Raw genomic sequence first — 230,686 nt, 5'->3', positions numbered from 1 at the left:
CCCTGGGCTATTTTAATCAGGAAGGTACCCTTATTGAAACTTATTTAAAACGGTATTCGGCCAGGATCAATACCACCTTTAATTTGAATAATAAGATCCGGATCGGGGAAAATGCTTATTTCTTTTACAAGCAGAACCCCGGATTCCCTGATGGTAACCAAAATGAAGGAAATGCCATTTCATTCAGCTATCGTGAAAGCCCCATCATCCCAATATATGATATCAAAGGCAACTTTGCCGGTACCGGTTCACAGGGTTTAGGGAATGCAGAAAACCCGGTGGCTAATTTGAAACGTATTCACAATAACAAGGCCAATGACTACCAGGTTAGTGGAAATGCTTTTGCGGAAGTGGATTTCCTAAAGCATTTTACGGCACGCACCAGCTTTGGCGGGTTTATAGATAATAATTACTGGACGCAGTTTGATTATACACAGTATGAAAATGCTGAGAACAACAAGAACCCCAATGCGTTTACAGAGAATTACATGTTCAATAACAGCTGGACATGGACAAATACGTTAACCTATAATAATATCATCGGCGATCATACTTTTAAAGCATTGATCGGTACGGAAGCTATTAGTAATTATATGCGGGGAATATATGGTACAAGAACCAATTACCCCATCACCAATGCCAATAGCCTGACTGTTGATCCTGCGTTGTGGACCCTTTTGTTTGGTGCACCCGGTGGTCAGATCAATGGTAATTTAAATGTAAATAATGGCGTCACTATTGACCTCAACAACCCCCCAACGCCTATACAAAGCTCCTTGTATTCACAATTTGGCCGGGTTGATTATAATTTCGCCGATAAGTATTTATTAAGCGGTACGTTGCGTCATGATGGTTCTTCTGTATTTGCAGAAGACAAACGCTGGGGTTGGTTTCCCTCTGTTACTGCAGGCTGGCGTGTATCCCGCGAATCCTTTATGAGTACGGTAAGCTGGTTGAATGACCTGAAGCTGCGTGGAGGCTGGGGTAAACTGGGTTCCATCAGCAATATCAGACCAACCAATGCTTATAACCTGTACACTCAGTTAGCGGCCAATTCTTATTATGATCTGAACGGTACCAATACCGGTTCAGTTGCGGGTATTTATAACAATCAGCTGGGTAACGTAGAAACTACCTGGGAAGAAGATATTATAACCAATATCGGGATGGATGCAACAGTGCTGAATAACCGCCTTAACTTTTCTATTGAATGGTATAAAAAGGCGATCAGCGGTTTGTTATTTATTCCAGCTGCTGTTGGACAAGCGGGTGGCGCGCAGCAGGCTTTTGCAAATAATGGTAATATTCAGAACACTGGTATTGACATGTCAGTTAATTATAATGGCAAGGCAGGTGATCTGAACTATGGAGTTACTGCAACCTTCACTTCTTATAATAATAAGGTAAAGAGTTTACCAGAGGGTACAAAATATTTAGACAGGGTAAGTACCGGCTCAAACAGATTTGGTGCTTTTTCGCGGTTACAGCCAGGACAAGCGCTCGGCGCGTTTTATGGCTATGAAGTAGTAGGGTTGTTCCAAAGCGATGATGAAGTAAACAAATCCCCCAAGCAGGAAGCTGCGGCTCCCGGCCGGTTCAAATACCGTGATGCAAACGGAGATGGTAAGATCAGTGACAGCGACCGCGTGTTCTTTGGTAATCCTAATCCTAAGTTTACTGCTGGTTTAAACCTGGAAGCAAGTTATAAGAACTTCGATTTCTCTACTTTCCTTTATACTTCAGTAGGAAATGATGTTGTTAACTACGTTCGTTACTGGACTGATTTCCCTCAGGTATTTGATGGTGCAGTAAGCAAAGATGCCGTGTATAATTCATGGACACCAACGAATACAGGTGCCAAAGTACCGAAGCTGGAACGCACCGCCAACTTCAGCAATACCACCCAGTATAATTCCTATTATCGGGAAAATGGTTCATTCCTGCGGTGTAAGTCAATGGTACTTGGTTATTCTTTGCCATCGGCTAAAACAAGAAAGGTCGGAATAGACCGGTTGAGAGTATATATTCAGGCTGCCAACTTGTTCACTATTACAAAATACACTGGCCTCGATCCTGAGTTAACCGGTTCAGACCTGAAGGACAATTCCAACTTCGGTATTGACTTCGGTAACTATCCTGCCAATCAGAAAAATTGGCTGGTAGGTGTAAATCTTTCTTTCTAATCTGTAATGAATGCTATTATGAAAAATATTCGTGTAAAACATAAATGGGCTTTAGCAGGAACGACCCTTGGAGCAGTAATGCTGCTAATTGCCTGTAGTAAAAGTTTTTTGGACAAAAAGCCATTGGGGGCTTTTAACGAAGATCAACTGCTCAATGAAGCGGGTATCGGTGGATTGCTGGTTGGCGCTTATCACATGGTAAGCGGACAGGGAGGTGCAGCCGGTAACAGTTGGGGCTCTGCTGCTTCGAACTGGGCGTTTGGCAGTGTGGCGGGCGGTGATTCCTATAAAGGATCAACCCCTTCTGACCAGGGTGATATTGTGCCTATTGAAACCTGGGCGTACAATGCCAATAATCCTTATTTTAACCAGAAATGGCAGGCTGTTTATGATGGGGCGCAACGTGCCAACGATGTGATACGGTTTCTGGCAAAAGCGCCATCAGTATCTGATACCGGCCGTAAATCCATGACCGCAGAAGCCCGTTTTTTAAGAGCTCATTTTCATTTTGAAGCCAAGAAAATGTGGAATAACGTTCCCTATGTTGATGAAAGCATATCTGTAGCCAATAAAAATACAAATGTGCCTAACATCGATGAGTCGGGTAAGTTTGTTGACATCTGGCCTAAAATAGAAGCTGATTTTCAGTTTGCGATCGACAATTTGCCCGATGAACAACCTCAGATAGGAAGAGCGAACAAATCTGCCGCTATTGCGTACCTGGGCAAAGTGCTGCTGTATCAACAAAAATTTGCACAGGCCAAAGCGCAATTCGATAAATTAATTCCGGCTGCCTATGGGGGCTCTGGAAATGGTAAAACAGCTGGCGGGTTGACTTACAAACTGGTGAATTTTCAAGACAACTTCAATGCGGCAACAGATAACAGCGCCGAATCAATTTTTGCCTATCAGGCTTCAGTAAATGATGGATCTGGTACCAATGGTAATTATGGTGATGTGTTGAACTTTCCTAACAGTGCAGGCCCCGGCGGATGTTGCGGATTTAATAATCCGTCTATCAGTCTGGCCAATTCCTATAAAACAGATGCCAACGGATTGCCTTTGTTTGATACTTATAATGCGGCTCCAAACGTAAGCGATCCCGCCACACCGTATACCGGTACGTTGGACCCACGGATTGACCTGACAATGGGCCGTCCGGGTATTTCTTTTTTAGACTGGGGTCCAACACCCGCGAATACCTGGATCCGTGACCCAGGGACCAATGGCTATTTCAGTCCAAGGAAAAACGTATATGCCAAATCTCAGCAAAATGTCTTGTCTTCTACTGAAACCAGCTTCTGGGGACCTACACAAATGGATGCCAACAACGTAAACCTCATTCGTTTTGCTGATGTATTGTTGTGGGCTGCGGAATGTGAAATGGAGGTGGGGAGTGCCGAAAAAGCAAGAGCCTATGTGAATTTTGTTCGTACACGCGCTGCAGATAAAACCGGCTGGGTATATGCGAGTAACGATTATGATGCTTCTACTGGTAAATACAAAACCCAAACTACGCCCGCTGATAATTATAAGATAGGGTTATATCCCACTGGCGCATTTAGCGACAAAGCCTATGCGTTGAAGGCAATACGGTTTGAAAGAAAGCTGGAATTGGCTATGGAAGGACAACGGTTCTTTGACCTGGCCCGCTGGGATAATAATACCGGAACTGTTATGGCGCCTGAGTTAAATGCGTTTGCCGCAATGGAAAAACAACGGCCTACGATCTATGCCATTAACACGTCGGCTACTTTTACTGCTAAAAAGAATGAATATTTCCCGATACCTCAAACACAGATCGATATTGCAAATTCGACTGGGAAAATAAACCTGAAACAGAATATCGGATACTAATACTGATTCTGATTCTGGTTATTTTAGAATGTGAAAATGCTGTAACTTAAGTAATCGTGCCACGTCCTTACAAAGGATCCGTGGCACGATTCTGTTTAATATAAAAGCGATTGTACTCATGAAGTATTGTAAAATAATCTTCCTCGCCATAATACTTGGTCCGGCCTGTAAACAAAAGAACCCCCTTTTTCAAGCAGTAACTTCATCCCATTCCGGCATCCACTTCAATAACACCATTGTTGAGAACGACAGCATTAATCCGTTGGATATGACCAATATTTATAACGGCGGAGGTGTAGGCATTGGCGATTTCAACAACGACGGATTACAGGATGTGTATTTCACCGGGAGTCTGGTTCCCAACAAAATGTATCTGAACAAAGGTGACCTTACTTTTCAGGATGTAACGCAACAGGCGGGCGTGGCAGGAGAAGGACGTTGGTGTCGTGGCGTTAGTGTAGTTGATATCAATAACGATGGCCTTGTCGATCTGTATGTATGTGCATCTATGTTAAAAGATGCTGGTCGCCGGCAAAACCTGTTATATATTAACCAGGGTGTTGATAAAAGCGGTTTTCCACAATTCAAAGAGCTAGCGGCCGATTATGGATTGAATGATACCACCTTTAGTACTCAGGCTGCTTTCTTTGACTATGACAATGATGGTGATCTTGATATGTATCTGGCAGTTAATGAGATCAGGGAAAAGGACAACCCATCGGTGTTCAGGCCAAAAATTACCGATGGTTCCCATTTCAGCACCGGGCGTTTGTATCGTAACGATTACAAAGAACAGGTAAAACATCCGGTATTTACCAATGTATCAAAAGAAGCAGGCGTAACCATAGAAGGGTATGGGCATGCGGTATCCATTGCCGATTTTAATAAAGACGGCTGGAAAGATATTTTTGTGACCAACGATTTTCTTCCCAACGATCTGTTGTACATTAATAACCACAATGGCACATTTACCGATAAAGCAAGCACCTATTTCAAGCATACCTCTTTTTACGGCATGGGCCAGGATGTAATAGACATCAATAACGACGGCCTGGCCGATGTAGTGGAACTGGATATGAATCCTGAAGATAATTTTCGTAAGAAGATGATGCTGCCAGCTAACAGTTATACGTTATACCAAAACTCCGATTATTATCACTATCAATATCAATATATACGCAATACCCTACAACTGAATATGGGACCACGCGTATTGCAAAAGGATACCATTGGAGAACCCGTATTTGCAGAGATCGGTTTTATGGCTGGTATTGCCGAAACTGATTGGAGCTGGACACCATTGGTGCAGGACTTCGATAACGATGGCTGGCGCGATATTGTGGTTACAAATGGCTACCCCAAAGATGTAACCGATCATGATTTTACCGCCTTTCGCAGTCAGTCGAGCAGGTTGGCCGGTAAAAAGTATATACTCGATCAGATTCCCCAGGTGAAAATCAATAACTACGCCTTTCGCAATAATGGCAACCTTACGTTTACCAACACAACAACCGATTGGGGGTTAACTACTCCTTCCTTTTCGAATGGTGCTGCCTGGGCCGATCTGGACAATGACGGCGATCTTGATTTTGTAGTGAACAATATCAATGATGAGGCGATGGTATATAAGAATACACTTCGCGATAACAAACCCGACAGCGCCCATTATTTGCGTGTTCATTTACAGGGAGATGCTTACAACAAAAATGGCTTGGGAACTTTTTTAGAAGTGTACTACAAAGGCCATCAACAGGTGTATGAGCAATCGCCGGTGCGTGGGTATTTGTCATCTGTACAAAACGATGCGCATTTTGGGTTAGGCGCATTCAACCAGGTTGATTCCCTGTGCATCAAATGGCCCAATGGCCATATGCAGGTGCTGCAAAATGTAAAGGCCGATCAGGTAGTGGCTGTTGATCAGGCAAAGGCTACCATCCCCTACACCTGGCAACAACCAGTGCTTGCCAACAATACCCTGTTCACTGATATTACTGCCGCCACGGGGATACAGTATACCCAAACCGAGAACGATTTTATTGATTTTAATATCCAGAAATTATTACCGCATAAGTTGTCGGAGTATGGCCCTGCCCTGGCAGTTGGCGACCTGGATGGCAATGGGCTCGATGACCTGGTATGCGGAGGCTCCTCTGGTTATAGCGCCACGCTGCTGCTGCAATCATCCGGCGGGCAATTCGCCTCAAAACAATTGCAGCCAAATGTTACAGAACAAACTAAGCCGGGCGAAGATATGGGCATAGCCCTTTTCGATGCAGATGGTGATAAAGACCTTGACCTATTTATTGCCGGTGGTGGCTATGAACATGCGCCAAACGATACCGCCTATGCCGATAAATTATTCATCAATGATGGCCATGGGCAATTTGTTTTTACCACCACAGCAATCCCAAAGAACTATACCAGCAAATCATGTGTACGTGTAGCCGATTTTGATAAAGACGGCGATCTGGACCTGTTTATTGCGGGCAGGGTAGAACCGGGCAGTTATCCCAAACCGGTGTCCAGCTTTTTATACCGCAATGAATCACGACCCGGAGAACCCAGGTTTGTTGATGTTACCCACACCGTTGCATCTTGTTTGGACAACATAGGGCTGGTCTGCGATGCCGTATGGACAGATTTTAATAATGATGGCTGGCCTGACCTGGCACTGGCAGGGGAGTGGATGCCGCTTACGTTTATAAAGAATACCCAGGGTTCATTTAACAACGTCACCCCGCAAACCGGCCTGCAGAATAAAACCGGTTGGTGGACAAGCCTGGTGCCTGGCGATTTTGATAATGATGGCGATATAGATTACATAGCCGGTAATTTGGGGCTTAATTCATTTTACCGGGGCAATACCAGTAATCCCGTTCACATGTACGCCAAGGATTTTGATAACAACGGGGTTTTTGATGCCATACCTACTTTATACCTGCCTGCCAGTGCCGAAAATCCGCAACGCCAGGAGTTTATTGCCGAAATGCGGGACGATGTAGTGAAACAGGTTGTTGGTTTCAAAGCAAAGTATCCGAACTATAAAAAATATGCAGCGGCCTCATTTGATCAGATGCTTACCCCCGAAGAAAGGAAGACCGCATTGGTGGTAAAGGCCGATCTCTTTGCGCATTGTCTGGTTAAGAACCTGGGTAATGGCAGCTTTGAATTACAACCTTTACCGGTGTCTGCCCAGTATTCTTGTTTAAATGGTATGCTGGTGCAGGACTTCAATGGCGATGGCAACCTGGATGTACTGATCAACGGAAATGATTATGGTACTGAAGTATCGGTTGGCCGCTACGACGGCTGCAATGGCGTGTTGTTACAGGGTGATGGCAAAGGTGGCTTTACCCCGCTTAGTTTGTTGCAATGCGGCATTTTTATTCCTGGAAATGGTAAGTCGCTGGTGCAATTTAAAAATGCTGCCGGAAATTATCTGTTGGCGGCTGCTCAAAACCGGGGACCGTTAAAAATATACAGTTTGAAAAAGCCGGTGCGTTGTGAGCCGGTTGGGGCATTGGAGGTGAAGGCTGTAGTAAAATACCGGAATGGCAAAACACAGGTCCGGGAATTAAATTATGGCTCGTCCTTACTTTCACAATCTGGCCGGTATCTTATGCTGGACAGTACCATTGTAAGTGCAGAGATCGTTGACAATAAAGGGAATAAACGGGTGGTTGCCACCACACAATAGGAGGCGGGACAAAAAGTCTTACTTTTGCGCCGATGAATCAGGTAATATTAAAAAAGAAGATCAGTATGCGGGTGGCAAACGGGCATCCCTGGATCTTTGCCAACGAAGTAAATGAGGCTCCGGAAGGGGTGAATCCCGGCGATATTGTTGACGTATACACACACGATAAAAAGTTTATCGGAAAGGGATACATCAACCCCCGTTCGCAAATACTGGTACGCCTGCTTACCCGTAAAAAAGACGATGTGATCAATGAGGAGTTTTTCTATAAACGCCTGTTGGAAGCCTGGCAATACCGCCAGCAACTGGGCTATGTAGAGAATTGCCGGCTTATTTTCGGGGAGGCCGATTATCTGCCTCAGTTGATCATTGATAAGTTCAATGATTATTTTGTTATTCAAACTTTGGCGCTGGGTATAGATGTTTGGAAACCCGCCATTGTAGCGGCGCTGGAAAAGATATTCAAGCCTAAGGGCATATACGAACGCAATGATGTGCCAGTGCGGGAATTGGAAGGGTTGCCTCAGCAAAAGGGATTTCTATCGGCCCCTTTTGATACGAAGATCACCATTCAGGAAAATGGAATGAAGTTCTTTGTAGATATTGAGAATGGTCAAAAAACCGGTTACTTCCTTGATCAACAGGATAACCGCCGGGCCATTCAGCACATCGTAAAAGGAGCCGACGTATTAGGTGCCTTTACCTATACTGGCACCTTTGAGATCCATGCGGCGCATTATGGAGCTAAGTCGGTGCTGGGGCTCGATATTTCACAAAATGCCGTAGACCAGGCCAACCGCAATGCAGCGCTGAACGGTGTTGATAAGAACTGCCGGTTCGAATGTATGAATGCGTTCGATGTACTGAAAGCCTGGGCCAAAGAAGGGAAACAGTATGATGTGGTAATGCTGGATCCCCCCTCGTTTACCAAAACAAGGGATAATATTCAAAAAGCCATTACAGGGTATAAGGAGATCAACCTGCGGGGGATGAAGCTGGTAAAACCCGGTGGTTTTCTGGTAACATCCAGTTGTACCAACCTGGTACAACCCGATCTGTTCCTTGAGATCATTCAATTAGCGGCCAAGGACGCCCGAAGAAAGATCAGGCAGGTGAGTTTTCAAACCCAATCGGCCGACCATCCCATTGTATGGGAATGGGAAAACACACACTACCTGAAATTCCTGATTGTACAGGTGATGTAATGCCGGTTATAAAAGCACTAAATAAACAAAGCCCCCCTCGGCTGAGCCGAGGGGGCTTTGCCATATAAAAAGGTAAATGAGTGCTTATTTAGAAACCTGGAACTTACCAGAATCAATTACTTTACCGTTCTTGTCTTTTAATTGGAAGATGTAAATGCCACGGTAAAAATCGTTAAGGTTTACTGTTGTCTTAGGAGTTATATTGGTTATTTCTTCTACTTTTTTCCCAATGAGATTAAAGATCTGAAGGTTGTAGTTTTTATCATAACCGCGTTGAAAATCAAAGGTAATAACGGAAGTAGCAGGGTTGGGATAAAACTTTACAACAGTAGGCGCAGAATCTCCTCCTGGATTTCGATCCTGGCTTTTGGCTTGTAAAGTCAATAAAAGGAAAGTGGACAATGCGTAAAAAATCTTCATGCACGATGATATTTTACAATTATTGTTCAAGATAGTTCCGTTTGCCCAAAATTACAAATCCTTTAGGAATAAACCCCGGTTTACTAGGGGAATCTGCTTACATTTTTGTACACAGGCGAATTTTTAACCTTATCTTAATTGATAATAATCAATTAATTGTGCTCAAACTTGCTTGTATAGCTTCAAAATCAGGGAGGTCGCCGGCATTCTCTAACACCTGGGCATATCTCACAATACCCTCCCGGTCAATAACAAACGAAGCTCTTTTTGAAACCCCTTTCATATTATAATTCCAGTCTTCATATATGGCGTTGTACAGCCTCGATACTTCTTTATTGAAATCGCTCAGCAAAGTAAATTGATACCCCTGCTCCTCTTTGAATTTTGCCAGGGTGTATAAAGAGTCAACACTTATGCCCATTACCTCTGCATCGATATTATTAAATAAGCTCATGTTATCGCGTATATAACAAAGCTCTTTAGTACAGGTGCTGGAGAAGGCGAACGGATAAAATAGCAGTACTATTTTTTTGCCCTTTCCATTATGCAGGCTTATGGGGTTCTTGGCAGAATCGAATAATGTAAAATCGGGCGCGGGTTGACCAACGGAAATCATAATGAGATTGTTTGCAAGTTATACTAATGGAGAAACCGTCGGCAAATTAATTAATAATTCATTATGGCCTGCTTCCGCAGGCTTTTAGTTAGTAGCAAGCGAAAGTATATTCTTTTGAAGTTCAATATACCTTTTATAAAACCTACGCAATGGTTCGTACTGCGGATCGCGGAAAGACAGGTCTGTTAGCCCGTTACCTACAGTAACGTATTGTATTAGCATATCGTGGTCGAAGAAGAACACCTCCCCATGCTTGATCTCATCTTCGTAATAGGAGAGAAAATCAGTTTCATACAATTCCATACAGATCAGCCGTCCCCTGTTCATGTAATAGGTTTCGGTGTACTCCAGTGAATCAATCCGGTAGCGCACCTCAAATACAATGATGTTGTTATTGTGTACTGTGTAATACCAGGTCTCTTTCAGGGGTTCGTCCTTCCGCAATATTTTATTCAGGTAAAAAGTGCGTTGCGATTTAAGTGAGAGGCTGTCAGTTTCATGGATCACCTGGTCAATATTCGATCGCCAGTCATACCTGCTTTGGGTAAACGCAGTTGAAGAAATAGCCATTGCAACAATGGTCATAAGCATTGTTACTGAAAGTCCGGTTGGTTGGTGCGGACGGCGGAAAGGTGCTATCGCTGCCGGGATTCTCATGTTTATTAAATTTAAGATTTTATCAGCGAATTATAAATACCTGTTACCAAAAAAAAGCTGTATGTGTATTAGTTTTCCAGGGGAGAAAATAAAGGTGGTTGGGGTTTGCACAAAAAGGAAAAAGGCAGCAGTCATGAGCTCAACAGCGATAAATATTTAGCACAATAAGTGTACCCGACTCATAGGTTATAGGGGCGCTTATTTCTATAAATTTCAACAAACGTTTGCGTGTTTGTTTTGTTCGGCAGGGAGTTATTTTTGTTGGTAAAGTTTCCAAATCATTGCTATTTAACTCCTGTTTCTAAAACCGTGCATTATGGTGCTAAAAAAACTTGCTATTACAACCTGTATCCTTCTCTTAACCTTATTCGTAAAAGCTCAAACAGACGTTGCCTTAACGCCCCCCATGGGATGGAATAGCTGGAATCTATTTGAAGAAGAAGTGTCTGATAAATTGATCAGGGAAATAGCCGACGCTATAGTGTCTTCTGGGATGGCCCATGCTGGTTATCAATATATAGTACTGGATGATTATTGGGTGGGTGGCCGTAATGCCAATAATGAATTGTTCCCCGATCCGGTGCGGTTTCCTCAGGGCATAAAGACGCTGGCCGATTATGTACATAGCAAAGGATTGAAGCTGGGTATTTATTCCGATGCAGCTTCCCTTACCTGCGGCGGGGTAACAGGGAGCTATAATTTTGAGGAGCAGGATGCCAAAACCTTTGCAAAATGGGGGATCGATTATCTTAAATATGATTATTGTAATGCCCCAGACGATATGGTAACGGCCTTTACACGGTATAAAAAAATGGGTGATGCTTTAAAGAAAACCGAGCGGCCCATTGTATACAGTATTTGCGAATGGGGGCAGCGCCAGCCCTGGTTATGGGCAAAGGCCGCCGGGGGGCATCTGTGGCGAACAACCTGGGATATTCGTGATACCTGGGTAAGTGATAAATATGACAATGGCCATAATGGAATTATGAATACGGTTGATAAACAAAAGGGCCTGGAAAAGTTTGCCGGTCCAGGTGGCTGGAATGATCCCGATCTGTTAGTGACCGGTTTGTTTGGTAAAGGAAAATCTTCTTCTTTGAAAGGCCGGTATTCCGGATGCTCCTTAACTGAATATCGCAGTCAGTTTATATTATGGTGTATGCTGGCCTCACCCCTCATGGTTAATCTCGATGTGCGAACTATGGACACGGCAGTGGCTACCATTTTGCGTAATAAAGAATTGATCGCTATAGACCAGGACCCGCTGGGCAAGCAGGCGGCATTGATAGGCGACTATAATGGCTGCCAGGTTTTTAAAAAGGAATTATCGGGCGATCGCTACGCGCTTTGTATACTCAACAGACGGGATACTGCCGGGGCCTTTTCTTTCGCATTAAACGATTTGAAAATATTTGGCCAATGGAGTGCCAGACAAGTATTGACCAACCAGCAATTGGGGGCAGTTAAAATATTGTCAGGAAAACTGGCCGCTCATGATTGTGCCGTATTTGTATTGGTTGCGAAATAAAATAGTGGGCCTTCGCCTTTGGCGGAGGCCCTTTAAAATTTAGGACATAACATTTTATACTCGCTGCTGTTGTCGCGGTGCAGAAAGCCGATGTAGCAGATCGATATTTCAAATCCGCCCCGACCCATGCTGGCAGTTTTTAACTGGGACACGTTAACATCATAGCTCAGGGCTGATGACAGATTACCCCAATCTATTTTTAATACAGGCACCAGTGCATCCTTCCAGCGAAGGAGTAAGCCACCACTCAATATATAGGTAGGGTCGTCGGGAGTATCGCCCAGTTTATAAGAATACAAAGCGCCACCAATTGTTTCGGTATAGCCACCCTGAATGGAATGATCGGCCTGCAGGGTAATGGAAGAAAGATCAGTTACCCCCCATTTAACACCGATTGAGGCAACATATTTTGCATTCAGCTCAATACTGCGATTGTGATAGAAAGAGCTTTTCGGCCGGTTCAAATGATGATAGGCGGCGCCAATAAACATACTGTTTTGCTGATCGGGACCAAAGGTGGTATTGAAACTCATACCCACGCTGGCATCCCAGGTGCTGTAATTGGGCGATAGCATGATCTCTCCGGTGGGTAAACTGGCATCGTACACGCCCCCCGAGTACTGGTTGTCAGTGGTGACCTTGGACAGGTCAAGGCTTTTGCCGATATATCCGCCCATAAATCCCAATGACAGGTACATGGTTTTTTCGTTGCTCAGCGATTTATGATAGTTCAGTGCTGGCAGAATTTGCGTGGTGGTCAATCCCACGGTTCCGGCTTTATCAAAAACGGCTTGCAGACCGGTTGTAATAAAGTCATTGCTATTGCCAATAGGCATTTTATATTCTGCGTTCAGCGAACCGGTCCTGTAGGCATTGGTAACGCTGTTCCATTGATCGCGATACACGCCTTGAATGCGATAATCTCCTGTATAGATGCCGGCGAGAGAAGGATTTCGTAATAACGGGGCCTCAAAGAACTGAGAAAAATGTATATCCTGCCCTTTTGCGTTCAATAGCGAAAGCATCAATATAAAGCCGGCAACGGGCCGTTTGTAATTATAGCCGGTCGTCATGGTTGGGTTTTTAATGTTAATAGGTTCATTATCTCACCAATGCCACATTGCCTTTTACAGGAACAATGGCATTGTTTTCACACACAAATTCTATAATATAAACATATACATCGGCGCTGGCTGGCTTGCCTTTATAACTGCCATCCCAGCCTCCGGTTGGGGTACGATCGTTAGCCATGAAATTCATTCTTTCATACACCATCTCGCCCCAGCGGTTAAAGATGCGCATGCTGTTTACCCGCGTTAAACCAACACCACGTGGTGCAAAAATGTCGTTTACGCCATCGCCATTGGGTGAGAATGTATTTGGAATAAAATAGTTTAATCCGTTACATACAACGGTTACCGTAACATCGCCTGTATTGGTACAGCCGTATTGATCTGTAACCTTTACCGTATATCTTTTTGTGAACTTAGGGTTGGCATATGGGGTAGGACAATCTGTACAACTCAGGTTTTGGGCTGGTGTCCAGCTGTAACTAACTACTTCAGGCCCGTAAGTTACCGGTAAAGTAATGCCCGTGCTTACCGGGATCACGGGATTGTCAATAACAGTGATCACAGGTGTTTCCGGTACAAAGATATTTTTGCTGGTTGTATCGGAACAACCAAACGAATTTTTAGCCTCCAGCTTTACCGTATAATTACCGGCATTATTAAAGGTTACCGATACGTTTTGGGTAGTGGGTGTATTGTTATTGCCCAGGTCCCATTTCCAGTATATAACAGTATCGGGAATGGTGAGCATGCCGCCCAGGTTTATGGTAGTGTTCAAACAGGTAATGCTGTCACCAACAATGTATGGGTCTGGCGTGCGGAAAACCCGAATAGAATCGCTGATGGTTTTGCTGCAACCCCGCTGGGTGGTCACACTTTGTGAAACGGTGTATAAGCCGGGTTGCCGGTAAAAGTGAGACGGGCTCAGATCCGATGATGTAGCAGAGCCATCACCAAAATCCCAGGTCCTGCTCACAACGGGGTCGTTGCCTATAGTGTAGTTGGTCAGGTTCACCAGGCTCGAATCGCAAAACTTTTTCTTGTCAATGGCAAAAAGCGGAGTTGCGCCAATTACCTTAATAACTGGTCCACCAACGCCCGCAATACAGCCCTGCTTGTCGGTATATACTAAAACAGGACTATAAAAAGCCGGTGATCTGTAAAAATGCTGATAGGTAGCGGCCATAGAAGAATCTATAGTGCCATCACCAAAAGCCAGCGAAAATTTCAGGTCGGGCAGGGCAACCACCGAAAAGTCAACCAGCAGTTCATTACAGGCCTCCAGTGGGCTATAAGTAAGGGTTGTTCTTGGGCCTGGATCTACTACATGCACATGTTTACTGGTTGAGTCTATACAACCCCCATAACCCCATACATACAGTTTTGCTTCATATTCTCCATAGAGATTATAAAAATGGGTTGGGTTCAATAAGGAGGAGGTGGCGCCATCACCAAAGTTCCATTCCAGCGAATCATAATTTTGAGCCTGGGAGGTGAACTTGGTCTCAATAGGAGGGCATATGGTCAAGGTATCCTGAATATCATAGGCGGGTATTGGTTTTATTGTAGTAATGTAACCTGTGCGCGTTACGGAGTCCTTACAGCCTCCACGATCGGTGATCACCAACTTGACGGAGTAGGTGCCATTATCGCCGCCATAGGTATAGATTGGGTCTTTATCAACAGAGGTGTTGCCATTGCCAAAATCCCAAAGGTAGGTGAGGCGCTTACCAAAAGAGGAATCGGCAAAATGTACTGCTGAACTGGGACAAACTTTTGTAATATCGGAGTTAAACCAGGGCTGTGGTTGGGAAATAAAAATGGTGTCTGCCAGTGAGATCGTATCAATACAACCCATGGCGTCTTCTACGGTTAAATGGGGTACAAACTCTCCGGTATCAGCAAAGGTATGTGAGAATGGCGCACTGGTGTATGATTCAGTTTTGCCATCGCGAAAATCAATTGTCCATTTTGTTAATGCACTGCCGGCACCGCTTACCGTGGATTGGTCAGTGAAAGTAACAATGGCATTTTTACAACCACCCGGTGATGTTTCGGTGAATTTGGCAGTGGGACTCACTACGGTCACGTTCACTGTTTTGAAGTCCACACAATTGTTTATATCAGTAATGGTTAGCTTAATACTATGGGGGCCGTTTGTTTTAAAATTGACAATGGTAGAGTTCCCTGTTATGTCGTTGCCTCCATCGATTGACCACGCGTATTTTTTAATGTATTGTGAATTGTTGGTTGAGGTAATAGTGTAATTAGCGTTCCTGCAAACGGTGGTGGGAATCGTGAAATCCGCCAATTCTTTAACCAGATTAACATTGGCGGCAAACATATGGGTACAGCCGCCGCCAGTTAAAGTAAGCGTAACGGGATATATGCCATATCCTGAATAGGGATGGGAAGGATTGGGTATATTGGACGTTGTTCCATCACCAAATTGCCAGTTGTAACTTGTTGTTACCGCTGGATTTGGATCAATATGTGATTTGTCAATAAAAGGAACCGTAAGGCTATTACAGTTAATTGTAAAATCAAATCTGGCAATAGGTGGCTTTATATGTACTGATTTTCCTGTGATGCTTGCAGGGCAGCGATTATTAAAGGCTGTTAATTTAATAATAAACACACCGGAGTCGTTGTACAGATGTGCGGGATTTTGCTCTTTGGATGTGGTGCCATCGCCAAAATCCCATGTCCAGTCATCAACCGGATCTGGCGTTAGATCGGTAAAGTGGATGGTGTCTGATGCACAGGCGTCAATCTTTGAAATACTAAAGTCCGGTGCCGGTGGCGTGCCCACTTTTACCGCCCCTTTTTCTGTAGTTGTTTCTGTACAACCCCCTTTGGTTTTAATGGTTAAGGTGATGTCATAAACTCCTGTATTAGCATAGGTATGAACCGGGGGCGGATCTGTTGCCAACACTGTTTGAATTGTGCCATCGCCAAAGTCCCAGGTATACGTATCCACGCCATCAATAGAAGTAACATTTGCGCTGGGCGTGTAGGTATAAGGAACACATCCGCCGGCTCCTGTACTGGTAATTGCTACTTTTGGGGGTACTATTTGAACAACTGCTTTCTTGGTGAGCGTTCCTACGCACCCTTTATCATCTGTAAAATCAACTGATACATTAAATTCATCAGCAGTATTGTACTGATGGGTAATGGGTGAACCATTCCCGGAACTTCCGTCGCCAAAATGCCATACCCAGTTTACGATAGGAGAAGAAGATGCGTCCTGAAAGGTTACAGCCAACGGCGGTTGACAGGCCGTGGCGTTGGTAACATTGAAATCAATTGACGGCCCGGGATTCACATGCACAACTTTAAATGCAGAGTCCTTACAGGTGGGATAATTATTGTACAGTTTTACTGTATAGTCCCCGGGAGTAAGATAGGTGGTGTTGTCGTTGGTATTGGTGGATTGTATGCCATTGCCAAAATCCCACAAGGTTTTTTGCGGGGTTACCGAGGAGCTATTAACAAATGCTACGTTTACCCCCTGACACACATTATCAGGAACCTGAATGGAGGTGGCCGGTCCGGTCAGGTTAACCGGTTTTGAGATAGATCCTGAACAACCAAATTCACTGGTGGCCGTAAGCGTAACATTATAGGTGCCGGCAGCATTATAGGTTGTGGATGGATTGAATTGGGTAGAATTAGTGCCATTGCCGAGGTCCCATTGAAAGGTCATATTACCCGGACCGCTCGATTGATTGCTGAAAGTGATGTTGTAGGGGGCCTGGCAGGTAACCGGATTATTATTGGTGAATTCTGCTTTAACGCCTTGTACAATACGAAGATAGCGATACTGCGTAAGCGCGCCTTTGCAACCTTGACTGTTGGTTACCGTAAGGGTTATATTATAAAAGCCTGTATTTGTGTAGGTATGGGCAGGATTTGAAGCTGTGCTGGTAACGCCATCGCCAAAATCCCATTGCCAGGATGTTATCCCGCCTGAAGTGGACGTGCTTTTGTCTGTAAACTGAATGTTTACCGGTATACAACCTATAGTATGGTCTGCTGAAAAAGCAGCAGTTGGCGAGGGGTAAACGGTAATGTAATTTGTTTTGGTAATGCCATTTGTGCCGTCGGCATTGCGTACTACCAAAGTAACTGTGTAAGTGCCAGGCTGGTCGAATGTTATCCCGGGATTTTGAACATTCGACAACGTCCCATTGCCAAAATCCCAGTTCCAGGAGGTAGGATTGCCGGTCGTTAGATCTTTAAAGTAAACTCCTAATGGCGCGCAACCCGCTGTAGTGTTTGCACTAAAATCGGGCGAGGGTTGTGCAAAAACGGGCAATGAAAATAATAGCGCAAATGATAAATAAATCCACCATTTAAATAGGGATAGCCGGCTTACAGCTGAAAACCGAACCGGCATACGTAACCGGTTACCACAATGTGCCAGTACAAATTTAGTCAAGTGCAAAACTGTTTTATGGTTTGGTAGGCAGAAGTGCCCCTTATCTGACCAAAATGACCATTCTCAATGCAAATCCTTTACCCGGTAAATTATATTCTAGTAATAAAATAATTTACCTACGCGTATCTGCATAGCACAAATGACCAGTTCTTAACCAGTTTGGGCAAATGGTTTATCAGGGAATGCGGATTGTGATCTGAAGTATTAAATAGGATATTTAGGGCTGAAGCCTAAATCGTTCATAAGTTGTCGGTTAAAGGGGAGGAGTGTTGTAGGTTAACCCCGACTTGCCGGGGCAAGTGATTGCGTCAACTTATTTATACGAAAAAAATATAAGCCTCGTTGGGATAAAGTTATTGTTGAATTTATTTTTTACGTAATGTCAAAAGCCTGGTTCCATCAGGCGTGCTCATTTCTGCTTTCACATAATCCCAGCCACTGTCTTTGATCTTCCATAAGCCGTTTAGTTTTTTCAATGGATCAGCAGCCGTTGGGAAATCTGATGTTATCGTGTAATCAGATAAATTCGGCGCCCAGGTACCGTCAGTACTGCCACTACTTGTTGTACCTATTAATGTTCCATCTTCATTAAACTTAAAACGATAGTCTAAAAACTGGCTGGATAGATTGTTGCTGTCTTCAAAGTACTGTTCTACGATCCACTCTCCATGTGTAATGGCATCCATCACCATGTCCTGCACTTTTTTCTCAATTATTTTTTTGCACGACATGGAAAACAGGGCCAGGAACCCTGCCAAAACCAGAGGTTTGAGTTTATTCATAGTTCAGACTATAGGCACTTACCATTCAGATATTAAAATTTGTAAATATCTTTGAATTTGTCAAGTAAGTAGCCTGTAAAATATTCAATATTCAGGGTTTCTCCGCATATATCTTTGCACAATTCCTCACTGGTAAAGCGCCGTCCTTTCTGGTGCACCGCATTGCGTAACCATTGCAGCAAAGGGGTTGTATTCCCTTGTTTTATCAGTCCATTTAAATCAGTAATTGATTGATTCGCAAAGGAGTAGAATTGAGCGGCGTAGTAGCTTCCCAGGCTGTAGGTGGGGAAGTAGCCAAAGCTGCCATGGCTCCAGTGTACATCCTGCAGGCAGCCCCGTTTGTCGTCCGGTACTTTTACGCCCATTAAATTCAGGTACTGTTCGTTCCAGTAAGCAGGTATGTCTTTCACCGTCATAGTACCCCCAATCAGCAGTTTTTCCAGTTCATACCTGATCATGATATGAAAATGGTAGGTGAGCTCATCTGCCTCGGTGCGTATCAGGGACGGTTCCACCTTATTTATGCCTTTATAGAATTGCTCTACGGTAACTTTGCCCAGTTGTTCGGGAAAATACGTTTGCAAAACCGGTAGCCAGCGTTCGCAGAAAGCCCGGCTGCGGCCTACATGGTTTTCCCACAGGCGCGACTGTGATTCATGAATAGTATAAGAGGCCGGTTCGCCCAGCGGCAACCCGTATTCGTTTATGGGCAAACCCTGTTCGTACAGGGCATGACCTGCTTCATGGATACAGCTCCACACCATATTACTAAGGTCATTTTCATCTATGCGGGTGGTAACCCGTACGTCCTGGCTATTGAAATTAGTAGTGAAGGGGTGTTCAGAAATATCCTGCCGGCCGGCTTCCATATCGTACCCCATTTCTTTGATCACCTGCAGGCCGAACTGCCATTGTTTATCCTTGTTGAAGTGCTGGCGCAAAAAACTGTCATCTGCCGGCGGTTGTGCGGCAATTTTCCCCAACAGTTCTTTCAAAGGTTGCTGTATAGCGGAAAATACGCCATCGATCAGTTGAACGGTAGCGCCTTTATCATGGTCGTCGAGTAACGCGTTGTAGGGATGGTGTGCATACCCCAGCATATCGGCTTCCTGTTTCTTTAATTCTATCAGCCGGGCCAGGTCATTGGCAAAAAAAGAAAAATCATTTGCCTTGCGGGCTTCCATCCAGCTATGGAAACTCTTGTTCACCGCCTCAGCCAGGGTGCGAACAAATGAAGAAGGGAATTTTTTTTGTTTGGAATAATCCTGCCAGGTCAATTCCACATTTCTTTTTTCATCGACTGACAATTTATCACCTGATAACAATTCCTGTAACAGCCCGCCCAATTTTTCATCCGTGAAATGTTTATGGGCGATCTCAGACAGGGTGGCAATCTGCTGTCCACGAATAGGCGCTCCCTTGGGGGGCAAATAAGTTTCCTGGTCCCACTGCAATACAGCGGCGGCGTAACGCAGATCGGCAATAGTTTGCATCTCTTTTATATAGTCATCGTACAGGGACCTGGTGGCTGTATTTGTCATGCTGGCGGAATTTATTATTGATTACAGGGTGCGAAAATCGGTAAATTAAACCATACCCAAAAACCACCACTATAATAAAATACAGTGTAAAACGGTTAAGTGGAACGTTCTCTTTAGCAAACCTTCTAACTGCTTCTTTTTCCACGGCTTGTGAAAATATTCGTGATGTGGAACATACCCATTATTCAAATACATTTAGCATTGATGATAAATCTATTAACACCTGTGAAAAACTGTTTTGATGATTTTTTCACAGGCATGTTACTTTCGTACAGGTTCTTATTAATAATTTGTTACGGTGCTGACTGAATGACATCATACCAATCAGTCGGTTTAAAAGGGAACCGTGTGAAAATCACGGGCTGACGGGCAACTGTAAGTTGGGTGAATGGAACGTTAAATAGTCCACATTCTTCGATAACAACCCAGTCACTAAAGCTGATTCTACAATGACCACTGCCAGTGACCGGTGAAAGCCACATTGGCGGGAAGGTACTCAGCATATCAACAAGCCAGGAGACCTGCCGTATACAAAGTATGTTTGGAACTTTCCCGATAAGGTACCGACAATGATTGAAGCTTCAGCTATTTCCACGTGAAGTTATGGGGTTGCTATCTGCTGTCGTGCCGCTTTTTTAACATTCTAATTACTATAGTCATGCAGCATGAAAATGAAGTGTTGTTACAGGAAAACAAAGACCGGTTCGTTATTCTCCCTATCAAATATCCCGCAATATGGGAAATGTATAAAAAGCATGAGGCCAGCTTCTGGACTGCTGAGGAAATTGATTTAAGCGGTGACCTAAAGGACTGGGCTGCACTGAATGACGGTGAGCGTCATTTTATTTCACACGTACTGGCATTCTTTGCTGCCAGCGATGGCATTGTGAATGAAAACCTGGCAGTGAATTTTATGAGTGAAGTGCAGTTACCTGAAGCGCGTTGCTTTTATGGTTTTCAGATCATGATGGAGAACATTCACTCTGAAACCTACGCATTGCTGATAGATACATATGTAAAAGATGTTAACGAAAAAGACAGACTGTTCCACGCCATCGATACCGTACCTGCTGTGAAAAGAAAAGCAGAGTGGGCATTACGCTGGATTGAACAAGGGAACTTCGCCGAACGTTTAGTAGCCTTTGCAGCAGTGGAAGGCATTTTCTTCAGCGGTAGTTTCTGTTCTATTTTCTGGTTGAAGAAAAGAGGGTTGATGCCCGGTCTTACATTCAGCAATGAATTGATCAGCCGCGACGAAGGGTTGCATTGCGAATTTGCCTGTCTGTTATACAGCATGCTGAATGCTAAATTGTCACAGGAACAGGTGTACAATATCATCGGGGATGCCGTGCGTATTGAAAAAGAATTTATCACCGAAGCATTACCGGTTGACCTTATTGGGATGAATGCCCGGTTAATGCAACAATATATTGAATTTGTGGCCGACAGATGGTTGAGCGAACTGGGTTATCCCAAAATGTTCAATGCCACCAATCCGTTCGACTTTATGGAAATGATCTCGCTGCAGGGTAAAACCAACTTCTTTGAAAAAAGAGTAGGTGATTACCGCAAAGCCGGGGTAAACGCCAGCAAAGAGTCACAACAGTTTTCGCTTGATGAGGATTTCTAAGGAGATCGCAAAGACCAGAGCGTAAAAATCCAGCATCCCGAAAGATCGGAAATATTATTTGATAGCACTATAAACTCCATTGACATGAACGTTTTAAAAAGGAACGGGAAAAAAGAAACAGTAAAATTTGATAAGATCACGGCGCGTATTCAGAAACTGTCGTATGGATTGAGCCCGCTGGTTGATGTGATAGAAGTAACAAAAAAAGTAATTGAAGGTATTTATGATGGCGTTACCACTTCCGAGCTGGATAACCTGGCTGCAGAAACAGCTGCCTCATTAACTACCAAACACCCGGATTATGCATTGCTGGCTTCACGTATAGCTGTGAGCAACCTGCATAAAAATACCGAGAAGTCGTTCTCAGCTACCATGAAACGGCTGTATGATTATACCGATTCAGCTACAGGCCGTAAAATGCCTTTGCTGGCCGATGACATAATGGAGATCATCGACGCCAATGCTGAACTGCTGGATAGCTCTATTATTTATGACCGCGATTTCGGTTTTGATTATTTCGGTTTTAAAACACTCGAAAAATCATACCTGCTGCGTATAGACGGCGTCATCGTTGAGCGTCCCCAGCATATGTACATGCGTGTATCGATCGGTATTCACAAAGAAGACATCGAGAGCGCTATTAAAACATACAACCTGATGAGTGAGCGCTGGTTTACCCATGCCACGCCTACTTTGTTCAATGGTGGTACGCCCAAGCCACAAATGTCATCGTGCTTTTTGCTGACCATGAAAGACGACAGCATTGATGGTATTTACGATACACTGAAACAAACAGCCAAGATCTCACAAAGTGCTGGTGGTATCGGATTGTCAATTCACAACGTACGCGCTACCGGTAGCTATATAGGCGGCACCAATGGCACCAGCAATGGTATTATTCCTATGCTGCGTGTGTTCAACGATACTGCCCGTTATGTTGACCAGGGCGGTGGCAAACGCAAAGGCGCTTTTGCTATTTACCTGGAACCCTGGCATGCCGATATCATAGAGTTCCTTGATCTGCGTAAGAACCATGGTAAAGAAGAGATGCGCGCAAGGGACCTGTTCTACGCGCTGTGGATAAACGACCTGTTTATGAAACGCGTAGAGTCGAATGGCGACTGGAGCCTTTTCTGCCCTAATGAAGCACCCGGTTTAGGCGATACTTTTGGTGACGAATTTGAAGCGCTGTACAACCGGTACGAAGCTGAAGGCCGCCAGCGTAAAGTGATAAAAGCGCAGGACCTGTGGTTTGCCATTCTGGAAGCGCAAATTGAGACCGGTACGCCTTATATGCTATATAAAGATGCCGCTAACCGTAAAAGCAACCAGCAGAACCTGGGTACCATTAAAAGCAGTAACCTGTGTACAGAGATCCTGGAGTATACCAGCCCTGATGAAGTAGCGGTTTGTAACCTGGCTTCCCTGGCATTGCCCCGCTTTGTAAATGAAGGAAAATTCGATTTCGATAAATTATACGAAGTAACCTATCAGGCTGCACGCAACCTCAATCGCATCATCGATAATAACTATTATCCCATTGAGGAAGCAAAACGTTCCAACCTGCGTCACCGCCCAATCGGATTAGGCGTACAGGGATTGGCCGATGTGTTCATCCTGTTGCGTTTGCCTTTTGAAAGCGAACTGGCAAAAGTGTTGAACAAGAACATTTTTGAGACCATCTACTTTGCGGCCATGACAGCCAGCAAGGATATGGCAATAGAACAAGGTGCGTATGAAACCTTTGCCGGCTCACCTTTATCAAAAGGACAGTTCCAGTTCGATCTGTGGAATATTCAACCAAGTAACCGGTACGACTGGAACGCGTTGCGTGCGGAAGTAATGAAACATGGGGTGCGTAACTCCTTGCTGGTAGCGCCCATGCCAACCGCTTCTACCTCGCAGATCCTGGGTAATAACGAATGTTTTGAACCCTATACCTCAAACATCTACGTTCGCCGGGTATTAAGTGGTGAGTTTATCATTGTAAACAAACACCTGTTGAAAGACCTGGTACAACTGGGCCTTTGGAACGATGCCATGAAGAACAAGATCATTGCTGCTAATGGTTCTATTCAAAACATCAATGAAATACCTGCCGATATCAAAGCGTTGTACAAAACCGTTTGGGAAATAAAACAACGTCATTTGATCGATATGGCAGCCGATCGCGGCGCATTCATTTGCCAGTCGCAATCACTGAATCTGTTTGTTGATAATCCAACTGTGGCCAAACTTACCTCCATGCACTTCTATTCATGGAAAGTAGGATTGAAAACAGGTATGTATTATCTGCGTACACAGGCAGCAGCCCAGGCAGTACAGTTCACGGTTGAAAAACAAGGCAGCCGTCAAATGGAGCCTGTTGTGCCTAAATCAGGTGATAGCAATGATGAGATAATAGAAGGTCAGGTGTGCACCATGGAAGAAGGTTGCGTTACCTGCAGCTCATAGTCTTCACAGCTCGAACATATACCAATTAAGAACGAGGCGGGTCTCTTTAAAAGGGGGCCCGTTTTTTTATTTATGGGACAAGGAGGGTCTTCGCCGTGGCGAAGGCTCACCTTTGTTCTGATTTTCCTATCTTTGCACCTTCAGTTCTTTACTTTAACAACTTGTTTTCGGGTCCCTGACGTAAAGTCGGGATTAAAAAGGAACCGTGTGAGAATCACGGGCTGTCGCGCAACTGTATGTTGTAGTGAAGGGTTACTCCTTCACAGCGCTGCATAATTAGCCACTGTATTAGACCTCAATAGTATGGGAAGGCATGTAGCAAAACAACAAGCCAGGATACTTGCCTGAAAATGGAGACCAATGCTTTCGCGGTTAAAAAGCAGCAGTCAGGAACAGTTAATCACCTCACTTTGCACCACACATTGTAACTGTTTCTCTCTAACACTTTATCACGAAAGCATACACATTAAACGTAAAGACATTAATACTATTCATTAATGTTTCACTAAATGTTTTATGCGTATGCTAACACACAATCTTGGGTTCCCCCGTATTGGGGCTCAACGCCAGTTAAAAAAAGCCAGTGAACAATACTGGGCAGGTAACATTACCAGGGCTGAATTATTTATTGCAGCAAAAAAGATCAGGGAAGAAAACTGGTTATTGCAAAAGGAGGCCGGTATTGACATGATCCCCTGTAACGATTTCAGTTTTTATGACCAGGTGCTGGATATGTCGTTGCTGGTGGGCGCTGTTCCTCCCCGTTATACGCCTGTGGCAACCGATATTAAGGACAATACAGAGATTGACCTGTATTTTGCCATGGCCCGGGGTTACCAGCAACATGGTCTCGATATCACTGCCATGGAAATGACAAAGTGGTTCGATACCAATTATCACTACATTGTTCCTGAGTTTACCGCTGGCCAGCAATTCCGAATACTTTCCGATAAACTCTTTCATGAGTTCAATGAATGCAAACGCGTAACTGGCACCACCCCCAAACCGGTGTTGATAGGACCGGTATCTTATTTGTTGTTAGGTAAAGAAAAAGACAATCAACCCTTTGACCGGATTGACCTGTTAAAACAATTGTTACCTGTTTACATTGAGGTGCTGAAAAAACTGGAAGAGAATGGCGCTATATGGGTGCAAATTGATGAACCCTTTCTGGTAACAGACCTGACGGATAAACAAAAACAGGCATTTGAATTTGCATATAAAGAAATACGCAAAAAATGCGACCTGAAAATATTGCTGGCTACTTACTTTGAAGGCTTACAGGAAAATACCAGTCTGGCCGTGAACCTTCCCGTTTGTGCTCTGCATATTGACCTGGTACGGTCTCCACAACAGGTAGATGAAGTAGTTAAAGCCATGCCACCTAAATTGTCGTTATCAGTAGGGGTGGTGGATGGCCGTAATATCTGGAAGAATGACTACAGCAAATCACTTGCCCTGATTGAGAAGGCAAAAGCTGTTATTGGGGAAGAACGCCTTATGCTGGCACCTTCCTGCTCCTTATTGCATTCACCTGTTGACCTGGATGGTGAAACCGCGCTTGACGCCGATATCAAAAGCTGGATGGCTTTTGCCAGGCAAAAGCTGTACGAGATAAACGACTTAAAACAAATAGTGGCGGGTGATTCCGCCTTGTTGAAGAAAAATGCTGCCATCATCGAAAACCGCCGTAATTCTACCCGCATACATAAACAGGCAGTAAAAGACCGGCTGGCTGCTATTAAAGAGACCGATGCAATCCGGGCGAGTGCCTTTACTGTTCGTCAACAAATACAGCAGGAACGATTTCAATTGCCCTTATTCCCCACGACTACCATTGGGTCTTTTCCGCAAACAGAAGAGATCCGCCAGTTGCGTGCTAAGTTGAAAAAGGGAGACCTAACAAAAGAGCAATACGAATCAGAGATTGAAGAGGCAACCATCTCCGCCATTCGCGTACAGGAAGAAATTGGCCTCGATGTATTGGTACATGGCGAGTTTGAGCGCAATGATATGGTGGAATATTTTGGCGAACAGCTCGATGGGTTCCAGTTCACCAAAAACGGCTGGGTGCAAAGTTATGGCAGCCGTTGTGTAAAGCCCCCCGTTATTGCAGGTGATGTAAGCCGAATTAGTGATATGACCGTTCGGTGGAGCACATTTGCGCAGGCGCAAACCAGTAGGCTCATGAAAGGAATGCTCACCGGTCCTGTAACCATATTACAATGGTCGTTTGTGCGCGATGATCAGCCGAGATGGCAAACGGCTTTTCAAATAGCGCTGGCGATAAGGGATGAAGTGGTGGCCCTGGAAAAAGCAGGTATTAAAGTGATCCAGATCGATGAGCCGGCTATTCGTGAAGGGCTGCCTTTAAGAAAAAAGGATGGCCCCGCGTACCTGGAATGGGCGGTAAAAGCTTTTCGCTTATCGGCCAGCGGGGTAAAAGATGAAACGCAGGTTCATACCCATATGTGCTATAGCGAGTTCAATGACATTATGGAACACATTGCTAAAATGGATGCCGATGTGATCACCATTGAAACCAGCCGTTCGCAAATGGAGTTGCTACAAGCCTTTGCCCGGTTTAAATACCCCAATGAAATTGGGCCCGGTGTATATGATATACACTCACCACGGGTGCCCGGTGTAGAGGAAATGACCTCCCTGCTGGAAAAAGCAGCTGCTTTATTACCGGTTAAAAATATATGGGTAAACCCCGACTGTGGGTTAAAAACCCGTCGCTGGACGGAGACCATTGCTGCATTGAAGAATATGGTGCAGGCAGCGAGTGAAGCAAGGGAGAAAGTACAACAACCAGCATTACTCTAAATAGGCCCTTTTTAGTTTAAGTTTCAGTTACAGGTTTCAGGTTACAGAGCCTGCCCCGACTAGATGGGATCGCAGGGGCTTGTAACCTGAAACTGTTTTTAGATTTCGCAAATCACACATATACATGACAATCGAAGAAAAGATCAAACAATCTGAAACGCGCATATTTAAAGCCGTATTTCCCAATACTACCAACCACTATGATACTTTATTTGGCGGCACTGCCATGGCATTAATGGATGAAGTGGCATTTATTACAGCTACGCGGTTTGCCCGCAAACGAATGGTAACGGTTTCATCAGATAAAATAGATTTTACCCGGCCAATTCCGGCAGGCACCATCATTGAGTTGATAGGTAAAGTTATTCATACCGGTAAAAGCAGTGTGCGGGTGTTGGTTGAAATATATATTGAGGAAATGTATTCTTTTGAACGGGAAAGGGCCATAACAGGCACCTTTACCCTGGTTGCGGTAGATGAACACAAACGACCGGTAGCCATTTTGTAGGTCGGCAGACGGCCGATTTCCGATGAAAATAGGGAAGAGACGCAAATAATCGGCAGGATAGATTAAAAAGCGTTAATATGAGGGTTTCTTTAACAATTCATAGACAAAATTTTATCAATTTTAAGCTATGAAAGCCATTAATTTGTTAAAAGTAAAATTGCCCCATGAATTGCATTCGTTTTTATAGATCCCTGATTGCTTTGGCTTTACTATTTTCCGGTATAGGGGCCGGCTATGCTCAACAGATCGATTCTATGGTGAACCTGTATGGTGAAAGATACCCACAGGAGAAGATCTATGTTCACTTTGATAAACCGGCCTATAATACCGGTGAGACCATCTGGTTCAAATCATACCTGTTTGCAGGCATTGTACCATCACCCATCAGCAAGAACTTTTATGCTGAACTGGTTGATCAGCAGGGCAAGGTATTGCAACAGAAGATCCTCCCCATTTATGAAGGGTCATCTGCCGGGAGTTTTGACCTTCCTGCCAACTTGCCGCCCACTATTATCTTCAGGGCTTATACCACCTGGATGCTGAATTTCGATACCAGCTTTTTATTCAGCAAAACCATCCGCATTCTTAATAAAACAGTTGCAGTTGCCCCCGCGGCCACAACCCCGCAGAGCGGGGCCAAACAAACGGGAGCCAAACAACCGGCAACAGCCTCGCAAGGCGGGGCCAGCAGTAACCCATCTTCGGCTGTTACTTTACGCTTCTTTCCCGAAGGCGGTGATCTGGTAACAGGGCTTGAATCGGTAGTGGCAGTTAAAGTAACCGATGAATTCGGATTGCCGGTATCGGCAGAAGGGGCTATAAAAGAGGCGGCAGGAGCAACGGTGGCCACCTTTGGTACGGTGCATGATGGTATGGGGCGTTTTACCATAGAACCTCAAGCTGGAAAAACATATTATGCTGAATGGACAGACGAGAAAAAACAAACACATAAAACGCCATTACCAGTGGCCAAACAAACGGGTGTAGTAATCCAATGCGCCCCCACCGGTAGCCGCCAGGCATTTATAATAAGACGATCACAGGATGCACCGGAAGATCTAAAGACTTTGTACCTGCTGGGTTATTTCAATTCACAGGTTGTATATAAAGCACGGTTGAACCTGCAACAGAATTTTATGGTGAGTGGTAGCATTCCGCTGGAAGGCATTCCCACCGGTATGTTACAGATGACGTTGTTCGATGCCAACTGGAAACCCATTGCTGAGCGTATTAACTTTGTGAATAAAGAAGATTATTTCTTTACCACCCGTGTAGTGCCTATTGCAAAAAGCACTGAACGACGAGCAAAGAACTCCCTGGTGATCGATGTGCCGGATACACTGAAATCGAACCTGAGTATTGCAATAACCGATGCAGGCCTTTCCAAAGCTGATCCTGATGCCGATAATATTGTGTCGCATTTATTATTAAGTGGCGACCTGCGGGGATATATTCATAACCCTTATTACTATTTAACCGGTAATGATGATACGGTACGCTCGCACCTTGACCTGGTAATGCTTACCAACGGCTGGCGCCGGTTTAAATGGGATGAACTGGAGGCCGGTAAATTGCCTGTTATCAAATTCCCACGCGAGAATTATTTATCACTCAGCGCCACCTTAACCGGGGTATTACCCAACCAGGTGCCAAAGAATACACAGATCAATGTGTTCCTGCAGGCCAAAGACTCTAGCCGTCAGTTATTCTTTTTATCTATAGACTCATCGGGTAAATTTCAACAGGACGGACTGGTGTTCTTTGATACGGTAAGTGTGTTTTACCAGTTTAATAACAACAAGTACCTCGCAAATAAGTCTGTTGTAAATTTCACCAACGGAACGCATAAAAGTCCCACCCTTATAAAACCCGATTCAGCCTGGCGGGTGCCTATGCCTATAGACACCAGTTTGCTGAGCCGGGGTAAATACTTTGCTTCGGAAGCAGATCGGTTAAGGCCTGAACTGGAGAAAAAGATAAAAACGCTGGAAACCGTTACGGTAAAAGCAAAAACAAAGACGAAAATACAGCAGATGGACGAACGCTATACCAGTGGTTTGTTCTCTGGTGGCGATGCAACCACATTTGACCTTACAGATGATGTGGCGGCCCTGGGTGCTATGAACATCTTTACTTACCTGCAGGGTCGCGTAGCTGGTTTACAGATCCAAGCCGGTGGCGGGCAAACTTCGCTGCAATGGCGGGGCGCTACACCTTCCCTGTTTTTAAATGAAATGCCGGTTGATGTAACTGCCATTGAGAATATTCCGGTTACTGATATCGCTTATGTGAAAGCATTCCGGCCACCATTCTTTGGAGCGGTAGGGGGCGGCGCCGGCGGTGCTATTGCCATCTATACCAAAAAAGGCGGAGATGTAAGCTCCAATACTTCCAATATTGGCGGCCTCGATAAAAGCAGACTGAGCGGTTATGCGGTTCCCAAAGAGTTCTATTCACCCGACTACAGCAAGGAAGTAACCAATGCCGATCTGCCCGATATTCGTACTACCTTGTACTGGCAGCCTTATATTCTTACTGATAAGAGCAATCATAAAATAACCCTGACCTTCTATAATAACGATGTATCAAAACGCATTCGCATTATCCTGGAAGGAATGAATGAAGAAGGGCAGTTGACAAGGGTTGAGAAGATCATTGAATAAAAGACTCACTTTTCTATATACAAATGCCCCACTTTATAGTGGGGCATTTTTGTATATAGTAGCTTTATCGTGAAACGGCAAACGGCAAACGGCAAACAGCAAACGGCAAACGGCAAACAAAGAATGGCAATGGGGAATAGCCAATCAATGTCGTTTAGTTAATTGTTTTAAGGAATCCTCCCGCTTTGCGGACAACTCACAACTGACCACTCACTTGCTCGCCTAATTCCTCAGTATTGTGATCGTTTTATTAGGATCATGTCCTTTAATGGCCAGCGAATCGGGTGGTGGTGGGGGTAATTTATGATTATAGGTAACCACAAACTTTGAATACATTTCCATCATCGGACTGGCAAAGTGCATGGCGTCGCCTACCTGTGGGGTAATAAGTCCATCTATTACCAGCGTATCACTGTCACTCATAGGTTCAATTTCGAAGGTATAGTTATAAGCCAGTTTGGGATTGGGCTTTGTTATCTCCAGGTCATAAAACGATTTATGGTCGTATGTAAGAAACAGGGTGATATTCGAGTATTGCTTACTCATAGTATCCTGGGCAACCCCGTCCAGCACTTTCTTCAGTGGCGTTGAATCTGGCGATAGTAGCCACACACTATCAAACATTACTTCTTTGGGGTCATCGGCCAGGTATACCTGCATTTTTTTTATAATGGTGTCATCCGTGTTTTTGAAAACAATGGTATCATAACTGGCTGGCTTTGGTTTACGTCCAAACCAGAAGTACATACCTACGCCAATAATGACCATGATCAGTAAAATTATCCATGTTCCGCGCATATAGATAGGTTGTGGTTAGCGACAATAATTCATTTAAGGTACCCAATCCCTTGCAATTAACATGCCTTGATGTCATGTAAATATTTTGGTAATACCGGGCCGGGGTTTCGCCTATCTTTGGTTACAATCATGCTGAATTATGAAAATTGCTGATATCATTTCCTTGCTCGAAGCGGTGGCACCGCCCTCGTTACAGGAAAATTATGATAATGCCGGTTTACTAACCGGTAGCCCGGGTTGGGTTTGTACCGGCGCGCTTTGTACATTGGATGCTACGGAAGAAGTAGTGATGGAAGCCTTACAACGCGGGTGCAACCTGGTGGTGGCGCATCATCCCATCATTTTTGGCGGGTTGAAGAAGATCACGGGAAAGAATTATGTAGAAAGGACCATTATTACGGCCATAAAAAATGATATTGCTATTTATGCTATACATACCAACCTCGATAATGTAATAGACGGGGTGAATGGTATGATGGCCGATAAACTGGGGTTGAAGAACCGGAAGGTGCTGTCGCCTAAAGAAGCTATGCTGAAAAAGCTGTACACGTTTGTGCCTGTTGACCAGGTTGAGGAAGTACGGGCGGCGCTTTTTGAAGCTGGCGGCGGACATATAGGTAATTACAATGAATGCAGTTTTGGCGCAGAAGGTACGGGCACTTTCAAGGCGGGGGAGGGAACCAATCCCTTTGTGGGCCAGCGGGGTGAACGTCATTATGAAAAAGAGATCCGGATCGAGGTCATTTTTCCGGGGTACCTTCAAAACAACCTGATACGGGCTTTGCGTACTGCCCATCCATATGAAGAGGTGGCCTATGATATTGTGAACCTGGCCAATACCCATCCCGGTATAGGCTCGGGGCTGGTGGGCGAACTGCCGGAGGCCCTGCCGGAAGCCAGCTTTCTGAAGTTGTTAAAACAGGCCTTTGACCTTCCCCTTATTCGGCATACAACCCTGCTGGGCAGGCCGGTTAAAAAAGTGGCACTGTGTGGCGGGGCGGGTAGTTTCTTGGTTTCCAAGGCATTAGGGGTGGGAGCCGATATTTATATCACCGGTGATATGAAGTATCATGAGTTTTTTGATGCCGATGGCCGGCTGATAATTGCAGATATTGGGCATTTTGAAAGTGAGCAATTTACCATAGATTTACTGGCTGGGGTTTTGCAGGAAAAATTTCCTACCTTTGCCGTCCTTAAAACGGCTTTAAAAACCAATCCTGTACATTATTTTGTGTGAATACTGAAGATCCCGACAAATCGGGAACGCTGAAGTCCCGACGAGGTCGGGATGCCGATAAGTCAAATGATCGGCATGAAACAACAAAAGATGCATCAGGGCGGTGAAGCTGGGGACCTGCTACCATAAACAACAAACTATAAATTTCTTTATGGCTAACGTTAAAGATTACTCTGTAGAAGAAAAATTAAGCGCACTCGTTGGATTGCAGAAGATTGAATCGAAGATCGACGAGATACAGATCCTGAAAGGAGAGCTGCCAATGGAAGTGAGCGACCTGGAAGATGAAATTCAGGGATTACATTCCCGCCAGGTTCGTATTGAGGAAGAGATCAACGGCATACAGGAGTTTATCAACCAAAAGAAAAACATGATCAAGGAAGCTGAATCCCTGATCAAAAAATACGAAAAACAAAGCGAGAACGTAAAGAACAGTCGCGAGTTTGAGGCCATTAACAAAGAAATTGAAATGCAACAGCTTGAAATAAAGCTGGCCGAAAAACACATTCGCGATGCTAATGAAGAGATCGCTGAGAAAGTAGTAGTACTGGATAAAGCTAAAAAGAACATCGCTACAAAAGAAGGCGTATTGAGCACCAAGAAAGGTGAGTTGGAAAAGATCATTGCTACCAACGAAAAAGAAGAAAAAGCATTGAATAAACAGGCTTCTGAAGCCCGCGAAAAAGTAGAAGAGCGCCTGTTGTTGTCATACGATCGCATTCGCAAAAACTACCGCAATGGTTTAGGTGTAGTGCCTGTAGAACGTGATGCCTGTGGTGGTTGCTTTAACGCTATCCCGCCTCAACGCCAGAGCGAGATCCGTCAGCGTAAAAAGATCATCGTATGCGAGAACTGCGGCCGTATTCTGGTTGACCGCGATCTGTTCGATTCAGTAGAAGTAAAATAAGATATTCATCTGGTATAGAGAAGCCCTGACGGTACTGTCGGGGCTTTTTGCTTTATGTGACTAACTTGTTCCTTCCTACGCATGCCGAAGACTTTGCTCAGGTGTGAGTTTGTGCCTTAACTGTGTATCTTGCAGCCATGATTAGCCTGAGGCCAACATGGTTGGCAGTCTTACTGGTTTTATTATCTGTGCCCGCTCAGGCACAAAAAGTATTTGATTTTAACGACCGGTGTAAACAGGCTTACCATGAGATCATTCAGCTGAAATTGACCAGTGGCCAGCAATTGCTGAACACCGAGAAGGCCCAGCACCCCAATAACCTCATTCCTTATTTTCTCGAAAATTATATCGACTTCTTTACCCTGTTCTTTAATGAAGACCCCACAGAATTCAAAAAGCGATTGCCCAACCGGGATACCCGCCTCGATCTGATGGGCGAAGGACCGGAGAATTCCCCTTTTCTGTTATTCGCCCGTTCCGTGATCCATTTTCAATGGGCGGCAGTAAGGGTGAAGTTTGGTAACAACTGGGATGCCGGGTGGGAGTTTCGCCGTTCATTTTTACAGGTAAAGAACAACCAGCAACAGTTTCCCGGATTTGCTCCAAACGCCCTGTATGCCGGCGCCATGCAGGTAGCTGCCGGCACTATCCCTGATGGTTATAAATGGCTTAGCAATTTGCTGGGTATAAACGGCAATATAAAAAAGGGCATGTCGAAGATCAGTACCTTTTTACAAGGTACCGACGAATGGTCGGTGCTGTTTCATGAGGAAGCCATCTTTTACTATTGTTACCTGAAGTTTTATGTAGAGAATGACAAACCGGGTGTTTTTAAGTTTATAGATCAGCAGCATCTTGACCTGGTGAATCACCATTTGTTTGCTTACCTGGCAGTGAATTTAAGCCGCAATAGTCAACAGGCTGAAAAGGCAGAACAGATCGTAACGGCGCTAAATATGAGCCCTGCTTACCTGGCGATGCCGGTATGGGATATGGAAATGGGATATGCCAAAGTGCATCACCTTGACCCCGCTGCGGCGCCTTACCTCGAGCGGTTTATAAATACTTTTAAAGGCCGGTTTTATGTAAAGGACGCCTTGCAAAAATTAAGCTGGCATTATTACCTGCAGGGGGATGATACAAAAGCCAGATTATACCGGCAAAAAATATTGACAACGGGCACTACGGATTCGGAAGCAGATAAACAGGCACAAAAGGAAGCTACTACCGATACCTGGCCCAATAAATTATTGTTACAGGCACGCATGTTGAATGATGGCGGGTATTTTCGGCAGGCACTGGCGCTGTTACAGGGGAAGAACACGGGTAATTTTTCCCTGCCGGAAGAAAAACTTGAATTTGCTTATAGGGCGGGCCGGTTGTATGATGATCTGGGAAACGATAGTCTGGCTATTACATTCTATAAAGAGGCCATAGGGTTGGGGGAGCAGCGAAAAGAACATTTTGCAGCACGGGCAGCCTTGCAGATCGGCTATATTTTTGAGCAACATGGTGATAAACAAACCGCTATAAAGTGGTTTCAGCGTTGCCAGAATATGAAAGACCATGATTTTAAAAATTCGCTCGATGCAAAAGCAAAAGCGGGCATTACGCGTTGTAAAGAATAGGCAGAAAGGCAGAAAGGCAGAAAGGCAGAAAAATTTCAGGCGGCGCAAAGTCGGATATTAGTTCCAAACATCGCGAGCTGTTTGCCGTTTCACGTTTGCCGTTTGCCGATTCACGATGGGGATAACCCTGTAATAATAAGTCCATGATCGCATTTATATTTGTTACGCTCAAATAGTAAGTACCGTGCTTAAAAAACTTTTCATTCAGAACTACGCCATAATTGACGAGATAGAGATCGACTTCTCGCAAAAGCTAAATATAATCACCGGGGAAACCGGTGCCGGTAAATCAATTTTAATGGGCGCCCTGTCATTGATCCTGGGCGACCGGGTTGATACTTCCGTATTGCAAAGCCGCGATAAAAAATGTTATGTAGAAGGGACCTTTGAAATTGGCGAAAAGAAAGCCGTCAAAACCTTTTTACGGGAGCAGGACCTTGACGTCGAAGAAGAACTGGTCATTCGCCGGGAAATTGGCAGTAATGGCAAGTCAAGAGCGTTTGTAAACGATACGCCTGTTAACCTGGAACAGTTACGCCAGTTAAGTACTATGCTGGTTGATCTGCATCGCCAGTTCGATACCCTTGAACTGGGCGAAAGCGATTTTCAACGGCAGGTGCTGGATGCACTGGCTGGTCATGCCGATGTATTACAACAATACCAGGGAGCCTATTCTCAATGGCAAAAGGCGCAACAGGAGCTTTCGCAATTACAACAACAGAAAGACCAGTTCACCAAAGAATACGATTATAACAAGTTTTTATTTGATGAATTGCACGAGGCGGCCCTGAAAGAAAATGAGTTGGAAGAAGCAGATGCAACACTTAAACTGCTTAGCAATGCAGAAGGTATAAAGACTGCATTAAGTAAAGTGGGTTATGAATTAAGTGAAGGCGAGTCGCCCATGGTACAGCAGTTAAAAACATTATACAATCAGCTAGGTGCGTTTACTGATAACCACCCGGCTTTACCGGCCTTGCTGCAGCGCATGTTATCGGTACAAATAGAGTTACAGGATATTGCTGATGAGGTGGAGCGCATCAATGATCAGGTGCAGTATGACCCGCGAAAGATTGAACAACTGAACGACCGCATTTCAACTGGTTATAAACTGTTGAAGAAACATGGCGTACATACCACGCAGGAACTGCTGGTTATAAAAGATACACTTGAACAAAGATTGCAGGCTGTATTGAATATCGATGAAGCTATTCAAACCAAAGAAAATGCAGCCCAGCAATTACTGCAAAAAGCTACTGAGCTGGCAGCCAGGCTAACCGCCAACCGGGTAAAGCAGGTAAAACCATTGCAGGATAAAGTGAATAAATTACTGGTCCAGGTGGGCATGCCCAATGCCCGTTTGCAGGTGGATGTGACACCACTTGCCAATTTGCATATGACCGGACAGGATAATATTGAGTTTTTGTTCGACGCCAATAAAAGCAACCGCTTTGAACCTATTCGTAAAGTAGCGTCTGGTGGTGAGTTAAGCCGCTTAATGCTTTGTATAAAATCACTGGTGGCCCAGTCACTCGATCTGCCTACGCTCATTTTCGACGAAATAGATACCGGAATTTCCGGGGAGGCTGCCAAACAGGTTGCTATTATCATGAAGGACCTGGCCCGTAAACGCCAGGTGTTCAGCATTACTCATCAACCGCAAATTGCCGGAAAAGCAGATGCCCATTACTTTGTTTACAAGGATATAAAGGGCAATTCCATAAAAACAAGCATCAAATTACTGTCGCAGGAGGAGCGCATTACCGCAATCGCTAAAATGTTAAGTGGCGAAAAGCCAACGGCAGCAGCGTTGGAAAACGCCCGCGAAATGGTGATGAATTAATAAATTTAAAATCAAAATTCTATGGCATTTAACCTGCTTAAAGGAAAGAAAGGGATCATTTTTGGGGCTTTGGATGAAAAATCAATTGCCTGGAGAACTGCTTTGCGTTGTCATGAGGAAGGTGCACAACTGGTATTGACCAATGCACCGGTTGCCTTGCGTATAGGCGAGATCAATAAACTGGCTGAGGCGGTAAACGCCCCTGTTATTGGCGCTGATGTCACCAATATGGACGATCTGAAGAACCTGTTCGAAGGCGCTATGAAACACTTTGGCGGCCAAATAGATTTCGTACTTCACTCAGTAGGTATGAGCCTGAACGTTCGGAAAAACAAACCTTACACCGAAATAGACTACGGTTTTAACCAAAAGACATTAGATATATCGGCTATGTCGCTGCACCGGGTATTGCGTACGGCCTGGGACCTTGATGCCATCAGTGATTGGGGCAGCGTGGTAGCGTTGACCTATATAGCTGCACAACGGGTATTCCCTGATTATAACGAAATGGCAGATGCGAAAGCATTGCTGGAAGGCGTTGCCCGCAACTTTGGGTACCATTATGGAGTAAAAAAGAAAGTTCGTATCAATACTGTTTCTCAATCACCTACTCAAACTACTGCTGGTAGCGGCGTAAAAGGGTTTGATGGTTTTATTTCCTATGCGGAGAAAATGAGCCCGCTGGGTAATGCTTCAGCCGATCAGTGTGCTGATTACTGTGTTACGCTGTTCAGCGATTTAACCAGAATGGTTACCATGCAGAACCTGTTCCATGATGGCGGTTTCTCCTTTACCGGGGTTACGCAGGCTGTTATTGAGCAAATGGAGAAATAGGGAGTAAGAAGTAAGATATTATTGAAAGGGTTTCTCTGATAAGAGAGGCCCTTTTTTTTAGTTGACAAGTTGATCAGTTGACCAGGATGAAGACAGTGAAAGAGGTGATAGGGGTGACAGGGAATGGGAATGTTACATGCTCGCGAACCCTTTCAGGTTTCACGTTTCTCGTTTGACAGCTTGTCCCGACTTGTCGGGATTTCACGATTACCGGCCCCGAGCGCAGCGAAGGCCGGATTGCCAACTGCCGACTCAGAATTGCCGATAAAAAAACCGACCGCTTTACAGCGACCGGTTTGCACTATTTTTTAGCCATGGGCTTTAATACTCATCTTCATTAAAGAAGAAGTCATCCTGGCTTGGATAGTCCGGCCAGATGTCTTCAATACCTTCATAAATTTCACCTTCATCTTCAAGTTCCTGAAGATTTTCTACCACTTCAATGGGTGCACCGCTACGGATCGCGTAGTCAATCAGCTCATCTTTGGTGGCAGGCCACGGTGCATCTTCGAGATAGGATGCAAGTTCTAATGTCCAAAACATGTGGTTATCCTGTTTAAAGTTTTAAATCCACGTACAGTTATTAAAATTAGGGTCGGAGAAAGCCTGATAAATCCTGTTCCCCTCACCCTCAATTTTTCGCAAAAGTAACCCTCCTAATGAAAAAACCAAATCTATCTTTGAAAGATAATGGAAGGAATTCTTAAAAAATTTCCCCAAATGGATACTATGAACGGGAAGCCAATGGTTTGTAGTATCTTGACCCCATATTAGAAGTAATTCACAACACATGTTAACAGCGACGAATATTCAAAAATATTATGGCCAGTTATGGGTTTTGAAGGGTGTTGACCTGGAAATAAAACAGGGCGAAATAGCCAGTATAGTAGGGCCTTCCGGTTCCGGAAAAAGTACGTTGTTGCACATTTTAGGAACACTGGATAAGCCGGATAAAGGGGAGGTCTTGGTGGGAAATGAACGCATTAATTTCCTGAATGAGAAGCGGATGGCGGCCTTTCGCAATAAGCATGTGGGTTTTGTGTTCCAATTTCACCACTTGTTGCCCGAATTCACTGCCCTGGAGAATGTTTGCATCCCCGGCTGGATGGCCGGCCGGAGCAAAAAGGAAGTGGCTGACCATGCTTTATCGTTATTACAAATGTTGGGATTAGAAAAACGTATCGATAATAAACCTAATCAATTGTCTGGCGGCGAACAACAACGGGTAGCTGTAGCCCGCGCCCTCATCAATAAACCTGCTATTATTTTTGCCGATGAGCCTACCGGCAACCTCGATTCGGCCAATGCCCGCGAGCTTCATCAGCTGTTCTTCACCCTGCGGCAACAGTTCAATCAAACCTTTTTAATTGTTACACACAATGAAGAACTGGCGCAAATGAGCGACCGCCTGCTACATATGAAAGATGGGAAAATAGTTTAATTGATCCTGGGTTTCCAGGGGATTTCTGCTATATTCATCTGATGGCCTGTATAACGGGCCAGTACAAATAAGTAATCGCTGAGGCGGTTGAGGTATTTCAAAATAATGGGTTCCACTTCCTCGCTTTCCTGGTCAAGACGAACGCAACAGCGCTCAGCACGGCGGCAAACGCAGCGGGCTATGTGTAACTGAGAAAGAACCGGGTGGCCACCTGGCAGAATAAAACTTTTCATGGGAGGAATGATCTCGTTCATTCGGTCCATTTCCTTTTCCAGCAGGGTAATATCTTCTTCCTTCAGATCGGGGATCCGCATTTTAGGCTCTTTAACCGGATCACAGGCCAGTGAGGCGTTCATGGTAAATAACCGGTCCTGCACTTCAGCCAGCAGGTCTCTGGCGGCTGCATCAGTAAGCAGGTCGCGGCATAAGCCTATAAAGGAGCTTAATTCATCTACTGTTCCATATGCCTCAATACGCAGGTGCGATTTGGGAACTTTTGTTCCACCAATTAATGAAGTAGCACCTTTATCGCCGGTTTTAGTATATATCTTTTGTGCCATGAGTTTTTTAATGAAGGAAATGTAAATGTTAGTGCTTTGTTTCTAACCAACACCGCTTCCAACTGAATTCTTCCTGGTTAACTGATCAACTGGCTAACTGATCAACTTTTACTCCCCTTATAACCCTGCCAACTCATCAACAACTGCTTTAACCCTATCACTCTCAATCAATCCATCACGTAACCGCACGATCCGGTGGGCGTGATTAGCAATATCTTCTTCATGGGTTACCAGAACAACGGTGTTGCCTGCGGCCTGTATTTCACCAAAGATCTGCATGATCTCTATAGAGGTCTTGGTATCGAGGTTACCGGTAGGCTCATCGGCCAAAATAAGGGAGGGATTGTTCACCAATGCCCGGGCAATGGCCACACGTTGGCACTGACCACCCGATAATTCATTTGGCTTGTGATGGCTTCTGTCTTCCAGCCCCACTTTTTTTATCACCTCCATGGCCATTTCGGTTCGTTGCTTGCGCGACACACCGGCATACACCAGGGGTAACGCTACATTTTCCAGTGCTGTAAGCCGGGGAAGCAGGTTGAATTGCTGGAACACAAACCCGATCTCTTTATTACGCACATCGGCCAGGTTATCATCTGGCATTTTACTTACATCCTGACCATTCAAAATATACCGGCCGCCAGTAGGGGAGTCGAGACAGCCAAGGATATTCATCAGGGTACTTTTACCGGAACCGGATGGCCCCATCAGCGCTACATATTCATTTTTTTGAATGTTCAGGTTAATGCCTTTCAATACCGGCAATTCCTGTTTACCCATGTAGTAGCACTTGCGAATACCCTCAAGATGAATGATTGAATTCATAGAAAAAGTTTACTCCTGTTTTTTAATGACCTTAGGCACTTTAAAGAACGTTCCGTCTGAATCAGGTGCGTTTTTAAGCGCTTCCTCGCGGGTAATGGAACCTTTTACCTCATCTTCGCGCAACACATTGAGCGCATCAGTCATATGTAAAAGCGGTTCCACCCCTTCCGTATTTATTTCATTCAGTTTGTCGACAAAATGAATCATTCGTTGCAGGTCTTTCTTAATTATTTCTTTCTCCTGATCATTAAACTGCAGGCGGGCCAGGTTGGCCAGGTTGTGTACCAATGCGTCATTTACTTCCATGCAAACAAAAATAACTGATTATTTGGAATGGAAAGGCAGCAGGCAGTGGGCAAAGGGCAAAAGGTACTTATGAGAGGCGGGATTAGCGTATAAATGCCGGGAAAAGGCTGTATTGCCCTGCACCCTTTTTTCTTATCTTCGCCCTCCTTATGCAAAGTGTTAAGAAAGAGATTGTCATGGGCGGTATACGCCCCACGGGTTTTTTACACCTCGGTAACTATTTTGGGGCGTTGCGCAACTTTGTGCGTATGCAGGAAGAATATACCTGTTTCTTTATGCTGGCCGACCTGCATTCATTAACTACCCATCCTGATACAAAAGAGTTAAAAACTAATATACACCGGGTACTGGCCGAACACCTGGCCAGTGGTCTCGATCCCGATAAATGCGCCTTGTACTGTCAGAGCCATGTTTATGAAACCTCAGAGCTGTATTTGTATCTGAATATGTTGTCAATGGTAGGGGAGTTGGAAAAGACCCCCACCTTTAAAGATAAGGTTAGGCAACATCCACAAAATGTAAATGCAGGCTTGTTGACCTACCCGGTATTACAGGCAGCCGATATATTGTTACACCGCGCCAAACTGGTACCGGTGGGTAAAGACCAGGAGCAACACCTGGAAATGGCCCGCAATATTGCAAACCGCTTTACACATCGTTACAGTGAAGTATTTCCTGAACCAGTGGCGTTTAATTATGGCAGCGAGCTTATAAAAGTGCCAAGCCTCGATGGCGGCGGTAAAATGAGTAAGAGTGAGAATCAATACGCTACCTTATACCTCAGCGATCCCGATGACCTGATCCGCAAAAAAGTAATGAAGGCAAAAACCGATAGCGGTCCCACAGAGCCTAACACGCCCAAACCCGATTACATCGAGAACATCTTTTTGTTGATGAACCTGGTAAGCGCTCCGGATGTTGTAAAGAAATTTGAAGAAGACTATAACACATGTACCATCAGGTATGGTGATATGAAAAAGCAACTGGCCGAAGACATGGTACGCTTTATAGCTCCAATCCGCGAAAAAGCCGAAGCTATTCAACAGGATACCGATTATTTGAAAAAAGTAATGATCCAGGGAGCTGAAAAAGCCCGGGCGAGTGCACAGGCTACCATGCTGGAAGTTCGCCAGGCCATTGGTCTGAATTATTATTAAAAAAGATCGGTCAACAGGTTTAAAACCGGAAAGAATTAATATCTTAAATTTTTGATTGTCCCCACAAATCGGGACGAAACGGGATAGAACTCTATAATAATGGCAAAAACTAAGAAACCGAAGCATATTGCTGTAGCGGGTAATATCGGTGCGGGCAAAACTACGCTCACCGAACTCCTCAGTAAACATTATCGCTGGATACCCCAGTTTGAAGACGTAGACCACAACCCTTACCTCTTCGATTTTTATGACGATATGCCCAGGTGGAGTTTTAACCTGCAGATCTATTTCCTCAACAGCCGGCTTAGACAACTGAACGATATTCACCGTGGTACAGAAACCATAGTGCAGGACCGCACTATATATGAAGATGCCTACATCTTCGCGCCTAACCTGCATGAAATGGGGTTAATGAGCAAACGCGATTTCGATAACTACTTTATGTTTTTTGAAACATTAAAAACAATGGTGCAACCACCCGATCTGCTCATCTATCTGAAAGCATCGGTGCCAACCCTGGTTGCGCAAATACAGAAACGCGGTCGTGAATATGAAGAGAATATCCGGCTTGATTATCTGAAACGCCTCAACGACTTCTACAATAAATGGATCGATGGATACAAAGAAGGCCCCCTGTTGGTAATAGACATCGATAAGAACAAATTTCCCGAGAACGATGAACACCTCGGCGAGATCATCCGAAAGATTGATTCCCAGTTATACGGTTTGTTTTAATGATGGTGATAATTGGCAAAAGGAGCTGTTTCCTTTAGCTCCTGTTCAATTTTTGAGAGCCATGCAGACTGGTTAAGCCTGTTACGCGAGTAATCGGTTTCCTGATCGTATTGAGTTTGTTCAAGCCGGTGTTGTTTCATCGCGTCTTCATACAGCTTGTTAAGATCGCTGCTGGCGGTTTTGGCATTGAAGTGATATTCCTTTACCAGTTTGTTCAGTTTGCGGGCGTAAATTTCTGCAATATCAAAATGGCCCTGTTCATGGGCCAGCACCTCATTGTTCTTTATGCGCACCCAGGAGCGGTTTTTATCGAAATTGCAGGAAATGGAATATTCAAATCCCTTTTCATTGTAACCATATTCGATATTGATACTGCTGCTGGTAAGGGCAGCGTTTGGTGCATGCGGATCGGGAGTGCCTTTGAAATCGCTCCAGGTAAGTTTGCGGGAGGCGCTCCAGGGAATCAGGTTATTCGCCTGTATAACGGTAATACACACCATTAATAATAACAACGCGGCTTTGCTCATAATTGATTTCCCACCTATGGTTATCAATGCTCACCGGCAGGAAGGATGATTAATACACCAGCAACTTAACTCAAATAGATGGAAACAGATTCCTAAAATTTTTGAAAATAAGCACCCGGGTAAAGCATAAAAGGTTGTCCCTTTTTAAGAGACAACCTTTTCTATGGCAAAGTAATCGTTGAGACCGAAATGCTTTTTACAAAAAGCGTTCTAATATCATTAAAAAAACTGAAACTAAAACAAAAAAAGTCGATTATATTTTCGGAGCTGCTGCCAGTACTTCCGGCGTAACCCCCGATGCATATTTTTCAAAATTGGTAATGAACTGTTTAGCCAGATTTTCGGCTGCTTTGTCGTAAGCAGTTTTATCGGCCCAGGTATTGCGTGGGTTCAATATAGCTTCGGGTACTCCCGGACAGCTGGTAGGAACCGCCATTCCAAATACCGGGTTCATATCATATTCAACAGTGTCGAGTTGGCCATCCAGTGCTGCACTGATCATGGCGCGGGTATAGGCCAGCTTCATGCGATTGCCGGTACCATATGAACCGCCCGTCCAGCCGGTGTTGATCAACCATACCTTTACGTTGTGCTTTCTCAGTTTCTCACCCAACATACTGGCGTACTGGCCAGGGTGCAATGGTAAGAAGGGCGCGCCAAAGCAAGCGCTGAAAGTAGATTTGGGTTCAGTTACACCCGCTTCTGTGCCTGCTACCTTGGCAGTGTAACCAGAAATGAATTGGTACATGGCCTGGGCAGGTGTGAGTCGCGATACTGGGGGCAGAACGCCATAGGCATCGCAGGTTAAAAAGAAAATATTTTCGGGTATACCACCTTGCGCAGGTTCAATTGCATTACTGATGTAGTTTAATGGGTATGAAACACGCGTATTTTCAGTGATGGCTTTGTTGGTGAAGTCAATTTCGTTAGTGCCCGCATAGAAATTGGTATTCTCAACCAGTGCGCCACCGCGGATGGCTGAAAAAATAGCCGGCTCTTTTTCTTGACTCAGATCAATACACTTGGCATAGCAGCCTCCTTCAAAGTTAAAAACGCCGTTGTCGGTCCAACCATGTTCGTCATCACCAATCAACTTCCGGTTAGGGTCGGCGCTTAAGGTAGTTTTACCGGTTCCACTTAAACCAAAGAACAGGGCCGTGTCACCATCCTTGCCAATGTTGGCAGAGCAGTGCATGCTCAGAACACCTTTGTCGTGGGGTAAAATATAATTGAGAATAGAGAAAATGCCTTTTTTGATCTCGCCGGTATAACCGCTGCCGGCAATTAAAATGGTGCGGTGTTTAAAACTGATCACGGCTGCATTGTGTTGACGAACGCCGCATTCTTTAGCATCGAGATGTAAGCCGGGAGCTGCCAGTATATGCCATTCGGGAGTGAAATTTTCCAACTCTTCTTCCTCTGGGCGCATAAACATGTTATAGGCAAACAGGTTGGCCCAGGGATTGTCATTAACTACACGAATATTCAGCCGATAACGCGGATCGGCACAGGCTTGTGAGTCACGGACCCATAATTCTGGCTGTGCGTTCAGGTAGTCAAGGATTTTTTTACGTATGCAGTGAAAATATTTTTCCTCCAGAGGAATATTGAAGTCATTCCAATGAACGGAATTTTCAGTGATCTCATCTTTAACAATGAACTTGTCCTTGGGACTACGGCCCGTAAATTCCCCAGTTTTTACTACCAATGCGCCTGTGTTATTCAGTTCGCCCTGGTTTAATCGTAAAGTGTCATGCACTAACTCTTCAGCACTTAACTGATAATGCAATGTGTTGGTTGAGTGCAGCCCCAGCTCCTCAAGTCCTGTTGTTGGGATTGCAATGGTTGATAATGACATACAAGCGTTCGTTTGTTGATGGCTCAAAGATATAATTAAAATTTATCCATACCAATGGCGGTAATCGACACATTTTTGAATATTATCTAATTACATGGGTAAATAATTGTGAATTATCTATCTAACGTCTGTTAGTATAAAACCGGATTGATTGCTCACCGGGTTTTGCTGAATGGGCACTAAAAACCTGAATTTTGTATGATTGTTGGTCAGTGTTTGGGAGGTGAAAATGCGCGTGAATGGGGTGCCAGCTGCATGGCTACGCGTTTTAGCCCTGCAACTCCTTGTATGCTTGGGGCTTGTATCCTTGCAATTGGGTGCTTTTCATTTATTTTTACCGCCTCAATTAAAAGTACCTTGTTTACAATAAAACAATAACTACATGAAGTATCTGCCACTCGATCCTGCCATCTTTATACAGAACCGTAAAAGTTTTGTAGCCCGGATGGATAAAAATGCCATTGCCATCTTTAACAGCAATGATGAGCTGCCTACCAATGGCGATGCCACGCACCGGTTCAAACAAAACAGCGACCTGTACTGGTTATCTGGTATTGACCAGGAAGACACCATGGTGATCCTTTTCCCTGGTAACCCCGATCCCAAATTGCGGGAAGTGCTGGTATTGGTTCGTCCCAATGAAATGAAAGAGAAATGGGATGGAAGGCGTTTACGGGCAGAAGAAGCCAAAAAGATGTCGGGCATTCAAACCATCCTCTGGCTTGATAGCCTGGATGCTGTTTTACAGGGTTGGATCCATTTGGCCGATACCATTTATCTGAACACCAATGAAAACGACCGCAAATCGAACTGGGTGCCTGTACGCGATTACCGCTATGCAGAAGAAATGCGGCAAAAATTCCCGCTGCACCAGTACAAGCGCAGCGCCCGTATTATGAAGGACCTGCGGGCCATAAAATCGCCGCAGGAAGTTGCTGTAATGCAGCAGGCAATAGATATAACCCATAAAACGTTTGAACGACTGTTGAAATTCATTAAGCCGGGGGTGATGGAGTATGAGATTGAAGCAGAGATCTGGCACTCGTTCCTCTCGCAACGGGCAACGGCACCGGCTTATAGCAGTATTATCGCCAGTGGCGACCGCGCCCGCATCCTGCATTATGTATTCAATAATCAGGAGTGTAAAGATGGGGAGCTGGTGTTAATGGATTTTGGCGCTGAGTACGGCGGGTATTGTGCCGATCTGACACGTACGGTCCCGGTGAATGGAAAGTTCAGTAAACGACAAAGGGAAGTGTATAATGGATGTTTACGCCTGCATGACTATGCGAAAAGTATTTTAAAACCAGGCATCAGCATCCTGGATTATACAGATAAAGTAGGGGCGGAAGCCTCCAAAGTATTTGTGAAACTGGGTTTGTTAAGTGCGGCAGATGTGAAGAACGAAGACAAGGACAACCGCGCTTACCGCAAGTATTTATATCATGGTATTTCGCATCACCTGGGTATTGATGTGCATGACCTGGGTACCCGTAGCGAGCCCATTAAACCAGGAATGGTTTTCACCATTGAACCGGGTATCTATATAGAACAGGAACAAATGGGCATCCGCATCGAAAACAATGTATGGATCACCAAAACCGGCAATAAAGACCTGATGGCCAAGATCCCCATCAAGGCGGAAGACATCGAAGCCATTATGAAAAAATAAACGAAAAAGAATAAGCTAATTTGCATTCATGAAACACATACCAAACCTGTTCACGTTACTCAATTTGTTCTTTGGCTGTATTGCTATCATATACATATTACAGAATGGAATTATTATTGTGACTGATGAGCAGGGGACACAATTGCTGGAAGTTCCTGAAAAAATAGGACTGGCTTCCTTGTTCATTGCACTGGCTGCTGTGGTGGATTTTTTAGATGGGTTTGTTGCCCGTCTGTTCCATGCTTCTTCAGCCCTGGGCAAACAACTCGATTCTCTGGCCGATGTGGTTAGTTTTGGTGTGGCGCCAGGCATGATCGTGTACCAGTTTTTGCGCTTGAGTTATGCCGGCATGCCCGATGGGGTTCAAGCGCCTGTTATACTGTTATTGCCTGCCCTGTTGATACCCTGTGCAGCAGCTTATCGCCTGGGCAAGTTCAATATCGACGATTCACAGCAATTCGGCTTTAAAGGCGTACCTACGCCCGCAGCAGGCTTACTGGTAGCATCATTGCCGCTTATTTACTGGTATTCGAATGCCGAGGTGGCGAGCATACTGCAGAATCGTTGGGTGTGGTATGGTATAATTGTGGTGCTGAGCTATTTAATGGTAAGCAATTTGCCGTTGATGGCGCTGAAATTTAAAAATTTTTCAGTGAAAAGCAATCTGCCTAAGCTTATTTTGCTGGCAGCAGCCATAATAGCCGCTATATTATTAAAATGGATGGCAGTACCGGTTGTATTTATTCTTTACATCATCTTATCTTTGGCGTTCAAAAATAAAACCACATGACCTATACAGTTCAGGTGAAGGTAATGCCGTTAAAAGAATTGCTCGATCCGCAAGGAAAAGCCGTAATGGGTGGATTGCAAAATCTGGGATTGGGTAATATTCAGGATGTACGGGTAGGAAAGAACATTACCCTGCAGGTAGAAGCCAACACCCCTGATCAGGCAAAAGCAATTGCCGAAGAAGCCTCCAAGAAGCTACTCGCTAATCCAGTAATGGAGTATTTCGAAATCGTAATTAACTAACGTTTTGATAAGCTAATATGTTAATGTGCCTCTTTGTTGGAAGCATGTTAACATATTAGCGCATTATCAATTATGCTTTATATAGTTCCCACCCCCATTGGCAATTTGCAGGATATTACGCTCAGGGCCCTGGAGGTGTTGAAGCAGGTTGATCTGATACTGGCTGAAGATACCCGCACCTCGAGCAAATTGTTAAATCACTATCAGATATCGCGGCCGCTTACAACCTATCACCAGCATAACGAGCATCAGATAGTGCCACATCTCACCAGCCAGTTACTGGAAGGTAAGACCATGGCTATGATATCAGATGCCGGCACTCCGGGTATTTCCGATGCCGCGTTTTTGCTCGTGCGCGAATGTATTAAGCAAGGTATAAAAGTAGAATGCCTCCCCGGCGCTACCGCATTTGTTCCCGCCCTGGTGAACAGTGGGCTTCCTATGACCCGCTTTACGTTTGAAGGTTTCCTTCCGCCTAAAAAGGGACGTCAAACCATGTTAAAAAAACTGGCCGAAGAAGATCGCACTATGATCATTTATGAATCACCGCACCGACTACTTAAAACCCTGCAGGAGTTTGTTCAATACTTTGGTGCCGATCGTTTATGCAGCGTAAGCCGTGAGCTTAGTAAAATGTATGAAGAAAATGCACATGGTACGTTGCAGGAGTTGGTTACACACTTTCAACAAAAAGATGTTAAGGGGGAGATTGTTATTGTCTTAGCTGGGAAGGAGGTGATAAAAGGTAATTCAAGAGATGAAAGTGGTGAATGAGATGTGAATTTGAAAGTTGACCAGTTGATCAGTTGACCAGGATGAAGCGCGAACCCTTTCAAGTTTCACGTTTCTCGTTTGACAGCTTGTCCCGACTTGTCGTGATTTCACGATTACCGGCCCCGGGCGCAGCGAAGGCCGGATCGCCGACTGCCGACTTGTCCGCCGAAGCCTTGGCGTAAGCGGATTCAACGCTCACCATTGCCCACTCTTCACACTATTAACTATTTTTTTGTTTTCAGTATAGCAACAAGGTTTGAAATTTGCATGGTAACCTATAAATATGCATTTAGTTATGAAAAAACTCATTAGTTATTGCCTGGCGTTGACGCTTACTTTTGCCATATATAATACCGCTGATGCACAGGTGCGTAAAGTACCAGCTGAAGTAACCGAAGCGTTCAGACAGAAATACCCCACCGCACTGAATGTAGAATGGCGCGACCGCTTAAGCGGGTTTACCGCCTCCTTCGATCAGAATAATATCCACTACGAAGCAAAATTTACCAATAAAGGCTTTTGGCAAAGTACCGAGAATAAAGTTCCGGATGCAGACATTCTCCCCGCTGTAAAAGAGGGCTTTCAAAAAAGTAAATATGCTGAAGAGTGGTCTATAAAACAGGCTTATAAAATAGACCTGCGCGAAGCCAAAACACAATACCGCCTCGATATTCAGAAAAATGATATCCTGAAAAAACAATTGTTTTTCGATAGCACCGGCCGGATGCTAAGAGATAATATCACCCTATAGGATCTTAATATAACTACATATATAAAAAAACAAGTCCCCCCGATACCTCGGGGGGATTCCTGTTTATGCTGTTGAATGTGAAAAGCAGTAAAAATTCTTCTAATGGAATGCCCACAAATCTATTACATATTAATTTATAATAACAAATCTGACTTTTTTTCTGCTGAAAACTTGAATTTGATCAAGCATAACGGGCTTGTTGTTGATCTGTGACAACAGCCGCTTACAACTTATAACTATTTATAATTTTTCTTTTTTAATTACCTTCCGCACTTGAAAACTTTATTTAAACAAAATACTTACATGATGCGTAAGAGGATTTATACACTGACGACCTGTACTCTGTTAACAGTGGTGGCGTGGGCACAACCCGACAGGTGGCAACAGCGGGTGAAATACACGATGGATGTTGCCATGAATGTAACTACCAACCGGTTTACCGGTAAACAACGGTTGGAGTATACCAATAACTCTCCCGATACCCTTAAAAAAGTATTCTATCACTTATACTGGAATGCCTTTCAACCAAATAGTATGATGGACAGTCGCAGCCGCGCATTGGGACAAAAAACTACCAATGGCCGTGCCGACTGGGACCCTCGTGTAAAGGACCGTATTCAGAACCTGAAACCAGATGAAATAGGTTATCAAAAGGTGTTGTCGTTAAAAATGAACGGCATAGCGTTGAAGTACACCGTGGATGAAACAATTCTGGAAGTACCGCTTACTGTACCGATCCTGCCCAAAGCCAAAGTGGTGTTTGAAATGGAATTTGAGGCGCAGGTGCCTTTACAGATCAGACGGAGTGGCCGCGATAACCCGGGTACTGGTGTACGTTACTCTATGAGCCAGTGGTATCCCAAAATGTGTGAATACGATTATGAAGGCTGGCATCCCACCCCTTATATAGCGCGTGAGTTTTATGGCGTATGGGGCGATTATGAAGTGAACATTACCATCGATAAAAAGTACATGATCGGTGGAACAGGCTATTTACAAAACCCCAACCAGATAGGTTTTGGATACCAGGACCCTGGGGTAAGAATGGCGGCGCCTACAGGTCCCACCTTAACCTGGCGTTTTGTAGCGCCCAACGTGCATGACTTTATGTGGGCGGCTGATCCTGATTACGTGCATTTGACCCGCACTATTGCCGGCGGTCCGGTTATTCACGTGATCTACAACCGTGAAGAAGACCTGCTGCGCAGAACATACGAAGCAATGCCTGCCGATAAGAAAAAGAATTATGCCAATGCAGATGCCTATATTAAGTGGTTTGATGCGGAGTGGAACCGCATAGCAGATGCCGCTGTAACCGTGTTGCCTTTTATTGAAAAGAAATTCGGCGCTTACCCTTACAAACAATATACATTTATCCATGGGGGCGATGGGGGGATGGAATATCCCATGAGTACCCTGATTGTTGGCCCCAGTGTAAGCACTGCCTTTCATGAATGGATGCACAGCTGGTACCAGGGTATGCTGGGCACTAATGAATCGGAATATGGCTGGATGGATGAAGGCTTTACAAGCTACGCTGCAGCCCTGGTCACTAATTATTATCAAACAGTTTCAGGTTCTGCTGTAACAGAAACAACCGCAGGTACAGGTCCGCGTAAGAAAACGCTGGTTGATTCGCTTACAAAAAGCAGATCGTTCCTGGGCACTGCCAGTCCGCACGAAGATGCTTATGACAATTACTTCGGACTGGTGGCCAGCCGCCTGGAAGAACCGTTAACTACCCATGCCGATCACTTTGAAACAAACTTTGCTTACAGCCTTGCTTCGTATTCAAAGGGAGAGGTGTTTATAGAACAATTGGGATACGTTGTAGGAGCACAGATGCGCGATAAGATCCTGATGGATTATTATAACCAATGGCGCTTCAAACATCCTAATGTAAATGATTTTATTCGCGTAGCAGAAAAGGCCAGTGATATGAAGCTGGACTGGTACCGCGAATACTTTGTGAATACCACCAAGACAATTGACTATGGTATAGATAGTTTGTGGGAAGAAGGGGGGAAAACAAAGATCAGGTTAAAACGCCTGGGCAATATGCCAATGCCTATTGATCTGCTGGTGACATTTAAAGATGGCAGCAAGCTGATGGCTTATGTGCCCATGTATTTGATGTTTGGGGAGAAACCGGTAGAGGATGCTGCCATTCCCCGCAATGTATATGAGCCCTGGAAGTGGACCCATCCCCAATACACCCTGGAAGTAATTCACAAGATCACTGATCTGAAGGTTATTGAAATTGATCCTTCCATGCGAATGGCTGATGTTGATAGAAAGAATAACAAACTGGATATTCCCTGGTAACAGGATGATCCTGAGAATAAAAAAACGTCCTCCTGAAGGTAAGGGAGGACGTTTTTTTTGTAACTAAACAGGTACTTAATCAAAAAGGCCGCTCCTCAACGAACGGCCCCCTTAAAATAAGGTTATTGACGAACAGAGCACAGGAAGGTAAAATGGCATGTAAGTATTTGATGTGACAACCAGATGCAAATCTAGGCTCGTATTAATATTAAAACAATACTACTTTGTGGGTAATTTTGTTCCTTTAACACGACCTAATCCCTCCGGATTACCGTCCAAAGAACTTATTAATAGCTTCAACGCGATTATTTACATGTAACTTTTCGTATATGTGATATACGTGTTTTCGCACTGTTTCCTGGCTGATGAATAAACTGGCGGCTATTTCTTTATACAGCATACCTTTAGCCAGTAATTCCAGGATCTCTTTTTCACGATTCGATAAAACGCTGAGAGAGTTCTCCGCAGCTTCAGCGCCCGCTTTATTTTGTTGAAAGGCCGCTACTACTTTACGAGCGATCTGACTGCTCATGGGAGCACCGCCTTCCTGTAATTCCCTAATGGCTTCCAGTAACTTATGAGGAGCTGTTTTCTTTAAAATATATCCACTGGCGCCGGCGCTTAATGCTTCAAAGATCTTTTCATCGTCTTCATACACCGTACACATCATAAAAAGGATCTCAGGATAATCTGATTTCAGGTGTTTCACTACATCGATCCCACTTTCGCCTTCACCCAGGTTTATATCCATCAGCACAACATTCGGCTTCAGATCAGGGATTTTCACCAGCGCTTCTTCTGCAGTTGCACTACTTCCCAACAACTGGTATCCTTCCGACATCGTTACGATCTGTTCCAGAGCAGACCGAATATCTTTTGTATCATCAACAATACATACAGTAATATCCATCATGGTACAAAGTTCAGTTTTTTGCCGAAACGTAAAATACCACTTTAAGGTAGTTTTACTTACTATACATAAAAACATTCATTGTTTGTCATTGAATGTTAAATACATAGAATTGACTATTGAAAGAAGCATATAGCCGCCGGTCATCCCGCTTTGGGGATAACTAACAATGGCTAATTACTTTTAAAGCTTCACTTATTCAGACAGAAACGTATAACATATACTTCTCTTTGAAGTATTCCTCCTTAAAGATCTCATAGACTTCCATTAAACGGGGTCTGCAGCCGCTTTCAGAGATCTCCTGCCCCAGGTCACCGCCTTTTAAGCAAATGAGCCCGGGCTTTTGATTTTCACTGTTGGGTGATGGTTTCTTCAACAAGGGCTTTGACCAGTGCCATAGGTCTTTTAATGGCGCCACCGCTCTTGACACTACAAAGTCAAACTTTTTGTCTTTGATCTCTTCAATGCGACTATGGCGGGTAGTAACGTTCTTCAATTGCAGGCCTTCGGCTACGGCATCCACTACCTTTAATTTCTTGCCAATACTATCAACCAGCAGGAATTTTACCTCAGGGAAAAAGATGGCCAGCGGGATACCCGGAAAGCCGCCACCCGTACCCAGGTCAACAATGGTTGAACCAGGTTTAAACTCAAAAGCAGTGGCTATGGCTAAAGAATGCAGCACATGCTTTTCGTAGAGGCTTTCCATGTCCTTACGCGAAATAACGTTGATCTTGCTGTTCCAGTCGTTATACAGTTCGTCCAAAGCGGCGAATTGTTGAAGCTGAACAGGGGTGAAGTCACTGAAATACTTAGTTATCAGTGCCAGTTTTTGTTGGGCTTTCTCCATATTGAAGGAGCAAAGATGAAGTAATGTATGAACATCCAGATATCTAAAATCCACCACCAGTAAAAAAGATCCCTTTCATTCATCTTTTTCATGGCGTTGTAATAAACCACCGCCTGCCACAGGAAGCGGATCCCAAATACGCCCAGTGTCAATCGCCAGTCGAAAAAGAACATACACAACACAAACAACGGATAAACAAAAAAATGGGAGGTGGAATATAGACCTAACAGGAATTTATGAACCGGTTTGTAAAATTTGCTGGTGCTGTAGTGACGGTTCTTCTGACGGATCCAGTCGCCAAACCTACGTTTAGGTTCCGACAAAGTGAACGCTTCAGGATCGAGCACTACATTCACATTATGTTTGGTAGCAACCTGGTTAATGAACAGGTCATCATCACCGCTGGCTACGTGGTTGATGGAAGAAAAACCTTTTGTACGGAAGAACAACTCGCGTTTGTACGACAGGTTTCTGCCCACACCCATATATGGCAAACCGGCAAGCGCATACGACATATATTGCAGGGCAGAATGGAATGTTTCAAAACGGATGATCTTGTTTAAAATACCGGGCTTTTTGTTGTAGGCGCCATAACCCAGTACAATCTCAATCCCATCATGATAGGCTTCCTGCATTTTTTGTAACCAGAACTCAGAAGCAGGCACACAGTCGGCATCGGTAAGTAATAATATTTCGTGTTTGGCTTCTTTTATACCAATAGACAACGGATATTTTTTACCGGGAATACCCAGTGCTTCCTGTTCCAGGTTTATGGCCTGCAGGTTCTTAAAGGTCTTTTTAAACTCATCTAGCAGGTAACGGGTTTCGTCCTGGCTATTATGGTTTACCACAATCAACTCATGCGTGGTAGGGTAGGTTTGCACCAGCACGCCGGGTAAATATTTGGTAAGATTATTTGCTTCATCCCGGGCGCACACAATAATGCTCACCGCATGGGTTTGTGTTTTCTCTTTGGAAGCTGATTTAAAAAAAGCTACACGTCGAAAAAATGCTATATAATAAATTAACTGGATCAGAATAACCAGACAAAACAATGCAAACAGTATCCAAGGCCACCAGGTTATGAAAAACGTTTGTATCTCGCCCATAAGAGAAATTAATTTAGGCACGGTCCGTGAAGGTTTTGCACGAAAATAGGATAAACTAATGAGTTTTTAATTCGAAGTTGTACCCATCTGGTGTGAGTTTCAGCAGAAAAATTATTGTATTGATTATGGTAAATATTTGGTGAAAGGCAATGGGCAGTGGGGGAATACAGGTCAAAGCAGAAAGCCTGAAGCCGAAAGCAAATACAGGCCGCAAGCTTCACGCCGCAAGCAATACCCTCAACGCGGCATCCGCGTCGCGGTCCATTGCCCATTGCCTATTCAATGTCGTTTAGTTAATGCTTGTTTTGAGGCATCCCCTCCTGGGAGGGGTAGGGGTGGGTTTATAATGTTAATATCATTATTCTGTGTTTCATAATAGGTTAATCAAATTAATACCGTTTATGTGCAGCACCCCGCGGCCTCCCGATGCATCGGGAGGATTTAGCGCTCTCCATTTCGCTTAACTAAACGACATTGATTGCCCATTGCCGTCTGCCTTCCCCCGAAACAGCCATTAATAAAGCCGATGCAACATATTATCTTTGCAGCCCAATAAAATAAAAATGGCTGCATTACAATTCACTTTACAACATACCGATAACCAGACAAAAGCCAGGGCAGGACATATTGTCACCGATCATGGTGAAATTGCCACGCCTATCTTCATGCCGGTTGGTACCGTTGGCAGTGTTAAGGCGGTGAGCCAACAACAGTTGAAAGAAGAAGTAAATGCATCCATCATATTAGGTAACACGTATCACCTGTATTTGCGTCCCGGTACCGGAGTAATGGAAAAAGCGGGTGGTTTACACCGTTTTAATGGCTGGGACCGGCCCATTTTAACAGATAGCGGCGGTTACCAGGTATTCTCTCTGGCCGGTACCCGTAAAATAACTGAAGAGGGTGCCTTGTTTCAATCTCATATCGACGGGTCCAAACATATGTTTTCGCCTGAAGCAGTAATGGATATACAACGGACCATTGGCGCCGACATCATCATGGCATTTGATGAATGTCCGCCATACCCCAGCGAGTATAAGTATGCCGAAAAGTCGATGCACCTGACCCATCGCTGGCTTGACCGTTGTTTTAAACGTTTTAACGAAACTCCTGATAAATACGGGTATACCCAAAACCTGTTCCCAATTGTGCAGGGAAGTACCTATACTGACCTGCGTAAAGCTTCCTGTGAATACATAGCCTCCAAGGAAGCCACTGGAAATGCCATTGGCGGTTTAAGTGTTGGTGAACCAGATAACATGTTGTATGACCTGTGCGGTTTGTGTTGTGATAATTTGCCGGTTCATAAGCCCCGTTATTTGATGGGGGTGGGTACGCCCTGGAATATCCTGGAATGTATTGCCCTGGGCATAGATATGTTTGATTGCGTAATGCCCACCCGCAATGGACGAAATGCCATGCTGTTCACTTCCCAGGGTGTAATTAATATCGATAATAAAAAATGGGAGCACGATTTTTCTCCACTCGATGAGGGCATTGATTGTGTGGTGAGCAATTACTATTCTAAAGCCTACCTGCGTCACCTGGTAAAAGCGAAAGAAATACTGGGACTTACCATTGCCAGCGTTCATAACCTTGCCTTCTATTTATGGTTGGTGCGCCAGGCAAGACACCATATTCTGCTCGGAGATTTTAACGGTTGGAAGAATGAGATGGTGGTTCGTTTACAAACGAGATTGTAAGAAGGCAATAGGCAACGGGCAATAGGCAGTAGGAATACAGCCCAGGTCGAATGCCTAAAGCTGAAAGCAAAAACAACTCAAGATATAAAGCTTAAAGCCGAAAGTCAAAACAGCTGCCAGCCGCAGCTTCACGATGCACGCCGTCGTGGCAATGGTGGCCGCGAACGGACCCATTGCCCATTGCCCATTGCCTATTGCCTTTCAAAAGCTACTTCTTTTGCTTAAATAACCAGGGTAATAAACCTGCCTCAGCAAACGCATTATCCCAACTATTGTGACCCACTCCGGGATACTCAGTATATTTCACTTTAGCACCGGCAGCTTTTAGTGCATTGTTCATAAGCCGTGAATTACTAACCGGCACAGCTGGATCACTATCGCCATGAAAGATCCAGAGCGGGAATTTTCTGGCATACAGCGTTACTTTATTCGGATCACCAGCCCCACAAATGGGAATAGCAGCCGCAAAGAAATTGGGTTTACGCCACAGGAGTTCAAAGGTGCCCATACCGCCCATTGATAAACCACCCAGGTATATTTTCCGGGTGTTTACAGTACCGCTGGCCGCCAGAGTATCGAGCAGCTGGCTTACCAGGCCAAGGCTTTTTCCAATGGGTTGCTCACTTTTAATAAGGTATTGGCCCAGGGAATCTTTGTTATTAGGATCACGGATTATACGGGCCCACCAGTCTGCCTGGGGGCATTGGGGAAAGATCACAATGGCAGGGAATTGCTGGCGAATGGCTGAATCGGCAAACAGTTTGCCGCCGTGTGTTAACTGGGCTTCATTGTTATTACCCCGTTCGCCAGAGCCATGCAGGAACATAATAAGCGGGTATTTTTTATGCGCATCGTAGTTAAGCGGGTATAGGATGCGATAGCGTAATGTGTCACCACCGGTGATGAATTCTTTCTTTTCGTACAATTGCTGAAACTGGGCTGATAAATTTGTCATGGCAAAGGCCAGTAATAAGGTCAGGACAAGTCTGTGCATCGTTGTTTTCATTTGTGGTATTTCCGTAAATAAGTTTCCGTTGAAAGGCAGTGGGCAGTGGGAAAAAGGAAGACGGCAGACGGCAAATGGTTAGCGATATTTTTAAGTAATAACTATTTGCGTCGTCAAAAATCTTCCGCCTTTTAAGCGACACGCGCAGCGTGGAGCATCGTACAATATTCCATTGCCGATTGCCGAAAAAAAGCAGGGTTCTGCAATAAAGACTTTCCCGTTTCACGACTTAGGATTGATCTTTACCTTCTGTTTACCTCTGCCTACTTATCATTTCATTGCCCATTGCCCATTCCTCATTTCCCCCGGGAAGTTACTATTTTAGCAGATTCCTAAAGTTTAACTAAGAACTAATGCTTAGGCTTAGCAAACTGCCCTTTTGTTGCTACATTTGCCCCGCCGTACATTGCGTGCTATCGAATGATAAAGAAAATTGATTGGTACATATTAAAAAAGTTCATCTCCACCACCGTTTTCATGGTGTTGATCTTTTGTGTAATTGCCGTCGCGATCGATACCAGCGAAAAGGCCGATGACTTTGTGAAATCCGGGTTACCCACCTCCAAGATCATTACGCAGTATTATTTCGGGTTTGTTCCGTTCATTATTTCCATGATCTTTCCGCTGATGGTGTTCATCGCCACTATCTTCTTTACCTCCAAAATGGCGGGTAAAAGCGAGTTAATAGCCATCCTGGCCGGCGGTGTCCGGTTCAACCGAATGTTGCGCCCGTACTTTCTGGGGGCATTACTGCTGGGTGGTACTTTCTGGGTGGCAACCCAATGGTTCATTCCCAAAGCCATGTTGTTGCGTGCCAATTTTCAGGCAACCTACATAGATAGTAAAAGCTCTTACGAGCAGGGCGAGGCCGCCAAGCGTACCCGCCATTATTATTTCAGGGTCGATGCCAATACGTTTGCCGGCATGCGCAATTATGATACTGCTACCAAATCGGCCAACGATTTTTATATGGACAGGTTAAGTGGCTATAAAATGACCTATAACCTGCGGGCCGATTACCTGAAGTGGGACACTGCTAAAAAGACCTGGAAATTACAAAACGCAGTAGAGCGGAGAATTGTAGGGGTGAAGGAGATCACGAAGACCATTCCTGAAATGACGCTGAATTTGAACCTGAAGCCAAGCGAGATCAAATTCGATAAATACTTAAAGGATAAAATGACCACGCCGGAACTGGTGCGGTATATAAAAAGCGAAGAACGCCGCGGGGCCGAGAACTTGAACGACTATAAAGTAGAACGGTATCGCCGCGACGCCAACCCCATCTCAGTATTCATCTTAACATTAATAGGCGCAGTAGTAGCTGCACGTAAAACACGCGGTGGAAGTGGTTTAAACCTGGCTATAGGTATTGTTGCCGCCGCTTTCTTTGTGGTGATGGACAAGTTTTCACTCACCTTTTCTACCAAAGGAAACTTTCCTCCTATGCTCGCCGCCTGGACGCCGAACATAATATTTTCAATTTTTGCAGTCTGGATGTATCGTATTGCACCAAAATAAATATATACATTAAAGAAATATTAATATAGTTAAGCGGTTGTTGTTTATTGCGATCATAATCATTGCTGAATTAATTTTGTTCTTTTGAGGGGGTTTGTTATAACTTTAGCCAAAGTTCTATCTCATTATTACATATTTACAAATAATCATACTGCATCATGGGAATACTTAAAGATCGGTTTAAGGTAAAGGCAGAGGCACACGCGACCGAAGTAAAAGAGCTGTTAAAGCAAAATGGTTCTAAAAAAATCGGCGAAGTTCAATTGTCCCAGATCTACCAGGGAATGCGTGGAATAACCGGCCTGGTGTCAGAAACATCATTACTCGATGCAAAAGAAGGGATCCGTTTCCGTGGTTATTCAATCCCAGATCTACAAAAAAGTTTACCCAAAGTACCCGGTGGCAATGAACCTTTACCTGAAGGCTTGTTCTACCTAATGCTGATTGGCGAATTACCCGATGAAGAAGCGGTGGCCTATATTACCAGCAGCTGGCAGCGCCGTTCACATGTTCCCAATCACGTTTTTGCCGCTATTGATGCACTCCCTGTAACTGCTCACCCCATGACCATGTTTGTATCGGGTATTATGGCCCTGCAAACTGAAAGTAACTTTGCCCGCCGTTATGCAGATGGCATGAACAAAAAGGACTACTGGGATGCCGTGTTCGATGATTCAATGGACCTCATCGCCCGTTTACCCCGTGTAGCCGCTTACATATACCGTCGTAAATATCATAACAACCAGCATATTCAACCCAATGGCCTGCTCGACTGGGCTGGTAACCTGGCACACATGCTCGGTTTCGAAGATGAAAGCTTTAAAGAACTGATGCGTTTGTACATGACCATTCATGCCGACCATGAAGGTGGAAACGTATCGGCCCATACTACGCACCTGGTTGGTTCTGCGTTAAGCGATCCTTATCTGAGCCTTGCTGCGGGGATGAATGGTTTGGCTGGCCCCTTACACGGCCTGGCTAACCAGGAAGTGGTGAAGTGGATCACGGAGATGCAGCAAGAACTGAAAACTGAGGTGCCTACAAAAGGACAAATTGAAACTTACGTAAAAAATACGCTGTCTTCTGGTAAAGTGGTTCCTGGTTATGGTCACGCTGTATTGCGTAAAACCGACCCTCGTTTCACTGCCCAAATGGATTTTGCGAAACGTCATTTCCCTGAAGACCCGCTGGTACAGATCGTTTGGAATATATATGATGTAGTTCCCCCCATTCTGGAGTCACTGGGCAAGGTTAAAAACCCATGGCCCAATGTGGATGCACACAGTGGCGCCCTGCTGGTTCACTACGGCATGAAGGAGTATGAATTCTATACTGTACTGTTTGGGGTTAGCCGCTCATTAGGCGTACTGGCCAGTCTTATTTGGGACAGAGCACTGGGTTTTGCCCTCGAACGTCCGAAGTCAGTAACTACCGATCTGGTAAAATCCTGGCTCAGCGGAAAAGACGAGATCTGGGGCGACTAATTATTTCATACAGAACTTTTTATAAAACAAAGCCTTCTCGATAGATCGGGAGGGCTTTTTCATTTGGTATCGCCGGGAGACGGCCCTCCTTCTCCGCCAGTCGGCGGATTCGGCGGGCCAAGCCTTCATCCTAGGGTCATCCTAGGGGCATCCTGGGGTTATCTTAGGGTCATCTTAGGGTTAAAAGCCCAGGATAACCCCGAAATAACACCAGGATAACCGTAAGAAAACCCCAGGATATGAGCTACCATACAGAAATATTAGTTATATTCAGTATGTAAATTCTACCATTATGGCTATAAGTAATAGTGTATTGCTCCGGCTGCTTTCGGGTCAGATGAATAAAGAAATTTGTTTCAAGCAATATGGCGACAAAACCGTGGTGAGTAAATATCCCGATATGAGCGGGCGGGTCCTTAGCGCCAAACAAAAGGAGATGCAGGAAAGAATGTTCGAAGCCAATGCGGTTGCCAAGAGTATTCTGGCCGATGAGGAACTGGCTAAAGATGCACAGGTACGCTTAAATGTAACGCGTAATAAGCTGTATACAGCGTTGATAAAAGAATATTTTAAGAGCCTTAAAGAAGGCTAACGCTTAACGCTGTGTGCGCTGACTGAGCAATGGGCTGTATTTTTTCGGCAGTTGTTCTTCGTCGATAAAAACAGTATCCAGCCCGTTCTTGGTAAAGTCTATCAGCGTATAGAGATATCGCTTTTCGGTGGTAGTATCCTGTGGGTTATCTACACTGTTATCGTGGCCCTGGAACTCTTCTATGAGCGCCTGCAGATGTTTACTGCTGGTATCTCTGAAGAGCCAGCTTGTCTTTTTCAGAAAATCCCCGGCATCGCCCCAAATTTCTCCCAGTTCTATATGTGAAGTAAGACTGTCTTTTCTTCGGTCGAAAAAGAACAATTTAACGGAAGAGGGCTCATATTCCGAAGGGGTCCTTGTTAATAGACCCACACGGGCGCTATCGATCATGAATTTGTAAATGGCGAACAACTCAGGGTTTTCACTGGAATGGTGCTGCGCTATCTCAGCGGGAAATAATAAAGCATTCAGGCTGTCGATTGGGCGGCCAATGCAGGTACTGTCGTTGTTATCGGGCGAATGAACTTCCAGGGTATCGATGGCAATATTTACATACTGGGCGAACAGGCCTTTAAACCTGCCTTTGTATTCAATACCACCTTTTGATTTTATTGGTTTGGGCCGGTCGCAGCTAAACAGGGCGACCAAACCAGCCAGGAAGAACAGTTTTTTCATAACGGTGTATTAAAACTAACTCTAACACCCACCTTCGCCCCGCACTTTAAACGTAGTTTTTATTTTTTTACTGATAATTTGTATGGTGCCGGAATAGGTATATAGTTCATCAACAACCTTTTCTTCCTTCTTACGGAGGATCACTTTATAGCCCACCGCATAATATACCTCCACAGAGCTGATGGCATTCAGTTGCTTTGACTCCCGCCTGTTCTTTTTGAGCTGAATGTCCTTTCCCTTGATCCTTATAAGGGCGAAATCACCCATATCGGAGAGGAAAACATACTTTTCGTCGCTCATTTTACAGGTGTCATAGGTGAAAAATTCACCACAGCCATCAATAGAGCCGGGAATTGATTTCAGGAATTCCAATCTGGGACCGGTGAAAACTGGAGTAGTAGGGACGGTAGGTTTAACCGTCTTTTTTTCGGTTTTTTTAGGAGTACTGGGTTTTGGTTTGCTATCCTTAGCCCCGTCGCTATCGGTACAATGAGCAAACACCAGCGCAGTTAACAGAATAACAGCAAATCTTTTCATCTTTTAAATCAGGTTAGGATACCGGGTAAATCGGGCGTGAAGATACTGATTGTGCGATGAAATCCATAACCTTCCTGCTGTATTATGGATATTTATTATGTGAATTTGCCCTAACGGTCAATGCTTAAAGTGCGGTTTTAATGTGAAACCAACCAGGAATCGATTGATTGGATTAAAAAGCAGTTGGAGAATTAGCTTTGCGACAGGGCTGCCAAGTCGTGCGCGCTCTCGTTATTCTTACGGTACATTTATCCAATCCTGATTTAAGTATAATTCACACTTATTGTTCAAATAAGCACAGTTATAGGCCAAATCCACACGCTTATTAAACAGTTCACCATGTTTTTTTTTAATGATCTATTTTTGTTGTTTGAATCGATTCTTATGCGTAAAAATCCCATCACCCTGTTTAAGCATCTATTGGTGGCTGTTTGGATGCTATTGATAGTACTAAGTACTGCCTGTAAAAAGAATAATGATATAGATACTCCAGTAACAGACGATCCGGTAGTACCGGGTGACACTACAGTAGTAGGTGATTCTACAAAAGCGGGGTTGAAATTAAAATTAGTAGGTGGGGGCGGACAAACGGATACTGTTGGCCAAAGTTTAAAAGAACCGATTCTAGTTAAACTAACGCAGGATGGTCATATACCCGGCGCATTTACGATCCGTTTTGATACCTATGATTGCGACAATAATAAAATAATAAGGGCACAAGAATACTATCATCCAGGTACATATACTAAAGAGCCCCCTGATTCGGTGACAGTATCTTTTTCCTGGGAGTTAAACGGGATCATTGGTACGCAATATGCAAAGGTAACTGTTTGGGATTCATTGAAGCGCCCCCAGGATTCTTTGACTATTACCGCCACGGGTGTGAAAGCATCAGAAAAAGGCTGGCATAAGTCAGGTTGTTCACCTCAGGGTTATAGTGTGGCTTTTGCCCAACTGTCTTCAGGAAGAATCCTATCTGCTACTAACACTTTTGACTCCTTCAATAGTTATATTTATTACTCAGATGATGAAGGGGTAACCTGGACCAGGATGAAAACTTCTCCTAATATTAAGAACTATGCGAGAATGGTTACAACTCCCTCGAATGAAATGTTTTTAAGTGCCTATTATAAGAGCGTGTACTATTCAAAGGACGGTGGTTTAACCTGGGAAACCAGAAATAATATACCGACTTATGCTAGTACAGGAGATGTTTACTATACCCAATCGGGAATACTATTCTGGGCTTACTTGGGTACGGCATACCTATCAAACGATAAAGGTTTAAACTGGCGCCAAATTAACACTCCGAATCCCTATCTTTCCAAATTTTCAGATCCTGTTTCATTAAAAGATGGGACGCTGTTTGCCAAGCATTTTGAGGCGTTAGTTATCTCAACAGACGGAGGAGATAATTGGACCAAATTATGGACATTAGATAAGGACACCGCTATAACATCGGTTTATGTTGACGATAATGATTATGTGTTTGTTGGTTGTTCGAGTAAAACGGTTGGGGCCGGCTTATATGTTTCAAAAGACAGAGGTCAAACCTGGAATTATATATATCCAACTCAATACAATGGTGTATTCAAAATAAATAAATTCAATGGCGTTTATTATTTTTATGCAAGAAACGAGCATGAGTTAATTAGCACAACTGATTTGGTTACTTTTACCAGGATCGATCCCGTGAGGTCGGACGATTATTTTGTAACAAAAAATAATCATTTAATTCTTTCAACCAGCAATGGCTTCCAGTATTACGTGCCGTAATACTGGAAGCTGTTTATTTACAACGTAAGGCCCCCATCTATAACAAACTCAGAACCTGTAATAAAAGAAGCGCTTTCATCACTTAAATAAGTGACCAGTTTGGCCACATCTTCGGCCGTGCCGATCTTTTTAAGCGGGATGGTATTGGTAAGATGGTGCATTATATTATTTACAGTGGTTTCATCCATGCCTGATTTAGTCATTACTTCTGTACGGGTAGGGCCCGGGCTTACAATATTTACCCTGATCTTTCTGGGCGCCAGTTCGGCTGCAGCGGTTTTGGCTATCGAATTCAATGCTGCTTTGCTGGCCTGATAAATTGAACTGTTGGGCTTATAGGTGGAGGCTACAATGGAAGATAAGATCACCACCGAAGCTCCTTCGGCCAGCAGGGGTATAAACTTACTCAGGGTGAAATAAGCCCCTTTAAAATTGATGTCCATTACATTGTCGAAGTTTTCTTCCTCCTGGCTTTCAATGGGACCCATAGAACCCACAATGCCTGCATTGATAAACAGGATATCTACTTTACCAAATTTCTGTTGAACCCCTTTGACCAAATTGTCTGTATCTGTTAAACTGGCCTGATCGGCCACAAATGGGATGGCGCCTAATTCCTTTGCTGCTTTTTCAATAGCTTCTTTACGGCGGCCGGTGATGATCACGGTAGCGCCCTGTGCTACCAGCTCTTTGGCGGTGGCATAACCAATACCACTGTTTCCACCGGTAACAATTGCCACTTTATTGCTGAACTTTTCCATTGTTAAATATTTTTTACAAAGGTATCGGCGTATTGGTATACTTTTGTAACCAGTATCATTGAGTATACCAGTTAATTATTTTAACGATCATGAAAAGAGACCAGGCGGAAGAATTGAAGTCGCTCCAGGATACCCTTTATTTTATTGGGGGAAAATGGCGCATCCCGGTTATTAATTCCCTTTGTAATGGCAACCGGCGTTTCAGGGAAATAGAACGAAGCATTCCGGGTATAACCACCAGAATGTTGTCGAAGGAGTTGAAGGAAATGGAAATGAACAAGCTGGTTAAAAGGACCGTATACGATGATACGCCGGTTTCAGTGGAATACGAACCCACGGAATACTGCCGCACTTTTGGCAATATAATTATGGAAATGATCAACTGGGGAAGGGACCACCGCAAGTTTATTCAGAAGAATAAATGAGACAGCTACAAGCCGCAAGCTGTAAGCTGCAAGCAATACACCTCTGCGCGGAAAATGGGCAAAGAAGTTTCGGTGGCGCAAGTTTGATTATTAGTTTCAAATCCCGACACGCGAAGCGTCGCCGGGACCCATTGCCGTTTCACGATTCACGATCCTGAGCGTAGCGAAGGACCGTGTCTGCCGTCTGTCGTCTGCCGATTGCCGGGGTTTTACCGGTCTCCCATCCACTCCAGGAATGCTGTTGTTTTTTCTTTCCCGATCAATAGTTCATCAGGGGTAGGCAGTACCAGCTTTACAAACAGTTTACGAGCTGAATAATGCTCTACTTCCTTAATAGCTTTAAAGTTTATCAGGTATTGCCGGTTAAGCCGGTAAAACTGTTTGGGCGATAACTGTTCCTGTACCGTTTCGAGCGATTGGGTAAGTGGAAAACTTTGGTTCTGGAAGGTCGTGATGGTAGTGGTATCGTACCGGATGTAAATAAAGGCGATCTGTTCTGTTTGAACTGTAATGTATTTATTGTCTTTAAAAACCAGGAAGCTTTCCTTGCCTTTATTGGCCGCGCTTATTTTAGCCAGTAAACCGCTTAGATCGGGCTGGGTATGTTGCTGGAAAAAATTCTTCAGGTTGTCTACTTTCTCAAACGCCTTCTGTACTTCTTCTTTTGAAAATGGCTTCAGGATATAATCAACGCCGTTAGCCCTGATGGCTTCCAGGGCGTATTCGCCAAAAGCTGTGCAGAACACCACCGGGCAGCGAAGTTGAACGGATTCAAATATTTCAAAAGCCAACCCGTCAGATAGTTGAATATCCATAAACACCAGGTCAGGTTGATCATTGGTGGTAAAAAAGTTCACAGCGCTTTCGACACTTTGTAAGCTGGCTACAATGGTTGCAGTAGGTCGTATGGCTGCAATCATGTTAGCCAGTGATTTGGCGGCTTTTATCTCATCTTCAATAATTACGATTCTCATTTGTAACAGGAAGTTTTATAATAAAGTTTGTTTGGCTCGGTTCAATGATCACCTGCTTGTCTAACAGGTGTAAATAACGTTGTTTAATGTTTTCCAGACCTACCCCGGCTGAAGCTTCTTTTGTTCGCTTTAACTGGATCCTGTTCTCCACAATGATAAAATTATTCTCAGAATAGATGCGCACCTGTAATGGTTTCTCCAATGACACTATGTTATGCTTGATACAATTTTCAATCAGTAATTGCAGGGTGAACGGTGGCATTTTTGATGAGTAATGTGCCTTGTCGATGTTAATGGAAACATCAAGACCATCTTCAAACCGGGCCTTTTGCAGAAAGATATAGGCTTCGAGTATATTCAATTCTTCCGAAACAGGGATCAGATCAAGCTTTCTGCTTTCCAGGGTAAACCGGTAAAAGTCACTCAGTTTTAAAATGAAATCAACTGAATGTTCATCGCTGTTCTCTACCATGTATTTCAGGGTGTTCAAGCTATTGAACAGGAAATGCGGGTTCACCTGTTGTTTTAATAATTCGTATTGGGCAGCGAGGTTGTCCATTTTTGTTCGCTCCAATTCAATACTCACTTTTTGATGCAGATAATTCTGGTACAGGAAGTGAATGAACATATAGAAAAGTACATTCACCAGCACGCCCCTTACTTCAATCATTAACATGCTGGGTCCAAAATCGAGGTGTGTGATCAATTCCTGTTGAAGCAGCGCCAGTAAGAACATAATGCCTACACCGGTAATCAGACTTATTATAAGGCGGCTTACAGACAGGCCTTTGGCAATATCCCTGTGAGTGAATTTGGGAAGTGTAAAGATGTTATAGTACCATACGAACAGGCCGAAAAGCGCGGTTACGCTGCAATTGACCACTGTCTCATAGAGGTGGAAAGGCCGTTCCGCAATTTTGGGAACAGCCATCAAAAGGCCAAGCGCCAGTGAGCTTAACCAAATGATCTTATTGGAGATGGTGAAATTTTTTGTGCTCATTTGTAGAGTCAAATGTAGAATTAAATGGCTGATTATTGGCGCCCTTAATTGTCTACTTCAAGGTCCAATTTGCCTAACCGGGCATTTTGTCAATTTTTCTTTGGCGGGTTTGTCGTCAATTTGTGGAACAAACAACAAGAACACTAAAATAAATTATATGAACTGGACGAAAATAAAAAAGGCAGCAGGTTGTGTAGCGATCTCGGGAGTAGCGGTATGTGCTCTTTCATTAAATGATGTGGCCTGTCAAACCCCGGCGGCTGACAAGCAAAATCAACAGTTAGTAAAAGGTGATAACAAAGGGTTTGCACTGGTAGAGTTGTATACTTCAGAAGGTTGTTCAAGTTGTCCGCCAGCAGATAAGTTACTGGAAAAGCTGGAATCGGAAAATGCGGGCAAACCGGTGTATGTGGTAGCGTTTCATGTTGATTACTGGAACCACCTGGGATGGAAAGATAAATTCAGTACTTCGGAATTCACAGCACGTCAACGGCAGTATTCCGACTGGATGAACCTGGAAACCATTTATACCCCACAGGTAGTGGTGAATGGTGTTAGTGAGTACGTAGGCAGCAATGAGCGGTCTATTGTAAAAGCGATCGATGCATCATTGAGCCAGGGCGCAGAGAACGCCCTCACCTTACAAGGAAAAATTGATAGCGGCAAAGTGCAGGTATCATATGAAGTAACCGGTCCGCAAAAAAACAAAGTGTTATTCCTGGCCCTGGTGCAAAAGAAAGCAAGTTCGAATGTAATGGCCGGGGAGAATGAAGGCCGTAAGTTGAGCCATGTGCAAATTGTCCGGGATCTGATACCGGTAGAGATAAAGGACAAAAGTGCGACTATCAGTATACCTGCAGAGCTCAATCAGGCTGGCTGGGAATTGATCGGCTTTGTTCAGAATAAAGGTAATGGTAGTATTACCGCTGCTGCCAGAATGAATTAAAACCAATACTTCACTATTAATACAAATATTAAAATGAAACAACTGTTATTACAACCCAAACGAATTTACTTACTGGTTTGCATGTCCGTAACATTGTTCCTGCTGTTGGCGGTACAGGGTATGGCAGCACCAACACCTGGAAGTATAAAAAATATCGTGATCGTTCACGGCGCTTTTGCAGACGGGTCAGGATTTAAATCATTGTATAAGATCTTAGCTAAGAAAGGGTATACTGTTACTATTGTTCAAAATCCCCTCACTTCTTTAAAAGATGATGTAGATGCTACTTTGCGGGCGCTCGACAAACAGGATGGCCCAACAATACTGGTAGGTCACTCCTGGGGTGGAACGGTGATCACGGAGGCAGGTTCGCACCCGAAAGTAGCAGCCTTGGTATATATCGCCGCATTTTTGCCAGATGTAGGTGAAACCACTGGTCAACTGGCTATGTCGCTGCCCATGGTTGGCGAAGGCGGTATTCTGCCACCGGATGATAAAGGCGTACTGTATTTTGATAAAGCAAAATTCCATGCGGGGTTTGCAGCCGATGTAAGTAAGGAAGAAGCTGATTTTATGAGCGCCTCGCAAGTACCCATTTTTGCAGCCTGTTTTGGCGCCCCTGTTACCAATGCTTCCTGGAAAACAAAACCAAGCTATGGTATTGTAGCAACAGAAGACAAAGCTCTTAACCCTGCCATTGAGCGCACCATGTATAAACGGGCCAATGCGAAGATCACGGAAATAAAGGGCAGTCACGTAGTATTCATTTCACAACCAAATGCTGTAGCCAGTGTGATCATTGATGCAGCAAACAATCAGAAATAAATTCATTAAAACATTCTATAACAACTAAAAAAATAAAAAAATGGAAACATTAACATTCACAACAACAGAAGTAGAAAAAGTGATTTATACCGGAAAAGTACATATAACCGGTGGCCGGGATGGCGGTAATGCAAAAAGTTCAGATGAGCAGTTAAATATAAAGCTGGCTACACCTGGTACAAAACAGGAAGGTACAAATCCTGAGCAATTATTAGCTGCAGGTTGGTCAGCCTGTTTCATCAGTGCCATGGGAATTGCCGCCAGCAAAATGCGCATTAAATTACCAGCAGATGCAGCGATGAATACAGAAGTAGACCTGGGTTCTAACAGTGAGGGTTATCTATTACAGGCAAGATTGAATGTAAGCCTGCCTGGTTTGGACCCCGAAGTAGCGCAACAATTGGTAGAAGCAGCACATGCAACCTGTCCGTATTCAAAAGCTACCCGTGGAAATATTAATGTAACGATCAATCTGGTTTAAAGAAGATAGGGTTTCATGGCTAAACAAAAGGGCTTTCCCGGCACATCGGGAGGCCCTTATTTTTTGGCTATCAGCTTTTCCAATGCTTTGGGAAGCTTTTTGTTCAACTGTTTCTTCCAGCCCATTTGCATAATAAAGCTAACGATCACCAGTTTCAGTCCTTTATATCCAGAATGCTTCATTTGCAGGATGGTGCCGCCGCAGGTTGATTCCAACGTAAAGCTTAAAACAGTATCCAGTTTTGTAAAGATGCCTTTGGTGATCTTATCGGCTGTATTGGAATGGATTCCGGCGCAAGCAAGGGCTTTTTCTCCGCTGGCTTCTCCCCGGTAGGTATAGGCAATATGCTTTTGTGTTTCAACGGTTATGATCTCGCAGTGGGTGATGCCATCCCAGCCCTTTTGCGGGGCCATACGAAACGTAAAGTAGTGGCCAGGTATGGGTTGAATGTCATTCTGCATAAACCAACTGCCCAAAATGACCGGATCAGTTAACGCCTGCCATACCAATTCCGGTGAATAGGGTAGTACTGTTTTTAATTGAATGGTGCGAGTCATGGACCAAAGTTGGTAAAAAAGAAGGAGGATGTAAACAAAATTAAAAACTCATTAGAACAAGAAAATATACCGAAAAATAAGTAGAGAATTTATCCCGGTAATCAGGTAATCTTTCTTAATTAAGATGATTGTTCGGGAAATAAGGCAATTCCTTATTTATTTTGCTTTCCATTTCAAACCCATGAAAAGAATTTCCCACTTTTTCGGAATGCTGCTTGTTACTGGCAGTGCTGTATCTTCTGCCTATAGTCAAACAGCCGAAACGGCTTTAACGCAATGGATGGAAGGCAATTTCAGGCAGGCAAAAAATACTGCTGCTGACGCAATTGCCGCTGATAAAAACAATGCCCTGGCTTACCTGGTACAGGCAGGCGGACTGTTATATGAAGGCAATTCAACTGCTGCACAGACAGCTATAGAAAAAGCAATAAAGCTCAGCCCCAATAATGTCCTGTTTCAGGCAGAGCTGGCCGAATGTTACAAGTCGCAGAACAATATGCCGCAGGCAAAAAGGCAGGCCGACAAAGCGCTGGGTTTATTGCGTTCGCCCAGATCGGGCATGGAATACTTCATGCGTGCGTCGATGGAGAACATCCAGTCAAAACCCGACGAAGCCCTTGCCGATTTTACCAAAGCTATTGAAATGAACCCGCGGTTTGTACGTGCCTATGCGATGCGGGCGGGTTTGTATTTTGACAAGAACCAAATGGACCTGGCATTGACAGACCTGTCAAAAGCCACCGACATAAATGCGCAATATGGTTACCCGTATTTTCTGCGCGGTTGGATTTACCATAACCAGCAGCAATACGATCAGGCGATTGCTGAATACACAAAGAACATCAAGTATGATTTACGGGTTAGTGATTCCTATTTTAACCGGGCGGTAATATACCGGATCCAGAAAAAGACAGATCTGGCCATAGCTGATTATAATAAAGTGCTGGAGTTTACACCCAAAGATGCAGATGTATATGGCAACCGGGGAAACATTTATTATGATCAGCAGAAGTATGATCTGGCGATGGCTGATTACAACAAGGCCATAGAGCTGAGTCCCACAAAGGCTAACTTTTACGTATCAAGAGGGAATGTATATCGCGTCAAACAACAAATGGACCTGGCGTTCAAAGACCATAATAAAGCGATAGAGCTGAACCCCAAATACAGCTATGCCTACCAGGCACGCGGAGAAGATTATTACAGCACCAAAGAAGATGAGAAGGCTATGGTGGATTTTAAAAAAGCGGTTGAACTCGATCCTCGTTCTTCCTACGGTTTTATGTATATGGGTTTTATACATCATAACAAGCAACAGTTTAATGATGCTATTGCCTGTTATACAAAAGCCATCGAATACAACCCGAATAACCTGGATGCCTATAATAACCGGGCGGCGGTATATGATGCGCTTGGTAATACTAAACAGGCTAACCTCGACAGAAAGAAATACAGCGATCTGGGCGGTACTATAGCCGCCAGCGGTACCTCAGGAAAAAAGATCCTGTACCCCGGAAGTACCTTTGATCCGACAGTGGCGAAAGCTGCCTTGAGCAGAGGGGTGGCAACTATTCGTGGCCGTGCCTGTTCAAAATACGATGGAAGACGGTTTGATGCTGCAGGCGCCAAAGTAATATTGATGCCAGTTACGCCATATCTTGATGAGTGGTATAAATTGCGGGAGAAAAAAGAGAGCAAAACAACCTGGGTGTATATGTCAGATGAGGCTTATAAATACCGAATAGAAGCCGTAGCCGATGCAGAAGGCCGGTTTGTGTTTGAGGGTTTGAAACCCGGTAAATATTTCGTTCAGGTGATCCATAGTTTCAATCAATTAAAGACAGCCAAGGTATACGACGGCTCCAACAGCTATCAAAACGGTCCGGTAATGCAAACCACCAATTATTATCATCTGCAGGATTATACAGTTGAACGCAGCGCCCGGTTCGAAAAGTTTGTAGAGATAGAGGAGGAGAATGAAAACAAAAAGATCACGCTTACGAGTGGCTTGATAAAGAGTTGTGCATTGTAAGTCAGTTGGTTAGGCAGCGGGTTGAAATGAAGGAAATTTTTTATTTTTGGTGGACTAATTTTGTGCAACATGGACTCTAGCGGACAGAAATACTGGTTTGAATTAACTGCTGAAGAAAAAGAAAGCAGGTTAAGAGAAGCTTTAGATGAAGAAATGGAAAAATGAATCTGCCTATCGTTTATAGAAACGAGTTGTGTGTAAAGCCCAATATGTTCATTCATAAATATCCCAACGGTCATACTGTTCTCATTGAAATAGATATCTCCAACTCTGAAACAAAAGTAATTAAGGTTTTACAATAATGAGTAACCCTGTTCTTTTTATAGTAGCAGGCCCTAACGGATCAGGCAAAAGCCTTTTTTCATTTAGATTAGCTCATGATGCAATTTAGAAACTATTCACTACGGTTTTTCTCTTCCAATAAAATTACCACTGCCCATTAAAAAGTCAATTGCCCTTTTAATGTTCCTGTCAATGCTTGCAGCGGTTTTTAAATTAGCGATATATCTTACTATTTCTTTTTTTCTGGAGGGCGGCAGGCTATCGAACACTTTTTTAGCGGCGGCATTTTCCTTTAGGGCCTTCACTAATTGGGGATGAGGTTTTATTGTTCTGTCTGCCGGATCAAATTCAATACTAAGCTCAATTTTTTCTCCAATTCTTTCCGGAGATCTTGTAAGCATGGTCGTATTGATATACAGTCGCCAGGCTCCTTTATACCTTACCAGCGTTTGTTTATAAGCTTTATTATTAAGATTGCCCTTAATGGGAATGTAGCCGGTTTCTTTTCCTGCCTGAATGAAGATTTCTTTTAAAATTTTATTGGGCACAAATACAAAGGGATTAATTCCTATGAGTTCTATTGTTGCTTTGAATTTGTGCATTGGCTGCTGCTGTTATTCTGCTAAAATAGCGTATAATAGTGGAAATTATGTTAGCCTAACCTAAACGGTCACCATGCACAAGCCAATTCTTTTAATACCAGAAAAAACAGATCCCGAAACTGAACAGGTCTTTGAAGCCTGGACGAAGAACGGCGGACAAATAAAACGGCTGGGAAAATATTGGATCAGGGATGAAGAGCTGGCCCGGCAGCAAATTGCCATTTATGGTAACCAGGCATTTTCATTGGTGCTGGCACAGATCTATAACGTTGAATTGCTCTCGCCAGATGATTCGCTTATTGCACGGCTTGACCAGGCATGGACAAAACGCATTATTCAATTAAAACTGATTGATCAACTTACGGAAAGCGATTTTCCTGTTTTTATAAAACCTGTTATACCTAAAATGTTTATGGCCGGCGTTTTTCAAACGTTGAATGATTTTATGCAGGTTGCTGGTGGGCTGGAGGATACAGAAAAAGTGTTGGTGTCAACGATTATAAGCGATATTAAGGCTGAAGCAAGGTGTTATGTAAAGGATGGAATGGTAAAAGATCTTGCATTGTATGAAGGCGAGGCGGATCTAACAAGTGCCACACAATTTGTTTTAGACTTTATGGATAGTAACAAAAAAGACTTACCTAAAGTTGTTGTTATTGATATTGCTTGTAGTGATATAGCCGGATGGTTTATCCTGGAATTTAATGCCTGCTGGGGCGCTGGTTTGAATAGTTGTAAGGCTGAAAACGTCATTGATTGCATAATTGAGGCAACTGTAAATTCCCGGGAGGATCCCACCTATGATCCCAAGAGTTTTCATTGATGTAAATTAACATAAAAGCCCGCAATTACGCGGGCATTTAAAAGACTCTTTACAAAGCTATGCTAACTCAAGGGGCGTGAGTTCCTGTCCCAGTTGTTGGTGCATATTCAGAAAATCGTAATGATTCCAGGCTTCTTCAATTTTTCCATTTTCAATTCTTACCAGGCAAAGACCTGAAAACTTCACGGGTGTTCCCGTTTTTCTATGGATTGCAGTAACCTCGGTATGGGCGCATTCCATATCATCCTGGGAAATAACATCCTTTATGTTGATTTGGATATGTTGAAATTGCTTCTGGAAGTCCTGGTAAAAAGCTTTGAACCCTTCAATGCCTTTTGCGCCGTCTTCCGCATTAATGCCATGGGCGTAACAATCGGGGCTTAACAATTCGTCAATGGTTTGTTCCTGACTTTGATTCCATACTTCATGAAACCAGCGGTAGAGGAGGGTAGTTGTAATATCACGCATACAGGCAGATTTAGGATTGTAAAAATTAATCACGGTTTATCTGTGGATTTAGCAGGAGCACAAAAACGGGTAGAGATTAAAGTTCCAGGATCACTATGTTACGAAAAATTAATGAATAAAATAAAGGTGTTTTCACCTATTTAACAGCATAGGGTTCAGGGGTACAGAAATTTATTTTTTTGTATTGGTGAGCTTTTATTTGGTGAAACTGAACGATAGCTCTATATTTGCAAACCCAAAAATAGGGGGAGTTAGCTCAGTTGGCTAGAGCGTCCCGACCATGGTCGGGAAGGTCACAAGTCAACTTCAGAATAAGGGGAATTAGCTCAGTTGGCTAGAGCGCTTGCATGGCATGCAAGAGGTCACCGGTTCGACTCCGGTATTCTCCACATCTTTCAAAGGTCTGCGTAAAGCGGGCCTTTTTTGTTTTGCAGAGCTATTTGGAGGAAAGGGAATTAACTCGGGTTAGAGCGTCCCGACATGTCGGGAAGGTCAGTGGTTCGACTCCGGTATTCTCCACAGGTAGATTCTCGGTTCTTGCTAAAAAAGATTAAAATATTTAGTGAGTAAATCCGTGAGCTAGCAAAATAAAAAGCCTCTAAGTTTGAATCTAATCTGCGTTCAGAGGCGTCGCCAGGCAACTGTCATTTTTTACCTGACAGGGCCTGCCAAAATCAAAAAATGACAGTAAATCTGAAGAATATTCAGTTCCCGTGCCGCTGGTATACTCCTTGATAGGAATTTTTCAGAACTGGCCAGTTCGTTTTAATAATCATTATATAACAATTTAAAAGAGGTTAACTATGTCTGTTATTAAAAGAAATGGAAATAGCCTGCCTGCTTTTCCAACCATATTCGATGATTTCTTTAGCCGTGAATTTTTCAACTGGGGTAACAGTAATTTCTCTTCTACCAGCACCACTGTTCCTGCGGTGAATATTAAGGAAAATGCCGAAGCGTTTATTGTGGAAGTAGCTGCACCCGGTATGGAGAAGAAGGATTTTAACATCACGCTCGACGGCAATCAACTCACTATCAGTTCTGCCAGGCAATCTGAAGAAACAAAGAAAGAAGAGACCTATACCCGCCGGGAATTCAGCTATCAGTCTTTTACCCGGACATTTCAGCTTCCTAAGGACGTGGTAGATGCTGAGAAGATCATGGCGACTTATGAAAATGGCCTGCTGAATTTAAATATTCCCAAAAAAGAAGAGGCCAAACAAAAAGGTCCCAGACAAATAGCCATCAACTAATCCAGGCCCGCCCAACCGGGCGGGCTTTTATTACAATTTATTAACTATGGAACCGCAATATGAAATTATTGTCAGTATGCGTTTGCCCGAAGGGTACGTCGAAGCTGGCCGTTTCAATATTACGGGAGGCTACGAGGCGGCAGTTGACCTGTTCTCCCAATTAAATGGAGAAGTGATCACTGAAAGCCTGGCGCCCATCCGTTTTGATCTGTTGGAAATAAAAGATACGTTGTCGACAGTGCTGCAAACACGGTTTGCTGTTCTCTGTGAAGCCAGTGAAAATTGTAAAGTGATCTTACGAGAAACCTTTCGCATACTGATGCTTAAACCTGTAACAAACATTCAGTAATGATATGAATACGGTGTTGGCTGCCATTTGCCTGGCATGCCTGGTGATCTTACTGCTCGTATTGCTGCTGAAAAAGATCGGGCAGCCATACCTGATTGCCTATATGATTGCAGGTGTTTTACTACGTCCTGCTATGGCCAGTTTAGTGCCTGGCCAAGTAGAGGTAGAACAGGTCGGGCAGCTCGGTTTATTATTCCTGATGTTTTTTCTGGGCATGGAAATGAAGATCCCCGACGAGCGGAGCCTGCTGCTTAAACCCGTGATTGCACAGTCAATAAAAATATTGCTGAGCATTGGTTTTGCCTTTCTGTTGGGTTATTTTTTTCATTTGAAGATCTATTATACCCTTACGCTGGCAGCCCTGTTTAATTTTAACAGCACTGCTATTGTTGGTGAATACCTCAGCCGCAATAATGAGCTCAGCACCTCTTTTGGTACTGTTATTCTGAATATCTTATTGTTACAGGATCTTATGGTGGCCCCCACTTCGGCCCTGTTTCGCTTTATGGGGGCTGGTGCAGTGTCTATAAGCAAATTAATGATTGCCATTCTTGTATGCGCAGCTATTATTTTGCTTTTGCGTGCAGTGCGGCACCGGTCTTTTTTCCGGGCTACTATATTAAAAGGGTTAAAAAATGACCATGAGCTGCAGGTTTTCCTTGGGCTGTTGATCTCCCTTGGGTTTGGTGCATTGGCTGAACTGGCAGGTTTAAGCAGCGCTATTGGCAGTTTTGTGGCCGGGTTGTGTATTGGTAGAACAGTTGCCTTTGACTGGCTCGAGAATGCGTTAAAACCCTTCAGGATCTTTTTTGTAGCGCTTTTTTTTATTACTATTGGTTTACAACTGGATCCTGGTTATTTGCTGGAACATGCCGGGGTTATAGCGGGCGGGGCATTACTGGTATTGGTCAGTAATTCTGTTTTGTCGGGCGTGGTTTTCCGTTTGTTGGGTTACAATTGGCAACAAAGCCTTTATGGCGGGGCCTTACTTGCTCATACAGGTGAATTCGGTTTACTGGCGTGTTCGCTTGCCTATAATCTTCATGTCATAGACTATGAGTTTTACAAAATAACTATTGGGATAACAGGCATGACCTTGTTGTTGTCTGCAACATGGATAAATGTGCTGAGGCGGCTTATTCAAACAAGTGTGTAAGAACGGTTGATCACTTTGTGATTAAACATTTTTTAAATTTTTTTTGGAGGAAATGTATTTCCTATTTTAAATTAGCGTGCCTTTTTTTAAGGCGCTTTTATTATCATTAATAAATATTAAAACTGTTTGTTAATCTTATGTTAGCGCAACATCGTCCGCCCCGGCGAATTGAAGGCCGTGGACCAAGCCCCTTTTTCATTCTTTTCTTTTTCATTCTCAATTTTTTAATTCCCGGTGCAGCATCCGCCCATTCGGGACCTGATAACAATTCCAGTTTTTCGGCCCGGTTAATTAACCTGGAGGCTAACGCAAAAGAAACCTTCCGCTTCAATGCCTCCCTCCATAATGGTCAAAACCGGTCTGTTACTTATGAATTACAAACGGCTGCTCCGCCCGGCTGGTCCAGCAGTTTCCGCGTAGATGGCATGCAGGTCACTTCATTCCGGCTTGATTCAAACAAAACGCAGGACATTTCTATTGAACTAACGCCATCGGTTACTGCCAAACCTGGCAAATATGCTATCCCGGTTACTGCTACTTCCGATCAGGGTAAGCTTGAATTGAACCTCGAAGCGGTAGTAAAGGGAGCCTATGCACTGGAGTTAACTACCCCAACGGGGTTGTTAAGTGGTGAGGTAACGGAAGGCGATCGTAAGCCCGTTTATCTGACTGTAAAAAATCAGGGCAGTTTGCCGCTCAACAATATCGATCTGTCTGCTCAAACACCGGCTAAATGGAGTGTGACTTTTGAACCGGCTAAGTTAGACCGCCTTGACCCCGGAGGGACCGTGAACGTAACTGCTTATATAAATGTTCCCGACAAAACAATTGCGGGAGACTATGTCACCACTTTAACCGCAAGCAATTCCAATGTCACATCCAACTCTTCCTACCGGTTAACTGTAACCACAAGTTGGCTGGCCGGTTGGCTAGGGATGCTGATCATCCTGGGAGCTGTTGGTATGGTGTATTTCCTCATTCGAAAATATGGTAGAAGATAAGTAACTGTCAATATGGAAAATCCTGTCATTGAGTTAATGGGGTTGACTAAATTGTATGGTTCGCTGAAAGCAGTAGACAACCTCTCATTAACTATTCAAAAAGGGGAGATCTATGGCCTGCTGGGCCCAAACGGTGCCGGTAAAACCACCACCATTTTGATGATGCTGGGGCTTACTGAACCCACGTCGGGAAAGGTTACCGTTTGCGGATATAATGCAACCAGCAACCCCGTGGCTGTAAAAAAGAAAGTGGGTTACATGCCTGATAATATGGGTTTTTACGATGGCATGAGTGCCCTGGATAACCTCGTTTATATCGGCAGGTTAAATGGCATCCCCGAATCAACGGTGCGGCCGCGTGCCACCGAAATGATGGACCTGGTTGGTCTTGGCCAGGCAATGAATAAAAAAGCAGGCACTTATTCCCGAGGAATGAAACAACGGTTAGGGTTGGCTGAAGTGCTCATTAAACAACCGGAGGTTATCATTATGGACGAGCCTACGTTAGGCATAGATCCGGCCGGTGTATCGGCCTTTTTATCATTGATAAGGCAACTAAGCAATCAACAGAATATAACGGTGCTGCTGTCTTCACACCACCTTAACCAGGTGCAGCGGGTGTGTGACCGGGTAGGCATTTTTGTGGAAGGAAGGTTGCTGGCAAGCGATCATATTGCCAGGCTCTCGAACCACCTGTTTTCGCGGGATGCCCATGTGGTAAAGATCACTTTCGATGATCAGGTCACCGGCTGGACGGAATGTCAGGCGGGGTTATTGAATATAGAAGGAGTGACCCGAGCCACTGTACATGAAAATACAGTTGAAGTGTCGTGTACAAGAAATGCCACCCCGGAGTTCGTCCGATATTTTGTTGGAAAAGGCCTGAACATTATGGGCGTACATCAAAAAGAATATGGCCTCGAAGAAATATACCAACGTTATTTTGAAAATAATCTAACTGAAAAAGAATCTAATGGAAAGTCCGGTAATTTATTTCAAAGATCAATTTTCAAAAAGATTAAAAAGTGATCTCACGCATCATCACATCGTATCGCCTTTTTCTACAATTGTAAGAAAAGAAATTGGCGATCTTGTCAGAAGCTGGCGGTTCATTGTGCTGTTGGCATTGATCGTATTGACATTTTTCGGGTCAATATACGTGTCAATGACCAATTTGAAAACTGCTGTTACAGGACCCATGGAAGAAGGCCGCTTATTGTTATACCTGAAGATCCTGACAACCACGGATGGTTCGCTTCCTTCATTCCACATCTTCATGAGCTTTCTGGGCGCTATTCTGGGTATAGGGCTGGGCTTTGATGCGGTAAACGCCGAGCAACAGAATGGGACGCTTATCAGGCTGTTGGCACAGCCTGTTTACCGGGATAACCTGTTGCTGGCAAAATTTATCAGTCCTGTAATAGTTATCACCACCTTGTTCTTATCCCTTAGCCTGCTTATGATCGGCGGGGGGCTTATTATCACCGGCGTATCCATCGAGTGGGTAGAGGTGCTCCGTATCCTTTCATTTGTACTGTTAACCGTATTATACGTAGGTTTTTGGTTAAGCCTGTCCATTTTACTGTCGGTAAAATTTAAACAGGCCACAACTTCTGCGCTCACCGCTATCGGCATCTGGCTGTTCTTTACCATCTTTTACAAGATTGTGGTAAATATGGTGGTGAAAGCCTTTTTGCCTGATCCGGCATTTCTGTCACAAGGCGAAGTGCTTTATTACAATAATGTGATCCTGAACTTGCTCAGGTTCTCGCCCAGTCAATTGTATACAGATGCTACTACGGTGCTTCTATTACCGGCTGTCAGAAGTTTGGGACCGTTAACAATGGAGCAAATGGCGGGTGCCATTCCCACACCACTATCCTTCAGAGAGAGTTTATTGGTTGCATGGCCGCAAATAACCGGCCTGCTGGCCGCAACCGTGTTGTGCTTTGCGCTTTCCTACTACTTATTTATGCGGCGCGAGATCAGGGGGTAACATACCGCCGGGGCAGGGATAACACCACTCTGTTATCTGTCAAATGTCATCCGCAATAAATAGCCCTGACCGGGAGCTGATTGTATTTTGACTTTTCTTTGGACACTTCGGAGAAAAGTAGAATTTTCCAAATCTGGTAAGACGGTTTATTTCAATGGCCGTGCGCTTAAAGGAAGTGGACACGGTGCCTGTAGTGATTTAGAATCACATGAAATATATTGGATTTCTGGAATTAAGAAAAATGGTCAGGATAGGCATTGGGCTGGAAATGGTAAGATCATGATTGATCGTAATATTGTCGACGAATATCTGAAGTTAATTGACGTAAGGATATTGGACCCTCAGAAATATGAGTTAGTGGATATTATTGCTACAGATAAAAACAAATTTTATGACATTGAGAACGGCCAATAATACTTTAGGTATCAAATCCCGTTTTCTCCACCTCTTTCAAAGGTCTGCGTAAAGCGGGCCTTTTGTTTTATACCATATCTTGCATACTAAACCTCTTGTCAGGCCCTGGACTATCATGTAACTATTTCAGTGTATGAAATTATTACTTACAGGCGATGTAATGCTCGGGAGATTGGTAAATGAAAATCTGAAGATCCATCCTCCTGATTACCCCTGGGGCGATACGCTTCCCATATTCAAAGAAGCGGATGTGCGGATCTGCAACCTGGAATGTGTAATGTCCAGCAAAGGTTCGCCGGCTTTGAAAGTTTTTACATTCCGTTCTGATCCCAACAATATAGCTGTGCTTGAGGCGGCCAGCATAAATGCCGTGTCGTTGGCCAATAATCACACGCTCGACTATGGCCGGGAAGCGCTTGCTGATACATTTGTTTTACTGGAGAAGGCAGGGATTCGATATGCTGGAGCAGGGGCCAACCTACTAATGGCGCAACATCCTGCCATCCTTGAAATGGGTTCGATGAAGATTGGTCTGCTGTCCGTTACAGACGCAAATGAAACGGGTTGGGAAGCAGAAACAGATCGATCCGGAACTTGGTATGTGCCTGTTGATATAGGAGATCCCAGGGCGTTTGATCTTATCGAAAGAATAAAGGAAACAAAGACTGCAGTGAATATACTCATCGTTGCGCTGCACTGGGGTTCTAACTGGGGATACGAGCCGGAACCAGGCCATCGTGAATTTGCGCATATGCTTATCGATGCCGGTGTCGATATCATCTTCGGGCATTCCTGTCATGTGTTCCGCGGTATTGAAATTTACAGGAAGAAACCCATTATTTATAGTGCCGGTGACTTCATTGACGACTATGCAGTTGATGCGATCGAACGAAATGACGAGTCGTTCATATTCATGATCGAAATATTCGAACAAAGTATTCAAAACATGTTCCTGTATCCGACGATCATCAAGAACTTTCAGGTTCAATTAGCCGATTTATCACGCGTCATCCATATTGCTTCCCGGATGAAAAGACTGTGCAGGGAACTCGGAACTCAGACCTGTTGGAACGGGGCATCAGGAACACTTGATATTAAAATAAGTTGACCTGTTGGATCACCTGAGCCCTTCATTGCTCGGGGCTTTTTTATTTTGTATATATTTATGTTGGAGATGGTTATTGTTACAAGACAACTTTGATCAAAATAACGAATTGCATGGAAACACAATATGCAGATCTTATACAACAAGCCTATTCCGCCTTCAATGCAAGGAATATTGACCAGGTGCTTTCGGCCATGCATCCTCAGGTGCGGTGGGCCAATGGCTGGGAAGGTGGTTATGTAAATGGACATGAGGAGGTACGCGATTATTGGACACGGCAATGGAAGGAATTGGATCCACGGGTGGAACCAACGGGTTTTAAACAAAGACCGGATGGCCGTTTAGAGGTAGAGGTACACCAAATCGTAAAGGACGTGCAAGGCGCACTTTTGTTTGACGGAACAGTAAGGCACATTTATTCTTTCAGCGATGGTTTAATAACGCGCATGGACATAGAGAAGGTATGATTTATCTTCCCGATATAGAACGCTGAAAGCAGTAACCTTTTTATGGTTTTTGTTTGTCAAGATCACCTATCAGTGGAATTTCACGCATCACATTTGCCCGCACGTATGTTTGCACATACATTTCAAGTTGTAAGAATTTGGCGGCATTTCTGGCTCCCAGTATTGTAGTGAATTTTTTAAAGTATGTCTGATGAAGATTGTTATACTTTGCGTCGTTGCTTAATATAGCGGTGGCCAGTTTTTCAGCCTTGGCGTCATCGAGGTTTTGATATCCGTTTGCATATTGCTCCAGGAGATTTATCCGCTCTTTTCCAATTACTTTCCTTTTATCTTCATATTCATCATACAGCTTCCAAAAGGCTGCGCTGTCTTTCCCGGGCAGCTCCATATAATCTCTAACCAGTTCCTTTTTATCTTTACCAAAAGCACCCTGAATAATGTCGATATCTTCTTTATTGCTTTGCGCGATTACAAATGGTGATATGAACAATAATAATACAAGTAAAATTAATGGAGTAACAACTAGCTTTTTCATATCCTGAGTTTAAGATTAAATCTACAAAACTCATTCCGAACATTATCCGAATAAAGCCATGTAACGGTTAAATGACGACATATTAATGCCTTTTGGTTTTATTTACCAGATAGTAGCCGGCAGACAATAGAAATATAATGCCTGGTAAAAGGAGTACTTCCCAGCTCAGGTCTTCGTTTCGTACCAGAATCTGTAAGCTGAATACTATCAATGCAACCAACACCGTTTCCCAAAGGAGAAATTTTAATTCACTAAACGAATGCACATTCAGCCAGGAAGGAAATCTGGCATTCTCTTCATGGTGTAGCACAAAGATCCTGTAGATGCCATAGCTGAAAATGACAAATAATATTCCGAGCATAAATGAATCCAGCGATTCCACCATTTGCAAGCCAGGATTGAGCCATTCTTTTCCGATGAAGCTTTTGTACAAAAGCACAACGGCTTTAGCAGATTTATAAATGCCTATAATAATAAAAAAGAAGGCGTCGATCAAACAGAATAAACTTATGATCTGGAAGGCGAACCGGGGACGAAAAAGCTTTTCCATTTTTCATTTATTTATAGATCAATTGGGCGGTTATCTTAAACTTTTGCTTATATCTATAATTGCCTGCTTGCCTACGTTTGCTTTAATAATCCCTCGCATTGGCCGCCCCAGATCGAGCGTTATATAAGTAACCATTGATGAGAATAATGCAAACGCAATAATTATGATCCAGTCTTTTTTTCTCATACCCTTGCTGGTATAACCGCCGATAAAACTTGTAACTAACCCAAGAATAAGTAACATATAAATTACCAGATCAGGCACTCTTGCATATAAGGTCATTTCTATTGTTGTGGCAATATCGAACATGTCATTCAGTGCGGGGATCATATTATTGGAGGGGATAAACATATTAGGTTTTTTTGATTCCCGGGAAGCCCTTAACCATAATTCAGTACGGGCCTTTTCCGCAGCTGTTTTTGCCTTATTTACCAAATCCTCGTTAGCAATATGATCATAAAAAAAAAGACGTGCATCGATATATCTTACGAAATCCGCCTGAAATGCATCCTTCACACTGTCTGAATAAAGATTTGAACGAAGCGCCGCAGTCCCAATATTATTTGCTTCCTCTATTATAAGATCGCGCACGTTAAAATAACGTGCAGCGGACATGCCAAAGGTAAAAGCAAGAATAAAGGCCGACAAACCAAATATAGCAGTAAGCAGAAAGCTTATGCCTTTTGGTTCGCTCTCTTCCTGTTTCCCTGTCTTTTCAGCTATTCTCCCCAATTGGACCATTAACAGCATAGCAATAAACAGAAACAGGCTAAGTATGAGCGCATCTGTTCTATGAATAATGGAATTCTCCATTTTATAGAAGAATCGTCATGAAATCACAAGGTATATTGAAGGCAAAAAAATAGAATGGTTTGGTGGGGGTTAACAGTTAACAGTATAGAAGGTTTACAGTAAAAGAAAACAGTTGTGTAGGGGCGAAAGCAATGTAGCTCTTTTGTTTTGTTTAGTCTGCGAAAGAGGGAGGGCACAAAAATTCAGCGCGTTCCGATATTTCAGAACGCGCTGGCTTTGGTATTATTTGTTTCCCAACTGTGAAGATGCAGCTGGTTTCATTTTGGATTCAAGTACAAATTGAACTGATTTTTTTAAGTCGTCAAGAGGGACGTTGTCAGTCTTCCAGCCATAAGGATAGGTGGTATGAGAACCCGATTTGCTATTTTGTTCACATAGCAAATGTTTGGGGCCATCGGCTATCTGAATGGTTTGCTCAACCAAGAAAGTTCTTTCAATTCCATCGTTTATAGCTTCAACACCTGTCCAATCCAATCAGTGGTAGCTTTTACCAGCATGCTCATGGTATCCTGTTTGCCGGCTTTAAAGCTATGGTCGGCTCCTTCCAGTTTCACCAGTTTGGCCTTTTTGAGCGATCCACATACTTCTTCTATCAGGTCCCACTGCGCCAGCGTATCTTTTGTGCCCTGTAAAAAAAGCATAGGTACTTTTACGTCTTTCAAATGTTCTGCCCGGTCAATAGATGGTTTACCTGCAGGGTGCAAGGGAAAGCCATAAAAGACGATCCCCTTTACTTCAGCCTCGGGATGGGTGGATAAATACTGCGACGACATTCGACCGCCGAATGACTTCCCGGCTGCAAACAAGGGCAGATCTGGAAACAGATCGCGCGCTTTATTAATAGCTGCTTCAATAGTTGCGTGGGCCACTGCCGGGGTATCGGGCCGGCCTTTTTTATTTTCAGCAAAAGGGAAATTAAATCGCAGGGTTCCAATATGGGCCGCGGATAAGGACTCTGCCAAAGAAACCATAAAGGAATGGTCCATACCGGCGCCGGCCCCATGTGCCAGGGTCAACAGGCAGGTGGCATTGGCAGGGACATCATAAGCAACAGTAACTTTTCCAACGGTGGAAGATACCGGTATAGTGATCCGTTTAGTACTCATAAACGCTGTTTGAAGGGGCTAAAGGTACGGCACCTTATTTAATACTTTAATAGATCTTGCCTGACAACGGATCAAGGCTGAAAAGATGCATTTTCCGGGATATTTTTTCATTCACATCATAGGTGCCATACACTATCATGCCTGGAAATAAAAAAACCAACGGTACTCTTGTCGCCTTTCTTTTATATTCCCGGGAACCAAATACATAAAATGCATGATCTACAGAAAGAACAGGGAAAAGATTGCCATCCATCATAACATAACATTGTTTGCCATCACAATACCCAAACATTTTCCGGGAAAAATAAGAATCATTTGATTCATCTTTCAGGTATAGCTGACCAAGGCCGTCCTCATCGGGTTTTATTTCGAAGTTGGTGATCGAAGGCCGGTTGTTCCTGAATTCTTCTACATTGGCATACACACCGCTTTGCAATACCATGGCTGTGTCCATCGGGTAACTAAATCTTTTTTTATTGAGGGTCATCAATTCGTCGATGGTGTATGAATTTCTCTTTAGTGTGGCTGTTTCATCGCTGTGCACTATTTTCCCCAAAAAATCATAAAGCAGGTTTGATAGTCTGAATATTGACATGTCTTTTACACTGTGGGGGGAAGTGATCACGGTGTCCAGAAAAGTGTACGGACGATAACCGTTATCAATTTTAAGAAATGCTTCACCTCGGAATTCAACCCGGCCGGCACGGGCCCAATAAGCTGAGGTGCCGGTTGAAAATACCGAATCATACAACCAGAATTTTTTTATAAGAATGAGGAATGACTTTGTTCCGTCCGGTTTTGCATACCTGTTGAAAAAGTTTAACAGGGCATTGCTGGTTGATTCTTTGAAAAGAAATTCATTCCGGGAGTTACTTGTAATGGTAAAGCCCACCCGCGAGGTGTCATGTCTGAGGTCAAGTACCTCAAAATTTGAGAAGAAAGAGGGGATCTTTTCATCTGCGGTTACGAATCTTGGAGATATGTTCAGGTGTGTTTCGCCGCAATGTTTCTTAATGAAAAGCTGGTTAAGCGAATCGTTTTGCGCCTTTGTTTGTAAAAAAATATTTAAGAAAAAGGTAAATAGGGGAAACCATTTCATATAGTGCAATGTTCAGTTTTGGCAATAAAAATAACTGGTTGCTGGTTAATTTGCAACCTTGTCTTGATAGGTTTCCCCGTTTTTCTGATTTGGCTTATTTATCCTTTCCGTAAGGCTTCTATGTCTTCCAGTTTCCTGGGTAATGCTTTTCCCAGCTTTTTGCTACCGGTATCGGTGATCACAAAATTGTCTTCGATGCGTATGCCACCAAAAGTACGATAGTCATTAAGTAGTTCATAATTGATGAAGGAGGTGTGTTTTTGTTCAGCTTTCCAGCGGTCAATCAATTCAGGGATAATATAAATGCCGGGTTCAACAGTAAGTGTAAATCCAGTCTTTAACGCCTTGCCCAAACGAAGTGATTTCCAGCCAAATTCCTTGCTTTTCTTCAACTGGTCATCATAGCCTACCAATGGTTCACCCAGATCTTCCATATCATGCACATCGAGACCGATCATGTGGCCCAGGCCGCATTGGAAGAACATGGTATGGGCGCCTGCTGCTACGGCTTCCTGGGCATTGCCTTTCATTAGTCCAATAGCTGTTAGTCCTTCAGTGAGTTTGATACAGGCCTGTGTATGTATTTCTTTATATTGAATGCCAGGGCGTAATAAGGCAATAGCATGTTCCAGTGCCTCCAGCACTACATTGTATAATTCGTGCTGGCGGGAAGTGAATTTATTGCTTACAGGAAAAGTGCGGGTAAGATCGCCAGCATAATGTCCGGTGGTTTCTGCGCCCGCATCAACCAGCACCATATGTCCTTCCTGCATGGTATTACCATGAAAATGATTATGGAGGGTTTGGCCGTTGATGGTTAAAATGGTGGGGTAGGAGAGGCGCCCATAGTTGGCCAGGGCAATGGCTTCTACTTCGGCTGCCAGTTCATACTCTTTCATGCCGGGGCGGGCATATTGAATGGCGGCCAGGTGCATGTCGGCTGAAATAGTACAGGCTTTATCCATTTCCTGTATTTCCTGTGCTGATTTTATTTCACGTTGCGATATAACCGAACGGACCAATGGTTCTGATACAAACTGATGCAATTGCTCAATAGAACAGTTCAACCAGGCGGCCAGTTTTATTTTGTTTTCCGGCCGGTAGGGCGGTAAAATATGTATAGGACGTTGTGCCTGGCGGGCTGCTGCCAGCAGGTTGGCCAATTGGGCCAGGTTATCGCTTGTTGCTATACCAACTTGTTCGGCCAGTTCCTGAACCTGGGGTTGGGGGCCAGTCCAGATTATATCATCGATGCTGGCGTTCTCTCCAAATAGTATTTCCTTGTTTTCATCCAGGTCAAAAATAACAGCCATGCCCGGCAGGTCAATACCAATATAATATAAGAAAGTGCTGTCCTGTCTGAAGGGGTAGCAATTATCTTTATAATTCATACTACTGTCTTCATTGCCTAACAACAACACCAGGCCATTTGACAATTTTGACTGTAATTGCCGGCGGCGTTGTACATACACTGACTGGTCGAAAATAGGTTGGTTCATGTAGTTTTTTGCCGAAATTACGAAGATGACCGGTTAAAAATAAAAAAGCCATTCTGTAGAAACAGAACGGCGTTATTGATCGTACCCTTAAAAACTATCTTTAATTTTTTGATTTTATTATTGTTTGTGTAATTGCCTCTTTTCCATTTATCAATTTAATGTAATAGGTGCCTGGGGGAACGTCAGACAGGCCTATAATTGCGGTTTGTTGGATGGTGAATGATTTTACTAAACTTCCCATGCCATTCAACACCTGGCAGCTAACGGTTTGGTCTGCCCAACTGGTTGGGAGGGAAACATGTAATTCATTTGCTACCGGATTAGGCCAGGTGGTTATTCTTGCACTGCCATTGTTACTGTTGCCAATTCGCACCGTTCTTATTTCAGAGTATTTGTATTGACCGTTTTTGTCAACCATCTTCAACCGGTAATAGATCACGCCTACTGCTGTATTCTTAACCGGGTCCTTAAAGGAATAGTTGTTTGTAATAGCCTGCTCTTCGGCCGGGAATAAAAGACCAGTTTGCTCAAATTCTTTACCGTCATAACTTTTTTCAATACCGTAATTGCTAACGTTATCTTCTTGTTTGGTGCTCCAGGTCAACCATACTTTATCATTCGCCAGTTGTGCGGTGAAGCTTACCAGGGTAACTGGTAACAGGGTCGGCGCCAAATCTCCGCCGCGCATGTTCAGGCTGAACAGGTCATTACCATTCCAACCGGCTTGATTTTGATACCATCCTATCCGCATGGTTGCACTCGATGGGGAGGCGGAGCTTACCCTGTACATTTGGGTAGAATCAGTTTCATCGATCCCTTGCCCCCCAGTGGGTTTAGAACTGGTAGCCGTGCCCCAGACCAGATCGCCATTTTGGGTAACCGCTACTTTAGGGGTTGGGCTTACGTATTGCCAGGTGGGATTGGCAAGGGTGATGGCATGAAACTCCATCATCTGGTTGCTGCCGTCGATACCCATAAAGACGCTGCTGAAATTATAGACCGGAGAAGGGATGCTGGTGCCCCTGGCTACAAAGTTGATCGTGATCACAGCATAATGATAACCCACGCCACCCAAAGAACTTAATTGCGGTTGTAAGGCGGTGGAAGAGGAGCCAGATGGAGTAGCGTCTATGCCAGACAGCGATACGCCAATTAAGCTGTCGATCTTTACCAGCGCATCAATAAGTCCGCCATTGGTGATAGATGAAAACCGGTAAACACATCCTGGTTGCAGGTCGGTCCCTGATACAATAGAAGGGGTATTAAAGTTTAACGTTTGCGCCATGGCTTCAACGTTATATATTATAAAAGCAGTGATCAAGGCTATTCTGATGATAGCAGGGTACAATTGTTTCATACTTGTGGTTTGAAAGGGTGAAGCAAAAACTAACTACGACCACAGGTATTGGAGATAAAATGATTTTATCAGCGGAATTGGAGTTATGGGGAAATGCTCACGACGTAAATAATCATTTACGAATAAAAGGACTGTTCGAAAGGATGCTGTTTTGTAAAATGAGGGGCGGTTCAGTAGGAGATTGGTACGGATGCTTGAGTGAAATTGTTAATACAAAGATTAACACGTTTTTTTAATAATGCAAGTGTTGGACCGAAAAATGGTTGAAAATTGATCCTGAATAAGTACGTAATGAATGGGGGTTGAATTTCAACGAGCTATAAAATAAAAAAAGGGTGGATCAACCGGTCCACCCTTTTTTATTATGTATATCCCAGGAAGTTTATTTAACCAATGAAACAGTTCCTTTTACGCTAACCTTACCTGTTTGTAAAGTTCCGCTGATAGTATAGTTGTAAATACCGTTGGCAATTTTCGCGCCTTTGTTAGTTCCATCCCAACCTTTGTTAATATCGGTTGTTCTGAAAACTTCTTTTCCGGTAGCATCAGTAATAAAGAAACTTGTTAAAGTAAAGGCAGGGTCAACTGCAGGGATTGAGAAGGTGGTGCCAGCTGTCAATGTTTTTGGCATGGCGATCTTCTTAACTACTGTTACAGTAACCTCAGCTGTTCCGGCGCAACCACTGGCGTTAGTACCAGTTACTTTATAAACAGTGGTTTTAGCTGGTTTTACAATTGGGCTGGCTGTATTGGCAGCAGTAACTCCAGCAGCAGGCGTCCAGGCGTATCCTGTGATAGGAGTAGCGCTGGTAGCTGTTAATTTAGCGCTGAAACCTTCGAATATTTTGATCTCATTGTTCGATTTGATCTCAGGAGCAGTTCCCATTTTCACTTCAATTACGTTTGAAGAGATAGGAGCGCCACCGCAACCACCGGCTGTGTTTGCCATTACCACGCTTACTTTGTCGCCATCAACTAAAGAAGCATTGCTGTAAGAGGGGCTTGTGGTACCAGTTTCAGTACCGTTCACCATCCATTTATAGCTAGGTGCAGCACCGCCATTGGTTACTTTCACGTTGAAAGTAGCTGGTGAACCGGTACACATACCGTTCAGTGCAGGGGCAATAGCCAGTGTTGGCAGTAAACCACCACCTGTAACAGTTAAGGCAGCTTTATTAGAGAACAAAGTGCGGCAGGCGTTATTCGCTACGGCACGATATTGTAAGTTGTTCATCTTGGCAGTGATACCGCTAACAGTGAGCGTGGTTGTGGTAGTACCTGAGTAAGCACCACCTTCTGCTATGTCAGCCCACTCACCGTTCGTTTGAGCCTGCCATTGGTAGTTGTCGGCATTGTTAGCCGCCACTGTAAATGTTACGCTACCACCAGCGCAAGCGCTTTTGCTGGCAGGTTGTGTTTCGAACGAAGGCATGGGGGCGTTACAAGATGAAACAATTTCACGAATGGTGTTATTGTAGCTATCTGTGATAAATACGTTACCACCAGCATCGGTAGCGATACCGATGGGGTACCAGATCTTCGCCAGGATAGCAGGACCACCGTCACCAGCATAATCAGGAGCACCGGTACCAGCGATGGTAGTGATGATGCCTTTTGTATTGATCTTTCTGATGGCGTGGTTTTGATAGTCAGAAGCATAAACGTTACCAGCCGGGTCAACCGCCAAACCCTGGGGTGAACCCATTTGGAACTGGGCTTTGGTAGCAGGACCACCGTCGCCACTATAACCAGCTGTTCCGTTACCAGCAAAAGTGGTAATGATACCAGCGGCATTTACTTTACGTACAACTGAATTTGAAGGATCGGTGATATACAGATTACCAGAGTAATCTACGGCAATACCGCCAGGCTGCGTTAATAACGCTTTAGTGGCAGGTCCGCCATCACCGGCGTAACCGGCTCTTCCGGGAACACCTGCTACGGTAGTGATAACCCCTTGTTTATTTACTTTTCTGATGACTTTATTAGAAGCATCTGAAATGAACAGGTTACCATCTTTATCAACAGCTACGGCAGTAGGGCGATACAGCTTGGCCTGCGCAGCAGGTCCGCCATCACCACCAAAACCTTCTGTACCGTTACCGGCAAAGATGCTCATGATACCTGAAGTAGTAACTTTCTTAATTACAGAGGCGTTAAAGTCAGCGATGTAAATATTACCATCATTATCAATGGTCATACCGGTAGGTTGAGCTAACTGGGCTGCGGTGGCGGGCCCGCCGTCACCGCCTGTACCAGCGGTACCGTTACCAGCTACGGTGCTGATAATACCGTTGGAGTTTACTTTCCGGATAACGTGGTTACGCATGTCCGCGATGTACAGGTTGTTGTCGTTGTCGGTAGCCACCGCCCTTGGTTGGTTAAACCGGGCATTGTTGGCAGGACCGGCATCTCCTCCATAACCGGGAGATCCTACAACACCGGCTACGGTAGTAATTGTTTGTGAGTACGCTACGGAGCTGCTTGCAAACAGAAGCAGGCCATTAAATACGATCTGGTTGAGTTTCATGGGATTATCAGGATTAGTTTAATAACAGTAAAGTTATATCCATCGAAAAAGTATAAAAAGTTTTCTATTCAGCCAATACCAATTTTATATGATATTAACAGTGTAATTCTACAGGTTTGATCGTGTTTTTTCTATGTAATTGATCATTCAGAACAGATGTGGAAAAGCCTTTAGATGGGAGCGGAATTACGGCATTGCAATCAAATTATACATTCTTTGTTTCGCCGATATGTTCCACACTGTTCACCTGACAGGCCAGGTTATACTATATTATTCTGTTCTGGTACTCATTTTTCGGTTGTTGGCTTATCCACAAAACGTTTGCTTCATTCCCGGTAGTGAGAACTAAAGAACGGCCATTTATTCATATTATTGTTTCAAATACGGTATGTGGGGATTTTACTATGAGAACAGGTTTTTTTGCTCCGTACTTTCATCAATGCCCAATGGGGGCAGGTTTGGCCATTCGTACGGGGCTGTTTTTTCCTTACTGTCGGGGCGGGGTTTGGTAGAACGGATGGTGAATACCGGCCAGTAATCCAATTGTTCCGAAGGCATTTCGAAATCCAGCACTTCCTGAATGCCCTCATCGGTTAAGTCGGGTTGCAGCCATTTAAATTCCAGCTCTTTGGGCAGGAACATCGGCATGCGGAATACATTGGGCCCGCCATTATGGATCTGCTTCATTACGGAATTGGCTGAGCGCGTAATAAGTGTAAAAGTGCCTTTTATTTCACCGGTTTCCACATCGGGAATGGGGGAGTAATGATATAAACCCGGAATACAGAACATGGGTCTGTCTTTCAGGTGAATAAAATAGGGCACTTTATTTTTCCAGCCCTTTATTTCGCGGTGTTCGTAAATGCCGGTAACCGGAATAAGGCATCTTTTTGCCCGGATCCTTCTCCAGAAAGATTTTTTATCGTTGATGATCTTTTCGCTTTGCGCATTGCACATGTACTGTCGGCTCTGCTTTATTTTCTCGGGTGTGTTCATATAATCGGCAATTACGCCCCATTCAAAGGGCATTAATTTGTAAGTGCCGCCATCATTGATCATCACCGGGTATTTTCTATAAGCCTGCGCCATTACATGAATGGCCATATCAAAATCAAAATTAAGTTGTGGATCAACCACCAGGTCGGGCAAATAATCTGATATTAACTGAATGTTCGACGAAAAGGAAATATCGTAACACATGCATCAAAAATTTTCAATTTCTGCTAGCGGCAATTTTACCTCATGGATACCAAGCTTTAAGGTAATGAAAAGTTCGCCAAACTGAACAAAAAGATCGGCCTTTACCCCCTCGCTTCTGCCGGGGTTCCAGTTCATTTTTTGATTAATGTAATTACGGATCCTGGTGGCAATGGGTGCGGTGGGTTTCCAGGGTTGTGGCACCAGCGGACTATAAATATGAAATCCTTCAGGCTGGCCGGCGGCAATGAACAATTTTTCATAATGCTCCGGTTCATTTATATTATATAGAAATTTATTAGGATCGTTGTCCAACGCATCGTAATGAGTTTTTGCCCGGCTGTAATCAGTATAATGGGTAAATAAAAAGGCGGCTTTGTTCAGCGGATCGAGCAGGTTTTTACCACGTGGATAAGTTTGACGTACAAAAAAAGTATTGTCCGCTTTTATGAGCGATTCCAGCAACCGGGTTGTCAGCAAAACAAACGGATTGTGCATGGCTTAGATTTTTATTGTCAATACTTCCTCTATTCTGGTGGTGTAACAGGGGGATAATTTTAGCTGCCGCAATTTCCAGCGCGAGCTAAAACCCTGTAAGGCAAACCGTACAGTATTTTTGCCAAACGATCTGTTCACCTTATCCAGCACCTGCATCAGTTGCGAATTCCGGGCCCTGTTCTCTCTATCAAAAATATTGGATTGTACTTCGGTGACCGGTTTCAGCTCCATGGCAGTGCAGCCGGTTTTACTGTAATTATAGCCCGGTCGGTATATGGTCTCAAAACCCTGGCGGGCATGCGTGATCAACTCATTGGTATTATTGGTAGCCACTGGCAGTTGAATGGTAAGCGATCGAAAATATTGCGGTTCGTTAGCGCGATGGGCATTTGTTTGTACAAAGATCTGTATTGTACTGGTAGCCAGTTGCTCACTGCGCAGTTTAGCCGCAACCATGGCCGTATAGTTTGCCAGCGCTTCCATTACTTCGTTTTTGTCGTTCAGTACTTTGCCAAAACCACGGGCCACACAGACCATTTTCTTTTTGGGTGGCATTTCTTCAAATGTTATACAGGAAATGCCGTTTAACTCATTGTACATCCGCTGCCCTACTACCGACAGGTTTTTCCGTACCCATTCTGACGGGGCACGGCTAAGGTCCCAGGCGGTGTTAAACCCATTGCGGGTTAGCAGTTTCGTATATTGACTGCCGATACCCCAGATGTCTTTTACCGGGGTGTTTTGCAACGCGAATTGTATCTTTTCCTTAGAGTCTATACAATAAACGCCCAATTGTTTGTTCCTTTTTTTCACTAACCGGTTAGCAATTTTTGCCAGCGTTTTAGAAGGCGCAATGCCAACAGATACGGGAATACCGGTATGTTGCATTACCGTGTTGCGGATGGTATGTGCATAATCGGTCAAATTATGATGCCGGAAGGAAGAGAGATTCAGAAATGCCTCATCGATGGAATATACTTCAACCTGGTTGGCAAACTGCGAAAGGGTGGTCATAACCCGGTCGCTCAGATCACCATATAAAGTATAATTGGAAGAAAAAACTGATACGTTGTGTTGTTGCAGCAGTGTTTCTATTAAGAACGAAGGCGCTCCCATTTCAATACCCAGTTCCTTTGCCTCATCTGACCGGGCAATTACACAACCATCGTTGTTGCTAAGCACAACAATGGGCTTGTTTTGCAACCGGGGCTGAAAAAGCCGCTCGCAGGAGGCATAAAAATTATTACAGTCAACCAACGCTATCATTTTTTTCATATTTGTATTTAACCACCACGGCTGTTACAACGCCCCATACCTGCATATTCATTTCTTCTGTGACTACCAATGGTTTATAAATGGGGTTTTCAGGGTGCAGAACCAATGATTTACGGGTTTGAACAATACGGCGAACAGTAAATTCGCCATTTACTACTGCCAGCACTATCATGCCACTGGCAGGTTTCAGGGACCGGTCTACCACCAGCAGAGAACCATGTGGCATACAGGCATTGATCATACTATCACCGGAAACCCGGAAGTAAAAAGTAGCAGTAGGATGTTGAACCAGGTATTGCGACAATTCAATCACATCCTCCTGGTAATCTTTTGCCGGAGATGGGAAACCCATAATTATTTGTTTGATTGCAGTACAAAAATACTAAGATTATTAGTATTTTTGTACTAATGAATTTAGTGGAAAACTTTTGGGTTTCAATGGTCCACGCCCGGTTTTAGAAAATGTAATCAGGGGATGATTTTGGTAAAATACAGATGCTGAGCGGTTTTGGTAACAAATGTAGGAAGAAAGGACACTGTATCGATCGTAACGAATTTAGTTATAACCGCAACTTAAAAAAGGATCTGTTATAACAAAAAAAGTACAAAGCATCCTTTATGAAATTTCAATATGAATTTGTTTTTTTCTTTGGTAAATGGAAAGAGATCCACGATATAAAGCTGTAAAAATTTTGATTGAAGGGAAACATATAACCGAATTCAAGGAAATCTTTACCCATGTGCCTAAAACAATTATGGCGCATGACCTGGGTACAAACAATAACCGAATGACTCGTTTGATTGCGAACGTTGACCAGTTTACGTTAGGTGAATTATATAAGATCAGTGATCTGTTGGATGTAGATTACAAGACGATTTTTACTTTGGCGCACACGCAACATTTCGGTAACGACAAACGTGGTGGTAAAAAAAACCTTAACCGGCAGACCTAGTAGAGCGTATAAACCGGTAATCCTTCTTTCAACCGCCTTTCCTGTCTATAACTGATTAGTAGCCCGGAGGGGTATAAAGGCTGTTCCTGCGTCGCAGGGACGGCCTTTTATATTGGGGGAAGGTAGAAGGTAGAAGATTTTTGGTTATGCAAGACCCTCTATTAATCTAAAAGTTCGCGCCATTCACCATTGAACACTCACGGGCTACTTCTTTTCCCTTATACCTTTATCAATTTTCTTCTTTCTTGTCAACTCGCCAACTCCCCGACAAGCCGGGGCAGGCTGTCAACTGGTCAACTCGGTCAACCCGATCTACCGAAACCGCTGTCAAAATAAGTTAATATATTGCTAATGCCAGTATGAACATCCGTGTTAGTAGTTAGTAATTTGGTAATAGCTTAAAAGACTGCTGCCAAACTAACGATTTATGAAACTAACTTGCCCTGCCCCGACCAGGTGGATAGCAGCGCTATGCTGTTTACTCTTCACCCGCTATGGCGCTTATACGCAACAGCCCATAACCAGTACATCAATTTCCAATCATTTACCAAGGGAATCGCTTAACAAGGATCCCATTCCATATGCACTTAGTATGGAAGTACGGGGAACGGTGGCCGATTCTGCCGGCCCCATGCCCGGGGTTTCGGTGTTTGTGAAAAATCAACCGGGTATTGGTACCACTACCGACCTAAATGGAAAGTATATTCTAACAGTGCCCGATGCCAATGTGGTGCTGGTATATTCCATGGTTGGTTTCGAAAACCAGGAAATATCGGTAAAGGGAAAAGAGGTGATCAATGTATCACTGAAACGTGCCTCCAACTCACTGAACGATGTGGTGGTGGTTGCTTATGGTAAACAAAAGAAACGGGACATCATAGGTTCCGTAACAACCATCAGTCCGGAAGATCTAAAAGTTCCTTCCAGTAACCTGAGCACCGCACTCGCCGGGCGTATAGCCGGTGTGATCGCTTACCAGACAAATGGTGAGCCCGGTCAGGACAATGCCTCTTTCTTTATTCGTGGTGTTACCACTTTTGGTTATAAGACCTCGCCGCTTATTTTGATCGATGGTGTTGAGTATCCCGATCTTTCGCGAATTCAGCCAGATGATATCGCCAGCTTCTCCATTATGAAAGATGCAACCGCCAGTGCCTTATATGGTGCACGTGGTGCCAACGGTGTTATATTGATCACTACTAAAGAAGGTAAACAGGGAAAAGCGAGGGTATTCATGCGTGTTGAAAACTCTGTTTCAAAACCCACCCAAACAGTAAAGCTGGCCGATCCGGTTACGTATTTAAATCTGCACCAGGAATCGGTATTGACGCGTAACCCGCTGGCGCCGCTCCCTTATTCCCAAAGCAAGATCGACAACACGAAGATGGGAACGAATCCCAATATGTTTCCTGCTGTTGACTGGATGAATATGTTGTTTAAAGACCAGGCTTTGAACCGGCGGGGTAACTTCAGTGTAAGTGGCGGCGGTCAGATCGTGAATTATTTTCTGGCAGGCTCCTTTACCCAGGATAATGGTATTCTAAAAGTAGATGAGCGTAACAATTTCAATAACAACATCAACCTGAAGACGTATAATTTACGGTCGAACGTAGGGTTGAAAGTTACCCGCACCACCGATGTAATGGTGCGCCTGTACGGCACCTTCGATGATTATAACGGGCCGGTTGATGGCGGCTCCGGTTTATATAAGAAAGTAATGCGTACCAGCCCCGTGTTATACCCCGCTTATTATCCAGTTGATGAAGAACACCAGTTCGTTAACCACATCATGTTTGGTAATTACGAAAAGGGAAATTATCTGAACCCTTATGCCGACATGGTTTCGGGTTATAAAGATTACCTCAAATCCCTGATGTCTGCACAATTCGAAGTGAAGCAGGACCTGTCATTTATTACACAGGGATTGTCGGCACGTGCATTTATGAATATAAACCGGTCCTCTTATTTTGACGTTTCACGTAATTACTTCCCATTTTACTATTCTGCAGTTGGTTATGATAAGTATACCAACAAGTACCTGTTAAACGTGATCAATCCAGATCAGGTATTGGATATTAATGTTGTGCCCCAGGGTGGGACCGATTATTTAGGTGCCCCTGTGGGCGCCGACAAAACCGTTACGTCTAATTTTTATTTTGAAAGTGCTGCGAACTACACCCGTACATTCGATAAACACGGGGTAAGCGGGTTATTGGTGGTTACGGCCCGCAGCAAACAGGAAGGCGATACCAAAACATTGCAGAAGTCATTGCCTTATCGTAACATGGGAGTTTCAGGCCGGGCTACCTATAACTACGATAGCCGCTTTTATGCCGAGTTCAACTTTGGTTATAATGGATCGGAGCGTTTCTATAAAACCGAACGTTTCGGGTTCTTCCCATCGGTTGGTGCGGCCTGGTATGTTTCTAATGAAAAATTCTTCGAGCCCCTTAAGTCAGCCGTTAATAAATTAAAACTTCGTGCAACGTATGGGCTGGTAGGAAATGATGAAATAGGCAGCCCCGATGACCGGTTTTATTACCTGTCTGATGTAAACCTGAATGCACCCGTTGGTGCCTCGTTTGGTGTCGATAACCGATACTCCCGCAATACCATTCAGATAAACAGGTACGAGAACAGGGACATTACCTGGGAAACGGCACGCAAAGCCAACTATGCCATGGAGCTGAGTATGTTTGGCAAATGGGATATCATAGCCGAGTATTATACCGAGAAGCGGTATAACATTCTGATGCCCCGTGCGTACATTCCTTATACCTTAGGCTTGCAGGTAAACCTGGATGAGAATCCGCCCAAAGCCAACGTCGGAGAAGCGTCGGGACAAGGTGTAGACATCTCTGTTGAGTACCTGCAGAATTTTGGAAAAGACCTCACCATTCAGGCCCGTGGTAATTTTACCTATGCGCACAGCCGCCTCGATAAAAACGAATCGCTGCAATATGGTGAAGACCTTAAATACCTGAATAGAACAGGGTATCCTATTTCACAAACCTGGGGGTATATAGCTGAACGGTTGTTTGTCGATGATGAGGAAGTAAATAACTCGCCTACCCAGTCATTCGGCGGTGACAAAGCAAGAGGCGGGGATATTAAATACCGCGATGTAAACCAGGATGGGGTAGTGGACAAACTGGATATGGTGCCGATCGGTTTCCCCACCACACCCGAGATCACCTATGGTTTTGGTGTTTCGGCCAAATATAAAGGCTTCGATATCTCCACCTTCTTCCAGGGAACGGCCCGCCGTTCTTTCTGGCTAGATGTAAAAGCCACCGCTCCATTTGTTGCTTACCGGTATAAATCTGATGAGCTTAAAAATTACAACTTGCAAAACCAGTTATTGCAGGCCTATGCCGATGATCACTGGTCGGAGGAGAACCGGAATTTATACGCCCTGTGGCCGCGCCTGAGTTCGAATTTGAATGTTAATAATAGTCAAACCAGCACCTGGTTTATGCGAAGCGGTGCCTTTTTGCGATTGAAGCAGGTAGAGTTTGGTTATACGTTCCCCAAGAAAGTAACTAATAGAATTCATCTCGAGAATGTGCGGATCTATGCCAACGGTACCAACCTGTTCAACTTCAGCCAGTTTAAAATATGGGACATCGAGCTGGCAGGTAACGGCCTGAACTACCCCATACAAAAGGTAATGAACGCGGGGATTCAGGTAACACTATAAATTATGCAAGGATGAAAAACGTAATAATAACAACCACTATACTGTTGCTGATGGGCACGGGTGCCTGTAAAAAATACCTGGATGTTGTACCAGACCAGGTTGGCACCATCGACAACGCCTTTACACAACGCAGCACTGCTGAAAAGTTCTTATTCACCTGTTACTCCTATTTGCCAAAACATGGCGATATGGATGATAACCCGGCCTTTAATGCCGGTGATGAAGTATGGTATATGGATCCCATTCGGGATGTGGACCCCGATTATTGGGCCATTGCCAAGGGCAACCAAACTGTAGGCAGCCCCATGGGAAGTTTTTGGACCGGCAAGAACCAGGGCATAAAATTATTTACCGCTTTACGCGATTGCAACATCTTTCTGGGAGGCATTGATAAAGTAAGGGATATGCAACCCATTGAAATAGAAAGATGGAAAGCAGAAGTAACTTTCCTGAAAGCTTACTATCATTTTTACCTTGTTCGCATGTATGGACCCATTCCCCTCGTTAAGGAAAATTTACCCGTGGGAAGTACACCCGACGAGGTACAGGTACCCCGCGACCATGTAGATAGTTGTTTCAGCTATATTGTTCAATTGCTCGACGAAGCGGCAGCCAATGAAGCCCTGCCCGCAAAAATTGTAGGGGTAGAGCAATCTGAATTGGGCAGAATTACCAAATCCATTGTACTGGCGCTGAAAGCAAAAGTACTGGTGACCGCAGCCAGTCCATTGTTTAACGGTAATCCTGACTTCGTTGGCCTTAAAGCGCAAGGTAAAGATGACGGAGAACCCCTCATAAACCCCACACCAGATCCCAAAAAATGGGAAGTTGCTGCTGCTGCTTGTAAGGAAGCTATTGAGTTTTGCCATGGCAATGCCTATTCCTTACAACGGTTTAACCCGGCGTTATATCCCGGCTGGGTCGTCAATGACACCATTAAAACGCAGCTGGGTATCCGCATGGCAGTTACAGATAAAGAGTTTAATACCGAAGTGATCTGGGCCAACACCACCAGCCGGGCAACTGATCTGCAGCGGTGGACGATGCCTATAATAGGCAGCGGTGCAACAAGCAGCAGCGGTCCCAAAGGTATTCTGGCGCCACCCTTAAAAATGGCCGAACTGTTTTATACAAATAACGGGGTGCCCATTACAGAAGACAGGACCTGGGATTATGCCGGCCGCTTTAATTTAAAAACAGCTACTCCTGCCGATACCTTTTATATAAAAAAGAACGAACAAACCGTAAAGCTTCACTTTGACCGGGAGCCACGTTTCTATGCCGATCTGGCTTTTGACCGGGGCATCTGGTTTGGCAATTGGATAAACAACTATTCCGTATCCAACATGCTGTTTGTAAAAGCCAGAAGGGCCGAGCTGGCGGCCCGGCAGGGAGTTAGTAATTTTTCCATTACGGGTTACTGGATCAAAAAGCTCATCAATATGAGCACGGTGGGTGCGTCAGATGGGAATGTTACCGGTAGCAATCAGAATCCTTATCCCTGGCCAGAGATGCGGTTAGGCGATCTGTATTTATTATATGCCGAAGCCCTGAATGAAAGCCAGGGGCCTGGCGCTGAAACGTATCGCTGGATAGATGAAGTAAGGAACAGGGCTGGCTTACCTACGGTAGCGAATTCCTGGAGTAATTTCTCCAATCAACCCACTAAATACACCACTAAATCAGGCTTGCGTGATATCATTCACCAGGAACGATTGATTGAACTGGCTTTTGAAGGCCAGCGCTTCTGGGACCTGCGAAGATGGCGGGAGGCGCATGTAGTGCTGAATGCACCCATTAAAGGCTGGAGCACCGAACAACAGGATGCCGCAGCTTATTATAAACCGGTAGTGCAATTCTCACAGATCTTTAAACTGCGCGATTATTTTTGGCCGATAGACCAGGATGAAATTTTACGGAATAAAAAACTGGTGCAGAACCCTGGCTGGTAACCCCTTTCTATAACCATCATTTAATTGCAATGAAAACAAATAAACTAATTATAACCGGTTGGCTCCTGGTAATTATTTTCACCATCAGCAACTGTAAAAAAGATGACAGAAGCCCATATGCAAAAGACGGATCTGCCCCCGATGCTATTAGCAACCCTAAAGTAACCAACCTGGCCGGCGCTGCCATAATCACCTATAACCTTCCAGATAATGAAAACCTGTTGTATGTAAAAGCCGTGTATGAATTGAAGGGCCAAAAGAAAGAAGTAAAATCATCTATGTTCCAGAAAAAGTTGGTGGTAGATGGATTTGGTGACACCGAGGAACGCACAGTGACTTTGTACGCGGTAAGCCGTAGTGAAGTAGTATCACCACCGGTTGAAGTGACAATAAAACCGCTGACGCCACCCGTTGTCAGCGTGTTTAAATCAATAAAAGCAGATTCAACGTTTGGTGGTATTAATGTAAAGTATGTGAATGATGATTCAGCAAACATCGTATTTGAGGTGTTGGTTATTGATTCGGTAGGCGACTGGGCGCATGTTGATTATAATTATACCAGTATGAAGAAGGGCAGTTTTAATGTAAGGGGATTTCCGCCTGTAGAACGCACCTGGGGTATTTATGTTCGTGACCGCTGGGATAACCACAGCGATACCCTGAGAACTAAGATCAGACCCATTTACGAAGAAACCCTGGATAAAACAAAGTTCAATGATGTACGTACTACGTTTGCCAGTTACATACCACAGCACCAGCCACTGCCCAATTCAGGAGTGCCCATGGTCAATGCAGTGGATTATTCCAGCAGTTACCCCATGAAGAATTTATACGATGGCAATGTTACCACCATGTTCCATACCAAAGAGAAATATGAGATCCCTGTATGGATCCCTATTGACCTGGATAAAAGCGGCGCCGCCAAATTTGTACTGAGCCGTTTCAAGATCTGGCAACGTACCGGCACCTTTATTTTCAACCACGGTAATCCACATCGCTGGCAGATCTGGGGCACCAATAATCCAAAAATTATCAATGGTGACTTCAATAATGTAGATCCCAATAATGGCTGGGTGAGGCTGGGCGAATGGACTATGACCAAACCTTCGGGTTGGGAAGTGGGGCAAAATTCCAATGAAGACATACAGGTAGCTACCGATGGGCAGGAATTTGAATTCCCGAATGGTATACCGCCAGTACGCTATATAGGTTGGAAAAATATTGACAGCTGGGGTTCCATTGGTGGTTATACCGGGTTTTTCCACCTGTTTGAGTTGTCGCTATGGGGACAGAAAAAGTAATCAGTTTATTAAACAAAAATTCAATTATGCGTGTAAGAAAATATAGCATCTACGGAGGGCTCCTGGTCATATGCTGCGCGGTGCTGTTTGCCTGTAGTAAGATGAATGCCACCTATGATGAATTTACAAAAGATGGGGAAGTAGTGTACATAGCAAGGGTAGATTCTGTAATAACCTATCCAGGTAATAACCGGATTGACCTGTCAATGTTGTTGATCTCAGACCCCCGCATCAGTAAAGTGAAAGTATACTGGACTGCTGGTGGTCAAACCGATTCAGTGGAGAAAGCGGTACAGCGGACCGATAATATCGATACTGTACGTTTTTCTTTTAAGAAACTGGCGGAAGCTTCTTATACTTTTAACATTTATTCCTATGACAAGGCCGGGCACCGCTCGGTAAAAAACGATGTAATAGGTGAGGTATATGGCGAGCGTTATATTTCCCAACTGGTGAACCGGGCTATAAAAAGCGGTACATATATCGATGCAACCCAATCGGCTAACATTAAATGGTTTGGTGTGGCGGGAGATGTAATTGGTCAGGAAATTATATATACCGACAATCTGGGGACACAACGAAAGTTCTTTGCAAAAAATGATGCGGCGGTCGACAGCACGCTGTTGCCTCTTTATAAAAAAGGAAGCGCATTTCAGTTCAGGACCTTGTATAAACCAGTTCTGAATGCCATCGATACTTTTTATTCCAATTATGAAAACAGGCAGGTACCATAAACCTTAAACAAACCAGTTTTTTCCTATCAGTTAGTTAGAGTCAAGGAGGCGGCCTTCGAGCCGCCTCCGCTTTTATGCAATCGTTCCCGGGAATTTTCTGCCAAAATAGTTGAATGAATAGCGAGTTCGTTATAGAATGACAGTTATAATAATCTGTTAGTTGCATCAGGAAATGCAGCCATATATGTAGGCTGCCACAACATTGACTGATGCGTATGAAAAAAGTTGTTACTGGAATAGTCTTTCTTATTTGTATAACATGGGCTCAGGCGGCGCCACCCATTGTAATAGAAATTACCCGATATGGTGCTGTAGGAGATGGTAAAACACTCAATACGGCGGCTGTTCAAAAAGCAATTGACGAATGCCATCAGCAGGGTGGAGGTAAAGTAGTGTTTCCGGCAGGCAACTGGCTTTCAGGGACCATTATATTAAAAGATCAGGTTACACTTCAATTTAACAAGGATGCCCGCCTGTTGGGCAGTACCGATATAAATGATTATCAAAACTTAGATCCCTTCACCGATGGGCTGGGCATTGATGTAGGCTGGGCATTGCTCGTAGCGGTGGATGCAAAAAATATCGGTATTGAAGGTGAAGGGGCTATTGATGGCCAGGGTTCCAAATTAAAAGAACAACAAATAGCTACTGATACGCGGCCAGAGTCACAACGATGGGGCCGCCGTCCATTTTTATTACGGATCGTTCGCTGTGAAAATGTTACGGTAAAAGGCATTACACTCAATTATGCCGCCGCCTGGACCTCCCATTATTTCCAAAGTAAAAAGATAAATATCGAAAACGTAAAAATTGTGAGCCATGGCGTGGCGCACAACGACGGCATTGATATAGATGGCTGCCAGGAAGTGCGAATAAAAAATTGTGATGTTATCAGCGGCGACGATGCGCTTTGTTTCAAAACCACGGCAAGCACCATGGCTTGCAGTAATATTGTGGTAAGTGGTATGCGTTTGAAAAGCAACCAGGGCGCTATAAAGATGGGTACCGAATCAATGGCCCCATTTGAAAATATTACCATCACCGACTGCTATATCTATGATACCAACAATGGAGGGATAAAATTATTGACGGTGGATGGTGCCCATTTACGCAATGTGCAGATCTCGGACATCACCATGGTGAATGTAAGAACACCCATGTTGTTGCGGCTCGGATCGAGGTTAAGCGTGTTTAGAAAAGGCAAAGACACCCAACAGCCTACCGGAACACTGGAAAATGTAGTCATAAAAAATGTAAAAGCGCAAGCGGCTGCCCAGGCCCAGTTAATGCCACCCTCTGGCATTCTTATCACTGGCGTACCCGGTCATTATATTACCAATGTTACCCTTGAAAATATTGAGATCAGCCTGGCTGGGGGTGGCACAATTGAAAATGCGCGGCAGCAGGTGCCCGAAGCGCTTGATAAATATCCTGAAGTAAAAACCTTTGGCCCACTGGTGCCGGCGTACGGCGTATGGGCCAGGCATGTAAAAGGATTGAAGCTGGTGAATATTACACTGCACCTGGATAGCAACGACCGGCGACCGGCCTTTGTCTGCGAAGATGGACAGAATATTGAATTGGCCAATTGGAAAATTCCGGAAACAACAGACGTGCCCGCCATTGTTCGCCTGGAAAATGTTGAGAAAGCCCACATTCATAATATAAACGTAAAAGGAACTGCAGATGCATTGGTAAAGGCTGAAGGTAACAGCAAGGGCATTCAGGTAAAAAAAAATAAAACCCCCAACATTAAGTACATGCTACGACAATAAGATGCTAAATATTCCAAAAACGAAAACGAAAACTATTGCTATGCTACACTTACGACACAAAAAAGGGTACGGCAATACCTTTTTTAAAAGAAGTGCATTCATTTCTATTTGCCTGCTATGTTCTTCTCTTCTCTTGCCTGTAATTCTTCACGCTCAGGAAAAAACGGTTATGCTTCGGGGATTGGTGAGAAACGAAAGCGGAGAACCCCTTTCCGGTGTTTCGGTGGTGGTGAAAGGCTCCAATACTGGTTCCACAACAAAGGCTGACGGCTCCTTTTCAATTTTAACACCGGTCAATTGTACGCTCTCCATCACCATGGTGGGTTATGTAAATAAAGAAATAAAAATAGGCACCACCGATCAGTTAGATCTAAGTATTTCTTTAAGTTCAGATAAATTGGAGATGGACAAAGTGATCGTAGTAGGGTATGGTACCCGGCGTAAATCAGATGTTACCGGTTCTATCGTCTCTATCAATGAACAATCCATCAAAGATATCCCTTCCTCCAATCTGGCTGCCGCTATACAGGGGCAGGGCGCTGGTATAGATATTCAACGAAGCGGCGCCAACAGCAAGCCAGGTGCAACGCCAAACATTTTGATCAGAGGTTCCAGGTCATTAGGTGCCAGCAACGACCCGTTGATCGTTGTGGATGGCATTCCTTTCAATGGAAGTATAAACGACCTGAACCAGGATGATGTGGCTTCCGTTGAGATCTTAAAAGATGGTTCCTCTACTGCCATCTATGGTTCACGGGGTGCCAATGGCGTGATCCTGATCTCCACCAAACGCGGCAAAACTGCCAAACCTGTATTTACTTACAGCGGTTATGTGGGCACCAGCAAATTGACCAAAGAATTCCCGGTAATGAATGCTGCTGAATTTACTGACCTGAAAAAATGGGCCAACATTATTGCCAATCCCGGTAAATACAGCGGGCTCGATGATCCACAGTTCCTGACCAATGGCATATTTGATCCTGCAGAAGTAGAAGGAATAAAAACGGGCCGCAATACCGATTGGCAAAGCCTTATTTATAAAACCGGGATGATCACCGACCACCAGTTAGGTGTTTCCGGCGGAACCGATCAGACGCAATATGCGATCTCAGGCGGTTATTTTAACCAGACCGGTATTTATTATGGACAAAGTTTTGAGCGCTCCACGGTGAAATTGAGTATCGATCAACAGTTAGGAAAGATATTTAAAGTAGGATTGAACTCGCTGAACACTTATTCGGTGCGGAAAGGCGAGAGTGCTAACCCTATGGCCCAGGCGTTACGTGCCAGTCCATTGGCGTCGCCTTATGATAGTGTTGGAAATATTTTAAATACTTATGTGCCGGGCAGCGCGAATCAGGTCTGGAATCCGCTGGCCGACCTGATACCCGGCGCCGCTATAGAAAACAGAAAGCGTCTGGGAACATTCACCACACTGTATTTGGAAGCTAATTTAATCAAAGGGTTAAAATATCGCTTGAATGCCGGGGCGGAGATCAGATCGGATGTATATGGTAACTTTTATTCCGATAAAACAAGTTTTCGTGTTAATCAGGGCGGTTCTGCTTCCTCAAACCGCAACGATGTATCGAACAACTACACGTTGGAAAATCTGTTGATCTATGATGCCACATTTGCAAAAAAGCATAAGCTGAATTTTACTGGTTTATACAGTTTACAGGAGGTCAGCTCCAAATTAAACCAGTTTGACAATACAAACATCCTGGCCGATTACCTGGCTTATTTTAATCCAACTTACGGATCAAACCTTAAAGGAACAGGCAGTTCTTCCAAAGCCGATATTCTCTCGTACATGGGAAGAGTGAACTACAGTTACAATGACCGTTACCTGTTAACTTTAACAATACGTGCTGATGGGTCATCCCGCCTGGCCGAGGGAAACAAATGGCATTCTTTCCCCTCCGCAGCTTTTGCCTGGAATGTGAACCAGGAGAGCTTCATGCAAAATATCTCAGCAATCAGTAATCTGAAGCTCAGGGCCAGCTATGGCAGCGTTGGGCAACAGTCAATCAAAGCCTATCAAACGCTGGGGCAATTATCAGGGTTGGTATATAATTATGGTTCAAACATGATCACTGGCGCTTATTTAAGTTCTACGGTTAACAATACACTTACCTGGGAATATACCAAAACAGCCAACCTGGGTCTCGATTTCGGATTGCTAGGTAACCGGATTACCGGTTCTGTGGAAGTGTATAAGGCATTTACCAATTCTCTGTTGTTGCCGCAAACATTGCCTCCTACGTCAGGCATCCCCAATCCTATTGTTTCCAATGTAGGTAAAACAGAGAACCGGGGTATTGAAGTGCATGTCAGCACCACTAACATACAGGCACAAACCCGAAAGGATTTCAGCTGGACGAGTGATTTCAACTTCTTTATTAACCGGGGTAAAATAACCCAGTTGGCAGGCGGGGTAACAAGGGATGCTGCCAATGGCTGGTTTGTTGGTCAACCCCTGGATGTGTACTATGATTATCAAAGAGTGGGTATCTGGCAGAATACCGCAGAAGATACGGCGGCCGCCAAAGCCCTGGGTTTATCAGTATCTGGTAACTCATCAGTAATTGGCACCATTCGCGTGGCTGACATCAGTGGCCCTGATGGAAAACCAGATTCAAAGATCGATGCAACCTATGATCGCATTATTGTAGGTACAAGCCAACCCAAATGGGAGGGTGGTACCACGCAGCGTTTTGGTTTCCGTGGTTTTGATCTGACTGTAGTGGCATTTGCAAGATGGGGGTATACCATGAACAGCAGTTTGTATGGCGGCAATTTCGTAAACACCTATCAGGGAACGTACAATAATTTAAAAACTCATTACTGGACACCGGAGAACCACGAGCCATGGAATCCAAAGGCAAACTCAGCCGCTACCAATCCCTTGAACCGCTCGGTACTGAGTTATTTCGATGGATCATTTGTAAAGATCAGAAGCATAAGTCTTGGATACAATCTTGACCAGTCATTGGTAAAACGCATAGGAGCAAAGAATTTCCGGGTTTATGCCACCGCAGCAGATCCGTTTATTCTTTTCTCGCCATACCGCCGGGCAGGCGGTATAGATCCCGAAGGTTCGGGGTCGGTGGGCATAGATACACCGCCTACCTGGTCAATGATTGTTGGAATTAATATGTCGTTTTAATTTTTTACAAGCCAAAATGAGCTATATGAAAAAGATATTTTTATTCTGCAGCGGACTCCTGATCGTAGTGAGCGGCTGTAATAAAAAACTCAAGGAAGAACCCAACTCCATTCTTGTTCCTGCATTTTTTCAAACCAGTCAGGGTTTACAGGCCGGTTTAGATGCCGCGTATGCAGGGATGCGAAATTTTTGGGGTGCGCAGGAATTGTTTACTGCCACGGTAATTGGCACCGATGAATTTCAACGTGGTGTTGATGGCAACAGTGATATAAACCTGTATAGTTATACTTCTTCACATGGCACCACCACTACGCTTTGGCGGGCAGCGTATGTTTTCATCAATACCTGTAACGGCGTTATTGATAATGCCGATAAGGTAGATATGCCGGTAGCTACAAAGAACAATATTGTGGCGGAAGCTAAATTCCTTCGGGCCAATTATTATTTTATTCTTGCACAGTTTTGGGGCGATGTTACGTTGAGCCTGCATTTTCAGTCAGCCGCTACAACCACAGCCAAACGTGATCCCCTGGCAAGTGTTTATGATGCCATTATTCAGGACCTGAAAGATGCCATAGCTGTATTACCTGCCAGTCCAAAAAGCAATGGGGTGTTAGCAGGAAAAGCTACTGCCGTAGCTGCGAAACATGTTCTGGCAAAAGTATACCTCACCCGTGCCGGCTCTGCTGTAAAAAAAGCGGATGACTATCAGAATGCCTATAATACTGCTGTGGATATTATCAATAACAAGTCATCATTGGGGCTGAATTTAGTACCCGACTTTAGTAAAGTGTTTGCGGAAGGGAATGAGGAAAATGAGGAAGTACTGTGGAGCGTGCAACACACCGCGAACCTGGCGTATAATGGTCCGAATAACAGTGGTATAAGTTCAAGTAATGGGATTAGTACCTACAGTGCCGACAATGTATTAAATCATATGTGGGTAGGCCAGTATGAGAAAAGACCAGGTATGATCCGTAGTACGCCGTATGGCCGTCCCTATATCCGATGTATCCCTACCCGTTGGTTAACCGATACGGCTTTTAAAGAAAGAGTGAATGATACCCGGTACAGCAAAACTTTTCAAATCGTATGGTATGCCAACAATCCCGATCCCAAAGGGTATCCGGTGTGGCCCAATCCATTACCAGCCGGTGCGCCAGCAGATGCAGTAGCCGGGCAACCGAAGTTTAAATTAGGTGATACAGCCATTTACATGCCTGGTGTTGATAAGACCAATGCACAAATAGCCGCCAGCCGGTATCTGCTTATTCCGCCCGGTAAGTACGATAATACGCTTTCGGCAACCATGATGAAATATTTCGATACCAAAAGGGCTGATCTCAACTCGCCCTCTGTAAGACCAGTGATAGCTTTCCGCCTGGCAGAAACCTATCTGGTAGCAGCAGAAGCGGCCTTTAATTTGGGAAATATGCCCGATGCAGTAAAATACATTAATGCCGTACGGGAAAGAGCTGCTTATCCAACCGGGAATGCAACGGCTATGGATATTACGGCGTCTGATTTATCACGGGACTTTATATTGGATGAACGGACCCGTGAACTCTGTGGGGAAAATGTTCGGTGGTGGGACCTGGTGCGCACTGGCAAACTATTGGAACGGGTGCGCCTGCATAATAAAGAAGCGGCTGCTAATATTATTGAGAAACATGTGTTACGCCCAATTCCCCAGGCACAAATAGATGCTACTACAACTGGTGATCCGTATAATAACAGTTTGTATTTTCCATTATGGAATTAGTGGGAAGTTGATCAGTTGACACCCTGCCCCGACGTGTCGGGGAGGAGTAAGTTGGTATGGGTGATAGGGGTAACAAGGTTGATAAGGGAAGGCAGAAAGCAATGGGCCCTCCTACGCTAAAGCTTCGGCGGACGAGGCAATGGGCAAGGATTTTTGGCGGCGCAAGATAGTTATTAGTTTCAATAGTCGCGAGTCACGTCTGCCGTCTGCCGTCTGCCGTCTGCCGTCTGCCGTCTGCCGTCTGCCGTCTGCCGTCTGCCGATTCACGATTGCCGATTGTTAGCCAATGGTCACTTTATTAAACAGTATATTCATAATAACTAACGAGTAAATGAAACAAACGATTCAATGCCTGTTATTGGCGCTTGGGATTGCACAATTGCAACCGGTAGTCTGCGAAGCACAATCAAAAAAAGCGCTGGCCGATTTCTCAAAATGGCCGGCCGGTACCTCACCCCAGGAAGTTGGAAAAAGAGTGGCGGAGCATTTTGTAGTTACGCCACATACCAACTTTGGCCGCACCACGCCACCCAGAACTATTACCTATCCGGAAACCTGTACCTGGTATGGCGCCCTCACCTTTGCCAAACAATCTGGCGATAAAGATTTGGTTAAAAAGCTGGTGCAACGTTTTGACCCTATGTTTGGCGCCCAGGATACCCTGATCCCCAAACCGGTGCATGTAGATGCGACCGTTTTTGGGTCAGTGCCTTTTGAATTGTATATGCAAACAAAAGACAATCGGTATCTGGAGATTGGGAAACGTTTTGCTGATAAGCAGTGGGACAGTCCGGAAGGCCCGCATGTAAAGCCTGAGTCACAAGGATATCTTGATCGTGGCTACTCCTGGCAAACCCGCATGTGGATCGATGATATGTTTATGATCACCGCGGTACAATCACAGGCCTACCGGGCTACCAATGATAAAAAGTATATTGAAAGAGCGGCGAAGGAAATGGTACTTTATCTGGATTCATTGCAAAAACCAAATGGGCTGTTTTATCATGCACCCGATGTGCCATATTTCTGGGGCCGCGGTGATGGCTGGATGGCAGCGGGAATGGCGGAATTGTTACGTTCCTTACCAAAGAATAGTCCGTATCGCGAGCGCATTATGAAAGGCTATAAAACCATGATGGCTTCTTTGCTGAAATACCAGGCAGAAAATGGGATGTGGCGCCAGTTGATCGATGATCCCGAATCATGGGCTGAAACTTCCTGCACCGGAATGTTCACCTTTGCAATGATCACAGGTGTGAAGAATGGCTGGCTCGATGCGGCTACTTATGGGCCTGCTGCCCGCAAAGGCTGGCTGGCGTTGATCACTTACATCGATAATAACAACGATGTGCGTGAAGTGTGTGAAGGCACCAATAAGAAGAATGACCGTCAATACTACCTAGACCGCAAGCGTAATATTGGTGACCTGCACGGGCAAGCTCCGGTACTATGGTGTGCAACCGCGTTGTTACGATAATATAAAATCCTACACCTGTCAGTCTCCAGCCTGGCAGGTTTTTTAAATACGTTGGCAATAAATAAGATTATATGAAAAGAGCAATATTCATTGGTATAACCCTTTTCATTTCCATTAGTTGTGTAAGAGCATCACCTGCCGACACTATATTGATCACAAGCCCAGACCGCCAAATACAATGCAGGCTCTTTCAACAGAACAGTCAACTTCATTTTGCTGTTACGTATAATAATATTCCGGTTGTAGAAAATTCAGCAATAGTGATGATGCTGAACGATCTGCCCGTGCTGGAGAAGCTACAAATAGCCACTGAGCTTCGCTACCAGCTCAATGAGCACTATCCCTGGTTCGGTGCGCATGCCACTGCAATGAACCTTTGTTCAGGAATAAAGATCCTTCTGCAGCGTCAAAAAGTGGTAGATACACTGGAAGTACGGGTCTTTAATGATGGAGTAGCCTTTAGAACAATACTCCCTGCCGCAGATAGCACTATTCATATTCCCGACGAAGCAACAATTTTCAATATCCCTGCAGGAAGCCTGTTGTGGTATCATGACCTGACAATGCATTATGAAGGCGTACATGAAAAAAAAGAGATCAGCCAGGTACAGGCCGGGGAGTGGGTAGCGCCGCCAGCTACTTATAAATTACCAAAAGGCGTGTATGCATCCATTACTGAGGCCAACCTGGTGAATTATCCGGGTATGGCATTACAGGCAAATGGAAGTAATGGATTACAAATTCGCCTGGCTCATCGCCAAAGGGCTTCCTATCCTTACCGGTTGCGATATACCCCTGAAGATACATTACGGTTACAACAGCCCGCTGCAATTGCCGGCACCATCATTACGCCCTGGCGGGTTGTGATCATTGGTAGTACCCTGAATACGCTCGTGAATAGTGATATCGTGAATAATCTTTGCCCACCACCAGATAAAACCTTGTTTCCGGAAGGCATATATACCAGTTGGGTACAACCCGGGCGGGCCGTATGGAAATACCTCGATGGCGGTGGCAATGGCAGTGTTGACGCACTAAAGAAGTTTACAGATGATGCCGCTACACTGGGTTTTGAATACAATATACTCGAAGGCTTTTGGGCACGTTGGGGAGGCGATACATTACGGCAATTGATAGATTATTCTCGCCAGAAAAAAGTAGGCATCTGGTTATGGAAGCATTCCAAAACGTTACGCAATACCAGTGACAGGCAGGCATTTTTTAAAAAATGTCATGACCTGGGAGTAACAGGTTTAAAGATCGACTTCTTCGATCACGAAGCCAAAGAAACTATTGACCTGTATTCGGCCATATTACGGGAAGCTGCCGAAAATCATTTACTCCTCGATTTTCATGGCGCCAATAAACCCACAGGCTTGGCACGCACCTGGCCAAATTTATTGACCAGTGAAGCTGTAAAAGGTATGGAAGCCAGTAAGCTCACTGACAGGGCAACGCATGAAACAACGATCCCGTTCACCCGCTGTTTGGCTGGTCCGGCGGAATACACGGTGCTGCTTTTTAGTGAACGTAGGCAGAACACCACTTGGGCGCACCAGATAGCCAGTACCGCAATACTTAATTCTTCCTTGCTTACGTATGCAGCGAATCCCGGGAACATCGAAAGCAATCCAGCCGTGGTCGTAATTAAAGATATTCCAGCCGTATGGGATGAGACCATCGTATTACCGGAGTCGGCCATTGGTGAACTGGCTGCTTACGTGCGCCGAAAGGGGAGCAAATGGTTTGTGGCTGTTATGAATGGGGCTACTCCTAAAAAGTTAACAATTCCCCTGGGTTTTCTTCAATCCGGAAAATATAATGTCAATGAAGTAAAAGATGATGGCAACAATGCCGCATCGGTAGTGGTTGAGCATAAAAGCTATACAAAGAAAAATTTTATTGAGCTGGAGTTAGTGGCCGGCGGTGGTTATCTGGCTGAATTTTCCTCTAATTAAAAGGAAGTATAATAATGAATATTAGTTTCATCAAAAAAGGATGTTGTTTTTTTATATGGTTGAGCAGTTTCTCCTTATCACTTCTCGCACAACAGTCGCACCTGCCAGTACAGCAAGACCGATGGAGAATATTACCAGATGGCAGCATTGAATGGCCTATCGACAATCGCCTGCCACATAATGACCATGTAGAGATGAGTGGTGAGAAAGTGTCGATGTGGGTGCAGTATGGCGTCAATAGCGAGGGACAGCCCGCTATAAACCGTACCATGGTGTTTCCCACCTTCCGCTTATTGCCAGTTCGCACCATTGCCAGCATGACCTATAACGTTACGGATGGTGACCTGCCCCGGTTCCTTATCAATGATAAATTATTAAAAGCCGGGGTGTACAATGCTGCAGTTGCAACCGATATGCCGGAGAAAGTAACAAGCATCAGACAAAAAGGGATTTTACAAATAAAGAGTGAAATTGGAAAAGACAAATCGGTAAGCTTACAGCGTACGCTTTTCCCTTCTGTAGATAAACCCGTGGCACTGGAGAAATGGGTGTTTACAAATACAGGTAAGCAACCAGTAAAAATTGAAATGGAATACCTGTACAGGGAAGTACGACCTGCAGTGGAAAGAACCACACCCGTGCCGCACAGTTTTATTGTAACTACAATTAATGAAGGATTGAAAACCGTAGCGCCCGGTGACTCGGTTCAATTTGGGATTTTATATGAGGCGGCCGATAAAGGCAATCCATTGCCATCGGTTGATATAAATGCGGCTTACAACGACAGATTGCAAAGAGTAAGCAATATTGTATCCTTGTTACAATTGGAAACGCCTGATCCGGTTTTAAACACTGCCTTTGCTTTTGCCAAGATCCGGGCAACGGAAAGCATCTATAAAACAAAGGGTGGTTATTTACATGGCCCTGGTGGTTTGCGGTATTATGCAGCCATTTGGGCGAATGACCAGGCGGAATATGTAAATCCTTTTTTTGCTTTTCTGGGAGATGAAACAGGGAATAAGTCGGCAATGAATGCCTACCGTTGGTTTGCAAAATATATGAATGATGAATACCGGCCCATTCCCAGTTCTATAATTGCCGAAGGCGATGCTACCTGGCATGGCGCTAAAGACAGAGGCGATATGGCCATGATCGCCTATGGAGCATCCCGATATGCATTAACATATGGCAACCATGATTCAGCCAAAGTATTATGGCCATTGATTGAATGGTGTCTGGAGTATTTAAAAAGGAAAGTAAATGAGCAGGGGGTAGTAGCCAGTAACAGCGATGAGCTGGAGAATCGTTTCCCCGCAGGTAAAGCCAATTTGCACACAAGTGTATTGTATTATGATGCGTTGCGTTCTGCTGCCATGCTGGGACGGCAATTGAACATGCCAAAAGAGCAATCTGCGCAATATGAAAAAGAAGCGCAGACTATGAGAAAGAATATAGAACAATTCTTCGGTGCCAAGGTGGAAGGCTTTGCTACCTATCGCTATTATGAAGGGAATGATACGCTGAGGGCCTGGATCTGTTCCCCCCTGACAGTAGGCCTATTCGAAAGAAAGGAGGGGACTATTGCAGCCTTGTTTTCTCCCCGTTTGTGGACAGAAGACGGTCTGGCCTCTTTAGCTGGTAATGCCACTTTTTGGGACCGTAGTACCTTATATGCATTACGTGGCGTACTGGCGGCCGGCGAAACGGAGAAGGCAATGGAATTCCTGCGTTATTATTCGCAACGGCGATTGTTAGGTGAACATGTGCCTTACGCGGTAGAAGCCTATCCCGAAGGCAATCAGCGGCATTTATCGGCAGAAAGTGGCTTGTATTGCAGAATTTATACGGAAGGGTTATTTGGCATGCGCCCCGTGGGGTTTAATAGTTTTGAATGTTCACCACGTTTACCAAATGGCTGGAAGCAGATGGCGTTGCGAAACGTACATTCGTTCGGAAATGTTTTTGATCTCATTGTGCACAGGGCGGATAAAGGAAAGCTGAATATAGTGATAAAGAAAGGCGGTAAAGAAGCCTCATATATAATTAAAGAAGGAGCTTCAACACTCATACAGCTATAAATTATAATACAGTATAAATACTGTTTATACGCGTGTAATGCCGCGATTTTATAACGAAATGTACGAATACGCAGTTGAAAGAATTGATACCGGGCTGAATTACAATATCAGCCCGTTTTTTAGTGTTGTATGTACAATAATCAGGCATCATTTTTGGGCATTTCAATGGCAACCATTATTTCAATAACCGCTATTGAGAACACTTTGCCACTATCTGATAAGATACTAGTATCTAAAATTATTGCGACCAACGAGTTTACCAGCTTCATTGATGCTGCAAAAAGTTATTGTTCCTTTATTGAATCATACGAAGCAGAAACAGCCCGCTATTTTATTCTTCAATCACAAAATCATTTATTGTCCCTGTATAACCTGGGAAATTGTATGATCCTGATGGAGGAAAAAAGCGATCAAAAGTTTGAGGTAAAGCTCGACGAACTCGAATTTCAAAGAACCCTCCATTTTATAGCAGACCGGCTATGGGATTATCGCTATTACTGGTATGTATTTGATCCTACTGCCAAGAAAAAGGACGCGGGTATAGTCTACGGTGACCTGTATGAAGACCTGGGCGCCATTTATAAATACCTGAAACAAACACTGTTGTTGTATGGCATGAAATCGTCTGAAGCCAAACAGAATGCCGTTTGGGATTTTAAATGGAATTTTGATGCGCATTGGAGCGGGCACTGCGCCAATGCCATTTGCGCCATTCATTATTTTCTTCAGAAGAGTAGATAATATGATTAAGCAAAAAGGTCCCTTTAAGGCTATACGGTAATCACTTATCGATAAAGAATATCCATTGGTAAAAATTAATATGTTTATTTAGGCGCTATTTGTAGTTTTGGCTCATCCCAATATCCGACAATGCCTAAACAAATATTGCTGTGTTTACTTGTACTCCTTGCTGGTCAGTCTTTTGCACAGAACTATAAAGGAGCTTTCAACCGGTTGTTAAAAGAAAAAGATACGGCCGCACAAAGGCAATTGCTTCAAACCTGGCAGCAGGCAGCTCCCACTGATGCGGAATTGTTCGTGGCCTATTTCAATTATTATTTCCGTGCCAGCCGTCAGGAAATAGTTCATTTATCTGAAGGGGATAACGGGAATCCCTCACTTGCATTAACAGACAGCACCGGGTCTCCCGTAGGCTTTCTCTCTGAAGATTTTGGTTATGACAGCGCTCTGCTGGAAAGAGCTTTTCATTACATTAATAAAGGAATAAGTAATTATACCACGCGGTTAGACATGCGGTTTGGAAAGATCTATGCGCTTGGCCAGATCGAAAACTATGAAAGTTTCACCAACGAGATCATCACGGCTATCGAACTGTCTAATAAATTAAAAAGTCAGTGGGCATGGGCCGATAATAAAAAGCTGGAGAACCCTGAGACGTTTTTCCTGGGTGCCATTCAGGATTACGTTGTGCAATTATACAATGCAGGTGATGACCAATTGAACAGAATGCGCCGCATTGCTCAAACTGTTTTGAAATATTATCCCAAACATGTAGAGAGCCTTTCCAACCTGGCCATCACTTATGGATTGCAAGGCAATTATGATAAAGCACTGGAATCATTATTGCAAGCCGAAAAGATCATGCCCCGCGACGTGATCGTACTCAATAACATTGCTACCATGTACGAACGAAAAGGTGATAAAACAAACGCTATCAAATATTTTGAACTTACTGCAAAACTGGGCGACAAAGAAACCCGGAATGCAGCGGTGGAGAAGTTGAAGGAATTGAAAAATTAATATTATGGGTATCGAGATAGAAAGAAAATTCCTGGTTGATAAAGAAAAATGGGACCAGGTAACTAAAGAAAAACAATCACTTTACCGGCAGGGATATATGGTTTCTGACCCGGAGAAAACGATCCGTGTTAGACTTACTGATAAAGAAGCATTCTTAACTATAAAGGGGTTGACCGTAGGCGCCTCCCGTCAGGAATTTGAATACCCTATTCCCGTATATGAAGCCCAGCAGTTGCTCGATGGATTTTGTGATACAGTAGTCAGTAAAATAAGATACTTCATTCACCACGATAACAAGTTGTGGGAGGTAGATGAATTTTTAGGCGATAATGAAGGGCTGATGGTTGCGGAGATAGAATTGGAGTCAGAAGATGAAGCTTTTTCTCTGCCTGATTGGGTTGGCAAAGAAGTGACAAGTGAGAAGAAGTATTCTAATTCGAATTTGGCAAAGAAGCCGTATAAGAGTTGGGGTAAGGAATAAAAAAAGCCCCGATGGTAAATCAGGACTTTTAAATTAATTAGATGTTCTGTTTATTTCATTTTTGGTACCGCATCACCTATACAACAACTTCTCCACCACTCCCTTGTCTGATTGTACCTGGCTGGCCTGCTTAGTGTATTGTGGATCTTTATAAACAGCTGCAGCCTGTAATAACAGTGAATAAATATTGTTCTTATTGTATTCGCCAATTTGCTGGTAGGTCCAGGCTTTTTGACCAAGCGCATAAGGAAGTAGCCAGTCAAGCGCGGTACGGAGGGTAGCTCCCTGTTGGTTTACATATTGCCATAAGTTAATGCCGGCGTATTGGGCCAGTGTGGCTACCCTGAACCAGGCCTGCAGGTTAAACGTACTATAACCCAGTCCATTGGTTCGGTCAAGTTCCAGCTGCATTTTACCAGTAGCATCAATTTGAGAATCCAATCTTTTTTTGCTTTCCTCAACCAGTTCTATTGCTTTGGCTTTATTGCCCGTGAATAAAGCGAAATCGATCGCCTGCGCGTAAAACCAGGTGCCGTGATTGTTTTTCGCAGCATGCTCTTCATTTCCATTTTTGCTGGTCAACATCCAGTTTAAATAGGCTGTATACCACTGATGTATTGGTTTATTCTCTGTTTCAGCGAACGGTTTATAACTTTGCAATAATCCAATAGCATCGGCAATGCCCGTTAATGCAATGGTTTCAATTATGCCTATGCCTCGCCCATTGGTAATGCCGGGAATGGCCTGCGCATAGTTGAGGTTGGGATTCATTTTTGATGCATCAAATAAAAACCAGTAATGCAATAACGCCCTTGTTTTGGCTGCATACTTTTCTTCCCCGGTTAAATACCAGGTGAGCGACAAAGTTCTGCACGCATTGTCGAGTTCACTCAGGTTGCGATGGTCTGTTATTTTATTGATCTCAGGATTGCGTACCCCGTCTTTTCGCATATAAGGTAAGCCATTGGGTTTAGAGCTGTCGTACCAGAAATAAGGCGCCTGGCTCATATAATCGTGCTTGTCACCGCTGGCCGGAGTAAAAGCTTTATCCGTTACCGAAACCAGCTTTATGGTCAATAATTCATCAGCCTGTTTTCTTAATTCGTTAAGAAGTTGAAGGGTAGGCGCATCCTGTTGTTGTATCTTTTTCTTTATTGTTGCCAGCTTGTTGGCATCCATTAAAAGTACGTCTGGTGTTTGTGCTGAAGAAATGGCAAAAAAGAAAAGAAAGCTACCCAGTATTGATATTATTTTTTTCATAGGACCGTTTACGTTTTCAAATGTTTTCAACATCTCACTATCCCAGTCACTCTTCAGTGATCTCAAATATATTACTTGTTAACGGTAAAACCCTGCCCGAAGTTAGGTTCAAGCCAATTGTCATCAGGTATTCGCCGGTAAATACTTTATCATTGTCGGGGTTGGTAGCCTTGGTTCCCGGAAACAGATTGGTTTCACGAAAGCGGTAATTCTTTTTAGGATCCAGACCCTGCAATTGCACTTTGGTGAAAAGGTCTTTGCGTCGGGTGGCTAAGTTGTAATTGAAAAGAACCGCCTTGCTTTTTTTGTCGTTTACATACATCAATACCGAGCGGTTTTCTTCATAGGGAGAAATGAGGCGATACAGGTCGCCATACCAGATCACCTCACTCATACGCTTATAATTTTTTACCGCCTCCTGGCTGAACTGTAATTCCTGCGGTGTCATTTCATTGACGCGAATATCGTAACCCAATTTGCCCGACATGGCCACATCTGTCCTGAATTTAAGCGATTGTCCTTTACCCATGCTGGTTATATGGGCCGCAATAGTATTGGCCGGAAAGAAATATGAATATCCCCATTGAATAAACACCCGTTCCAACCCATCAGTATTATCACTGGGCCAGAATTCAGTGAAGTATTTCAGGGCCCCATAATCGGTACGACCGCCGCCACCGGAACATAACATAATGGGCAGGTGCGGGTATTTAGCCCTAATTCGGTCTAACACTTTATAAAAACTACGAGTGTATTCAATAAATAAATGTGACTGGTTTTCTTTTAAATATGGAGAGTACGTATTCGACATGGGGCGATTACAATCCCACTTGATATACGCAACGCCGGGGTTTTTGCTGAGCAGGCTGTCTACGATGCCAAAAACAAAATTCTGTACGGCAGGATTGGTAAGATCGAGCACCAATTGATTACGCGACAGGTTTTCAGCCCGGTTGGGAAGCTTTAAGATCCAATCAGGGTGTTTTTGGTACAGTTCGCTTTTAGGATTTACCATTTCCGGTTCCAGCCAAATACCAAATTTAATTCCCTTCTTATCTGCTTCGCTTACCAGGCGACCAATTCCATTCGGTAGTTTGGCTTTATTTTCCTGCCAGTCTCCAAGGCCGGCTTTATCATCATTCCGGGGGAAGGCATTGCCAAACCAGCCATCATCCAGTAGAAACAGATCTACGCCCAGCTGTTTGGCGCCATCGAACAGCTCGATGAGTTTATCCTCATTGAAATTGAAATAGGTGGCTTCCCAGTTATTCAATAAAGTAAGGCGGGGAGCATTCCCATCCAGCACGGCGTAGTTGCGCGCCCAGCGATGCAGGTTGCGGCTGGCTTGCCCTTTACCCTGGTTGCTATAAGTAAAGATAAAATCGGGGGTTGTGAATAGTTCCCCGGGTTTCAATGTGTAATCCGATGCATAGGGATTAATTCCCGGGCGTACCCTCAATTGGTTGCGTTGATCTACTTCAAAGGTGAATTGAAAGTTGCCAGTCCAACCAAGGGTGCCGGCAATCAGTTCCCCGCTGGTTTCGGTAGCGGGGTTGTTAAGTGAAAGGAAAAAAGCAGGCGTTTGATAATAGTTAGCACGGGCGCCCAGTTTACTTTCGATATTCTTTATGCCATTGGTTAATTTTTCTTCTACCAGCTGAGCCTCCCGGGCCCACTCACCATGAAATTGCGTTAACCAATAAGCATCGGCATTAAAATGCAACATAGTGGAAGCATAATGGGTAAGCCGCACCGGCTTTTTTTCATGATGTTGAATGGTGGCGCTGGTAGTAATAACATCTTCATTATAATAAGCCGTGTATTGCAATACCACTTCCACCGGATACACAGAATCCTTCAACACAATGCGGGTGGTGGTCACATTATCTTTTTGCGTGGTGGTATGCGTGGCATAGGTTAATTCAAGGGAGGGATTGCCGTCGGCATGTACCACGCGTATGGCGGGTTCAAACAGGTTTTCCATTCCGGCGGTTAAATAAGCTTCCTGTCCGCCTGATAATTTCCCGTATTCCGTGTTAGCCAGGCGCGAACCCAGGTAGCTTTGGTACACCCGGTGATTTTTCCCAATGGTAAATACCAGGCTGGCGTTTTTTGTTTGAATAACAATAGGGGAAGTAGTTTGAGAAAAGGCTGGCAACGACAACAGACTTAATAATAACAAGAGGGAATACTTCATAATGCCTGGTGATTTACAGGCAAAGGTGCAAATAAACACACAGGTGAACCATGCACCGATTGGTGTATGATTCACCTGTATTAACAAATTATAAAAATGGCTTTACAACTTAGTCATCATCCCTTCTTCCTTCCATGAGGGCATCGTTATCGGGGCCGCCCAGACTGTAATAATCATTTTCTTCGTCATCCTCTGTTTTCTTGGGGTCCTCGTCTGGCTCTTCGGGAACATCCAGGTCGTCGCCACTGCTGACTTCGCTAACGGCGGCTTCATTTAAAGGGTCGCCATCAAAATCGGTATTGTCCAATCCTTCTTTATCAATAAATTCATCTTCATTCATATCCTGGTCCTGGTCAGGGTCGCCCAACATTTCCAGGTCTTCTTCCGTTACATCGGCTTCCGTGCCCATTACGATCTTTACTTCGTCGTCGTCATCGTCTTTAAACATATCCTTTCCATTGCGAATGCCTTCCTCATCATCTGAAGAGGCGGTGGTGTCTTTCATGGCACCGGGAACGCCTGCATTTACAATATTCTCCTGACCGGGAATATCCGATATATCTGGAATTTCAATGTAGGAATCATCCTGAGCCAGCTGTTCTTTCCTTCTTTTGCTGGCAGATCCATCCTTTGCCTGGGTTTGGTCCTGGTTGGATGCTGTATCGTTCAGCTCATCATCAGAAGAGCGTTTTGTTTTTGAAGTTTTAGCTTTTGCCATAACCGGAGTTTATAAAGATTGCATAAAAAATTATGCCCGGGAAAAAATGATGTAACTGCCAGAAAAACATAGGTCCAGGAATAAAAAGGAGCCATACATGACAGCTTTTCATTAATTAAATAAGACTGGGAAAGATCGTATTAGGGGTTTCTATGCAAAGGCGAACAGATGTTAATATAGCTTACCATATTGTCAATTTAGCAAAATTCAGCAACCCGAATACTTCTTTACTTGCAGTAGTTGCACCTATTAACTCTATTGTAAATCTGACGACGTTTCATGCTGTACCCGACAATGGTATGAAATGTAAAAAACTAACTGCTGTATGGAAAAGAAAGCTATTTCTTTTAAAGCGGTATTGCCCCCCGGCCGCTTAAGCCTGCTATTGCTATTATTTCAATGTGTTTTCCTGTTTTCTGTCCACGCTCAAACCACAAAGGTTACCGGAGTGGTGAAGGATGAAAAAGGCGCCCCTCTGAGTGGGGTAAGTGTTACGGTAAAAGGTACAAACAATGGAACGTTTACCGATGACAAAGGCGCCTTTTCACTGAATGTGCCCGGTCAGCAAACGATGCTGGTATTTTCACTGATCAGTTATTTGAATTTTGAACAGTTGGTGGGAAGCAGAACCAACATCAATATTACCCTGGCGCAGGCTTCCAACGACATGAATGAGGTAGTGGTCATTGGTTATGGCGGAACGGTAAAGAAAAGAGACCTTACTGGCGCTATCTCTTCTGTTAGTGCCAAACAAATTGAGCAAAGACAACCTGTAACACTTTTTGATGCCTTACAGGGGCAGGCTGCCGGGGTATTGGTCACCAACGACAATGGCGACCCGGCCGGACAGGGCACCATACAGGTCCGCGGCGCTTCCACCATCAATGCGTCGGGAATTGGCCCGTTGTATGTTATTGACGGGATCATCAGTGAAAATGGCAATTTTGTAAACCCTGCCGATATTGAGAACATCGAAGTGCTGAAAGACGTTTCTTCTACTGCCATTTATGGGGCCCGGGGCGCCAATGGCGTAATATTAATTACTACAAAGAAGGGGAAAGAAGGCAAGCCAACAATAAATGTAAATTATTACTACCTGGTTGGAAAGTTGGCGCATAAGCTGCGCACCACCAGCGCCGATGAATTGCGCTACTACCGCAAAATGCGGGGTGATGGTAATAACGGGGTAAATGTTGATTCGGTGAACCCTTACCTCAATGCCGATAACGATTACCAGGACCTGCTTTTCAGAACTGCCAATAAACAGGTTGCTTCGCTCAGTATAGGTGGCGGCCAGAAAGGCTTTTTGTACTACGGCGGTATTAATTATACAGATGATAAATCTATAGTGGTTAACAGCTGGATAAAAAGAGTACAGTCGAAATTTAACGTCACCTACCAGCCAACCTCCAAACTATCTATCAGCAACACCTTTGCCTTTGCCTGGCAAACGGGTAATCAGATCCCGGTAGGCACATCGGCAAGACAGGTGTTTGAACGCAATCCATGGACGAGCATTTATCGCCCCGATGGTCAGTTGGCGGGGTATGTGGAATCGAAACGTAACCCCGTGGCTTATGCCATGTATAATACCGATCTGGATAACAATTACACCGCTCAGATCAATACACAATTGAATTACGATATCATTTCCGGTTTGAAATTCACCAGCCAGTTCAATGCGCAGCTCGACAATGAGACCAACCGGCAGCTGACGCCCAGCATCCTGACATCGGGTGGGACCGGTGATGCCACCGGAAGTAACAGCATTAACAAACAGGTGTACTGGGAATTCCAGAATTACCTGAACTACAAAAAGACAATAGGCACCGATCACAGCTTCACCGCGTTGTTAGGCTTTAGTTCCGACAGGAAGAGAAGAGATATGTATAGTATTAAAATGAAGAACTATCTCAGTGAATCAATTTTGACCTCCAATGCAGGCGGCATTGTGCTGGACGGTACCGGTACCACTGCCACTGCGCATTCGGATGTGTCGGTTTTTAGCCGGCTGGGCTATAGCTACCAGGGAAAATACATCTTGCAGGGTACCTGGCGGCGCGATGGTTCTTCACGGTTTGGGAACAATAACAAATGGGGTAACTTCTTTTCGGGATCAGCCGCCTGGCGGTTTACTGATGAAGATTTCATGGGCTGGACAAGAGGCGTGTTAACGGATGGAAAATTCCGGTATAGCATAGGACAGGCCGGTAATGATGCCATTGGCGATTATGCCTCCTATACAGTAGTGAACTTTGGTCAGGAATATTACAATGGCGCCAGTGCTGCCGCACCAAGTGTTGTACTGGGTAACCCAGACATAAAATGGGAAGGAACTACCTCTTCGAATTGGGGATTGGACCTTTCTTTCCTGAAAGGCCGCTTAAACCTTACTGTAGACTATTATACAAAAAACACCAACAAATTATTATATACAAGCAAGCTGCCAAGTGAAACCGGTTTAGATGGCGTAACGGTAAACCTGGGAAGTATTCAAAATAAAGGATTGGAGTTTACATTGAGTGGTACGGTAGTAAGTGCTAAAAACTTTTCCTGGAACCTGATGGGAAATGTTGCCTTCCAGGATGCTCGTATTAAAGAGCTCGCCAACCACACTTCATTTATTTCAGGTAACAAATGGCTCATACAGGAAGGCGGCCGCCTGGGAGATTTTTATGTGTGGCAAAATGAGGGCGTATACCAATGGAACGAATCAAACGCGTATGCAAAGGATGGCACAAAACTAACACCTGTGCTGGGGCCAAACGGAACACCCGATGGCACTTATGCGCTTAATGGAGAATCTTATACTGGTACCGTATACAGCAAATACCGCAATGGATTTAAGCTGGAAGGGGGCGACACGGAATGGCGCGATGTAAATAATGATGGCATCATCGACGAACAGGATAAAGTAATAGCAGGGAACGCATTACCGGATTACTTCTTTGGGATCTCCAACACCTTTACGTATAAAAACTTTACCCTGAATGTACTCGTGAACGGATCAGTTGGCAATGATATTTATAACAAGGTTCGGAATGACCAGAATGCCAACTCCTCTACCTATTCACCACCAGTGTGGGATGCGGCCTTGTATTCATGGCATCAGGCGGGTGATATCTCCAAATATCCTTTATTCGCACGCAAAGACACCCGCGGCAGCGTCAGCAATGGTTACAACAGTTTGTATATAGAGAACGGTTCATTTATCAGGTTGTCAAGTTTAAGGTTGACTTATGCATTGGGCAATAAGTTAAAAAAGCTGTCTACTCTGAGGGGCGGGTCGGTCTATGTTTATGGCAGTAACCTGCTCACCTTTACCGATTATAGCTGGTACGATCCTGAATTCAGCGCTTCCGGTTTGAACATCGGTGAAGACGGCGGTAAATACCCCAAAAGAAAGGAAATAGGAATTGGTGTGAACTTTAATTTTTAACTGCTCAATTTTTGCAACAATGAAACGCACAGCCCATATACTACTAAGTTTAAGTATTCTTATAATAGCAGGTGGTTGTAAAAAGTTTTTAAACGAAGAACCCCTTTCTCAGGTACCTGTTGAAAACTACTTTACTAAGCTTAAAGATATCAACGCCGCTGTAACCGGTATGTATGCCTCTTTTCAGGATGAAATGACAGGCGATGGATCTGGTAACGGTAATTATTTTTATTGGGGCGAAGGCCGTAGCGACAACTTCGACCGGTCGCAATATGCCAATTCAATTATTACCGAGCTGTCATTAAACCAGCTCACTTCTGGTAACACCACGGCTGACTGGTCTGGTTTATACCGGACTATTAACAGGGCCAATCTTTGTATCAAACAAATACCTGAGGTACAGAAATATGATCTTAATGTAACCAATCTTATTCGCGACAACAACCTGGCGCAATGTTATGCCATGCGTGCCATATGTTATTTTTATATTGTGCGCGTTTGGGGTGATGCCGTGATCAGAACAGAACCCTACGAAAGCATTACGGAAGATGCGCATGTGCCAAGGGAATCGAAAGATAAGATCATCAATGAGCTCATTATTCCCGATTTACAAAAGGCCTACACGCTCATTCAGAAAAATCAAAAGCCTATTGTCTGGAATATTGGCGAAGGCGCTATTGCCGCTATGCTGGCCGATGTGTATATGTGGAAAAAAGACTATGCGGCTGCCATTACGTGGATTAAAAATGTATTTGCAGCCAAGGGTTCGTTGGGGACCGTATTTACCGGCACTACTGGGGCAAGCCTGGAGCCCGCTGCTACCTGGAAGAATTTATTCATCAACCCTACCACCACCAATGAAGCAATCTGGAGCATCCATTGGGACCAGCTTCAAAATGAATGCGCCTGTTTGCCAATATCAATTGCTAACAGTAATAATCCGATTCGGGTAGATTCAGTTTTACACACCAATTGGAAAACAACCACCGCTGATATCCGGGTGAGCAAATCATATGATACGCTGACTGGCACAGGTCACGTAGATAAGGTGGTAAAATATTACACTATCACTGGCAATGCTTTCCCAACAGGAAGCGGGGCACCTGATGCAAGAAGTTACAATGTTTACCTCACTATGTACAGGCTTGGGGATATTTACTTGTCGTATGCAGAGGCATTGAATAAAACCGGTGACAGGACCAATGCGCTGAAGTACCTGAACTTTATCCGGGTACGCGCAGGTTTAACAGCTTATCTCATAACAGACCCGGCGGTTGCTACCGAAAGTGACCTGGAGGATACCATATTAAAAGAACGGCAACTGGAATTGTTTGCCGAAGGAAAAAGGTGGTTCGATCTGGTACGTACCGATCATGTTAAGAAAATAATGGATCCGGTACTGACCATACGCCAGCAGCGATATGGCGCGCCGGCCGTTGGGTTTGGCGATGATCAGAGAAAACTGGTATGGCCCATTCACCGCCAGGTGATTGAGAATAACAGAACTATTGAACAAAATTTACCTTACAACTAATTGTATTATATGAACCGCATTATAAATAAACTGATCGTTGCTATTGGTATAGTTGCCTCCCTTTCACTGGTGGGATGTTATAAGGCGCAAACCGATTACAAAAAGGAACCGCATACGCTCGATCCGCATCTCAACAAAACAGCCCAGGAATACCTGAACGACCGGGCAAATGGGGTGGCAGCGCCTTCCGATACCATCTTCCGGTTGATGCTGCAGGGCATTCAGTATGCCGGGATCGACATGAATATTTATGCTCAAACCGGCAAAACGTTTATCCTGTTGCACAACGATGCCATCAGAAGATTGGATAAAAACGTGGTACAACCGGATTGCTTTTTTGGTGCTAACCTGGTCAATGGAAAAGCTGCTACCAAATGGAGCGACTACCCAAAGGATTTTGTAAAGAATTATTTGTTGTACCTGTTGTTAGATGGCGTGTATGATCACTATACCTTGCCGGGCATTGACAATGTTGCGGTGAATACACAGGCGCCCGCAGGAAGTCTTTCCGCTATGCCAGCCGGAGTAACCAGAAGTACGTTTACCCCTAATGATAACTCTGCCATGAAAATAAAGGTGCTTAATTCGTCACCCTCCAATACATCCGATTATCCCATTGTATTGAATAATGTGATCAATGTTCGTACCAGCAGCCTGTTGGCCACAAATGGGACCATACATGTTATTGACCGTTTTCTGACCACCACCGTACCGGTGGAATAAGGATAGTTTGAACTGTTTTAAAAATTGCAATGCTGGCCCTGGACTATCAAAAGTTCCGGGCCAGATTTTTAAGTTTTAACGGATCACATGCAACCCGGAAACGATTCCGTACAATCTGAGAATTGGAGTGATGTTCTTACTTATCTTTCACGGGTCTTTCATTGATATTTCACCAGGCTATCTACCCGGAGGCCGGGAAGGGGCCTGGAAGTCCATAAACTGTAGCTTAATAATGCAAAAACTCAGATGGTTGTTTTTATTGCTGATGGTAAGTGCATCAGCCCGTGCTCAGCAGTTGACCCGGTTAACAGGTAATTGGGAATTTTTAAAACAGGATGTAGGTGGCATTTGGGAAATAGTGCGGCCCGTAGGAAAAGGTAATCCTGAAAGCGTACCCCTATGGCAGCCTGTGCAATTGCCGCATTGTGTAAATGCCGGGGATGCCGTTGACCCCGATGTAAATTATTACCAGGGCTCCGCCTGGTACAGGACCCAACTCGACATCAATAATCCATACAGCAATGGCCGTACCCTGCTTTTTTTTGAAGGTGCCGGCCAGAAAACAGATGTATATGTATATACTACCAAAGTAGGGTCGCACACCGGTGGGTACGATGAATGGTCGGTAGATATTACCGATGCAGTGGCTGCCTTTAAAAAAATGAGCGTATTTCAAAGCCAGTTCAAGGGTAAAATTCCCATTGCCATAAAATCAGATAATTCCAGAGACCTTGAAATGATCCCCTCGGATCTATCGGATTTTAATGTTTATGGCGGCATTTACCGCTACCTGAACCTGGTTTATACCCCATCTATAGCTATTGATAAATTATTTGCAAAAGCGGAAACCGATAAAGCCGGCAAGGCTGGGACTGTAACAGTGAACTCGCGCTTTTTCCCCACTTCCACCGGGAATGCAGCTGTTTCTGTAAAACTCATTGATCCCAACGGAAAACAAGTACAACAAAAAGACATAGCGCTTACCTCTTTATCCGGAGATCTTCATCTGACTGATTTTGCTGTAAAAGCTCCTCAATTGTGGTCGCCGCAAAAGCCGTTGTTGTATACTGTGGAAGCAACGGTCACTACTGCAGAGGGAAGCTTTGTACAGAAAGAGAAAATAGGTTTCCGCAATTTTGAGTTTGTTGATCATGGGCCGTTTATGTTGAATGGACAACGACTGTTATTACGGGGAACACACCGCCATGAAGACCATGCCGGCGTTGCAGCCGCTATGACGGAAGAGATGATGCGCCTGGAAATGATCATGATGAAAGAGATGGGCGTGAACTTTATACGCCTGGGGCATTACCAGCAATCACGCATTATTTTAAATCTTTGCGATAGTTTAGGTATTCTGGTTTGGGAAGAAATTCCCTGGTGCCGTGGTGGCCTGGGTGGACCCGTGTATAAAGAACAGGCGCGCCGGATGCTCACCAATATGGTTGAACAACATTACAACCATGCAGCGGTTATCATCTGGGGATTGGGCAATGAGAACGACTGGCCCGGCGATCAGCCTGAATTTGATAAAGAACAGATCAGAAGCTTTATGAAAGAATTGAATGATCTGTCGCACCATTTGGATGTCTCCCGTAAAACCGCCATTCGTCGTTGTGATTTTTGTAAAGATATCGTTGATGTATATTCTCCTTCTATATGGGCGGGCTGGTACCGTGGTTTGTTTACCGAATACAAACAGGCCAGTGAAGAAGAGTTTAAAAAAGTAAATCACTTTTTGCATGTGGAGTGGGGCGGCGATAGTCATGCCGGCCGTCATTCCGAAAGTCCTGATAAAGCATTGCAGACAGTTAAAACCGGTGGTGGCGCCGATGAGCGCGCTGGTGATGCAAGCCTTTATGGCGGTGCAGCCCGCGTTTCGAAAGATGGCGACTGGAGCGAGACCTACCTGTGTAACCTGGTTGACTGGCATTTAAAAGAACAGGAGAATATGCCCTGGTTAACAGGTACAGCACAATGGCCTTTCAAGGATTTCTCAACCCCCGTTCGCCCTGATAATCCCATTCCTTACATGAACCAGAAAGGCGTGGTGGAACGTGATCTTACAAAAAAAGAGGCTTACTACGTATTTCAATCTTATTGGACCACCCAGCCAATGGTACATATTTATGGACACAGCTGGCCGGTACGTTGGGGCAATGAGGACGAAGAGAAAATGATAAAAGTATATTCCAATTGCGCCGAAGCAGAGTTGTTTGTAAATGGAAAAAGTTATGGCGTAAAGAAACGCAGCAGTCAGGATTTTCCTGCAGCCGGTTTGCGTTGGAACGTGCCGTTAAAAGGCGGTGCGCAGGAAATAAGGGTAATTGCCCGTACTGGTAAAGTTGCAGTAAGCGATTCAATCCAATTCCAATACCAAACAGAGAAATGGGGCAAACCCGCCGGACTGATGCTGGAAAAGATCAGCGAAACAAACGGTATAGCTACCATGCAGGTAAAGGTGTTAGACAATAGAGGTATGCTTTGTTTGGATGCTGCCAACTGGATCAGGTTTAGCCTGGCTGGTGATGGTAAGCTGATCGATAACCAGGGAACATCAAGCGGTTCACGATTGGTTCAGGCATACAATGGCCGCGCCATTATTCGCGTACAAACCAATGGCGGCAAATCAGTGATGGGCGCCAGGAGCGAAGGATTAAAGACTGTATTTAAAGAGCTGTAAGGTTCGCCACTGGGTGCTGAACCCGCGGACAGTTAATGCGATCCTGACAGGTCGCGCTTATAGTGAGTAGAACAAGACCTGTCAGAGCCTGCCCCGCTTTGCGGGGTCCAATTGAGACTAATGCTTGTTCAAGCTCAAATGATGGACCTTATAGGTCTCACTAGATAAAACATATGAAAAATAAACTAACGATATTCTGTTTCCTTATTAACGCTTCGTTGTATGCGCAGCCAAACAGTGATGCTGGTTTAAAGTTATGGTACAATAAACCTGCAGAGGTTTGGGAAGAAGCGTTGCCGTTGGGAAATGGTAAAACAGGGGCAATGGTATGGGGTGGTTTAAATGAGGTGTTGCAATTAAACGATAATACCTTGTGGTCAGGTTATCCCGAAGCGGGCAATAATCCCAATGGCCCAATAATTTTGCCCCAGGTACAACAAGCCGTGTTCGAAGGGGATTATGAAAAGGCAGCTGCCTTATGGAAAAAAATGCAGGGCCCTTATTCTGCCCGTTATTTGCCATTGGCTAATTTGGTTTGGCGATCATTGCGGTCTGGTGATATAATACCGCGGATACCGAAAACATATTATCGCGATCTGGATTTGAACAATGCGGTGGCTACTGTTCGATATACAGAAGATAGCGTAAATTATCAGCGGGAAACGTTTATCAGTTATCCGGCCAAAGTGCTGGTGATGCGGATCACCGCCGATAAAAAAGGAAGGATTTACGGATTTCTTAATTTATCAAGCCTGTTAAAGTATAAGGTCAAACCCGTTGCCGCCGATTACCTGGTACTACAGGGCAAAGCGCCCAAATTTGTAGCCAACCGCGATTACGAACCGCAACAGGTGGTGTATGATTCGGCGAATGGCGAAGGCATGAACTTTGAAGTGCATGTGAAAGTCAGGCTGGAGGGTGGGAGCGTTAAACAGCACGATGATGGACTGGAAGTAATCGATGCCGACGCTGTTACTATTTATTTGTCAGAAGCTACCAGCTTTAACGGGTTTAACAGATCACCTGGGTTGGATGGGAAAGATCCTGCTGTTGAAGCAAAGGCCAATCTGAAAAAAGCGATTGCATTGTCATATGAACAACTAAAAGGAACGCATATTCGCGATTACCAGTCTTTATTCAATCGGGTTGAATTTAAACTGGCCGGCAACGGCGCTGCAAAATTACCAACCGATGAACGGTTGCAACAATATGCATCAAACCCCACAGACCAGCAGTTACAGGTATTATACTATCAATTTGGCCGCTACCTGTTGATTTCAAGTTCAAGACCGGGTTCCCGCCCGGCTAATTTGCAAGGCATCTGGAATGAACATGTTCAACCACCCTGGGGCAGTAACTATACTACCAATATCAATACCGAGATGAATTACTGGCTGGCAGAGAATACCAATTTATCAGAGTGTCACCAGCCCTTATTCGATTTCATGAAAGAGCTGGCTGTTAACGGAGCACAAACAGCCAAAGTGAATTACAATATTTCCGAAGGCTGGGTAGTGCACCATAACTCTGATGTATGGGCAAAAACCTCGCCACCCGGTGGTTTTGATTGGGACCCTAAGGGAATGCCCCGCTGGAGTTGCTGGCCAATGGCAGGCGCCTGGTTAAGTACGCATCTTTGGGAACATTACTTATATACCGGTGATAAGACCTTTCTAAAAAATGCCTGGCCCTTGATGAAAGGCGCTGCACAGTTTATGCTGCACTGGTTAATAACCGATCCCGCAAATGGATCACTGGTTACCAATCCATCTACTTCGCCCGAAAACACCATGAAGATAAAGGGCAAGGAATACCAGGTAGGAATGGCCACTACAATGGACATGAGTATCATCCGCGAATTGTTTACGGCGGTTATCAAATCAGGGGACATTCTAAAAACAGATGCAGCATTTTGTGAGCAGGTAATAAAAGCAAAAGAAAAATTATATCCCTTTCACATAGGCCAGTATGGGCAGCTGCAGGAATGGAACAAAGACTGGGATGATCCTAATGATAAACATCGTCATTTATCGCATTTGTTTGGATTGTATCCGGGTAGTCAGATCAATCCAACCACCACGCCTGACCTGGCAGCCGCCGCCAAGCAATCGCTGATCTTTAGGGGGGATGTAAGTACCGGCTGGTCTATGGCCTGGAAAATAAACTGGTGGGCGCGTTTGCAGGACGGAAACCATGCCTATAAAATATTAAGCGATGCCTTTACGTATATCGATCCAAGGTTTAAAAGAGATGCCATGAGTGGCGGCGGTACCTATCCCAATTTATTCGATGCGCATCCGCCGTTTCAGATAGACGGCAACTTTGGCGCTACTGCCGGCATCACAGAGCTCTTGTTGCAAAGTCATAATGGAGACGTCGCCTTATTACCGGCTTTACCCGATGCGTGGAAGAACGGTTCCATAAAAGGCATTAAAGCCCGTGGAAATTTTACCGTTGCCATTGATTGGAAGGAAGGAAAATTGTTGAAGGCTTCAGTTATTTCAGTACTTGGCGGACCTTGTCGTATCAGTGCGCCATATCCCATTAAAGTATTGGAAGTAACGGCGAAGAAAGCAACTGGCAGCAATGCTAATGTGCTGACCACTTCTTATGGGCAACCACCTTATGAAAAGGGACAGGCAAAGCTGACGGAACTTAAAGTGTCGGAGCGGTATAGTATTGATTTTGTTACTAAGAAGGGGAGGATGTATACGGTGGTACCGGTTGAGTAGTAGGGAAGAAGGTGATAGGGTTGATAATGTTGATAAAGGAAGTAGGTCACCTACGCCAAGGCTTCGGCGACCGAAGGAAGTAGGAAGCGTTTTCGGCGACGCAAGATAATTATTAGTCTGAACAGTGTATTCCTGAGCGAAGCGAAGGACCTGCATCGAACGCAGTGAGATGCCCTGGTTTTATTTCACCGTTTCACCTTTCACGTTTCACGATTCGCGAGGCCAAAATTGCCGATTGCCGATTGCCGATTCACGAAAGCCATTCACGATACAACAAGCCATATGTATAAAGCAAAGCGATTAGTATTAGTTATTGCACTTCTATTCGAGTTCACCCTCGCCTTCTCCCAGCTAACCTGGACAGAAACCGCTCCCGGCGTATGGAAGGCAGTAGCAGGTGTGCCCGAAAATTATGATCTGTTAAAAGCATCGGGCGCTACACCCAATAAAGAGGGATTGTCAGCCATAACGCAAACAACATTTCCATTAGCGCAAACAGATATTACCATAAAAGTTGTCGATGGCAAAACCTATCTGCGGTTCCCTTTGCAAAAAGAAGAACAGCTGTATGGTTTTGGCTTGAACTTTCAAACGGTTCATCAACGGGGAAAGATCTTGCAATTGCATGTTGATCATTATGGCGGAAAGGACAATGGCAGAACGCATGCGCCATCGCCTTTTTATGTTTCTTCAAAAGGGTATGGCGTATTTATCAACTCTGCCCGGTATTTAAATATTTATGCTGGAACAGCGGTGCGAAAAGACAGTAAAAATGCACCAGTTGCCAAAGACCGCAATACCGATAAAAGCTGGAGTGCCCGTCCGTATTCAGATGCAGTGGAAATACTGGTGCCAGCTGCCGGAGTAGAAGTATATGTATTCGGTGGACCCACCCCGTTGGATGCGGTACGCCGCTTCAACCTGTTTAATGGTGGTGGTTGTTTACCACCCCGTTGGGGATTGGGATTTACCCAACGCGTAAAAACTTTATACACGGCTGATGAAGTAAAGAAAGAAGTGGCAGCATTTAGAGAAAAAGGTTTTCCGCTTGATTTTATTGGGTTAGAACCCGGATGGCAAAGCAAAAGTTATCCCTGTACCTTTTCATGGGACAGTACGCGGTATCCCAATCCGGCTGGTTTTGTGCAGGACCTGTTAAAAGAAAATATCCGCGTCAACCTCTGGACGAACCCTTATGTGTCGCCCGATGCGCCTTTTTATAAAGCCATTGTTCCCTACAGCGGTTCACACACCGTTTGGAATGGACTGGTACCCGATCTTATTACACCGCAAGCCCGTGCCTTATTTTTTGATCAGTTAAAGAACAACCAGGTCAATATAGGCGTGAGTGGCTATAAAATAGATGAAGTAGATGGCTACGATCATTACCTGTGGCCCGATGTGGCTACTTTCCCCTCTGGGATAACAGCCGAACAAATGCGCCAGACCTTTGGTCTGCTGGTGCAACGATATAGTGCGGAACTTTATCACCAACAGAATAAACGGACTTTTGGCCTCGTCCGTGGTTCCAATGCCGGTGGTGCTTCCTTCCCTTATGTTATTTACAACGATTATTATAATCACGAGGATTTTATCACCGCTCTTATCAATAGCGGATTTGCCGGAGTATTGTGGACGCCGGAAGCAAGAGCATCAAAGTCATCGGAAGAGTGGCTGCGTCGTTTTCAAACAGTAGTGTTTTCGCCCATGGCCATGATCAATGCCTGGGCCAGTGGTACTAAACCCTGGTCGTATGAAGAGGTGGCTGAACCCATAAAACAACTGGCTTTATTACGGATGCAAATGATGCCTTACTGGTATACGGCATTTGCACGGTATCATTTTCAGGGCATCCCGCCCTTCAGGGCTATGAATCTCGAGGAAGGTTTTGTGCCCGAAACAAAGAAAGAAAATGGCAGTGCCAACCTGGAAGACAATCCATATGCCGAAGCTGTATCAAAAGAGATCAAGGACCAGTACATGGCAGGTGATTATTTGCTGGTAGCGCCCTTGTTCGCAGGTCAAAAAACACGAAAGGTAATATTGCCCAAAGGCAGGTGGTACGATTTCTATACCGGCGCTTTTGCCGGCGATGGCGAAGTGATAACTGTTACCCCGGGGCTGGATAAAATACCGGTATACGTAAAAGATGGCGCCATCATTCCCATGATGAAACCGATGTTACATGCACCAGCTGCTGGCGAAAAAGTTGATCTTACCGTTCGTTTTTATGGCGAGAAGCCCGCTTCCTATATGTTGTACGATGATGATGGCGAAACGTACAATTATGAAAGAGGCGATTTCAGCTGGCGTGAAATTAAGGTAGAGAAAGATAAGGCAGGAAAGTGGCGCGGATCTATTGCTGCCCCGGTAAAAGGAAAGCCGAATACGATTGGCAGTGTGGTATTTGAGTTTATGACGAAGTGAGGGGAGTTGATAGAGTTGATATAGTTAATAGGGGTGATAGAGTTAATAGGTTGACAGGTTGATCCGCGAGGCTGTATTTATCCCCTCCACCGGAGAGGTAGGGGTGGGTTTCGCCGAAAAGTTGACGAGGTTGAATATTGACGCGAGGTTGCATTAAAGACGTTTGTCGTTTCACGACTGCCGATTTAAAAAACTAATTATGATCTATAAAAGAATAATCATCTGTTGGGCCCTGTTCATCGCCATAGCAAATATCCAGTGGCGGCCTTTGGCCGCCGAAGGCTTGCCGCAGGCGAAGCCGGCAACAGATAAGAAAGACGATTACAAAGCGGAAGTAATGAAAACCTTGCGCAAGCAAATACTGACGCAGGCAGGATGGGCTATACAGCAACAATCTGTTACTGTAACCGCGCATGCATCACCAAGAAGTGCCGGTGGTAAACACGACTTTTTTTCAGAAGGAGATTACTGGTGGCCTAATCCGCAGTCGCCCGACAGCCCCTATGTGCAACGCGACGGCATGAGCAACCCCGATAATTTTGTAGCGCATCGGCAGGCTATGATCCGGTTAAGCCAGATCGTTGGGGCATTGGCTGCTGCTTATGAGCTGACCCATGATGATAAATATGTAAAACAGGCATTACAACATTGCAAAGCCTGGTTTGTAGATACGGCTACTATGATGAATCCAAACCTGCAATATGCACAAGCCATCAAAGGCCGTTTCACCGGAAGAGGAATTGGCATCATTGATACCATTCAGCTGATGGAAGTAGTACTGGGATTGGAAGTGATGGAAAATGCCAAAGGGATGGACCATCAATTGCTGGAGGCTATCAGACGCTGGTTTGAACAATATCTGCAATGGTTAACTACCCATCAATATGGCAAAGATGAAATGAATGCCACCAATAATCATGGCACCTGTTGGGTAATGCAAACTGCTGCATTTGCCAGGTTCACCCATAATGAAAAGCTGATGCAGTTTTGCCGCGACCGGTATAAGACCGTATTGCTGCCCAATCAAATGGCTGCTGATGGCAGTTTTCCCCAGGAACTGCGCAGAACAAAACCATATGGTTATTCGATCTTTAACCTGGATGCTATGACCACCATCTGTCAGCTCCTTTCTACCAAAGTAGATAATTTGTGGAACTACAGCACACCCGATGGCCGCAATATCCGCAAAGGGGTGGAATACCTGTATCCCTTTATTGCCGATAAAAGCAAATGGCCTAAACAACCGGATGTAATGTATTGGGACAACTGGCCGGTTGCCCAACCATTCTTACTGTTCGGCGCCAATGCCTATGGTAATAAGGATTGGTTCAGTACCTGGAAAAAACTCGACCATTCATCGGAGGTGGAAGAAGTAATTAGAAATTTACCTGTACGTCATCCGTTGATCTGGTTATAGGGTTTAAAGTTATTGAGTTATTAAGTTCTTTAGTTGTGAGTTTGCGCGAGGACAAAAAGATAAAAGAACCTAATAACTCAAAAACTAAATAACTAACAAACTAAGAAACTCAAAAATGAAACGTAAACTAACTCTACTAATATGCTTCTTCATTTCATTACAAACTTTTTCTCAGGGAGATGAAGATAAGGAGATGTTCAATCGTGGCCGGGAGCGCGATCAGCAAGCAATTGATGAAGCGGTAAGCGGTTGGTGGACTGCCTCCATGAAAAATCATGATGAACGTATAACCTGGTGGCAACAGGCACGTTTTGGGATGTTCATACACTGGGGTGTTTATTCATTGCCCGGTGGCGAGTGGAAAGGGAAAAAAGTAGATGGCTATGCCGAACACCTGATGCGCAAAGAAAAGATCACCAGGGCCGATTACCTGGCATTGGCGCATCAGTTCAACCCCATATTATTCAATGCTGATGCCTGGGCGCGGCATGCAAAGGAAGCCGGTATGAAGTATATGATCATCACTTCCAAACACCACGATGGGTTTGCCATGTTCGATACAAAGGTGTCTGATTTTAACATTGTACAACAAACTCCGTTTAAACGCGATCCCATGATTGAGTTGTCTGCAGCCTGTCATAAATATGGGATCAAATTTGGGTTTTATTATTCGCATGCGTTCGACTGGGAGCATCCCGATGCACCGGGCAATGATTGGGAGTATAGTAACCCCGGTGGCGATAAAGGGTTATATGGCGGTACAAACTGGTTTAACGTGCATCCGGAGTTGTTGCCCAAGGCTCAGAAATATGTAAATGAAAAAGCGATCCCGCAAATAAAAGAGCTGCTGGTAAAATATCATCCTGATATCTTGTGGTTCGATACGCCTTCTAAATTACCCTTGTCAGAAAACATCCGCATCTTAAAGGCAATTCGCGAAGTAGATACCCATGTGGTAGTAAATGGCCGGTTGGCAAGAAGTGCCGAAGTGAGCTTCGGTGATTATAAAAACACAGCTGATCGACCCCTGGAGTTTTTCCCGGTAACAGGAGATTGGGAAGCCATACCTACAACAAATGAATCGTACGGCTATCATAAGTACGATAACAGCCATAAACCGGTTGGCGCCTTTGTGCACCTGCTGGCCAAGGCTGCTTCTCGCGGCGGCAATCTGTTAATGAATATTGGTCCGAAAGGCGATGGTGCCTTCGATAGCAAAGACCTGACTATTTTAAAAGGTATTGGCGCGTGGATGGAGAAGAATGGCGAGAGTGTTTATGGTACAGTGGCCAGTCCATTGCCCCTGCAAAGCTGGGGTGTCTCTACATTAAAAGGCAATGCCCTTTATTTGCATGTATTCAACTGGCCAGCGGATAATAAGTTATACGTAGGCGGGTTACAGAGTGCTTTCGGTAAGGTGCGGCTGCTTGCCAGTAAAAAAGCATTGACCGCAAACCGGGTAAATGCAAACGATGTGGTGATCGATCTGCCGGCAAAAATGCCCGATACCCTGAACACGGTAATAGCTATTGAGTTAACAGCTCCATTAAAAACAGATCCTGTCCGGGTATTTTCAGCCAATATCCCCGAGCAACAGTTGCTGGCATTTGATGCGCAATTACATGGTGAAAAACTGGGGTATGGTGATGGCAAGACCGGTAAATATTATGTGCAGAACTGGAAGTCGAATACCCAATGGTTGAGCTGGACCTTCCGCACCACAAAACCGGTTACGTTTACCATAAATATGAAATATCTTGCTGGAGAAGGAAATGGCGGGTCTTTTGTATTACAAACCGGCAGTCATTCAAAGGAAATAAAAATAACCGGCAGCGGGCCCGATACAAAAGTGTTTACAATGGAAAATATGGATACCATTGAATTGCCTGCCGGTACTCATGAACTGATCATTAAACCTGTTTCTATAGAAAAGGGCGAATTGATGAAGTTGTTGGAATTACAATTATTGGCTAAATAAAGCCATGGTAGGCGGTGACCTGTAAGGTTCATCATTTGAGTTGGCCCAGGCAGTGGGTTCAAGTGAACCTGACAGGTCAACTCCGGAAGTTGGCGGAATGATATTGATAAATAACACATAGAAAACCCATAAGAATGTATAAAAAACTTGGTGGAACAGTTGCATTGTTGGCTGTAGGATTACTGTCACAGGCGCAAAAGGTAAACGTGCCGACTGTATTTGTAGATGCCTATAAACAAACCGAGGTAATGCTTGCCAGTATTGCCGAGGAAAGAGGAAACAATACCGACCTGGTATCGCCGCGTACCCTGGAGAATGGAAAATTGAAACTCGTGCCTGCCAAAGACTGGACCAGTGGTTTTTTTGCCGGTGAATTATGGATGTTGTATAGAGCCTCCCATAGATCAGAGTGGAAAGCAAAAGCAGAAGAGTTTACTGCACGGGAAGAAAAGGAAAAATTCAATGGCGGTACCCATGACATGGGTTTTAAAATATACTGCAGTTATGGCACCGGTTACAAGTATACAAAAAACGCTGCCTACAAAGACGTGATCATTCAATCGGCCAAAACATTATCAACCCGCTTTAACCCGAAAGTAGGTTGCATTCGTTCATGGGACCACCACAAAGAGCAATGGGGCTATCCCGTGATCATCGACAATATGATGAACCTCGAATTGTTGTTTGCTGCAACCCGGCTTTCCGGTGATTCATCGTTTTATAAAATAGCGGTGAGCCACGCCAACACCACTATGAAAAATCATTTCCGCCCGGATTACAGTTCGTATCACGTAGTGGATTATGATACCGTAACCGGCAAGGTGGTAAAAAGAAATACGCACCAGGGCTATGCCGACGAAAGCGCCTGGGCACGTGGACAGGCCTGGGCATTATATGGTTATACTATGTGTTACCGCGAAACAAAAAATGTGGCTTATCTGCGTCAGGCAGAAAACGTAGCCAAATTCATTTTTAACCATCCGAATTTGCCTGCTGATAAAATCCCTTACTGGGATTTTAATGCGCCTGGTATCCCCAACGAACCACGCGATGCATCCGCAGCAGCAGTGATTGCCTCCGGTTTGTTCGAGTTGGCTGAATACAGCAAGAATAAAAAAGAATACCTCACGGTAGCCAATACCATTCTGCAAAACCTGACCAATCATTATCGTTCACCCATAGGCGAGAACAAAGGTTTTATTCTGTTGCATAGCACTGGTTCCAAACCTGCCAATAGCGAAGTGGATGTGCCGCTGAACTATGCCGATTATTATTACCTGGAGGCGCTGATAAGATCAAAGGAGGGAATGAAGAAATAGGAAGTAAGAAGTAGGAGGAAGGAGGTAGGAGGTAAGAAGTAAGAGGTAGGAAATCTCAAAATTTGGAGTCTTCGTACTTCATACATTTATGGTAAAATAAGTGAATACCTGGTAGATTCATAGTAAAGTAACGAGTGTAATATTTCGTTAGTTGCACATAAAAAGAAGCCTATATGAAAAAAGTAGTTGCTGCATGGGTGTTGTTTTGTTGTTTGTTGCATACTTCATTTGCGCAAACAGCTGCAAAGGAGTCGCGCGACAAACGCATGGAATGGTGGCGCGAAGCCCGTTTCGGCATGTTTATTCACTGGGGGGTATATGCTGTGCCGGCAGGGTATTACAACGGTCAGGCCATTAACCGCATTGGCGAATGGATCATGAACCGGGGAAAAATTCCGGTGGCCGATTACCAGGAATTTGCCAAACAGTTCGATCCGGTTAAATATGATGCCGACGCCTGGGTGAAAATGGCCAAAGAGGCAGGGATGAAATACATGGTGATCACCGCCAAACACCACGATGGGTTTGCTTTGTTTAAATCAAACGCCAGCAAGTGGAATATGGTGGATGCCACGCCTTATGGCAAAGACCTGTTGAAACCATTGGCGGAGGCCTGTCGTAAATATGGCATTAAACTGGGCTTCTATTATTCACAGGCGCAAGACTGGAATAACCCGGGTGGCGCAGCTGCCCGCAAGGCCACCAGTGAAGGCTGGGCCAATCCTGATTCCTCCAAAATAGACGAATATACTAAAGCACATGAAGGCCATTGGGACCCCGCACAAACCACCAAAACCATGGCACAGTACATCGATGAAGTAGCAGTTCCACAGGTAAAGGAATTGCTGACCAATTATGGCGATGTGGCGGTGTTGTGGTGGGATACCCCTACCGGTATGACCGATGAGTTTGCGGAGAAATTAAATGCAACATTGGCGTTACAACCCAATATCATCACCAACGACCGGTTAAAACGCCCCAACTTTCCGGGTGATTATAAAACTCCAGAGCAAAGAATTCCCAAGGAAAGCGAGCTGGATGGTAAAGATTGGGAAACCTGCATGACCATGAACGGCACCTGGGGTTTCAAAAAGGATGACCACAACTGGAAGAATACAGAAACCATTATCAGGAATCTGTTAGACATAGCCTCCAAAGGCGGCAATTATTTATTGAATGTCGGTCCCAAGGCCGATGGAACCTTCCCCGATGAAAGTATCAGTCGGCTGAAAGAAGTGGGCGCCTGGATGAAAGTAAATGGCGAAGCTATTTATGGTACCAAAGCAAGTCCTTTACCTGCTTTGACCTGGGGACGTTGTACCAAGAAAGAGCAGAACGGGAATACTACATTATACCTGAGCGTATTTGACTGGCCTGCCGACAAAAAACTGACTGTGCCGGGATTATCCCAACCCGTTACATCGGCAATTTTATTGGCTGGTGGTAAAAAGCTGGCCACCACTGCTTCAAAGGATGGGCTGGTAATTACGCTGCCTGAACAGGCACCTGATAAAATTGCCACAGTAATAAAACTGCAAGTAAAGGGAGCCGTGGCTGACAAACGATTTACCGGTGCTGGCGCCAGTGGGTTGTAATTTATGTTGACCTGTAAGGTTCGCCATCTGAGCTTGAACAGTCAGTGGGTGTGAGCGGTCCTGATAGGTCAAGTCAGGCTCAGACCTGTCAAATACACCTAATACGTTTTCAAGCTCAAATGATGCATCCGCCACAGGCGGACAAGCTCTTACAGGTCTGCTTATTAAAATGTGCCATCCTGTTCAGCAGGGTGGCACATTTGCTTATATTTACACCTATATAATTTCTCCGCGTATGAAAAAAGGATTCCTTTTGTCTTTCTTATTAGTTGCCTTTTCAGTTGTTTTTGTAAATGCCCAAACAGGAGCAGATACAGTGATTACAAAGAAGAAAGCAGAAAAATGGTTCAAGAAAAAAGAATGGTTGAATGGCGCGCCGCTGAAGCCGCATAAATCAATCAATAAAGAAGAGTTTGCCCGTCAGTACCGCATTAATAAAACATATTGGGACAAAGCATTTGCTTTTTTGAAAGAGCAGAACCTGCAAACAATAGCTAAAGGAAAATATCCCATCGATGGCGACAATGTTTTTGCCTCTGTAACGGAAGACCCCAGCAAGGATTTTGATAAAACCAATTGGGAATCGCATCGCAAGTACATTGATGTACAATGTGTGTTGGTAGGTGAAGAGAAAATGGGTAAATGGCCCGTGGCAGAAGTAACTTCCACCACCCGCCCTTATGACGAAACAAAAGACGTAGCCAATTATACGGCGCCCGGAAAATTCTATGTAATACCTGGCGGCACGTTCATTATCTTTTTTCCCGGTGAGGCGCATAGACCCAATATTACGCCTGGTGGAAATAAGGTTGTGAAAAAGCTGGTGATTAAAGTAAGAGCAGCTAGTTAATAAATTGCTGTTAGAAGTTACAATAAAAAAGGTGGGTTACCCTATTGGAGGATAACCCACCTTTTTTATTGCAAAATTGCCGATTCAATGTCTTTTTGTAAATGCTGGTTTTAAGGAATCCTCCCGCAAAGCGGGAGGTAGGGATGGGGCATCGGGAGGATTTAGCTCTCCATTTCGCTTAACAAAACGACATTGTTTGCCGTTTGCCGTCTGCCGTTTGCCGTTTGCCGTCTGCCCCCATTGCCTATTGCCCATTTCCCATTGCCTTTCTCGCCTTCAGCTGTATCATATAAAGTGACCCCGGTTCCAAACCCTCTTTATTCTGTCCTTCCCATTCTCCATCAGGCCGGCCTTTCAGTCTGCCTTCATATTTGCCGCCTTTCAATCCAATACAATAATTTTTTCCATTAGCCCAGGGGCTTTGTACGGCCGCGCGTTTAACAGTACAGTTCCACAATACTTGCGTAACACCGGCCCAGCCATGACCACTGCCCCAGTTACCACGGTCCTGGATGTTTATTTCACCATCAGTATCAATATTATCATACAGGGTGCCTGAAGCCCAGCGGTGATGCGGACCAATATCGGCATGTGTTTGTTTGGAAGTGCAATTGTAAAAAACGTTCGGACCGCAAACGCGGGCACCGGTAACATAATCATGACGGCCTTCGGTGGTTTGGCAGTTCATGACCAGGTTCTGTTGTCCGTCATTATTAAATGAGTAGCGGCGACCCCCGGTTATTTGTGATTTGGCATCAAGACAGCGACTGTCGGTCACGGTGATCCATTTAGCCAGGTCATCCATATGAACACAGGCATACCCAAAATAACGGGAGGTTACATTGCGCACCCAGCCGTTCTCAATTTTATTAAATTGAATGGCTGTCCAGCCATGGTCTTCAGAGGTGTCTTTATCGTAAGAAGATTCACAGCGCAATTGCTCAATACCCACTTTCGCCAACCGGCCATTGAAACTGTATTTATAAATAAAACCGCCACCATATTGTTTTTCCAGTGACATAACAACGGGGTTGTCGAGGGTAATGGTATTGCCCTGCACTTTTGTAACGATGCGTTCATAACGCAGGTCATATTCTTTTGGTTGCCATTGTTTGGTACCGTCGCGGGCATCGATGGCGTCCATTTTCAGGTCTTTTATCCAGGCTTCAGTGCCCGGGCGGAATAAAATAACTTTATCCCCCGCCTTGAAGCTGGCGGCCGATTCTACCTGGAAGGAGGTGGCGCCGGTAGGAACATAGGCATCGGTGATAGCTACGCGGGTGTTGGGTTGTTCTTCAAAATTTCCGGTACCGGAAATATAGATCAACGACCGTTGGGTGTTTCCGGTGGCAATTAATTTGGTGTCGTTCTCCCCATCGCCTTCACCACGCAGCACGATGCCGCTGGCGCTGATGCGGATGGTGCCCGGGATCTTGTAGGTCCCTTTCTTTAATAAAATGGCGCCGCGGAAACCATTGTTGTCCGGTGTTCTTTTAGAAACTTCGTCGATGGCGTCCTGGATGATAGCCTGGCTATTATCGTCACCTGCTGAAATGGTTTTTACAACAGGTATAGTGGGAATGGCCTGGTCACCCTGGTAATAACCTACGCGACTGAAATCGGGCAGGGTATTTCCTTTTTCGTCGGCATGGTATTGCAATGTTCCATTAGCGGCGAGGGTCACAAATTTTGAGTTCCATTTACCGGCTGGTGGCTGAAAACCTGATGCCAGTACAATAGCGGTCGAAACAACAAGCAGTTGTCGAAGGTGTTTGATCATGCCAATATTATTAGTGATGAACTACTGTTTTTGGATAAATTCTTTCTGGTAACTCAACGGGCTTTTGCCGGTGATGAGTTTAAAATATTTATGAAAGCTGGTGAAGTTGTTGAACCCGCTTTCAAAGCAAAGCTGTTTAATGCTCATTTTGTTTTCGATCAGCAGTTTACAGGCATAGCCCACCCGCACTTCAATAAGGAATTGCGAAAAGGTCTTGCTTGTTTTTGATTTAAAATAGCGACAAAATGAGTTGGGACTTATGTTTGCTACAGAAGCAATTTCATCTAACTGAATGGGGCGTTTGAAATTCTTCAGTGAGAAATCGTAAATGGCGTTTATGCGGTCGTTCTCGTTTTCGGGCATCTCATGTTTAAACCCGATTGAGGATAAGGACTGCAAATTCGGACATTCGGCAATGGCTGTTAATGCCTGAGTAAGCAGCAAAATGCGGTGCGGTCCTTCCGTGTGTAATAATACATCCAGGAATTCGGCCACCACCACGCGGGTTTTACCGGTGATCTGCAAGCCCCGTTTTGCTCTCTCCAGAATGTTTTTGATCTTAATGTTTTCCGGCAGTTGTAAGAATTGTTCTCCCCAGAAGTTTTCGTTGAAGTGACAAACCCTGATATCAGCGGAGGCTGGTTCGTTTTCGTTGAAATAACTGTCATTAAAGCGCCAGTAATGAGGCAAACCTGAACCAACCAATACCACATCGCCGTTTTTGAAATGCCGGATACTGTCACCTACAAACTGGGTCCCTTCCCCTTTTCTGAAATGGATCAATTCAACTTCCTGGTGGTAATGCCAGCGGTTATTGATGTAGGGAACAAGGTCCTGCCGAACGCTGAAGGAGTGGCGGATCTCCTTTGATACTTTTAATAACTGAGGCCTCATAATTAAGCTACTTTTACTTCAAATGGCAAAAAATACTGCAATCAGGGGTAAATTAGCTTAACTTTTAGCCCCGGCGAAAAAACTCTACGCTAACGTTTCCGTAAACATATTCAAGATTTTTATAGGGGTATGCAACCCTTTCCATCAGCATGCAAACACCGGCTGGCGCCTACAGAAAGAGGAGGCTTAGCGAACCTATATCGCTATAAGTTCGCTATAATGTCGCTATAAGATATCCGAAATGGTTGGCTTATTGTATGATCCCTGGGCGGGGTAGGGCGAAACGCATCAATGTTTACTTACAAATGCAGCGATCGCGTTTACCAGTTCCTCACTGATTGGAAGGTCAGGTGTAATGTAGGTGGCCAGGTTTTCTCTTCTATCGCCCTCCACTATTCTAAAGATATGGTTCATGTTCTTAATGAGCAAGAGTTGTGCCTTTGCATTCGATCTGGCGAGCAGATTAGCGTCTTCTTCTTTAACCTGCAGGTCGTTAGTGCCTTGCAGAATTAAGACCGGTATGGTGAGTTTTTTAATTTCTGCCTGTGGGTCGTAATGAAACCAGGATATCATGTACGGCTGCACGCTGGGTCTGAATAAGGAAAACAACATTTTGGGCACACTGGCAACCGTTTTGCCCAGCACCAGACTGTCGATAATGGGGAACGAGGAATCTTTTATAACAGGCGGTTGGGTGGCTAATTGCTCTTTCAATATCTTATCGGCCGAACGTCCGGCGCCTGCAATGGAAACAAATCCATGGGCGGCGTTGTGTGCGGCGATCATGCCAATAAGCGAACCTTCACTATGACCGGCAACAAATACTTTTGAAAAGCGGCCATCTTTTTTCAGCCATTCTACCCAACTGCGGGCGTCGTTGATATAATCTTCAAATCGCAGATCGGCTTCGCTTTTTGCGGCGGTCTTGCTTTCCCCGATCCCTCTTTTATCGAACCGCAGCGAAGCAATGTTATTAGCCGCCAGTCCGTACGCCAGTTTCTGCAGGCTCTCATTCTTCATCATGGGGTTGTCGCCATTGCGGTCTGTTGGGCCTGAACCGGCGATGATCAATGCAACCGGTAACTTGCCGGCTGCGCTTGCCGGAATGGTAAGCGTGCCGCCAATATCGCCGGTGGCGGTATGCAGTACAACATTTGTTTCAATAAAAGTGGTATCGTAAGCTGCCGTTGCAATGAACGGAAGAATTAAAAGCAGGAAAACGAATGGCAGAAGCCCGAATTTCTTCATAACGCGATTTGTCTTGGTGAAGCGATAAATAACCCCGAATGGTTACTTTTTGCTGTATTCCTTCAGCATTTGTTTTTCTTTCTGGCTCAGGCTATTCATTCCCCGTTTGTTTATTTTATCGAGGATGCGGTCAATTTCCTGTTGCTGATTGAATTTACTTTCGTTGTATTTGTGGTCGACAGAGTAATGATTCTTATGCGTGTTGAAAAACAGGTTGTCGATAAGTAAAATATGCGGCCTGGTAACGATCAGGTACATGAATATCAGGGTTGGCACTGTAATAACCAAGATAGTCAACCAGTTCTCAACCAGGGCAGCTGGTTGCAGGGCAATGGCTACCAGCATTCCGACCATAGCGCCGCCCAGGTGCGCATCATGCCCGATATTGTCTCTTTTTGAGCGTACCCCGTAAATGGTAATGGCAATGTATATGAGTCCAAACAGCCAGCCGGGTAAAAACATGATCCTGATGCTGGGTTCCAGGGCAATGGTGGCGAAAATAGCGCCATTTACAGCGCCGGATGCCCCCACAGAGGTATAATCACTTTGGTTTTTATACAGAAGCAAGGAGATCAGGTTACCCCCTAACATACTGGCAAAATAGATCAGTAAAAACCCAACCGGCCCTACCAGGTAGGACAATGTGCCGGTAAAAAATAGCACGCCCAGCATATTGAAAATAAGGTGCATCCAGTTCACGTGCAGAAAGCCCGAGGTGATGAGCCTTTTGTAATCCCGGTACAGTCGGATCTTTTCAACGCTAAATTCATATTTCTCTATAAAGAAATGGCTTTTGAACCCCTGGTACGAAACAGCAGCGGTAACCAAAATAACAATCCAAGTTATAAGTCCAGATATTCCAGGTGTCATATGAATAAGTTCATTATAATAAACATACTAACGATAAACGAAGGTTGCAAATAATTGTTAATTACGGATTATGCGCATTACAAATGGTGCAAAAGGGTATTTGCTAACCGGTAATTGCTGTTGAGTTCCGCTCAATTAATTGCGAAGGCAGGATCATTTTTTTCTCATAGGGCAACAGCATTTTCTTTTCAATCAGCTTGAACAAAATGCTTGCCGCTTCCCGGCCAATATCATAGGCCGGTTGAATGATGGTGGAAAGGGGAGGGTCGAATAATGCGGCGGCCTGCAGGTTCGAAAAACTGATCACCTTGACGTCCTGCGGTATATGCAGATCCATTTCCTTGCATACTTCGTAGGTGTTTACCGCAAACTTTTCAATGGCGGCAAAAATGCCATCAGGGCGGGATGGGCCCTCAAACAATTGCCGTAATATTTCGCGGTTGGAATAGTCTTTCGATGTTAACTCAACGATCTGTGGCGGATTAGTCACCTTAAATTTTTCCAGCGCCTGAAGGTAGCCCACTTTGCGGCGGTTGGTGATAGAAAGGCTTCCCGCCATTCCTAAAAAAGCGATGTTTTTGCAGCCTCTTTTCAATAAATGCTCTGTTGCTTTGAACGCCATTTCTGCATCGTTGGTCATAACATTGGGCACATCGAGCTCATCGCAGGTCCTGTCGAAAAATACGAGGGGAATACCCGCTTTTTGCCAGGCTTCCACATGTTCATAATTGGTAGTGGAATTGGAAAATGAGATCATAACGCCATCTACCCGGCCGTTGCCCAGCAGTTGTAAAATGTCGCGTTCTTTATTGTAATCTTCGTGCGAAAGGTAAATAAGTACGTGGTACCCTTTATTGGGGGTGATCGATTCAATGCCATTAATGACCTGGGAGAAAAAATTATTCTCAATTTCAGGAATAATTACGGCGATCGTTTTGCTTTTATTCTGCCGTAAGCTACTGGCATGGGGATTGGGTTGAAACCCCAGTTTTAAGGCTAGCTCGCGCACCCGTTCTTTGGTTTGCGAACTAATCTCATGACTATCTCGCAATGCGCGGCTAACCGTTGAAACGGCCAGATTCAATTCTTTCGCTAACTTCTTAAGATTCACTTGATCCATATAGGAGCGTCCCTTGCAAAGATTCATAATATCGAGCTATTTTTGCAACATTTTTCGAAATCGTTTGCAAAGAATTTGATAAGGTTGTTGAAGTAAGTAACCCTTACAAATTGTATCCTTGTAAAAAATGTGCTCTAAACAATTACTTTATGTATCAATTTGAACAAACAATGCGCTGGTTCGGCCCTTCCGACCCGGTTAGTCTGGCTGATATTAAACAGGCTGGTTGTACAGGAGTTGTGTCTGCGCTACACCATGTGCCCAATGGCACCGTATGGACCAAAGAAGAGATCATGAAACGCAAGCAAACCGTTGAGGCGGCGGGTTTAACCTGGTCGGTGGTGGAAAGCGTTCCGGTCCATGAAGAGATCAAAACACAAAAAGGGAATTATAAACAATACATTGCCAATTATTGCGAAAGCATCCGCAACCTGGCCGCCTGCGGCATTTATGTGGTTACCTACAATTTTATGCCGGTGCTCGACTGGACACGGACCGATCTGGCCTATACTGTGGAAGATGGCAGTAAAGCCTTAAGGTTTGAAAAAGCAGCCATGGTGGCATTTGACGTATACATGCTGAAAAGACCCGGTGCAGAGAAAGATTATTCAGCCGCCGAGCTGGCCAAAGCAAAAGAACGCCTGGCGGGAATGACCGATGATGAAAAGAACCTGTTACAACGTAATGTAATTGCCGGTTTGCCGGGAAGTGAAGAAAGCTTTAGCCTGCAACAGTTTCAGGCAGCCCTTGATACCTATGACGGTATTGATGCCAAAAGACTGCAGCAGAACCTGATTGAATTTTTACAACAGGTGGCCCCTGTAGCTGATGAAGTAGGCGTAAAACTGGTGGTTCACCCCGATGATCCTCCATATGCTATATTCGGTTTACCCCGGGTGGTAAGCACTGCCCAGCAGGTACAAAAGTTGTTCGAGGCCGTGCCCAATGCCAGCAATGGACTTTGTTTTTGTACCGGTTCATTTGGCGTACGGGCCGATAACGATTTGCCCGCCATGATCTTACAGTTTGGCGACCGGATCAATTTCATTCACCTGCGCAGCACCCAGCGCGATGCAGACGGCAATTTTTACGAAGCCAACCACCTGGAAGGCGATGTAGATATGTACAGTGTAGTGAAAAATCTGGTGCAGGTAATGCAAAAGAGAAAGGTTAACCTCGCTATGCGCCCCGACCATGGCCACCAGATGCTGGATGATCTGAATAAAAAGACAAATCCGGGTTATTCGGCCATAGGACGTTTACGCGGACTCGCAGAATTACGCGGACTGGAATTGGGAATAGCGCGTTCGATGAAATAAGGCAGACGGCAAACGGCAGAAGGCAGACAGAAGACAGAAGGCAGAAGGCAGACGGCTATGCCAAGACCTATAAGAGGCCGAAAGCTAAAGCAAATAATATAAAGCACAAGTGCTCAATGGAGGGCTTGTGCTTTTTTGTTTGATTAAGCCTCAACTTTGTTGGAGGGGTTACTTGGCGTGTATCCCCTGAACGAGTTCGATAATGGGAGTGAGAACGCTGCTGAACAGTTTGATTAATAATTGATTACAATATCAGTGAATCCTTGATAGGCCTATAATTAATTGAAAGACAGCTATTTAATAGACTTCTAACTCATTATTGTTCGGGATTCCTTCGGTGCTTCCCTATGAAAACACTGGGTTTTCCTCGGGAAAAGCAAAACAAAAGCCGAACAACATCCAGGCAAGACCCTGGTCAGATATAGTGCAGATCCTGGTGATATAGCACATATATGTACTCCATTTCCCACCGGCCTGCTACCAAAACTGCATCAGAATGCCACCCACAGTGGCATTTCAGTGGCATTCCAGTGGCATTTCAGTGGCATTCTTAGGCGGGAAATGGCCTGTAGTAGTATATCTGGAGAGAATCTGACTGGAATGTGACCAGGACTCACCTGCACACAGGCATCCGGGTAACTACAATGTAGTAAGGCAGGTGCTGGCGACCGGTAACGAGTACCCCCGACAGATCGGTGCCAGGTAACCAGCTACCGGCGTCAATGATTACACATTGATAACACAGTCGCGGGGTAATGTAATATGTATCTCTTACTAATTGATTGACATAGGACTATTTGCTTATAAGGTCGATTGGGTATTTTAAAAATAACCACATTAGGGTATATAAAAATCAACGGCCGATATTGCATAATATCAAAAAACTTTCTACTTTTGAGCGTCTACATTAACCTCTGATCGTCCAACATCCCATGTAATTACCGGTCGTTACCCGATTTTCCTTTCGAATCACCCCATTGGCCCGATTTCCTTCGAAAGCCTCTGAACCAATCCTTTCGAATAGCCTCTGGTTTTACTATTTACTTGTGTACCGTATTTGTTTTATTGGAACTCAATAACCTATTACGATCTGATATTCTCGTGAACAGCGCAGAAGAGATGGTGATTTGGCTATTGAATTTACTGGATTTGATTTTAATATTTTTTGTTTCTCAGTAGCGAATGTGACTGAGGGAAGCGGGAGCTTTGCGTTGAAATGTGTTATAAACCCGAAAAATGAATACAAACTTACGTTGGTATGCCTTATACACTAAGCCCCGTTGGGAAAAGAAAGTGGCTGATCTGTTGGGCTTGAAACAAATTGAGAACTATTGTCCATTGCAGAAGATTGAGAAGAACTGGAGCGACCGAAAGAAGATTATATTTGAACCCTTATTTAAATCATATGTGTTGGTTCGGTTAGCACCCAAAGCACACATTCCAGTGCTGCAAACAGATGGTGTAATAGGGTTCGTAACTTTTCAGGGAAAACCCGCAGTAATACGCGATGAAGAAATTGAGATAGTGAAGCAGTTTTTGAACGATTACGAATACATACAGGTAGAAAGAATTGATGTGAACATAAATGATGAAGTGACCATTATTAACGGTCCGCTGATGCAACAAACCGGTCAGGTGATGGAAGTGAATAACAGGAGTGTGAAAGTGATGTTGCCTTCTTTAGGTTTTGCCCTGGTAGCGATTGATAAAAACAACCTTTCAAAAGGCTAGTCATAAATTACTTAAATCTCAAATTGAAATATTGAAGAAATGGAGAAGTATCATTTAACGGTAATCGGTTTAGGATATGTTGGTTTACCCCTGGCAGTTGAATTTGCTAAAAAATATCCTGTTGTTGGTTTTGATATCAATAAGAACCGTATAGCCGAATTGCGGTCTGGTAACGATCACACACTGGAGATCAGCAACGATCACCTCACTTCTGTGCTTAAAGAGAAGGCCAACAGTTTAACTGGTTTATGGGTGAGCGATCAACTGGAAGACATTAGGTCAAGCAACATTTTTATTATAACAGTACCTACCCCCGTAGATAAATATAACCGTCCTGATCTTACTCCACTGGTGAAAGCCAGCGAAACAGTAGGAAAGGTGTTGAAGAAAGGTGATATCGTAATATATGAGTCTACTGTATATCCTGGTGTTACCGAAGAAGAGTGCGTACCTATTTTGGAAAAAGTTTCAGGACTTACGTTCAATAAAGATTTTTATGCCGGTTATTCTCCCGAGCGTATTAACCCCGGCGATAAAGAACATACCGTAACGAAAATTAAAAAAATAACCTCCGGTTCTACTCCCGAAGCTGCCCGGATCGTGAATGATGTTTACAGCAGCATTATTGTAGCGGGCACTCACCTGGCGCCTTCAATAAAAGTGGCCGAAGCAGCCAAGGTAATTGAGAATGCACAACGCGATATCAACATCGCCTTTATCAATGAGCTGGCTAAGATATTTAACCTGCTTGACATTGATACCCAGGAAGTGTTGGCAGCCGCTTCAACAAAATGGAACTTTTTACCATTCCGCCCCGGTTTGGTTGGCGGTCACTGTATAGGGGTTGACCCATATTACCTGGCGCAAAAAGCCATGGAAGTAGGATACCATCCCGAAATTATCCTGGCTGGTCGCCGGTTGAATGATGGTATGGGCGCTTATGTTGCCGGTGAAGTAATAAAGCTGATGGTTAAGAAAAGTATCCAGGTTTCAGGAAGCAAAGCCCTGGTATTAGGAATTACTTTTAAAGAGAATTGCCCCGACGTTCGCAATACCAAGGTTATTGACATTATCAGACACCTGCAAAGCTATCACGTAGATGTGGATGTGTACGATCCCTGGGCTAACCCCGAAGAAGTAATGCATGAGTACGGGGTGAAAACTGTTCAGGAATTACCTGCAACACAATCTCAATACAACGCAGTAGTGCTGGCAGTAGCGCATAAGGAATTCGATTACGAGATCATCAAAAAATTATGCAGCGACCATTGCGTGCTGTTTGATGTGAAAGCCCATTTAGGTAAAGATCTAGTTGATGCACGTTTATAACTTTTAATTATGTACAATCAGAAATATCATACTGCCGATATAAGCAATGCAACTTTTCTGGTAACCGGAGGCGCGGGCTTTATTGGTTCAAACATTGTTGAATATTTATTGACTCATGGAGTAGGCAAAGTGCGGGTGCTCGATAATTTCAGTACCGGATCCATGGAAAATATTGAACCCTATTTAGCCCGTCCTGAATTTAGTTTAATAGAAGGCGATATTCGCGATCTGGATACCTGCCATCGTGCAGTGGAAGGTGTTGATTATGTATTGCACCAGGCTGCATTGGGGTCGGTTCCCCGCTCCATTAATGACCCCATTACCAGCAATGAAGTGAATGTAACAGGCTTCTTGAATGTACTGGTGGCGGCAAGAGATGCAGGTGTTAAAAGAATGGTGTATGCAGCCAGCTCAAGTACCTATGGCGATCATCCGGGCTTACCCAAAGTAGAAGATAAAATTGGTAACCCGCTTTCACCATACGCTGTAACAAAATATGTAAATGAACTGTATGCCTCGGTATTCAGCCGTACATACGATTTTCATACCATTGGATTACGTTACTTCAATGTATTTGGTCCCCGCCAAAATCCCAATGGCCCATACGCTGCCGTTATTCCTTTGTTTATACAAAGCGCATTGAACCAGCACGCCCCCTTTATTAACGGTGACGGAGAAACGAGCCGTGATTTTACATACGTTGAGAACGCGGTTCAGGCAAACATAAAAGCCGCCCTGGCGCCTGAGATAAACCAACACGAAGTGGTGAATATTGCAGTGGGCGATAAAACCACCTTGAACGAATTGTGGAAGCACATCAGCGCGTTTACAGGCATTGACCTGAAGCCTAACTACCGCGAAGAACGCAGAGGGGATGTTCGCCATAGCCTGGCCGATGTGAGCAAGGCCAAACAGCTGATCGGTTACCAGCCTAACGTAACCATTCAAAAAGGATTAGAAACTACGGTAGAGTGGTATAAGCAGTCGTCGTACATGAAAGTCACCTCCTAAAGGCTGCCCACCTGCAACCGGGCCATTAATAAAATAACGTACAAATGAATAGAAACCACATTACCCTTACATACTGTGTAGGGGTTATTTTCATGCTTACCACTTCTTGCAGTACCAGCAAGAAGTTGAATTACTTCGATGATCTGCCTAATGCGGAAACATATGAATTGAAAGCAATGCCTGTGCCAGAACGCATTATTGAGCGGGGCGACAGGCTCGATATCAATTTTATTGTCAAAGATCAAGAGAGTGCTGCTTTTTTTAATAAACACAGCATGGCCGGGGCCGCTAATGCTGCGGCTGCTGCGGTTGGTGTTGGTGGTGGTGTGGGTACCGGTGGTGGAACGGGTGGCGCTGATTATGTGGTTAATGAAGAAGGTGAAGTGGAAATTCCGGTTGTTGGCAGATTAAAACTGGCAGGATTAACTGCCAGCCAGGCAAAACAAAAATTATATGGTGCTGTAAGCCCCTACCTGAAAGAACCTTTGATAGAAGTAAGTTTTACTACTTTTAAAGTAACTGTGTTGGGTGAGGTAAAGACCCCTGGTTCTTTTGTAATACCAGCGCAACAGGCAACGCTGTTCACCGCCCTGGCGGCTGCCGGCGATCTGCCGCACACTGCCAAACGCTATGACATTCGTTTGTACCGGGACTACAACGGTAAAAGGACCATTAGAAAATTCGATCTGAGAAAGGCAAGTGTGTTAGACGATCCGGATATTTTTCTGATGCGGCCGAACGACGTGATCTATGTGCAGGCACGTTCAAATTCTATCTTCAAAGAAGAATCCGGATTGATGGCCTCCATGTTCACTGTAGTGATCTCGATAGTAACCCTCGGCTTTACCATTCACAACACAACCAAATAAAACTTACCGCTATGGAGCAGAAGTATCATGACGAGCCAGAAGAGAGTAAAGGTGGTTTTGATGCAAAACGACTTTTCGGAAAACTGGCAAAAGGCTATTACTGGCTTATTTTATCTGCCGGCGTTTGTTTAGCTGCTGCCTTTGTGTATATACGATATACCACTCCGTTATACCAGGTATCAACTTTTATTGAAGTACAATCGCCCAGTGAAGTAAAATCAAATATATTGGGTGGATCGGCTTTTGGCTCTGGCCAGGCTGCTGCCGCCCAGGCGGCCCCCGATTTAAATAGTGAAATATTTAAACTGGAAGCGGCTGCCCTTATCGAGCAAATAGTTGACTCATTGCACCTCGATATTGAAGTAATGCAAAAGGGCAGGGTGCTTGATAAACAACTTCACCTCGACTCATTGCCCTTTACCGTTAAACTAAAACGGTGGGATATTGACGAAAAAACACCCGTATACAAATTACTGGTGAGTGAAGACAGCTACAAACTACAATTGGAGAAAGAGGTAGTGAAAGGGTATTACAATGTACCCCTGGTATTTAAACACGATACCATCACTATTGAGCCCAAACCCTTTATTAACATTAGCAAGGGCGTTTACCTGCTTCGTTTTTCCGGCAGGGAAGGGGCTGTAGGAAAATATGCTTCCCGGGTTTCAGCCAGCGCTGTGCCCAAGGGTGGTATGGCCATGCTGCAGATAACCGTTAAAGATGAAATTCCTGAAAGGGCCAAACAAATAGTAGAAGTATTGCTACATAATTATGATGAAGCCAACTTCGAATTCAAAAGTAAAGCCCTGCGTACAGAAATTGAATTCCTCGAAAACCGGTTGAACACCGTATCGTCGGAACTGGCGCAACAGGCTAATAAAGTAAAAGATTTCAAGGCTACCAATAAGGTCAACGATGTGCCTACATCGGCCAATCAGTTACTGGGTAACCTGGTGACACTCGATAGCCGAAAAGGGGAGAACCAGTTAAGGGAAAATCTGTTGACCCAGGTGGAAAACAGTATACTGGCAAGTGGTCAGGAACAGATCATTCCCAACGTTGCTGCATTGGCAGATCCCAGTTTGGCCGCTTTTGTTGACGGATATAATAAACTGGTGGTAAGAAAAAAGGAGATCCTTGACCGGGGTACGCCACAGGATATTCGTTTGCCTGAGATCAACTCGGCCCTGGCCAGTGCAAAGAACAGTATTTTAACCAGTCTCAGTAGTATCCGCCAGCAAATAAGGACCAGTAATGCCTTTATTGCTTCGCAGGAACAAAACGCAACAGGCCGTTTTCAGGGCATGACAGAAAAGGAAAAAGACCTGAATCAAACCAACCGGGTATTAGGCGTAAAAGATCAGTTGTACACTTTCCTGCAACAGAAGATAGAAGACAAGAAAATGGAATATGCCTCTGCTGGTATTGCTGGTACACGCGTTGTGGACTGGAACGTAAGCAGAAGCGTGAACCCCAAACCATATATGGTGTATGCCATGGGATTGATACTGGGGCTTTTGCTGCCGGTGCTGATCATAGTGGTTCAGTTTATGTTGAATAACAAGATCGAGACCCGCGAAGATGTGCACAGTATTACATCGCTGCCTATTGCGGGTGAGATCATCCTCGATAACAGCAAGGCCGACCTGGTAATTGCAGAAGAAACCGTGTCGCCCATTGCCGAACAGTTCAGGACCCTGCGTACGAATATCTCTTACATGGGTTATGGCCCTGAGCAAAAAGTATTGATGGTCACTTCCAGTGTGAGCGGTGAAGGAAAAAGCTTTGTAAGTCTGAACCTGGCAAGCTCACTGGCCATCAGCAGTAAGAAAGTGGCGTTGCTAGAGTTTGACCTTCGCAACCCAAGTTTGTCTGAGCGTTTAGGTTTTAAAAAGACGATCGGGATCACTAATTATTTGAGGGGAGAAGTTCAGATAGATGATATATTACAATCTGTGCCTGAACTGGAAAATCTAACCTTCCTGAGCGCAGGAACACCTTTGCCCCTGAATCCAGGTGAGATCATTCTGAACCCGCGCATGAAATCGTTATTCGATTACCTGAAGGCGCATTATGATTATGTTGTAATGGATACGCCACCGGTGGAAGCCGTGTCTGATGCCTTGTCATTGGGTAAACTGGCCGATCTGTCCTTCTTCGTATTGCGTCATAAGTATACCGTGCGCCCATCGTTGAAATTGATCAATGAATTACACCAGGATCAAAAATTGCCACACATTTCTCTGATCATCAACGGCATTAAACCTGGTTACGGGTTCCAGCATGTATATGGTTATGGTTATGAGTACGGACAAATGGGGAAAACGAAAAAGAAGAAAAAAGGTTCTGATAGAAAATTGAAGATAGCTTAATAGGCTTAACGCAGAACGCTTAACGCTCAACGCAAAATACAAGACATTTTAGCGTTCGGTGTTAAGCGTTCAATGTTTGGCGTAAAAAAATGAACGATGAAATTCTCTCTCAAAAATAATTTCTATACTTATTTTAAATACTACTACAGCATCATTGGCCACAAGCTGTTGTTCTTTCTGGGGCTGAGCATTTTGATCAGTTTCCTGGATGGTATGGGGCTGGCTATGTTCATTCCCCTGTTAAAAGCAGTGGGTGATGGGCAAACTGCTCAGGCCGCCGCCGATCATTCAGAGTCGATGGGCCAGCTTCAGCACATCATCAATCTCATTCGCAAAATGGGATTTGAATTGACCGTAACTACGGTGCTGATGTCGCTGGTTACTTTGTTTGTATTCAAGGGTATTATGAAATACTTCCAGATGAAGTTCTATGCCCGGTTACGCGAATTGTTTATTAAGAAAGTTCGTTATCGCCTGGTAAATAACCTGGAAGGCTTATCATACAGCGCCTTTCTGAAAATAGACTCAGGAAAGATCCAGAACACGCTTACGACCGAAGTACAGCGGTTGTTTCAGTCGTTCAGCTTTTATTTTACCGCGGCGCAGGCATCGGTGATGTTGCTCACCTATATGTTCCTGGCATTCCTGGCCAACTACCAGTTTGCTGTATTGGTTTGCTTTGGTGCAGTAGTGTCGAACCTGATCTATAATAATATTTATAAAACAACCAAGCGTGCCTCTAATGAGTTGTCGAAGAAAGGAAGCGATTTCAACAGCTTCCTTATTCAAACCACGCATTACTTCAAATACCTGAAGTCCACCAACACCTTTAACCAGTATTCCAAAAAGTTAAAGAATGTTATTAATCAGGCCGAAGGGTTGAACAAGAAGATCGGGCACATGACGGCCATTGCTACCAGTATTAAAGAGCCCATCATTGTAATAATAGTTACTGTTGTAATATTTGCGCAGCTGAACTGGATGGGCGCCAGCCTGGGTAGTATCATCCTGAGTTTATTGCTTTTTTACAGAGCGCTCAGCTTTTTGGTAATGACGCAGAACTACTGGCAGGGCTTTATTGAGAACAGCGGTGGTATTAATGCCGTAACTTCTTTAACCAAAGAAATGGCTGCCCTTCAGGAAGTACACGGTCCGGTTTCATTCAAATCCATTCAGGATAGAATTGAATTGAAAGACGTTTCTCTTTCCTATGATTCCCTGAAGGTGTTGGATGGCATTAATATGGACGTGGAGAAAAAATCAACGATTGCATTGGTGGGTGAAAGTGGCGCAGGTAAAACAACCCTGGCCAATATGATTGCCGGGTTAATACGGCCCGATAGCGGCGAGCTGTATATTGATGCCCTGCCCATGTCGCAATACAACCTGAACACATATCGTGATAAAGTGGGTTATATTTCCCAGGAACCAGTTGTATTCAACGATACTATCTTTAATAATATCACTTTCTGGGCCGAGCCAACGCCTGAAAATCAACAACGCTTTAATGATGTGTTGCGTATGGCTTCGCTGGGTACTTTTGTAGATTCATTGCCTGAAAAAGAGCAAACCCGTCTCGGTGATAATGGTATTCTGATCTCGGGTGGCCAGCGCCAGCGGATCTCAATTGCCCGCGAGTTATACAAAGACACCGAAGTGCTGATCTTTGATGAAGCTACTTCGGCGCTTGACTCAGAAACAGAAAAGATCATTCAGGAAAATATTGAACAATTACGTGGTACCTACACCATCGTATTGATAGCCCACCGGTTATCAACCATAAAAGAAGCAGATACCATTTACTTACTTGAAAAAGGGAAAGTGACCGCATCCGGGTCATTTGAAGAAATGGTAAACAAATCATCCCGCTTTCAAAAAATGGTTTCCTTACAGGGAATGTAAGGAGAGCGCTTACAGTTAAACTTCCACCATCCTTGTTACGCATGTGATTGGCTATCCATGCGATATTGATGCCGTATAGTAAATAGCAGACAGGTACTACCTGAGGTTATTTACCATGCATTGCATTGCTTTGGCAAAAATGTAAATACATTCTTCGCTTGAATATAACGCCAGCAAAAAAGGCTTTATAAATCTACGCACCTAAAGAACAATCATGAATACTAAAAGATTCGCTGCATTTGTAGTTACGTTTAACCGTGCAGAAATTTTAATGGATACGATTCATAAGATCATGACCCAAACGTTACCCCCAGAAAAATTACTGGTGGTAGATAATGGAACAACTGATGAGACCAGGCTGAAACTGGAGGAATTATATCCAGAAGTTGCTTACGTTAAAATGGGTTACAATGCAGGGCCTGCCGGTGGAGATAAAGTAGGCCTGGAGATCCTGGCTGAAGAAGGTTATCAATGGATCTTCTGGGGTGATGACAATGATCCGCCACCGACGCCAGATACATTTGAAAAACTGGTTAACCTGGGTGAGTCATACGGTGAGCGATGTGGACAGGTGGGGATGGTGGGCAGCCGGTTCAATAAGTTTACCGGTCTGTTACAACGCGCTACAAATGAAGAGTTGAAAAAGCATTCATTTATAGAGGTTGATACCATAGGTGGCGGACAGTGCAAGATCGTGAATGCAAAAAGCATCCGGGATGGGATTATTACAGAACCAAAACTTTTCTTCGGTTTTGAAGATCTTGATTTTGACCTGTCGCAGAAAGCAGCCGGATACAAAATACTCGTGCACAGCGACCTGTTTTTAGGTTGCCGCCAAAGGTGGAACCGGATGAGTGTGGAAAGCACGGTTGCCCGTAAAAAAGATGAAAAGGTATTGTGGCGGGATTATTACAGTATTCGCAATGCTTTGTTCATAATGAAAAAGCACCGCCATTACCTGGCATTTATCTCCATTTTGCTGGTGTCGTTTGGAAAAAGCCTGTTAAGCTTTAAACATGGCTTACGCTATGGAAGCCTGGTTACCAAAAACACCTGCAAAGCAGTTCGTGATTATGTTCTTAGCAGATTTTATAAGCAGGCCATTTAAGATTGAACGACCAAAACCCATTAAAGAACGTCCATATGAGTAATAAAACGTTTGCTGCCTTTATAGTTACTTATAACCGTCCTGATATTTTAATGGACACCATTCAAAAAATTCTCGATCAAACGAGGCCACCCGAAAAATTGCTCATCGTTGATAATAACGACAACGATGATACCAAAAATAAACTGGCGCAGTTATATCCGGATGTAGCGCATGTGAAGGTGGGCCATAATTCAGGGTTTGCCGGTGGTGGTAAAATAGGGTTGCAAACGTTGGCGAATGAGGGATATAAATGGGTGTTGTGGGCCGATGATAATGATCCGCCCTATACAAAAGATACGCTGGAAAAGCTGTTGCAGCTGGGCGAATCATACCCGGGAAATTGTGGTCAGGTTGGAGTGGTAGGTCATAAAATAAACAGACGTACCGGGTTGGTAATAAGGACCACCAATGACGAGCTGGAAAAAGGCGAGTACCTGGAAGTAGACACCATTGGTGGCGGGATGATAAAAGTGATCAAAGGCGAAAGCGTATTAAATGGCGTTGTGCCTGATCCCAAATTGTGGTTTGGCTTTGAAGACCTCGATCATGATCTGTCGCAACAAAGAGCCGGTTATAAAATACTCGTGCATTCCGGTCTGTTCCTGGACCTGCGGAAAAAATGGAACCGGTTAAATATAAAAAAGACCACCACCGTACGGAAAAAAGATGAGAGTGTGTTATGGCGGGATTATTACAGCATCCGGAACTCATTGCGTGTGATGGTTAAAAACGGTTATTACCTGGCGTTCGTTTCCATTCTGTTTGTTTCAATTGCCAAAACCCTGGTAAGTTATAAATACGGCTTTCGTTATGGAAGACTGGTCACCAAAACCACCTTTAAAGCTGTTCGCGATTACGGATTAAGCAGATGGTATAAACGATGATACGCAATCAATACCACCATTAGACCACCGACCGACCAACAATTTTAAACCCTAAAATCTTCCCGAATTATGTATTCGAAAGTATGTGCGATACTGGTGACGTATAACAGGCTCGACACCCTTAAAACGGCCATGGAACATGTACTGGCCCAAACTTTACTACCTGCTACCATCGTTGTTGTTGATAACAATAGCACCGATGGTACCATTGAATACCTGCAATCAGTGCATGGTGAAAACAACATTCACAGCATTTTTATGGAAAATAACACCGGTTCGGCTGGTGCAATTGCCGCAGGCATGGAATTCGGCTTATCGAATATTGAGGATCAATATGATTATTTCTGGGTGTTGGACGATGATACCTTTTATGCACCCAACGCTTTGCAGGATCTGGTTGAGAATATTGAGAACAGCGAATTCTCCATGATCGGTTTGCATGGCGCACACATCCGGATGGGAAGAAAAATACAGGTGAAGGATGATGTAAGATTACAGGAAGTAGATTACGCCATGATCGATGGGGCACTTATAAAAGCAGAAGTGGTGCAGCATGTGGGAACTATATGTGAAGAATTTTTTATGATGTGTGACGATCATGAGTATTCAGTGCGCATGCAACGAAAGGGCTATAAAATTGGGGTGCTGAAGAATGGAGCCGATAACAGGTTATACCTGGGTGGTGGCGGCCAGTTTACCCGCGCTACCTTGTGGCGTGGATATTATTCAGCCCGCAACCATATTTTTATCATAAAGAAACATTTCTCTTTCGTAAATTTATTTGGTTATTGTCTGCTGCAAACAAAATTGCTAATTACGGCTGCCTTCCTGGCACCAGACCGGTTCAAACGTGTTCGATTAAGATTGACCGGCATTTTACATGGTATTTTAGGTATAGGAGGCAGAACACTGGATCCCGGCACACTTAAGTTTACATCCCAGAAAGCCATGAAGTATGTAAAGTCGAAGAAACTGGTTATTCATTTACCAGTGATCACTACGCATGTGCTTGATGTTTTTGATTACCTGGAACTTAGTTTTAATGTAATATAACGGATACTATGAATATAAAGGTTTGTGCAATTGTAGTAACTTATAACCGGCTCGAAACGCTGAAAACGGCCATCGCACATATACTGGGTCAAACAGTTCCACCTTCCGAAATTGTTATCGTTGATAACAATAGTACAGATGGAACAAAGGAGTACCTGCAAACACTGCAAGGTAAAAATAGTATTCATTGCATTTATATGGAGAGTAATACCGGTTCAGCCGGCGCCATAGCAAAGGCCATGACGTATGGGCTAACCCGTAATACATATGATTATTTCTGGATATTGGACGATGATACCTTCTATGCGGCCAATGCCCTGAAAGACCTGATTGAGAATATAGAACAAACTGATTTTGTAATGCTGGGTTTGCACGGGGCCAACTTTAAGATGGGGGCCAAAGTGCATGCTGACCCGAACGTGCGGCTACAGGAAATTGACTATGCCATGATCGATGGGGCCATTATAAAGGCGGATGTAGTTCGCCAACTGGGGCCCTTGTGCGAAGAGTTCTTCATGATGTGCGACGACCAGGAATATTCAATCCGCATCAGAAGAGCTGGCTATAAGATCGGTGTATTGAAGAATGGGGCCGATGACCGCCAATTACTGGGCGGCGGCGGACAATTTACCAAGGCCACCTTATGGCGCAATTATTATTCAGCCCGTAATCACACATTTATCATTAAAAAACATTTCTCATTTATTGAGTTCATTGCCTATTGCTATCATCAGGTAAAACTATTGCTGACCGCAGCTATACTGGCGCCAGATCGATTCAGAAGAGTGAAATTCCGTTTACTCGGAATTTGGCATGGCATCAGAGGCGTTGGTGGCAGAACGTTGGATCCCGGCACATTGAAATTTTTGAAGTAAAACTGTTAAAACCTTACAACCCTTTAATAGAACCCAGGAACCGGCTACCTAATCACGGATCGAACAAAAAAGAGAAAATTTATGACTTCACAGTTTAAAAAAAAGGTAGTTACGACACTGCGTTATGTTTACAAAGTTGGTATCATTAAATCCTTATTGATTGGTTTGGCAATGAGCGCCTCCGGCGAAGAGTACGAAGTAAAATGGAAGGGGCGGCATTACCACATCAGAAAGCATTCCAGCGATTTTAAGGTTTTTCGGGCTATTGCCGTATTTGGGCAGTACAACGTTCCCATTATTACAGGCAGCAACAACGTAAAGACAATTATTGACCTGGGGTCGAATATTGGATTTTCTGTGATGCACTTTAAATCAAAATTCCCTGATGCGCAGGTTATTGCGGTAGAACCGGAAAAACACAATTTCGAACAGCTGGTAAAGAACGTAAAAGGATACTCAAAAGTGGTTTGCCTTCAAAATGCCATCTGGTACTCCGAAAAAAAGCTGGGGATATTCGATAGTGGATTGGGTGAATATGGTTTCAGGGTAGTAGATGGAAACCAGAAACAGGTAGGAAGCGTGGATGCCATTACCATGGATGATATTATCAGCAAGTACGGTCTGCAAACGATCGATATTCTCAAAATAGATATAGAAGGGGCCGAAAAGGAGTTGTTTACTTATAATTATGAAAACTGGTTACCCAAAGTGCGGTGCATCGTTATTGAGTTACACGATACCTTTCACCCCGGATGCGCTACCGCCTTCTTTAAAGCCATTTCAACCAGACAGTTTGATATTTTTTGCAAAGGGGAAGATATAATAATAACATTTACCGATACCAAACAAGATGCAGTACAATATGCATAGTGACGCTATTCCCGGAACTGAATTAAAGAACGTGACTATTGCTGTAAACAATGGTTCCCCAACTGGTATGCCCAAAAAAGTATTATTTGTTATTGATACATTACAAACCGGCGGGGCTGAACAGAGTCTTTTTGCCAATGCCATCCGGTTTAGATCTATGCAGCCGGTGGTTTGTCACCTGTATGCCGGCGATCTGTTAAAACAACAATTTGCAGCGCATACTATTCCGGTATATTCAGTGGGGTTGAAAAAGAAATACGGGTTTGCCGAGGCGTACAAACAGCTAAAAGCGATCGTTCAAAAAGAACAACCCGATATTATTGTGGCCTACCTGACCCGGTCTGAACTGATTGCCCGGCTGGTTGCCCGTTTCAGTCACATTCCGGTTATAGGCACCTTCGTAAGCGAATTATATTCCGACACCTACAATACCGCACTTTCAGTAAAGGCAAAAATGGCGGTGTCGTTTTTTAAATGGGCCAATAAAACAACGGCCCGGTTTTGTAAAGGATTTGTTGCCAACTCAGAAGAAGTAAAAATGTCCAATGCAAAAGCACTGGGTATTGCGCTTAATAAAATTGAGGTCATAAACAGAGGCCGGGATAGTAACTTATTCCGGTTTCATGTTCCGCAAGCCCAACCTGGTAAACCCCTGCGGTTTTTAAATGTAGGGAGGTTGGTCCCGATAAAGGGGCAGCGCGACCTCATATTGGCTTTCCAGAAATTTTTACTGACCTGTCCGGATGCTGTTTTACATATAGCCGGTGAAGGCCCCGCCCGGGAACCGTTAACCAAACTTATTAATGACCTGGGAGTACAGAACAACGTGGTATTGTTAGGAAGCCAGGATATACCACAGCTCATTAATAAATATGACTGTTTTGTTTTTCCATCGCACAGTGAAGGGTTTAGTGGCGCCATTGTAGAAGCTATGTTTGCCGGTTTACCGGTGCTGGCCAGCGATATTGCAGTAAACAAAGAAGTGATCACCCATATGAATACAGGTTACTTGTTTGAAAGAGGATCGGAGAAAAGCATACAACAGGCTTTGTTATGGTATAAGGATAATATAGCGGTGGCCAATGAACTTGCTGTAAAAGCAAATGAGCATGCCCGGCAAAATTTTGAATTGGATACAATTGCCGGAAAGCTGGAAAATTATTTACTCAACATGATCATTGTAAAAAATTGACAATACTTCAACTGGTTCAAAAACCCCAATTACGCGGGGCAGAAATGTTTGCTTCACAGCTGAGTACCCACATTAACGAAAAAGGACATAAAGCGATTCTGGTGTTTGTCTTTCCGGGTAAGGCGCCGCTGCCATTTGCAGGAGAAACAAGACACCTGAATGGTTCCTCCAAAAAACGTATGTGGGATATTAAAGCCTGGCGCAATCTGGCGCAGCTCATCAAAGAAGAAAAGCCAGACATCATTCAGGCCAATGCGGGTGATACATTGAAATATGCAGTGTTGTCGAAGTTGTTTTTCAAATGGAAGCAACCCATTGTTTTTAGAAACGCCAGCACCATTAGCCTGTATATAAAAACAACACCGGCTAAAAAACTGAATGGCTTTTTCTTTAAATATGCCAGTCGCATTGTTTCAGTGAGCAGGACCTCCGCCACGGATTTTGCAAAACTGTTCCCTCAATTCAAAGAGCGGATTGTAACAGTGCCAATAGGAATTGAAGAAGTTGTACTAAATGATCCCGGAAAAGAGAATGAATTGCAGGGAGTGTCTAAACCGGTATTGGTACATGTAGGCGGGTTTACCTACGAAAAGAACCATACCCGGCTCATCGAGATCTTTGAAGGTATTCTTAAAAAGAAACCCGGCGCCAGTTTGCATTTTGTTGGCAGCGGACCATTGCAGGGACAAATAGAGGAGCTGGTAAAACAAAGAGGACTTGAACAGCAGGTGCGATTTTACGGGTTCCGAAATGATGCGATGCAATTTATTAAGAACGCCGATGCATTGCTGCTACCAAGTATTATTGAAGGATTGCCCGGCGTAATACTGGAAGCATTTTATTGTAATACCCCAGTGGTGGCTTATAATGTGGGCGGGATTGGTGAAGTGGTCATCAATAATAAAACCGGTTACCTGGTACCAAAAGGCCATGAAGATACTTTTGTTGAGAATGTACTGAAAGCAATTGATAAAACCCCGGAAAATCAACAAATGGTACAAAACGCCCGGGAGCTGGTTAATAATGATTACCTGAATACCCGCATTGCCACAAAATTTTTAGAAGTATATCAGTCTATAAAGAAATGAGACCCGAGCGCTTGTGCTTATTTAACCGCTGTAACAACTAAACACATGGATACTTTGGACAAAACATATATCCGTCATTCCTACCAGGGGAAACAACCTATCCCGGTATTGCATATTATCAAATCATTGGGCCGTGGGGGGGCAGAGATGTTATTGCCTGAGACATTGCGCCAGCACGATAAACAGCAGTTTGATTTTCATTATATCTACTTTTTACCCTGGAAAAACCAGATGGTATCGGCTATTGAAGAAGAGGGAGGTAAAGTAGTTTGTATCCCTGCGGGGAACAATGCCAGCATTTTGCTGGCTGTACGCAAAATTGCCGCATACGTACGCAAGCATGAAATTCAACTCATTCATTGCCATCTTCCCTGGGCTGGAATGGCTGCCCGTATAGTAGGAAAAATGACCGGTGTGCCGGTAGTTTATACCGAACATAATAAATGGGAGCGCTATCACAAATTGACTTACCTGTTAAACAAATTCACCTTTAGTAGTCAGCAGCGCGTAATAGCCGTATCAGCAGAAGTGGCTAATTCCATTAAAACAAATTATGGAAAGGCAAAACCGCTGGTACAGGTAGTGGCAAATGGAACAGATACTGTAAAGTATTCCCGTACGCAGAACATTGGCAATGATATTCGAAAGGAACTAAATATTCCGGCAACCGCCACCGTGATAGGAATTACGTGTGTGTTCAGGGTGCAAAAGCGGTTAGGCACCTGGCTGGAGATAGCCCAGGCGCTTCATGCAAAACATCCGGATACCTACTTTATTATTGTAGGTGATGGTCCGCTGCGCGAAGAGATCCATAATAAAGCCAAAGCGCTTGGTACCGATAAGTATGTGTTTTTTGCAGGACTGCAAACTGAAACCCGTCCATACTTCACCGCCATGGATATCTTTATGATGAGTTCAGAGTTTGAAGGACTTCCAATTGCGCTGCTCGAAGCGATGAGCATGAACTGTTTGCCCGCCTGTACAGCTGCAGGGGGAATACCCGAAGTAATAAAAGACGGAGAGAATGGGTTATTGGTCCCGGTTCAGGAACCCATGCAGCTGGTAGCGCGTTTGTCTGCATTGATACAACAGCCTAATGAAATAGCAAGAATGAAACAGACCGCCCGCGAAACGGTTCTCCATTCTTTCAGCATGAAAAAAATGGTGGGCGAGCTGGAAACCATATACAATGATTTGATCACCAAATAAAACTCAGGACCGTGATAGGTGGAATAATTTTAGTGATCCTGTTTTATGTAGTAACGTTGCCATTACTACAAATGATGAAACGGAATTTGCCCTGGTTCCAGGTAGGTTTAATGAAAAACCTGTACTGGTTCCATACGCTGTTTTGTATCATCTATTATGTATTTCAATTATTTTCCCGTTCCGATTCGCAGGACTATTATCTGCGGGCTGCGCAAAATTACGCTACCTGGTTCAGCGCCTATGACACGGGTACGCCCTTCATTGATTTTATGGGTTACCCATTCATCAATTACCTGGGCTTTACCTTCGAAATGATGTTTGTGCTGTTTGCGTATATGGGGTACTGGGGCTTTGTTTACTTCTACGTATATTTTAAAGAAAATACAAAGTACAAACACAAGATCTGGGGTATGGAGCTGATACCCCTGCTGTTCTTTCTACCCAATATGCACTTCTGGACCGTTTCACTGGGTAAAGGATCGATCATCTTTTGGGGACTGGGTATGACGATGTATGGCCTTAGTAAGTTAAAGACCCGAAAACTACAATTGATACTGGGTTTGCTGATCGTCTATCATGTACGCCCGCATGTGTTTTTATTTATGGCCGTTGGTATTGTGGTGGGCATGTTTACGGGTCGGCAAAAAGTGCCGGTATGGCAAAAGCTGTTGGTGTTTGGTGCCAGTATTGGTGCGATGGTCTTATTGTATGATAAGATAATGGCCTTCTCAAAGATCGATGGCGACAACGTGTTGCAAAGTTTTAACCAGTTCTCTGCTGTTCGCTCCTATGAGTTGTCAAAAGCCGGGTCGGGTATCGACATCTCCAATTACCCGCTGGCGTTAAAGTTATTCACCTTCTGGTTTCGCCCTTTATTTGTCGATTCGCCAGGCGCTATGGGGCTGCTGGTTTCTGTAGAGAACGTATTGTATCTGGCATTGACCGCAAAATTGTTTCAGAAAGGATTTATAAAATTCTTGCGCAAAGGGTCCGCCTTATTAAAAACAAGTGCGGTTGCATTTCTGGCCACTTCTTTTGCTTTGTCGAACACAATGTCGAATATGGGGATCATCATCCGGCAAAAAAGTATGATCATGTACTTTTTGTTGTTTGTGATCGTGATGTTCCTTGATTATAAAAAAGACCTGCAGGTGATGAAGCGGAGAAAGGCGATGGAAAGTCGTGAAGCTGAACCTACGGAGCCTCCAAAACAAGTGAAGCTGGCGATTGCAGGGAGGGCGTGAAACGTGAAACGGGAAACGGGAAAGGGCTCAAGACAACTCACAATAAAAAACTCTGAACTTAAAACTGATATATGCAAGGGATATTCACCATCTCGCTTGATTTTGAACTCCACTGGGGTGTATTTGATAAAAGAGATCGTCAACTGCGGGAAGCCAACTATAAAAATACACTGCGCATTGTTCCGCAAATGCTCGAAATGTTCAGCAAATACGATGTGCATGTAACCTGGGCAACAGTTGGTAGCTTGTTTGCTGCCAACCGGGAGGAATGGGAAACCTTTAGGCCTTCCATTGAGCCTGATTATGCTGTAGAAAAGTATTCCGCTTATAAATGGGTTCGTCAGCATGGAATGGACTCACAATTTCAATGGGCGCATTTTGCTCCGGAAGAAGTAGAAATGATCATGAAATATCCGGGACAGGAACTGGCAACACATACGTTTAGCCATTATTATTGCCTGGAGGAGCAACGGGAGAAAAGGGCTTTTGACGCCGATCTGAAAGCGGCCGTTAAAGCAGGTGAAAAGTTTAATGCGCCTATGCGTTCGCTGGTGTTTCCACGTAATCAGTTCAATCCCGAATACCTGAAGATCTGTTATGATAATGGTGTTAAAACGGTTCGTTCCAACCCGGATGGATGGTTTTGGTCGCCGGTCACCAATGGCGGCGCGGGTTTAATGAGAAGGGTATTCCGTACTGCTGATGCCTATATACAGGTAGGAGGTGTAAGAACTTCTTATCCTTTAGATAAAATTAAAATAACGCCTGGTGAACCATTACAGTTACCTGCCAGCCGTTTCTTACGGCCCTGGAGCCCGAAATCGGAACTGGCCAATAAAATGAGGTTACGCAGGTCGCGCCAGGAGATCCGCATTGCGGCGCAACGAAAAGAAGTATATCATTTGTGGTGGCACCCCGAAAATTTTGGTGATTATCCCGAGCAGAATTTACAAAACCTGGAAGTGCTGTTAAAGGAGTTCAAAAAGTGTCAACAGAAATATGGTATGACCAGCTGGAATATGGGCGAATATGATAAATACCTGGTGGGGGCGTCAGCGATAAAAGGGGCAAAACAGGCCGATAAAGTATTGTAATAAAGCAGCAGAAAGATATTCTACCCGATAGCCACATAGGAGCATATTCAATTCAATTGTTTGTATAGGTTTGAAATGGTTATGTTTCTATGTGCCTATCTGGTCTATGATTTCAGCCTTTAAAATAAAGAACAGTCGGTGTTTCCCGGCTTACCAACCATGGCGGATGAACTATTAAAATAATTCCATGTCGCCAAGAGAATAGCCCCAGTTTTTAATGTCCAGTAATTCGGGAAATTTTTCATTCATGTTCAAATCTCTTAGGGTAACAATGGGACCACGGTTCTGAACAGGTATTATTCCCATCCAGTTAAGAGCAGATTGATGTGATTGATATTGCTGTCCTGAAAATGAAATGACCTGTATTTTATGTTTTTTGCAGTAAGGAAGAACCACCTTGCTGATCCGGGAGTTGATGCGCCTGTTTGCTGAAGGGTTATTAAATAACATACAGTCTACCAGGCGCAGCTCCCGGGTAAATGAATGTTGTTTTATCCGGCCAATAAGCAGAAAGCTTTCGAAGTCGGTAAAATAATTATAATTGAATAACGGGTTGATGGCGTAGCGCCACCGGATATACGAACCAGACAATACCGTGTTTAAATGGGTGCTATCGGGGATGTAATTATCCATTAAGCTAAACACTTTTGGGGCCCAGGTTTGGGTAGGTGTAGGGTCATCGGCGCCCGCATTACCTGACCTCTTTTTGAACGCAAGGGCATACGCGAGGGCAATGGGATTGCGAACTTTGAATTTTAATGGCATTCTGCCCTGTTGTACCCAGCCCATTTTTAAATAACCCGGCCGGCTTTGATCATTCGGCGTATTGAATACAAAATCGATGCCCTGTTGTTTACACAGCTCAAGCTGTTGCAGGGTCAGTTTTTTGAATATGCCTTTACCCTGGTGATCGGGGTGAGTAGCTGTATCAACGGCGCGAATGGCTTTGTAAACCCTGTCATTCCATTTCCACTGCCATTGCATAAAAGCCCTTAATCCAATAAGCGTGCCCGCTTCTTCGGCCAGCAAAACAAAAGAAGCACCGAAGGGATTTTGTTCGTGTTTCCAATTCCACAAAAATTCCGATTTAGGAATAAGCCCTTCTCCCAATGATTTTTTCAAAAGCGCTATCATTGCGGGTTTGTCCTGGGGCGTGGCGGATCGTATTTGCATGGTAAGTAGATTATTGTTGATTGAAGCTGGGTTAACGAATTACAATGTTCGAATTCCAATAAAAACAATTGGTCGCACATTGTAAAATAAATTACGAATATTTTTTCTTCTTTACAAGATTGCAGTTGTATAAAGGTAAGCAATCTTTATAGCGTACCCGAATTCGGCTCCTCGTACACAAATAGATAACATGAAATCATCGAATAAACTGATCCGGATAACCACGGTGCCTGTGTCGTTAAGTGTATTGCTTAAAGATCAGCTAAGGTATATGTCTGGTCATTTTGAAGTGCTCGCGGTTTCATCCCCTGATAAAATGCTCGAACAGGTTGGTGTTCGTGAAGGGGTGCGAACTGCGCCGATCTCTATGACGCGTGCTATTACACCGGTGAAAGACATAAAGGCATTGTGGAAATTGTACAGATTGTTGAAAAAAGAAAAACCTGCTATTGTGCATACCCATACGCCCAAGGCCGGGTTGCTGGGTATGATGGCAAGCCGGTTGGCAGGTGTGCCTGTGCGCATGCATACTGTGGCCGGAATGCCATTGATGGAAAATACAGGGGTTAAAAGGAAAGTACTTGATTTTGTAGAACGGCTTACTTACAGCTGTGCCACACATGTATACCCGAATTCGAAAGTGCTGGCCGGCTTTATTCTGGAGAATCATTTCTGCAAGGAACAAAAAATGAAAGTGCTGGGGAATGGAAGCAGCAATGGTATCAATACCCGTTTTTTCCAGCCCGGCGAAGAATTGAGTAACGCGGCCATTGAACTAAAAAAGAAATTCGGGTTAACGGAAAAAGACTTTGTGTTTGTATTTGTAGGCAGGCTGGTGAAAGATAAGGGAATTGAAGAGCTGGTAGCCGCCTTCAGTGAACTCAGGAAAAAGTATCCGCATATAAAATTATTGCTGGTAGGTCCGTATGAACCGGAACGCGATCCGATTGCGCCGGATACCCGAACGATCATTGAAACAGATCAATCCATCGTTCATGCCGGATTTCAGCAGGATATCAGGCCTTTTTTAATGATCAGCCAGGTATTAGCTTTTCCTTCTTATCGTGAGGGATTCCCTAATGTGCCTATGCAGGCCGGTTGTTTTAATCTGCCTTCTATTGTAACTGATATTAATGGTTGCAATGAGATCATTGAGGATGGCAAAAACGGGTTGATCATTCCGGCCAAGAACATCCTGGAACTGAAAAATGCCATGGAGCGGTTATTGACTGATCCGGCTTTATATCTTACTTTGCAAACAAATGCACGTAAGATGATCGTGGACCGATATGAACAAAAATATCTTTGGGAATTGTTGTTAAAAGAATATCACGACCATTTAAAAGCTCATGCAATTGTATCGTAATTTATTAAAAAGATGTTTCGATCTGATAGTAAGCCTGATCGCTTTCAGTTTACTATTTCCTTTCTTTATACTTATTACAGCACTACTTTTTATAGCCAACCAGGGCAGTCCATTTTTTGTACAGCCACGCCCGGGCAGGTATGGACGAATCTTTAAGCTGGTGAAGTTTAAGACCATGAATGATAAAAAAGATGCTGCGGGCAATTTGTTATCAGATGCAGAACGCTTAACGGCTATTGGGAAGTTCATTAGAAAAACATCACTTGATGAAATTCCACAATTGATCAATGTCATTAAAGGTGAAATGAGTTTGATAGGACCACGACCTTTGTTGGTGGAATACCTACCTTTATACAACGATAATCAAAAGCGAAGGCATGAAATACGTCCAGGCATTACAGGTTGGGCACAGGTGAATGGTCGTAATGCCATAGGATGGAATGAGAAGTTTGAACTGGATGTATGGTATGTAGATAATGTAAGTTTTCAGCTTGACTGTAAGATTGTGTTTTTTACTATTATGAAGGTTGTTAAAAGTGAAGGTGTTAGTCAGCAAGGTCATGTAACAATGACTAAATTCCAGGGAAACTAAGTGTTTCAATCCTCCCCTCCAAATATTCCTCTGTATTACCCGGTTATTATGCTGAAATAATCGTAATTTATTAATGGGTCAGCTAACTTATGAATGATTAAATACTAAACCCTTAAGAAGCTCTGATTATGATTCGTTTTTCACCTCCTTATATCGATGATGATATAATCAACGAAGTAACCTCTATACTTCAAAGTGGCTGGCTTACCACCGGACCTGCCACAAAACAGCTTGAGAAAGAAATGGCGTCATTTTGCAATGTTGATCACACCCTGGCCGTAAACTCGGCTACATCGGGTATGATCTTGATGTTGCATTGGTATGGCATAAAAGAAGGCGACGAGGTTATTGTGCCGGCTTATACCTACTGTGCTACAGCATTGGCGGTAATGCATGTGGGCGCCAAGCCGGTTATGGTTGATGTGGGAAGCGATTTTAATATCGATTGTAATAATGTAAGAGCGGCCATTACTGAAAGAACAAAAGCAATAATTGCTGTTGATTTTGCCGGCTGGCCTTGCGATTACGATGGTATATACAGCATCGTAAATGATCCCGAAATTAGAAAGAAGTTCCGGCCGGCCTCAGATGCCCAGCATCAATTGGGCCGTATTATGATCATGGACGATGCCGCACATGCGCTGGGAGCCACTTACAAGAACAAGCCTATTGGTTCCTGTGCCGACATCACTGTTTTCTCTCTGCATGCCGTAAAAAATATTACATCTGCTGAAGGTGGCGTTATTGCCATCAATCTGCCGATGCCCTTTAATAGTGAGGAAGTGTATAACACCCTTCGCATATGGAGTCTGAATGGCCAAACAAAGGATGCTTTTACAAAAACCAAGGCCGGGGCCTGGCAATATGATGTTATTTATCCCGGTTTCAAAATGAACATGCCCGATGTGCTGGCTGCTGTAGCATTGGCGCAGTTCAAGAAATATGAGAACCTGTTGCTGATTGAAAGAAAAAGAGTGTTCGATTTTTATACCAATATTTTTTCAAAATACGATTGGGCTATTTGTCCGCCGTATCAACAAAGCGGTTGTTCGTCTTCCTACCATCTTTATCCATTGCGTATTAAAAATGGAACAGAGGCAGAACGTAATAAAATTATAGAAGGGATCTCAGGGCGTTCTGTTGCGGTGAATGTACATTTTACGCCTTTGCCCATGCTTACCGTATTTAAACAGGCAGGTTATAAGATCGAGGATTATCCTGCTTCCTTTGATTTATATAGCAACGAGATCTCTCTTCCCATCTATCCTCAACTCACCAACGACGAATGCAGGACTGTAACAGAAGCGGTTATTGAATCAGTAAAAGAACTGCGACCTGTAAAAACGCTGCTTCGTTCAATTTTATTTCCCGTAATGATCATGATGGGAAGTTTGGAAAATGCCACTATGTCTGATGAGCGGGAGATCGATGATGAAAATTCATACAGTTATGCCGAAGGGTTTGTAAAGAGGAAGGCTGGCAGGTATTACCGGTTTACCGCTTAGTGGTATATTGATTAAAATTAAGCTATTTGCATAATTATAATATTGCGCATCAAATTTTAGTGTGTATTTTTGCACCATAGTTTGATGTCCTATCCATTTTTTACCTAATTGAGTACCGATCAATTTCCCGTTTAAAATCCTTTCTGCGAATAGCCCTTATTAAACTTTATGTTGCTTACTAATAGAATTTTAATGTATGGTGCAAGTGGCCATGCGAAAGTGATCTGTGAAATACTGGAAGCCCAGGGCCGTACATTATATGGATTGATAGATGATAATCCGCAGGTAACATCTTTGCTGGATTATTCCGTATATAACACCTTGCAGCAGGCTGAAGTGGTACCGGATGATGAATTTATTATTTCCATTGGCAGTAATCGAATTAGAAAAATAGTAGCCCATAAATTAAGTGGAGTAAAATTTACCACAGCGATTCATCCGGCTGCTGTAGTTTCACCACGATGTTCAATTGGTCAGGGAACGGTTGTAATGGCTAATGTTACAGTTAATGTACACAGCCACATAGGGAATCATGTTATATTAAACACTAATTGTTCCATTGATCATGATTGCCTGGTAGAGGATTATGTACATATTTCACCCAACGTTGCCCTGTCAGGAAATGTGCAGGTAGGAGAGGGAACACAAATTGGGATCGGTGCGTCGGTAATGCAAAATATTCGTATAGGTAAGTGGGTAATGGTGGGCGCGGGCGCCGTGATAATAAGGGATGTGCCCGATTATGCAGTAGTGGTGGGGAACCCGGGCCGGATCATAAAAATGAATGAACCGGCATAAATTTCAGAAAAAAATAGACTGGAGATAATATTTAAATAACCTGGTTGGCGGAACTTGTTTTATCTGGAAAAGCATTATAATTTGCCAATTTAAGTTGCATTCAATGAAAGAGAAAATCTGGTTGTCGTCTCCGCATATGGGAGAAAAGGAAATGAAGTATGTTCAGGAAGCATTTGCTACAAACTGGATTGCGCCGCTTGGCCCTAATGTAAACGGTTTGGAACATGACCTGGAAGCTTACCTGGGAAATGATGTGCATGTGGCAGCCTTAAGCTCTGGCACTGCAGCCTTGCATTTAGCATTGGTGATCCTGGGTGTTAACGCAGGTGATGAAGTGATTTGCCAGTCAATGACTTTCTCGGCCTCAGCAAACCCAATAGTTTATCAGGGAGCTTCACCTGTATTTGTTGATAGTGAAGAAACTACCTGGAATATGTCGCCCGAGTACCTGGAAGAAGCGATACAGGACCGCATAAGGAATGGCAAAAAGCCCAAGGCGATCATTGTAGTGCACTTGTATGGAATGCCGGCCCGTATGGATGAGATCATGAACATTGCACGCCGGTACGAAATTCCAGTGATTGAAGATGCGGCTGAAGCATTAGGTTCTACATATAAAGGAAGGGCTGTAGGAACTTTTGGCGATATGGGAATCCTTTCTTTTAATGGGAATAAAATTATAACCACCTCCGGTGGCGGAGCCCTTATTTCGGCTAATGAAGAATATATAAAGGAGGCACGCTTTTTAGCTACCCAGGCCCGCGATCATGCTCCCCATTACCAGCACTCGCAGATCGGTTACAATTATCGCATGAGTAATGTATGCGCTGGTATAGGCCGGGGCCAGATGGAAGTATTACCCCAACGGGTTGCCCAACGCCGCTATAATTTTGACTTTTATAAACAGGCGCTGGCAGATGTAGATGGTATACAGTTTATTGCAGATCCAGGCAAGGATTTTTACTCTAATCATTGGTTAACGACCGTTCTGATCGATAGCGATGAGTATTCAATAATAGATATTCAGGATGCACTTACCGAAGATAATATAGATTGCCGGCCATTATGGAAACCTATGCATATGCAGCCGGTATTTAAACATTGCCTTTATTATGGCAATGGCATAAGCGAACGCCTGTTCGATAAAGGGCTTTGTTTGCCATCGGGTTCAAATTTAACGGAAGCAGAACTGAACCGGGTTGTAGCGCGTATAGGGGAAGTGGTGAATGTGAAAAAATCATTTAAAAATATTGCGAATAATCCAATTTCTTGCGTAACTTTCGCTTTAGTTACAGCCCTCACAATGTTCGTATGAGTGTCCTGATACTTTAATTGTAGTGGTCCATTCTAACAATAAACTACGGATCAAGGATATTCTTTAGTCTTGGTAACATCCGATCCTTTGAAATGTCTTCCTTTTCAAATCCAGCTGTTGTCCTTCTAAATAGTCTCCTTTGATCGATATCCTTGTGCAAATCCGCATATATATGTTGTTGTTTATGTGGTAGTAATCCTTTGAACTTCCTGCTGTTACAATCCATTTTCTGTGCATTTAATATAACCCTGGATCCATATTTCCTGCGTAATATCCATATTTCGCCTTGGCCATCTTTTGCATGACGCTCATGGTCATTCCATTTATTTCCTGGAAAATCCACATATAGGAACAATCAACATTGTAAACTTATTGCTAATAGCATGAAGAAGTTTCTGTCATTCTCCAGGCCTGTACCCAGATGGGTAATATTGATAATAGATCTGGTTATTACCGGATTCTCTTTTACATTATCATATTTTGTAGTAAAACAGTTTGAGTTCTCCGCAATATTGCGCGGGCACTTTTTTGTATACACTATTCTTTACTGCGCACTTTCGTTGCCGGTATTTTATTTAATGCGCATACACACGGGCATGCTGCGTTTTTCGAATGTATATGACATGATGCGCATCTCCCTGGCGGTATTGATCACTGGCGTATTATATCCCATAGCCGTTGTTTTCGTTGTAAATAAAGAATACCACATCAATACCCTGAATATACCGGGTGTACTATTGATAAACTTCTTTTTCAGCTGCACCCTGCATATGATGTTGCGCTCCATGGTCCGTGGATTCTATTATTATGTAAAACATAATGCCATTGTGTTGAAAGAAAATGTGCTTATCTATGGAAGCGATAGCGAAGCCATGCTGGTAAAACAGTCGGTTGAGTCAAGTATCACCAACAAATTTGTGATTGCCGGTTTTGTAGAAACTGATATCAATAAGGCAAATGTTACCATTCAACAGAAAAAGGTTTACCATATCAGAGAGTTGCCTTTACTGAAAACAAAGAAAAAGATCGATAAGCTGATATTAATGAACGAACAGCTCGATAGTAAGGACAAAAAAGTGGTAATTGAAAAATGTTTGCAGTTCGGAATAAAGGTATTGACTGTTCCACCTTCTGATCAATGGATCTATGGTAAACTAAGCCTGAAACAAATTCAGGAGTTGCGGATCGAAGATCTGTTACAACGCGACCCCATCATTATCAATAACGAAAAAATTTCGAGCGAATTAACCGGTAAAAGAATTTTGATCACCGGTGCTGCTGGTTCAATTGGGTCAGAAATAGTGCGTCAGGTGTTGTCGTTTGAGCCTGAAATGGTGGTATTGTGCGATCAGGCAGAATCTCCTTTGCATGAAATTCAGCTGGAAATGGAAGAGAAGTTCCCCGGCGCTAATATCAAGATCTTTATTGGGAACATTCGCGACCGCAACCGGATGCAGATACCATTCCGGGAATTCCGTCCCAACTTTGTTTTCCATGCAGCAGCTTACAAGCATGTGCCCATGATGGAAAAACATCCTTCGGAAGCCATTCTTACCAACGTAATGGGGACCAAGATCATTGCCGATCTGTCAGTCTTGTACAACGTACATAAATTTGTGATGATCTCAACCGATAAGGCAGTGAACCCAACCAATGTAATGGGTACCTCCAAGCGGATAGCAGAAATGTATGTACAGTCGTTAAGTACCGTGGCCGATAACCTGGTCGATCAAACGATCATGGGTCTTATCAATGGAGAAAGCAAGAGCGGAGCGAACGGTACTAAAACCAAGTTTATAACCACTCGTTTTGGAAATGTACTGGGTTCTAATGGTTCTGTTATTCCCAGGTTCAGACAGCAAATTCAAAATGGTGGACCTGTTACGGTTACTCACCCTGAGATCACCCGCTATTTCATGACCATCCCCGAAGCGGTGCAATTGGTAATGGAAGCAGCGATCATGGGTAAAGGTTCTGAAATATTTGTATTTGATATGGGTAAACCGGTTAAGATCGTTGACCTGGCACTGAAGATGATCCGCCTGGCCGGTTTAACACCCGATGAGGATATCAAGATCGTTTACAGTGGATTGCGTCCTGGTGAAAAATTATACGAGGAACTGTTGAATGAGAAAGAGAAGACCTTGCCAACGCACCACGAGAAAATAAAAATTGCCAAGATCATACCTTGCTCACATAAAGTTGTAAGAGATATTGAAGAATTGATCAGCATGGGCCGCCTGGAGGATAACTATGGAATAGTGAAGAAGATGAAAGAGCTGGTGCCCGAATTCAAGAGCAAGAATTCTCAATACGAAAAACTCGATCTACAACTTAATAAGGCCTATACTACAACGGCCGCCGATTGAAACACCAACCTCACAGGCAACAGCTATAGTATATTGATGGGACCCGCTTAGCAATGTATTATGATGGTTGTTGCCTGTTTCATTTTTACCTGCATAGTATTCCTTTTGTCGCCGTCAGCAATAAATTAATATAGCTGCCGGCTTTTATTTCAATAGTAAAAAGGGTATCTTTCTATTAGCTGGAAAACGATACTTAAGCACTGAGCCTGATTTTTAATTAATTATTCATCTATTAATCCAGTTCCATGGTATATCTAATAATACCGGTAGCAATCCTGGTTATAACCTTTATTCTAATGTATTTATATGCAGGACCTTTTTATAAAGGACTGCCCGTGCTGGTATATCATAAGATCAGCAGTACGAAGAAGCCCGACTTTTTAACCGTTTCTGCTTCAAGCATGCGAGAGCATCTCGAGTACATCAACAGAAAAGGGTACAATACGATCTTTCTCAGCGACATGATCGATTACATTGAGAAAGGCACTCCGCTTCCACCCAAACCTATCATGATCACACTTGATGATGGCTTCAGGGATAATTATACAGACCTGTATCCGCTGTTAAAAGAATTCAATTGCAAGGCCAATATTTTCATTGTTGCGGGGTTTGTACAAACGCCCGATAACCTGGGTCCCAGGACCGAGGGGGAGTTTATGCTGGTGGAAGAAGCAAAAGACCTCTGCAGTGAGCGCGTTCAATATGGCTTGCATACCATGTATCACAAGAGCTATCACCATATGACGCTGGAAGAAATTGATGAAGACATGCGTCAGAGCAAACAACGGCTCGATGAACTGGGTATTCCTTATCAGCCGGTCTTTGCCTATTCATTTGCGGCCCATATGTCGCATGAACCTGTAAAGCAGAAGGCCGTGTTTGGGATCCTGAAAAAATATGGCGTACGGTATGCCTTTAAAGTAGGGGACAGATTAAATAAGATTTCAATGCAGCGCATGAACCCGTTTTTGTTGAACAGGCTGACTATAACCGGTTCCTATAACATGTTCAAGTTCCGGATGGCTACTATAGGTTTTATTAGAATTGTACAGCGATTTGAACGCATAATGAAATAGACGTATCCCGATTTATAAATTGAAAACGCAAGGTAATGGACGAGTTGATCAGATCAGACCTTTATCGCTATTTTGGAAAGAACGACAGGAAAACGTTTTTTAAAGGTCTTGCGGTACCCGGCTTCCGGTACTCCTATGTTTTACGAAAATGCGCCCGCCATAAGAAGTATTCACTGCCCGGTATATTTTTCCGCATGTTATACCAGCGTTATAAATACAAATACGGCTTTCAGATCCCCATCACAACCAAGATAGGGAAGGGGTTGTACCTGGGCCATTTTGGAATGATAGTAGTGAATGGCAAGGCCATTATAGGCGATAACTGCAATCTTGAGCATGGGGTTACCATTGGCCAAACCAATCGGGGTAAAATGAAGGGAAGCCCGGTTATTGGAAACAATGTATGGATAGGTACCGGATCGGTATTGGTGGGAAATATTAATATAGGCGACAATGTGTTAATTGCGCCCAATTCTTATATAAACTCCGATATTCCAGCTAATAGTTTGGTTTTAAGTAATCGTGCGCTTGAGATAATACCCAAAGAGAATGCGGTGGAAGGCTATGTAAATAACCCGGTTAAATGATATTTTAGATAATGATATATATAATATTAGCTTTCTTAATTGTAATAGCCGCTATATATATAATTAAGATGGGGGCTGCCTTTGGCGGTTTGCCGGTTTTAAATTATCACAAGATAAGCAGTGGCAATAATGCTGATTTTCTCACCGTGAACACGGCTGAGCTGCGTAAGCATTTCAATTACCTGAACAAAATGGGCTATACCACCATTTTCATCAGTGATGTGTTGGCCCATATTGAACAAAAGAAACCTTTACCAGCCAAACCTGTCATGATCACGCTGGATGACGGGTACCGCGATAATTACACCAGCCTGTACCCGTTGCTGAAAGAATATAATATTAAGGCGAATATTTTCCTGGTAGGCGGTTTTATTCAATCGCCCGATAACAAACACCAGGACCCCAATCCCATGGGGGAGTTCCTGTTTGTTCATGAAGCGTTGGAAATGAGTAAAGACATGGTTGAGTTCGGGCTACACACTTACAGTCACCAGAGCTACTCAAAGCTGAGCCTGCCCGAAATAGACGCAGACCTTAAAAAAACAAAAGAAAGGCTTCAGAAACTGGGTATACCTGTTCAACCCTGTCATGCCTATACATTTGGCGCTTACAACCAAAAGGATGATAATAAGCGGCAGGCGATGTTTGAGCTGCTACAACAAAATGATGTCCGCCTGGCATTCCGGGTGAGTAATTGGGTCGATAAACTGCCTATTCAAAATAACTACTTCGTCAGCCGTATCCATGTTAGTGGTTTATTTTCCTTCTTTACATTCAAAGTGGCGGTGTGGGGTTTTATAAAAATAATCAACCGCTTCGAAAAAATTATGAAATAGCCTTCCTTGCAGGTGATTTGTAGGAACTAAAAAAAGCTTTCGCATTTGTAATTCCTGGCCAATGAATTGTTTTTAGAACAATTAATAACGGCGGCCAATCGTCAGGCATTTCTCTTCTTCCTTATATATAGTATTAGTGTTCTGCCAGTTCTATTAAAATTAAATTTAATAGGACTGGCTTTTTTGTTTCTACCCATTTGTTGTAACTGCTCGTTTTCTAACCTATCGTATAATTCCTTTTTCTTCATTATTTTTTATGATTGTCGTCAGTTATCTGTTTTCCACATTTAACGAAGTACTTGTGCTTGTTAAAATATAGTACAATGCGCATGAGCGAAAGGCGTTATTTACTATTGAGTATGCGAAGTTTTGCTGATTTTTAAAATCAGCGATTTTCTCCAATACTATTTTTATTGTGTACTTGTTATAATAAATATCAGTGCTGTGGCGAGTTCTATGAGGATGAGCATTTTAAAATAACGGGCAAGCTGTTTCATATTTCAATTCAAGAAATGTATTTGACTTAAGTCTATTTTTTTATGATTCTTTTATTGAACAAATATTTGGGCATTATAATTGTTCAGTAATTCGTGAAATTACTCTTTAAGAAAAACGTAAAAATATCCCTATGATCAACAAGTCTACTCGAAGGAAATTCCTCCGTGACTCGTCATTGACTGCTACTGGAGTAGCAATTGCGTCGCAATTAGGGGCGAAAAAGCAAGAAATCCGTGCCAACGTGATCAAGTGCGCACCTCGTCAAACATTCGCACTTGAAGGTACTATCTCCACTGTACAATCAGGCAATTGGTCTGATCCCGGTACCTGGGGCGGTAAGCTTCCGGGGGCATCAGACACTCCTCTCATTTCATCAGGGCATATAATTAATTATGATCTAGCCACTGCAAATTTTAGCGGTGTAAATATTAGCAGCGGTGGTACATTACAGTTTGATAGCGGCAAAAGCACCACGCTGCAAACAACAGGTAATGTAGTAGTGGAAGGAAAGTTGACAATGCGTCCCTCTTCTGCCAATGTAATCCAAACTTTACGATTTATTAATATCGACGAAAGCAAATTCGTTGGTGGCGGTATGAACGTATTGGGTACAGATGTTGGTTTATGGGCAATGGCATCAGGGGTTTTAGACCTGATAGGAACCACCAAAACTGCGTTTGTACGTGCTGCAGGCAGCATAGCGGCTAATGCCACTGTAATTAATTTAAACAGCACCCCGGTAGGCTGGCAGGTTGAAGATGCCATCAGTATTGCTCCCACCGAATCTCCTACTGTAGGTGACGCCTATTTAAATGGCTTTGATGAGCGCACTATAAAAAGCATTTCGGGTTCATCAGTAACCTTAACGGCAGGTACCCTGCGTCAGCATCCGCAGATCAACGGCCAGTGGACTGCGGAGGTAATAAACCTTACAAGAAATGTGCGTGTGGAAGGAACTGCTACAGGAAGAACACACATTTTCATTCGTTCCTCGGTACCACAAACAATCTCGAACATCCAGATCCGGTACATTGGTCCCCGCAAAAACCGGGGTGGTGATGCTACTGCTGAATTTGTTCCGGGAAGATATGGACTCCACTTTCACCATTGTGATAACGGAAGCGTAGGTTCGATGGTTACAGGATGTGTGGTGCGTGATACCGGCAGTCACTGTTATGTACCCCATGCGTCGAATGGCGTAACCATGAAAGGCAACATTGCCTATAATGGAATGGAGATCGCCTTTTGGTGGGATGTGTTAGATGCCACACATGGCATTGTGTGGGATGGTAACCTGGTTGCCATCAGCAAGTTCATTCACGAAGCACTTGATGTAGATTCTGAGGATGCCCCCACATTTGCCTCGAGCGGTTTCTTGTTGGGAGTAGGTGATGACAATGTTTGTAACAACAACGTTACAATTGGCACTACAGGCGATTTTAGAGCTGGTGGGGCTTATTACTGGATGGAAGGATTGATTGAAAGTGTTTGGGAGTTCAAGAATAATATAGCCCATAACTGCCATGCCGGTTTGGTTTCATGGCAGAACAACCTAAAGAATCACATCGTTAGAGATTCCATTCTGTATAATTGCGGTATGGGCATCTACCATGGAGCTTATACCAATACCTATCTGTACACTGGTGGGTTTGTTTACAACAGCCCAATTACCATTAAAGCATCGTCAGGCAACAGTAACGCCCTGAAGTTCCAGAACATGACCATAGATGCAGCCGGACTTGACTATGCTATTATCCTCGATGAAGGTCCGTTGGATGGCGAAAGACCCGTATTTATCAGAAACTGTACTATTACCAATAGCAAAAAGGCTGGTATTAATAATGCGTCGCCAAAGGCGTTAAAAGCCTTGGATGTTATACAATGTACTACATCAGGTATCCAGGGGGGCTCCCTTTCTTTACTGTCCACCGCAGTGGACTATCTGCTGAGTTCAGACGCAAGTTCCCTGGAGTACATCCGGGTTCAACCAACAAGCGGTACCCCTTTTCAGCTTTCAAAATCAGGTAAAACAACTATTGCTCCGTTTGCGGCTTATATCTGGGGTGATGGCGGCGGGTTGAAAGGCGAGTACTTTTCTGACGCCAATTTATCAAAGTTGGTATTCTCAAGAATAGACCACAATGTAAGTTTCCTCGACTGGACACAACTTGGTGTGCATTATAAAATAACCAGCAATACCTTCTCCGTACGCTGGTCGGGTAAAATAATGGCGCAGTATTCCGAGCCATATACCTTCACTGCAGAAACCGGTGGAGGGGTTCGTTTGTGGATTGATGGAAAACTGATCATCGATAGCTGGAAAGAAATGTATCCTGGTGAAATTAATTCTTCCAGTATTACGCTGGTAGCAGGCCAGAAATATGATATCAAGCTGGAACATTTTAACACAGACGATCGGATGGGAATGGGGTTATATTGGAAAAGCAACAGTATGCAGAAAAGGGAGTATGTTCCTATGGATCAACTCTTCGCTGACCCGGTTACTACACCCGGTAATCAACCGCCAATTGCCAATGCTGGTTCAGACAGCACCATTTCTCAGGCTCTGAACATAGCTACGCTGGATGGCGCCGCTTCAAGGGATACGGATGGCACCATCAAAACATATGCATGGGCAAAAGTAGGTGGGCCCAGTCAATACACCATTACTAATCCCGGGGCTGCCACAACAACAGTGACCGGTATGCAGGTTGGGGTGTATGTATTCCGATTAACAGTAACAGACGATAAAGGCGCTTCCTCATCAGACGATGTAAACGTAACTGTACAAGCCCCTAACGTGGCACCAGTTGCGAATGCAGGTGCTGATATCAATTTGACCCTGCCTACCAACTATACAACCCTGAATGGTGGGGCCTCAAAAGATCCTGATGGGTTTATCCAATCATATAAATGGTCATTAGTAAGCGGGCCTTCCAACCCCACTATTGGCGATGCCAGCTCTGCAGCAACAGCCTTGAGTGGACTGGTTGCCGGCACCTATGTGTTCCAATTAAAAGTAACTGATGATAAAGGAGCTACCGCTACTGATAACGTTAATGTCATAGTAAGCAATTCCGGTACACCTGCCAATAAGCCGCCAACGGCCAGTGCAGGACCTGACCAGGTGATCACTTTGCCAACAAATTTTGTTACATTGAATGGTTCTGCTTCAAAGGATCCTGACGGTAGCATTACAAAATACCTCTGGACGCAAACAAGTGGACCCACTGGCAGTCTAGCCCTGATCTCAAATTCAGGTTCAAATATTACGGATGCAAAGAGCCTTGTAGCTGGTACCTATGTGTTCAGCTTAACTGTAACTGACAACAGCGGCGCTACGGCTAAAGATGATGTTACCATACTTGTAAACGATATTGTAGTATCGCCAGGTAACCAGGCTCCTGAAGCAAATGCCGGTGCGGATGTTACTGTTCAGCTTCCAAGTAGTGGTATTACATTGAATGGGACGCTATCAAAGGACACAGATGGTAAGATCGTTGCTTACAAATGGGTGAAAATAAGTGGACCAACAACTTTCTCTTTATTAACCCCGTCGGCTATTACCACAGTTCTCAATAATATGGTTGCTGGTACCTATGTATTCAGGCTGACTGTAACGGACGATAAAGGTGCAACAGATACTGATACAGTTACAGTGACTGTATTGCCGGCAAAACAACCGGATCTGGGCATCTTAACTGTTACAGCTTCGCCCAATCCTTCAACCACCACATTTAAGTTGAAGATCACCAGTGCGAATACTGATTCTATCTTTATTCACATTTACGATGCAACAGGTGGGTATGTTACCTCTATCTATAATGTAGGCAATAATTCCACTGTTACTGTAGGTGCTTACTGGAGACCGGGTGTATATACTGCCATTGTATGGCAGGGTAGTGTAAAGGCCATTATTAAGTTAGTAAAACAGTAATTCCGATTTGAGTATATAACTCGCCTTCCCGATTACTTCGGGAAGGCTTTTTTATTTTAAGCAGTTGTATGGGCAAAAAAAAAGCAGGCCTTGGCCTGCTCGAATATGGTTTTTCGGAATTGAAACCGAATCTTACATTTCGGTTTGCACCCGAGAAGATGCTTTTTCGGCAGCTTTTTTACCATTTTGCCACATGTCGCTAAGTTTATCAGACCATTTACCAGCTGAATCCTTAATGTTCTTTCTTATATCACTTCCTTTTTCTGGTGCTAATAACATTCCCACTGCAGCGCCTACAGCAGCAGCGCCTACCAAGCCCAAAATAACTTTAGTTGTTGTAGTCATGATTATAAAATTTAAATAAGTAATAGATATGTTGTGTTTTATCACTTCAAATCCTATTCCGCAGGTAATGAATTGACCCATAAGGTTGTATATCACGGGTACTGTCCATAAAAATCCCCAATGAGGGAACAATGCATCAGGCTGTTTTACGACTGCTACCAGCCAGTACTACCACCCCGCAAATGGCCACTCCAATGCCTGCGTACAATGGCCAGGCCACCGTATGTTGTTCTTTTTTCTTTATTTCAACCGGGCCCAGGTCAGCCACTTCTTTTTTTGTGGTGAAGTTTACCTCTCTTAATATGATCATGAGAATGCCAATGACGATCAATAAAATGCCTATCAGTTTCATGTTGATTGATTTATCTGTATTTGGTGTTAATACAAGGTTTTACCTGCTTCAGTTTTCTGGTTCTTCTTAACTGCTGTAGCGCCAATAACTGCTGTTAGGGCACCCAATATGGCGTTAACCGCAATGGTATTGGCTAGAATGATAAATAAAACATCGCCCCTGCCACTTTGGGCCGGCTCGCCTCTGTCGTTTAATCCAGTGAACATCGAATTTATCACTAGCGCCACAACGCATAGAAGTATGGCGAGTAAAATGCCATAAATGGTGATCTTGATCCCCATCATGGTAGATGATCGTAAACTGGCCGTATCGTGCACCCGATGATAACCCTTGAATACTCCCATTAATACAACAGCACAAAAAAGAAAATTACCAAGGTACAATAGCCAGGTATTCTCGTATTGTCTATTAAAAAGGAAAACAACAATGCTTAGCGTATTAAGTATTGCCGCCCACACAGAATACTTCCAGTAAAAAGCTTTCAGCGTCATATACTCTTTTGGTTATTCGCTAAAATTTCATGCCTGATGAGAGGGGAAGGTGTAGAGATTAATACACAGCAATGCAAATGAATAAGATAGAAGAGTAATAAAATAAAAAAGGAGGAAATCAAAGCTGATTCCCTCCCTGGGTTTAATGATTCTTTATAATGCTGCTTCTATCCCATGGTGAAACATGGGGGATAAGGTATGAAGGATAAGGCAAGCAAATGGAGGATCATTAGTGCCGGGAGCTGGTTAAAAAGGGAAGAAAGAAAGTTTCCGGAATGTTTCTATAGGTCCCTTTTCCTCCTGGCCTGGGGTTGCATAGGACAAGGTTGCTATCAGGATAAGGTACTTTTCAGGACAAGGTTGTAAACCAAGAGCAGTAAGGAGCAAAAGAGTGTAAAGAGGTTTTATGGAAAGCACTTGACAACTCTTCTACTCACTTTTAGCTCTTAGTTTCAAGGACAAGGTTAGTAACAGCCAAGAATAGATAAAGCAAAGTATTCCTTTACTTTTTATGCTCGGCTTATCGGACAAGGTTAATGGACTTATTCTGGTATAAAACTTTTACGTGTACAAACTAATAGGTTACATATTGAATATTGACTAAACACCTGTTCTTCCTGCTGAAAACCCGCTCTTGATAAAATTTCATTGTACAGTTTATTGTCAGCCTCGGGTTCAGCAATGATTTGTTTGATCTCCGGGAATAAAAAGAAATATTCCATACAGGTTTGAAGGGCTTTGAGGTGTAGCGGGCGAATTGTTTTCCTGTTGGCGTTCATTAAAAGCCGAATAATATAATCGCCGGAGGAAGTTGGAAATGTATCATAAAGCTCGTCTTTTTCTGCGGTACATATATCAACCTGGCAAAGAGCGAGCCGGTTATTCAATAATACCATAAAAGAGCGGGCAAAATCTGAACTGCCTGCATATAGGTAGCTTGCTGCCACTGTATTTGCTGCACGGCTTAGTTTCCATGCCCACTTGTAGATGGCCGGCATATCCTGTGGTATGCTAAAAGGGCGTAACGATAATGTATACGAAGGATGTTGAAAGCGTTTTGAGTAAACTACTTCCGTCTTCGTGTGCAGGCCGGTAGAAGAAATTAACCCATCCTTCAGGCCTGTAAATCCTGGTGTAGTGCATGTTATTTGCATAACTAAAGTGTAAGTTCCCGGGGTTTTTGTCCGGGAACTCTTGGTGCCTAACCAGAGCCTTGTATAAAAAGTGAAAGAATTTAAGGCGTAGTATCGCTAAATTCTTATCTGTTGCTACTTGTGAAATGATACCTTGTTTAATACACCGGAGTCTTGCCCGGCGACAACAAATAAATTGTGAAACTTGTGCAAATACGCCCCATCATGTAGTAGGTGGTACATATAAGTACTTAGCATATCCCTTCATGACAGGAATCCTGTTATAAACTACGATTTGAAGTGTGTTTTATTTGTAATGTATAACGTTGTATATCAACCGTTGTTATGTATTAGTAGTTTTAATGTTGGTTATTGCGTGGCCGATAAAAATTCTGTATCTGTAACAGGACCAATGATGATAAGAGCAGGATGAGTTATCTGTTGTGCTGCTGCCAGTTGTGGCAGGTCTTTGATCTTTCCTTTAACAAGTTTATGATAAGGCAGCGAGGCATAATGGATAATAGCTGCAGGCATATCGGCATAGCCTTTATCAATGTATATGCTGGCTATTTCAGGCAGTTTTTTCATCCCCATGTAAATCACTACTGTGGCTTTACTTTGTATGGCCAGTTGCAGATCAGCTGATAAAGAACCATCTTTTTTTGTGCCGGTAACTACCCATATGCTTTCACTGATGTTACGGAATGTTAAAGGTATATCATACAAGCCGCTGGCCTGCATGCTGGTAATGCCAGGGATGTAAGTTGTTTTTATTCCATGTTGACGTGCAAACAATATTTCTTCAAACCCTCTTCCGAAAATAAAAGGATCGCCGCCCTTTAACCGCAACACCCGGCCTTTTGAAAAGGCTTTTTCTTTTATCAGTTCATGGATCTGTTCCTGTGGTGTATAATCGCCATAGGGGAGTTTGCCAACATAAATGGTTTCACAGTGCGGGCTGGTGTAATTTAGCAACGATTTATTTACCAGGTTATCATATAATACCACCGGCACTTCCTGTAAGTGTTTGTATGCTTTCAGTGTAATGAGTTCGGGATCACCAGCACCTGCACCTGCTACAATTAATTCGGGTTCTATTGTTACTGTTTCCACTAAAAAATATTTTAATTAATAGGATCATTCACCAATATGCGCACGCAACTTATCAATATCAGCTATGCAAATGCTTTTGCCCGATAAGGTTATGCTGCCTTCCTGTACCAGTTCATTCATGATCCTGAATACGGTTTCATAGGTGGTGCCAGTGTAAGAGGCAAGATCCTGGCGGCTCAGGTTAATATCAAGAAAACCTTCCGGCGTGGTGCCAAATGTTGACTGAATAGATAACAAAGCCTGCGCAATTCTACCTATAACCGGCATGTGCGCCAGGTTGCGCATTTTCTTTTCAGACTCCTTTAGTTCACCAGCAAAGAACATCATTAATTCATATAAGAACTGCGGGTTCACTTTTAGGGTAGACTGAAAAAAGCCAATGTCAATAAAACATACTTCCCCAGGTTCCAGCGCGGTGGCCGATACCGGATAAATAACATCATTGCCTAAACCACGATGACCAAGAATAGCGCCGCTCCTGGCCAGGCGAACAATCAATTCTTTATCGTCAGTCCACTTTTTATGGACCTTAAAGGTCCCCTTATATATAAAGTAGATGCCGGTAACCTCGCTGCCTTCGCTAAAAAGCATCTCGCCTTTGTTTACATGAAAGCTTTGACGATGGGCATCTACTGCCGGAAGCCATTCCTTTGAACACAGTCTGCATAAAAAGCAGCTTTTCAGATCACAACCCTGTTTGTTTCGTTTCACTGGTAAAGTATATATGTAATATTATTTAATGTTTTGTTTTCCCTGCCAACCGGTCTGCAAAATCGCAATAGTGCCTAAAGAGATTAAGTCTGTCCGGTTCCAACCTCAAAAATGGGAGAAAAATTTATATAATTATACATTAGTAAAATAAATATATAGTTCATATTTGATTTCTCGGTAAAAATAACAACAAAAAGAACGTATTTTTATTACAGAGATCACAAAACAACGGATAAATTTTTAGCGAATTGCCATTTTGTTCTTATATGTGATTTTAATTAATATAACGATTGCCTGCGTATTAACTGACACTTAAAACCGCAGATTATGAAAATAGTAGTTATCGGCAATGGAATGGTTGGATATAAGTTTTGTGAAAAGCTAACAGCCAAAGCCCAATCAGGGCAGTTTGAAATTGTTGTTTTTGGGGAAGAAACCCGTCCGGCTTATGATCGCGTTCATTTGAGTGAATACTTTGCCGGGAAAACAGCCGAAGACCTCACGATGGCCGGCCTGGATTGGTATGCTGACCGAAATATTAAACTGTATTTAGGAGATCCCATCTCTTATATAGATCGCGAACAAAAGACTGTTCGTTCTCACCACGGCATTACCGAGTCTTACGATTATCTGGTCCTGGCTACTGGCTCTGCAGCCTTTGTTCCACCTATCCCCGGTGTTGAAAAAGAAGGCGTTTTTATTTACCGCACAATAGAAGACCTTGAACTGATGACCGCTTATGCTAAAAAGGCTAAGACCGGTGCAGTGATCGGTGGTGGTTTGCTGGGTTTGGAAGCTGCTAAAGCCATGATCGATCTTGGTGTTACCAATACGCACGTAATTGAATTTGCTCCCCGGCTTATGCCCCGGCAAATTGATGAAGCGGGGTCCAATATCTTAAAAGCAAAGCTGGAAGCGCTGGGTCTTTCCATTCATACAAGCAAGAATACTTCTGAAATATTAGGTGATCAGTTTATCAATGGGATGCAGTTCTCAGACGATACCAGGCTCGATGTTGATATGCTTGTGATCTCGGCCGGTATTAAACCCCGCGATGAGTTGGCGAAACTGGCCGGTCTGGAAACAGGTCACCGCGGTGGCATTGTAGTGAACGATAAATTAGCTACCGGCGACCCTTTCATTTTTGCGATTGGCGAGTGTGCTTTGCACGGCGGAATGATCTACGGTCTGGTGGCGCCTGGTTATGAAATGGCTGAGGTAGTAGCTGCCAACCTGATGGGTGGCGACAAATCGTTCACCGGTTTTGATATGAGTACCAAACTGAAGCTGATAGGTGTTGATGTGGCCAGCTTTGGTGACCCGTTTGTATCGCATACTGAAGGGCGTACCATCGTACTGGAAGACAGTATGAAGGGTGTTTACAAACGGATTAATATCTCAACCGACGGAAAATATTTATTAGGCGGGGTGCTGGTGGGCGATGCAGATGCCTACAATATGTTACTGCAAACCACCAAGAATAAAGTGGTATTACCGCCCAACCCTGAAGATGTGATCCTGGGTGCTCGTGGCGGATCTGGTAGCGAAGGCGGTGCTGGTATTACAAGTTTACCCGATGATGCGCTGATCTGCAGTTGCGAAAGTGTTTCAAAAGGGGATATCTGTAAAGCGGTATGCGATGGTAATGAAACCATGGACGCCATTAAGAAATGTACCAAAGCAGGTACGGGTTGTGGTGGTTGTGTTCCTATGGTAAAAGACCTGATCAACCATACGCTGAAATCACAAGGGAAATATGTACGAAATGTAATATGCGAGCACTTTAATTATAGCCGTCAGGAACTGTACGACCTGGTAAAGGTGCATAAGCTCATGACGTTTGATGAAGTGTTGAATAAACTGGGTACAGGTGATGGTTGCGAATTGTGTAAACCGCCGGTAGCTTCTATTTTGGCCAGCCTGTGGAATGAAATGATCCTCGCCAAAGGAAATGATACGGCGCAGGACAGCAACGATCGGTTTTTGGCCAACATTCAAAAAGGCGGCACCTATTCGGTAGTGCCTCGTATCCCAGGTGGAGAAATTACTCCTGAAAAATTGATCGTAATAGGGGAAGTAGCCAAGAAATACAATCTGTATACAAAAATTACCGGTGGTCAGCGTATAGATCTGTTTGGTGCACACGTAAGTGACCTGCCTGCAATCTGGAGTGAACTGATCGCTGCCGGTTTTGAAAGCGGTCACGCTTATGGTAAAGCATTGCGTACGGTAAAAAGCTGCGTGGGCAGCACCTGGTGTAGGTTTGGCCTGCACGACAGTGTTAGCTTTGCTATTCAAATTGAAGAAAGATACCGCGGTCTTCGTGCTCCGCATAAACTGAAATCTGCCGTTTCTGGTTGCATCCGTGAATGTGCTGAGGCGCAAAGCAAGGATTTTGGTATCATAGCCACAGAAAAAGGCTGGAACCTGTATGTGTGCGGCAATGGCGGATCAAAACCACAACATGCCCTGTTACTGGCTACCGACCTCGATTCGGAAACCTGTATAAAATTCATCGATCGCTTTTTGATGTTCTATATAAAAACAGCCGATCCATTAACCCGTACGGCTACGTGGTTAAATAAAATGGAAGGCGGCATTGATTATCTGCGAAATGTAGTGGTGAACGATAGCTTAGGCATTGCCGAACAGCTGGAAGCAGAAATGCAATTGCTGGTAGATAATTATAAATGTGAATGGAAAGAAGCGGTTGAGAATCCTGAGATCCGGAAACGTTTCTCGCATTTTGTAAATGCACCTGAAGAGAAAGATCCTTCGATAACATTTGAACCTATGCGGGAACAGAAAAAAGCGAAGGAGTGGAAGTAGCATACTAAACAACACGCATCTTATTTTGGTCAGGCTGGGGAGCCGCCATCCTTCTGATAATTCTTCTGATACACTAAAACACTCACACACATTTGCTATGTGGCTGGCCGGCTAACTGCCGGTATAGGCTACCTATTCTAACGATTGTTTGCCTGCATAAAAATGCAGCGGGTTTTTATTTTTCCATATTAAATGCCATAAGAAAAATGATTCAGCGAAAGCTGAACAGGTAACCCTTTTGTAAAAATACAATGACATGTTATGATCCAAGAAAACGTAATTACCTGGTTTTTGGCCTGCCGTACTACAGATGTGCCTGAAAATGGCGGTGTTTGTGTGAAGTATCACGACGAACAAATTGCGCTCTTCAATTTTAGTCGCCGCGGCGAATGGTATGCAACACAGAATATGTGCCCACACCGCATGCAAATGGCCTTAAGCCGTGGAATGATAGGAGCACAAAATAATGAACCCAAAGTGGCGTGTCCCTTTCATAAAAAAACCTTTTCATTGACAACGGGGAAATGTTTGAGTGGCGATGATTGCGGTGATTTAAAAACCTATCCGGTAAAAGTTGAAAATGACCTTGTATATATAGGTATTGAAGAATAGATAATGATGTTTTGGTAGATGGTTCTATCGGTTGCTTGCCTACATAGTGTTTAACGATTGCTTGCCATAATGTAAAACCCGATTTTGTAATAAAACTTACTGCATGGTAAAAGCAAAACACACCAACGCCGATTAAAAACCCCCGGCAGATGGCAGTCTAACCGGGGGAAAGCAAATCACGACATGAATGGATCATCATCGTAAAAAAACCAAAACAAAATTATGAGGAAAAAACTAATTTTCATGGCAGTTACCGGATTTGGATGTTTTTTGGGAAAGCCTTACTACAGCGCCGCGCAATTTAGTTTAGCGGGGCAGTTGCGTACGCGTACTGAAGTACGTGACGGGTATGGCACCCTCAATGCAAAAGGTACTGACCCTGCTTTTTTAACCTCTCAACGGGCCCGCTTACTATTCGGCTACAAATGGGACCGTGTAAACTTCAACTTTTCTGTTCAGGACGTTCGGGTATGGGGGCAGGATGCTTCTACTATTAATAATGCCGACGGAAACAAACTGATGGTTCATGAAGCCTGGGCTGAAGTAACGCTTATGAATGTGGCTGATACCACCATTAAAACAAAGGGTATCGATAATCTTTCTTTTAAAATTGGCCGCCAGGCGTTAATATATGATGATGTTCGTTTGTTGGGTGACCTGGACTGGTTACAGCAAGGCCGTCGTCATGATGCCATATTGATAAAAGCGTTGCACCATGGCTGGCAGGTAGACCTGGGCGCCGGTTTTAATCAAAACTCCGACGCGTTTGGTTATACTGGTACTGGTTATGTTGCAGGCAATGTACCGCCTTATGTTACCAATTCCCTGGGCGAATTGGTGGCTACACCGTCAGGATTATTGCCATTATCGCCCAACGGCGCGGCTAGCGCTGCCAGCAGTAAAGCAGGTGCTCCCGTACTGGCTAATGCTGTAAGTACAAACGGTATGAACCAGCAATACAAAAGCATGCAAATGCTGTATGTGAGCCGGAAATTCGGCCAAATTAAATTTGCCGGGCTTTTCTTCAAAGATGATTTCGCAAAATACCGCCTCGATTCAACAGGTAATGCTACTAGCGGTTATGTATATGGTAGAAGATATGATGTGAAAGGGGTGAACAGCCGTCTTACCTATGGTTTAATGATCAATGGTTCTTTTGGCAAAGCGACCGCTTTGAAGAATTTCTGGCAGGTAGGGGCTTATTTTCAAAGTGGCAAAGACCGCGATGGAAAAGACCTGACTGCTTCGCATTACACTGCTTCCCTCACTTTGCAAAAAGGCAAATTCAGCTTTGGCCCTGGATACGATTATTTATCCGGCAACAATTCAACGACAACCGCAACTGAAACCCATCGCTTCGACCCTTTATATGGCACCCCGCATAAACATTGGGGCTATATGGATTACTATTATGTAGGCACAGGGTCACCCGTAGGTGGTTTGCAAGATGCTTACTTTAAAATAAAATACCAGGCTGCCAGATTTTTTGTAAGCCTGGACGCTCACAATTTTATGTTGGCGGAAAATGTGGCCAATGCCGCTGACCCTGATAAAATTAATATAGATAAGAATTTGGGCTACGAGTTTGATCTTATAGCCAATTATTCACTCAACAAATTTACAACGCTGGAGCTCGGCTACTCATACATGAAGGCGAACAACAGTACCGAGTACATTAAAAGAGCAACCATGGACCAGGCAAGGCATAATGCCAACTGGGCGTACCTGATGATCAACATTCGCCCTGATTTCTTTTTTAAGCCTGGTAGTAAGTAAGTAGTGAGCCCTCCCGACAGATCGGGAGGGGTGGGGGAGGCCTGCAACAAAATTTTAAATAGCATTAATCTAAAAAAATGAATCAACAACCACTCGATAAACTGAAAATCTTCTCGCTCAGCGGTATTCAAATGAAGACATTCCATATTACCTGGCTGATGTTTTTTGTTTGTTTTTTTGGCTGGTTTGGGTTGGCTCCGCTGATGCCTACAATACGTGCCGATCTTGGATTGACAAAACCTCAGATTGGAAATATTATTATTGCTTCAGTGTCTTCTACCATTATTGCACGTCTGGTCATTGGCAGGTTGTGTGATACCTGGGGCCCGCGTATTACTGCTGTACGTTTATTGCTGGTAGGATCTATCCCTGTTTTTCTGGTAGGTCTGGCGCATGATTATACAACATTCCTGTTATTCCGCCTGGCTATTGGCGTCATTGGTGCTTCGTTTGTAATTACACAGTTTCATACCTCTATGATGTTTGCGGCAAAAATAAAAGGTACCGCCAATGCTGTTACTGGTGGTTGGGGCAATTTAGGTGGTGGTGTTACCAACATGGTAATGCCTTTGATCTTTGCAGCTATAGTAGGGTTTGGTTATACACCGCACAGCGCCTGGAGATTATCTATGATAGTGCCGGGTATAATGATGCTGATCATCGCATTTTTATATTACAGATTCACGAAAGATACACCCGCGGGTAATTATAAAGAGATTGGCCGTACGGGTGGAGCAAAAAGCAAAACAGATTGGTCGATATTGGGCGACTGGCGTGTTTGGGCTTTGGCGCTTGCATATGCTATGTGCTTTGGTATGGAGATCACCTTTGATAACGTAGCTTCATTACATTTTGTAGATACATTCAAGCTAGAGCAAAGCAGTGCGGGGTTTTGGGCAGGGATCTTTGGTTTCATGAACATTTTTGCCCGTGCATTGGGTGGCATTGTATCAGATAAAATAGGAAACAAATATGGCATGCGTGGCAAAGGACTGTTGCTTGGTTCTGTATTAATGCTCGAAGGTTTGGGCCTTCTGGTGTTTGCCCAGGCTGGAACACTGGTACTGGCTATTGCCTCGATGTTGTTGTTTGCCCTGTTCCTAAAAATGGCCAATGGCGCCACATACGGTATTGTACCTTTTATTAATGAAAAGAATGTTGGTCTGGTAGCGGGTATCGTAGGAGCCGGTGGAAACCTGGGCGGTATGGCCTTCGGGTTTTTATTTAAGTCGGAATCTATTACTTATATAGAAGCGTTCCGTTATATAGGCATCATAGTGATCGTTGTATCTGTTATCATATTTATTAGCCGGTTCCGTAAAGGGGAAGTAAAAGAAGAACTGGAGCCGGCGGTAGTAGCAGCATAGTTAATAATGAATGTAAGATCATAAGACAGTAGATCAGGTTTTTATCAAAAGCATTAGTATGAATAATCAACATCCCGTTTCAGTGACTACTACCTGCAGCTATTGTGGGGTGGGTTGTGGCATAGTGGTAAATAAGGACAAAAAGGGAAACATTACGGTTGAAGGTGATAAGAATCATCCGGTGAACAAAGGAATGTTGTGTAGCAAGGGAATGAATCTGCATTATACTGTAAATGACAGAAGCGACCGTTTGTTATACCCGCAAATGCGGTATAATAAAAACATGCCCCTGCAACGGGTGTCGTGGGATGATGCGCTGGACCGTACGGCTGCTGTATTCAAAACGTTCATTGATAAATACGGTCCTGATTCTGTTGCTTTTTATGTATCAGGACAATGCCTCACCGAAGAGTACTATGTGATCAATAAACTCATCAAAGGGTTTATTGGCAGTAATAATATTGATACCAACTCGCGGCTGTGTATGAGCAGCGCGGTGGCTGGTTACAAGATGGCACTGGGCGAAGACAGTGTGCCCGGTTGTTACGATGATATTGAGCTGGCAGATTGTTTTTTTATAACCGGCGCTAACCCGGCCTGGTGCCATCCTATTCTATGGCGCCGCATAGAAGCACATAAAGCCGCAAATCCGCATATAAAGATCATTGTGGCCGATCCCCGTAAAACGGATACCTGTTCACTGGCCGATGTGCATTTGCAGCTGAATCCCGGAACAGATATTACATTGAACCACGCCATTGGCCGCTTACTGATAGAGAATGGGGATGTAGATCTTGATTTTGTAAAGAACCATGCGGAAGGATTTGAGCAATATAAAAAGATCATTTTTCAAAGAACGCTGGACGAAGCCGCCGGGATCTGCGGTATTGATAAAGCCCTTATTATCCTTGCTGCACAACACATTGGCAATGCCAAAGGTTTTATGAGCTTATGGACTATGGGGTTGAACCAAAGTGCAGTTGGTGTAAATAAAAATCTCAGTTTAATAAATCTCAATCTCATTACCGGTCACATTGGTAAACCCGGTTCTGGTCCGTTTTCATTAACTGGTCAGCCGAATGCCATGGGCGGTCGGGAAGTAGGTGGCTTGTCGAACCTGCTGCCTGCGCATCGCGTGCTTACGAATCCCAAACATCGGGAAGAGGTAGAGAAATTCTGGGGCGGAACGCAAATTTCTCCAAAGCCCGGTTTGACGGCAACGGAGATGTTCGATGCCTTGAATGAAGGTAAATTGAAAGCCATCTGGATCATTTGCACCAACCCATTGATCAGTTTACCGAATGTAAGAGTGGCTGAAGAAGGGTTGAAAAAAGCCAAATTTGTGGTGGTGCAGGAGATGAGCAACAAGCCAGAGACCCTGAAATATGCCGACGTCATTCTGCCCGCCGCTACCTGGACAGAGAAAGAAGGCACCATGACCAATTCAGAGCGCCGGATTGCTTATTTGAACAAGGTGGTTGATGCACCTGGCGAAGCCTTACCCGATGCGGAGATCATTTGCCGCTTTGCCAAAAAGATGGGTTATCATGGTTTCGATTTTGAGAACGCGTCGGCAATATACGATGAGCATGCTCAATTGACTGAAGGGACCAATATCGATATCAGCGGATTAAATTATAGTACGATAAAAAACAGGAGGTCAGTGCAATGGCCGTATCCGAAGGGAGAAACAGGTCACGGCACTGTACGCTTGTTTACCGACAAAACCTTTTATACTCCTTCTGCCAGGGCCATTATTCATCCTGTTCCCGATGAAAATACCAGTGAAAAGCCCAATGGGGATTTCCCTTTCATTCTTACTACGGGCCGTATACGCGATCAATGGCACACGATGAGTAAGACCGGTAAGGTGAATAAACTGAAACAACATATACAGCAGTCATTTCTGGAAATTCACCCCGATGATGCGCGCCGGATGCATATAAAGGATGGCGATATAACGGTGGTAAGCTCCCGCCGTGGTGAAGTGCAGGTAAAAGCGCAGGTGTCAAATACCATAAAGCCAGGGGTGGTTTTTATTCCTATGCACTGGGGTAAAATATTGAACAACGATCTGAACCGCGCGAACAATGTTACCAGTACAATAGTGGACCCTATATCAAAAGAGCCGGATTTTAAATTTTGTGCAGTACAGGTAACACCTTATAAAAAGCCGCGCCAGCGTATCGTGATCATTGGAGCAGGTGCAGGTGCATTTGGTTTTGTGAAATCATATCGCGAAATGAATAAGGAAGATGAGCTGGTGATCTTCAGCAAAGAGAATTTTCCTTTTTATAACCGGGTAATGTTACCAGATTATATCAGTGGTACCCAGAATTGGGAACAGTTGATCAAAATGAAAGAATCAGAGGAGCCTGGTTACAATATCAAATTATATAAAGGTGTCAGTATAGAGAAGATAGATAGAGAAAACAAATGTGTGGTTGATTCAACCGGTCGCACTACTTATTACGATGTGCTGTTAATGGCCACAGGTAGCCGGGCTGCTATGCCCCGCAATGTACCTTCATTAAAAGGGATCTTCACCATGCGTAGCCGCACCGATGCCGATGAGTTTAAAAACCATGTACCTGCTGATGGCCATGTGGTGATTGTCGGTGGTGGTTTACTGGGGTTGGAGCTGGCAGCTTCACTGCGCGAAGTAGGTATAAAAGTTACGATCATACAACGCATTTCCCGTTTCCTCGACCGGCAGCTCGATCCGTTGGGAAGCCAGTTTTTACACGAGGAAATGGTTGATCAGGAGTGCGACATTTATTACGATGATGAAGTACAGTTGTTCTATGGCCGTACCGAACTGACCGGCATCCGGTTAAAAAGCGGGAAGGTGATCGATTGTAATGCGTTGGTATTTGCCATAGGTACCGTTCCTAATATTGAGCTGGCAAAGGAAACCGGTTTGCATTGTCAACGGGGCGTAATTGTAAATGAACGCCTGCAAACAAGCGACCCGAACGTGTTTGCTATTGGTGAAATTGCCGAGTTTGAAGGGGTATTGTATGGCATTACCGCTGCTGCCGAACAACAGGCGCATGTGGTAGCACGCTATCTGCAAGGTGATATTGCCAGTTATTATAAAGGCAGTCTGTTCATGAACATCATTAAAATTCATGGCTTCGATCTGTGCAGTATCGGAATTCCTGAATGTCCGAATGATGATTACGAAGAGATCATTTTCCTGGATAAAGCAAAGCGGTATTATAAGAAATGTATCATTCACCAGGACCGGCTGGTAGGCGCTATTTTGATTGGTGATAAAAGCGAGTTCCAGGAATTCAGGGAGCTTATAGCCAACAAGATCGAGCTAAATGAAAAGCGACTGCAATTATTACGCAGTGGTAAAAAGGCCGAGCCGGTATTGGGCAAACTGGTGTGCAGTTGCAATAACGTGGGCAGCGAAAACCTGAAAAATAAAATAAGCGAAGGCTGTACTGATCTCAAACAATTGTGCTCATTGACCGGGGCGGGAACAGGTTGTGGATCGTGCAGACCGGAAGTGCAACGGATCTTGGAAGAGACATTATCGGGGGTTACAAACAATGTATTGGCAAAGTAAGTTTGTAAGTTATTAGGTTCGTAGGTTATTTAGTTAAAACCTTAATATCTGAAACCTAATAACCCAATAACTTAATAACTAAGGCTTCAAAATAGGAATAAAGAACTTTATTATGCGGAAGTACCATCATATAAAAATAAATCTTCCCGGTGGCATCATGGCGGCGGGTGACCTGCATACCTGGATGGAAGCTGCAGAACGATGTGGAGTAGATCAGGTACAGTTCGGGAACCGGCAGCAATTATATTTTGTGGCCGATAGTTCCAACGAAAAAGAGTTTCGGAAAGAGCTGGACCAGCTGGGTGTTTTTTATGAAGCCAATCAGGATGAATATGCCAACATTCTCACTTCGTATGTAGCCGAAGATGTATTTCAAAACGCCAACTGGTTAAGCGAAGGGGTATATAAAGACATTCTTGGATTGTTCGATTACCGGCCAAAAATGAAGCTTAACCTGGTTGATGCCAACCAGAGTTTCATTCCTTTCTTTACCGGTAATATCAACTTTATTTCCTCCCCGGTAAATAATTACTGGTATTTATATGTGCGTTTTCCCAAGACCACGGTTATCTATTGCTGGAAAGGATTGATCTATTCCGACGACATTCCCCGCCTGACCTGGCTGCTGGAAGAGGCGATTGCCGCCAACCCTGCACTGACTGATGGCGATGCTTTGTATGACATGGTGCATAGCAAGCAACTGTTCGTAACACAACCGGTTTCCAGTGAGCTGGCTATTCCCAAATTCGCCTTGCCCTACTATGAAGGGTTTAACCGCTATGGTGAAAAAACCTGGCTGGGCATTTACCGGCGCGATGAATGTTTTCCCGTTTCGTTTTTAAAAGACATAGCCTCGCTTTGTTTGAAAACAAAAGTAGGGCAGTTGTATGTTACACCCTGGAAGTCGCTTATTGTAAAGGGGATCGCGCAAAACGATCGTACGGCATGGGAATACGTATTGAATACCTATCGTATCAATGTACACCATGCTGCCAATGAACTGAACTGGCAGGTAGAAGACCTGAGTGAGGAAGGCCTGAATTTGAAGCGGTACATCATTCGTCAGTTTGACAAGGATGATGTACGAACGCATGGGCTGAGTTTTGCTATAAAGACCAAAAGCAAATCGGGACTGTTTGGTTTGTTTGGAGCGGTGGTAATTGCAAAGCAGTATAATGCCAGTCGTAATAAAAGCGCTTCCATGAACCGCTACGATATCATGTACACCAAAGATTTTAATCCCAACTCCCGCGAATATATTTTATTCCGAAAAGGGGTGATGAAAGAAGAACTGGGCACCTACCTCATTTCGCTCTGCAAATATTTTTATGACCTCACTACCGAAGCAGATAAGATCTTACACAATGTGTACCGCCAGGAAGTGGTACAGGAAACAGCCTCGAAGACGCCCGTGAATGTACCCGTTATACATCAATGTAAGCATTGTTTCACCGTGTATGACGAGCAGTATGGCGATAGCATAAACGACATTGCTGCCGGCATCCCTTTCGATCAGCTGCCAGTTACTTATCATTGCCCGGTTTGTGAATCACCCAAATCTGATTTTGAAGTAGTAAAGGCAGCTGGCGCAACTATTTAAGGACAAACTAACAATAGTTAATAATCATATTTAACATTTTCTGCAGGCCCGGGGGCTGGAACACAAGGTGGCTCATAACCCCAATTTGCGACTTATGTTGTCTTTTCAAGGCGCTTGTACGTGCGCCTGAACCCTTATCTTTGTTTCATGAAACCCACTATAACTATAGAATATTGTCCAAAATGCGGATGGTTGCTCAGAGCTGCGTATATGGCACAGGAGTTGTTAACCACCTTTGCAGATGATTTGCAGGGTGTGTTGTTAAAACCCAGTGAGATCAGTGGCCGGTATACTATTTGCATCGAGGAGCAAAAGGTTTTTGATCGTAAAGAAATGGGCGGTTTCCTTGAAATTAAAGAAGTGAAGCAGTTGGTGCGTGATGTAGTGGCACCTGGCAAAAGCCTGGGACATGCAGATCGCAAAATGCAAGACTGATTGCTTTGATTGATCACCTTCCAGTAAGTATATATAGTATGGAAAACTTGTTAGGTGTTATATTGTGCGGGGGCGAAAGCAAACGCATGGGCTCCGATAAGGGGTTGTTGCCAATTCGTAATACCATCTGGGCCAAGCATATGCATGAAAAGCTGGCCATGTTCCACCTGCCGGTGGTATATTCGGTGAATCAGCATCAGGTGAGCTCCTATTGCGAGGAGATCTCGCCCGAGCTGCTGGTAGTTGATAATTATGATGCGGAAGGCCCGATTAAAGGGCTGCTTAGCGTTCATCAACAATACCCCGATAAAAACCTGCTGTTACTGGCCTGCGATATGCTCGACCTCGATGCCAGTACCATCCATGAACTGTTGCAGGAATACCAGCGCGATAACCAATCAGATTTTTATGTGTACCAGGATGTCAATTTTGCCCAGCCCTTTTGCGGTATCTATACCCGCACTGGTTTGGAAAAAGTAGCCGGACGCATAATGATCGGCCGTTTGAAGAATTACAGTATGCAAGCCATTTTCGACGAAGGTGTTACTGTACGCTTACCTATTCGCACGCAGCACGTTTTTCGCAATTATAATTCCATTGCCGATATCGAGATGTTCTTTGAGCATCCGCCTATCTTACCGACGACGTAATTGGAAGGTAACCAGTTGATCAGTTGACCAGCGAAGGTGAGGGGTGATAAGGTTGATAAAGTTGACAGAGTTGATAAAGGGGGCCGCGACGAGCTTGTGAGTGGTCAGTTGTGAGTTGTGAGTGGACTCGCGAATTTTTGGAAGTCCCGACTGCCGGCAACCCTTTCCCGTTTTCCGACTTTGCTTATTGCCGATTCAGGATTGCCGATTGCCGATAATAATCGAAGTTCCGCAACAAGGACTTTCACGTTTCCCGTTTCCCGACATTCCCCTTTGCCTATCCCAACTTCTTCGCCAATCCCCCTAAGATCCGGATCCCTCTCTCCACCCCATCATTCCAGGGATGCCCATACCCAATACGCATATAGTTACTATAGCGATCGCGTATGGAAAATATTCTTCCCGGCGCAACAGAAACCTGGTGTTTGATAGCTTCCTGGTACAATTGAAAGGTGTTCACTTTTTTGTTTAGTTCCAGCCATAATACAAACCCGCCCTGCGGTCTTGATATTTTTGTGTCGGGAGGAAAATGATCAATGATGCCCTGAACGTATCGAAGGTGTTGCGTGTGTAGTGCAGTCCGTAATTTTTTCAAATGAAAATCGAAGCGGCCAATGCCCAGAAAATGCGCCATAGCATGTTGGGTAATGGTAACACCAGAAATAGTATAACGCATTTTTAACCGGATAAACTGTTCTTTAAAACGGCCGGGGATGGTCCAGCCAATACGATAACCTGGCGCCAGCGATTTGCTCACGGAAGAACAATACAACACCCAGCCCTCTGTATCATAAGTTTTACAGCAACGCGGGCGATGCTGGCCAAAATACAATTCCCCGTAAATATCATCTTCGATCAATGGAATGCGGTGTTTGGTGATCAGTTCTACCAATGCCTTTTTATTCTCATCAGGCATACAACATCCGAGTGGGTTGTTGAAGCTGGGCACAAACACACAGGCTTTGATATTTGATTTTTTAATCGACTGCTCCAGGTAATCCAGGTCGATGCCGGTAACCGGGTCTGTTGGTATTTCTATCACCTGTAACCCTAATGTTTCCATCACCTGGAAGATGCCAAAGAAAGTAGGTGATTCTATGGCCACGGTATCACCCGGACGGGTAACTGTTTGCAACGATAAGGATAATGCTTCCATACAACCCGCGGTGATCACCACATCGTTGGCATTTATCTTTCCACCCCAGTTAAATGCCATGCGGGCAACCTGTTTGCGTAATTCCAGGTTTCCCTGTACATCTTCGTAATTGAGGCAACTTTCAGCCGAATGGCGAAATGCATGCACCAGGGATTTATTTAGTTTGGCGGCAGGGATCAGTTCCATGGCTGGCTTTGCGTGGGCCAAATTGGTGATATCGGTAGCGCTCAGTTTCTTGAATACAGCAGTTACCATTTCATCAACGCTGACGGTTTCGGCCATGGCTTCCGGTTTGGCCGCGGCCGGCATGGCGGGAAAACGTTTTTGGTTGAACCGCACATAATAACCCGATTTGGGGCGGGATTCAATCAGGCCTTTGCCTTCCAGATAATAGTAAGCCTGAAAGGCTGTGCCCATGCTGATACCATATTCGTCGCTCAGCATCCGCACTGAAGGCAGCTTATCGCCGATCTTCAGGATATCGTTATGGATCAGCTGCTCCAGGTTTCCGGCGATCTGCAGGTATAGGTGGTCGGAACTATTCAGTTTATTCTTATGCATGGTACTTTGGGATCTGATATAGTCAAATTTACGAAAAAAGCATCTGTTTAGTGTAGTAAAGGCATGTTGCCTTCGTAAGGCGATCCATCTCAAATTCACCTTGATGCCTCAATGATACCTCAATGGTACCTCATTGGGTCCTCATTGCCTCCTCGGAATTCGAGGTCTACCGTAGGCAAATCAAGGAGGATCCGAGGAGGCAATGAGGAGAAAATACAAACCATCACTCATTTTCGACCATTCGTCACACCTTTTTCCTCGAACCGTCACAACTAAAATGAACTTTCCGGGGAGAAATTACCATTCGTCACACCGTTCTCCTCGAAACGTCACAGCGGTTTCCGAAGCCCGTCACATGATGGAGTTATCGCATGAAAGTAAGGGGTACCTTTGTATTCGTACAAACGGCAGACAGACGGCAAACGGCAAACGGTCTCGGCTCAGCCGAGAGCAGACGGCAGACAGACGGCAAACGGCAGATGGCAGACGACAGACGACAGACGGCAGAAGGCAGACGGCAGAAGGCAGACGGCAGACAGTCGCGAGTCAGAACTTAGAACTACTTATGCATAGTCTCCGTTCTTCCATCAGGAAACCCGATAAGCGCCAGGTCTGCCATATTTACGAACAGGCCATTGTCAACAACACCGGGAATACCGTTGAGTTCATAAGTTAAAATGTCGGGGTTTTCTATTTTGCGAAAGTGGCAGTCGAGGATATAATGTCCGTGGTCAGAAACAAATGGTTGATCGTTCAGCATGCGCAAAACGGCTTCAACCTGATAGGTTTCGCGGATCTCGCGTTGCACCTGTTTCCAGCCAAAGGGGATCACCTCTAAGGGTAGTGGAAATTCACCCAGGTGTTGTACCAGTTTGGAATGATCGGCGAGGATAAGCAGTTCGCGGGAGGCCGCAGCCACCATTTTCTCCTGCAACAAAGCGCCGCCACCCCCTTTTATCATTTGCAGGTTAGGGTCAATTTCATCGGCCCCATCTATGGTAAGATCTATCAGATTTACATCATTCAATTCAGCCAGGGGAATGTTTTGCTGGGCAGCCAGTGCCGCGGTTTTTTTTGAGGTGGGAATAGCCTGGAACAACAGCCCTTTTTTAACGCGTTTACCCAGCTCCATAATTAGCCAGTAAACGGTAGAGCCTGAACCAATACCAACTATCATATTATTTTGAACCAGTTGGGCAGCTTGTATCGCAACTAACTGCTTGATCTCATCCTGCGTAAGCATAAAGTGAAGGTAATTTTAAAAATCGTTTTCTGAACACTGATTAAAAAAATGTTCCAGCCTCTTTGGGGAAGCTAAAAAAAGAAAAGACTATAGCAAGATGGTGCCGAATGATCTTAGATCTTACGGACTGTTAGCGTGCAGCTTGTAGCCGGGGCTGTTTTAAGGCTGTGGCGGATGCTCAGACGATTCCCTGGTGAACAGTTCTGTATCCAGTATCCTGGTCTCAAATTCGGTCACCGGGCGTTTGCTTTCAATGATGGAGATTAGCAACTCGGTGGCAGCCTGTCCCATATCAAAAGCCGGTTGCCGTACTGCCGAAAGCGGCGGATTGAACAGCTCGGCAATATTGGTATTGGTAAAACCGATCACGGAAATATCATCTGGTATTTTCTTGCCAACGGCCTTCAGGGCTGTAAGGCAGGAGGTAGTAATGCGATCGCTGGCCGTCAAAATAGCGTCCGGTTTTTGGCGGGCATTGAACATTTTCTGGATCTCATCCTGAATTTCCTCATAGATCATACCACCGTGCAGGGTGTAATGGACCAGCTTTTCATCAAACGGCAGGTTGTTCTTTTTAAGGGCTTCCTGGTACCCCTGCAGTCTTTCCTTGGTAATGCTCAGATTAGGGGAGTTCGTAATATGCGCAATACGGGTAAATCCTTTATTGATCAGGTGCTGGGTAGCATCAAAAGCCCCCTTTACATTATTGGCGGTAACCTTATGCGTGTTTATTTCGTCGGTGATCCGGTCGAAGAAAACCACCGGTAACCCTTTGTCGTGCAGCTGTTTGAGGTGTGAAAGATCAATCGTTTCGTTCGAGAGGGATACCAGCAGCCCATCCACCGACCGGGAGGCCAGGTGTTGAATGGTTACCTTTTCCCGTTCGTACGATTCATGGCTCTGGGAAATAATAACATGGTATCCCCGGTTGTAGGCAATGGATTCAATACCATTGATCGCCTGCGAGAAAAACGTATTAGCAATCTCGCTGACCACCACACCGATCGACCGGCTTTTGCGCTCTTTCAGGCTCAAAGCGATCGGGTTCGGCCGGTAATTGATCTTCTCGGCGTACTCGAGTACCAGTTTTTTTGTCTCCGGACTAATTTCATAACTACCACGCAATGCACGCGAAACGGTAGAAGTTGAAAGTCCCAACGCCCTGGCAATATCTTTTATGGTTACGGTTTCAAATTTCACGTTGTGGCAAAATACCGAAAAAAATAATCTTTTTTTTAGTAGGCTGCTACTATTTTGAAATCGTTGTCGGGAACGATTGCATAGAAAAAGACTTTTGGAAAACGATTTATTTAAAAATATCTCGTTAGAATTGAATTAGAATATTCGCAGTGCACCTTTTTTTACTTATACGTGTTGATCACTGGTATTGATATTTGCTTCCCGTTGCCGGTAGTTCCTGAGTAACTATCTGCAAATTTCACTGAACCCCCTGACTGGAAGATAGGACCCGAAGCAGCGGACCTGTGCTGGTTACGGTACTTACCTGGAGAGTTTCATTTCGCAGACAGACATTGCCATTAGTGGCCAGGCTATATGCTGCAGTTACGAACTGCACGCAGGTGATATTGCTTTGTCATAACACCAGGCCAGGCGCCCGCATTAAATCTAAAACACATAATAAGGATCCCGACACCCGGTTTCCAGCAACTGTATTGCCTTTCCGGCCCGATATATCCCGCCTGAATGAATTCATTCGGGCAGGCGGGCGGACCTAACGCGCCAAGCTTGCCCCATAGAGCTGTTTTCAACCTAAATGAGTCGCCATATGAACAAATTAAAACCACTACTAGTACTGTTATTACTCTTTCCGTTTATTCTTTTAGCACAAACAGGGACCATTACCGGGACCGTCACCGATGAACGGGGCGCGCCGGTAGCTAACGTAACCATCCAGGTGAAAGGAGGCCGCACCGTTCAAACCGATCTCAAGGGCCGGTTTTCCATACCGGTAACGGGTTCTGGAAATGCGAGCCTTACCCTGTCGAGTGTGGGATTCAAACCCATAACCATAAACGCAGATGACAAAAAAGAGCTGACTATCCAATTGGAACATGATGCCACCACTTTGCAGGAAGTAGTGATCGGTTATCAAACCGTTCCGCGAAGCAAAGTAATCGGTTCTGTTTCCTCCCTGGCCGGCAAACAAATAAAGGATGTACCCCTGTCGTCCGCAGCAGAAGCCCTGCAGGGCCGCCTGGCTGGTGTACAGGTTACCGCTTCTGAAGGGGCGCCCGGTTCAGACATCATTGTACGCGTACGCGGCGGTGGTTCTATTACACAGGACAATTCGCCGCTTTACATCGTTGATGGCGTTGTGGTGGAGAATGCGTTGAGTGTGATCTCTCCGCAGGACATAGCCTCTATCGATGTATTAAAAGACGCCTCCACCACTGCCATCTATGGCGCCCGCGCAGCCAATGGGGTGGTGATCATTACCACCAAAGGCGGCCGCCCCGGTAAAACACAAATTTCTTACAGCGGTTCCTTTGGCTGGCGCGAACTGCCAAAAACAATGGATGTGATGGACCCGTACAATTATGTACTGTGGCAGTATGAAAGAAGCCGGGGTAACAAAGATGATAGTACCAGCTTTGTCAGGACCTACGGCAGCACCTGGGATACCCTTAGCGTTTATAAAGACATGCCCGCCGTTAACTGGCAGAACGAAGTGTTTGGCCGCAACGCAAAATACAGCAATCAAAATGTTTCTGTGAATGGCGGAAGTGATAACACCACTTATAATTTAAGTCTTACCGGTAATAAGGAGGATGGTATTCAGCTGGAATCGGGTTTTGACCGTTATCTGGTTAATCTCAAACTGGAGCATAAAGCCTCTGAAAAATTAAAAATAGGTTTCAATGCCCGCTATCTCGATCAAACCATCCGGGGCGCCGGTACTACCAACAGCGGTACCCGGGCTACCAATCGCTTGCGGCATACCATCAATTACCGGCCGTTCCTTTTCCCTTCTGTTTCCGGTGGTGCTGTCCCTGATATCGATGACTTTGACGAAGCGTATTACCTCGCTTCCAGCGGAGCCACCAACTCTGTGCTGCTTACCCAGGCAGAATACCGGCGTCAATATACAAAAGCCACGTACCTGAGCGGTTTTTTCAATTATATCATTGTAAAGAACCTGAGTTTCCGTTCCACCTTTGGGTTTGATAATGCCATTGTGGAAACAGATCAGTTCTATAGCAAGATCACGTCCACGGCCCGCAACTTTGCTTCCCTGCCCACTGCCTCCATAGGGGAGCAGTATAACAATACCCTCAGTAATTCCAATACGCTGCAATATGCTGTCAATGATTATAAAGGTCATCACGACATCAGCATATTGGCTGGGCAGGAGATCATTGATCAACGGGTGCGCAACAGTACATTTGAAACCCGCTATTTCCCTTCAGACATTACAGCAGAAAAAGCATTGGAAAATATGGGCGCAGGCGCCGCGCCACCGGGCTCTTCGCAACCATTGCCCACTACCTTTAAACAACCACCCAGCCGGATCTCTTCCTTTTTTGGCCGGGCAAGTTATTCATACGACGATAAATACTCAGCTTCCTTTAGCCTGCGGGCCGACCGGTCTTCAAAATTCAGTTCAGATAATGGCACGCTGATCTTCCCTTCAGGGTCGGTATCGTGGCGGTTTAGTCAGGAAGGGTTTATGAAAGATCTCTCCTGGTTGAATGATGCTAAATTGCGTTTCGGGTATGGATCAGTGGGGAACAACCGCATCGATAACCTGTTGTACCTGCAGCTGTATGGGGTAACCGGTCAGTACGCGTTCAACCATATTATACAACCCGGTGTGGCGCCTACTGCTTTGCGAAATCCTGATCTAAGATGGGAGCGTAATACCACCATGAACCTGGGATTGGATTGGTCCATGCTCAACAATCGCCTGACGTTTACGGTAGATGTATATAAGAACACTGCTAAAGACCTGTTGCTTGCGGTGAACATACCACCCACTTTGGGCTATACCACCCAACTACAAAACCTGGGTGCTACCAGTAACCGCGGGGTGGAATTTCAGGTAAATGCCATTCCCATTTCTAAAAAAGATTTTACCTGGAATACCAACTTCAATATTTCATTCAATAGAAATAAAGTGGAGAACCTGGGCGGTGTAAACCAGATGACCCGCAATTCAGGCTGGCAGGGGAGTGATGGCGTAGATGATTACGTGGTAAAAGTGGGTGAGCCTGCGGGTTTAATGTATGGCTTTGTAACGGATGGCTTTTTTAAAGTAGATGATTTTGATTTCGATGGGGCCACACAAACCTATAAATTAAAAGCAGGTATTGCCAATAATGGCGTATACGGAACAGCACAACCGGGCATGTTGAAATGGAAAGATATCAGCGGGCCTAATGGGACGCCTGATGGACAGGTCACTGCCGATTACGACCGCGTTGTGGTGGGTAATGCCAATCCCAAATTCACCGGTGGCTGGAATAACCAATTCACTTATAAGAGTTTTGATCTGAGTGTGTTTCTCAATTTTGTGTATGGCAATGATATTTACAATGCCAACAAAATTGAGTGGACGGATGGCGCTTTCCCCAACCTGAATACATTGAATAGTATGAAGGACCGGTTTACCTGGATCAATGACGCAGGCAAACGCGTAACTGATCCAAAAGAGCTGGCGGCGATGAATGAGAACGCCAAAATATGGACGCCTGTTCGCGTACAACGCTGGTGGCTGCACTCCTGGGCTGTGGAAGATGGCACCTACCTGCGGTTCAACAATATAACAGTGGGCTACTCTCTGCCAAAGAATGTGATCAATAAAATAAAACTCACCAACTTCCGTGTATTTGCAACCGTGAACAACCTGGCTACACTTACCAGCTACTCGGGGTATGATCCTGATGTAACGGCACGGCGTAGCGACCCGTTAACACCCGGGGTTGACTTTGCCGCCTATCCCCGTTCACGTACCTGGGTCTTTGGTTTAAATGCAACATTCTAAAAAACAAAAACGATTGACGTATGAAAATTCAGAAGAAGCATACACGATTGTATCAATTAATGGCCGTTGTTGCCATTGTGAGTATAATAGCGCTTACCAATAGTTGTAAAAAATATACCGAGGTGGAACCCGAATCAGGTTACACCATTCCCGAAGTATTTACTGATGTGCCCAATGCTACCATGGCAGTTATTGGGGCATATGATGAACTGCAGGGCGACAATGGATATGGCATTCGCATCAGCATGTATTATCCTTACGATTCCGATGAAGGCATTGTGAGTGGCGGGATCGACAATGGCCGCAGGGGTATTGGCCGATACCAGTTATTGCTTACAAATACTGAGATCTCCAATCCATTCAGGCAATTATACCGTGGGGTGGAAAAAGCCAATCTGTGCATCGAACAAATACCACAAATGAAACAGTACAATGATGGTACCGATGCCGAGAAAAAAGAATTGCGCCGCCTGTATGGCGAATCACTCACCTTGCGGGCACAGTTCCTGTTTGAACTGATCCGTAACTGGGGTGATGTACCGGCGCCGATGGTGCCTTCGTATCAGCAAACAGATCTGTTCCTTCAAAGAAATGATCGCGATTCCACGTATGATAAAATACTCGATGATCTGGGGGCCGCTATTGATCTGTTACCCTGGCGCACAGAGGTTGCTACCCGCAACGAACGCATTACCAAAGGTGCTGCCAAGGCCCTCCGTGCAAGGATCGCGTTGTTCAGAGGCGGGTATGCCCTCCGCAGCAATGGCAAAATTGAACGCCGCGCCGATTACCTCAAATATTATGCAATCACTAAAAAGGAATGCGAGGACCTAATGGCACGACGTGATCAGCATACGCTGAACCCGAGTTTTGAAAGCATCTGGCGGAACGTTACATCATTTACATATGATCCTCAGGGTGAGATCCTGTTTGAAATAGGTGCAGGTGGCGGTAATGGTAACAGCGATAGCCGGATGGGTAATTATGATGGTCCCGTTCTTAACAACGCTTCGCGCTATGGCGCCGGCGGCGGTGGTATCACTATGTTACCCCATTACTTTTATGCATTCGATTCGGTTGATACCCGCCGCGATGTTACCATTACCTGGTATGGCGTAGCCGATTCAAAGAACATAAAAGCTATGCGGCATTTAAATGAATTGAATACCGGTAAATATCGCCGCGACTGGCGCGTTCCTTTATTGCCAGGTACGGTGTTGAATGTTGGGTACAATTGGGCGGTGATCCGGTTTTCTGATGTGTTGCTGATGTATGCTGAAGCCGACAACGAGCTTAATGGCGCGCCCTCGGCAACAGCTATTAAAGCATTTGAAGAAGTGCGGAAGAGAGCTTATAAAGGCAACGAAAGTTCCATTGGTACCACCCCCACCGATAAGACTGCTTTCTTTAATGCAGTAGCCAATGAACGGTGGCTTGAGTTTGGACATGAAGGCATTCGGAAATATGATCTGTTACGCTGGGGGCAACTGGCCACCAGCCTTGAAGACGCAAGAAAGAAAGTCGACCAGGTGCTAAAGGGAACTGGTGCGTATGCCAATGTGCCGGATACCATTTTCTATAAGAACAATGGCGAAGAAATACAGTTCTATGGAGGTTCTAACCCGGCTACCAATGCACAGCCTTTCTGGCGGCCCAAACAGGTTCCCCCATCACGCACTGGTTGGACGGCCTACCCATGGCGCGCTTATCTTTCCACCACTCTTATAGACGGGAAACCGCTGAGTGGCGGTATTGGATATTTATTTGTTAGCGGTAAAAGTGAATTGTACCCCTTCGATCAGGCAACTATGGATGCTTATCAGGGACGGTTGACACAGAATCCGAATTATTGATTGTAAGCTTTTTTTATGCTTGGGTCTGGCTATTATAGTCAGACCCTTTTCTTTTGGATGACAGTCAAAGAAAATGAAAGCATTGGATGATGTATCAGTAATACTTGTTCGTCCATAAAAATTAAGAATTCATACATTCCAGTGATCAGTTTGTCAATAGAAGGTATGTTTTTGAGCATACTTCTTTGCAATTAAGGCGTAAAGTGATATATTTATTATAACATAATGCATAGTACGTATTGCTACCTGTTTCCACTTGCAACAGCAAACGCAATTTTCACAACTTCTTCAATCGCTGAACATTACTACTGATTTTTTTCTGACTTCGTTACCGGGAACGATTGCATAGAAAAATGCATGAGTAAACTGTTTTATTAAAGAATATCTCACTAGAATTGACGTTGGAATTAAGTTTAAGACGATTGTCACAAAACCTATACAGGTATAATAAGCCTAAAAGAGTACCTGTATAAAAGAGAACCCCAAAACGAACCGCCATATGCGCACAAGAATTACGTTTGTAGTCCTTTCCCTCATTTTGCCCATTTTCCTATTTGCACAAACAAGACAGATCAAAGGAGCAGTTACAGATGACAAAGGTTCACCTGTTTCCGGTGTAAGTGTGATTGTAAAAGGCTCACACAATGGCACCACAACAGATGCAGCTGGTAAATTTAATTTTACCATTCCTGGCGAATCAGGAAAGGTGACGCTGGTAATCAGTTATCTGGGTTTTAAACAGCTGGAGACCACTGCCGACGGCATCAATCCCATTACCGTTTCCATGCAGAAAGAAGACAACAGTCTGGAAGATGTTGTAGTGATCGGTTATGGAACAGCCAAGAAAAAAGACCTGACAGGCTCAGTGGCTTCCGTAGGTACAAAAGATCTGAAAGATGTGCCCGTAAACAGTGTGGCCGAAGCATTGGCTGGCCGTCTCGCTGGTGTACAGGTAACCACTACAGAAGGCCGTCCCGGCGCCGACATCCTGGTGCGCGTACGTGGCGGTGGTTCCATTTCACAGGACAACTCACCCCTGTATATTGTGGATGGTATTCCTGTAGATAATGCATTATCTCTTATTTCACCACAGGAAATTGAAAGCATCAACGTGTTGAAAGATGCGGCTTCAACGGCTGTGTATGGTGCGCGTGGTGCAAACGGGGTAGTGGTGATCACCACCAAAGGGGGTAAGGATATGAAAACCCGGGTAGGGTATGATGGGTATGCGGGGGTACGCAAGATCACGAACACGTTGGATGTTATGAATCCGTATGATTTTGTAATGTATCAGTACCAACGCTACAATGGCAGCGCTGATGAACGCACTGCTTTTGAAAAGACCTATGGCCGCTGGCAAGACCTTGACATATATAAGAACATGCCTAACAGAGACTGGCAGCATGAAGTGTTTGGTCGTAGTGCATTGAATAAGACCCATGCAGTATCTGTTACCGGCGGTTCAAAAGCAAGTACATTCAACTTAAACTTAAGTAATACAAAGGAAGATGGGATCATGCTGGAGTCGGGTTTTAAAAGAACATTGGCTTCTTTTAAATTCGATCACCGGGCTTCTGATAAATTTCGCGTTGGTTTTAATGCCCGGTACAGCCGGCAACGTGTTGATGGGGTAGGTACTTCAAGTACCGGATCGCAAGGTACCAACCGGTTACGTAATTCAGTAAGATATAAACCATTTGAAGTGCCCGGACAAGAAGGCAATAATACGGTGGATGAATTTGATGAGGCTTACGCCAAATTGACTAACCTCACCAACCCGGTAATGCTGGCGCATAACGAATTGAAATATGATTACCGGAACGATATCATTTTTAACGGCTATGCCAGTTACGATATCCTTCCCAATCTTACCGTAAAATCAGTATTGGGTATAACTGCCAACAATGCGAGAACCAATATTTACAATGGTCAGGTAACCAGTGTGGCACGTCAAAATGCCAATATGCCGGTGGTAAATATAAATACCGGTGAGAATTTTACACTTACCAATTCCAACACCATTACCTACAAACAAAATTTTGGCGATCATAAATTAGAGGTTTTAGGAGGTGAGGAAATGTACCAATCCAAATCAACTACTTTTAATAGTACGGTAAAATGGATCCCCGTTGATCTTACCGTTGATCAGGCTTTTGCCGGTATTCAAAAGGCAGCGCCATCAACAAATCAAATACAGGACCCGCCTACTACCTCACAATATGAAAACAAACTGATCTCTTTCTTTGGACGTGCTAACTATTCATACAAAGAAAAATTCCTTTTTACAGGAACATTACGGTACGATGGTTCAAACAAATTCCTGTATAAAAATGCGTTTGGCGCATTTCCTGCTTTTGCTGCGGCCTGGCGTATTTCGCAGGAACCGTTTATGGAAGACTTTTCTTTTATCTCTGATCTGAAGTTAAGGGCCAGTATGGGTACATCAGGTAATAATCGTATCGATAATGACCTTTTCAGAACAACATTCGGTACCAATACCAGCAGCTATGCCTTTGAAGAAGCAGTAACACCAGGTCTTGCACCACCAGCCCTGGCTAACCCTGAATTGAAATGGGAAACTACTGTTTCACGTAACCTCGGTCTTGATTTCACCATCCTGCGCAACCGCATCAATGGTTCTATTGATTATTATTATAACAGCACGCGCGACCTGTTGCTGAGTGTGAAAGTGCCTCCTACCAGCGGTTATACCGACCAGATCCAGAACGTAGGTAAAACCCTGAATACAGGGATAGAATTACAGTTAAGTGCCGTTGTATTAAATAAAAAGGATTTTACCTGGAATGCGAATTTTAATATAGCGCACAATAGAAATGAAATCGTAAGCCTGGGTAAAGACCCATTTGGGAACCCGCTTCAATCCTATAAAGTTCAATCTGGCTGGGTTAACGCCATGGAAGATTTCCTGGTTGAAGTTGGTAAGCCGGTTGGGCAGTATTATGGTTACGTAACAGATGGCTTTTATACGGTAGATGATTTTGATTATAATCCTTCTACAAAAGCGTATACGTTGAAAGCTGATGTGCCCAATAGCGGTGAAGCGGCGCTCGGCAACAAGGCCCCTCAACCTGGTGATCTGAAGTTGAAAAAACTGACAGATTCAAAGGATATGAAGATCACAACCGACGACAGGACCGTGTTGGGCAATGCTCAACCAAAATTCACCGGCGGTTTAAATCAGCAGTTCACCTATAAGAATTTCGACCTCAGCGTGTTTGTTAACTGGTCGGTGGGTAACAAAGAATACAATGCCAACAAACTGGAGTTCACTACTACGTATCAATATAAAGACAACAACATGCTGGCCATTATGAACGACCGGTACAAGTTGTTTGATGAGAATGGCCAAAAAGTAACTGATCCTACTACCTTAAGTGAAATGAACGTGAATGCCAAATACTGGACGCCTTCAACAGGTAACTACTTCCTGCATTCATTTGCCATTGAAGATGGGTCGTTCCTGCGCATTCAGAATATAACCCTTGGCTATTCCTTGCCACAAAGCCTTTTAAAGAGAACTAAAGTGTTTTCCAGATTCAGGATCTATGCAACGGTGAACAACCTGTACACCTTTACAAAATATACAGGTTTCGATCCTGAAGCAAACACCCGTCGCAGCAATCCGCTTACCCCTGGTATTGATTATGCGGCCTATCCCCGTAGCCGGTTTTTCCTGGGCGGTGTAAATGTTAGTTTTTAATAGGTAAATGTTTGTAGAGAAGTAAAAGAAAGGAACGCATTAAAAATTGTCAGATGAAAAAGAATACTTTAAATATATTATTTGCTGTAACCCTCGTTGGTTTATTTACAGCATCCTGCAAAAAATATTTGACCACCGATTCGCCTTCTGTCTTAACACAGGAATCTATTTTCAGCAGTGTATCAAATATGAACTCGGCTGTGATCGGTATTTATGCCATGCTGATCGGTGATAACAGCTATGGGAGCCGTGTTGCCACCTTATTCCCACAGTCGGCGGATGATATGAGAACCTCCGGTGATTTTAGCGCTACCGATCGTCGTGGTATCAGTTGTTATGGCGCCAGTCCCGATAATACCGATCTGAAAGAACCCTTCAATCAGTTATTCAAAGGCATTGAGCGGGCGAATATCTGTATCAAGTATATTCCTAAATCAGATCTATATATTAATGGGACCGATGCGCAAAAAGCCACTTTGCAAAAATTATATGGCGAGGCATTAACACTCCGGGCGCAGTTCTTTTATGAAGTTATCCGCAATTGGGGCGACATGCCGGCACAGTTTGAACCATCAGCTGATGTTACCAATTTGTACATGCCCAGAGTTAGTACAGATGTCCTGTACGATCAATTGCTTGATGACCTGAAAATTGCAGGCGATCTGGTACCCTGGCGTACTCAGTCTCCTGATCAAAATATTCGGATCACCAAAGGTGCTGTTAAAGGCCTGCGGGCAAGAATTGCGCTCGCGCGTGGCGGCTATTCTTTGCGCAACGATACACACCTGAATGAACGTCGGGCTGATTATAAGAAATACTACCAGATCGCTTATGATGAATGCAAAGAGGTCATCGCACATCCCGAACAACATTCGTTAAACCCGGTATATGAGAATATCTTTAAAACCCTGCATACGGCTAAACGGTTCGATGATGCACATGAGTTGATGTTTGAAGTAGGCGCTTTTGGCAGTAATGCCTCTACGGATAGTAAACTGGGTTATTATAACGGGCTTCGTCATAATGGCAATTCAAAATTTGGCCAAGGTGGTGGTGGTATCAATATTCTGCCTACCTATTTTTATGAATTCGATTCTATTGCCGACTGTCGTCGCGATGTAACTATTAATATGTTTGAAATTGATGCCGATAGCAAAAAGGTAATGAATACAGCAACTACCATGACCGATGGTAAGTTCAGGAGGTCATGGACCAGCATTGTCGATGCTTCGCAAAACCTGGCCATTAACTGGCCGATCCTGCGCTTTGCAGATGTATTATTAATGTATGCGGAAGCTGATAATGAATTAAATAACGGTCCTTCGGCTGATGCAATTACGGCTTATGAAAAAGTAAGAAAACGCGCCTATGTAGGGTATGAAAGCCAGATAGGAACAACGCCCACCGATAAAGATGGCTTTTTTACTGCTATTGTAAAGGAAAGATTACTGGAATTTGGGGGAGAAGGCATTCGTAAATATGACCTCATTCGCTGGAACATGTTGGGGAGCAAAATTACCGAAACCCGCCAGAAACTGCGTGACTTTAAAGACGGGGTAGGCCGCTATGCCAACCTGCCTTTATATGTTTACTCCAAAGCGGCTCCTTATAACGTGGCAGCTTCAACAGAAGAATTAAAGACCCTTGATCTTATTAACAATGAGTCTGTTTACAAGGCGTTGTTTACCCCAGGTTTGGGCGTTACACCAACCCCTGATAAAGCCTATGTATTAAAAAACTGGCGGGCTGCAGTGAATGAAGATTATTTGACCGGCGATGTGAAAGGATATGCGATAAAGTTTAAACCTAACGAGAGAGAGTTGTTCCCTATTCCTACCCATGCGGTAAATTCTAATTACAACATGGTTCAAAACAACGGATATTAACAGTGCCCAAACCGTAATGAAAAAACTTCCATTATGAAAATCAGAACACGTAATATACTCTATATACTTTTGCCGGTGGTTTCATTGACCCTGGTAAATACCTCCTGTAAAAAAGATAATAACCCTACAGAGCAGATGCGGATGTTTATGCCGCCGGGCGAGATAAAGGCAACCAGCGCTGAAACGTCTGTAACGCTTACCTGGAGTGCTGCTTTATACCAGCAATCAACGGATAAATCGATCACCTACACCGTACAGGTATCGAAAGACTCTTTATTTAATACAGTAGAACGTACCTATCTTACGGATACTACAGGTGTTATTATTACCCAGGACAGTATCCCGGTACGGAAAAAGTACTATGCCCGTATTAAAACAAATGGCAATGAGATTTCTCCTGAATCAAAATGGCTTACCAGCAGCTCGTTTAAAATAACCGGTGAACAGATCTTTAATGCTTTGCGCGATGCTGAAGTGAAAGAGACCAGCCTTACGCTCCGCTGGATTGTGACCCAAGGGCTAACCAAATTGGTTTTCACACCCGCTAGCGGAACCCCCATGGAAGTAGCAATAAGTGCAGCTGATATCAGTTCAGGGGTGAAAGTGGTAAACGGATTAAAAGGTGGCACGGCCTATGAAGTGGAAATTTTTCAGGGTACAAAAAGTAAAGGGTATTTAGCATTTACTACTACCGCTGCTACGGCCTATACAGTAGTTATAACACCTGCTGATAACCTGGTTACAGTTATTGATACCTGTTCAAATAATGCAGTGATTGGGTTGCAACCGGGCGTGTATAGTGCCGGCTCTAATAATTTTGTGGTAAAACAAAAGACCATCACCATCAAGTCGGTTTCAGGAAACACCTTTGATACGAAAGTTAACTGGAAAGAATTTACCCTGAAAGGGGCCGGCGCAGGAATAAAATTACAGGATATTGAATTCGATGGCCTGGCTTCCGGCGGACAGTACTTCTTAAACTTAACGGGTCTGAATTCAGATGCAGAAGCAGCGACGTTTACCAATATTGAAGTGACCAACTGTGTGATCCATAACATGGCTAATTGTTTATTAAGGGGCAACCGCGGCACTGGTGCTGCCGGGGATCATAAAATAGGCAATATCAAATTCAGGGGTTGCCTGGTATATGACAACCTGCTGGTTAGTGCATATACCTTGTTTACATTGGATAAACTGCAGTTTGCTTTATTGGATCTCTCGAATAGTACCTTCTATAATTATGGCCGGGACTTTATTGCTGCGCCGACAGCAGTTACGACTGGACCGATACCGCAAATTAATATTGATGGTTGTACTATTAATTACGGCGGGACCTCTGCAAAATATGTGTTGCTTGATGCAAATACCAATCCGGTTAATTTTACCACGCAAAATTCAATCATTGCCAATACCCCCAAAGCCGGCGGCACTGTAGCGACTACTCTTTTCCGCGGAACGGGAACCGGTACTACAATGAGTTTCTCTTATAATAATACATTTGGTTTGTTTACAGGTGCTGCAACTCCAACACCAGTAACATTACCAACAAGCTATGCATACCTGACAGCTACAACTAACCGTACCATTGATCTGGGCTGGACGGGTGCTACAACTGATTTTAAGTTACCTGCCGGGTCAGAACTGAGAACAGGTGGTAAAACTGGTGGTGTTATAGGCGACCCAAGATGGGCTTATTAACAATTGAAAAGGAATTGATCTGGTGATTTTATCACAGATTTGTAGGAACTATTTGCGTATGATAAGAAGAAATGTAATCGGAACAGTTTTTTGCTGCGTGTCCTTATTTTTTTCAGCAAAAGCACAAACTATTGCTTTCCCCGGTGCAGAAGGATTTGGCCAGTATACCACTGGCGGTCGGGGCGGTAAAGTGTTTGTTGTGACCAATCTCGATGACAGCGGTCCTGGTAGTTTAAGAAATGCAGTGGAAGCAAAAGAACCGCGGGTAGTTGTGTTCGCTGTTTCCGGTACTATTCATTTACAATCGAAGCTTGAAATAAAAGGTAACATAACCATTGCCGGGCAATCAGCGCCCGGCGATGGTATTTGCCTGGCTGATTATTCTGTGGGGTTGGCCGGTGATAATATCATTGTTCGCTACATGCGGTTCCGCATGGGCGATAAAAACCAGAAAGGCGGGATGGTAGACGGCAACGGTGGTGATGACGCATTTGGTGCAACCCGGCGCCGGAATATCATCGTTGATCATTGCTCGGTAAGCTGGAGTACCGATGAAGTGTTCTCGGTATACAATGGCGATAGCACCACCTTGCAATGGAACCTCATTGCAGAACCATTGAATTACAGTTATCACTTTGAAACAGGTGATAAAGATTATGAACGCCATGGCTATGGCGGAATTTGGGGTGGTAAACATTTGTCGGGCCACCACAATTTATTTGCCCATTGCAACAGCCGCAATCCGCGGTTCAATGGAACCCGTCAGGGCATTGAAGAGAATGTTGATTTTAGAAATAATGTGATCTACGACTGGGGTGGTAACAGCGCCTATGCCGGTGAAGGCGGTAATTACAATATGGTGAACAATTACTACCGGTATGGACCCAGCACCAATAAGAATGTAATGTACCGGATTGCGAACCCCTGGCGAAATACTAAAATACCTTATGGAAAATATTTTGTGGAGGGGAATTATGTAGATGGATCTGCTGAAGTGACCGGTAATAACTGGAAGGGCGTACAGGTTGGTGAAAAGCAAAATGACGATCCGGCGCTTGCAAAAGCAGACACGCCGTTCGCCATTGTACCGGTAACCACACAAAAGGCTAAAGATGCCTATGAATTAGTGTTGAAAAATGTAGGATGCAGTTTTAAAAGAGATACGCTCGACGAGCGGATCATCAATGAAGTAAAACACCGCGGTGGTCGCTTTGTAGATGTACAGGGTGGTTACCCGCATGGCACGGAATATGAAGCAACGGTAAAAGCATGGCCAACTTTAAAAACGTTGCCGGCGTCAGCCGATAAAGATCAGGATGGCATGCCCGATGCGTGGGAAACAAAACATGCCCTGGATCCCGCTGATGCCAGCGATGCATCGGCTTATAAATTGGATAAACAGTATACTAATATAGAAGTGTATTTGAATGAGTTGATTAAGTAAGGAGTTGATAGAGTTGATTGGGGTGATAGGATTGATAAAGGAAGTAGGAGGTAGTAGGATGGCCGATTCACCCATTGCCTTTCAAATGAAATAAACAACAATGAACAGGATTCTTTTTATAGCACTATTGACATTAGTTGCCTTCGCACTGCCGCCGAAAAAGAAGATCACCGTTTGGTTGATAGGCGATTCAACGATGTCTATAAAAGAAACGAAATATTACCCGGAAACCGGCTGGGGAATGCCCTTTGTTTATTTCTTTGATTCCACGGTAAAAGTAGATAACCGTGCGCAGAACGGCCGCAGTACCAGGACCTTCATGGAAGAAGGCCGTTGGCAGCCAGTAGTAGATGCCCTACAGGAAGGAGATTATGTGTTTGTACAGTTTGGCCACAACGATGAAGTGGAGACCAAGAAAAGCTATACCACCAAAGAGCAATTCAAAGCAAACCTGATTAAATATATAACTGATACCCGCAACAAAAAGGCCAATCCAATATTACTGACCCCCGTTGCCCGCCGTAAGTTCGATGCGGCAGGTCATATCGAAGGCACCCATGATGTGTATGCCCAGATCGTACGCGACGTTGCCAAAGAGAACAATGTACCATTGATCGACCTCGATAAAGAAGGACAGACATTGTACCAGCAATGGGGCGAAGACAAATCCAAATTGTTATTTAATCAGCTGGCCCCTGATGAGCACCCCAACTATCCTAAAGGAAAAGAAGATAATACCCATTTTAATGAACTGGGCGCCCGCATGATAGCCCAGATAGTCCTGAAAAACATCAGAAGTTTAAACCTTGAGCTTGTTGAACGTGTGAAGAAATAATTTACAAGTTAATAGGGTTGATGTAGGTGAAAGAGTTGACAAGTTAACCAGTTGCCAGGTTAACAGGGATACCTATTTAAATTTTTTGTTGTACAAAATAGTAAGTCGGAGATCTGAGCGCAGATGCCCTAATTGGGATTGATTTGCCCATTCAGGAATCTATTGCCGACTGCGGACTGCCGATTGCCGACTGCCGATTGCGGACTGCCGATTGCCGATTGCCGACCGCGGACTGCCGATTGCGGATTGCCGACTGCCGATTGCCGACTGCCGTTTGCCGATTCACGTTTCACGATATACAACCATACTAACGACTGCTTATGCGAAACTTTACACACCTTGTCACTGTACTGCTATGTAGTTTATTAACCATAGCTACACAGGCACAGCAACCTGCATTCCCGGGCGCCGAAGGCGCCGGTATGTATACCACCGGCGGCCGGGGCAGTGCAGGAACTCCTACTACTGTTTTTGAAGTTACCAACCTGAACGATGATAACAATCCCGGCAGCTTGCGGTATGCTGTAAGCACAGCTGCTGCTAACCGTACGGTAGTATTCAGGGTATCAGGTACCATTCATCTTACGTCAAAATTAAATATCAGGGACAATACTACCATCGCCGGACAAACAGCACCGGGCGATGGTATTTGTTTGGCCGATTATCCCGTTGTGATCTCTGGCAATAACGTGATCGTCCGGTATATGCGTTTCCGCATGGGCGATAAGAACCAGAAGAAAGTGGATGCAAATGGCGATCCGGTCGACGGGAGTGGTGGCGATGATGCCTTTGGTGCGTTGGGCCCCAATAACCTTATTATTGATCATTGCAGCGTAAGCTGGAGTTCAGACGAAGCCCTCACCATCTATCGGGGCGATAACCTTACCATCCAATGGTGCTTTATGAGCGAACCCCTGAATTTTTCCTATCACTTTGAAACGGGGGATGCTACTTATGAATATCATGGCTATAACGGCATCCAGGGTGGTAAGCGTGCTACAATCCACCATAACCTGTATGCCCATGCCAGGAACCGTAATCCCCGTTTTGCCGGTATCAGTACCTATTCTCCCAGTACAACCGGGGTTGAAAATGTAGATTATTACAACAACGTATTATACAACTGGGGTATCAATACCGTATATGGCGGGGAAGGGGGCAATTATAATGTAATGAATAACTATTACAAATGGGGGCCTAGTACTTCTTCTGGCGTAAGATATCGCATTTGTAACCCGAGTTTTTCAGCGACCATCCCCTGGGGTAAATGGTATGTGAACGGGAACTATGTAGATGGCTCAACGCAGAACACAAATAATAACTGGTCGGGCGTTGAAACGGGAACAACAGCTGCTGATACAGTACAGATAAAACAGACCAGTGCATTTGATCTGGGATTTCCTAAAAATATGGAATCTGCTATAGCCGCTTATAATGCGGTATTGTTATCTGGGGGATGTTCCTTACCCCGCCGCGATACATTGGATGATCGTATTGTAGATAACGTACGCAACAGGACCGGTCGCTTTATAGATGTGCAGGGCGGGTATCCACATGGTACCGCTTACAGCCTTACTGTAAATGCATGGCCCACGTTAAATTCAACAACGGCGCCGGTTGATACCGATCATGATGGTATGCCTGATGACTGGGAAACCAGCCATGGACTGAATCCAAATGACGCCGCAGACCGCAATGTGTACGATGGCTCCGGTTATACCATGCTGGAGAATTATTTAAATGGCGTTTCTACCAATAATACCAACCCGGTAATTGCAGTGGGGGGATCTCTCAATCCTTTTACCCAAATGATAGGCGCCCCTTCTGCTACACAAACATATTCAGTGGCCGGGTATAATTTATCGGCTAATGTTACCCTTACTCCTCCGGCCGGGTATCAATTATCGCTCGATGGCACTACCTGGTCAGGCAGCGCTAATCCAATTACATTAATACCTGTATCAGGTTCATTGACCAGCACCAATATACTGGTGCGCCTGAATGCCACGGTTGATGGGAATTATGATGGCAATATTATTCATGTCAGTACCAATGCCAGTACGGTAAATCTGGCGGTGACAGGTATTGCGAGTTCTTCTGTTTCCGGACTGGGTGTGTATCCTTCCATGGACGGTGGCTTTGAAAAGCAAACCATAGGGACTGTGTCAACAGCTGCTCCTTCCACTACCACTGCTTCTGTTACAACAGTCTGGACAACCAGTGGTAATGCAGATATTAAAAATGATGGTACAGCAAGGTCGGGCAATAATTATTTTACTTATACAAGTTCAAGTTTGAGTACGAAGAATAATTTTGCGCCATCACAGACCAGCCCTCTTTATCCGGCTAACACCAAATATATTGTTCAGTATTATTACCGGGCGCCGGCACCTGCCAGCGGCAACCAGGTAAGTGGTATGATCGCTGTTTCTGATAATGTAGCAGTCAGCGGTAATTTTGCTATTAACCATGCTACTGCGGCGTGGACGGCCACCAACAACGCCTGGCTTAAGGCCTATACCACCCGTTCTGTAAACACCGCTTATACGCCTGTGGTATTCCTTGCGGGTTTTCGATTCAATGGTGGTGGAACTGCAGCTATTGCAAAACCTTTCGATATTGATGATTTTGTGGTATATCCGGCAGACGATCAAAGTAATCCGGCTCCTGATGTCGCGGCGCCTGATGTAGCCACTGCACCATTGGCTACGGGCAATGCCAACAACAATTCCATTGCGTTAAGCTGGACAGCGCCCGCCACGGGAGTAGATGGTGGCGGTTATGTGGTGGTGCGCAGTACTTCAGCAACGCCGCCGGTCCCTAATGCCAACGGCATCTACATCGTTGGTAACAGTATGGGAACAGGATACCAGGTTGTTTATTTAGGTCCTAATACCTTGTTTACCGATGCTGATCCTGCTATCTCTCCAACAACAAAATATTATTATTACATTTTTACCGCGGATAAAGCCTATAACTATTCGGCCACAGCGGCTACCATAAACGTACAGATCGACGGCGGTTCATTACCCCCGCCGGCTGTTAGTACAACCGGCACCTTGTCGGCCTTTTCACAAACAACAGGGACGCCTTCTGCGGCTCAAACCTTTACAGTCTCTGGCGCCAACCTCACCGGTAATGTCACTATTACTGCGCCCGCTAATTATCAATTGTCGACCGATAATGGAACAACCTGGAGCAGTTCAATGGTAACATTAACCGCTGTCAGTGGTGCAGTGGCTACTAAAACCATCTCTGTGCGATTGAATGCTGCCGCAACCGGTTCTTACGCTGGGAACATTGTAGTAAGCAGCACGGGTGCAACAGCCATAAATATAGCGGTGAGTGGTAACACGGTAACTGGTGGTGCTCCGCCACCAGCCGGGGTAAAAGCAATAGTGGCCAAAGATGGCAGCGGTAATTATACCAGCATACAGGCAGCTATCAATGCAGCGCCCACCGCACAAACCGCGCCTTATAAAATATATATCAGGAAGGGAAAGTATGTAGAAACAGTAACCATTCCCAGCAACAAACCATTTATTCAGCTGGTTGGGGAGAATATGGCCGAAACCATTATCTCTTACGATAATTATTCTGGAAAGGCCAATTCGGCTGGTGGTACCTATGGCACCTCCACTTGTGCCACCGTGATCGTTAATGCACCGGATGTAATGTTCATGAACCTGTCAATGGAAAATGCAACTGGCTATGGCATCAATGCCAATGCCGTAGTGCCGGCGCCGGGCGATGGGCCACAGGCCGTAGCGGTTTACACTACTTCAGACCGCGTTGTGTTTTATAACTGTCGCATGAATAGCGGACAGGATACCTACTATGGTGGTAACAACGCGGCTACCAGATGTTATTTCAAGAATTGTTATGTTGATGGAAACACCGATTTCCTGTTTGGGTCATCAACGATCATTTTCGATACCTGTATCGTTTATCCACGTACCCGGCTCGATAATGCCAGCGGCGGTTATGTAACAGCCGTTAATACCAAGGACGTTTCCGGTTATGGATATGTATTTCGCGATTGTAAGATCACCCAGAACAGAGGTTTTACCACTTATACGTTGGGCCGCCCCTGGCAAAATGATAACAGTACAGCCGATGCGGCAAAGTCACGCAACAAAACTGTATTCCTGAATACGACCATGGGTGCAACCATAAAACCCGAAGGCTGGAGCACCTGGGATGCAGGTACCAACACCAGTTATATTACCTACGGCGAATACAATTCAAAAAATTATGATGGAACACCGGTGAATGTAAGCAGCCGGGTTGCCTGGTCAAAGCAGTTGACAGCTACAGATGCTGCTAAGTATTATAACAATGACGAGGTGTTTACTAATGCCAATACGCCGGCTATGGCTGCCTGGAATCCTTTTAGTACCTGGGCTGAATTGGGCACAGTGTTTACCCCCGAATTGTCCGTTTCTAATCTGATCGCTAAAAAAGGAACAGGTACCACTGCACTTACCTGGAACCTTACCTGGCCAATGCCAGGTATTACCTGTGAACTCTATCGCAGTAATGACAAAACAAATTTCTCGTTGATAAACACACAGACAAGTACAGAAGACTATGCCTGTAATTTTAATTATGCTGAGAACATCCCACCGCCCGGTCAAACCTATTATTATATAGTAAGGGCTTCAAAAGCCGGGTATACCACAATTACATCAGATACGGCTTCTGTGACCAGTGTTCCTACTATCACGATATCGGGTACCCTGGGCAGTTTTTTACAGGGATTGGGTACGCCTTCTGCCATTCAAACCTTTGTATTGTCAGGCGCTAATCTCATGGATAATATCACCATTACCCCACCTGCCGGTTATCAGGTATCAGTTGATAATACCAACTGGTACAGCAGCGGGTCTCCGTTGATAGTAACACAATCAAATGGGATCATAGCCAATACGTATGTTTCAGTGCGTCTCAATGGTACTACAGTGGGTAATTACAACGGAAATATTGTAAATACTTCTACCAATGCAGCCAGTGTTAGTGTGGCTGTTAATGGGGCCATTCAGGCCGATCCTTTAGGTGCCGGCGCCGTTGTGTTGGAACAATGGCCCCTTACAGCAGATAACCTTGATGATGCAACGGTACGTGCTGCCGGTGTAGTGGGAACAACGCCAGACCTCAACAACCTGATGCTCTCAAATGGAACAACGGTGGTTGCTGTGCCTCCATATTCAGCCCTGCACGGACAGGCATTTGCCGCAGCAGCCGATGGCTCCTGGAACAATGGTGGTCCGGGTTCAACGCTAAGCAGAAAGCATTATGAGCAATTTACCGTAGTGGCGGCCCCTACGCATAGCCTGCGGGTTGATTCGCTGATCCTGTCCACTTCATTCTATAATACCTCCAGTGGTACCAAGGTGGCAGTGTTATATTCCAAAACCAATTTCAGGACCGATTCTACAGAAATAAAAGTAGCTGCTAAAAACGGGGTAACCCTTACGCCTGGTACCAACGGCACCTTCACCAATGCCTTTGATGTAAGTAACCAGACGGCCGGCAATACCGATGTGTTTGCCATGCTGGTAAATGGCTCGGCAGGTGTAACCGTAAAAGCAGGAGATACCTTGTTCTTCCGGATCTACAATTGTACCGGTTCAACCAGTGTAGGCAGGTATGTGAAGGTAAAAAATTTAATAGTGAAAGGTCTTGCTACCAAGAATCCGGCAAGCGGTGACTTCCGTACAGTGAAGTCTGGCGAATGGAGCGATATGACTACCTGGCAAAAATGGGATGGCGCCAACTGGGTAGATGGTATGGCTGCTACTGATTACCCTGCCTATGATAATGGCGTGAATGTGGCCACTATTCAAAACGGACATACCATTAGCTATACGCAGGCATTCACCAATGGCTTTGGTTATATTCAGAAAACGGTGATCGCTGCCGGTGGTCAATTGATCGTAGCTGCCGGTAAATCGCTCAAAGTTGCGGGTATTGACGGTACTACCATTGTGTTGCAGGTTGATGGTACATTGACCAATCTGGGTTCTATCGGAAGCAATGGTAAAGTGCTGTACCAGGTAAATGGTAAAATGGTGAATTCCGGTTCAATGAGTTTTAATACCGGTGACTCTGTTGCGGTGGGCGCTGCCGGCATCTTCCAGCATGATATGAATGGCAGTCTGCCTCCACGTATATCCTTTGCATCAGGATCAACCTTACTCGTAACCGGTATCAAAACGGCGCAAACCAACCTGTTTACAACGCCAACTACAGTAAGCAACCTGGTTTGGAATTGTGCCGGACAACAGAACTACTTCGCATTACGCAATACCCTCGCCGCAGTTACCGGTAATTTCACCGTGCAAAGCACCGGAACTACGTATGTTGCCTTATCGCAGGGAACAGCCACCTTACGGATTGGCGGCAACTATGTACAAACGGGCGGTAGTATATATTTCAATGAAAGCAATTCGGGAATTATAGATTCGCTGGTGGTTGCCGGTGACTTTACAGTGAGCGGTGGCACTTTCAATGCCAATATGAAAAACAGCGATCCGCTGTATATAAAGTTGAATGGCAGCAACAGGACATTCTCACACCTGGGAACTTTGGGTAATACCCATATTCTGGTGAACGGATATTATAATTTAGGCAGCAATCTTACTTTACCCACGGCCGGGTTTGGATTGGTAGTGAACGGAACATTAAATACTGGCACCTACATAGTAAGCGGCCCCGGCGCCACTACCATCGCTAACAGCGCCATTGTGAGCTTTGGTGCAGCAACCGGTATCGATGGCAACTTTGCCAACTCTGGAACAAAACAATACAGTATCAACGCAAATTATATTTTTAATGGTACGGCTGTACAAACCACTGGTACTACCATGCCTGCAGGCGTGCATACCCTTACTGTAAATAACAGTACAAACGTAACTTTATCGGCCCCATTAACTGCCGGCATAGTAAACCTGACCAATGGTAAATTGCTGCTGGGTGATAATACCCTCACCGATACAACTATTACAGGAAACGTTCCGGTGAATTATTTTGTAACGAATGGGACAGGTAAGCTTAGGCAATACCTGGGTGCTACAGCCGGTAGTATCCTGTTCCCCGTCGGTTCTTCTGTTACTTCATATACCCCAGCCACATTGAATAATACCGGAACTGCCGATAACTTCAGTGTGAATGTAAAAGACAAACTCGATTATGTTATAAGCGATACCACGAAGATCGTGCGTAAACAATGGACAATAACTCCCGACAATACAGCAGGCGCAGCCAATGTGGCTGTTTCCCTTGGATGGGTAACGGCCGATCAGGGATCTGCTTTCAATGCCACTACTGTCAAGTTCCTGAATTATAGAAATAATGCCTGGGCCGATATAGCAGGTGCCGTAACCGGCAGTGGGACAGCAGCAGTGCCTTATGTAGCTTCTGCTTCCAACTTTACCCAGTTTGGTGTATTTGTAATTGGTAATGCGGTGCCGGTGTCCACCATTGTTACAACCGGTGCATTGAATGCCTTCGCTCAAATAATAGGCTCGCCTTCTGCTACCCAAACTTATACAGTATCGGGCAATAACCTTACTGGTAATATAACCATTACACCGCCGCCTAATTACCAGGTTTCAATAGACGGTACGATCTGGTATAGTAATACATCACCGTTGGTATTAACACCTGCGGGCGGTAAGGTGGCCAATACCATCATCCAGGTTCGGTTGAATGCGGCTGCTGCGGGTACCTATTCCGGCAATATTACCAATACAAGTACTGGTGCAACAACCCAAAATGTAGCAGTTACTGGTATTACAAACGCTCTTATTGCCAATGTTAATATAAGTAAAGTGATCCTGGAACCGTTTTCGCAAACCCTGGGCAAACCAACAGATGCGCAAACCTTCCAGTTAACAGTTACGAATATCGGAGCTCCACTTACTATCACGCCACCTGAAGGGTATGAGATCTCTGCAGATAGCGGAAAAACATGGTATACTGCCGCTTCAGTGCCTTCAATTACTGCCGGTATTGGAAATGCTTTATCAAAGGTGGTAATGGTACGGTTGAATGCAACGGCCGCAGGTACCTATGATGGAAATATTGTAATACAAACGAATAATACCACCCCTGTAAATGTAGCAGTGACCGGCAATGCATATAATCCGTATACTATTAATCCGAACCCTGCTGAAAACTATGTGAATGTGTACCATCCCAAACTGTATACAGTAGCAGCCATCAGGATCTATAATATGAATGGCCGGGTGGTTGGATTGTTTTACAGCAAGCCGACAGCTAACTATACAACTATTAATATTAGTAATTTACCCAATGGTATGTATTTTATAGAAGTAGCGCGTCTAAATGAAAAAGTGTTATTGAAATTTATTAAACAATAACTTGTATTATTGACAACTAAAAAGAAGCTGACTGCGTCTTTTTAGTCCCGGACACAACCGTGCCATGGCATCCTGTGAAGGAAGCTGTGGCACGGTTGTTAAAACAATAAGTTGTTTCAGGGAAGCCTCAGCATTAATTTCATACGTCAAAAAAGACTGCATATGAATTATAAGATTGCTTGTTTATGGATGGCATTCGTAATAACCGGTTTTGTTTCGCAGGCGCAGGAATTCATCCCTTTATGGCCTACCGGTAAAATGCCCAATACAAAGGGTATGCGATTGAAGGATAGTATAAACAATGAACGATTGTTCCAGGTAGGAAATCCTGGGATGACAGCTTTCTTTCCTTCCATTCAGGAAAATAAACAATGCGCCGTGATCATTTGTCCGGGCGGTGGTTATCATCATGAGTCTTTTCAGATAAGCGGTTTTCAACTGGCCAAATGGTTTAATACCCTGGGCATAACTGCCTTTGTGTTGAATTATCGGCTGCCCCTTTCACCCGACCTGGTACATCGCGAACTGGGACCTTTACAGGATGCGGAACGCGCCCTGCGCATCATTCGCGCCAACGCCGGTAAATGGAATCTTCAACCCAACAAGATCGGTATCATGGGGGTGTCAGCCGGAGGACACCTGGCCGCCTGGCTGGGTAATACAGGAGATGATGTAGCGGCTATTGGTGATTCGCTCAATAATGTATCCTTTCGTCCTGATTTTACTATCCTGGTATCGCCAGTGATCTCCATGGGACCATACGCCCATAAAGGCAGCCGGGAAAATTTACTCGGCGCCAATCCCACCAAAGAAATGATCGATAAATATTCCATGGAGTTACAGGTTAAATCAACCACCCCCCCTTGCTTTATTGCAGATGCATTTAATGATAAAGCCGTTGACCCGCGTAATAGCCTGATGTTCTACCAGGCATTGCTGGAGAAAAA

At 44.3% G+C, this 230,686-nt stretch carries 168 protein-coding genes, 1 tRNA gene and 2 riboswitches (2 of these 171 running past the window's edge); of the genes, 113 read left to right on the top strand and 56 right to left on the bottom strand.

Annotation, left to right across the window (positions count from 1 at the left end; genetic code table 11):
* From J7I42_RS01695 to J7I42_RS01680, 4 genes are all read left to right on the top strand, one after another.
* A protein-coding gene (locus J7I42_RS01695; protein ID WP_209137037.1) for a SusC/RagA family TonB-linked outer membrane protein crosses the window boundary here: on the top strand, nucleotides 1-2,183 show its 3' portion. It extends 1,063 nt beyond the left edge of the window; 2,183 of the gene's 3,246 nt are visible here — the last part of the coding sequence; its start codon lies beyond the left edge, outside the window; it ends in the stop codon at nucleotides 2,181-2,183.
* Between the two features lie 18 nt (nucleotides 2,184-2,201).
* A complete protein-coding gene (locus tag J7I42_RS01690) occupies nucleotides 2,202-4,040 on the top strand; it encodes a RagB/SusD family nutrient uptake outer membrane protein (RefSeq protein WP_209137036.1) in 1,839 nt (612 codons plus the stop codon).
* 118 nt (nucleotides 4,041-4,158) lie between these two features.
* Nucleotides 4,159-7,737 (top strand): VCBS repeat-containing protein, encoded by a 3,579-nt coding sequence (locus J7I42_RS01685; RefSeq protein WP_209137035.1) that lies wholly within the window; start codon nucleotides 4,159-4,161, stop codon nucleotides 7,735-7,737.
* 32 nt (nucleotides 7,738-7,769) lie between these two features.
* Nucleotides 7,770-8,942: a class I SAM-dependent rRNA methyltransferase gene (locus J7I42_RS01680; RefSeq protein WP_209137034.1), complete on the top strand. Its 1,173-nt coding sequence runs from the start codon at nucleotides 7,770-7,772 to the stop codon at nucleotides 8,940-8,942.
* 84 nt (nucleotides 8,943-9,026) lie between these two features.
* On the opposite strand, the gene J7I42_RS01675 is transcribed toward J7I42_RS01680, so the two are convergent.
* From J7I42_RS01675 to J7I42_RS01665, 3 genes are all read right to left on the bottom strand, one after another.
* Nucleotides 9,027-9,362 carry a T9SS type A sorting domain-containing protein gene (locus J7I42_RS01675; RefSeq protein ID WP_209137033.1) on the bottom strand — a complete coding sequence of 112 codons (336 nt, stop codon included), beginning with the start codon at nucleotides 9,360-9,362 and terminating at the stop codon, nucleotides 9,027-9,029.
* Nucleotides 9,363-9,510: 148 nt separating this feature from the next.
* Nucleotides 9,511-9,978 (bottom strand): peroxiredoxin, encoded by a 468-nt coding sequence (locus tag J7I42_RS01670; protein WP_209137032.1) that lies wholly within the window; start codon nucleotides 9,976-9,978, stop codon nucleotides 9,511-9,513.
* An 84-nt stretch (nucleotides 9,979-10,062) separates the two neighbouring features.
* Nucleotides 10,063-10,635 (bottom strand): hypothetical protein, encoded by a 573-nt coding sequence (locus J7I42_RS01665; RefSeq protein ID WP_209137031.1) that lies wholly within the window; start codon nucleotides 10,633-10,635, stop codon nucleotides 10,063-10,065.
* Nucleotides 10,636-10,951: 316 nt separating this feature from the next.
* On the opposite strand from J7I42_RS01665, the gene J7I42_RS01660 reads away from it, so the two are divergent.
* Entirely contained in the window at nucleotides 10,952-12,163 is a 1,212-nt protein-coding gene (locus J7I42_RS01660; protein ID WP_209137030.1) for a glycoside hydrolase family 27 protein, read from the top strand.
* A 32-nt stretch (nucleotides 12,164-12,195) separates the two neighbouring features.
* On the opposite strand, the gene J7I42_RS01655 is transcribed toward J7I42_RS01660, so the two are convergent.
* From J7I42_RS01655 to J7I42_RS01640, 4 genes are all read right to left on the bottom strand, one after another.
* Nucleotides 12,196-13,236, bottom strand: coding sequence for a PorP/SprF family type IX secretion system membrane protein (locus J7I42_RS01655; RefSeq protein WP_209137029.1), 1,041 nt, complete (start codon nucleotides 13,234-13,236; stop codon nucleotides 12,196-12,198).
* 28 nt (nucleotides 13,237-13,264) lie between these two features.
* Nucleotides 13,265-17,677 (bottom strand): PKD domain-containing protein, encoded by a 4,413-nt coding sequence (locus J7I42_RS01650; protein WP_209137028.1) that lies wholly within the window; start codon nucleotides 17,675-17,677, stop codon nucleotides 13,265-13,267.
* A gap of 365 nt (nucleotides 17,678-18,042) precedes the next feature.
* Nucleotides 18,043-18,459, bottom strand: coding sequence for a hypothetical protein (locus J7I42_RS01645; protein WP_209137027.1), 417 nt, complete (start codon nucleotides 18,457-18,459; stop codon nucleotides 18,043-18,045).
* Nucleotides 18,460-18,491: 32 nt separating this feature from the next.
* Entirely contained in the window at nucleotides 18,492-20,000 is a 1,509-nt protein-coding gene (locus tag J7I42_RS01640) for a carboxypeptidase M32 (protein WP_209137026.1), read from the bottom strand.
* Nucleotides 20,001-20,279: 279 nt separating this feature from the next.
* Nucleotides 20,280-20,543: riboswitch (cobalamin riboswitch) on the top strand.
* A gap of 115 nt (nucleotides 20,544-20,658) precedes the next feature.
* On the opposite strand from J7I42_RS01640, the gene J7I42_RS01635 reads away from it, so the two are divergent.
* The 5 genes from J7I42_RS01635 (at nucleotide 20,659) to J7I42_RS01615 (ending at nucleotide 30,084) form a co-directional block, all read left to right on the top strand.
* Nucleotides 20,659-21,630, top strand: coding sequence for a ribonucleoside-diphosphate reductase small subunit (locus tag J7I42_RS01635; RefSeq protein WP_209137025.1), 972 nt, complete (start codon nucleotides 20,659-20,661; stop codon nucleotides 21,628-21,630).
* An 84-nt stretch (nucleotides 21,631-21,714) separates the two neighbouring features.
* Nucleotides 21,715-24,084, top strand: a complete 2,370-nt coding sequence (locus J7I42_RS01630) for a ribonucleoside-diphosphate reductase subunit alpha (protein ID WP_209137024.1) — start codon at nucleotides 21,715-21,717, stop codon at nucleotides 24,082-24,084.
* A 152-nt stretch (nucleotides 24,085-24,236) separates the two neighbouring features.
* Nucleotides 24,237-24,446, top strand: a riboswitch (cobalamin riboswitch).
* Nucleotides 24,447-24,606: 160 nt separating this feature from the next.
* Nucleotides 24,607-26,913: a 5-methyltetrahydropteroyltriglutamate--homocysteine S-methyltransferase gene (metE, locus tag J7I42_RS01625; protein ID WP_236065377.1), complete on the top strand. Its 2,307-nt coding sequence runs from the start codon at nucleotides 24,607-24,609 to the stop codon at nucleotides 26,911-26,913.
* A gap of 124 nt (nucleotides 26,914-27,037) precedes the next feature.
* Entirely contained in the window at nucleotides 27,038-27,421 is a 384-nt protein-coding gene (locus J7I42_RS01620; protein WP_209137022.1) for an acyl-CoA thioesterase, read from the top strand.
* 164 nt (nucleotides 27,422-27,585) lie between these two features.
* Nucleotides 27,586-30,084, top strand: a complete 2,499-nt coding sequence (locus J7I42_RS01615; protein ID WP_209137021.1) for a hypothetical protein — start codon at nucleotides 27,586-27,588, stop codon at nucleotides 30,082-30,084.
* A gap of 222 nt (nucleotides 30,085-30,306) precedes the next feature.
* Here the strand turns inward: J7I42_RS01615 and J7I42_RS01610 are convergent, their stop codons facing one another.
* Nucleotides 30,307-30,882, bottom strand: coding sequence for a hypothetical protein (locus tag J7I42_RS01610; RefSeq protein WP_209137020.1), 576 nt, complete (start codon nucleotides 30,880-30,882; stop codon nucleotides 30,307-30,309).
* 139 nt (nucleotides 30,883-31,021) lie between these two features.
* Here J7I42_RS01610 and J7I42_RS01605 point away from each other — a divergent pair, with 139 nt between their 5' ends.
* The 5 genes from J7I42_RS01605 (at nucleotide 31,022) to J7I42_RS01585 (ending at nucleotide 37,331) form a co-directional block, all read left to right on the top strand.
* On the top strand, nucleotides 31,022-32,119 hold the full coding sequence (locus J7I42_RS01605) for a Nif3-like dinuclear metal center hexameric protein (protein WP_209137019.1): 1,098 nt from the start codon (nucleotides 31,022-31,024) through the stop codon (nucleotides 32,117-32,119).
* 151 nt (nucleotides 32,120-32,270) lie between these two features.
* Nucleotides 32,271-33,026, top strand: a complete 756-nt coding sequence (locus tag J7I42_RS01600; protein ID WP_209137018.1) for a zinc ribbon domain-containing protein — start codon at nucleotides 32,271-32,273, stop codon at nucleotides 33,024-33,026.
* A 137-nt stretch (nucleotides 33,027-33,163) separates the two neighbouring features.
* Nucleotides 33,164-34,654, top strand: a complete 1,491-nt coding sequence (locus tag J7I42_RS01595; protein WP_209137017.1) for a tetratricopeptide repeat protein — start codon at nucleotides 33,164-33,166, stop codon at nucleotides 34,652-34,654.
* Between the two features lie 184 nt (nucleotides 34,655-34,838).
* Entirely contained in the window at nucleotides 34,839-36,497 is a 1,659-nt protein-coding gene (gene recN / locus J7I42_RS01590) for a DNA repair protein RecN (protein WP_209137016.1), read from the top strand.
* A 21-nt stretch (nucleotides 36,498-36,518) separates the two neighbouring features.
* The gene (locus J7I42_RS01585; RefSeq protein ID WP_209137015.1) at nucleotides 36,519-37,331 is read left to right on the top strand and encodes an enoyl-ACP reductase FabI; all 813 of its coding nucleotides are present in this window, start codon (nucleotides 36,519-36,521) and stop codon (nucleotides 37,329-37,331) included.
* 321 nt (nucleotides 37,332-37,652) lie between these two features.
* Here J7I42_RS01585 and J7I42_RS01580 read toward each other — a convergent pair whose 3' ends face one another.
* Complete coding sequence (locus tag J7I42_RS01580; RefSeq protein WP_014221625.1) at nucleotides 37,653-37,874, bottom strand: DUF2795 domain-containing protein; 222 nt, start codon at nucleotides 37,872-37,874, stop codon at nucleotides 37,653-37,655.
* Between the two features lie 247 nt (nucleotides 37,875-38,121).
* Between J7I42_RS01580 and J7I42_RS01575 the strand changes: the two genes are divergently transcribed.
* The gene (locus tag J7I42_RS01575; RefSeq protein ID WP_209137014.1) at nucleotides 38,122-38,772 is read left to right on the top strand and encodes an ABC transporter ATP-binding protein; all 651 of its coding nucleotides are present in this window, start codon (nucleotides 38,122-38,124) and stop codon (nucleotides 38,770-38,772) included.
* Here the strand turns inward: J7I42_RS01575 and J7I42_RS01570 are convergent.
* The 3 genes from J7I42_RS01570 to gatC all read right to left on the bottom strand — a co-directional run bounded on the left by J7I42_RS01570 (nucleotide 38,769) and on the right by gatC (nucleotide 40,466).
* Complete coding sequence (locus tag J7I42_RS01570; RefSeq protein WP_209137013.1) at nucleotides 38,769-39,332, bottom strand: cob(I)yrinic acid a,c-diamide adenosyltransferase; 564 nt, start codon at nucleotides 39,330-39,332, stop codon at nucleotides 38,769-38,771. The two genes, J7I42_RS01575 and J7I42_RS01570, sit on opposite strands and share 4 nt — an antisense overlap.
* A 117-nt stretch (nucleotides 39,333-39,449) precedes the next feature.
* Nucleotides 39,450-40,160: an ABC transporter ATP-binding protein gene (locus J7I42_RS01565; protein WP_236065376.1), complete on the bottom strand. Its 711-nt coding sequence runs from the start codon at nucleotides 40,158-40,160 to the stop codon at nucleotides 39,450-39,452.
* A gap of 9 nt (nucleotides 40,161-40,169) precedes the next feature.
* Nucleotides 40,170-40,466, bottom strand: coding sequence for an Asp-tRNA(Asn)/Glu-tRNA(Gln) amidotransferase subunit GatC (gene gatC / locus J7I42_RS01560; RefSeq protein ID WP_209137012.1), 297 nt, complete (start codon nucleotides 40,464-40,466; stop codon nucleotides 40,170-40,172).
* 149 nt (nucleotides 40,467-40,615) lie between these two features.
* Here gatC and trpS point away from each other — a divergent pair, with 149 nt between their 5' ends.
* Entirely contained in the window at nucleotides 40,616-41,623 is a 1,008-nt protein-coding gene (gene trpS / locus J7I42_RS01555) for a tryptophan--tRNA ligase (RefSeq protein ID WP_209137011.1), read from the top strand.
* 99 nt (nucleotides 41,624-41,722) lie between these two features.
* Complete coding sequence (locus J7I42_RS01550) at nucleotides 41,723-42,358, top strand: deoxynucleoside kinase (protein WP_209137010.1); 636 nt, start codon at nucleotides 41,723-41,725, stop codon at nucleotides 42,356-42,358.
* On the opposite strand, the gene J7I42_RS01545 is transcribed toward J7I42_RS01550, so the two are convergent.
* Both J7I42_RS01545 and pckA read right to left on the bottom strand, forming a co-directional pair.
* On the bottom strand, nucleotides 42,355-42,885 hold the full coding sequence (locus J7I42_RS01545) for a DUF922 domain-containing protein (protein WP_209137009.1): 531 nt from the start codon (nucleotides 42,883-42,885) through the stop codon (nucleotides 42,355-42,357). The genes J7I42_RS01550 and J7I42_RS01545 overlap by 4 nt on opposite strands.
* A 253-nt stretch (nucleotides 42,886-43,138) precedes the next feature.
* Complete coding sequence (gene pckA, locus J7I42_RS01540; RefSeq protein WP_209137008.1) at nucleotides 43,139-44,743, bottom strand: phosphoenolpyruvate carboxykinase (ATP); 1,605 nt, start codon at nucleotides 44,741-44,743, stop codon at nucleotides 43,139-43,141.
* A 382-nt stretch (nucleotides 44,744-45,125) separates the two neighbouring features.
* Here pckA and J7I42_RS01535 point away from each other — a divergent pair, with 382 nt between their 5' ends.
* The 6 genes from J7I42_RS01535 (at nucleotide 45,126) to J7I42_RS01510 (ending at nucleotide 51,297) form a co-directional block, all read left to right on the top strand.
* Nucleotides 45,126-46,415 carry an aminopeptidase P N-terminal domain-containing protein gene (locus tag J7I42_RS01535; RefSeq protein WP_209137007.1) on the top strand — a complete coding sequence of 430 codons (1,290 nt, stop codon included), beginning with the start codon at nucleotides 45,126-45,128 and terminating at the stop codon, nucleotides 46,413-46,415.
* 28 nt (nucleotides 46,416-46,443) lie between these two features.
* Entirely contained in the window at nucleotides 46,444-47,205 is a 762-nt protein-coding gene (locus J7I42_RS01530; RefSeq protein ID WP_209137006.1) for a CDP-alcohol phosphatidyltransferase family protein, read from the top strand.
* Nucleotides 47,202-47,447, top strand: a complete 246-nt coding sequence (purS, locus tag J7I42_RS01525; RefSeq protein WP_081201303.1) for a phosphoribosylformylglycinamidine synthase subunit PurS — start codon at nucleotides 47,202-47,204, stop codon at nucleotides 47,445-47,447. The genes J7I42_RS01530 and purS overlap by 4 nt, the downstream gene beginning before the upstream one ends.
* A gap of 72 nt (nucleotides 47,448-47,519) precedes the next feature.
* On the top strand, nucleotides 47,520-48,221 hold the full coding sequence (gene rsmI, locus J7I42_RS01520) for a 16S rRNA (cytidine(1402)-2'-O)-methyltransferase (RefSeq protein WP_209137005.1): 702 nt from the start codon (nucleotides 47,520-47,522) through the stop codon (nucleotides 48,219-48,221).
* A 295-nt stretch (nucleotides 48,222-48,516) separates the two neighbouring features.
* Nucleotides 48,517-48,972 (top strand): PepSY-like domain-containing protein, encoded by a 456-nt coding sequence (locus tag J7I42_RS01515; RefSeq protein WP_209137004.1) that lies wholly within the window; start codon nucleotides 48,517-48,519, stop codon nucleotides 48,970-48,972.
* Nucleotides 48,973-49,275: 303 nt separating this feature from the next.
* A complete protein-coding gene (locus tag J7I42_RS01510) occupies nucleotides 49,276-51,297 on the top strand; it encodes a M1 family metallopeptidase (RefSeq protein WP_209137003.1) in 2,022 nt (673 codons plus the stop codon).
* 268 nt (nucleotides 51,298-51,565) lie between these two features.
* Here J7I42_RS01510 and J7I42_RS01505 read toward each other — a convergent pair whose 3' ends face one another.
* From J7I42_RS01505 to J7I42_RS01495, 3 genes are all read right to left on the bottom strand, one after another.
* A complete protein-coding gene (locus tag J7I42_RS01505) occupies nucleotides 51,566-52,210 on the bottom strand; it encodes a response regulator (RefSeq protein WP_209137002.1) in 645 nt (214 codons plus the stop codon).
* Nucleotides 52,211-52,406: 196 nt separating this feature from the next.
* A complete protein-coding gene (gene rsmG / locus J7I42_RS01500; protein ID WP_209137001.1) occupies nucleotides 52,407-53,057 on the bottom strand; it encodes a 16S rRNA (guanine(527)-N(7))-methyltransferase RsmG in 651 nt (216 codons plus the stop codon).
* Nucleotides 53,027-54,166: a glycosyltransferase gene (locus tag J7I42_RS01495; protein ID WP_209137000.1), complete on the bottom strand. Its 1,140-nt coding sequence runs from the start codon at nucleotides 54,164-54,166 to the stop codon at nucleotides 53,027-53,029. The genes rsmG and J7I42_RS01495 overlap by 31 nt, the downstream gene beginning before the upstream one ends.
* 563 nt (nucleotides 54,167-54,729) lie before the next feature.
* Between J7I42_RS01495 and tgt the strand changes: the two genes are divergently transcribed.
* Nucleotides 54,730-55,869: a tRNA guanosine(34) transglycosylase Tgt gene (tgt, locus tag J7I42_RS01490; RefSeq protein ID WP_209136999.1), complete on the top strand. Its 1,140-nt coding sequence runs from the start codon at nucleotides 54,730-54,732 to the stop codon at nucleotides 55,867-55,869.
* A gap of 208 nt (nucleotides 55,870-56,077) precedes the next feature.
* Here tgt and J7I42_RS01485 read toward each other — a convergent pair whose 3' ends face one another.
* Nucleotides 56,078-56,863, bottom strand: a complete 786-nt coding sequence (locus J7I42_RS01485; protein ID WP_209136998.1) for a carboxylesterase family protein — start codon at nucleotides 56,861-56,863, stop codon at nucleotides 56,078-56,080.
* Between the two features lie 432 nt (nucleotides 56,864-57,295).
* Between J7I42_RS01485 and J7I42_RS01480 the strand changes: the two genes are divergently transcribed.
* From J7I42_RS01480 to J7I42_RS01470, 3 genes are all read left to right on the top strand, one after another.
* Nucleotides 57,296-58,396: an LptF/LptG family permease gene (locus tag J7I42_RS01480; RefSeq protein ID WP_209136997.1), complete on the top strand. Its 1,101-nt coding sequence runs from the start codon at nucleotides 57,296-57,298 to the stop codon at nucleotides 58,394-58,396.
* A gap of 158 nt (nucleotides 58,397-58,554) precedes the next feature.
* Nucleotides 58,555-59,880: a citrate (Si)-synthase, eukaryotic gene (locus J7I42_RS01475; RefSeq protein WP_209136996.1), complete on the top strand. Its 1,326-nt coding sequence runs from the start codon at nucleotides 58,555-58,557 to the stop codon at nucleotides 59,878-59,880.
* Between the two features lie 292 nt (nucleotides 59,881-60,172).
* Entirely contained in the window at nucleotides 60,173-60,472 is a 300-nt protein-coding gene (locus J7I42_RS01470) for a hypothetical protein (protein WP_209136995.1), read from the top strand.
* A gap of 3 nt (nucleotides 60,473-60,475) precedes the next feature.
* Here J7I42_RS01470 and J7I42_RS01465 read toward each other — a convergent pair whose 3' ends face one another.
* The gene (locus J7I42_RS01465; protein WP_209136994.1) at nucleotides 60,476-61,147 is read right to left on the bottom strand and encodes a hypothetical protein; all 672 of its coding nucleotides are present in this window, start codon (nucleotides 61,145-61,147) and stop codon (nucleotides 60,476-60,478) included.
* 21 nt (nucleotides 61,148-61,168) lie between these two features.
* Nucleotides 61,169-61,684, bottom strand: coding sequence for a hypothetical protein (locus tag J7I42_RS01460; RefSeq protein ID WP_209136993.1), 516 nt, complete (start codon nucleotides 61,682-61,684; stop codon nucleotides 61,169-61,171).
* A 339-nt stretch (nucleotides 61,685-62,023) separates the two neighbouring features.
* On the opposite strand from J7I42_RS01460, the gene J7I42_RS01455 reads away from it, so the two are divergent.
* Complete coding sequence (locus J7I42_RS01455) at nucleotides 62,024-63,460, top strand: WD40/YVTN/BNR-like repeat-containing protein (RefSeq protein ID WP_209136992.1); 1,437 nt, start codon at nucleotides 62,024-62,026, stop codon at nucleotides 63,458-63,460.
* Between the two features lie 17 nt (nucleotides 63,461-63,477).
* Here J7I42_RS01455 and J7I42_RS01450 read toward each other — a convergent pair whose 3' ends face one another.
* Nucleotides 63,478-64,221, bottom strand: coding sequence for a glucose 1-dehydrogenase (locus J7I42_RS01450; RefSeq protein WP_209136991.1), 744 nt, complete (start codon nucleotides 64,219-64,221; stop codon nucleotides 63,478-63,480).
* Between the two features lie 89 nt (nucleotides 64,222-64,310).
* Here J7I42_RS01450 and J7I42_RS01445 point away from each other — a divergent pair, with 89 nt between their 5' ends.
* Nucleotides 64,311-64,646 carry a winged helix-turn-helix transcriptional regulator gene (locus J7I42_RS01445; RefSeq protein ID WP_209136990.1) on the top strand — a complete coding sequence of 112 codons (336 nt, stop codon included), beginning with the start codon at nucleotides 64,311-64,313 and terminating at the stop codon, nucleotides 64,644-64,646.
* 209 nt (nucleotides 64,647-64,855) lie between these two features.
* On the opposite strand, the gene J7I42_RS01440 is transcribed toward J7I42_RS01445, so the two are convergent.
* Complete coding sequence (locus J7I42_RS01440) at nucleotides 64,856-65,620, bottom strand: LytR/AlgR family response regulator transcription factor (protein WP_209136989.1); 765 nt, start codon at nucleotides 65,618-65,620, stop codon at nucleotides 64,856-64,858.
* Nucleotides 65,601-66,620 carry a sensor histidine kinase gene (locus J7I42_RS01435; protein WP_209136988.1) on the bottom strand — a complete coding sequence of 340 codons (1,020 nt, stop codon included), beginning with the start codon at nucleotides 66,618-66,620 and terminating at the stop codon, nucleotides 65,601-65,603. The genes J7I42_RS01440 and J7I42_RS01435 overlap by 20 nt, the downstream gene beginning before the upstream one ends.
* Nucleotides 66,621-66,777: 157 nt before the next feature.
* Here J7I42_RS01435 and J7I42_RS01430 point away from each other — a divergent pair, with 157 nt between their 5' ends.
* From J7I42_RS01430 to J7I42_RS01420, 3 genes are read left to right on the top strand one after another with little or no spacing between them, the layout of a single operon-like run.
* Nucleotides 66,778-67,566, top strand: coding sequence for a DUF1223 domain-containing protein (locus J7I42_RS01430; RefSeq protein WP_209136987.1), 789 nt, complete (start codon nucleotides 66,778-66,780; stop codon nucleotides 67,564-67,566).
* 33 nt (nucleotides 67,567-67,599) lie between these two features.
* Complete coding sequence (locus tag J7I42_RS01425; RefSeq protein ID WP_209136986.1) at nucleotides 67,600-68,391, top strand: alpha/beta hydrolase; 792 nt, start codon at nucleotides 67,600-67,602, stop codon at nucleotides 68,389-68,391.
* A gap of 40 nt (nucleotides 68,392-68,431) precedes the next feature.
* Nucleotides 68,432-68,872, top strand: coding sequence for an organic hydroperoxide resistance protein (locus J7I42_RS01420; protein WP_209136985.1), 441 nt, complete (start codon nucleotides 68,432-68,434; stop codon nucleotides 68,870-68,872).
* A 56-nt stretch (nucleotides 68,873-68,928) separates the two neighbouring features.
* Here the strand turns inward: J7I42_RS01420 and J7I42_RS01415 are convergent, their stop codons facing one another.
* The gene (locus tag J7I42_RS01415; protein ID WP_209136984.1) at nucleotides 68,929-69,429 is read right to left on the bottom strand and encodes an SRPBCC family protein; all 501 of its coding nucleotides are present in this window, start codon (nucleotides 69,427-69,429) and stop codon (nucleotides 68,929-68,931) included.
* Between the two features lie 181 nt (nucleotides 69,430-69,610).
* Here J7I42_RS01415 and J7I42_RS01410 point away from each other — a divergent pair, with 181 nt between their 5' ends.
* Nucleotides 69,611-71,461: a tetratricopeptide repeat protein gene (locus J7I42_RS01410; RefSeq protein WP_209136983.1), complete on the top strand. Its 1,851-nt coding sequence runs from the start codon at nucleotides 69,611-69,613 to the stop codon at nucleotides 71,459-71,461.
* Nucleotides 71,462-71,862: 401 nt separating this feature from the next.
* Here J7I42_RS01410 and J7I42_RS01405 read toward each other — a convergent pair whose 3' ends face one another.
* Nucleotides 71,863-72,345, bottom strand: coding sequence for a YdeI/OmpD-associated family protein (locus J7I42_RS01405; protein WP_209136982.1), 483 nt, complete (start codon nucleotides 72,343-72,345; stop codon nucleotides 71,863-71,865).
* A gap of 73 nt (nucleotides 72,346-72,418) precedes the next feature.
* On the opposite strand from J7I42_RS01405, the gene J7I42_RS01400 reads away from it, so the two are divergent.
* On the top strand, nucleotides 72,419-73,168 hold the full coding sequence (locus J7I42_RS01400; protein WP_209136981.1) for an ATP-grasp domain-containing protein: 750 nt from the start codon (nucleotides 72,419-72,421) through the stop codon (nucleotides 73,166-73,168).
* Nucleotides 73,169-73,225: 57 nt separating this feature from the next.
* Here the strand turns inward: J7I42_RS01400 and J7I42_RS01395 are convergent, their stop codons facing one another.
* Nucleotides 73,226-73,636 carry an ester cyclase gene (locus tag J7I42_RS01395; RefSeq protein WP_209136980.1) on the bottom strand — a complete coding sequence of 137 codons (411 nt, stop codon included), beginning with the start codon at nucleotides 73,634-73,636 and terminating at the stop codon, nucleotides 73,226-73,228.
* A gap of 315 nt (nucleotides 73,637-73,951) precedes the next feature.
* Here J7I42_RS01395 and J7I42_RS01390 point away from each other — a divergent pair.
* From J7I42_RS01390 to J7I42_RS01350, 9 genes are all read left to right on the top strand, one after another.
* Nucleotides 73,952-74,025, top strand: a tRNA-Ala gene (locus J7I42_RS01390).
* 414 nt (nucleotides 74,026-74,439) lie between these two features.
* On the top strand, nucleotides 74,440-74,889 hold the full coding sequence (locus J7I42_RS01385) for an Hsp20/alpha crystallin family protein (protein ID WP_209136979.1): 450 nt from the start codon (nucleotides 74,440-74,442) through the stop codon (nucleotides 74,887-74,889).
* Nucleotides 74,890-74,935: 46 nt separating this feature from the next.
* Nucleotides 74,936-75,238 (top strand): hypothetical protein, encoded by a 303-nt coding sequence (locus J7I42_RS01380; RefSeq protein WP_209136978.1) that lies wholly within the window; start codon nucleotides 74,936-74,938, stop codon nucleotides 75,236-75,238.
* Between the two features lie 4 nt (nucleotides 75,239-75,242).
* Complete coding sequence (locus J7I42_RS01375; RefSeq protein ID WP_209136977.1) at nucleotides 75,243-76,394, top strand: cation:proton antiporter; 1,152 nt, start codon at nucleotides 75,243-75,245, stop codon at nucleotides 76,392-76,394.
* Between the two features lie 137 nt (nucleotides 76,395-76,531).
* Nucleotides 76,532-77,395 (top strand): COG1470 family protein, encoded by an 864-nt coding sequence (locus J7I42_RS01370; RefSeq protein WP_209136976.1) that lies wholly within the window; start codon nucleotides 76,532-76,534, stop codon nucleotides 77,393-77,395.
* Nucleotides 77,396-77,407: 12 nt separating this feature from the next.
* Nucleotides 77,408-78,424 (top strand): ABC transporter ATP-binding protein, encoded by a 1,017-nt coding sequence (locus J7I42_RS01365; protein ID WP_209136975.1) that lies wholly within the window; start codon nucleotides 77,408-77,410, stop codon nucleotides 78,422-78,424.
* On the top strand, nucleotides 78,369-79,391 hold the full coding sequence (locus J7I42_RS01360) for an ABC transporter permease (protein WP_209136974.1): 1,023 nt from the start codon (nucleotides 78,369-78,371) through the stop codon (nucleotides 79,389-79,391). The genes J7I42_RS01365 and J7I42_RS01360 overlap by 56 nt, the downstream gene beginning before the upstream one ends.
* Before the next feature lie 547 nt (nucleotides 79,392-79,938).
* Nucleotides 79,939-80,913, top strand: coding sequence for a CapA family protein (locus J7I42_RS01355; protein ID WP_209136973.1), 975 nt, complete (start codon nucleotides 79,939-79,941; stop codon nucleotides 80,911-80,913).
* Nucleotides 80,914-81,023: 110 nt separating this feature from the next.
* Nucleotides 81,024-81,377, top strand: coding sequence for a nuclear transport factor 2 family protein (locus J7I42_RS01350; RefSeq protein WP_209136972.1), 354 nt, complete (start codon nucleotides 81,024-81,026; stop codon nucleotides 81,375-81,377).
* Between the two features lie 40 nt (nucleotides 81,378-81,417).
* On the opposite strand, the gene J7I42_RS01345 is transcribed toward J7I42_RS01350, so the two are convergent.
* From J7I42_RS01345 to J7I42_RS01290, 12 genes are all read right to left on the bottom strand, one after another.
* On the bottom strand, nucleotides 81,418-81,912 hold the full coding sequence (locus J7I42_RS01345; protein ID WP_209136971.1) for a hypothetical protein: 495 nt from the start codon (nucleotides 81,910-81,912) through the stop codon (nucleotides 81,418-81,420).
* 82 nt (nucleotides 81,913-81,994) lie between these two features.
* A complete protein-coding gene (locus J7I42_RS01340; RefSeq protein ID WP_209136970.1) occupies nucleotides 81,995-82,462 on the bottom strand; it encodes a YqhA family protein in 468 nt (155 codons plus the stop codon).
* 30 nt (nucleotides 82,463-82,492) lie between these two features.
* Nucleotides 82,493-83,275, bottom strand: a complete 783-nt coding sequence (locus tag J7I42_RS01335) for a hypothetical protein (RefSeq protein ID WP_209136969.1) — start codon at nucleotides 83,273-83,275, stop codon at nucleotides 82,493-82,495.
* A 446-nt stretch (nucleotides 83,276-83,721) separates the two neighbouring features.
* Nucleotides 83,722-84,381, bottom strand: a complete 660-nt coding sequence (locus J7I42_RS01330) for an alpha/beta hydrolase family protein (protein ID WP_209136968.1) — start codon at nucleotides 84,379-84,381, stop codon at nucleotides 83,722-83,724.
* Nucleotides 84,382-84,427: 46 nt separating this feature from the next.
* A complete protein-coding gene (locus J7I42_RS01325; RefSeq protein WP_209136967.1) occupies nucleotides 84,428-85,480 on the bottom strand; it encodes a hypothetical protein in 1,053 nt (350 codons plus the stop codon).
* A gap of 98 nt (nucleotides 85,481-85,578) precedes the next feature.
* Complete coding sequence (locus J7I42_RS01320) at nucleotides 85,579-86,979, bottom strand: aminopeptidase P family protein (protein ID WP_209136966.1); 1,401 nt, start codon at nucleotides 86,977-86,979, stop codon at nucleotides 85,579-85,581.
* Between the two features lie 100 nt (nucleotides 86,980-87,079).
* Nucleotides 87,080-88,336 (bottom strand): T9SS type A sorting domain-containing protein, encoded by a 1,257-nt coding sequence (locus tag J7I42_RS01315; protein WP_209136965.1) that lies wholly within the window; start codon nucleotides 88,334-88,336, stop codon nucleotides 87,080-87,082.
* A gap of 382 nt (nucleotides 88,337-88,718) precedes the next feature.
* On the bottom strand, nucleotides 88,719-90,866 hold the full coding sequence (locus tag J7I42_RS01310) for an NHL domain-containing protein (protein WP_209136964.1): 2,148 nt from the start codon (nucleotides 90,864-90,866) through the stop codon (nucleotides 88,719-88,721).
* A 402-nt stretch (nucleotides 90,867-91,268) separates the two neighbouring features.
* Nucleotides 91,269-92,066, bottom strand: a complete 798-nt coding sequence (locus J7I42_RS01305; RefSeq protein ID WP_209136963.1) for an SOS response-associated peptidase — start codon at nucleotides 92,064-92,066, stop codon at nucleotides 91,269-91,271.
* Nucleotides 92,067-92,069: 3 nt separating this feature from the next.
* Nucleotides 92,070-92,561: a hypothetical protein gene (locus tag J7I42_RS01300; RefSeq protein WP_209136962.1), complete on the bottom strand. Its 492-nt coding sequence runs from the start codon at nucleotides 92,559-92,561 to the stop codon at nucleotides 92,070-92,072.
* Between the two features lie 3 nt (nucleotides 92,562-92,564).
* On the bottom strand, nucleotides 92,565-93,836 hold the full coding sequence (locus J7I42_RS01295; RefSeq protein WP_209136961.1) for a Y-family DNA polymerase: 1,272 nt from the start codon (nucleotides 93,834-93,836) through the stop codon (nucleotides 92,565-92,567).
* A complete protein-coding gene (locus tag J7I42_RS01290; RefSeq protein WP_378571151.1) occupies nucleotides 93,811-94,191 on the bottom strand; it encodes a LexA family protein in 381 nt (126 codons plus the stop codon). The genes J7I42_RS01295 and J7I42_RS01290 overlap by 26 nt, the downstream gene beginning before the upstream one ends.
* A 433-nt stretch (nucleotides 94,192-94,624) precedes the next feature.
* On the opposite strand from J7I42_RS01290, the gene J7I42_RS01285 reads away from it, so the two are divergent.
* The 14 genes from J7I42_RS01285 to J7I42_RS01220 all read left to right on the top strand — a co-directional run bounded on the left by J7I42_RS01285 (nucleotide 94,625) and on the right by J7I42_RS01220 (nucleotide 116,937).
* Entirely contained in the window at nucleotides 94,625-94,789 is a 165-nt protein-coding gene (locus J7I42_RS01285) for a hypothetical protein (protein ID WP_209136959.1), read from the top strand.
* A 427-nt stretch (nucleotides 94,790-95,216) separates the two neighbouring features.
* Nucleotides 95,217-98,489, top strand: a complete 3,273-nt coding sequence (locus J7I42_RS01280; RefSeq protein ID WP_209136958.1) for a SusC/RagA family TonB-linked outer membrane protein — start codon at nucleotides 95,217-95,219, stop codon at nucleotides 98,487-98,489.
* Nucleotides 98,490-98,500: 11 nt separating this feature from the next.
* Nucleotides 98,501-100,441 carry a RagB/SusD family nutrient uptake outer membrane protein gene (locus J7I42_RS01275; protein WP_209136957.1) on the top strand — a complete coding sequence of 647 codons (1,941 nt, stop codon included), beginning with the start codon at nucleotides 98,501-98,503 and terminating at the stop codon, nucleotides 100,439-100,441.
* Nucleotides 100,442-100,470: 29 nt separating this feature from the next.
* The gene (locus J7I42_RS01270; RefSeq protein WP_209136956.1) at nucleotides 100,471-101,742 is read left to right on the top strand and encodes a DUF4959 domain-containing protein; all 1,272 of its coding nucleotides are present in this window, start codon (nucleotides 100,471-100,473) and stop codon (nucleotides 101,740-101,742) included.
* A 26-nt stretch (nucleotides 101,743-101,768) separates the two neighbouring features.
* Entirely contained in the window at nucleotides 101,769-102,476 is a 708-nt protein-coding gene (locus tag J7I42_RS01265; protein WP_209136955.1) for a DUF4998 domain-containing protein, read from the top strand.
* 215 nt (nucleotides 102,477-102,691) lie between these two features.
* Nucleotides 102,692-104,251: a glycoside hydrolase family 28 protein gene (locus J7I42_RS01260; protein WP_209136954.1), complete on the top strand. Its 1,560-nt coding sequence runs from the start codon at nucleotides 102,692-102,694 to the stop codon at nucleotides 104,249-104,251.
* A gap of 40 nt (nucleotides 104,252-104,291) precedes the next feature.
* Nucleotides 104,292-107,420, top strand: a complete 3,129-nt coding sequence (locus J7I42_RS01255) for a SusC/RagA family TonB-linked outer membrane protein (RefSeq protein ID WP_209136953.1) — start codon at nucleotides 104,292-104,294, stop codon at nucleotides 107,418-107,420.
* A gap of 25 nt (nucleotides 107,421-107,445) precedes the next feature.
* Complete coding sequence (locus tag J7I42_RS01250; RefSeq protein WP_209136952.1) at nucleotides 107,446-109,182, top strand: RagB/SusD family nutrient uptake outer membrane protein; 1,737 nt, start codon at nucleotides 107,446-107,448, stop codon at nucleotides 109,180-109,182.
* Nucleotides 109,183-109,513: 331 nt separating this feature from the next.
* Nucleotides 109,514-110,659 (top strand): glycoside hydrolase family 88/105 protein, encoded by a 1,146-nt coding sequence (locus J7I42_RS01245; RefSeq protein WP_209136951.1) that lies wholly within the window; start codon nucleotides 109,514-109,516, stop codon nucleotides 110,657-110,659.
* 71 nt (nucleotides 110,660-110,730) lie between these two features.
* Complete coding sequence (locus J7I42_RS01240; protein ID WP_209136950.1) at nucleotides 110,731-112,617, top strand: glycoside hydrolase family 97 protein; 1,887 nt, start codon at nucleotides 110,731-110,733, stop codon at nucleotides 112,615-112,617.
* 14 nt (nucleotides 112,618-112,631) lie between these two features.
* Nucleotides 112,632-114,695, top strand: a complete 2,064-nt coding sequence (locus J7I42_RS01235) for a glucosidase family protein (protein WP_209136949.1) — start codon at nucleotides 112,632-112,634, stop codon at nucleotides 114,693-114,695.
* A gap of 129 nt (nucleotides 114,696-114,824) precedes the next feature.
* Nucleotides 114,825-115,436, top strand: coding sequence for a DUF5063 domain-containing protein (locus tag J7I42_RS01230; RefSeq protein ID WP_209136948.1), 612 nt, complete (start codon nucleotides 114,825-114,827; stop codon nucleotides 115,434-115,436).
* 129 nt (nucleotides 115,437-115,565) lie between these two features.
* Nucleotides 115,566-116,456: a tetratricopeptide repeat protein gene (locus tag J7I42_RS01225; RefSeq protein WP_209136947.1), complete on the top strand. Its 891-nt coding sequence runs from the start codon at nucleotides 115,566-115,568 to the stop codon at nucleotides 116,454-116,456.
* 4 nt (nucleotides 116,457-116,460) lie between these two features.
* On the top strand, nucleotides 116,461-116,937 hold the full coding sequence (locus tag J7I42_RS01220) for a CYTH domain-containing protein (RefSeq protein ID WP_209136946.1): 477 nt from the start codon (nucleotides 116,461-116,463) through the stop codon (nucleotides 116,935-116,937).
* A 72-nt stretch (nucleotides 116,938-117,009) separates the two neighbouring features.
* Here J7I42_RS01220 and J7I42_RS01215 read toward each other — a convergent pair whose 3' ends face one another.
* From J7I42_RS01215 to J7I42_RS01205, 3 genes are all read right to left on the bottom strand, one after another.
* Entirely contained in the window at nucleotides 117,010-118,197 is a 1,188-nt protein-coding gene (locus tag J7I42_RS01215) for an alginate lyase family protein (RefSeq protein WP_209136945.1), read from the bottom strand.
* Between the two features lie 46 nt (nucleotides 118,198-118,243).
* Nucleotides 118,244-120,394: an alpha-galactosidase gene (locus tag J7I42_RS01210; protein ID WP_209136944.1), complete on the bottom strand. Its 2,151-nt coding sequence runs from the start codon at nucleotides 120,392-120,394 to the stop codon at nucleotides 118,244-118,246.
* Between the two features lie 109 nt (nucleotides 120,395-120,503).
* Nucleotides 120,504-121,112, bottom strand: coding sequence for a hypothetical protein (locus tag J7I42_RS01205; RefSeq protein ID WP_209136943.1), 609 nt, complete (start codon nucleotides 121,110-121,112; stop codon nucleotides 120,504-120,506).
* A 325-nt stretch (nucleotides 121,113-121,437) separates the two neighbouring features.
* Between J7I42_RS01205 and J7I42_RS01200 the strand changes: the two genes are divergently transcribed.
* The 11 genes from J7I42_RS01200 to J7I42_RS01150 all read left to right on the top strand — a co-directional run bounded on the left by J7I42_RS01200 (nucleotide 121,438) and on the right by J7I42_RS01150 (nucleotide 141,809).
* Nucleotides 121,438-124,551 (top strand): SusC/RagA family TonB-linked outer membrane protein, encoded by a 3,114-nt coding sequence (locus J7I42_RS01200; RefSeq protein ID WP_209136942.1) that lies wholly within the window; start codon nucleotides 121,438-121,440, stop codon nucleotides 124,549-124,551.
* A 19-nt stretch (nucleotides 124,552-124,570) separates the two neighbouring features.
* Nucleotides 124,571-126,085 carry a RagB/SusD family nutrient uptake outer membrane protein gene (locus J7I42_RS01195; RefSeq protein WP_209136941.1) on the top strand — a complete coding sequence of 505 codons (1,515 nt, stop codon included), beginning with the start codon at nucleotides 124,571-124,573 and terminating at the stop codon, nucleotides 126,083-126,085.
* A gap of 9 nt (nucleotides 126,086-126,094) precedes the next feature.
* Nucleotides 126,095-126,808, top strand: coding sequence for a hypothetical protein (locus J7I42_RS01190; RefSeq protein ID WP_209136940.1), 714 nt, complete (start codon nucleotides 126,095-126,097; stop codon nucleotides 126,806-126,808).
* 232 nt (nucleotides 126,809-127,040) lie between these two features.
* Nucleotides 127,041-129,491, top strand: coding sequence for a glycoside hydrolase family 2 TIM barrel-domain containing protein (locus J7I42_RS01185; protein ID WP_236065375.1), 2,451 nt, complete (start codon nucleotides 127,041-127,043; stop codon nucleotides 129,489-129,491).
* Nucleotides 129,492-129,664: 173 nt separating this feature from the next.
* Entirely contained in the window at nucleotides 129,665-132,223 is a 2,559-nt protein-coding gene (locus tag J7I42_RS01180) for a glycoside hydrolase family 95 protein (RefSeq protein WP_209136939.1), read from the top strand.
* A 282-nt stretch (nucleotides 132,224-132,505) separates the two neighbouring features.
* Nucleotides 132,506-134,650, top strand: a complete 2,145-nt coding sequence (locus J7I42_RS01175; RefSeq protein WP_209136938.1) for a glycoside hydrolase family 31 protein — start codon at nucleotides 132,506-132,508, stop codon at nucleotides 134,648-134,650.
* A gap of 199 nt (nucleotides 134,651-134,849) precedes the next feature.
* On the top strand, nucleotides 134,850-136,067 hold the full coding sequence (locus tag J7I42_RS01170; protein WP_209136937.1) for an alginate lyase family protein: 1,218 nt from the start codon (nucleotides 134,850-134,852) through the stop codon (nucleotides 136,065-136,067).
* A 115-nt stretch (nucleotides 136,068-136,182) separates the two neighbouring features.
* Nucleotides 136,183-138,045, top strand: coding sequence for an alpha-L-fucosidase (locus J7I42_RS01165; RefSeq protein ID WP_209136936.1), 1,863 nt, complete (start codon nucleotides 136,183-136,185; stop codon nucleotides 138,043-138,045).
* Nucleotides 138,046-138,179: 134 nt separating this feature from the next.
* Nucleotides 138,180-139,364: a glycoside hydrolase family 88 protein gene (locus J7I42_RS01160; protein WP_209136935.1), complete on the top strand. Its 1,185-nt coding sequence runs from the start codon at nucleotides 138,180-138,182 to the stop codon at nucleotides 139,362-139,364.
* 173 nt (nucleotides 139,365-139,537) lie between these two features.
* The gene (locus J7I42_RS01155) at nucleotides 139,538-140,959 is read left to right on the top strand and encodes an alpha-L-fucosidase (protein ID WP_209136934.1); all 1,422 of its coding nucleotides are present in this window, start codon (nucleotides 139,538-139,540) and stop codon (nucleotides 140,957-140,959) included.
* Between the two features lie 235 nt (nucleotides 140,960-141,194).
* A complete protein-coding gene (locus J7I42_RS01150; RefSeq protein WP_209136933.1) occupies nucleotides 141,195-141,809 on the top strand; it encodes a YhcH/YjgK/YiaL family protein in 615 nt (204 codons plus the stop codon).
* A 244-nt stretch (nucleotides 141,810-142,053) separates the two neighbouring features.
* Here J7I42_RS01150 and J7I42_RS01145 read toward each other — a convergent pair whose 3' ends face one another.
* The 5 genes from J7I42_RS01145 to J7I42_RS01125 all read right to left on the bottom strand — a co-directional run bounded on the left by J7I42_RS01145 (nucleotide 142,054) and on the right by J7I42_RS01125 (nucleotide 147,748).
* On the bottom strand, nucleotides 142,054-143,589 hold the full coding sequence (locus J7I42_RS01145; protein ID WP_209136932.1) for a hypothetical protein: 1,536 nt from the start codon (nucleotides 143,587-143,589) through the stop codon (nucleotides 142,054-142,056).
* A 21-nt stretch (nucleotides 143,590-143,610) separates the two neighbouring features.
* Entirely contained in the window at nucleotides 143,611-144,483 is an 873-nt protein-coding gene (locus tag J7I42_RS01140; protein ID WP_209136931.1) for an AraC family transcriptional regulator, read from the bottom strand.
* A 288-nt stretch (nucleotides 144,484-144,771) separates the two neighbouring features.
* Complete coding sequence (locus J7I42_RS01135; protein WP_209136930.1) at nucleotides 144,772-145,731, bottom strand: alpha/beta hydrolase; 960 nt, start codon at nucleotides 145,729-145,731, stop codon at nucleotides 144,772-144,774.
* Between the two features lie 42 nt (nucleotides 145,732-145,773).
* Nucleotides 145,774-146,601 (bottom strand): rhomboid family protein, encoded by an 828-nt coding sequence (locus J7I42_RS01130; RefSeq protein WP_209136929.1) that lies wholly within the window; start codon nucleotides 146,599-146,601, stop codon nucleotides 145,774-145,776.
* Nucleotides 146,602-146,704: 103 nt separating this feature from the next.
* Nucleotides 146,705-147,748 (bottom strand): LacI family DNA-binding transcriptional regulator, encoded by a 1,044-nt coding sequence (locus tag J7I42_RS01125; RefSeq protein WP_209136928.1) that lies wholly within the window; start codon nucleotides 147,746-147,748, stop codon nucleotides 146,705-146,707.
* Nucleotides 147,749-147,870: 122 nt separating this feature from the next.
* Here J7I42_RS01125 and uxuA point away from each other — a divergent pair, with 122 nt between their 5' ends.
* From uxuA to J7I42_RS01040, 17 genes are all read left to right on the top strand, one after another.
* Nucleotides 147,871-149,040: a mannonate dehydratase gene (gene uxuA, locus J7I42_RS01120; RefSeq protein ID WP_209136927.1), complete on the top strand. Its 1,170-nt coding sequence runs from the start codon at nucleotides 147,871-147,873 to the stop codon at nucleotides 149,038-149,040.
* Between the two features lie 1,236 nt (nucleotides 149,041-150,276).
* Complete coding sequence (gene nusG / locus J7I42_RS01115; protein ID WP_209136926.1) at nucleotides 150,277-150,771, top strand: transcription termination/antitermination protein NusG; 495 nt, start codon at nucleotides 150,277-150,279, stop codon at nucleotides 150,769-150,771.
* Nucleotides 150,772-150,810: 39 nt separating this feature from the next.
* Nucleotides 150,811-152,100 carry a nucleotide sugar dehydrogenase gene (locus tag J7I42_RS01110; RefSeq protein ID WP_236065374.1) on the top strand — a complete coding sequence of 430 codons (1,290 nt, stop codon included), beginning with the start codon at nucleotides 150,811-150,813 and terminating at the stop codon, nucleotides 152,098-152,100.
* Between the two features lie 9 nt (nucleotides 152,101-152,109).
* Complete coding sequence (locus J7I42_RS01105; RefSeq protein ID WP_209136925.1) at nucleotides 152,110-153,111, top strand: SDR family oxidoreductase; 1,002 nt, start codon at nucleotides 152,110-152,112, stop codon at nucleotides 153,109-153,111.
* Nucleotides 153,112-153,155: 44 nt separating this feature from the next.
* Nucleotides 153,156-153,980, top strand: a complete 825-nt coding sequence (locus J7I42_RS01100; protein ID WP_209136924.1) for a polysaccharide biosynthesis/export family protein — start codon at nucleotides 153,156-153,158, stop codon at nucleotides 153,978-153,980.
* Between the two features lie 11 nt (nucleotides 153,981-153,991).
* A complete protein-coding gene (locus J7I42_RS01095; protein ID WP_209136923.1) occupies nucleotides 153,992-156,352 on the top strand; it encodes a GumC family protein in 2,361 nt (786 codons plus the stop codon).
* A 96-nt stretch (nucleotides 156,353-156,448) separates the two neighbouring features.
* Complete coding sequence (locus J7I42_RS01090; protein WP_209136922.1) at nucleotides 156,449-158,254, top strand: ABC transporter ATP-binding protein; 1,806 nt, start codon at nucleotides 156,449-156,451, stop codon at nucleotides 158,252-158,254.
* 214 nt (nucleotides 158,255-158,468) lie between these two features.
* Nucleotides 158,469-159,362, top strand: coding sequence for a glycosyltransferase (locus J7I42_RS01085; protein ID WP_209136921.1), 894 nt, complete (start codon nucleotides 158,469-158,471; stop codon nucleotides 159,360-159,362).
* Between the two features lie 35 nt (nucleotides 159,363-159,397).
* The gene (locus J7I42_RS01080; RefSeq protein ID WP_209136920.1) at nucleotides 159,398-160,288 is read left to right on the top strand and encodes a glycosyltransferase; all 891 of its coding nucleotides are present in this window, start codon (nucleotides 159,398-159,400) and stop codon (nucleotides 160,286-160,288) included.
* A 69-nt stretch (nucleotides 160,289-160,357) separates the two neighbouring features.
* Nucleotides 160,358-161,341 carry a glycosyltransferase gene (locus J7I42_RS01075; RefSeq protein ID WP_209136919.1) on the top strand — a complete coding sequence of 328 codons (984 nt, stop codon included), beginning with the start codon at nucleotides 160,358-160,360 and terminating at the stop codon, nucleotides 161,339-161,341.
* An 8-nt stretch (nucleotides 161,342-161,349) separates the two neighbouring features.
* Complete coding sequence (locus J7I42_RS01070; protein WP_209136918.1) at nucleotides 161,350-162,216, top strand: glycosyltransferase; 867 nt, start codon at nucleotides 161,350-161,352, stop codon at nucleotides 162,214-162,216.
* A gap of 81 nt (nucleotides 162,217-162,297) precedes the next feature.
* Nucleotides 162,298-163,086, top strand: a complete 789-nt coding sequence (locus J7I42_RS01065) for an FkbM family methyltransferase (RefSeq protein WP_209136917.1) — start codon at nucleotides 162,298-162,300, stop codon at nucleotides 163,084-163,086.
* Nucleotides 163,079-164,278, top strand: coding sequence for a glycosyltransferase family 4 protein (locus tag J7I42_RS01060; protein WP_209136916.1), 1,200 nt, complete (start codon nucleotides 163,079-163,081; stop codon nucleotides 164,276-164,278). The genes J7I42_RS01065 and J7I42_RS01060 overlap by 8 nt, the downstream gene beginning before the upstream one ends.
* Nucleotides 164,275-165,366, top strand: a complete 1,092-nt coding sequence (locus tag J7I42_RS01055) for a glycosyltransferase family 4 protein (protein WP_209136915.1) — start codon at nucleotides 164,275-164,277, stop codon at nucleotides 165,364-165,366. Before J7I42_RS01060 ends, J7I42_RS01055 begins: the two co-directional genes overlap by 4 nt.
* Nucleotides 165,367-165,411: 45 nt before the next feature.
* Nucleotides 165,412-166,575 (top strand): glycosyltransferase, encoded by a 1,164-nt coding sequence (locus J7I42_RS01050; protein ID WP_209136914.1) that lies wholly within the window; start codon nucleotides 165,412-165,414, stop codon nucleotides 166,573-166,575.
* An 11-nt stretch (nucleotides 166,576-166,586) separates the two neighbouring features.
* Complete coding sequence (locus J7I42_RS01045; RefSeq protein ID WP_209136913.1) at nucleotides 166,587-167,819, top strand: hypothetical protein; 1,233 nt, start codon at nucleotides 166,587-166,589, stop codon at nucleotides 167,817-167,819.
* A 71-nt stretch (nucleotides 167,820-167,890) separates the two neighbouring features.
* Entirely contained in the window at nucleotides 167,891-168,913 is a 1,023-nt protein-coding gene (locus tag J7I42_RS01040; protein WP_209136912.1) for a polysaccharide deacetylase family protein, read from the top strand.
* Nucleotides 168,914-169,087: 174 nt separating this feature from the next.
* Here J7I42_RS01040 and J7I42_RS01035 read toward each other — a convergent pair whose 3' ends face one another.
* Nucleotides 169,088-170,086, bottom strand: coding sequence for a GNAT family N-acetyltransferase (locus J7I42_RS01035; protein ID WP_209136911.1), 999 nt, complete (start codon nucleotides 170,084-170,086; stop codon nucleotides 169,088-169,090).
* Between the two features lie 190 nt (nucleotides 170,087-170,276).
* On the opposite strand from J7I42_RS01035, the gene J7I42_RS01030 reads away from it, so the two are divergent.
* The 10 genes from J7I42_RS01030 (at nucleotide 170,277) to J7I42_RS00985 (ending at nucleotide 184,965) form a co-directional block, all read left to right on the top strand.
* Complete coding sequence (locus J7I42_RS01030) at nucleotides 170,277-171,452, top strand: glycosyltransferase family 4 protein (protein ID WP_209136910.1); 1,176 nt, start codon at nucleotides 170,277-170,279, stop codon at nucleotides 171,450-171,452.
* Nucleotides 171,436-172,044, top strand: a complete 609-nt coding sequence (locus tag J7I42_RS01025; RefSeq protein WP_209136909.1) for a sugar transferase — start codon at nucleotides 171,436-171,438, stop codon at nucleotides 172,042-172,044. The genes J7I42_RS01030 and J7I42_RS01025 overlap by 17 nt, the downstream gene beginning before the upstream one ends.
* 128 nt (nucleotides 172,045-172,172) lie before the next feature.
* Nucleotides 172,173-173,549, top strand: a complete 1,377-nt coding sequence (locus J7I42_RS01020; RefSeq protein WP_209136908.1) for a DegT/DnrJ/EryC1/StrS family aminotransferase — start codon at nucleotides 172,173-172,175, stop codon at nucleotides 173,547-173,549.
* 168 nt (nucleotides 173,550-173,717) lie between these two features.
* The gene (locus tag J7I42_RS01015; RefSeq protein ID WP_236065373.1) at nucleotides 173,718-174,347 is read left to right on the top strand and encodes an acetyltransferase; all 630 of its coding nucleotides are present in this window, start codon (nucleotides 173,718-173,720) and stop codon (nucleotides 174,345-174,347) included.
* A 103-nt stretch (nucleotides 174,348-174,450) separates the two neighbouring features.
* Entirely contained in the window at nucleotides 174,451-175,662 is a 1,212-nt protein-coding gene (locus J7I42_RS01010) for a DegT/DnrJ/EryC1/StrS family aminotransferase (RefSeq protein ID WP_209136907.1), read from the top strand.
* Between the two features lie 383 nt (nucleotides 175,663-176,045).
* Entirely contained in the window at nucleotides 176,046-178,031 is a 1,986-nt protein-coding gene (locus tag J7I42_RS01005; RefSeq protein ID WP_209136906.1) for a polysaccharide biosynthesis protein, read from the top strand.
* A gap of 245 nt (nucleotides 178,032-178,276) precedes the next feature.
* Complete coding sequence (locus J7I42_RS01000; protein ID WP_209136905.1) at nucleotides 178,277-179,107, top strand: polysaccharide deacetylase family protein; 831 nt, start codon at nucleotides 178,277-178,279, stop codon at nucleotides 179,105-179,107.
* A 35-nt stretch (nucleotides 179,108-179,142) separates the two neighbouring features.
* The gene (locus J7I42_RS00995; protein WP_209136904.1) at nucleotides 179,143-179,694 is read left to right on the top strand and encodes a serine O-acetyltransferase; all 552 of its coding nucleotides are present in this window, start codon (nucleotides 179,143-179,145) and stop codon (nucleotides 179,692-179,694) included.
* Between the two features lie 11 nt (nucleotides 179,695-179,705).
* Nucleotides 179,706-180,530 (top strand): polysaccharide deacetylase family protein, encoded by an 825-nt coding sequence (locus J7I42_RS00990; protein WP_209136903.1) that lies wholly within the window; start codon nucleotides 179,706-179,708, stop codon nucleotides 180,528-180,530.
* A 628-nt stretch (nucleotides 180,531-181,158) separates the two neighbouring features.
* Nucleotides 181,159-184,965 (top strand): PKD domain-containing protein, encoded by a 3,807-nt coding sequence (locus tag J7I42_RS00985; RefSeq protein WP_209136902.1) that lies wholly within the window; start codon nucleotides 181,159-181,161, stop codon nucleotides 184,963-184,965.
* A 132-nt stretch (nucleotides 184,966-185,097) separates the two neighbouring features.
* Here the strand turns inward: J7I42_RS00985 and J7I42_RS00980 are convergent, their stop codons facing one another.
* From J7I42_RS00980 to J7I42_RS00955, 6 genes are all read right to left on the bottom strand, one after another.
* Nucleotides 185,098-185,391 (bottom strand): YtxH domain-containing protein, encoded by a 294-nt coding sequence (locus J7I42_RS00980; RefSeq protein WP_209136901.1) that lies wholly within the window; start codon nucleotides 185,389-185,391, stop codon nucleotides 185,098-185,100.
* Between the two features lie 55 nt (nucleotides 185,392-185,446).
* A complete protein-coding gene (locus J7I42_RS00975; RefSeq protein ID WP_209136900.1) occupies nucleotides 185,447-185,662 on the bottom strand; it encodes a hypothetical protein in 216 nt (71 codons plus the stop codon).
* Between the two features lie 26 nt (nucleotides 185,663-185,688).
* A complete protein-coding gene (locus tag J7I42_RS00970) occupies nucleotides 185,689-186,153 on the bottom strand; it encodes a hypothetical protein (RefSeq protein WP_209136899.1) in 465 nt (154 codons plus the stop codon).
* Nucleotides 186,154-186,695: 542 nt separating this feature from the next.
* Nucleotides 186,696-187,307 (bottom strand): GNAT family N-acetyltransferase, encoded by a 612-nt coding sequence (locus J7I42_RS00965; protein WP_209136898.1) that lies wholly within the window; start codon nucleotides 187,305-187,307, stop codon nucleotides 186,696-186,698.
* Between the two features lie 348 nt (nucleotides 187,308-187,655).
* The gene (gene cobA, locus J7I42_RS00960) at nucleotides 187,656-188,399 is read right to left on the bottom strand and encodes a uroporphyrinogen-III C-methyltransferase (protein WP_209136897.1); all 744 of its coding nucleotides are present in this window, start codon (nucleotides 188,397-188,399) and stop codon (nucleotides 187,656-187,658) included.
* A gap of 24 nt (nucleotides 188,400-188,423) precedes the next feature.
* A complete protein-coding gene (locus J7I42_RS00955) occupies nucleotides 188,424-189,110 on the bottom strand; it encodes a Crp/Fnr family transcriptional regulator (RefSeq protein WP_209136896.1) in 687 nt (228 codons plus the stop codon).
* 327 nt (nucleotides 189,111-189,437) lie between these two features.
* Between J7I42_RS00955 and nirB the strand changes: the two genes are divergently transcribed.
* The 8 genes from nirB to mobA all read left to right on the top strand — a co-directional run bounded on the left by nirB (nucleotide 189,438) and on the right by mobA (nucleotide 201,956).
* Entirely contained in the window at nucleotides 189,438-191,939 is a 2,502-nt protein-coding gene (nirB, locus tag J7I42_RS00950) for a nitrite reductase large subunit NirB (RefSeq protein WP_209136895.1), read from the top strand.
* Between the two features lie 261 nt (nucleotides 191,940-192,200).
* On the top strand, nucleotides 192,201-192,551 hold the full coding sequence (gene nirD / locus J7I42_RS00945) for a nitrite reductase small subunit NirD (RefSeq protein WP_209136894.1): 351 nt from the start codon (nucleotides 192,201-192,203) through the stop codon (nucleotides 192,549-192,551).
* A gap of 222 nt (nucleotides 192,552-192,773) precedes the next feature.
* A complete protein-coding gene (locus J7I42_RS00940) occupies nucleotides 192,774-194,327 on the top strand; it encodes an alginate export family protein (RefSeq protein WP_209136893.1) in 1,554 nt (517 codons plus the stop codon).
* A 77-nt stretch (nucleotides 194,328-194,404) separates the two neighbouring features.
* Nucleotides 194,405-195,694 carry an MFS transporter gene (locus tag J7I42_RS00935; protein ID WP_209136892.1) on the top strand — a complete coding sequence of 430 codons (1,290 nt, stop codon included), beginning with the start codon at nucleotides 194,405-194,407 and terminating at the stop codon, nucleotides 195,692-195,694.
* A gap of 58 nt (nucleotides 195,695-195,752) precedes the next feature.
* Entirely contained in the window at nucleotides 195,753-199,271 is a 3,519-nt protein-coding gene (locus J7I42_RS00930; RefSeq protein ID WP_209136891.1) for a nitrate reductase, read from the top strand.
* 112 nt (nucleotides 199,272-199,383) lie between these two features.
* Nucleotides 199,384-200,871: a rubredoxin gene (locus J7I42_RS00925; protein WP_209136890.1), complete on the top strand. Its 1,488-nt coding sequence runs from the start codon at nucleotides 199,384-199,386 to the stop codon at nucleotides 200,869-200,871.
* Between the two features lie 147 nt (nucleotides 200,872-201,018).
* Complete coding sequence (locus J7I42_RS00920) at nucleotides 201,019-201,306, top strand: SelT/SelW/SelH family protein (protein WP_209136889.1); 288 nt, start codon at nucleotides 201,019-201,021, stop codon at nucleotides 201,304-201,306.
* A gap of 38 nt (nucleotides 201,307-201,344) precedes the next feature.
* Nucleotides 201,345-201,956, top strand: coding sequence for a molybdenum cofactor guanylyltransferase (gene mobA / locus J7I42_RS00915; protein WP_209136888.1), 612 nt, complete (start codon nucleotides 201,345-201,347; stop codon nucleotides 201,954-201,956).
* Nucleotides 201,957-202,233: 277 nt separating this feature from the next.
* Here the strand turns inward: mobA and J7I42_RS00910 are convergent, their stop codons facing one another.
* The 3 genes from J7I42_RS00910 to J7I42_RS00900 form a co-directional block, all read right to left on the bottom strand.
* The gene (locus J7I42_RS00910) at nucleotides 202,234-203,673 is read right to left on the bottom strand and encodes an aminotransferase-like domain-containing protein (protein ID WP_209136887.1); all 1,440 of its coding nucleotides are present in this window, start codon (nucleotides 203,671-203,673) and stop codon (nucleotides 202,234-202,236) included.
* 559 nt (nucleotides 203,674-204,232) lie between these two features.
* Nucleotides 204,233-204,916 carry a ribose-5-phosphate isomerase RpiA gene (gene rpiA, locus J7I42_RS00905; protein WP_209136886.1) on the bottom strand — a complete coding sequence of 228 codons (684 nt, stop codon included), beginning with the start codon at nucleotides 204,914-204,916 and terminating at the stop codon, nucleotides 204,233-204,235.
* A gap of 159 nt (nucleotides 204,917-205,075) precedes the next feature.
* Nucleotides 205,076-206,116, bottom strand: a complete 1,041-nt coding sequence (locus tag J7I42_RS00900; protein ID WP_209136885.1) for a LacI family DNA-binding transcriptional regulator — start codon at nucleotides 206,114-206,116, stop codon at nucleotides 205,076-205,078.
* 586 nt (nucleotides 206,117-206,702) lie between these two features.
* Here J7I42_RS00900 and J7I42_RS00895 point away from each other — a divergent pair.
* The 9 genes from J7I42_RS00895 to J7I42_RS00855 all read left to right on the top strand — a co-directional run.
* Nucleotides 206,703-209,918, top strand: a complete 3,216-nt coding sequence (locus tag J7I42_RS00895) for a SusC/RagA family TonB-linked outer membrane protein (RefSeq protein ID WP_209136884.1) — start codon at nucleotides 206,703-206,705, stop codon at nucleotides 209,916-209,918.
* A 20-nt stretch (nucleotides 209,919-209,938) separates the two neighbouring features.
* On the top strand, nucleotides 209,939-211,771 hold the full coding sequence (locus tag J7I42_RS00890; RefSeq protein WP_209136883.1) for a RagB/SusD family nutrient uptake outer membrane protein: 1,833 nt from the start codon (nucleotides 209,939-209,941) through the stop codon (nucleotides 211,769-211,771).
* Nucleotides 211,772-212,270: 499 nt separating this feature from the next.
* Complete coding sequence (locus J7I42_RS00885; RefSeq protein ID WP_209136882.1) at nucleotides 212,271-215,492, top strand: SusC/RagA family TonB-linked outer membrane protein; 3,222 nt, start codon at nucleotides 212,271-212,273, stop codon at nucleotides 215,490-215,492.
* 53 nt (nucleotides 215,493-215,545) lie between these two features.
* On the top strand, nucleotides 215,546-217,378 hold the full coding sequence (locus J7I42_RS00880; protein WP_209136881.1) for a RagB/SusD family nutrient uptake outer membrane protein: 1,833 nt from the start codon (nucleotides 215,546-215,548) through the stop codon (nucleotides 217,376-217,378).
* A 33-nt stretch (nucleotides 217,379-217,411) separates the two neighbouring features.
* Complete coding sequence (locus tag J7I42_RS00875) at nucleotides 217,412-219,076, top strand: DUF4957 domain-containing protein (protein WP_209136880.1); 1,665 nt, start codon at nucleotides 217,412-217,414, stop codon at nucleotides 219,074-219,076.
* Nucleotides 219,077-219,134: 58 nt separating this feature from the next.
* Nucleotides 219,135-220,520: a pectate lyase family protein gene (locus J7I42_RS00870; RefSeq protein ID WP_209136879.1), complete on the top strand. Its 1,386-nt coding sequence runs from the start codon at nucleotides 219,135-219,137 to the stop codon at nucleotides 220,518-220,520.
* Between the two features lie 100 nt (nucleotides 220,521-220,620).
* The gene (locus J7I42_RS00865) at nucleotides 220,621-221,355 is read left to right on the top strand and encodes a rhamnogalacturonan acetylesterase (RefSeq protein WP_209136878.1); all 735 of its coding nucleotides are present in this window, start codon (nucleotides 220,621-220,623) and stop codon (nucleotides 221,353-221,355) included.
* 320 nt (nucleotides 221,356-221,675) lie between these two features.
* Entirely contained in the window at nucleotides 221,676-229,739 is an 8,064-nt protein-coding gene (locus tag J7I42_RS00860; RefSeq protein ID WP_209136877.1) for a pectinesterase family protein, read from the top strand.
* 162 nt (nucleotides 229,740-229,901) lie between these two features.
* Nucleotides 229,902-230,686, top strand: the 5' portion of a protein-coding gene (locus J7I42_RS00855; protein ID WP_209136876.1) for an alpha/beta hydrolase. Its footprint extends 142 nt past the window's final position; only the first 785 of its 927 coding nucleotides appear in the window; the start codon lies at nucleotides 229,902-229,904; its stop codon lies off the right edge, out of view.

The sequence above is a fragment of the Niastella soli genome, from assembly GCF_017742245.1.
GTDB classification, from domain to species: Bacteria; Bacteroidota; Bacteroidia; order Chitinophagales; family Chitinophagaceae; genus Niastella; species Niastella soli.
The sequence above is the reverse complement of the archived record's forward strand: the minus strand, read 5'-3'. Positions and strand labels throughout refer to the sequence as shown.

Bases quoted from the DNA above. Each gene is read 5' to 3' on its own strand.
- J7I42_RS01565 (WP_236065376.1), bottom strand. From the start codon at position 40,160: ATGAATTCAATCATTCATCTTGAGGGTATTCGCAAGTGCTACTACATG.
- J7I42_RS01345 (WP_209136971.1), bottom strand. From the start codon at position 81,912: ATGAAAAAGCTAGTTGTTACTCCATTAATTTTACTTGTATTATTATTG.
- J7I42_RS01175 (WP_209136938.1), top strand. From the start codon at position 132,506: ATGTATAAAGCAAAGCGATTAGTATTAGTTATTGCACTTCTATTCGAG.
- J7I42_RS01320 (WP_209136966.1), bottom strand. From the start codon at position 86,979: ATGAACCAACCTATTTTCGACCAGTCAGTGTATGTACAACGCCGCCGG.
- J7I42_RS01330 (WP_209136968.1), bottom strand. From the start codon at position 84,381: ATGAGTACTAAACGGATCACTATACCGGTATCTTCCACCGTTGGAAAA.
- J7I42_RS00860 (WP_209136877.1), top strand. From the start codon at position 221,676: ATGCGAAACTTTACACACCTTGTCACTGTACTGCTATGTAGTTTATTA.
- J7I42_RS01380 (WP_209136978.1), top strand. From the start codon at position 74,936: ATGGAACCGCAATATGAAATTATTGTCAGTATGCGTTTGCCCGAAGGG.
- J7I42_RS01275 (WP_209136957.1), top strand. From the start codon at position 98,501: ATGAAAAACGTAATAATAACAACCACTATACTGTTGCTGATGGGCACG.
- J7I42_RS01020 (WP_209136908.1), top strand. From the start codon at position 172,173: ATGATTCGTTTTTCACCTCCTTATATCGATGATGATATAATCAACGAA.
- J7I42_RS01665 (WP_209137031.1), bottom strand. From the start codon at position 10,635: ATGAGAATCCCGGCAGCGATAGCACCTTTCCGCCGTCCGCACCAACCA.
- J7I42_RS01245 (WP_209136951.1), top strand. From the start codon at position 109,514: ATGAAACAAACGATTCAATGCCTGTTATTGGCGCTTGGGATTGCACAA.
- J7I42_RS01340 (WP_209136970.1), bottom strand. From the start codon at position 82,462: ATGGAAAAGCTTTTTCGTCCCCGGTTCGCCTTCCAGATCATAAGTTTA.
- J7I42_RS01495 (WP_209137000.1), bottom strand. From the start codon at position 54,166: ATGGGCGAGATACAAACGTTTTTCATAACCTGGTGGCCTTGGATACTG.
- uxuA (WP_209136927.1), top strand. From the start codon at position 147,871: ATGTATCAATTTGAACAAACAATGCGCTGGTTCGGCCCTTCCGACCCG.
- J7I42_RS01260 (WP_209136954.1), top strand. From the start codon at position 102,692: ATGAAAAAAGTTGTTACTGGAATAGTCTTTCTTATTTGTATAACATGG.
- J7I42_RS01030 (WP_209136910.1), top strand. From the start codon at position 170,277: ATGAAATCATCGAATAAACTGATCCGGATAACCACGGTGCCTGTGTCG.
- J7I42_RS01550 (WP_209137010.1), top strand. From the start codon at position 41,723: ATGGCAAAAACTAAGAAACCGAAGCATATTGCTGTAGCGGGTAATATC.
- J7I42_RS01080 (WP_209136920.1), top strand. From the start codon at position 159,398: ATGAGTAATAAAACGTTTGCTGCCTTTATAGTTACTTATAACCGTCCT.
- rsmG (WP_209137001.1), bottom strand. From the start codon at position 53,057: ATGGAGAAAGCCCAACAAAAACTGGCACTGATAACTAAGTATTTCAGT.
- J7I42_RS00990 (WP_209136903.1), top strand. From the start codon at position 179,706: ATGATATATATAATATTAGCTTTCTTAATTGTAATAGCCGCTATATAT.
- J7I42_RS01090 (WP_209136922.1), top strand. From the start codon at position 156,449: ATGAAATTCTCTCTCAAAAATAATTTCTATACTTATTTTAAATACTAC.
- J7I42_RS01315 (WP_209136965.1), bottom strand. From the start codon at position 88,336: ATGAAACAATTGTACCCTGCTATCATCAGAATAGCCTTGATCACTGCT.
- J7I42_RS01235 (WP_209136949.1), top strand. From the start codon at position 112,632: ATGAATATTAGTTTCATCAAAAAAGGATGTTGTTTTTTTATATGGTTG.
- J7I42_RS01230 (WP_209136948.1), top strand. From the start codon at position 114,825: ATGTACAATAATCAGGCATCATTTTTGGGCATTTCAATGGCAACCATT.
- J7I42_RS01605 (WP_209137019.1), top strand. From the start codon at position 31,022: ATGAAAATTGCTGATATCATTTCCTTGCTCGAAGCGGTGGCACCGCCC.
- mobA (WP_209136888.1), top strand. From the start codon at position 201,345: ATGGAAAACTTGTTAGGTGTTATATTGTGCGGGGGCGAAAGCAAACGC.
- J7I42_RS01420 (WP_209136985.1), top strand. From the start codon at position 68,432: ATGGAAACATTAACATTCACAACAACAGAAGTAGAAAAAGTGATTTAT.
- nusG (WP_209136926.1), top strand. From the start codon at position 150,277: ATGAATACAAACTTACGTTGGTATGCCTTATACACTAAGCCCCGTTGG.
- J7I42_RS01595 (WP_209137017.1), top strand. From the start codon at position 33,164: ATGATTAGCCTGAGGCCAACATGGTTGGCAGTCTTACTGGTTTTATTA.
- J7I42_RS01215 (WP_209136945.1), bottom strand. From the start codon at position 118,197: ATGAAAAAAATAATATCAATACTGGGTAGCTTTCTTTTCTTTTTTGCC.
- nirB (WP_209136895.1), top strand. From the start codon at position 189,438: ATGAAAATAGTAGTTATCGGCAATGGAATGGTTGGATATAAGTTTTGT.
- J7I42_RS01485 (WP_209136998.1), bottom strand. From the start codon at position 56,863: ATGCACAGACTTGTCCTGACCTTATTACTGGCCTTTGCCATGACAAAT.
- J7I42_RS01205 (WP_209136943.1), bottom strand. From the start codon at position 121,112: ATGGCAAAAGCTAAAACTTCAAAAACAAAACGCTCTTCTGATGATGAG.
- J7I42_RS01685 (WP_209137035.1), top strand. From the start codon at position 4,159: ATGAAGTATTGTAAAATAATCTTCCTCGCCATAATACTTGGTCCGGCC.
- nirD (WP_209136894.1), top strand. From the start codon at position 192,201: ATGATCCAAGAAAACGTAATTACCTGGTTTTTGGCCTGCCGTACTACA.
- J7I42_RS01040 (WP_209136912.1), top strand. From the start codon at position 167,891: ATGCAAGGGATATTCACCATCTCGCTTGATTTTGAACTCCACTGGGGT.
- J7I42_RS01065 (WP_209136917.1), top strand. From the start codon at position 162,298: ATGACTTCACAGTTTAAAAAAAAGGTAGTTACGACACTGCGTTATGTT.
- J7I42_RS01375 (WP_209136977.1), top strand. From the start codon at position 75,243: ATGAATACGGTGTTGGCTGCCATTTGCCTGGCATGCCTGGTGATCTTA.
- J7I42_RS00885 (WP_209136882.1), top strand. From the start codon at position 212,271: ATGCGCACAAGAATTACGTTTGTAGTCCTTTCCCTCATTTTGCCCATT.
- J7I42_RS01515 (WP_209137004.1), top strand. From the start codon at position 48,517: ATGAAAAAACTCATTAGTTATTGCCTGGCGTTGACGCTTACTTTTGCC.
- J7I42_RS01145 (WP_209136932.1), bottom strand. From the start codon at position 143,589: ATGATCAAACACCTTCGACAACTGCTTGTTGTTTCGACCGCTATTGTA.
- J7I42_RS01475 (WP_209136996.1), top strand. From the start codon at position 58,555: ATGGGAATACTTAAAGATCGGTTTAAGGTAAAGGCAGAGGCACACGCG.
- J7I42_RS01100 (WP_209136924.1), top strand. From the start codon at position 153,156: ATGAATAGAAACCACATTACCCTTACATACTGTGTAGGGGTTATTTTC.
- J7I42_RS01125 (WP_209136928.1), bottom strand. From the start codon at position 147,748: ATGAATCTTTGCAAGGGACGCTCCTATATGGATCAAGTGAATCTTAAG.
- J7I42_RS01405 (WP_209136982.1), bottom strand. From the start codon at position 72,345: ATGCACAAATTCAAAGCAACAATAGAACTCATAGGAATTAATCCCTTT.
- pckA (WP_209137008.1), bottom strand. From the start codon at position 44,743: ATGTCATTATCAACCATTGCAATCCCAACAACAGGACTTGAGGAGCTG.
- J7I42_RS01465 (WP_209136994.1), bottom strand. From the start codon at position 61,147: ATGAAAAAACTGTTCTTCCTGGCTGGTTTGGTCGCCCTGTTTAGCTGC.
- tgt (WP_209136999.1), top strand. From the start codon at position 54,730: ATGGCTGCATTACAATTCACTTTACAACATACCGATAACCAGACAAAA.
- J7I42_RS01250 (WP_209136952.1), top strand. From the start codon at position 107,446: ATGAAAAAGATATTTTTATTCTGCAGCGGACTCCTGATCGTAGTGAGC.
- J7I42_RS01365 (WP_209136975.1), top strand. From the start codon at position 77,408: ATGGAAAATCCTGTCATTGAGTTAATGGGGTTGACTAAATTGTATGGT.
- J7I42_RS01305 (WP_209136963.1), bottom strand. From the start codon at position 92,066: ATGTGTTACGATATTTCCTTTTCGTCGAACATTCAGTTAATATCAGAT.
- J7I42_RS01630 (WP_209137024.1), top strand. From the start codon at position 21,715: ATGAACGTTTTAAAAAGGAACGGGAAAAAAGAAACAGTAAAATTTGAT.
- J7I42_RS01220 (WP_209136946.1), top strand. From the start codon at position 116,461: ATGGGTATCGAGATAGAAAGAAAATTCCTGGTTGATAAAGAAAAATGG.
- J7I42_RS01655 (WP_209137029.1), bottom strand. From the start codon at position 13,236: ATGACGACCGGCTATAATTACAAACGGCCCGTTGCCGGCTTTATATTG.
- J7I42_RS00890 (WP_209136883.1), top strand. From the start codon at position 209,939: ATGAAAATTCAGAAGAAGCATACACGATTGTATCAATTAATGGCCGTT.
- J7I42_RS01035 (WP_209136911.1), bottom strand. From the start codon at position 170,086: ATGCAAATACGATCCGCCACGCCCCAGGACAAACCCGCAATGATAGCG.
- J7I42_RS01425 (WP_209136986.1), top strand. From the start codon at position 67,600: ATGAAACAACTGTTATTACAACCCAAACGAATTTACTTACTGGTTTGC.
- J7I42_RS01480 (WP_209136997.1), top strand. From the start codon at position 57,296: ATGATAAAGAAAATTGATTGGTACATATTAAAAAAGTTCATCTCCACC.
- J7I42_RS01095 (WP_209136923.1), top strand. From the start codon at position 153,992: ATGGAGCAGAAGTATCATGACGAGCCAGAAGAGAGTAAAGGTGGTTTT.
- J7I42_RS01645 (WP_209137027.1), bottom strand. From the start codon at position 18,459: ATGAATAAACTCAAACCTCTGGTTTTGGCAGGGTTCCTGGCCCTGTTT.
- J7I42_RS01505 (WP_209137002.1), bottom strand. From the start codon at position 52,210: ATGATGGATATTACTGTATGTATTGTTGATGATACAAAAGATATTCGG.
- J7I42_RS01600 (WP_209137018.1), top strand. From the start codon at position 32,271: ATGGCTAACGTTAAAGATTACTCTGTAGAAGAAAAATTAAGCGCACTC.
- J7I42_RS01060 (WP_209136916.1), top strand. From the start codon at position 163,079: ATGCATAGTGACGCTATTCCCGGAACTGAATTAAAGAACGTGACTATT.
- J7I42_RS01005 (WP_209136906.1), top strand. From the start codon at position 176,046: ATGAAGAAGTTTCTGTCATTCTCCAGGCCTGTACCCAGATGGGTAATA.
- J7I42_RS01610 (WP_209137020.1), bottom strand. From the start codon at position 30,882: ATGCGCGGAACATGGATAATTTTACTGATCATGGTCATTATTGGCGTA.
- J7I42_RS01150 (WP_209136933.1), top strand. From the start codon at position 141,195: ATGAAAAAAGGATTCCTTTTGTCTTTCTTATTAGTTGCCTTTTCAGTT.
- J7I42_RS01690 (WP_209137036.1), top strand. From the start codon at position 2,202: ATGAAAAATATTCGTGTAAAACATAAATGGGCTTTAGCAGGAACGACC.
- J7I42_RS01580 (WP_014221625.1), bottom strand. From the start codon at position 37,874: ATGTTTTGGACATTAGAACTTGCATCCTATCTCGAAGATGCACCGTGG.
- J7I42_RS01325 (WP_209136967.1), bottom strand. From the start codon at position 85,480: ATGAAATGGTTTCCCCTATTTACCTTTTTCTTAAATATTTTTTTACAA.
- J7I42_RS01415 (WP_209136984.1), bottom strand. From the start codon at position 69,429: ATGACTCGCACCATTCAATTAAAAACAGTACTACCCTATTCACCGGAA.
- J7I42_RS01085 (WP_209136921.1), top strand. From the start codon at position 158,469: ATGAATACTAAAAGATTCGCTGCATTTGTAGTTACGTTTAACCGTGCA.
- J7I42_RS01660 (WP_209137030.1), top strand. From the start codon at position 10,952: ATGGTGCTAAAAAAACTTGCTATTACAACCTGTATCCTTCTCTTAACC.
- J7I42_RS01640 (WP_209137026.1), bottom strand. From the start codon at position 20,000: ATGACAAATACAGCCACCAGGTCCCTGTACGATGACTATATAAAAGAG.
- J7I42_RS01450 (WP_209136991.1), bottom strand. From the start codon at position 64,221: ATGGAAAAGTTCAGCAATAAAGTGGCAATTGTTACCGGTGGAAACAGT.
- J7I42_RS00980 (WP_209136901.1), bottom strand. From the start codon at position 185,391: ATGGGTCAATTCATTACCTGCGGAATAGGATTTGAAGTGATAAAACAC.
- J7I42_RS01585 (WP_209137015.1), top strand. From the start codon at position 36,519: ATGGCATTTAACCTGCTTAAAGGAAAGAAAGGGATCATTTTTGGGGCT.
- J7I42_RS01265 (WP_209136955.1), top strand. From the start codon at position 101,769: ATGCGTGTAAGAAAATATAGCATCTACGGAGGGCTCCTGGTCATATGC.
- J7I42_RS00930 (WP_209136891.1), top strand. From the start codon at position 195,753: ATGAATAATCAACATCCCGTTTCAGTGACTACTACCTGCAGCTATTGT.
- J7I42_RS00975 (WP_209136900.1), bottom strand. From the start codon at position 185,662: ATGAAACTGATAGGCATTTTATTGATCGTCATTGGCATTCTCATGATC.
- J7I42_RS01385 (WP_209136979.1), top strand. From the start codon at position 74,440: ATGTCTGTTATTAAAAGAAATGGAAATAGCCTGCCTGCTTTTCCAACC.
- J7I42_RS01170 (WP_209136937.1), top strand. From the start codon at position 134,850: ATGATCTATAAAAGAATAATCATCTGTTGGGCCCTGTTCATCGCCATA.
- J7I42_RS01295 (WP_209136961.1), bottom strand. From the start codon at position 93,836: ATGAAAAAAATGATAGCGTTGGTTGACTGTAATAATTTTTATGCCTCC.
- J7I42_RS01350 (WP_209136972.1), top strand. From the start codon at position 81,024: ATGGAAACACAATATGCAGATCTTATACAACAAGCCTATTCCGCCTTC.
- purS (WP_081201303.1), top strand. From the start codon at position 47,202: ATGACCTATACAGTTCAGGTGAAGGTAATGCCGTTAAAAGAATTGCTC.
- J7I42_RS01180 (WP_209136939.1), top strand. From the start codon at position 129,665: ATGAAAAATAAACTAACGATATTCTGTTTCCTTATTAACGCTTCGTTG.
- J7I42_RS01570 (WP_209137013.1), bottom strand. From the start codon at position 39,332: ATGGCACAAAAGATATATACTAAAACCGGCGATAAAGGTGCTACTTCA.
- J7I42_RS01200 (WP_209136942.1), top strand. From the start codon at position 121,438: ATGGAAAAGAAAGCTATTTCTTTTAAAGCGGTATTGCCCCCCGGCCGC.
- J7I42_RS01545 (WP_209137009.1), bottom strand. From the start codon at position 42,885: ATGAGCAAAGCCGCGTTGTTATTATTAATGGTGTGTATTACCGTTATA.
- J7I42_RS01510 (WP_209137003.1), top strand. From the start codon at position 49,276: ATGATGCGTAAGAGGATTTATACACTGACGACCTGTACTCTGTTAACA.
- J7I42_RS01355 (WP_209136973.1), top strand. From the start codon at position 79,939: ATGAAATTATTACTTACAGGCGATGTAATGCTCGGGAGATTGGTAAAT.
- J7I42_RS01670 (WP_209137032.1), bottom strand. From the start codon at position 9,978: ATGATTTCCGTTGGTCAACCCGCGCCCGATTTTACATTATTCGATTCT.
- J7I42_RS01435 (WP_209136988.1), bottom strand. From the start codon at position 66,620: ATGAGCACAAAAAATTTCACCATCTCCAATAAGATCATTTGGTTAAGC.
- J7I42_RS01195 (WP_209136941.1), top strand. From the start codon at position 124,571: ATGAAACGCACAGCCCATATACTACTAAGTTTAAGTATTCTTATAATA.
- J7I42_RS01225 (WP_209136947.1), top strand. From the start codon at position 115,566: ATGCCTAAACAAATATTGCTGTGTTTACTTGTACTCCTTGCTGGTCAG.
- rsmI (WP_209137005.1), top strand. From the start codon at position 47,520: ATGCTTTATATAGTTCCCACCCCCATTGGCAATTTGCAGGATATTACG.
- J7I42_RS01280 (WP_209136958.1), top strand. From the start codon at position 95,217: ATGAAACTAACTTGCCCTGCCCCGACCAGGTGGATAGCAGCGCTATGC.
- J7I42_RS01240 (WP_209136950.1), top strand. From the start codon at position 110,731: ATGAAAAGAGCAATATTCATTGGTATAACCCTTTTCATTTCCATTAGT.
- J7I42_RS01530 (WP_209137006.1), top strand. From the start codon at position 46,444: ATGAAACACATACCAAACCTGTTCACGTTACTCAATTTGTTCTTTGGC.
- J7I42_RS00895 (WP_209136884.1), top strand. From the start codon at position 206,703: ATGAACAAATTAAAACCACTACTAGTACTGTTATTACTCTTTCCGTTT.
- J7I42_RS01400 (WP_209136981.1), top strand. From the start codon at position 72,419: ATGCACAAGCCAATTCTTTTAATACCAGAAAAAACAGATCCCGAAACT.
- J7I42_RS01675 (WP_209137033.1), bottom strand. From the start codon at position 9,362: ATGAAGATTTTTTACGCATTGTCCACTTTCCTTTTATTGACTTTACAA.
- J7I42_RS01190 (WP_209136940.1), top strand. From the start codon at position 126,095: ATGAACCGCATTATAAATAAACTGATCGTTGCTATTGGTATAGTTGCC.
- J7I42_RS00965 (WP_209136898.1), bottom strand. From the start codon at position 187,307: ATGCAAATAACATGCACTACACCAGGATTTACAGGCCTGAAGGATGGG.
- J7I42_RS01015 (WP_236065373.1), top strand. From the start codon at position 173,718: ATGTTGCTTACTAATAGAATTTTAATGTATGGTGCAAGTGGCCATGCG.
- J7I42_RS01185 (WP_236065375.1), top strand. From the start codon at position 127,041: ATGCAAAAACTCAGATGGTTGTTTTTATTGCTGATGGTAAGTGCATCA.
- J7I42_RS01535 (WP_209137007.1), top strand. From the start codon at position 45,126: ATGAAGTATCTGCCACTCGATCCTGCCATCTTTATACAGAACCGTAAA.
- J7I42_RS00875 (WP_209136880.1), top strand. From the start codon at position 217,412: ATGAAAATCAGAACACGTAATATACTCTATATACTTTTGCCGGTGGTT.
- J7I42_RS00995 (WP_209136904.1), top strand. From the start codon at position 179,143: ATGGACGAGTTGATCAGATCAGACCTTTATCGCTATTTTGGAAAGAAC.
- J7I42_RS01335 (WP_209136969.1), bottom strand. From the start codon at position 83,275: ATGGAGAATTCCATTATTCATAGAACAGATGCGCTCATACTTAGCCTG.
- J7I42_RS01070 (WP_209136918.1), top strand. From the start codon at position 161,350: ATGAATATAAAGGTTTGTGCAATTGTAGTAACTTATAACCGGCTCGAA.
- J7I42_RS01155 (WP_209136934.1), top strand. From the start codon at position 139,538: ATGAAAAAAGTAGTTGCTGCATGGGTGTTGTTTTGTTGTTTGTTGCAT.
- J7I42_RS01270 (WP_209136956.1), top strand. From the start codon at position 100,471: ATGAAAACAAATAAACTAATTATAACCGGTTGGCTCCTGGTAATTATT.
- J7I42_RS01430 (WP_209136987.1), top strand. From the start codon at position 66,778: ATGAACTGGACGAAAATAAAAAAGGCAGCAGGTTGTGTAGCGATCTCG.
- J7I42_RS00865 (WP_209136878.1), top strand. From the start codon at position 220,621: ATGAACAGGATTCTTTTTATAGCACTATTGACATTAGTTGCCTTCGCA.
- J7I42_RS01010 (WP_209136907.1), top strand. From the start codon at position 174,451: ATGAAAGAGAAAATCTGGTTGTCGTCTCCGCATATGGGAGAAAAGGAA.
- J7I42_RS01680 (WP_209137034.1), top strand. From the start codon at position 7,770: ATGAATCAGGTAATATTAAAAAAGAAGATCAGTATGCGGGTGGCAAAC.
- J7I42_RS01105 (WP_209136925.1), top strand. From the start codon at position 152,110: ATGTACAATCAGAAATATCATACTGCCGATATAAGCAATGCAACTTTT.
- J7I42_RS01395 (WP_209136980.1), bottom strand. From the start codon at position 73,636: ATGCGTGATATTACAACTACCCTCCTCTACCGCTGGTTTCATGAAGTA.
- J7I42_RS01635 (WP_209137025.1), top strand. From the start codon at position 20,659: ATGCAGCATGAAAATGAAGTGTTGTTACAGGAAAACAAAGACCGGTTC.
- J7I42_RS01140 (WP_209136931.1), bottom strand. From the start codon at position 144,483: ATGAGGCCTCAGTTATTAAAAGTATCAAAGGAGATCCGCCACTCCTTC.
- J7I42_RS00970 (WP_209136899.1), bottom strand. From the start codon at position 186,153: ATGACGCTGAAAGCTTTTTACTGGAAGTATTCTGTGTGGGCGGCAATA.
- J7I42_RS01000 (WP_209136905.1), top strand. From the start codon at position 178,277: ATGGTATATCTAATAATACCGGTAGCAATCCTGGTTATAACCTTTATT.
- J7I42_RS01050 (WP_209136914.1), top strand. From the start codon at position 165,412: ATGGATACTTTGGACAAAACATATATCCGTCATTCCTACCAGGGGAAA.
- J7I42_RS01310 (WP_209136964.1), bottom strand. From the start codon at position 90,866: ATGAAACTCAACCAGATCGTATTTAATGGCCTGCTTCTGTTTGCAAGC.
- J7I42_RS01255 (WP_209136953.1), top strand. From the start codon at position 104,292: ATGCTACACTTACGACACAAAAAAGGGTACGGCAATACCTTTTTTAAA.
- J7I42_RS00940 (WP_209136893.1), top strand. From the start codon at position 192,774: ATGAGGAAAAAACTAATTTTCATGGCAGTTACCGGATTTGGATGTTTT.
- J7I42_RS01160 (WP_209136935.1), top strand. From the start codon at position 138,180: ATGTATAAAAAACTTGGTGGAACAGTTGCATTGTTGGCTGTAGGATTA.
- J7I42_RS01300 (WP_209136962.1), bottom strand. From the start codon at position 92,561: ATGCACAATCCGTTTGTTTTGCTGACAACCCGGTTGCTGGAATCGCTC.
- gatC (WP_209137012.1), bottom strand. From the start codon at position 40,466: ATGGAAGTAAATGACGCATTGGTACACAACCTGGCCAACCTGGCCCGC.
- J7I42_RS01025 (WP_209136909.1), top strand. From the start codon at position 171,436: ATGCAATTGTATCGTAATTTATTAAAAAGATGTTTCGATCTGATAGTA.
- J7I42_RS00935 (WP_209136892.1), top strand. From the start codon at position 194,405: ATGAATCAACAACCACTCGATAAACTGAAAATCTTCTCGCTCAGCGGT.
- J7I42_RS01370 (WP_209136976.1), top strand. From the start codon at position 76,532: ATGTTAGCGCAACATCGTCCGCCCCGGCGAATTGAAGGCCGTGGACCA.
- J7I42_RS01445 (WP_209136990.1), top strand. From the start codon at position 64,311: ATGAAAAGAGACCAGGCGGAAGAATTGAAGTCGCTCCAGGATACCCTT.
- J7I42_RS00910 (WP_209136887.1), bottom strand. From the start codon at position 203,673: ATGCATAAGAATAAACTGAATAGTTCCGACCACCTATACCTGCAGATC.
- J7I42_RS01285 (WP_209136959.1), top strand. From the start codon at position 94,625: ATGACTCGTTTGATTGCGAACGTTGACCAGTTTACGTTAGGTGAATTA.
- J7I42_RS01440 (WP_209136989.1), bottom strand. From the start codon at position 65,620: ATGAGAATCGTAATTATTGAAGATGAGATAAAAGCCGCCAAATCACTG.
- J7I42_RS01130 (WP_209136929.1), bottom strand. From the start codon at position 146,601: ATGACACCTGGAATATCTGGACTTATAACTTGGATTGTTATTTTGGTT.
- J7I42_RS01575 (WP_209137014.1), top strand. From the start codon at position 38,122: ATGTTAACAGCGACGAATATTCAAAAATATTATGGCCAGTTATGGGTT.
- trpS (WP_209137011.1), top strand. From the start codon at position 40,616: ATGCAAAGTGTTAAGAAAGAGATTGTCATGGGCGGTATACGCCCCACG.
- J7I42_RS01110 (WP_236065374.1), top strand. From the start codon at position 150,811: ATGGAGAAGTATCATTTAACGGTAATCGGTTTAGGATATGTTGGTTTA.
- J7I42_RS01460 (WP_209136993.1), bottom strand. From the start codon at position 61,684: ATGAAAAGATTTGCTGTTATTCTGTTAACTGCGCTGGTGTTTGCTCAT.
- J7I42_RS00985 (WP_209136902.1), top strand. From the start codon at position 181,159: ATGATCAACAAGTCTACTCGAAGGAAATTCCTCCGTGACTCGTCATTG.
- J7I42_RS01075 (WP_209136919.1), top strand. From the start codon at position 160,358: ATGTATTCGAAAGTATGTGCGATACTGGTGACGTATAACAGGCTCGAC.
- J7I42_RS00880 (WP_209136881.1), top strand. From the start codon at position 215,546: ATGAAAAAGAATACTTTAAATATATTATTTGCTGTAACCCTCGTTGGT.
- J7I42_RS01620 (WP_209137022.1), top strand. From the start codon at position 27,038: ATGACAATCGAAGAAAAGATCAAACAATCTGAAACGCGCATATTTAAA.
- J7I42_RS01410 (WP_209136983.1), top strand. From the start codon at position 69,611: ATGAAAAGAATTTCCCACTTTTTCGGAATGCTGCTTGTTACTGGCAGT.
- metE (WP_236065377.1), top strand. From the start codon at position 24,607: ATGCTAACACACAATCTTGGGTTCCCCCGTATTGGGGCTCAACGCCAG.
- J7I42_RS01455 (WP_209136992.1), top strand. From the start codon at position 62,024: ATGTTTTTTTTTAATGATCTATTTTTGTTGTTTGAATCGATTCTTATG.
- J7I42_RS00925 (WP_209136890.1), top strand. From the start codon at position 199,384: ATGCGGAAGTACCATCATATAAAAATAAATCTTCCCGGTGGCATCATG.
- J7I42_RS01615 (WP_209137021.1), top strand. From the start codon at position 27,586: ATGAATTGCATTCGTTTTTATAGATCCCTGATTGCTTTGGCTTTACTA.
- J7I42_RS01165 (WP_209136936.1), top strand. From the start codon at position 136,183: ATGAAACGTAAACTAACTCTACTAATATGCTTCTTCATTTCATTACAA.
- J7I42_RS00870 (WP_209136879.1), top strand. From the start codon at position 219,135: ATGATAAGAAGAAATGTAATCGGAACAGTTTTTTGCTGCGTGTCCTTA.
- J7I42_RS01135 (WP_209136930.1), bottom strand. From the start codon at position 145,731: ATGAAGAAATTCGGGCTTCTGCCATTCGTTTTCCTGCTTTTAATTCTT.
- J7I42_RS00920 (WP_209136889.1), top strand. From the start codon at position 201,019: ATGAAACCCACTATAACTATAGAATATTGTCCAAAATGCGGATGGTTG.
- rpiA (WP_209136886.1), bottom strand. From the start codon at position 204,916: ATGCTTACGCAGGATGAGATCAAGCAGTTAGTTGCGATACAAGCTGCC.
- J7I42_RS01210 (WP_209136944.1), bottom strand. From the start codon at position 120,394: ATGAAGTATTCCCTCTTGTTATTATTAAGTCTGTTGTCGTTGCCAGCC.
- J7I42_RS01360 (WP_209136974.1), top strand. From the start codon at position 78,369: ATGGAAAGTCCGGTAATTTATTTCAAAGATCAATTTTCAAAAAGATTA.
- J7I42_RS01470 (WP_209136995.1), top strand. From the start codon at position 60,173: ATGGCTATAAGTAATAGTGTATTGCTCCGGCTGCTTTCGGGTCAGATG.